Genomic DNA, 230686 nt, shown 5'->3' with positions numbered 1-230686 from the left:
TCACAAATTTGCCTTGCGGATTCGAGCGCACCCGCATCGATATCAACGCCAGTGAAGTGCCAGCCGTATTCGCTTTGGCCCGTCAGGGGATAAACAAGGCTTGCACCTGTGCCGATGTCTAACGCTTTGATATGATGCCCATATGGGATTTTTTGGTTATTACTCTCGGCAAGCAAGTCCGCGAGATAGTGGATGTAATCAACACGACCCGGAATTGGTGGGCATAGATAGCCGCTAGGGATATCCCAAAAATCAATATTGTAATGCGTTTTTAACAACGCCCGATTGAGCATACGGACAGCTCTCACGTCTTGAAAATCAATCGTTGTCTGACCGCGTGGATTATTGATCGTGAAAGCTTCTAGTTCAGGTGTCTGCGCCACTAAACGCACAAAGTCGTAACCTTCTATGTGTTGATTGCGCGGATGCAGCTTATTTTTCGTGGCCATTGGGGACGCTTTCATGAAAGTTGTTGGACGTCACTCGCCAGACGGTGGGTTGGTTTTAGGCATTTATACACAAATAGTAAAATTGGGAGAGGGGCACCTCCGCTGGCGCTACAACAGTTCTTTCCATGTGCAAATATATGTCACTTTGGGATCGAAACCGACTTTCTTTAACGAGCTATAGCGCGATGATCCATTACCCATAGGCAGGGCGTCGCATTCTGGTTTGGCTGCGATGGTAAATACGAACCGCTGTTTCGCGTTTATATCTTTGCCATGTGGGGTCAAAAGTATTCTTCCGCAAAAGAGTGATAGTCGAACCGTGATGCGTCACACTTATGGCTTTTGGACCTGAAAGCAGTTCCTGATTAAGAGGCGTCAGCATCCGAAATGAGCACATCGCGCGCTATATCATCCCGTCACTAAGCCATCGCGCACTTCAATCTGACGGCGGCATAAGTTCGCTATCTTTTCATCATGGGTCGAAATTAGGAACGTGGTGCCTTCTTCTCGATTAATTTGGGCGATTAACTTCATCACCTGTGCTGCAGAAGCACGGTCAAGGTTCCCCGTCGGCTCATCCGCCAAGACTAATTCGGGGCTATTCATTAAGGCACGCGCCACAGCAACACGCTGTTTTTGCCCGCCCGACAGGTTGGTAGAGGGGAAATTAATCCGGTCGCCCAAACCCATGCGCGTCAACAAATTCTGTCCACGGTTTCGGGCGGCAGTCGTTTCGCGACCTTCACGCACTGCAGTGGGGAAAATTACGTTCTCCAAGGCGGTGAAATCTGGCAACAAATTGTGAAACTGAAACACAAACCCGATATGGCGATTGCGAAACGCCGTCAGCGCTTTGTCATCAGCAGTGGTCAAATCATGTCCCAGCATCACGTGGCTGCCTGACGTGGGTTTCATCAAGGTGCCAAGTATCGTCAGAAGCGTGCTTTTGCCCGATCCGGACGCCCCCAGTAAAGCGGCCACTTCACCCTTTTCTAGCGAAAGGGACAGGCCGCGCAAAACACGTGTCGCGGCCTCGCCTTCGCCAAAGGTTTTGAACAGATTGCTCACCTCTAACAACACAGTCATTGGCCGATTGCCGTAACTGGATCAACACGCGCTGCCGATCTTGCAGGTAGAATTGACGCAAGAATTGCACCAATCACGGTCAACGTTATGGCCAAACCGTATGATCCTTGGGTGATATCCATTGGTAATGTGCCCACTTCAAAAGCACCGCGCGATGGAAAAGGCAAGAGTGCGAGGTATCCTAGTGCGGCGCCAGCAAGCCCCCCCATCAGGCCGATTAACGCGCCTTGTGTCACAAAAACAAAGACCACAAATCCGCGCCCCGCACCCATCGCGCGCATAATGCCAATCTCCGGGCGGCGGCGGTAAGTCGATAACAAAAGTGCTGAGGCGACGCCGATCACAATCGTGATCATGGCAAAGGTTTTTAAAAAATATCCTGTTTTTGCCTGCGCGTTCAATGCTTCCATCAATTGCGCGGCACCGTCCGTCCAAGGCACCGCATCCAAACCCGTCAATGCAGTAATTCGCTGTGCCGTGATATCGGCGGTGTCCAGATCAAACAGCTTGATCTCGATCCGCGTTACGCCCTGTGGCATCGCAAATAACGTGCGCGCGGTGGGCAGGCTGACAAACGCACGAGCGCCATCAATCGCGCCATTGCCGGTTTGGAAAATTCCACTCAAAGTCAAAACTGAGGTCACACCGTTTGCACTTTGCAATCGTAATGTCTGTCCCAACGAAAGATCCAGATCATCAACCAGATCATGCCCGAGAATAATCGAACCTGCGCTCACTCGCTCAGATCCTTCGATCAAATATCCAGCGAGTTTCAAAATAGCGGATTCGCGCCCGGCCTCGATACCTGTAACACTGACCTGCTTGACCTGTGCTCCGCGCGTCAAAAAACCTGCACCAGAGATCTGCGGCGAAACCGCTTTGACGCCCGACACGGCCTCTATGAGTGGCACCCATGTCAACGCCTCGGGTAGCGTGGCGGACTTCATGCTGCCTCGTTCGGCGACAAACAACACGTGACCATCCAATGGCATCAGCAACGCAGGGTCATCCACCTCTGCATCAACCGAGATATGCGAGATGTCACCCACGGTGCGAGATACGATAAACTCGGCCAACCCGCCAATCAGGGCGGACATAAAGATGAAAATAAACACACCCACAGCAACACCTGCCACCAAAAGAGCAGTTTGGGCCTTACTTGCGGTTAGGTAACGAATAGCAATTTTAAGGGCGTATCGCATTAAGGCTGATCCACTTTGACCGCTTGGCCTTCTTTAATACCTGTCGCGTCAACTATCACTGTATCACCCGCAACTAATCCGCTCAAAACGATCAACCGCGCTGCGGGCCATTCTACAACCGAAACCGCGCGCGGAACCGCCATGCCATCTTGCACGACAAATACGCTGGGGCCATTTTGCCCCTGCACGATTGCCGCTCTCGGAACGGTTAACGCCGCTTCACGGGCGTCCACAACAATATTTGCAGTCACGGTCATCCCGATAGGAGCGCTCACAGGGGCTCCAAAGGCCAGCTTGATAGCAAGTCCACCCGTGCCCTCATCAACACGTCTGGACACAAAGCTGACATGCCCTGTGCGCGTCATGTCCTCACCGGCCAATTGTAGAACTGCGGCTTGATCCAACTTGATCTGTGTCGCATAGGCCTCGTCGACATCTGCTGCGACAATCACATCACCATCGTCAACCAATGTCAGCAAAGGAGCGGATGCGCCGACAAGTTGACCAACTTCGGCGTCCAGCGATAATACTCGCCCTGTGATCGGGGCGCGAACGGTGTAAGTCTCCAAAAGGATTTGCGCTTGATCCAGAATAGCGGTCTGGCGGGAAACTTCCTGATCTGCTGCTTGTAACGCCATTGACGTGGATGCCAGTGCAGTGCGCGATATGTTTTCGCCAAGTGATACCGCACGATTATAATCTTGAAATGCATCTTGTCGTGCGATAACTGCTGCGTCCAATCCAGCGATGGCTTGGCGTACGACCGCACTCTGGGCTTGCGCGTCTATCTCGACCATAGATTGATCAATCTCGACCGAGACGCCTTCCTCCACAGTGATCGCAGCGATACGGCCCGTGATCTGTGTTCTCACGTCAATCATATGCACCGCATCAATCCGCCCGTTTACCCCCAAGATCCGTGTCGCAGGGGCATAGCTTGCAATCTCGACGGGCACGACGGTCGCTTGATCCAGCCAAAGGTAAGCGTATGAACCATAGCCAATCACCACACCTAAGAGTGCCGCGATTACCCATTTCCAATGTCGCCCCATGCGTGTAGTCTTGGGAACTGGCTGCAAGGCCGGGACGGGTAGTGCAGCTGAAACAATAGCGTTTGAGGGTTTGATCTCATTGGGTATGCGGTGCTGAGAGGTCAAGGGGGCTCTCCAGTTTAAAATAAAACAGTCTAGTCTTAATAATAGCGCCATATACATCGGCTGCCTTGACATGGATCAGAGCGTTATAAACAAAATCGTGGATTTTTGGACGTAAAATAGCGAAGGGCAGGGACCAGTTTTGTCATCATCAGTCCGTATATCCAGCCCTTGTCGCACCAGAAATAGCTCACAGCGAATTGAGGTGTTCCACTCGCTTCACACTCCTTCGCGCGACCTGATTGGCCTAGCGCGTCATGGTAACCGCGCGCCAACTTTTTACCGAAACACCGTTTACGATGCTCGATGTGTGGAAAATACCATAGATGGATGTCGCCCCAAGGACCATCAATCGCAGTGTGAAATCCATTGTGACACCGCCCAGCGTCACCTGAGAATGACCGATCAATCGCGCAAGATCGTCAACTTTGCAGCCCATCAACGTTTCAACATCGGATGACGACAAAAGAGGGGCAGGCGTCCCATCTGCCTTTGCATGGGCTTCAAAGCTCCAAGGCGGTTCATCTGCCCAAACAAACTCAATAGGGGCCTGTGCTTCCGGGTGGGTGCCAATCAGGCCGCCATCTGCGGTCATTTCAATTTGCATCGTTTCGATGTCGCCACTCGCCGGGAATGGCATCGTCATCGGGCCTGCAATAACATAGCCCGCATGGTGCGAAATTTGCCAAGACCCGACAATCGTGCCGTTGACCTGCGCCCAAGCCTTGGGGCTTCCGTAATTGCATGCGACATCAGGCGCGGCATTGGCAAAGGACGAAATAGAAATGAAGGCAAGAAAGAAGGCGATGCTGAATTTAAAAAACATTTGAAACACTTCTTCCATGGTTAATAATGGAATCTATATGATCCAGCCTAGCATGCAGCTCTAAAAATGCGACAATAAATATTATGGTCACAAAAACCATTGCGTCAGGGCGTATATAAATAATTGGCAGGCTAGGATTTGGTCGCTAAACTTTTGCAATACCCGATGTTTACGCACGAACTATACAGCAATTCACCTTTCATAGATTGGAAAACCAATGCCGTTTTCATCATTTCGCTACGTTATCTATGCTGCCGCTCTGTCCCTCGCTCCAACACTGTCTTTTGGACAAGAGGTTTTTGGCAATATCACCGCCACTCTCGATGGTGAAGAACGCACATGGTTTTTGTCCGCGCAAGACAACGAAAGCCAATCCTTTGGCTTGTCGATCGCAGTCGCGAATTTGCAATCTTTTCAGCTTTGGGGTCAACCAGCCGAAGATACCGTGCAAGTTTCTGAAGACAGCCTTTTGTTCAGTTTCGACGTTATGTCTGTTGGTGGCCAATTGATCCCGTTGAACGCCACGGTGATGTATTTGGCAGAAGGCTGGAGGTCTGGCTGGATCGCAAGCGAATCCGAGCCCGAGGCCAGTGACGTCGCTTTTTCCCTGACAAGCATTGAAACCCGTGATGACGGAGTTTTCATTGAAGGCAGTTTTGAGGCGACTGCCCACCATCGCGAGCCGCTCGCAGGTGGGGAATTCGACCCCGCGCGGACAATGCAAATCAACGGCAGTTTGAGTGCATTGTTGCCGCCCTATATTTTGCAGGAAAAATAGCAATCTAACAATCATGCTCTCTTTGCCGTATGTGCGGCGTGCTTGGAGCGGTTTTTAGATCAGCACCCGCTGCCACAATAGGTGTACGCGCATTGTTTTGTGGCAGAATCAGGTCAAAATAATCCGTCTATGTCTCTCATTGAAGGGAGTGGCGGTCACAAAAGGCGCTTTGAGATTCTCGTCGGCGCGCCGAAGAAACGACCACCGACTGTGTCAGATTTTCTAATGCTGTGAAGCGTCCATCCCAACACTGCTATACGCAGCATTGTCCAAACAGTGCTATTTAACTATAAAATCTTTTGCGATCCGCGGAAATGCCGAGTGTAATACCGCTCAGCGACACGCGTAGTTGTTCAGCTGCGGCAACGCAGCTGAAATATCGCTTCAGCCATTTTTTTAACTGTCAATTAACGTTGCTAGACGCAACGACAGCAATATGACAGAGGCCGACCATGCACCAACATTTATAGTTGACCACATGATGCACGTATTACGATTAGGCTTTAGCCTTCACGTTCTGCCTTTTTACGCGCCAATTTGCGCTGACGGCTAATCGCTTCTTTTTTCTCGCGAGCCTTCCGAACGGATGGCTTTTCAAAATGCTCTTTGAGCCTCATTTCGCGGAACACACCTTCACGCTGTAGCTTCTTTTTGAGCGCACGAAGCGCCTGATCAACGTTATTATCACGAACACTTACTTGCATTTGAGTTCCACTAGTTTCCAAAAATATTTCATGCCACTTGCCAGTAATAAACGGTAAAATCAAACAGAATCTTTTTAGTGAGAATTTTCGGCCGCCTCTTTGTAGATCCCTCCGTTACTCGCGAGACATATCCTGTCACTTCTCGTCACGGTGAACAGAGAGATGTTTATGGACAATAACCAACGAGAGATCTAGCGCAAGTTGCGGATACTGCGATACGCTGAAGTGATCGGTTATGCCACCAGCTGCTCAGCGGCAAAAATGGCCCGATCTCTAGACCAAACTGGACAATGGGAGCGCTTTTTTAAACGTCACCATTTTTACTGAACTCCCCCGCCCCGTGCAGTCGAACGTGGAGGGAATGTGGGCCTGATAGCGCGATCTTGTTCCGGATTTGAGCAAACTGTGCTATAAGTAGCGGATCCCGCGTTAAAATCGGGTGGTCGCAATCAATGCGGGTTTTGGGGAGATGACGATGACGACATCGACAAACCGGACAGAGAAACTTCGGCAGCTGAAAGACGAGATGCGCAAGCTGGAAGTGCTTTTTGAGGAAACAGAACTGGCCTTCGGCGACCTGACCGATGCAGAAAAGGCGGCATTAAACGGGTTGGCGAGTGTGATTGAGTATCATGCCAGCAAGTTGAAAAGCTGAACATGTGTCGGCTCGCGACAACCCGGCGCGGAGTGCTCAGCCTGTTGTGGCGCGAGGCAGATGATTGATCGCAAAAAGCGCGAGATAAGTGTTTGAAAATTGATGTTATGGCGTTTGTAGGAGGAGCTAAAATGAGTTTTATAACGATTTCGACGTGGCGCATGACGGGCGACGCCGAGACCTTGGAACATGTGACCGAGCTGATGCAGCGCAAATACTTTCCGGGGCTTTTGGCTTTGGGGGCTGTGCACTCGATGCTTGTTGATGCAGACCTCGACCGGTTTTCGATTGTGACGGTCTATCCAAACCGCAAGGTGCGCGATGATGCCATTGCACATATTTCGGATCTACGCATTGAAGGCGCCGAGGAGTTTGGCGCAGAGCTGATGGACGCCTACGCCGGCGATATGCTGGCGGCATCTGCCGGGTAGCCAAATGTTCTAAGAGCCGCGCTCCCCTGATCGGATACTTTGGTTATAAGGCAAATCTGCGGTAATGTTGATAAATGGGTCGCCGGTAATCACACCCGACGTCAGCGATTGCGATTGTATTGCACCTTTGGGTTTTGGTCACGTCTGAGCGTTGCACTTTTTATAGTCGCTGTTCACAGACAGCGTCTGAAAAAGGTTGTTATTGGATATCACGGGCGATCAGATCTAACCTAACGCTAACATCAAGGCTCGCAAGAATGCGGGTCGAAATCCATTTCAATTGGAGACTTCCATGCGTTTGTTTTGTTTACCGACAGTGTTGTCCTTGATCGCGTTCCCTGTTTTTGCTGAAGATGCAGCCGTGCTAATCGGTGCGGATCGTTATGTGACCCTCGACCGTTTTTCAGGTGGTACAGACGTGACGGACGTAGCCGAAAATTTACGTGGCGCCGGGTATGTGGTTGATGCGCTGATGGAGCCTTCAGTTGATGCCATGCGCGATGTGTTGACCCGTTTGCAATCGCGCGCCGAGGATGCCGAGCGATTGATTGTTGTGTTGGCGGGACAATTTGTCACCGATGGCTCCCGAAGCTGGTTCCTGTCAGTCAATGCGCCAGCGCCAACGCTATTCGCGCTCGAACAAGAAGCTGTATCTATCGAGAGTGTTTTGCAGGTTTTGGCGAACGTGCCAGGTCAGGCAATCCTGATGTTAGCGTCCGACCAGCGAGCAACCGATAGTATCGGACCGACCCTGAGAGAAGGTCTTGGGGTGATGAATATCCCGCAGGGTGTCACAGTTATTCAAGGCGACCCGCGTAGTCTGACCCGCTTGATTACGGGCGCGGTTATCACACCTCAGGCGGATATCCTGTCGGCTGTGGATGATGCGCGCGGCTTGGAGGTTGACGGGTTTCAACCCAAGACTTTGGTGATGCAGGCGACCGCTTCCTTGCCCGCGACCGCTGCACCACGCCCCGTTATCGTAGATCAGCAAGCAGGACGGGCCGCATGGACACAAGCACAGAATGCGGGAACGCTGGAAGCCTATCAAGCCTATTTAAGACAATATCCGCGCGGTGCTTTTGCCAGTGAAGCGTCAAGCGCAATAGAGACGATATTAGCCGAGCCAAACCGCGCCGCACGGCTTGGCGAAGAGGGGCTCGCGTTGACGCGAGATGCGCGCCGGAGCATCCAGCGCGATCTTTCTATCCTGAACTATAACACACGCGGCATTGATGGTATTTACGGTCAGGGGACGCGGACGGCTATTATGAACTGGCAGCAGGAAAACGGCTTTGGGCAGACAACGTATCTGACGTCCGAACAAATCACACGGATTAACGCGCAAGCCGCCAGACGCTCGGCGCAGCTCGAAGAAGAAGCCGCGCGCGCGCGTGCAGAAGAGCTTCAGCTGGACCGCGCTTACTGGGAAGAAACCGGAGCGAAAGGTGAGAGCGCGGGATTGCGCAGCTACCTAGAGCGGTATCCTGATGGTGCTTATGCAGATCAGGCCACCAGCGCATTGAACCTTTTAGAAGAAAACCTGCTGGCGCAGGCGGCACGTGCCGACCGTGATGCATGGACCGAAGCCCGCAGCCTCGATAATGCCGAGGCGTATCAGGCCTATTTGAATGATTTTCGCGATGGCGCATTCCGCGACGAGGCGCAGACCCGCGTGACAGCCTTGCGCGATCAACAGGCGAATGCCGCCTCTAACGAACGCGCGCAGGGCGTCGAGGCGTCACTCAATCTCAATCCGTTGACACGCGGCGTGATCGAGCAACGGCTGTCGCAACTGGGACTGGATCCGGGGGCTCAGGAAGGGAAATTTGATGATCTCACGCGCCGCGCGATCCGGCAGTTCCAAAGAAGTCGAAACCTTGATCCGACGGGTTTTCTAACGCAGGCGGCATTGGTTCAACTACTGCTGCCAAACGGAAACTAAACGTGACAAGACCCCCGCTGGTTCGCTCCGGCGGGGGTATTTGACTTTCACAAAGCCGGGCGACGACAACTTGGTTGTTTACGTCACTTCGTCAGTCTCATGCTTGGTTATGATAGAATCTTATTATTGATAAATATCAGCGGCATACCTATTTATTTTGGATTTTTTTACCTTTGATCAATCGCCATTTTACAAATAAAATCAAATAATTATCCGATGCGGATCTACGAACTGCGGTCAAACGCCTGTTTCGTGAACGGGCTCGGTTCGGTTGCCGCCACATCCCTGTGATGATTGCGCATTCGGGCCACACCTTGGACTTTCGTCTAAGCGATGCGGCAATCATGATATTCGCGATGTTCAAAATATTCCGGATGGCTCGAATCCGATATCGCAAATCAATGGATGTGTCCGCCTGAAGCAGCGGCGCAATACACGGTGTCGCGGGATAACCCGTCGGACCAAACTAAATATTTGTTGCGTGAACCAAAAAGAACCTTAAGCTGAACCAATGGAAAATGATTCACACGATTCACCCAAATCTCCGGATTTCGCTTCGAAGCTTGACCTTAGGGAAGTTAGTGACGAAAACTGTGCAGTGGCAGATACCTCCGCTGTGGCGCTGGAACGTTTGCGCGCGATATTGGTCTCACTCAGTGGGGCACCGGGGCAAAAGCTACCGACCGAACGTGACTTGGCTGCACAATTAGGGGTGGGCAGGCGCGAGATCCGGCGCGCTTTGGAAGTGCTAGAGGCCGAAGGGTCGATCTGGCGACGCCAAGGTTCTGGCACATTCACGGGGCCGCCGCAGGATATGCCTCTGGCGCAGGCAGATACCGTTAGCCCCAGTCCCGCTGGCCTGGTCAACCTGATCGAGGCGCGTTTGGCGCTGGAGCCTTCGCTGGCGCGTCTGGCGGCGCAGCGCGCATCACCTGCCATATTGCGCCGGATTGCGACCTGCATCGACAGAATTGACAGCGCAAAAGACGTCGATAGTGCTGATTTGTGGGACAGCGCTTTGCACCGCGAAATCGCGCAAGCGGCGGCAAATCCGCTGCTGCTGTCGCTATTCGACCGGCTCAATGTCTGGCGGCACGATAAAGGATTATTGCGCTTACGCACCAACATCAACAATCGCCACCGGATCAACGTGGGTTATCCACAAACCGAACATCGCCGTATTCTCGCCGCGATGGAGGAAGGTGACGGCGCTGCCGCAGCGCAAGCCATGCGCGATCATCTGACCGATCTTTACACCGCGCTGATCCACTATAACCAAGAGGAAATGACCGGCCATGACGTGTGAAATCGCCACGCCGACACTGGAACTACGTGATCTGTCGATCCGTTTTAACAGTCAGCCGATTGACCTGATTGATCGGGTCAGCCTGTCAATCAATCCCGGCCGCACGCTTGCACTGGTCGGGGAATCAGGCTGCGGCAAGTCGGTGACATCGCTGGCAACAATGGGCTTACTACCCAAGAAAGCCGCGACAGTGACCAACGGGCAGGTTTTGTTTCACGGTGATAACCTGCTGGACTATAGCGTGACGCGGATGGAATCCTTGCGTGGAAATCGTATTGCGATGATTTTCCAAGAGCCAATGACGGCGTTAAATCCCGCTTTTACGATCGGCAATCAAGTGGCCGAAGCGGTGCGCCGCCACCGCGAATGCTCCGAGCAAGAGGCGCGGGCGCGTGCCTTGGAAATGTTCGATCTGGTGCGAATGCCTGCGGCTGCCAAGCGGCTGGACGAATACCCGCACCAATTGTCGGGCGGCATGCGTCAGCGCGTGATGATCGCGATGGCGCTGGCCAATGATCCCGCCCTTTTGATTGCAGATGAGCCAACCACCGCGTTGGACGTGACCATTCAGGCCCAAATTCTGGATCTGATGCGCGATTTGCTAAAGGAAACGGGTGCAGCGATGTTGATGATTACCCATGATCTGGGTGTTGTCGCGGAAATTGCCGATGATGTGGCGGTCATGTATGCGGGACGTGTGGTGGAATCCGGATCCGTTCAGGATATTTTCACCGATCCGCAACATCCCTATACGTTGGGCCTGATGGGCTCGATGCCGGCGCTTTCAGGGCGAGTGCAGGGGGCGTCGCGGCTGATGACTATCCCGGGGGCGGTGCCAGTGCCGGAAAACATGCCGCCAGGCTGTCGTTTTGCAACGCGGTGTCCGTTTGCCACCCAAGACTGCAACGCGGGCCGCCCGGCAGACATTGCGATCACGCCGGCGCACAAAGTGGCCTGTATCAAAGCACCGCTGGAACTTTATTCTGCCAAAGGTGCCGCATGACCGACCCTATTCTGACGACCAAGAACCTATACAAAAGGTTCACGACCGATGGCGGTTTGTTTGGTGCCGCGACAACGATTCATGCGGTCAATGGCGTGTCATTGTCTGTGAACAAAGGCGAAACCTTTGCGATTGTAGGGGAATCCGGTTGTGGAAAATCGACCCTTGCAAGGCTTTTGTTGCGTCTGCTGGATCCTTCGGAAGGGCAGGTTGTTTATGACGGCCAAGACCTGACCACGCTGCCAGCAAGCGACATGCGTAAACTGCGGTCGCAGATGCAATTCATTTTTCAAGATCCGTTTTCATCACTGAATCCACGGATGACTGTCGAGACGATTGTGGGCGAGCCATTATTGGTTCACACCAGCCTGAACCGCAAACAGCGCCGCGAAAAAGTGGCTGATTTGCTGCGTAAGGTCGGGTTGCGTCCCGATTATGCCGACCGCTATCCGCATGAATTTTCCGGAGGCCAACGCCAACGGATTTGTGTTGCGCGCGCTTTGGCCTCTGGCCCGAAATTGCTGATAGGTGACGAGCCAGTTTCAGCGCTCGATGTGTCCGTGCAAGCGCAAATCGTGAACCTGCTGGAAGATCTCAAAGATGATTTCGGTTTGACGCTGATTATTATCGCACATGATCTGTCGGTGATCCGTCACATGGCTGACCGCATTGCGGTTATGTATTTGGGCGAGGTGGTTGAACTGGCCGCAACAGAAGACCTGTTTAAGTCTCCGCGCCATCCCTACACCCGCGCCCTGCTGGCGGCCATTCCGGTGCCTGTTCCGGGTGGTCGCGGTCCGATGCCGGCCTTGGGCGGGGATATTCCGTCGCCTGCCAGTCCTCCTGCAGGTTGCAAATTCCATACACGGTGTCCGCATGCCACGGAGATCTGCAAAACCACGCATGCCGCACTGGACACAGTCGGGACCCATCAAACCGCCTGCCACCATTGGCAAGATTTGCCAGTCATGGGGTCAGACGCCGTCGTCACTGCACCGCGCAGTGCGGCAACCGAAGCGCGCTTTGCGCTATACCGCGAGGCAGCCAACCAGTCTGCCGGTCAATAAAAACTCGACAACAGGAGATTTCAATGAGAATTACCACACTGATTACCACACTGCTCGGCACAGTCGCCTTGGGCAGTATTGCTGCCGCGGCGGACCTGCGCATCGGTTTGAACGAGGATCCTGATTCACTTGATCCGTCCCAGTCACGGACTTTTGTGTCATCGCTGGTTTATGAATCGCTTTGCGACCGGCTTTTTAACACCAATGCCAATATGGAAATTATTCCCGAGCTGGCGACCGACTGGACGTGGTCGGACGATGGTCTGACGCTGACCATCCAACTACGCGAAGGTGTGACACACCATGATGGCACGCCGTTTAATGCTGCATCTGCTGTGCGCGTTCTAGACCGCAACATGAACTTGCCAACCAGTAACCGCCGTGCAGAACTTTCGTCCATCGCCGGTTCCGAGGCGACAGGCGAGCATGAGTTGACACTGACCCTGAACGGTCCTGACGTTACTTTGGTGGCGCAACTGGCGCACCATGCAGGTCGGATGTATTCGCCTGACGCAGCAGAGGCTGCCGGTGACAGCTTTGGCGCGGCACCTGTTTGCTCAGGCCCTTATGCCTTTGTAGAACGCGTTGAGGGCGACCGGATCGTGTTGGAGAAATTCGCGGACTACTGGGATGCGGACCAATTCCATTATGACCGCGTGATCTATCAGCCGATCCCCGACACCACCGTGCGTCTGGCCAATGTGCGGTCCGGCGATCTGGATATCATCGAGCGCACCGCTCCGTCCGACGTGCCAAGCATCCGCGACGACAGCCGTTTGCAGCTGTTTGAAGTGGCTAATATCGGGTACCAAGGCATTACCATCAACGTTGGTAACGGTACGCGCGCCGAGGGGCCATTAGGGTCCGATGCACGTGTCCGTCAGGCATTGTCGCTGTCAATTGACCGCGAAGCGCTTAATCAGGTTGTCTTTGAGGGCGAATATGTCGCCGGCAATCAATGGGCCGCACCGGGTACAACGTGGTATGACGAAAGCGATCCCGTTCCGGCGCGCGATGTAGAGCGTGCCCGCGAATTGCTGGCCGAAGCCGGCGTAGAGACGCCTGTGCGGATCGAAATGCAAACCGGCAACGCACCGATTGCGATGCAACAAGGTCAGGTCATTCAGGCCATGGCAGCAGACGCCGGTTTCGAAATTACACTGCGCGCCACGGAATTTGCGACATTGCTGTCCGAAAACGTGCAGGGCAATTTTGATATGTCCCAGCAGGGGTGGTCAGGCCGGATTGATCCCGATGCAAATATCAGTGCCTTCGTCGGCAGCACGGGTGCCAATAACGACCAGAAGTACCTGAATGAAGACGTTGACGCACTGCTGGCACAGGCCCGCGCAGAACCCGATATGGAAGCCCGCAAATCGCTATATCAGCAGACCCGCGATATCCTGAAAGAAGACCTGCCGCTGATTTATTTGTATCACATCAAGTACTTCTACACCATGCGTGAAGGTATTGAAGGTTTCGAGCCTTATGCCGATGGTATCATCCGTTTGCGCGGCGTGTCTGGCTAAATCTGCGTCATAACCTCGATGATCCCGCCCGCAGTCACGCGGGCGGGACACTTATAATAAAGGGCCTGTAGACATGCTGCGCTATATTGCCAATCGGGTGCTGGTTGCCATTCCGACGCTGATTTTGGTGTCGATCTTTGTGTTTCTGCTGCAAAAGCTGTTGCCGGGTGATCCTATTCTGGTGCTCGCCGGAGAGAGCCGCGACCCCGAAACGATCGCGTTTCTGCGCGAAAAATACCGGCTGAATGATCCGGTGATTTTTCAGTATTTGTACTGGCTCAGCGATGTGCTGCGCGGTGATCTGGGCATTTCATTGCGCACCGGTCTTCCCGTCACCGAGCTGATTGCCCAAAAACTGCCCGTCACACTGCAGCTTGCGGTGATGTCGATGATATTTGCCACTGTGATCGGGATACCGGCGGGCGTGATGTCTGCGGTGAAAAAAGGCACCTTCTGGGATTATCTAGCGAACTTTCTGGCGCTGTCAGGGTTGTCGATCCCGAATTTCTGGCTTGGCATCATGATGATCATGCTGATTTCGGTCAATTTGGGCTGGTTGCCTGCCTCTGGCTACGAGTCGCCTTGGGTCGATCCCGTGCGTAGTTTCCAGACCATGCTGATGCCATCCATCGTGCTGGGCACAGCACTGGCTGCGACATTGATGCGCCATACGCGGTCGTCCATGCTGGGTGTGTTGCAGGCCGACTATGTGCGCACTGCACGTGCCAAAGGGCTGCGCGAAAAGGTTGTGATCCGGCGTCATGCGTTTCGCAATGCGTTGCTGCCGATCGTCACTGTTGCGGCAATGATGTTTGGTGAACTCTTGGCCGGTGCGGTCCTGACTGAGCAGATCTTTACCATCCCCGGTTTTGGCAAGATGATCGTCGATGCGGTTTTCAATCGAGATTATGCTGTGGTGCAAGGTGTTGTGCTTGTCACGGCGACCGGATTTATTTTGATAAACCTGTTGGCAGATGTGCTTTATGTTCTGCTTAACCCCCGTATGAGGGCGACAATATGACCGCTGCTGTGACCCCGATTATTGACGATGCACCGGCACCCCGCCGCAATCGCACATGGGGCAAGTTGAAAAAGAACCGCAGTGCGATGGTTGGCGGCGTTGCTGTCGTGTTCTTTGTTATTATCGCGCTGTTGGCCCCGATTTTGCCTGTTCCTAATCCGATTGATACTGATTGGGGCAAGATCAGGCTACCATCGTCCGCAGAGCACTGGATGGGGACCGATGAGTTGGGCCGTGATATCCTGTCGCGTATGGTCTGGGGCGCGCGCGCATCGCTGATGGCGGGTGTGATTTCGGTCTTGATCGCCATGGCGGTTGGCGTGCCATTAGGCTTGATCGCTGGCTATTTTGGCGGTTGGACCGACCAGATTATCGCGCGTGCCACGGATGCCTTGCTGGCGATGCCGTTCCTGATCCTTGCGATTGCACTGGCCGCATTTTTGGGGCCAAGCCTAACCAATGCGATGATTGCTATTGGTCTTTCAGCGGTGCCTATTTTCATCCGCCTGACACGTGGTCAGGTTTTGTCGGTCAAAACAGAAGATTACGTTGAAGGGGCGCGGGCGATTGGTTTGGGACATACGCGGATTATGACGCATTACATTCTGCCAAATGTATTCCCGCCAATTCTGGTGCAAGCCACGTTGACGATTGCCACCGCGATTATCGCCGAAGCTGCACTGTCCTTTCTGGGTCTGGGTCAGCAGGCGCCACAGCCCAGCTGGGGCTCGATGCTAGCGACAGCCCGTAATTTTCTAAGTCAGGCCCCATGGATGGCAATGTGGCCGGGTGTTGCGATCTTTATGGTTGTGATGGGTTTTAATTTGATGGGTGACGGCCTGCGCGACGCCCTTGATCCGAAAGAGACATAATGCAGCAAGATGTATCCGAGACTGGCGCTATCGCCTCGACCCATTATTTGGCAACCGAGGCGGGCGCGAAAATTCTACGCGATGGCGGAAATGCATTCGATGCGGCCGTTGTTGCCGGTTTGGTATTGCAGGTTGTCGAGCCGCATTTGAATGGACCGGGTGGTGATCTGCCCGCGATCCTTTGGAAAGACGGACAGGCCGTTGTGCTCTGCGCGCAGGCAGCGGCACCTGCTGGTGCGACGATTGCGCATTACCGCGCCCAAGGGCTGGACTTGATCCCCGGTGACGGCTTGCTAGCGACTGTAATTCCCGGTGCTTTTGATGGCTGGATGCTGATGCTGCGCGATCACGGCACGATGGAGTTGGCCGATATTATGGCCCCTGCGATTGATCTGGCCGCGAACGGCCACCTGATGCTGGACCGTGCAGTCGATACTATTGCGGGGCTTGCGGATTACTTTCGTGAACACTGGCCCAGCTCTGCCGAGGTCTGGTTGCCCGGAGGCGCGCCACCGGTGAAAGGTGCGTTGTTTACCAATCCCGATCTGGCCGCGACTTGGCAGCAGGTTGTGGACCTCGCCAAAGGTGCGACTCGCGAAGCCCGTATTGATGCCGCGCGGGATTGTTTTTACCGTGGCTTTATCGCGGAAAAGATTTCAACATTTTGCGCTGAGACAAAGGCAATGGATGCCAGCGGCAGGCCCCATGCGGGTGTGTTGAATGCGGCTGACATGGCAGGATATGCGGCGCATTACGAAGCCCCGCAGACATTTGACTACCACGGCTGGACCATTGCCAAGACCGGTCCTTGGGGGCAGGGGCCGGTCTTGTTGCAATCGCTTGCGTTGCTCGCGGATGATGATCTGGCCGCGATGGACCCACTTGGATCCGACTTTGTGCATCTGGTAATCGAGGCGCAGAAACTGGCGATGGCAGACCGCGAAATCTACTACACCGATCCCACGCATGATGCAGTGCCAATCGATACGTTGTTATCTGCGGATTATAACGCTGCGCGCCGCGCATTGATCGGTGCGCGTGCTGATTGTGATCTTCGCCCAGGAACCGTTGCAGGCTATGGCCCGCAGGTCGCGCAAATGCAGGCCATGCTCGACAAAATGAGCCTGCCCGAAGGCGCTGTTTACGAGCCAACGATGGCGCATCTGGCGACGACCCCACGCGGTGATACTGTGCATCTGGATGTCATTGATCGCCATGGCAATATGGTCTCGGCAACGCCCTCAGGCGGCTGGCTCCAAAGTTCGCCCATCGTCTCGGGCTTAGGATTTTGTCTGAATTCACGTGCGCAGATGTATTGGCTTGATGATGCTGCCATAGGTTCTCTAAAACCGGGCAAGCGCCCGCGCACGACACTTTCGCCTAGCCTTGCATGGCACCGCGACGGACGGCGGATCAGTTTTGGGACGCCCGGCGGCGATCAGCAGGACCAATGGCAATTGTTATTTTTTCTGCGCCACGTGCATCACGGTATGGACCTACAGCAAGCTGCTGACGCGCCGATGTTCCACACGACCCATATGCCTTCGTCGTTCTACCCTAGATCACGCCAGCCAAGTGGCGTCGTCGCCGAAGATACTCTGTCAGAAGCCACGTTGTCGACGCTAGAGGCGGCTGGCCACTGCGTGACCCGCGTACCGGCTGGCAATGTAGGGCGGATCACCAGCGCCGCGCGCGCGGCCGACGGGCGACTGAGTGCCGCGGCAACCACGCGCACCGCACATGGACGCGCGATTGTGTTGGGGGATATGGACTAAAGCGCGACGCGCGAAACGCGTGTTTTTCTGGAATGGCGATTGGCGGCTTGGGATTTCCTAGCCACCACTACAGTGCTAGCCGCGAGGTTTAAAAACGTCGTTGCGCAGTGTCATTTTGCTGTCGAGAAAGCGCTCGCCGTGCCTCCAACCGCCTGCCGTTTTCACGTGCTCACCAGCGTCGCATTTTCACCACGCAGCGCCTCCAGCATCACGGCAGCAGTAAACTTGTCTGAGAAACCGCGTCTCTTCTTCTTTCCCGTATCGATTCAATCGCATTGGATCATTCCGGCACGCAGTCCAGTTTTTGCCGGATTGATAGCAAATCGGTAATTTAAGCGCGTGCTGCGTATACTCAGGTTTAGACGTAAAAGGCTGCACTTGGGGTTTAAATTTGGAACATGGGAAAAACCCGGCAATAAATGTCACTTTTGCATGGTTTTTTCCGTAAGATTTCAAGCTAATTTACCGTTGCAGCATTTTTACGTGATTGCTGGCTTGACGCCCTGCGATCCCGCACTTAGAAGCACGGCACGTCAGGTCGAAAGACTTGAATTTCTAAGATGCGCGGTTGTAGCTCAGCTGGTTAGAGTACCGGCCTGTCACGCCGGGGGTCGCGGGTTCGAGCCCCGTCAACCGCGCCACTTAGATATTTATGACGTAAGATTGCGCGGTTGTAGCTCAGCTGGTTAGAGTACCGGCCTGTCACGCCGGGGGTCGCGGGTTCGAGCCCCGTCAACCGCGCCATTTCTTTTTTAGAATTGAATCACATTTTAATTGCGAAATGTATTCAGTGCAGCCAATTGCTTTGGTGCAATTTTTTGTAGCTTCCCGTTACAGTTTGTTGTCTTGGCCCGTTTGACCATCGGTTTGACGCCATTTTTTCCCGAACCTGTTGATAGATTTGATATCTTGCTGGCACGGATCGTGTTGCGCGGGTAGGGCCCCCTTGCAGGTGCAAGAGGGCCTGAGAGTTATTTTGTAAGCGCGTGCAAAATGCGCGCCCATGACCGTGTGCCTTTGTGAAAGGATGACAGGTCGTATTTTTCGTTTGGCGAGTGGATCGCATCATCGTCTTTGCCAAATCCGATCAGCATGGCGTCCATGCCGAGGATCGATTTGAAGTGTCCTGCGATGGGAATCGAGCCGCCTGCGCCAACGTAAGCCGCCGCATTTGGCCATTCGTCCGAAAGCGCTGCTTTGGCTTTTGCAAACGCCGGATCTGCGGTCGACATTTGTGACGCCGCAGAGGCCCCGTGGTTTGCCCATGTGACTTTGCAATCGGCGGGAATCATCTCTGCGACCATTTTGCGGAAATCTTCGCGGATTTTCAAAGGGTCTTGGGTGCCGACAAGCCGGAAGCTGATTTTGGCCGAAGCTTTGGAGGGCAGCACGGTTTTAAACCCGTCGCCGGTGTAACCCGAACTCATGCCGTTCACTTCGCAGGTGGGTTGTGACCAGATCATTTCCAGCGGGCGCCGTCCTTTTTCGCCGGCGGGGATCGAAAGGCCGACAGCGTTCAGGAATGCATCGTGGTCGAACTTCAGATCGTCCCATGATGCGGCAAGCTCGTTGGAAAGTTCGGGCACGCCGTCGTAGAAGTTTGGCACGGTGATGCGCCCGTTTTCGTCGTGCAAGCTGGAGATTATTTTGGCCATGACCCGTGCGGGGTTAATCGCGATGCCGCCATACATGCCTGAATGCAGATCAAGATCCGGGCCGGTGATGGTTAGCTCTTCGCCCAAAAGCCCGCGCAGTTGCGTGATAATGGCTGGAGTTGCATCGCCGTAAAGCCCTGTATCGCAAATCAGCGCAATATCGCAGGTCAGCTCGTCTGCGTTTTCTTTCATAAAGGGGGTAAGCGACGGGGAACCTGATTCTTCTTCGCCTTCAAAAAAGATCGTGATGTTGCCGGGCAGGGTGCCGTGCACCTTTTTCCACGCGCGACAAGCCTCGACAAATGTCATCAACTGGCCTTTGTCGTCCGAAGATCCGCGCCCGCGGATAACGCGGCCCTTGGCGGTGTCTTGAATTTGCGGATCAAACGGGTCGTTGTGCCAAAGGTTCAGCGGGTCCACAGGTTGCACATCATAATGGCCGTAGAACAAAATATGTGGCCCTGTGCCACCAGAGTGGGCGACGACCATCGGATGCCCTGTGGTGGGCCGTTTGGAGGCGTCAAACCCCATGGATTGCAGGTCTTTGACCAACCAGTCGGCGGCTGCGTCGCAGTCTTTGGCATAGGCGGGGTCGGTCGAAATTGAGGGAATTCGCAGTAGGTCGAGCAGGCGCTCTGTTGCGGCTTCTAGGGTGTCATCTATGCGGGCGAGGACGGGGTTGAGTGTCATTATTATTGGCCTTTGTTACACAAGTTTGATGTGGATCAACTTTAACCTAACGTGGCACGTGCATAAGGCCAAGTATGGGAGCGACAGTTTGTAGCGTATTGCCCCCTAGCTTTTGGCTCTATATGAGGGCTAGAATAATTCTAAACCGCGTAAATATCTGCGTGGTAGAGAGACGAAAGGAAGTCTTTTGAATTACGATCAGATGCTGAACACTGCGATTGAGAACCTCCATACTGAGGGCCGTTATCGCACATTTATTGATATTGAGCGCACGCGCGGTCAATATCCGCATGCGGTTTGGAACAAACCCGACGGGTCCAAGACCCCGGTGACGGTATGGTGCGGCAACGATTATCTCGGCATGGGACAGCATCCGGTTGTACTGGCGGCTATGCATGAGGCACTGGATGCAACAGGTGCGGGCTCTGGTGGGACGCGCAATATTTCTGGTACGACCGTGTATCACAAGCGCCTTGAGGCAGAGTTGGCTGATCTGCACGGCAAAGAGGCGGCATTGCTGTTTACCTCTGCCTATATCGCCAATGATGCGACGCTAAGCACCTTGCCCAAGCTGTTTCCGGGCCTGATTATTTACTCCGACGAGCGCAACCATGCGTCAATGATTGAAGGTGTGCGCCGTAACGGTGGTGCCAAGCGGATTTTCCGTCATAACGACGTTGCCCATTTGCGCACGTTGATTGCGGCCGATGATCCTGCCGCGCCAAAGCTGATTGCCTTCGAGAGCATCTATTCGATGGACGGTGATTTTGGCCCTATTGAAGCACTATGCGATGTGGCGGACGAATTTGGCGCGCTTACTTATCTGGACGAAGTGCATGCCGTGGGCATGTATGGTCCGCGTGGGGGGGGCGTTGCCGAACGTGATGGTTTGATGGACCGTATTGATATTATCAACGGCACTTTGGCTAAAGCTTATGGCGTGATGGGCGGCTATATTGCGGCAAGCCCCAAGATGTGTGATGCAATCCGGTCCTATGCGCCGGGGTTTATTTTCACAACATCGCTAGCACCAGCGCTGGCTGCGGGGGCTGCGGCATCGGTGGCGTTTTTGAAGCAGGATCAGGCGTTGCGTGCAGCGCATCAGACCCAAGCGGCAATTTTGAAATTGCGCCTCAAAGGGCTGGGCTTGCCGATTATTGATCACGGGTCACATATTGTGCCGCTGATTGTGGGCGATCCCAAGCACACCCAAAAACTGTCGGATATGTTGTTGTCAGAGTTTGGCATGTACGTGCAGCCGATCAATTTTCCGACCGTGCCGCGCGGTACCGAACGGTTGCGATTTACCCCGTCGCCGGTTCACGGACCGCGCGAAATGGATGCGCTTGTGGGCGCGTTGGACGGGCTTTGGTCGCACTGTGCGCTGAATCGTGCCGAGTTAGCCGGATAAGCTTTCTGCGTGTGCAATGAATGTTTTGCTGTGATAATAACTTGGTAAGATAAATGGGCGCGGCGATTCGCCCAATAAATTGAGCACCTTGCAGGAAATGATATGATCGGAAGAAGCTTCAGACGCACAAAAGCTGCTGAGGACGTCAAATCCAAGGGGTTTGACGGCTTTGATCTGCGCTTGGGCGACCTGATGCGCGGCGAGCGGGCAACAATGGGCAAAAGCCTGTTGGATGTGCAGCGCGAGTTGAAGATTAAAGCTTCCTATATTGCTGCGATTGAAAACGCCGACCCTGCGGCCTTTGATACGCCCGGATTTATTGCAGGTTATGTGCGTTCTTATGCCCGTTACCTAAGCATGGACCCCGATTGGGCGTTTGATACTTTCTGTCTAGAGAGCGGATTTGCAACGGCGCATGGCATGTCTAAAGCTGCCTCTGCCGCAAAACCTGCGCGCCATGATTTTGCAGCTAATGCAGGCAAAGATATATTTGCATCGTCTGCTACCCCGTTTATTCCCGCCGGCGAGGCGATGTTTTCGCGTATTGAGCCGGGTGCGGTTGGATCGGTGGCTGTGTTGATCGCGTTGATCGGTAGCTTGGGCTATGGCGGCTGGACTGTCTTGCAGGAAGTGCAAAAAGTGAAGTTCGCGCCTGTCGAGCAGACACCGACCATTGTGTCCGATCTGGACCCGCTGGCCAGCGCCGTGAATGCGATGGGTCAAAGCGATACGCTCGCGGCATTTGATGCGCCGTCGACCGAGGCATTAGACCGCCTGTACCGTCCCCAGGCCTTGGACGTGCCGGTTTTGATTGCCCGTGATGGTCCGATTTCGACTTTAAGCCCGAACCTTGGCACGACGACAACAGATAATTCTGTTGTGATGGCGGCGGTTGAGGCTGCGGTTACCCCCGCTGCAATTCAAGTGAACACAGGCCCCGTGCCTGAGGTGCAACTGGTTGCGGCGCGTCCTGCTTGGGTGCGGGTGCGTGCGGCTGACGGGTCGGTGATCTTTGAAGGTATTCTGGATGCAGGCGACACCTTTGCCCTACCTGCGACCGAGGAACCTGCGACATTGCGTGTGGGCGAGAGCGGCGCGGTCTACTTTGCAATGAACGGCGCACACTATGGCCCCGCGGGGCGTAATGGTACCGTCACGTCAAATTTGAACCTGTCTTCAGAGCATCTTTTGCAGACCTATGCACAGGCCGATTTGACTGCCGATCAGGGGCTTGCTGATGCGGTCAGGCTGGTGGCCGAAGTTGCGGTGACTGTCGAATAAGTGACGTCTTTGAGGTTGCTGATGCTCTAATGTCTGCATAGGTATTGGTGATCCCGTTCTTAGCCCGAGGCCAGACCTATGTCCCATAATCCTATCCGTCCGTGGCGCGATATCGCGCGTCGCAAGTCCCGCCAGATTATGGTGGGGAATGTACCTGTTGGGGGTGATGCGCCGATTACAGTGCAGACCATGACCAATACGTTAACGACGGATGTAAAGGGCACGATTGCGCAGATCCAAGCGGCTGTCGATGCGGGTGTGGATATTGTACGGGTCTCGGTGCCTGATGAGGCGTCAAGCCGCGCACTGAAACTGATCGTGCCAGAGGTATCGGTCCCGATCGTTGCGGACATTCATTTCCACTATAAGCGCGGCATCGAAGCGGCAGAGGCGGGGGCTGCGTGTTTGCGCATTAACCCTGGTAATATCGGCGACGAAAAGCGTGTGAAAGAAGTGATAAAGGCCGCGAAGGACAATAATTGCTCGATCCGTATCGGGGTGAATGCGGGGTCGCTGGAAAAGCATTTGTTGGATAAATACGGCGAGCCTTGCCCGGATGCGATGGTGGAAAGTGGTCTCGATCACATCAAGATTTTGCAAGATAATGATTTTCACGAATTCAAGATCAGCTGCAAGGCGTCTGACGTGTTTATGGCCGCTGCCGCTTATCAGCAGTTGGCCGATGCGACCGATGCGCCAATCCACCTTGGGATCACCGAAGCTGGTGGTTTGATATCAGGCACCGTTAAGTCCGCAATTGGTATGGGAAACCTGCTATGGGCGGGGATTGGCGATACAATCCGTGTGTCGCTGTCTGCGGACCCCGTCGAAGAGGTGAAGATGGGTTTCGAGATCTTGAAATCTCTGGGTCTGCGCCATCGTGGTGTGAATATCATTTCCTGCCCGTCATGTGCCCGTCAGGGGTTTGACGTGATTAAAACCGTTGAGGCGCTTGAAAAGCGCTTGGAGCATATCAAAACGCCGATGAGCCTGTCGATTATCGGCTGTGTGGTGAATGGTCCGGGCGAAGCGTTGATGACGGACGTAGGCTTCACCGGCGGCGGCGCTGGGTCGGGTATGGTTTATTTGGCCGGCAAGCAAAGCCATAAGCTGGGTAACGAAGGCATGATCGAGCATATTGTAGAGCAAGTCGAGACCCGTGCCGCTGCAATTGAGGCAGCACGCGAAGTGTGATGGCCTAAGAACCTCCCGTAATCCCTTCAATGGGCGCGGGAGGTGAGGATTGCGTCACAAGGTTGCTTTTGCGCTTTTCATAAAATGCGTTTCCGCCAGCGGTTAGGACATAGTGCATATTGTCATAGGGAAAGCTGTGACCCGCTTGGTGGAAAAACATGGCGCGGGTGACAAAAGGGTGACGCTCGCCGCGCAACAGCGCGGTGGCGGCTTCGGTTGCAAGCGGGCGGCCGCTGTGTTCCATCGATTTCGACATCACGCCAGGCGCGAATTGATTGTTTTGCCCGACGACGCCGCAGATCGAGTTGGGGAATTGCACCGAGTGAACGCGGTTCATCACAACGCTGCCGACTGCGATCATACCGTCACGGCTAGATCGGTTCGATTCAAAATAGACGACACGTTCCATGCAAGCGAGTTCGCTGCCTGATACCCGCTGTGTGGCGCTGTCCTGCCGCTTGAGCATCGCGCACCCGGAAAGAGAGAAAAGTGCAGCGCATAGGATGACTGTTATTTGCGGGCGGAATTTCAGCTGTGTCATTGGTGTCCTGCATGTAGGTATCAAGGATATGCAGAACATAACGCATTTTGTCCGGAGGGCATCGCACAAAATTGCGCGATGCCGATGTTTTTGGCGGTTAAGCGCCGTACCAATCGCCGAACTTTACCTCTGTGGCACCTTCAAGCAGGTCCGCGAATTCTGCGGGGTCTTGGGTACCATCATCGCGCCCTTGGTAGTGGTAAGGGTAGACGTAGGTAGGGGCAAATGCCGTGACTGCTTCTGCCGCGGCCTGTGCGTTCATGGTGAAGGGCAGGTTCATGCAGACAAAGGCCACGTCGATATCGGTTAGCGCGCGCATTTCTGGGGTCCCTTTGGTATCGCCCGAGATGTAGATGCGTAGCCCGTCGATCGACAAAACATAGCCATTATCACGACCTTGCGGGTGGAAGTTCATCCGGTCTTCGGTCGTGTTATAAGCAGGGATCGCGTCGATGTTGATCGCTTCCCACTCTGAGCTCTCGCCATTTGCGATGGCGCTTGCTTTTGCCTTAAGTGGCTCTGGCAACATCGCGAGAACCGCAGGGTTAGCGATAATTGTCGCGGTGTCCGACATCAGCGCATCAAGTGTGTCGGCATCGTAGTGGTCGCCATGTTCATGGGTGATCAGAAACAGATCGGCATTAGGAAAATCGGCATAAAGCGCGGGGCCGCCGACCGGATCGACGTAGATCACGCCTGCGGGGGTTTCCAGAATGAAAGTCGCATGGGCAACCGGATGCACGGTGACAGTACCATTCGCAGTGGGATAGCTGTCAGCGGCATGGCCCTCAGCGGTCGCGGTAAACGGGATGAGCGTGATAGTCCCGAGCGCGGCGGTGGTGGACAGGAATTGGCGGCGTGATTGCATTGTCGATCTCCTTTAAATTATCTTTATGAACGAACTAATACGAATGCTGTGCAAGTCACGTGATTATCGATTTTTCGTCCGTATGCTGTTTGTTTTAGTGTTTTTCTGTCGAAAGCATCTTGAGGTTATGTTGCCGCTTGTGGCTTTAAGAGAAATCACAGCAGTTGCACCGTAGGCGGTGCGGTCTTGCAAAGCGAACCTCTATCAAACCGCTTGTCCCCAATCGACAGATGGCCTGATGCTGCGCCCCCGTTAACGCTGGTCGCCATCCAACGAACCTACATAATTCCGCTATCAATAAGAGCATATTGCAGGTCGGGGTCGCTTCCTTAGCCTTGAAAAGACGTTCGTATATGCCGGACCTTTTCCTACCGAATATCTACCGCTCTTCACGTAATCCCCGATAAGAGGTTACACCCACGAATAATAATGAACACTAAGATAGGCGAATAAATTCCAGACGGTCGCCCGGCGCACGCGCGCCATCATGCGGCGGCTGAACAGCAAGGCAGTTGGCCTGCGCCAGATCCGTCAGCAACGCGCTGTCCTGCCGCTCGAAAACATGTAGCCCGTCTGCGTCGATTCTTGCACGCATATAGTGTTCGCGCGGCCCGTTTTTGCCAAGGGAACTGCGCAGGATGGCAGTCTCGCGCAGAGCGGGCATTGCTGCGTGCCCCAACATTTTACGTAGCATTGGTAACATAAAGATATGCCCGCAAACCATTGCAGACACAGGGTTTCCAGGTAATCCTATCATTGGCGTACCATCTAGTGTTCCTGCCATCAGCGGCTTGCCTGGCCGCATCGCGACCTTGTAAAACGCGCGGTTCATGCCGCGTGAAAGGGCCGCTTGACCGACCAGATCATGATCGCCCTCAGACGCACCACCAATGGTCACAATCAGGTCGGCGCTTGCTGCCAGATCAAACACAAGCTCAAGCGCGCTGAGGTTATCGCGCGCAATGGGCAACATGCGCGCATGACCGCCATGAGCCTCGACAAGCGCGGCTAAACCATAGCTGTTGGAGGCGATAATCTGGTCTGCGTTTGGCACCTCGCCAGGCTGCACCAACTCGTCGCCCGTTGCGATGATTGCGACCACAGGTTTGCGCGCCACTGGAACGTGAGCGATGTTCATAGCGGCCAACAGCGCCACGTCAGAGGGGGTCAGTAATCGCGGAGCGGTGATGGTGTCGCCCTCTTTGAAATCGGCACCAGCAGGGCGCACGTAACCGGCGGTGTCAAAAATGGCATTAAGAGTGATTGTGTTGCCGTTGCGGGTCACATCCTCTTGGATAATCACGCGGTTTGCCCCGCTTGGCAGGGGTGCGCCCGTGAAAATACGCGCGGCTTGGCCAGAAGTGACCCTGCCATCAAAGGCGTGGCCAGCGGCGGCTTCACCGATGACCGTAAACCGCGCGTTCGGGGCCACGTCAGCATTTTGCACAGCATATCCGTCCATCGCCGACGCCGCAAAGGGCGGCTGATCGCGTGTAGCTGCGACATCACGAGCGAGGGTGCGGTTTGCCGCAAGGCGCAGCGGAACGGTTCCGACGTCTAGCGAGGAGACGAGGTTGAAAAGATGAGCGAGGGCGTCAGCACTGGTGATCATGGCGTTTTGCCTGATGTAGTGAGTTTTCGAGCGATCCACGTCTCATATGTTTCTTGCGTATCGTGTCGTACCCAATCTTTCTTACCGTTTGCAGTGCGGCCTCTTATGATTGCCGCAGCCGCTGATGGGCTATTGAAAGCATAGTCGGTCGAGAAAGTTGCGTGTTCGCCCTTCACTGTCAAAACTTCACTGTCTAGCAAGGACAGAAACAGGTTTGCGTAACTGTGAGTGGGGTCTGCACGCCAGTGAGTATGTGCTTTTGATCCAGCCTGCACGATGGTTTTCCCATCTAGCATTAGCGCCGTTGCTTTGACTCCAAGCTTAGGAATGGACATTTCAAAAAGCGTTCCGATACGATCGTTCGGTGCTATTTGGCGGGGTAAGGTTACAGCAGGTGGTACTTGTCGCGACTTGAGTGGTTTGTCCATAAATATGTCAATACGGATCGCAGGCAGAGCCATGAACAATGTGTCAATAAAGCCCTCCATATTCATGCGGTCGGCTTCGGAAAGTCGGCTGCGCGGCGGGGTGTTGTTATTATTAAGCGTCACTGATGATACCTGACGCGCAATTTCGACGAGGCGGGCTTCAAGGTACTTTATGTGCGCTTTGTGCAAGTTGTTGTTGATAGATGTAATCAAGACAGCCGTATCCCACCATGGTTTGGTCTCGGAGTCATGCTGTCCTAGTCGTTTGCCTAACTCTTCTGACTCGCCAATATACGCCGTTTGTTGGCCGTCTAGCTCCCCCATGAGAATATAAACGCCAGTGTGCGATGCTTCGGTGCGTGCTAAAGCTTGTTTGATTTGGCCGCGAGGCGTGCGCAAGATATGGCCGGACCAATTTGGCATCAATGCGGTTAACATGCCGTCGGGGCGGCCGTCGATGAAGAATAGCTCCAGTGACCGGCCCGTGTTGCTCATGTCGTCTCGAACCGTCCAGATTTGCCGCCGTCCTTTAATGTGACCCGTATGCCGCTGATTTCCATGTCTTTTTGCACGGCTTTCACCATGTCATGCACGGTCAGGGCGGCGATGGAGACGGCGGTAAGAGCTTCCATCTCGACGCCGGTTTGGCCAGTGGTTTTTACGGTCGCAGTGATCCGCACGCCAGGCAAGTCGGGGTCGGGGGTCAGGTCCACGGTCACTTTGGTAATCGGCAGCGGATGGCAGAGCGGAATGAGATCGGCGGTTTTCTTGGCGCCCATGATACCTGCAAGCCGTGCGATCCCTAGCACGTCGCCCTTGGATGCGCGCCCTTCGGTCACCAGCGCCAAGGTGGCGGATGTCATGGTGATATGCCCTTGTGCCACAGCGATGCGCGACGTCACGGGTTTGTCCGAGACATCGACCATATGCGCCTGACCAGCGGCATCAAAATGCGAGAGTTTATCCGTCATTACAACCCGCCCGAGGTCAGCGGATTGGCAAGCAGGCTGCGTGTGGCCGTGGTCAGATCCGCCTCGCGCATCAGGCTTTCGCCGATCAGAAATGTGCGCGCGCCGTAGCGGGCCATATCGGCTAGGTCGGCGGGGGTGGACAGCCCGCTTTCGCACACGATCAAACGATCTGCGGGCACGAGACGCGATAAGGTGCGGGTCGTATCCAGCGTTGTCTCGAAAGTTTTGAGGTTACGGTTGTTGATGCCCATCAGCGGCGATTTGAGCAGACAGGCGCGTTCCAATTCGGGTGCATCGTGCACTTCAAGCAACACGTCCATGCCCCATGCGAATGCGCAGGCTTCTAGCTCTTGGGCTTGCGTGTCACTGACCGAGGCAAGGATGATCAGGATGCAGTCTGCGCCTAACGCGCGGGCCTCGGCGACTTGGTAGGTGTCATACATGAAATCCTTGCGCAGGGCGGGCAGGGATGTGGCCGCGCGGGCGGCGACCAGATAGCTGTCGTCGCCCTGGAAAGATGGACCATCGGTCAGCACGGACAGGCAAGTGGCCCCGCCGTCTTCGTAAGCTTTGGCAAGGACGGGCGGATCAAAGTCAGCGCGGATAAGGCCTTTGGAAGGGCTGGCTTTTTTCACTTCGGCGATCAAACCGTAGCCTGTGCGCGATGCCTTTTGCAAGCTGTCGGCAAAGCCACGCGTAGGGGATGCTTCGCGCGCACGCGCCTCGATTTGTGCCAACGGTGCAGCCAATTTGCTAGCGGCGATGTCTTCAAGCTTATAGGCTTTGATTTTGTCGAGTACGTTCATGAACTGCCCTGTGTGATTTTTGCGAGTGTGGCCAGTGCTTTAGACGCTGCTCCACTATCTATGCTTTGTTTTGCGATTTCAACGCCATGCGGCAGATTTTCGGCCCGACCAGCGATCAACAACGCGGCGGCGGCATTCAGCAGAACTGCGTCGCGATACGCGCCCTGAACGCCGTTCAATACGCCTTTCAAGGCTTCTGCGTTCTGTTCCGGCGTTCCACCAACGATCGCGCTGAAAGGATGGGTTGGCAGCCCCGCGTCCTCGGGCGTGATCTCGAATTCAGTCACTGCGCCATCTTTGATTTGTGCGACCCATGACACGCCAGTGATCGTTAATTCATCCGTGCCGTCAGAGCCATGCACCAGCCACGCAGAGGTGGTGCCAAGCTGCAATAACGTGTCGGCCATAGGCCGGATCAAATCGCGGCTGAACGCCCCTGTCAGTTGCATTTTTACGCCTGCAGGATTGGTCAGTGGCCCCAATATATTAAATATCGTGCGGGTGCCAAGCTCTGTGCGCGCGGGCATTACATGTTTGATCGCGGGATGGTGCATGGGCGCCATCATAAAGCCGATACCAGCCTCGTGAATTGCCCGTTCCACGACCTCGGGGCCGACCATCACGTTGATGCCCATCTGCCCCTGCACGTCAGCAGTGCCGGATTTAGACGACAGGTTGCGGTTGCCGTGTTTAGCCACGGTTACACCCGCGCCAGCAACGACAAATGCAGTCGCGGTTGAAATGTTCAGCGTGTGCTTGCCATCGCCGCCTGTGCCCACGATATCCATCGCATCGGCGGGCGCTTTGACGGGCAGGCACTTTGCGCGCATGACTTTTGCCGCCGCTGTGTATTCATCCACGGTTTCGCCGCGTGTGCGCAGCGCCATGAGAAAACCGCCGATCTGGGCAGGCGTGGCGTCACCGTTGAATAAAATCTCAAACGCGGTTTCGGCCTGCGTTGGTGTCAAAGGGCCGTTTGCGGCGGCGTCAATCAAGGGCTTTATTGCGTCACTCATGCGGCTACCTTCAGCAAATCAGTGAAGTTTTGCAAAAGCTTATGGCCGTGTTCCGACGCGATGCTTTCGGGGTGAAATTGCACACCGTGGATCGGCAGGGTTTTATGTTGCAACCCCATGATGATCCCGTTGTCCAACTCTGCTGTGATCTCAAGACAGTCGGGCAGGGTGTCACGGTCAACGATCAGCGAGTGGTAGCGGGTGGCCTGAAACGGGTTGGGAAGGTCGCGGAATAACCCTTTACCGGTATGGTGCATCGTACCCATTTTGCCGTGCACAATCTCATCTGCGCGGACTACTTTACCACCAAAGGCCTCGCCGATGGTTTGATGCCCCAAGCAAACGCCGATCAATGGTGTTTTGGTCTCGGCGGCAGCGGCCGTCAGTGCCAGACAAATCCCCGCCTGCGCCGGATCACAAGGGCCAGGCGAAAGCATTATGCCCGCAGGGTTCATCGCCATTGCTTCTTGCACGTCAATGGCGTCGTTACGCCGCACGATCACCTCGGTCCCAAGTTCGCCAAGGTAATGCACCAGATTATATGTGAAACTGTCATAGTTATCGATGAGTAGCAGCATGTTGTCGCCTAGCAGGATCAATTAGGGGCTACCGATCCCTTGCGCGGTCACGGTATAGTGGAACCTACATGGGCCTCAGAATGGGGGGGCGTCAAGGTCGCTTGGCGCAAAGACAGGAAAATCAGCGCAAAGATAGCGTAAAGATAAAGGGGCGTTTTGTGTTAAAAGGGGTATTTTCGGGCGTAATCTGGGGTTTGGCGGTGGGCGGCGCTGTTTTGACCACTGCGTCATTGGTCACCGAGCTGCCAGCGGGGAATAAACCACCGGTGCCTCCGCAGGTAACAGCACCGCAAGAGACGCAAGCCCCGCAAGAAACCCGCGATGATGCGTCGCGCACAACCGCCGATGCCGCTGTGGTTGCCGAGCAGGCGCCGCGCGCTTTGGCACCGCAGTTGGAAATAACCCAACCTGTGGCTGATGTGGAACCGGCGGCGGTGCCCGAGGCAATAGACGTCTCTGATGACATGATCGCACCAGAGCTCGTTGAAACTACACCAGAAGTTTCGTCTGCGGATGAGGCTCCGGTCTTGCCGAACCCCCAATCCATCGCCCCTCAGATCCCGAGGGTCGAACAAGATTTGACCATCTCGACCCAACCTGCACCTGTGCCGGCACCGGTAATTGTTGAAGACGACGCAGCGGCATCAACCGTTGATATTGCAGTGCCGCAGCCAACTGTGACTGAAGAAATTGCAGTGGCTGTGCCAGAGATGATTGTGGGCGATCCGGTATCGAATATGCCTGGGGGTGATTCCTCGGTGAAGGTCAATCGTAGTGTGACAGATCCTGTGGCTGACGCGCCCCAAGAGGCGGTTGAAGCGGATGAAAATGATGCGCCAGCCTTGGTGAAATTCGGCTCGCCGTTTGAAAATACAGAAGCCAAGCCGTTGTTATCGGTAGTTTTAATTGACGATGGGTCGATGGGAGGGGCGGTGCCTGCGCTGACGGCTTTGCCTTTTCCTGTGACTGTTATTTTGGATCCTTCGGGTGTCGATGCGCCAGCTAAGATGGCGGAATATCGCGCTGCGGGGATTGAGGTCGGTGTTCTGGCGGCCTTGCCGAGTGGTGCGACCGCGGCCAATGTCGAGGTTGCGTTCGAGGCCACATTCAATGCGTTTTCCGAAACGGTTTTGATGCTGGATGCAGGCACGGGCGGTTTGCCAAATGACCGCGCAGTGACAGATCAGGCGATGGCGTTTCTGTCTGATGCAGGTCGGGGGTTTATCAGCGTTTCCAAAGGGTTGAATAACTCTTTGCGGGCGGCAGAGAGTGCGGAAGTGCCTGCAACCGTGATCTACCGAGACCTCGATTCCGAAGGTCAGGACGCACGCGTGATCCGCCGTTTTCTGGATCAAGCGGCGTTTAAAGCGCGGCAGGAAAGTGGTGTGGTTTTGCTGGCCCGTGTGCGTCCGGATACGATTTCGGCGCTGATCCTGTGGGGGACGGCAAACCGTGCGGGGCAAGTGGTTTTGGCACCGGCCTCTGCGGTGTTATTGGCCCAATAACACCGTCTTTTTCACGTCTTCTTTGCGTCTTGCCTAAGTCTTCCATTTTGGAAGGCTTAGGACCTAGCTGTTACCCGACCTGAACATCGCTGCGTCTGCGGCGGCTTTGCGGATCGCATTGGATTTATGCACGGTCTCTTGGTATTCGGCTTCGGGGTCGCTGTCGTAGACCACGCCGCCGCCTGCCTGAATATATAATTTTTCGTCCTTCAGGACCGCGGTGCGCAGGGCGATGCACATGTCCATGTCGCCGTTGGCCGAGAAATAACCGCAGCCGCCGCCGTAGACGCCGCGTTTTTCAGGTTCTAATTCGTCAATGATTTCCATCGCGCGCACTTTAGGCGCACCCGACACGGTGCCAGCTGGCATGCCCGCAAAAAATGCCGAAAGCGCGTCTTGGTCGTCGGCGAGTTCACCAACCACGTTGGACACGATATGCATGACGTGTGAATAGCGCTCGACGATGAATTGCTCGGTCGGTTTCACGGTGCCGACTTTGCAGACTTTGCCGGTATCATTGCGGCCCAGATCCAGCAGCATCAGGTGTTCGGCCAGTTCTTTTTTATCGGCCATCAGGTCCAGCTCGAACGCCTTGTCTTGCGCTGGTGTTGCACCACGTGGGCGGGTGCCTGCGATGGGGCGTATCGTCACTTCTTTGCCAAAAACCCGCACAAGGATTTCGGGACTCGCGCCGATGACTTGGAAGCCACCAAAGTTAAAGAAGAACATGAAAGGTGACGGGTTGGTGCGCCGTAAGCTTCGGTAAAGCGAGAAGGGCGGATCGACAAAGTCTTGGGTCCAGCGTTGCGACGGCACGACTTGAAAGATGTCGCCTGCGCGAATGTAGTCTTTGGCGGTCTCTACAGCGGCAAGGTAGGCTGCGTGGCTGAAGTTCGAGACCGGCGCTGCGACGTCTGCTGCGTCTGCAAGGGTGCGATTGGCGGGCAGGTCGCGGTCCAAAGCGTGCGTGGCATTCATGACCCGTTCACCGGCCTGAGCATAAGCGGCTTTGGCGGACAGGCCCGCGTTGACCCAAGCGGGGGCCACAAGGATAACGTCGCCTTTGACCCCGTCCAAAACCGCCACCACGGAGGGGCGCAGCATCATCGCATCGGGCAGGCCCAACGGATCGGGGTTCACATTTGGAAGGTGTTCCACCAGCCGGATCATGTCGTAGCCCAAGTAGCCGAACAGGCCCGCAGCCGCAGCAGGCAGATCGGCGGGTAGGTTGATTTTGCTCTCGGCGATCAACGCGCGCAGGGCTGTCAGCGGATCATCATCGCAGGGTGTGAAGCTGCCTTCGTCAAACCGCGCGTTGCGGTTGACGCGGCTGGTCGTGCCGCGACACTCCCAGATCAGATCGGGGTTCATCCCCACAATGGAATAGCGTCCGCGCACGTCGCCGCCCGTCACTGATTCCAGCATAAAGGCGTTTTTACCTGCGCCGGAAAGTTTCAGCATCAACGATACCGGCGTGTCCATATCGGCAGCAAGGCGGGCATAGACGATCTGGTTTTCGCCCGCGTCATAGCCGCGTGCGAAAGTTTCGAAGTCGGGAAGCAAAGCCATGTGAAACGCCTATTGGAGTTGGGCGTTCACGGCATTCACCGCAGCCTGATTGAGTGTCACATCAGTTCTGTTTTGCACAGCGTTTGCAAAGGCTTCAAAGATGTCTTGACTAATTCCTGCCGCAGCTTGGTCGGCGGCCGCCTGTTTTTGTGCGGCGGTTTGCGGGTCACTTTCATCAGGGGCTGCAATGTCGTTCAGCCGCACGATAATCGCCGTTGTGCCGTTATCGATGACCGCCACGTCGCCGATTTCCATCTCGAATACATCGGTGATGAAAGTGGGTGGAGTGTCGTTGATAAAGCTACGCCGCGTCGCCGCAGGATCGGTTGTGCTGGTTAATCCGAGCGTTTCAAATCCTGTAAGCGGCTGGATGGTTTCGGCAATCTCGCTTGCCTGTGCCAGCAGTGCGGCTTGGTAGGCTTGTGCCACCCACGCGCTGTCCACGGCGTCGCGCACTGTTTCCAGCGGTTTCACCGCAGGGGGCGCGATAGCGTCGATCCGCAGGGCGAAAATCCCGCCGTCGTTCATGTCTAGCAAGGTCGGATAGGCGTCCTGCGTAGCGCTGGCGGCGGCGGTGCGGAATTCCTCGTAGGCGGCGATGCCGTCTTGGGTTTCGGTATCCCACGTGATTGTGCCCAGTTCCATGTCCGACTGTTCTGCGAGGTCTTCGAGTTTCGCACCACCCGCCAACAGGTCGTTGATACGGTCGCGACCGTCGTCAATGATCCGGCGCGCACGTGCGGCGCTGAGTTCGGCGCCGAGATCTTCTTGTGCATCTTCAAAGCTCACGGTTTGCGCGTTCAGAACGGCGTTCACGCGGAACAGAGCCGGTCCAAGCGGTGTGTTGAACGGGCCAACCACCTCGCCAGTGGTCGCATTAAACACTGCTTCGCCAGCGGCCCCTAGGTCTTCGATAGCGACGTCGCCCATATCCACGTCAGTAAGTTCCAGCCCGCGTTCTGTGACCAATGCCTCGAAGTCGAGGGTTTCGCCAAGCGACGCTTTGGCAGTGGTGGCGGCGGCCTCGTCGACATAAACCAGCCGTTCGACCAAGCGCCGTTCTGGTTGCACAAACTCTGTGATCCGCTCGTTATAAAGATCACGCAGGGCGTTTTCGTCGATCTCGATTTGGTCGACGATCATGTCGGGCGCAAGCCATGCGTAGGTGATTTCAAAAGCTTCAAGCGAGGTGAAGGCGTCAGGGTTGGCGTCGTAATAGGCTTGCAAATCGTCCTCGGTGGCCCCTGCGACGGGTGTGGTCAGGTCGTCGGCGGTCAGCGTGGCGAAGGTGATGCTGCGGGCTTCACCGATGAATTGCGACAGCGCGGCCGCGTAAGGCGTGGGTGACGGCACGCCGCTGACGACAGCGCCTTGCAGCATTGTGCGTGCGATTTCTTCGCGGATTGAGGTTTCAAATTGAGCCTCAGAGAGGCCGGATTGTTGTAGTGTAAAGCGGTAGGCTTCGCGGTCGAAATCGCCGCTGATACCGGCAAAGGCAGGAACGCGCAGGACTTCTTCGCGCACGCGTTCGTCGCCAACAGAAATACCCAATTCTGCGGCCTCGTTGTCGAGCGTGCGCTCGGTGATGATTTGTGCAAGCACCGCCTGATCAATGCCTATGGCTTGGGCTTCTTGAAAGCCGATGGGCGAGCCTGTTTGTGCCGAGAACGCCTGAATTTGTTCGCGAATGCCGCTTTGGTATTGTGCGACGGATATGTCTTTCGAGCCGACTGAGCCGATGTTGCGGATATTGCCGCCAAGTCCGCCGGTCCCGAAGCCCAAGAGGCCCACGGTCAGCAGACCCATGATGATCCAGAGGAAATAACGGTTTTTACTTTTGGTCGCCATGTTTTGGTGCCTTCTTCGCGTAAATCTGTGCCACGTGGGTGCTCGCAAATGGATAGGGCGCAATGCGGTGGGGTGCAAGGGCGCAGACATGTGCATTTTCATGCGATTGGCCGTGTTTTGGCGCGGCGAAACTCTGCTTGTGGTGATTTACGGGATTTTGTTCGGGAAGGTGACGGCTTAGACTGCGGGAAAAATAGGAATTTGGCATGATATCCCGAAGTGCGCTGAGACAAACCTTGATTGCTGCTTTCATTTTGACAGGGGCGGTGGCGCGCGCGGATAGCTTTTCGGTGAACCTTGGCGGGCGGGTGCTTGGCGTATTGGCCTATGACGTGCAAGGCGCTGTGGCGGCGATGAGCTCGACATTGGATAACACACCGCTGGGCGTCTTTAACGGCACGTTTCAAGGGCAATCAACGGCGGGACAATTTCGCAGTCTTAGCCAGTCGTCGCGCAAAACCCGCGAGATATCTTTCCGGTCCGACGACGGCCGTGTGGTGGAGGTGAGTGTGGCCCCGCAAGACGAGCGCACCGAGCTGTCGGACCCTGCGAGTGTTCCAGCAGGTGTGATTGATCCTGTTGCAACATTGGGGCTTTTTATCGGTGCAAGCGGTTGTTCCGATGCGTTCCGGACTTACGATGGGCGGCGCGCGATATTGGTGCAACCGGTCAGCGGAACGCAAACCGATAGCGAATTAGTGTGCGAGATGAGTTACCGTGTGACCCACGGACCTGGTCATTTGTCGCCACTTTATATCAAGTCGATTTCCGTCACGCTGACCTATGATATGGCGGCAGGGCAAAGCTTGCGAGAAATGGAATTCGCTGCCGCAGGCTTTGTTCTGACGCTTGCGCGGGTGAATTAAAGGGCCGCCAGGCGATTTATCAATGTGGTGATGCCGCTGCGGTCGATATTGGCGAAGGCGATACGAAGGTGTTGAGCGCCGTCATTGATGTCTGATTGTGTGTGATCTGTGACCAATGTTTTTGATGGCATGAACATTGTTCCGGGCAGGGTCAGGATGCTGGACGTTGCGACAAGGTTTTGCGCCAGTTGTGCCGCATTTACAGCGAACGGGTGTTGCAGATAGGCGAAGTAGGCGCCGCAGCCTTTCAGTGTCCAGCCTTTGTCCGCAAGGGCGGGAAAAGCGTTTATGATCGCGCTGCGGCGATCAAGGATTTCCAAGCGTTCGCCTGCCAGCCATTCTGTCAGGTTTTGCATGCCCCAAAGGGCCGCGCGTTGGCCTATTTGGTTGGGGCAGATGGCAACAGTATCGAGAAACTTTTCGACTTCGGCGAGGCGAGAGACCGAGGCCACAATTGCGCCGACGCGGTGGCCTGTAAGCCGGTAAGCTTTTGAGAAGGAATAGAGTTGTATGAGTGTATCAGCCCAGTCGGGGTTCTGGAAAAGGGCGTGCGGGGCGCCGCTGCGGCTGTCGAAGTCACGGTAGGTTTCGTCGACGATCAGGGCGATACCGCGCTTTTGGCACAGATCGAAAAAGGCTTGCAGGGTCTCGGCGGGGTATTCGACGCCTGTCGGGTTATTGGGGCTGACGAGGCAGATTGCGCGCGTGCGTGACGTAATCAGTTTTTCCGCAGCCTGTGCATCGGGGATCATCGCTGGTCCCACATCGAGCGCCACAGTATTCACGCCGGACATATCCAGCCACATCCGGTGGTTAAAGTAGTAGGGGACGGGCAAGATAACCTCGTCACCTTCAGTGCACAGTGTGGCGATGGCGGCTGCAAAGGCCTGATTGCAGCCTGATGTAATCGCAACTTCTGATTCGGTGATGTTGCCCAAGTAGGCCGCGTTCCATTGCTGCGCTATCTCGCACCTCAGCGCAGGCAGGCCAAGCACGGCACCGTAAAGATGTGCTTCTGGATCGTTCAGCACGATGTCTGCGATCGCTTGCCGCATGACCAGCGGCGGCGGATCAACGGGGGCCGCTTGGCTGACGTTCAGCAGCGGGCGGTCGATCGGATGGGTGACCCCCTCAAGCCAACGCCGTGCTTCCATGACTGGGGGTGCAAAGGTTGCGAGGGTGCGTGTGAGGGTCATGATGGCTCCTGTGTGCGGTTTTACGAGTTATTAATCCTTGCCGCGATAAGGTTCGACGTATTGCAGCGCCATATCCCAAGGAAAGAAAATCCATGTGTCCTGAGAAACCCCCGTGATGAAGGTATGCACCATCGGTTCGCCTTGTGGTTTGGCATAGACGGTGGCGCAGTGAGCGTTGGGGTAAAGCCTGCGCACAACTTCGAGCGTTTTGCCGCTGTCGACCAGATCGTCGATCACCAGAATGCCGGTGCCATCACCCATCATTTCCGCGTCAGGGTATTTAAGGACTTCGGCTTCGCGCCGCTCGTCTGCTTTGCCGCCGCCAGAGTGGTAGGATTTGACCGATATGGTATCCACAGTGCGCACATCGAGTTCGCGTGCCACGATCATAGCTGGCGCCATGCCGCCGCGGGTGATTGCAACGATGGCCTTCCACGCGCCGTTGTCCGGCCCTTTGCCATCTAACCGCCACGCGAGCGCACGGCTGTCACGGTGGATTTGATCCCAAGAGATGTGAAAGCCTTTTTCGTGGGGCAGGCGGTCGGTCATGGCAGTGGTCCTTAGATAATGGCGATTTTGGCCCCCAGCAGGGCAAGCAGCCCGCCAAAGGTTTTGTCGATGATGGATTTCAGGGAAATATAAACGGTGCGGGAGCGCGTTAACGAGAAAATGCGCGCGATAAAGGTGTTCCACAGAAGTTCGTTAATGAATACGACAAGCAAAAGTGCGCCGTAAACCCAAACTGGCGTGGTTTGCGGGATGGTCCCTATGAAGATCGCAGAGAACATGATGGCGGGTTTCGGGTTGGTAAGCTGGGTGAACAGCCCGCGCCGGAATGCGCTAAATGCGGTGCGGGGTGGTTTGTCGGTATCGGCAAAATCGAGCGGTTTATCGGCGTCGCGCCAAAAACCGTAGGCGAGCCAGAGCAGATAGCAGCCGCCGCCCAGTTTAAGGGCCCAAAGCAGGCGAGGCGCCGCCGCAAATATAATGCCAAGACCAAATAGTGCGGCCGCAGCCCAGATCACCGCACCCAAGCCGAGACCCATTGCCAGATACGCGCCCGTTCTTAACCCCTCGGTCACGCCGGTCCGCGCGGCCATAATAACCGCCGGACCGGGGCTGATAACTGCAAGAAGGTGCAGCAGACCAATGGCAATGAAGCCTGTCAGGGTCATAAGTCGTCCTTTAGACGGTAGAAATATCAGGTGCGTCGACTGCTTTCATGCCGACAACGTGGTAGCCGCTATCAACGTGGTGGACTTCGCCGGTGACGCCGCTGCTGAGGTTGGACAAGAGGTAGAGGGCGGATTTCCCAACGTCATCGGTGGTCACGGTGCGGCGCAGGGGTGAGTTCAGCTCGTTCCATTTCAGGATGTAGCGGAAATCGCCGATGCCGGAGGCTGCCAGTGTTTTAATCGGGCCGGCCGAGATGGCGTTAACGCGAATCCCGTCTTTGCCGAGGTCCTCGGCCATGTAGCGCACCGAGGCTTCAAGGGCTGCTTTGCATACGCCCATGACGTTATAATGTGGCATGACCCGTTCGGCGCCGTAGTAGGTGAGGGTCAGGCATGCGCCGCCTTTGTTCATCATTTTTGTCGCACGGGCGACAACAGCGGTGAACGAGTAGACCGAAATATCCATAGATGTCAGGAAGTTCTGGCGCGATGTGTCGACGTAGCGGCCGCGTAATTCGTTTTTGTCCGAGAAGCCGATTGCGTGCACGATGAAATCAAGCTTGCCCCATTTCGCCTCTAAGTCGACGAAGAGCTGGTCGACGCTATCCATATCAGCCACGTCGCAAGGCAGCACAATGTCAGAGCCAAGCGAGGCGGCGAGGGGTTCTACGCGTTTCTTCAGCGCGTCGCCTTGATACGAGAAGGCAAGCTCGGCACCGGCGTCTGCACATGCTTTTGCAATGCCCCAAGCGATTGACTTGTCGTTTGCGAGACCCATTATTAGTCCGCGTTTCCCTTGCATCAAGTTTGACGTCATTTGCTAGCTGCTCCTGCAATTGGTCGTTGGTTAGAAATTGTTTAGGCGATTGACACGGGCACAGCAAGGCATGAGCGTATGAGTGAGTGAAGCATTAAGGAGAATGCGATGAGTGATCGTGGTGGGATTTTTGCAGGTGACGATCCGTTTGTGATCGCGCAGCGTTGGTTGGATGAGGCGGTGGACGCTGAACCCAATGACCCCAATGCCATTGCGTTGTCGACGGTGGACGCGCAAGGGATGCCAAACGCGCGTATGGTGCTTCTTAAAGAAATCGAAGCGAATGCCTTTGTTTTCTACACCAATTACGAAAGCCAAAAGGGTCAAGAAATTCTGGGTGCCGGGAAAGTTGCCTTTGTGATGCATTGGAAATCGTTGCGCCGTCAGCTTCGCGTGCGCGGCACGGTGGTAAAAGAGGACGGGCCGCAGGCGGATGCGTATTATGCGTCGCGGTCTTTGAAAAGCCGCTTGGGCGCATGGGCCTCGGCGCAATCGCGTCCGCTTGACAGCCGTGCTACACTATTAGTGGCGGCGGCTTCGCAGGGGTTAAAGCATGGAACGAATCCTGCGCGTCCGCCACAATGGGGAGGGTTCCGGATTGATCCCGTCGAGATCGAGTTTTGGGCTGATGGCGCCTTCCGTTTACACGACCGGTTCCGCTGGACACGTTTGAATGCGGATGACGTTTGGGAAATTGATCGACTTTACCCCTGAATTTCACGCTTCGTGAAATCTAGGGGCTTGAAAAACTGACTATAACGTGGTCGTCATCGCGCAAAATAATGTAGAGATATTTCTGCCCCTGACCGATCGAAGCGAGAAAGCACTATGACTGAAAGCGAAGATATCGCTCCGGAGATGATAATAAGCGGCGTTGTGAAATGGTTCGATCCCACCAAAGGGTTCGGATTTGTTGTCAGCGACGCAGGCGGGGCTGATATATTACTGCATGCAAACGTGCTGCGTAATTTCGGGCAGGGGTCTGTCGTCGACGGATCGGTGATTACCATGCAGGTGCAGCGCTCTGAGCGGGGAATGCAGGCTGTATCGATTGTGACGCTCGCGCCGCCGGTCGATTGTAGCGCAAACCCGCCACTTCGCGACATGGAAGAATTTACCGTCGAGCAAATCGCTGCGCAACCTGTGTTGCCCGCGCGGGTTAAATGGTTCGATAAAAGCAAAGGATTCGGATTCGCGAATATTTTTGCCGACCCATCTGACGTATTTGTGCATATAGAGGTCTTGCGTCGCTGTGGATTGTCGGATTTGCAAGCGGGTGAAGCTATTGGCCTGCGCCTGATTGAGGGCAAACGTGGCCAGATGGCCGTGGATGTTGTCAGTTGGGAAAGCGTTTCAAAATGAAATTACTATTGTTGGGTGCTGCGCTGTCGTTTTTTGCGACGAGCGCGGTTGCATCCTGTGCCGAGGACCGTGTGACGGTCTCGGGTGAATTCGGCCATGCCGGGTTCAAGGTCGAAGTGGCCGATGATAATGAAGAGCGCGGCAAGGGGCTGATGAATGTAGCGACCATGCCGTTGATGACAGGCATGTTGTTTGTCTACGACGCACCGCAACGGGCGACGTTCTGGATGCGCAACACCTTGATCCCGCTTGATATGATTTTCGCCGGACCTGACGGTGCGATTCTTGCGATTCACGAAAATGCGGTGCCGATGGATGAAACTGTCATTGATGGCGGGCAGGGCGTGAAGTTTGTTTTAGAAGTTAACGGCGGAATGAGCGCACGTTTGGGCATTAAAACAGGTGATATCTTGCAACATCCGAGCATTGGGGCCGATGCAATTTCACCTTGTGAATAAAAACGCGATTTAGGGGTTTTCAATTCGATTCACTGACAGTAGATAGGCGCCAGTCGGGGCGTAGCGCAGCCTGGTAGCGCATCTGTTTTGGGAACAGAGGGTCGTAGGTTCGAATCCTATCGCCCCGACCATATACCTCTCCTGGTAACAAGAGACGGAAAAAGGCCAGCCTTCGGGCTGGCCTTTTGTTTTTGCCGATAGGGTTTTCACAGTCGTAAATTTGTAACGCAGGGTTCAGGGGGACATGAGCCGATTCTTTAGGCGTTTTCGGGCTGCATGTTTTGCGATTGGATGAGGCTGTCCGGCTAAAGGTGCTGAATAATTGGGTTTCATGGTTGACTAAAAATTAACCTTCTGTGGACAAGTCGGGGGATGAATCGGGTATAGAAGTTGCGCCCGAATTGTGGTGCGTCAGTCAACACCTTTAATCCACAATTTGTATTAAAAATCCGTTGACCCACTAGGGGCAGATGCGTCAGTTAGTGGAAGCCAGATAGATACCCACTACATGTAGTGGCAGCGCAGCGAGCATCACCTAATGCCCTAGTGTGCGGGTGAGAGAGGAGCAGGTGGACCTTCGGTCCCGCTCCAGCCTCACGCGAAAGATGTCTGGCGCTGAGACGCCCCTGATTTGGGCGGGACTTTTCGCATGAGGCCGCACAGACGGCTGCTGACCAAAGGGCACACGAGTATGAAGATAGAACGCAATTTCACTGATGCAGGCAACGATGCCTATGCTTCGATTGCATTTAAAACCACGACATCAGAAATCCGGAACCCTGATGGCACGATTGTTTTCAAGCTTGATGGCTGTGAGATTCCCGAGAGTTGGTCGCAGGTTGCGTCGGATGTGATTGCCCAGAAATATTTTCGCAAGGCTGGTGTGCCATCGGCGACCAAGCGCGTGAAAGAAAAAGGTGTTCCTGAGTTCTTGTGGCGTTCCGAGCCTGCGAAAGGCGCAACCTTTGATGGCGAGACGTCTTCCAAGCAGGTGTTCGACCGTTTGGCAGGCGCATGGACATACTGGGGCTGGAAGGGCGGCTATTTCTCGACCGAGGAAGATGCGCGCTGCTATTTCGACGAGATGCGTTATATGCTGGCGACACAGCGCGCGGCGCCCAACTCGCCGCAGTGGTTCAACACTGGTTTGCACTGGGCCTATGGCATCGATGGTCCGGCGCAGGGGCATTTCTATGTGGACTACCAGACGGGTGAGTTGACCGCGTCCAAGTCCAGCTACGAGCATCCGCAGCCACACGCCTGTTTCATTCAGTCGGTCAGTGATGATCTGGTCAACGAGGGCGGTATTATGGATCTTTGGGTCCGTGAGGCGCGTTTGTTCAAATACGGGTCTGGCACTGGGACCAACTTTTCCAGCCTGCGTGCGGCGGGCGAAAGCCTGTCGGGTGGCGGCAAATCGTCGGGCCTGATGGGGTTCTTGAAAATCGGTGACCGCGCTGCTGGTGCGATCAAGTCGGGCGGCACCACGCGCCGTGCGGCCAAGATGGTAATCATCGACGCCGACCACCCCGACATTGAAGAGTTTATCAACTGGAAGGTCATTGAAGAGCAGAAAGTGGCGTCGATTGTCGCGGGCTCTAAAATGCATGAACGTCACTTGAACGCTATCTTTGCGGCGATCAAGGCCTGGGACGGTGCGGTGAGTGATGCCTATGACACGTCGGTGAACGAAGGCTTGAAAGCCGCTGTTCGCGCTGCGAAAAAGTCCTGCATCCCCGAGACATACGTCAAGCGGGTTCTGGATTATGCCAAGCAGGGCCATACCGCGATTGAATTTCCGACCTATGATACCGATTGGGATTCGGAAGCCTATTCATCAGTGTCCGGTCAGAACTCGAACAACTCTATTCGCGTGACCGATGCCTTTCTCAAGGCTGTTGAAAACGACGAAGACTGGAAGCTGATCAACCGCAAAAACGGCGAGGTCGCCAAGATCATTCGTGCCCGTGACCTATGGGAAACTGTTGGCCATGCGGCGTGGGCCTGCGCCGATCCGGGCATCCAGTATCATGACACGGTCAACGCATGGCACACTTGCCCCGAAGACGGTGCGATCCGTGGCTCGAACCCTTGTTCGGAGTATATGTTTCTTGATGATACCGCCTGTAATCTCGCGTCGATGAACCTGCTGACCTTTTATAAGGACGGCGAGTTTCAGATCGAAGACTACATGCACGCGACACGTTTGTGGACTATCACCTTGGAAGTGTCTGTTATGATGGCGCAATTCCCGTCCAAGGAAATCGCGCAGCGTTCGTTTGATTTCCGCACACTTGGTTTGGGCTATGCCAACATCGGCGGGTTGTTGATGAATATGGGCTTTGGCTATGACAGCGACGAGGGCCGTGCGATGGGCGCGGCATTGACCGCAATCATGACCGGCGTGTCTTATGCGACATCTGCCGAAATGGCGGGCGAGTTGGGGGCCTTTGCGGGCTATAAAAAGAACGAGGCGCATATGCTGCGCGTCATTCGTAACCACCGCAATGCGGCACTTGGCATGACAACTGGCTATGAAGGTCTGGACATTAATCCTGTGCCGCTGGATCACGCAAACTGCCCTGATGTGCGTTTGGCAGAGATTGCCGTGACTGCATGGGATGAGGCGCTAGAGTTGGGAGAAAAGCACGGGTTCCGCAACGCCCAAGTCTCGGTGATCGCGCCAACCGGCACGATTGGTCTGGTTATGGACTGCGACACCACAGGGATTGAGCCTGACTTTGCGCTGGTGAAATTCAAAAAGCTGGCGGGTGGCGGTTACTTCAAAATCATCAACCAGTCGGTGCCCGCAGCTTTGGATAAGCTTGGTTACGGGTCGGCGCAGATCGAAGAGATTATCGCCTATGCGGTGGGTCATGGATCAATCGGGCAGGCGCCTGCGATTAACCACACGTCGTTGATCGGCCATGGATTTGGTCAGGAAGAAATCGACAAAATTGAAGGCTCGCTGAAAGCGGCATTCGACATTCGGTTTGTGTTTAACCAGTGGACGCTAGGCGAGGAATTCTGCACCAAAACGCTGGGTATCCCGAACCTGAAATTAAACGATCCGACCTTTGACTTGCTACGTCACCTCGGGTTTTCCAAGCAAGCTATCGACGCGGCCAACAGCCATGTCTGTGGCACAATGACACTCGAAGGTGCGCCGCATTTGCGTGAGGAGCACTATTCGGTATTTGATTGCGCCAATGCTTGCGGTAAAATTGGTAAGCGTTATCTGAGTGTTGATAGCCATATCCACATGATGGCGGCTGCGCAGTCGTTTATTTCGGGTGCTATTTCCAAGACGATCAACATGCCAAATGACGCAACGATCGTGGACTGCCAGAAGGCCTATGAATTGTCCTGGTCGCTGGGTGTGAAGGCCAACGCGCTATACCGCGACGGATCAAAACTGTCGCAGCCTTTGGCGGCTTCGCTGGTTGAGGATGATGACGAGGCGGCCGATATTCTAGAGAGCGGCAGCAACCACGAGAAGGCCCGCGTTTTGGCCGAAAAGATTGTGGAAAAGATCATCATTAAGGAAGTTCGCAACCGCGAGCGTGAAAAGATGCCTGCGCGGCGCAAGGGGTATACGCAAAAGGCAATCATCGGCGGTCACAAGGTTTACTTGCGCACGGGCGAATATGAGGGCGGCCAGCTTGGCGAGATCTTTATCGACATGCACAAAGAGGGTGCAGGCTTTCGCGCGATGATGAATAACTTTGCAATTGCTGTGTCCGTGGGCCTGCAATACGGCGTGCCGCTGGAGGAATTTGTTGATGCATTTACCTTTACCAAATTCGAGCCGTCCGGCGTGGTACAGGGCAACGATAGCATCAAGAATGCGACCTCGATCATTGACTATATTTTCCGCGAATTGGCAGTGTCATATCTGGATCGCACCGATTTGGCCCATGTGAAGCCGGAAGGTGCCGCGTTTGACGACATTGGCCGTGGCGATCAGGAAGGTGTGAGCAATGTTGTGACCCCGTCCGAGGCGGCGTCGAACCGGTCGCTGGAAGTGCTACGTCAGATCAGCTCGACAGGGTATTTGCGCAAGCGGATGCCGCAGGAATTGATTGTGTTGCAAGGCGGGCAAGCCGCGGTGAAGGATGCGGTGACGCAGGCGGCCAGTGCGATGGGCACGATATCGGTCGCCGAAGTGAAGCTGACAACCGCGACCACAACCGCGACTGGTTTTACCGCGCGCGACAAGGCGAAGATGCAGGGCTATGAGGGTGATCCTTGTGGCGAATGCGGCAACTATACGCTGGTGCGCAACGGGACCTGCATGAAGTGCAACACTTGTGGCGGCACGTCAGGATGTAGTTAACGGATCGGGTGCTGGTGTAGGTCGGACCATCGGTCCTCCCAAATCGGGGGTTACTTGTCCCAAGTCGGGGTAAAGCCGCTCCCAAGCGCTAAAAAGCGAATAAAAAGGATCCGGGGCGGGTGCGCTCGCCCTCGGTGCGGATCGGGCCACAGGCAAAAAAACTTCGAGCGGTATAATCACGAGCCCGATCAGCAAGACTAACGGGGTCCCTTCAGGGGCCCTTTTTTTTCAGCTTACCGTGCATCATCGAGTGCTCTTAGACCACTTAATCACAGCAATCGAACCTGTGTAATTTTGCGAACGATCACAGATGCGTAATCTTGCAGTAGGTTACTATCCAGCCATTTTTTTGCGATAGGAAAACGAAATGAATGACAACTCACACCTTAGTCCTCAGCTCGACGCATATGCGTTACTTATGAGACCAGGGTTTGCCCTACTTATAGACGCGCCCTGGGGTGCAGGTAAAACCCATGCGTTGAAAGGTTGGATGGCAGGCAGAAACGACACACTTTATGTCAGCCTTTATGGAGCCATTAATTCAAAGGCGATTGAAGAGGCTCTATTTTTATCGGTCCTCGAACGCAGGGCTGTAAAACCTCCGCAAGGGTTCACTAAGTTGGCCGAAGGTGTGACCGAAAAGTTTACTGGAGCTAAAGTGGATCTAACCGGAGCATTTCGTCGAGCAGTTATGAAAGACCTGCCGCAGGTTCTCGTTTTCGACGATCTCGAGCGAACAGAAATGCCCCTCACAGAGTTGTTCAGTGCGATCAACCGGTTCGTGGAGCACGAAGGGCGAAATGTGGTTCTTCTCGCGAACCAAAATGAACTTCGAGACAAGGACGTTAAGATTTACGAAAGGACAAAAGAGAAAGTCATTGGGCGAGTTGTTGCCATTGCTCCTGATGTGGCCGGCGCTTTTGCAGGGTTTCTGGAAACCATGACAAAGGTCAAAGATCAGGTTGAAGTGTGTAAATTTCTGAACGCTGAGAAAGATCTCATTTCTGGTATCTTTGAAACATCTCAGGCCCTGAACTTGCGATTGCTCCGATATTCTATGCTGGAATTTGCACGGGTTTTCCATCAAATTCCTGCGGACCTGCGGGAAAACACCGAAGCGATGCGATACTTGCTCGCAACTTTTGTTGCGCTTTCGATTTCATTTCATAGTGGTGGTGGTCTTGGAGTGGAGGGCTTGACGCAAGAAAACGGATGGGAAAGAGCTCTTTGGGAGGTTAACGGTCAAAAGGGTGACGCTCCTCCCAAGACTGCGCTAGAGCTGATCCAAGAGCAGTTCGGAGGACATCCCTACGTTAGGCTATATAACCAAGTAATCTCGGCGGAACTTGCACTGGCATGGATATCGAGGGGACATGTCACCGAGGACCTCCTATCAAGGGAACTTCGGAAAACGAGCGTATTTATGTCAAAAGACCCCGAAACTTGGCAAACTCTATGGTGGTGGGAAATGCGCACAGACATCGAGGTCGAGGCGGCGCTGGAGGTCGTGAAAAAACAGATTGTTAAAATGGAATTCCACGCGCCTGAAGTGATCATGCATTTGACAGGGATTATGTTGAATTTAGCCGATAGCAAGATCGGATGGGAGGCTCGCGACTGTCCGTCGTCAGGGTTTTTGGCACCAAAGGCGGCCTAGACTAAGAGAGAGTTCGGCTCATCTGGTTGGTTGCATTATGCGGCGTGTTGTCTGTGATGCAAGCGTCGCGTTTCGAGCGTCTTACGTTTGATCCTTTCCCGTTGCTGTAGAATGGCTTTGTCGCGTCCGAAGTATACGTCGGCGGGTGTAACGTTGTTCAGGCTCTCGTGGTAACGCTGGTGATTGTAGTGGTCTACGAAGGCTTCGATCTGAGCCTCAAGATCGCCGGGTAGGAAGTAGTTTTCCAGCAGGATGCGGTTCTTCAAGGTCTGATGCCACCGCTCGATCTTGCCCTGCGTTTGAGGATGATAGGGCGCGCCACGGCTGTGCTTCATATCCTTGTCTTTCAACCATTCCGCCAGCTCCCCCGAGACGTAGCTGGAGCCGTTATCACTCAGCAGGCGAGGTTTGTGGACGACATGAACTTGGTCACATCCCGACGCTGCCAAAGCCAAGTCCAATGTGTCCGTCACGTCTTGGGTTCTCATGTTGGTGCAAAGTTTCCACGAGATTATATATCGGCTGTAGTCATCGAGGATCGTGCTGAGATAAAACCAGCCCCATCCGATGATCTTCAGATATGTGAAGTCCGTCTGCCACAACTGATTGATGCCCGTGGTTTTGTCTTTGAACTCGCTCGCCGCCTTTATAACGATAAACGCTGGGCTGGTGATCAGATCGTGCGCCTTCAAAATCCGATACGTCGAAGCCTCTGATACGAAATAGCTTTCTCGATCCGTGAACGTCACGGCCAGTTCACGTGGCGACAACTCGGTTTCTTTCAGCGCCAACTTCACGACCTTGCGCCGCACCTCGTCAGGAATGCGGTTCCAGACGTGTTTGGGCTTCGGCGATTGATCCTGCAGTCCAACTTCGCCACGCCGCAAATATCGATCATACCAACGGTAGAATGTGGTGCGGGGAATGCCCAGCTTTGCCAACGTGAGCCGTGCTGACAGGTGGCTTTCCTCGACCAGCCGGATGATCTCCAGTTTCTCAGATGCAGGATATCTCATTCGTGGTTGCCCCCATCGCCCAGCATGCTTTTTTTAAGCAAACGGAGTTCCAGTGTTTGTTCCGCCACAACTTCCTTGAGATCACGGGCCTCACGGCGCAGATCCTTCACCTCGTCAGTGTTCGCCGCACGTGCCGTATCGCCCGCAAGGCGCCGCTTTCCGGCTTCCATGAAGTCCTTGGACCATTTGTAGTAAATGCCCTGAGAGATACCCTCACGGCGGCACAGCTCTGCAATGCTGTCTTCACCACGCAGACCATCCAGAACGATCCTGATCTTCTCTTCGGATGAGTAATGCTTGCGCGTGGCGCGTTTGATGTCTTTGACGATCTTCTCGCCAGGGCTCGTCGTTGTTTGTCTCATCTTCCACTCCTCAGTGGTGACGATGAGCCAGAAACACTCTCTTATCAAATAACGCTATTTGGTCCCATAGGCGCTGACGTCAGACACCATCAGACGTTTTTAGAAACTCCTTACGAAACTCTGGGTCACGTATATGCCCGGGTTTCAACACCAGACCAATATCTGTCAGGACAACGACACCGCCTCACCCAAAAAGGCGCTGTGCGCGTGTTTGAAGACGTCATCTCTGGAAAGACCTTCGATCGGCCTGGCCTTACGGCGTTGCTGGACTTTGCGCGTCCGGGGGATACGCTCGCCGTCATCAGGCTGGATCGCTTGGGACGATCGCTCACAGAACTCTTGAAAACTGTAGACGATCTGAAAGCACGAGAGATCAACCTGATCAGCTTGGAGGAGCAGATCTACACAACATCAGCCGCAGGCGAGCTTGTGTTTCACGTCTTTGGGGCCATCGCTCACTTCGAGCGTCGGCTGATCTCTGAGCGCTCAAAAGACGGTTTGGCAGCGGCAAGAAAACATGGGCGAAACCCTGGACGGCCACCTTTGCAGCCCGAAACAATCTCAGCACTCCAAAAACTTGTGAAGGCCGGAACATCAGTTTCTCAAGCCGCAAAACATCTCGGCATAGGAAGATCAACGGCTTATAAGGCGATGGGAAAAGCGCCTTTGTAACTGGCGTTCCTCATTTGCCCCCCTTTAGCGTGGTTCTACGAAGAAACCTTCCGATGGGGCCAAACCCCTGCCATGCCTTCAATCGCCTGCCGTTTCCACGTGCTCACCTGCGTTGGGTGAAGTTGGCTGCTTGGCAGCGATCTCTTGCACCGTCTTGTCACCACGCAGCGCCTCAAGCGCCACAGTAGCTTTAAACTTGTCTGAAAAGCTCCGTCGCTTCGTCATTCTCGTATCCATTCATTCGTGTTGGATACACCTTAGCACGCTGTCCAATTTTGCCGGACCACTTCACAACGTCGCAACGATGTTCCCCATCGGCTTTGCTGGCTTGGGCGGCATTTTGGCCATCGCCGCTGGCAAACCCGATGAAGACAAAGCGCATTTTTACCGTTTGGTGATCAGGCGATCCACGGACAGCGGCCCCGCACCTTTCAGGACCAGCGTGACCAGAACGACCATCCAGAACGCGCGTTGATCAAGGATCGTACCGTTGGGCAGGCCGTCAAACCACTTGCCCAGTGTTTCGGTGTGCGCAATGCCGCCGTGGCCGTACAGATCCGTCAGCGATTGCACGATCACAAAGCCGATCATCCCAAGGGCGGCAAATCGCGTGAACAACCCGATCACGATCAGCAGTGGCAGGATAAATTCCGCAAACGTGCCTGCAACGACGACGGCCCAGTGAAAGATCGACATTTGTGAAATGTCATAGCCCACGGACTCCATCGTTTTGGGGAAGATTTGCGCGTAACCGCCCACACCGGGGGTGAAGGGTGTTCCGTCAAATTTGGTCAGGCCCGCGTTCCAGAAATAGACCAGCAGCGTGGCGGCGAACACGAACCGCGCAAGCGTTGGCAGGATCGTATCGGCGGATGCGTTCAAGGCGCTGGTGGTGCGATCGTATAAGGCAATCATCGGGTATTCTTTCACAGATTTATTGAAATTAACGCATGCCGCGCAAGCAAAAGACCAAGAAGTGGGCCAATATCGAAACCCGCATCCCCGTGGCGCACGGCCGCGCCAAGGGTGGCACCCGCCATCAAAGTGGTCGCAACGGCGGCTTGTTGCGGGGTGATGGCATCAACGATCGGGTCAAATTCCGGCCGCGTGATCAAAGTTGGCTGCGCAGTTTTGACGATATCACCGCCCGCTGTATTCGCCGTCCAGATCGAGTGGAGCGGGTATATGGACGCAATTAGAAACACCGACGGCGCAAATGTGAACGTCACATCGGGCAATGCGTCCGGTGCGATCTGGGCAAGTGCATCGGGCGCAATCGGGGCGCTGTCAGCGGCGTGGTAGCTGTGACGCAACGCCAATTCCAAGCGGGCGACGTCCGATAAATAGGGCACCGATTGCGCGGGGCCAAATCCCGCAAGAAAGTCGGGCATAGCGTCGCCGTAAAACATCATGACGGGGGATGTCGGCGGATGCGTGCGCAGGTAAACGCCTGCCATGGCGCGGAAAAAATCACTACCAACCAGTTTATTCACCACCGGAAATGCGGTTTCCAGCGCCTGTGTAAGGGACACAGCGACGTTGTTGCGGTACACATCAAACCGTTTTGCCGCCTGCGTGCCGTCCGGATTTTGCACGCCGTTGGGGGGCGGTTTGGCAGGGTCCAGCAGGGCCGCGCGGAAATCTGATTGTGTGGTGATCATGACAGAACCGACAGCGCCGTGTCCGCGCGCTGCGTTTCTTCGACCAAGACCGACCAATCGGGAACATCGGTGTCCCATTCGATCAACACCGGCTTGGGACCTGATTTTGCCAGCGTGTAATCCAGCAATGCCCAGACAGGGTCGACAACCTGCGCGCCGTGGCTGTCGATCAACAAAGGTGCGCCAGTTTCATCCCTGTCTTCATCATGGCCGCCAAGGTGTATTTCGCCAACGTGATCAAGGGGATAGGCATCAATGTAGCCGTGTGGCGAATAGCCAAGATTGGTGGCAGACACGAAAACGTTGTTCACATCCAGCAATAAACCACATCCGGTGCGCGCTGTGACTTCAGCCAGAAAGTCGGTTTCTGACATGTCGGATTCGGCGAAGGCCAAATAGCTGGATGGGTTTTCCAACAGCATTTGTCGGCCCAAAACGCTTTGGACTTCATCGATGTGATCGCTGACACAGGCCAGCGTCGCGGCGGTGTAGGGCAGGGGCAAAAGATCGTTCAGAAACGCGCTGTCGTGTGTAGACCATGCAAGGTGTTCGCTGAAACTGGCGGGTTGCAGCCAATCGCACAAGGTTTTCAATCGCGCCAGGTGGTCAGCATCAAGGCGACCGACCCCACCAATGCTAAGGCCGACACCATGAACGGAAAACGGAAATTTTTCACAAAGCGCGCGCAGTTGCGCAAGGGGGCGGCCCCCCATACCCATATAATTTTCGGCGTGGATTTCCAGCCAGCCAACCGGCCCCGCATCCGTCATGATGTCGTTAAAATGTTGCGCCTTGTAACCAACGCCGGGGCGGTTGGGCAGGGATTTGCGAACAGCATCGAACATCTTAACGGCTCCTTACATGGTGACGCCCACCGCGGTGCGGATGGGCGTCGCTGTCTTGAAACGTGTTTTGCAGCTTACGCTGGCAGGTTTACATCGGTTGCTTCAAGGGTGCCCATGGCGTCTGTGTCGCCGATCATCGTTGTTTCACAAGTGCCGGCTGGAACGAATGTCCATGCGTTGCCTTGGTAATCCACCGTGGATGTGCCGGCGCATGTTGTGCCGGGGCCAGCTGCGCAGTCGTTTTCACCTGCCAAGGAAATACCGTAGCATTTTTCGTTGGACTGCGCGTGTGCGGCTGTGGACAGACCCGCAATTGCGGTTGCGACGGATGCTGCGAGGGCGAGCGTGGTTGTTGTCTTGGACATGGGATGACTTCCTGTTGGTTGGTTGCATTTCATGCGCCGTGATTAGCGACATCCCTACATTAGGCTGCGACAGACTGTCCGCGCCATTCACAGGGTCGTGCATCGCGTGGGCGTTATCGCATGTCAGAACGCAGGGAGCGTTAAGGTGTTGAAAACAAAGGACCGACCCATTTTCGGGGCCGGGTCTGTAATACGTTACAGCGCTGGAATGTTACAAAAGATCGGGTGGAGTCGCTGATTTTTGCAATTCTTCGAGGATCGCATCAAGGGATGTTACAGATGTTTGCTTTTCACCAAGGCGGCGCGCAGACACGGTACGTTCTTCGACTTCGCGCGCGCCGCATGCCAGAATAATCGGCACCTTGCCCAGTGAATGTTCGCGGACCTCATTTGCCCCCCTTTAGCGTGGTTCTACGAAGAAACCTTCCGATGGGGCCAACCATTCATTGACCACCACAGGATAAGTCACCTTCAACACACTCTAACTGGCGCTTCAGCCTCTGGCTTTGCATCTGGGTTAGGTCAGCGAGACAAGTCAAGAGGACATATGGATGAATACTTCCCCCCTGCGTCCCAGCGCTATCAAAGTCGCACTGAGCATCGCGATAAGCAATCCACTTGCGCTGTGCCGTACGAAGCGTTTCGTGGCCAGGTGCAGATATACTTTCTATCAACTCTCCATAAACGACGTTCAGCTCACCATCCGCGGTTCGATAGTCCTGCTCAGCGCACAGAGTAATGGACCTCTGATTGCCATCGCTTCCGCAACTCACGTCATCGGCCAGAGCAGCAGATACAAAACATGTTAGTCCTACCGCGCCTAAAATTATTTTCATTACTTATCCTGCCGTTCCCAACCACATCTCATTACGTATTGTAATAGGATAAACGGGTTCGTTCTAAAACCATCGTTTTGCACGGGCGCAGACCAGCCTGATTGATGGTTCCAAAAAACCCATTCAAAACTGAAGCCGTTGTTGAAGCGCTCTCATAACAACGGACATTCATACAACACGCAGTATTGGTCGAAATGGGCTCTTTGCCGACCTTCGCTGCCGGCAAAAGTGCCTCAAGCTGCCAAACGTCTGCATTCTCAAACGGTGAGCCTATACTTCGCAACTGCGGCGAAAGTCCGGAATCCGCCCCTTGCGTCGATCAACGCTCACGGCCCATTGCGGACTTTGGCCATACTGTCCCAACGCTGCGGTAGCAGCCCGCATTGCCGACTTTCGCTGCAACAGCGAAATCGAGTGACCCGCGAACTCAAAGTATCGGGGCAATGCACCATTTCTCTGTGATGTGACTCATGAAGGGGTGGTTCTCTCACAAAGTACGATGCGAACTCCCACATCTCAAGAACCGTACAGGGGCAGACATTTGGGGAGGGGGACAGCAGTTATTATTCTAAACACCAGCGGTGCTAACACCGCGATGGCATCGTACTTCAGTGCTTGGAACCGTATATTATTAGCCCTACCGTCGCTTGTCGGTAGTCGTTTAGTAGGCGCACTAACTTAAGTTAGTAATGGCGTTCAAGAATGTGTTACGCGTCAGGGAGTTAAGGTGAAGTTTGGTATCGATATTTCTGTCATTCTATTCTTAACACATCGTCTCAGGGTATATGAGCCCAATCGCAGGCCGACCCTGTATGTTTATTTTTGATTTTAAAAATCGATACAAAACAGAGGTGGTCCTAGATTTTAGACCAGTTTACATCCTTGTTAAGGTGGATCTGGGTTTTATTTAGGCTGCTAATCTCATTGGTTCTGTTTTGCTGACATAGGCCTCATCTGGGGTCAATATGCCGTGAGTTGAATGCGGGCGCTCAGAGTTGTAATACGTCAGCCATTTGCCGATCCCAGCCCGCATTTCCGAGCCTGTCTCAAAGGCATTCAAATAGACGCATTCATACTTCAACGATCGCCAGAGCCTTTCGATCATGCGATTGTCGCGCCATGCGCCTTTTCCGTCCATGCTGATCTTGATGTCTGCGTCGACCAGCACGTCGATCCAAGCGCCGCTGGTAAATTGGCTGCCCTGATCGGTGTTGAAGATTTCCGGCGTGCCGTGCTTGGCGAGCGCCTCTTTCAAAGCCTCGACGCAAAAGTCTGCATCCATACTGTTGGACAGCCGCCACGAAAGCACTTTGCGGCTGTGCCAATCCATGATCGCCACGAGATACAGGAAGCCGCGTCGCATCGGTATGTAGGTAATATCTGCGCACCAAACCTGATTTGGGCGGTCAATTGCCGCATTCCTCAGCAAGTAAGGCCAGATCTTGTGATGCGGATGCTTTTTACTTGTGTTGGGCTCCTGATAGATCGGAACCAGACGCATAAGCCGCATCAAGCGCCGGATCCGGTGGCGGCCACATTGGTGATTGTTGCGCTTCATGTACCGGGCCATCTGACGCGATCCATACCAAGGCGTTTCCAGGAACTGTTTGTCGATGATTTCCATGAACCGCAGGTTCTCAGCGCTCTCGCCGACGGGCTGGTAGTAAAGCCGCGAACGCGACAACTGCAATAGTTCGCACTGTTTACGCATGCTTAACTTATGATCTCGGCTCACCATTTTTTGCCTCGCATCCCGAGGCCGTTAGGCGCTGCGAGGCATCCGCCAAAAAATCTCGCTCCACAACAAGCTGACCTATCTTGGAATGCAGCTTGTCGACGTCAACGGCACTTACCCCATCGGGCGCTGAACCTTTGCGCGTAAATGCCGTCGCCATATTCTCTATCGCCGCCCGTTTCCAAGTCCCTATCTGGGTCGGATGAACGCCATATTTTTTGGACAGTTCCGCCATCGACATCTCCTCGCGGATTGCTTCAAGCGCAACCTTGGCTTTGAAATCGGGCGAATGGTTCTTTCGTTTTGTCATTTGGGATCACTTCTTTCGTCATGCGATCCACCTTAACAACTGGTCCGAAAATCCGCGACCACCTCTAAACATAGCCTCAAAAAGGCATTACAGATGAATTTTTAACAGCAAGCAGAAGTTAGACAATTCTGTCTAATCTTCTGGACCAAATCTCATTTAAAATATTTTTATGCTTACGTACGCATGACAATTCGCATGTCAAGAGGTGAACCTATCCTCTTGAAGTCTGCGTGAAAGGAACTGCTTTGGCAACTCTAACCGTAGGATCAGGTTTTTCCTATCCGACGATTTCGGCCGCAATGATGGATGCTTCGCCTGGCGACACCATCCTCTTGGGCGCAGGTTACAGTGACGAGACGGCGACGGTCTTAAAAAATGATATATCCATTGAGGGCGACGTCAGTTCCTCCGATATTGTTTTGCAACTGGCGCCCGATGTTACCGGAGTGACTCTTGGCGGGTCTGCGTCAATAGATGTGGTGGATAGTGGCTCGAGTGATCTAATTACGGGTAACATCGGGGACAACGTGATTACCGTCTCTGGTGGAGTTGATATTGTAGATGGCGGGCTTGGCGTAGACAGGCTCATCGTCGATTATAGTGCGTCAGCGGGTGTGGTTACAGCCACCACTGCCATCATTGGAGGTGACCTGGGCACGGTTAGCATCACTAATGTTGAAAACTTGACCGTACTTACCGGCGCGGGTGCTGACACCCTTACGTTTACCGCGGCCAACGGTGATAACTATATTGATGCTGGTGATGGTGCTAATACGATCGTGGTCGGCGAAGGCACAAATACAGTCATTGGCGGTAGTGGTATTGATACGATCGCCGTTGGTAACGGCAATAACTATATCAATGCTGGTTTAGACACTGCAGCTGCCAATACGCTTTTAGTCGGTTCTGGCGATAACGTTATTATTGGCAGTGACGGCATCGATACGATCACCACCGGTGGTGGTAATAATTATATTTATGCTGGAGAGGGCGCAAACACGATCACCGTCGGCCCCACGTTCTCTGGTAATAACATTATTATTGGCGGCAGTGGCATTGATACGATGACCATTGGTGGCGGCAACAACTGCATCGATGCTGGCTTTGGCACTGCAGGTGCCAACACAATTACGGTCGGGCCCACCTTCTTCGGTAACAATATCATTCTAGGTAGTGAAGGCATTGATACAATCACAGTTGGTCACGGTGATAACTATATTTCGGCAGGTGGCGGAGCTAACGTAATAGTAGCCGGTTCTGGCAACAATTTCATCACGGCCTCCGACGCCATCGACACTATTACCGCTATGGGTGGCAATAATGTTATCGAGGCGGGGGGCGGAGCCAATACGATCACCACTGGCCACAGTAATGACGTCGTTGAAACGGGTAACGCTGCAGACACCGTCGCCACAGGCGCAGGCAATGATATAATAAAGGACGCGGGTGGTGCAGGCACCTTAACTGCGGGGCCTGGGCATGACAGGCTTGTCATGGATCTATCTGTATCTACGGCGCCAATCACCAACACGGCTGTGAACGTTGCTGGCACCTATTCTGGCATAATAGACGCAACGATCTATGCTGGGGTTGAAGAGTTCCACATCACTACCGGAAGTGGCAATGACACTATCGTAACTGGTAACGGTGCTGACGTTCTAGACGGGGGAGACGGTGCAGATAATCTGTCTGCAGGCGGTGGGTCTGATGTTATTTATGGCGGCGTTGGCGATGTTATCGATGGCGGTGAGAACGCTGACGGTCGCGACTTTGACCTCCTTGTTCTGAAAGACTTCGGCCCTTATGAGATTGTGCTCACTGATCCAAACAACACGGAAAACGGTACGGTTTTCCAATTAAATGAACCCAACGGCATTCGAACTGGCGGTGAGGTAAAGTTCACCAATATCGAGAGCATTGAATTTGTCGATAATACCGTAACGACGCCTGAGGATGCGGTGTTGAGCAGCGATCTTGGCCTCAGCGAGACGACTACCGTGAGCACGTTTTTGGTTGGCTCTACCATTTATAACGCTGGTGATATAGCGAGCCGAACTGAAGGCGATCTCCAGATCAACGCAGATGGTACATACCTATTTACTCCTACTGCCAACTATAACGGCCCAGGTCCAGTGACGACCTACACAACGGTTGATGCTACGGATCCAGATAACGCAGAGACCGCGTCCTTGGTTATTGAGGTGACTCCCGTTGCCGAAGTGATCCCAGCCTGCTTAACTGGTCCTATCCCTCCTGTTCCGTGCTTTGTAGAGGGAGCCCTGATCGAAACTGCATATGGTGAAGTTGCAGTAGAAGATCTAAAGGTTGGTGACCTCGTCCAAACCCTTGATCATGGATTGCAACCGCTTCGCTGGGTCGGCCGCCGTCAACTTGATGCTCGCGAACTTGAGGAAAATGAGAACCTGCGGCCGATCCGCATTTGTAAAACTGTTGTCGGTGCTGAAAATGGTGTTCGCGACTTAGTTGTATCGCCCCAACACCGTATCTTAATTGCCTCCAAAGTGGCTGAGAGGATGTTCGATAGCACAGAAGTATTGGTCGCGGCAAAACATCTTCTGGCGATAGAAGGCGTCAAAATTGCCTATGATTTGGAAGAGGTGACTTACCTTCACATCCTCTTCGATAACCATGAAATAGTCTATTCTGGTGGAATTCTTTCCGAGAGTCTCTATCTCGGGCATCAGGTGCAACTAAGCCTAACCGCCGATGGCTGGCAGGAAATTATGATCTTGTTCCCGGAAGTGGCATCAACGAACTTCACACCTACATCTTGCCGTCAAATCATTGGCGGTAAACAAGCAAAAAAACTCGGTCTGCGTCATGCTAAAAATAGTATGCCTCTCTTGAATGCACATATCACACCTTATCAACCAACAATTAAGAGTGGATGGTTTGACCTCATCCTCATGGATATCAGCATGCCAATCATGGATGGACGTGCTGCGACACGTGCTATCAGAGGGCAAAGTGGCGCATCGCAAGATACCATGATTGTTGCGCTGACAGCCAATGCGATGATCGAAGAGCAAAGTGAATTTCTCAAAGATGGTATGAACGGCGTTTTGACAAAACCACTGTCTCGCGATGCCCTTCGTGATCTATTGCATGGGGTAGCGAGCGCCGCGACTTAGGCGTCGACGCGACGATCTCATTGACGAGTTTTAAGACCCGGTTGGAGCATCGAGAGGCTGAGCCCACTTCGTCGGGGTCTGCTGTGCCTGTATCGTAGCCGTAAAAGACGCCGTCCACGGCGGTGCCGTTATGTGTTATGGCACGGTGCCGCCGCCAAATTCCGATCCGGTGACGGTCATGCCTGTGAGGGAAATATCTTCGGTGATCCCGCCTGCGGTGTAGGAGGTGTTCACGTCAACCTGTTGTTCAGGCAAGTCTGTTGGGCAGTAGTGAGGTGGGGGAGGTGCTTTGGCTTTCTGGCCGATGCGTCGGTATAACGATTGGTTTTTGTCGCCCGTTTCGTGCAGCAGCGCAGGGGTGGCAAAGCGGTTGATGCTGGCTCACTGCTTGGAAAGCGGCGTTGATGGGGGCCACCATTACGATCAATTTGGATACCGGATTCTGCGGCACGGCTATTGCAGCCATTGATGTTTGGGACGAGTCGAGGGACTTTCTTGCGTCTCTCTTGAGCGAGTGCCGCCGATGGATGGTACGCTGCTATTTTGATCGACATAGGTACGACAGCTGGTTCGCGGTGTTGTTTGTTAGTTAGGTGGTTTTGCTTTCTGCACGATGCATATTCCTAAACAGTTCTATCGCTAACCAAACCTGTCAGACAGTTTAGGAAGATCACACGCCGTCCCAACGCCTTAACATCCAGTACCACTGTTCTGGATTTGCCATGATCCGCGCAGATAAACTGTCGTTAAAGGCACGGGTCATAGTGAGACTGTCGGTGTGGGGGATAGGAGCCTCGAAATCCACCCGAAATGCGTTCCCGTCATCACTACGAAGACCATATGCAGGTATCATGGGCAGATCATATTTAAGTGCAAGTTGGGCCGCAGAGAGCGATGTGAGGGCTTCATGGCCAAGAAATGGTATCCGCACGCCTTCTGAATACTTTTCATCTAACAAGATGGAAATAATGCCGCCATCCCGAAGGTGTTTCACAAGGGCTCTCGTCCCGACGCGGCCTGTTGCCAAAATTGGTTTACCGCCTGCTTCAATCCCAGCAAGAATACGGCGTTCGTAATGATGGTTCTTGTTTGGTCTATAGACAGCTCCACTTTCAAGACCATGCATTTTGATTGAGGCGCGAATTGCTTCCCACTGGCCGAAATGGCCAGAAACAATAATCGCTCCCTTACCAGCCGCGTGGGCCTCTTTCAGGGCAGTAAGACCAGGGCCTGATGCATTGAATTTGTGGTGTTGGGTTTGAAACTCAGCGTCGTGATAAATCTCAAAGAGTGTCCGCCCCATTTGCAGGCCCATATTTTGACCAAGCTTAGTGCGCGCACTGCGCTTCATTTCGGGGAATACCCGTTTGGCTTCACGGTCAAACCGGCGTTTTGCTGGCGGAAACCAACCCATGATCACGCTAAATGTCGTTCCCAACCCACGCGATCGTAAATCAAAGGCGCGCCAACGAATAACAGTCAGCGCCGACCATAAAGGGAAGTATCTGACGTGATGTAGAACTGATTTTAGAGATATGGAAAGCATGGCGCTATATGACTGGCTTAAACGCTAATACCAATCGAAAAGACTAAAGCGGTTTGCTCTGCATCATATCCATCACGGATTGTGTCATTGTGGTTCGCTCTGAGAGTGAAAGCGCCGCATCTATATGCCCGCTGCGCCGTTGGCATCAATCGCTACAAAGGGTTGTTAGCGGGACAAGGTGTGAGGTCTAGGCAAGCGATTAAATGTCCGTTCATTCAGTTTCGCAATTGGTATTCTAACTACGAATGCGAGTTATTTGGCGCGCAACATCATCCACGAGACAACCGTATCCACCGCAGGATTTGGCGTCGATCTGCGCAATGTCAGGAGATAAAAATCCCGCGTCTCGGCGGTTTTGAAAGCGCCAATTTCTAAAAGTGTTCCTGCTGCGATGTCGCCGGAAACAAGAAAACGACTGACCAATGTAGCGCCCTGTCCTGAGATAGCAGCGTCAACAGCTAGTGCTGTTTGGCTGAGGCGCAGTCTACGCTTGCTTTGGTCAACCAACCCCATTTCCGCCAGGAATTTTGGCCAAAGGTCATATGCGTCGTGGATCTTTGGCAACAGCGACCAGGCCGTCGCGCTTAAGGGAAATTGCTCTGCATGCAATAGTTTAGGCGCGGCGACCGCGATTACATCTTGTCCGAACAAGAGCGTTGCATTCAGCGCAGCCCCGAACGGTGGCGCGCCTTGGCGTATGGCAAGGTCGATGCCGTCGCTGTGAAAGCTGGACACTTTTTCTGTCGCCAGTATGCGCAGATCTATGTCAGGGTGCCTCACTGAAAAGTCAGGCAGGTTCGGGATGAGCCACTTTGACGCAAAGCTCGGTGTGACGCTGATTGTGACTTTTCCCAGCTCTGGCTTGAGCAGTGCTGTCGCCACCCGCAGCTCAGAAAACGCACTCACGATCCTTTCGTGATACCCACGGCCGACAGACGTCAGGGCCAATCCCTTGGGCAATCTGTCGAAAAGGACGACGCCAAGATCAGCCTCAAGTTGACGCACCTGCTGTGCGACAGCCCCTTGTGTGACACCCATCTCGTCGGCCGCGGCGCGAAAGCTGAGGCACCGTCCGGCGGCGTCAAAGGCGCTCAGCGCATTGAGAGAGGGGAGATCGATCATTTGACGATACTATTTCTACAGGCAGGAAACATCAATTCTCAATCGAATGGCGCACAGGTTGTAGGTATACTTAAACCAATCAATAATTGGAGACAGACATGCCAGTAGAAAAAGTAGCACTGATCACGGCAGGCGGCAGCGGCATCGGGGCAGAGGCTGCGCGTCGGCTTGCCGCAGATGGTTTCAGGATCGGCATCTTGTCATCGTCAGGAAAAGGGGAGGCTCTTGGAAACGAACTTGGCGGCTTTGGTGTCACCGGATCGAACCTGAATAGCGATGACCTTTTAGCGCTCGTTGAGGGTGCACAGGACCGCTGGGGCCGTGTCGATGTGCTGGTGAACTCAGCGGGTCACGGCCCAAAAGGCCCGATCTTGGACATCAGCGATGATGATTGGCACCAAGGCATGGAATTTTACCTGATGAACGTAATCCGACCCACCCGACTGGTAACCCCCTTAATGCAAGCACAGGGCAGCGGCGCAATCATCAACATCTCGACCTTTGCCGCTTTTGAACCTGACCCGCTTTTTCCGACCTCTGGCGTGTTCCGCGCGGGCCTTGCGGCGTTCACAAAGCTCTATGCTGACAAATACGCGGCAGACAATATCCGAATGAATAACGTCTTACCCGGTTTTATCGACAGCCTACCAGAAACCGACGACCGCAAGGCACGCATCCCCATGGGCCGGTACGGGCGCGCCGATGAGGTGTCCTCGCTGATATCCCTATTGGCGTCAGACGGCGGCGGCTACATGACAGGGCAAAACCTGCGTGTTGATGGCGGGCTCACCCGTGCCGTCTGAGGCCACCTTGTAACCTGCTGCGCAGGATCGGCGGGTTTTCGCAGTCAAATGGGGAGCGGCTAAGGACAGGAAATGCAGACCCTTGAATGTTCCCAGCGTCAGTCACTGTGAACTCGAAGCCGACTTTCGCTGCGAAGGCCATATGGATCTGTAATGCGCCGTGAGTGACGTCTGTCACTAAGGGGGTTAGCAGTCATTCGCAGTGGTATGCGCCCAGGTCCGATTTTTATATTACCCGTTTCACGACCGGCTCAACTTCGCTTCAATCAAGCAGTGGAAATACGCCTGTTTTTTTGACCACTCCGTAGACAAAACTGCTGTCGATAGACCCGATTCCGCCGATGGGGTGCAGGCGTTTGCGCACAAAATTCTCGTAATCTCCGAGGTCCGCGACAACCACGCGCAAAAGGTAGTCAGACGTGCCAGTCATCACGAAACATTCAAGAACTTGATCCACGCAGCTGATCTGTTTTTCAAACTGCTGGACGACTTTCTCGTTATGGCCGGTCAGACTGACCCGCACAAAGACTGTCACAGGTAGACCGTAAGCCTCGGCATCGATGTCAGCTGTGTAGCATTTAAGAGCGCCGCTTTCCTCCAGCAGCTTCACGCGACGCAGGCAGGGTGATGGTGACAGGTTCACCTCAGCTGCGAGATCCTGATTCGTCATTCGGCTATTGCGCTGCAATGCGCGGATGATTTGGCGGTCTTTATCGTCCATTTCGGCCCTCATTGGCATAATATGCTAATTTGGTATCGAGATGAAGTATCATTAGCAATCCGTTTGACGTGAGTCTGTTCTAATTTACTCAGGAAACATTCACGGAGCCACAACATGCGCAATCACCCCAACAGCTTTTCAACGATGGCAATTCACCACGGTTACGACCCGATGGAGAACGAAGGGGCTTTGACGCCGCCTTTACACCTGACATCGACCTTTGTGTTTGAAACGGCAGAAGCTGGAGGGAATATGTTTGCCGGTGAACAGGCAGGGCATGTCTATTCTCGCATCTCGAACCCCACGAATGATCTTTTGGAGCGGCGCATCGCAGTGCTGGAAGGTGCCGAGGCCGGGCTTGCCTTGGCATCAGGCATGGGTGCGATTACCTCAGCCCTGTGGACGCTCCTTGCGCCGGGTGACGAGATCATCTTGGACAAAACGCTGTACGGGTGCACGTTCTCGTTCATGCATCACGGGTTGGCCAAGTTTGGGATCAAAGTTACCCACGTTGATCTGACGCAGGCTGAAAACCTGACCGCTGCAATTTCCGAAAAGACAAAAGTCGTTTATTTTGAAACCCCTGCAAACCCGAACATGCGCTTGGTTGATATCGCGACTGTGTCCGACATCGCGCACGCTAATGGTGCCAAGGTCGTGGTCGATAATACATATGCCACGCCATATCTGACCCAACCAATCAAGCACGGTGCTGACATTGTTGTCCATTCAGCTACCAAATACCTCGGCGGGCACGGTGATGTGGTGGCTGGTTTATTGGTCGGTTCCGCAGAGCTGGTCGCTGACATTCGCCTTCAGGGGATGAAGGATATGACCGGCGCTGTGATGGCACCATTCAACGCGATGCTGATCTTGCGCGGGATAAAAACGCTCGAGTTGCGCATGGATCGTCATTGCAGCAGTGCCGCCACGATCGCCGCGATGCTAGAGGCGTCACCTGCCGTGCAAAAGGTCTGGTATCCGGGCTTGGAAAGTTTCGAGCAACATGATCTTGCCAAACAACAGATGTCCCAGTTTGGTGGCATGATTGCCTTTGAGCTGATTGGCGGAAAACAGGCCGGTATCGCGATGATGAACAAGCTCGAACTGGTGTCACGCGCAGTATCGTTGGGCGACGCCGAGACATTGGTGCAGCATCCCGCCAGCATGACCCACTCGACCTATTCCACCCAAGAACTGGCCGAACACGGCATCAGCGAAGGTCTTGTGCGCCTGTCAATTGGCCTTGAAGGCGTGGACGACCTGATTGCCGATCTTGCGCAAGCTTTGCCCAAGTCTACTGTTCAAAACGCTGCCTAAAGGAATTCCATTATGTCCACGCACCTTAAATCCATCGAGCAGCGTCTTTTGTGGCTGTCTCATTGGATGATCCACAATGCCAACCATATCCGTCCCAAAATGGATGGCATTAAGGTGGGTGGGCATCAGGCGTCATCAGCGTCGATGGTTTCGATCATGACGGCACTATATTTCCAGACTTTGCGGCCTGAAGATCGGGTTGCAGTCAAACCGCATGCTTCGCCGATTTTCCATGCGATCCAGTATCTGATGGGCAACCAGACGCGTGAAAGAATGGAGAACTTCCGCGGTTATGGCGGCGTGCAAAGTTATCCATCGCGCACCAAGGACATTGACGATGTCGATTTTTCGACTGGCTCGGTGGGACTTGGCGTTGCAGTGACGTCGTTTGCATCAATTGTGCAAGATTACATCAAAGCCAAGTCATGGGGCAGTGACCAGAAAATGGGCCGTATGATTGCGCTTGTCGGTGATGCGGAGCTGGACGAAGGTAATATCTACGAAGCACTACAAGAGGGCTGGAAGAACGATCTGCGCAACTGTTGGTGGATCATCGATTATAACCGTCAATCGCTTGATGGCGTTGTGCGCGAAGGATTATTCAAACGCGTCGAGCAAATTTTTGACGCCTTTGGTTGGGATGTTGTCCGCGTTAAATACGGCCACCTACAACGCGCGGCGTTCGAGGAATCTGGAGGTGAAAAACTACGCCAGTGGATCGATGATTGTCCGAACCAGTTGTACTCTGCGCTGACCTTCATGGGTGGTGCGGTTTGGCGCGAACGCCTGATGGATGCGCTTGGGGATCAGGGCGATGTCACGGCATTGATTGAACGGCGCAGTGATGCGGAACTTGCCGAGTTGATGGAAAACCTAGGTGGCAACTGCGTGCAGACGATGGCCGATACTTTCGCTTCTGTCGATCACGACCGTCCTGTTTGCTTTCTAGCCTATACCATCAAAGGTTGGGGCACACCGATCGCGGGTCACAAAGACAACCATGGCGGCCTGATGAACAAAACCCAGATGGGTGAATGGCAAAAACACATGGGTGTGCCAAAGGGTCAGGAGTGGGACAAATTCGCGACCATTACCGATCCCACCGTATTTGAGACCGAGCTAGCAAAGACGCCGTTCTTTGCTAAAGGCTCGCGTCGCTACAGTGATGACGTCATTGACGTACCGATCATTGATATCACCTCAGATCGGGAAATATCGACCCAAATGGCGTTTGGCAAAATTCTTGATACCCTTTCCAAAGGTGACAGCGATTTGGCCGAACGGATCGTGACCACCTCGCCTGACGTAACCGGTACAACCAACCTTGGTCCTTGGGTGAACCGACGCAAGCTGTTCGCGCGCGATCACCAAGAAGACACATTCAAAACTGAAAACATCCCATCGACCGCGAAATGGGAATTTACCCCAGAAGGCCAGCACATCGAGTTGGGCATAGCAGAGATGAACTTATTCCTGCTTTTGGCCGCCGCTGGCCTGTCGCATTCGCTCTTTGGAAAACGCCTGATCCCCATTGGTACAGTTTACGATCCTTTCGTATCCCGTGGCTTGGATGCACTGAACTACGCTTGCTACCAAGACGCACGATTTATGATCGTCGGCACGCCGTCGGGCGTGACGCTGTCATATGAGGGTGGCGCACACCAATCCATAGCGTCTCCGTTAATTGGAATGTCCCAAGACGGCCTTGCCGCGTTCGAACCTGCCTTTGCCGACGAGTTGGCCGTGATCATGGAATGGTCGTTCAACCACTTGCAAAAAGATGGCGATGGCGATCCGGACGAACGCACATGGCTGCGGGACGAAACCGGAGGATCGGTTTATTTGCGTCTGACCACCAATCCGATTGAACAGCCCGGCAAGCGCGTCAATGATGCTTATAAACAGGGTGCAATTGATGGGGCTTACTGGCTACGCGAACCTGGCCCAAACTGCGAAGTGGTCATCGCCTACCAAGGCGCAGTTGCCCCAGAAGCAATAAAAGCAGCGGGCAAGATAGGCGAAGGCCGCCGCGACGTCGGCGTCCTTGCCGTGACATCCGCTGACCGCTTGAACGCAGGCTGGACGGCCGCACAACGGGCGCGGGCAAATGGCAATAAAGCTGCCGCCTCGCATATCGAAACCTTACTGCAAGGCCTGCCACGAAACTGCGTGATGATCACCGTCATCGACGGCCATCCCGCCACACTGTCATGGCTCGGTGGTGTTTGGGGGCATCAAACGATCTCGCACGGGGTAGAGCACTTCGGGCAAACGGGCTCTATTGCTGACCTATACAGGCACTTTCGGATCGACGCCGACGCGTTGGTCAGGTCCGCAAGTGAGCTGTCCCTTGGCGCGAAGATTCCACACTTCAACAGCGTTGGGTAGACGCAGCCAAGGAGATTGCTGCAGCATTTGGTTGATTGGGCTCTTTGCTAACTTTAGCTGCGGTTGAAAACGTCGCGTGCTGCCGAACTGAGCAGCGGCGGCGCGGGTTATAGAAGCCGTTGATGTATTCGAGATCGCCATCTCAGCATGTCTGCGTGTGTTCCATGTGTCCCGCCAGATCAGTTCTGCCTTGATGGTTTTGAAGAACGTTTCAACGGCAGCATTGAAGCTCCTATATTCGTCAAGTTGCGATTTGATCTGTTTTCGATACACAGAGCTGGCTGTAGATTTCGCGGACGATGTAGCGTTTCAGGCATCGAATTATCTCGCTTTTGCTCTTCCCGTCTTTCGTGCGTTTCTTGACATATGCAAGTTTCGGTTGGTGGCTTCGCATTCTAACGATAGCAACACGATAGAGTGCTGCGTTGGCCTGTCGATTGCCGCCTCTGTTTAACCGGAAGCGGTGTGTTTTGCCGCTGGAAGCTGGGATTGGGCAAACACCGCAGAGCTTTGCCAATGCTGCTTCCGAACGGATGCGCGTTGGGTCGTCGCCAACGAGGATTAGCATCTCTGCGATTGTCAGTGTTGCTATCCCATGAGATACCATCAGGTCTGGTGCGCGTTCGGTGACAAGGCGTTCCAGTTCCTTGTCGTGGGCAATAATTTCTTCATGCAGCCACAGCCACCGGCGCGCCAATGCCCGCATGGCGGCTTTTGCTGAGGCCAATGGCGTGTCGATATCGCCAGGCCGAAAGGCCGCAATATGCCGGATCAACGCGACTTTCCCTCGAATTGGATCCAGTGCCTCCCGAAGATCAGCAGGTGCATTAATGATCAACGTCTTCAGCGTTACCATCGCCTGTGAGCGTGATTTAACGCCAGTATCGCGTGCAATCTTCAAATGTCTGATCATTTCGGATGACCCTGTTTGTGTCTTGGGTCGCGCTGTTGCCTGCCCAGAAAGAACGGATCGTGCAGCGCCCTCTGCGTCCAAACTGTCTGTTTTACCTTGCGTGTATCGCAGCTGTCGGTTTGGTCGTGTGACCTCAATGACATTGTGGCCTTGAGCCAACAAAGACCGGGATAGGCCCGCACCATACGAACCAGTCCCTTCGATTCCGAATACTAGAACGTCCCCAAAAGACTGTGACCAGCGTTCCAGCTCCAAATACCCTTTGGGATTGGTGGGTATAGATAATGCGGCCAAACGGGTGCCTTGCGTATCGATTGCGACGGCAACATGTGTTGCTTTGTGTGTGTCGATGCCAATAATGATTGGATGTGTAGTCTTCATGATGCCCTCATTGCTAAGAATGCCCAGGCACCGATCCGAGGGGACAGGACTGTGATGGTACGCTGACCGTCAGGCTCCTATAAAGTCACATCTCGCCCGTTGCCGGGGCGACTTGACGGTCGACACGTCAACGCAATGACACGCAGTCAATCGTAGCATGGGTCAGGCCATCAAGCCGCAATACCATACTCACAGTCATAGCAATTTCCCTTTCCACTCATCCGCTGCCTGGCAGTGGATGGCCCAAACCAACGCTGGAGCTTGGATTTTGTTTCCGATGCGCTGAGAGACGGTCGCAGGTTTCGCATCTTGGCAATCGTTGATGACTTCAGTCGTGAGCATTTGGTTCTGGTGGCTGACACATCCCTGTCTGGTCTCTGCGTTGCAGGTGAACTGGGCAAGGTGATCGCAGAACGAAGACAATAGTTTCAGACAACGGCACGGAGTTCACCAGCATGGCGATCCTCAAATGGGTTCAGGAGAGCGATGTTGATTGGCACTGTATCGCGAGGGAAAACCGCAGCAGAACGGCTTCATGATGCGCTTCAACGGCAAGCTTCGAGACGAATATTTGAATAAAACGTTATTTGGCACATTGCGCGGTGCCCGCAAAACGCTTGAAGGGTGGCAGGAGGATTACAACTGGCGCAGGCCGCATTCAGCGTTGGGCAACCTGATACCGATGGAGTTTTTGCAGAGACAGACGATGGACAAGATGGCGGCCTAAGGCCAAAGAATTAACTGCAAGGACTCCCGTAGCGCTGGATTGGGGGGGTAGGTCAATCAAAATCGCGGTGCGAGACAAAATCACATTTTGCCTCTACGCTAATATACGGGTGCGGACAGTAAGTCGAATACCGCGTCGCGGTTTGACAGTACCAATAAAAGGGCCAAGTCGTTTGGTTGGATTTGTTGGAGGATCAATTTTGCGCCAGCGGAGGGGGAGATTGCCGGCGTTATATGATCGCCACTAAACCCCGCAGCGATGGCAGATGCTTTGATAAGATCAGGCGTTTCGCCCAGCGCACGGCCGCGTAAATAGTCTGCGATTTCTGCTATTACGATAAGGTCGGGTCGAAACTTGAGCGCTGTTGTCGTGACCTCATCTATAACCTGATCCGAGTGGTCACCAGGTTGGCTTAACATCAGGAAACGTCTGTTTGCGGGCATTAACGCAGTTGCTTCACACACGGCTGCGATTGCGTGCGCATTATGGGCGAAATCAACGATGACCTTTGCGCCGTTGTAGGTAAATTCGTTGAAGCGGCCGGGGTTGCTTTTTGGATCGGACACAAAGGTGGATAATCCCTTTTGGATTATATCTGATTGAATGCCCAAGGCAGTGCTGGCGGAGATCGCCGCGAGAGTATTTTGGACGTTATGTTTTGCGGCCCCCGACAGGGTAACGGGGACATCGTTTAATGCGATTGCCCAAGTCTCGGCGGAGCCTTTCGAGAAGACCAGCGTGTCGTCTTGAAGGTACGCGCAAGGCTGGCCCAGCGCGCGTGCTTGGGTGATCAGGGGGGATGTGGCATCGCTCGAAAACCACCAAATTTCTGTCGTGAGGTTTCTGGCCGCTTCGACGATATTGGGATCATCAGCATTGAGGACAAGAATGCCATCCGCCGACAATGCGCGGGCAACGGCAAATTTCACCTGCGTCATGTCTGCCAGCGATGAGATGCCATAATCCCCCAAATGATCCTTGGCGATATTTGTAACTACGGCCACGCGGGCGCGACGCGTGGCCAAGCCACGGCGCAAAATACCGCCGCGGGCGACTTCCAGACAGGCGATCCCGACGTGAGGGTCGCGCAAAACCATCCGTGCCCCAGCTGGACCCGAATAATCACCACGATCAAGAATTTCATCGCCGACCTGCACCATATCAGTTGAGCTCTGACCGACAGTGTAGCCTGCCATACGGGCAATCGCAGAACAAAGCCGGGTTGTCGTCGTTTTCCCATTGGTGCCTGTGATAAATGCGACCGGCACGTCATGAAGCTCAGACCATGCGACATCTTCGGGCGAGGGGAGGTCGGTTATGCACCACGTGCGCGAGCCAATCCCTTGACCAATCGAGACGCTTTCATCATCGCATAAAATATCGACGTCACGTTGGGCCGCGACTGAGACCAACGCCATGAGCGCAGGATTGGCCTCTTGCGCCATTACCGCCCTCAACTCTTTGATCATGAGATCAAACGACCGAGGTTCGCTGTTTAACAGCGCGGCGGCGCAGAAATGCCATGCGGTTTGGACAGCAAAGACGGAGGAATACAACTGGTCTTGCGGGGCAGAGACCGCAAGGGTGGCGCCGCCCTGAAACGGTCGGGAGGTGATAGGTTCATCGTGCCAACCAAGCGCATCCATTACGCGCCGCGCGTGAAATTGCCAAAGCGCCAACAGCGCTGTGGTCTCGATGTCTTCAAAGTAAACATCGACGATCGCGCCAGTCCGGTCCCATATCATACTTGGCCCCGTCAGCCGCCTGACGGGGTCAATGCGCAGGTGGGGCGCTTGTGCCCATCGGATATCAAGGGCCGTCTCAAGGTCGTCAGGATTAATCATATGGCGGGCCTTTGTTCAGTCACCGTCTTCTACGTCGTCACGCGCAAGCCTGACACCACGCCCGTCGCGCACCATACTGAGATCGCTGTCGCTCATATCCTCAAACGGCGCAGGCACTTGGAAATTCACCATATTTGATGCGGCCTGCGGTGCCTGATCGGGCGCGTTGAAATAGATCACCTGTTTCCAGCAACGCGCACTGTTATCGCCAAAGATGATGACAAGATCACCAGGCTGCGCCATATCCAAGCTTGCGGCAACCGCATCTTCTTCATCCGGAATCACAGATATCTGAGCTTCGGGCACGCCATGCGCGATCAACGCAGCTTTGAACAGGCGCGGGATTTCATCATGGCCGCGCTTGCGCCTGTTGTCATCAGCTTTACAGATGAAATGGTCAAAATGCCCTGCGATTGTGCCCGCTGCATCAACGATATCAACATCGCGGCGGTCGCCTGGAATTGAAACCACGACAATACGTTTGCCCTTCACGTCCAGACGGTCGGCGAGGCCCGCCATCGCAGACATCGCAGCGGGGTTGTGACCATAGTCGAGGATCACTTTGAAAGGATGTTCGTCAAAGACGTTCATCCGTCCCGGCGCTTGGAAATAGCTGGTGTCAAACGTGCGCAGACCGTGGCGGATGTTGTCCAGATCGACCTCGAAACTATAAGCCATAGCCGCCGCAAACATGGCGTTTTGCACGTTGTGAATCGCCTTACCCTCAAGCGTCGCGGGGATCAGATGTGACCACAGAACAGGCATATGCAGCCCATTGTCGTAGATCGTCAACATATCGCCACTCATGCCGGGTTCTAATACGATCGCTTTACCGCCCGCCTTGATATGTTCTTTCACAAGCGTATGACCGGGGTTTACCGTGACATAAAAAATTGAATCAACATCGGCGTAATCCGCCATTTTCAGACAATTGATGTCGTCGGCATTAAGCACGACCGCTTTTGTGGCGCTCTCGATGACCACACGCTTGACGACGGCCAATTGCGCGACGCTCTCGATACCGCCAAGCCCGATATGATCGGCAGATACGTTCAGGCAGGCGGCAACGTCGGAATGCTGATAGCCAAGACCGCTGCGCACAAGACCACCTCGCGCGGTTTCCATGACGGCAAAATCAACCGTGGGGTCACGCAAAACGATCTGGGCTGATTTCGGCCCTGTCATATCGCCTTTCACGCTTAATTTGCCATCAACATAGACCCCATCAGTGGAGGTCATACCGACAACTTTACCGCTGGTTTTCATAATATGCGCCAACATGCGCGAGGTCGTCGTCTTGCCATTTGTACCGGTGATCGCCGCAATCGGAATCCGGCATTCCTGTCCTTGGGGGAACAGCATATCGATGACTTTGCCCGCGACATCGCGCGGTTTACCCTCTGACGGGGCCACATGCATCCGGAACCCCGGCGCTGCGTTCACTTCAACGATAGCACCGCCGATGTCCTTGTAGGACTGCGTGATATTATCAATCAGGAAATCGACGCCACCGACATCCAGACCCACCGCCATAATTGCACGTTCCGCCATATCGCGGTTATCGGGATGCACCACATCTGTCAGATCAATCGCCGTGCCGCCCGTGGATAGATTGGCGGTAGAGCGCAGATAAAATACCTCGCCTTGGGGCAGGACGGTATCAACAGTATAACCCGCGTCCGCAATCAGCCGATTGGCCTGATTGTCGATCTCTAGCAAGGTCAGTACTTTTTGGTGACCAATGCCGCGCCGCGGATCGAGGTTAACGATATCCACCAATTCAGCAATATTATGCTTGCCGTCACCAATGACGTGGCCCGGCACGCGCTTTGCCACTGCGACCAGCTTGTTATTCACAACGAGCATCCGGTGATCAAAACCGGTCACGAAACTTTCAACAAGAATAGCGGCACTTTTCGAATGCAGCTCTGCTTCGGCAAAACCCGCCTCAACTTCGGCATCTTTGGTCAGGTTTATTGAAACGCCGCGTCCGTGATTGGCATCCAATGGTTTTACCACCACTGGATAACCGATTTTATGCGCCGCCTGAACGGCTTCTTGTGGGCTATAAACAATGCGCTGCTGCGGGACAGGCAAGCCAAGATCGTTTAGCAGATTATGGGTGTCTTCTTTGTCGCACGATATCTCGACTGCGATATGTTTGGTTTCGGACGTAATCGTGGCCTGAATGCGCCGTTGATATTTTCCGTGACCAAACTGGACAAGGGAACTTTCATTGAGCCTGATCCACGGAATATCCCGATCTTGTGCCGCCTTTACCAACGACTCTGTTGAGGGACCGAATTCTTTGCGCTGCGCGTGCAACACGAAACGACGCAATTCTGCGGGCCAATCGAATGTGGCATCGTAATCATAGTCGGTTTTTTCTTGCAGCGACTTTGGCAAAAGATGCATGAGCAACCGCAATGCAAGCTCGCCCGCGGCCAGTCCCACGTCCTGCTGCCGGTAAGAGTAGACCATGTTGTAATGCCCGGGCTTGCCCGTGCCACGTGTCCGCCCGAATGTGACATCGGTGCCCGCGACATTCTGCACCTCAATGGCACAATGCTCGAGAATATGACCCATCCACGTGCCTTCATCCTCGCGCAATCGCCGCAAGAAACCACCCGCTTCGCCATAAGAACAGCCGTGGTCCGAAAGATTTGGCAGGGCTGCGACCAGATTGTCGATGAACCCGGATCCAATTTTCGCCGAGGGCCAATCTTCCAATACTCCTAGATCAACAACGTGACGAATGACCGGAAAACTTGCCCATGTATTCGGGCCGACAAAGACATTCGTTGAGACTATTTTCAAATTGTGACCTCATGGGATTGATGATGTTGGGCGCAAGCAAGTTTTTCAGTCGTCTTCGTTCGTGACGTCGAAATGCGCCAATCGTTCCGGTGGTGGATACCCGATGTGCGCCTTAAGATCATAACGGCACCCTTCGCCCAAGACGTCAAGGCGCAAGCCGATCAAGCTAAGTGCTTCGCCCGGTCGTGCATCCCACATTGACGAATGCGTCAGCTGGCTTGCGTCAACGACCGTAACGGTGCCGCTGCCTACCACTTCCAACACGTTATCAGGGCCGATGAACGCCGCAGTGTCTTCGTCGATGCCCAAACCGATAAGAAACGGATTGAACGATGTTGCCGTAAGCAGACGCCCCATCCGGTTTCGCTGGGTGAAATGCTGGTCGATAATGACCGCATTGGTCAAACCCATGCCAGGGGCAAGTGTGACAGTCCCTTCGGCAGGCGCGCCATTGGCTTGACCACCCGCAACCATATGCTCGGACATAATCGACGCGCCAGCAGACGTCCCTGCGACAGGTACGCCACCCGCGTTTTGCCGCCTGATCTTGGTCACCAAAAGCGTTCCACCCAAAATGGCGGATAAACGTAACTGGTTGCCGCCGGTGATGAATATACCCGTGGCACTATCCAACATCTTTAAAAAGTCGGGATTGTCACAGTCCGAACGCTGCGTGATCGGGAGAAAGTCGACTTTACCTGCACCCAGATTAGAAAAGATGCGGTTGTAGTCATTGCCTGTCTCATCAAGCATCGAGGCCGTTGGTATCACCACGATATAGGCATCTGCACCGCCAGAAAGCTCTACGAACTTGCGATGAATCTGCATTTCCTTAACGCGATCCTCACCGCCTCCGATCGGGATAATAAATCCACGATCACTTTCCTCCACCAATGATGCTGGGCACATATGAACTCATTTCCTTTGAATAACTTGGTCTAAAGCAGGTGTTGCAATGGCACATCGCAAACATATGGCATCGGGCGGACAATAGTAACACGCCAAAACCGCTTTATGTCGTTGTCATGCGGCCCAATCTCTTTGGGGCCGTCTTGCTCGCTGCGCAACTGCAAAGCGCGTCAGGCGGATGTTCTTTAACTGCATAAAGTGAGTTTAACGGATGATGCCAGCGGCCTGTCGAGGAGCTGCGGGTTTTGCTGTGTCGATTTACAGGTATCAGGCGCATTTTTGTATGAGGTTTAAGTTACAGCTAAATTCGCTTGCGAATGGGTTTAATTGTTCTTATTTTGTTCTCGATCTCAATCAAAGGAAAGATCATGAAGGATAATCAGGACACGACGGAAAAGCTGCATTTTATTTGCCAGACTTACTTGGCCAAAAAAGGCGGCGGTTTGCAGGTAGATAAGGTGCTAGAATATAGCACAGCCGCGCAGGCGGAAGAGCGGGCAGAGCGCGAAAGCCGTAGTTCGGGTTGCGTCGGCGCAGACGCCTATATGTTACGCGAAGATCTAGGTAGCGGTGAGGTCAGTGACCCGACGTTTCTCGCACGATTTGGCACCGTGCCTGAAGAGGAATAGGGACTAGCCGCGCGGGATGTCAAAGCCCGGGGCTGCCAGAGTGAACCCCGAAAAGTCAAAACCGGGCGAGACTGTGCAGCCAACAAGGGTCCAGTCACCTGTGGTCCGTGCTGCCTGCCAGTGGCCTGTCGGCACAATTAGTTGTGGCTTTTGGTCTGTGGTTAGATCGGGGCCAAGTATATGGTCAGTGGCGGGGCCTTCGTCACTGGCGGACATCGACAGGATCAGTGGTGCACCGGCGTAATAATGCCAGATTTCAACCGCATCGACATGGTGCCAATGGCTTGGTTTGCCACCTTTCAACAAGAAATAGATGCAGGTTCCAGTAGGGCGGCCATCGTTGTCACCGACCCAGGTCTGGCGGAAATAGCCCCCCTCCGGATGGGGGGCTAGTTTTAGCTGTGCGATGATCTGGTCGGCGGTCATTACGACTTGAGGATCGAGCGACCAGCATAAATCGCTGTTTCGCCCAACATTTCTTCAATGCGGATCAGCTGGTTATATTTCGCCAGACGGTCAGAGCGCGACAGTGAACCGGTTTTGATCTGACCGCAGTTTGTCGCCACGGCAAGGTCGGCAATGGTCGCATCTTCGGTTTCGCCAGAGCGGTGTGACATCACGTTAGTGAACCTTGCGCGGTGCGCCATATCCACGGCCTGCAAGGTCTCGGTCAGGGTGCCGATCTGATTCACTTTTACCAACATGGAGTTTGCCGACCCTTTGGCAATTCCATCCGCAAGACGGGCAGGGTTGGTCACAAAAAGGTCGTCGCCAACCAGTTGGATTTTGTCGCCGATTTTGTCGGTCAACATCTTCCAACCGTCCCAATCGTCCTCGTCCATACCATCTTCGATGCTGATGATCGGGTAATCGGCGCAAAGCTGCGCAAGGTAGTCGGCATTCTCGGCAGAGGTCAGGGATTTTCCTTCGCCCTTCATCTCGTACTTGCCGTCTTTGTAGTATTCCGAGGCAGCACAATCGAGGGCCAGATAAATATCCTTGCCGGGTTTGTAACCTGCTTTTTCGATAGATTTCATAATGAAATCAAGCGCGTCACGGGTGGAGCTCAAGTTAGGTGCAAAGCCGCCTTCATCGCCGATACCCGTGTTGTGACCCGCCGCAGATAGCTCTTTTTTCAAGGTGTGGAACACTTCCGCGCCCATACGAATAGCCTCGCGGATGTTTTCGGCAGCCACCGGCATAATCATGAATTCTTGAATATCTATAGGGTTATCAGCATGTTCGCCGCCGTTGATGATGTTCATCATGGGCACTGGAAGCACGCGCGCAGAGGTGCCGCCGATGTAGCGGAACAGCGGCTGGCCCGAAAATTCTGCGGCGGCTTTTGCGACAGCCAAAGATACGCCCAAGATCGCGTTTGCGCCAAGGCGGGATTTGTTCGCTGTGCCGTCCAGTTCGATCATCGCCATGTCAATTGCGACTTGTTCCAGCGCATCAAAGCCAACAATTGCCTCGGCGATTTCACCATTCACCGCTTCGACCGCGAGCAAAACGCCCTTGCCCATATAGCGGTCTTTGTCGCCGTCACGCATTTCCACGGCCTCATGTGCGCCAGTAGATGCCCCCGATGGCACCGCTGCGCGACCCATGGTGCCATCTTCCAGAATAACGTCAACTTCAACTGTGGGGTTGCCACGGCTATCAAGAATTTCGCGGGCGTGGATATCGATGATCGTGCTCATTGGGCAGGCTCCTATGGGGTGTTAGCGGTAATAGTGGGATCTATAGCGAGAGTTTGTCGGGTTTTGGAAGCGCGCCGCAAACGGGCCTCGCGTAACAGGGTATATGTGCCGGATGCTATGATAATTGCGGCCCCAAGCAAAGTGTACCCGTCGATGGTTTCGCCAAAAACCAGCAAGCCAGCAAGCAGGCCAAATACGATCCGCGAATAGCGAAACGGGCTGACAAATGAGATATCGCCAATCCGCATGGCGGCGATGATGCAATAAAGTGAAGGAACCCCGATCGTAACAGCACCAAGTGTTAGCAGATTGACATGGGCTGATGGCAATTGCAAATTGTCGCCCGACAGGATCAGGCTCAAAATACCCGCTGGAACACTTGCCAAAAATCCGATAACAGAGATCTGTAAGGTGCTGATTTCTTTCTTTATATTCCGCGTTACCAAATCCCGTCCGGACATGGCAAATACGCCAAGCACAGCAAAAAGTGCCGCCACTTCAAAGCTATCTCCAAAAGGGCGCAGCACGATTAACACGCCGATCAACCCGATCAGGATCGCGATCCAACGCCGTGGTCCAACCGGCGCTTTGAAAAAAACCGCGGCTCCAAGTGTCACCAATAACGGACTTGCTTGAATAATGGTTGTCACCAGCGAAATCGGCACCACCGTGAGTGCTGTTACGAATCCAAGCACTGCGATTCCCTCAAACAGCGCGCGCAGTCCCGAATTGCCCGTCAGCATCCAGAACCCGAAGGGTTGTTCGCCTTTCAGCATGGCGAGCCCCGCAAATACCGCAGCACCACAGGCGCCGATGCTGATCAGAATTTGCCCCGTGGCAATCTCGTCGGACATCAGTTTGATAAAACTGTCTTCAATGGCAAAGCCGAACATGGCCACGACCATCAGGATAGCGCCGCGAATATTATCCATTTTTTCCCGATTTCAACGGCACGGCGTATAGCTCTAGCCGGTGCCCCATAAGTTTATAGCCCAGTTTTGTTGCAATTTTTTCTTGTAACGCCTCGATGTCGGGGTCCATGAATTCAATGACTTCGCCCGAGTTCATATCGATCAGGTGGTCATGGTGGTCGCGGTCGGACGTTTCGTATCGCGCGCGACCGTCGCCGAATTCGTGTTTCTCCAGAATACCGGTTTCTTCAAAGAGTTTCACCGTGCGGTAGACCGTGGCAAGCGAGATATTCGGGTCCGTGTTTGAGGCCCTGTTATACAATTCTTCCACGTCGGGATGATCGGACGCCGCCTCCAGCACAGCAACGATAACTCGCCGCTGATCGGTCATGCGCAACCCGTGGGCCTCACAGCGCGAAAGGATCGTAGATGTGGTCACGCCAACCTCTTTTCAGATGTGCTGCCTCCCGTTTAAGGCGGGGTACACCCGTTGACCAGAGCAAGTGGCGCAATTTTATAAGAGAATGAGCGCAGTTGCGCCGTATTAGCGCCGCCATGGGTGCAGGGCGAGCCATGTGCCGCCAAGCTGACGCAGCTGCGCGCCCGACCGCAGTTTGAAACGCGCAAGATCCGGGGCATTCACCGTATCAACCGTTCCGAGATCAAGACGAAGGTGCCCCGTTTTGGCAAGGTAATCAACCGCTTGCGAGAGGATCATGTTGTGCGCGTTGTGCTGGCGGCCAAGCGCATTTGCCCATCCGACTTGATACGTCGCACCCGCGCCATGCCGCAAGAATAGCATCGCAGCTACGGGTGTGCCGTGCAATGAGGCTGTCGAGAGCAATGTGTCGCGCGCGGGCCACATTTGCGCGATAGCGTGGGGCATGGCACGAAACCTTTTGGCTTTCTGCTGCGCTTTGTCTGCCGCGAAAACCCACGTATCACGGCCTGCATCAAAAGGGCGGTGCATGGTTTTGAGCGGGCTGTTGAACGCTTTTTGCAATGCATTTCGCCATTTTCCATGCGGATTAAGCGGCTGCGTCAGATCAATTTCAGCGACACTCGCAGGGGTCATAATCTGCCTGAAACCTGCGGGTTTAACATCGGCGCTATCGGTATTGAGAACGCAAAATGCGCAGCGGCCCATGCTGTTGCGCGCATGATGTGCTGCCTCTGCGGGGATGCCGGTTCCAAACAGCAGCGGCCCTTTGCGCATAAGTTGCACATCATTTTCACCAGAAAATGATTTTACTCCAATGGCTTGCAGTGCGTATGTAAAGTGAATGTGCTGTTGGATCGGTGCAATTTTCATGGTCCCGTTAAACAATCATAAACCTAATGGGTGGTTAATGAAGGGATGAAAAAGAATCGCATCATATCGCGCAGTATAGCAGCACCCGCGCGGCCGACGCTTTTGGGTGCTGCTATTTTTGCGTCAATCGTTACCTTGCCGATTGGCGTGCTCGTTATGCTGGTTGATGCGCTGTGGCTTTAGCCCAACTGCACCAGCGCATGCCGCTTTTTACCAGCACTTAGCTTTATCGGGGTTTGTAGCATTGCAGCCGTCACCATCAGTCCTGCGTCGGTCAATGCATTATCATTCAGCTTTGCGCCACCATCAGCAATCAGGCGCTTGACCTCTTTACCGCTGGCCGCCAAGCCCGCTTTTACAATGACCTGCACAATCGACATGCCGTCGCCTAACTCATCGGCTGTCAGTGTCAGGGTGGGTAGGTCGTCGCCAACGCCGCCTTTTTCAAATACTTCGCGCGCCGTTGTTTCCGCCGCAATCGCGGCCTCAACCCCGTGCAGCATAGATGTGACTTCGTTCGCTAGGATGATTTTTGCAGCGTTGATCTCTGACCCTTCCAGCGCGCCCAAACGGTCGCATTCATCCACAGGCAATTCGGTGTAGAGCTTTAAAAATTTGCCCGTATCCGCGTCCGTCGTGTTGCGCCAGAACTGCCAGAATTCATAAGGCGACAAAAGGTCCGCGTTCAACCAGACAGCGCCGCCAGCAGATTTACCCATTTTCTTACCATCAGATGTGGACAGCAAGGGCGAGGTCAGCCCGTAAATCTCGTTTTCAAGCACACGGCGCGTCAGATCGATACCATTGACGATATTGCCCCATTGATCCGATCCACCCATCTGCAACAGACACCCGTAGCGACGATTTAATTCAAGAAAATCATAGGCTTGAAGTATCATGTAGTTGAATTCAAGAAATGACAACGACTGCTCGCGGTCCAGACGCGACTTCACGCTTTCAAACGACAACATCCGGTTGATCGAGAAATGCCGCCCGATATCGCGCAAAAACGACAGGTAATTCAGGTTGTCCAGCCACTCTGCGTTATTGAGCATCAACGCATCAGTGGCGGTATCGCCGTAATCCAGGTAACGCGCAAAAACCTGCTGCATCCCAGCAATGTTTTCTGCAATTTTCGCGTCATCCAGCAACGGACGCTCATCGGCACGAAACGACGGATCACCGACCTTCGTTGTGCCGCCACCCATCAGTGTAATCGGCTTATGCCCGCTTTTTTGTAGCCAACGCAGCATCATGATATTTAGCAAATGGCCGACATGTAGCGATGATGCTGTCGCATCATAACCGATATACGCAGGCACCACACCCTGAGACAACGCCTCATCCAAGCCCTGATAGTCAGTGCAATCGGCCAGAAAGCCGCGCGCCATCATAACAGACATAAATTCGGATTTTGGGTGGTAGGTCATTGCATTTTTCCCTGCACAAAGTGTCCGACACCCTATAAACGTGCAATTGATAAAGGGAAAGTGCCAAGGAATGCGCATGAAAAAAACCGGACCAGTGACCGCTCTCGGGGCGATGTCGGGCACCTCGCTGGATGGTGTTGATGCAGCTGTGATCATCACGGATGGCATCGAAATCCTTGAATTTGGCGATACGGCTTACCGCGCCTACGCGCCTGACGAAGCGGCGGTTCTCAAGGCTGCGTTGGGCAAATGGCACGGCGATGATCTGGCTCAGGTCTCTGAATTGATCGAGACCCTGCACGCACAAATCCTCGCCGGATTCGCGGACGTCGATCTGGTCGGGTTCCACGGTCAGACCCTTGCGCATGATCCTGCAAACAGGCGCACCCACCAATGCGGCGATGGGCAGGTTTTGGCCGATGTGCTGGGCGTGCCTGTGATCTGGGATTTCCGTTCTGCAGACGTGGAGATGGGCGGGCAGGGTGCGCCCCTGGCCCCGTTCTATCACTTCGCCTTGGCCCGTTGGATGAAGGCCTGCGCGTCTGTTGCGTTCTTAAACTTGGGCGGCGTGGGCAACCTCACATGGGTCGATCCGCGCGTGGCGAAACCTGAAAGTGACGGCGCACTGCTCGCCTTTGATACAGGCCCCGCAAATGCGCCTGTGAACGATCTGATGATGGCGCGGCGCGGGCTGCCGTATGACGCGGATGGCGCGTTGGCGGCCAGTGGCGAAGTGCATAATGGCATTATCGAGACGTTCCTAGACCATGCGTTTTTCTACAAAATGCCACCCAAGTCATTGGATCGGGACGATTTTCGTGAATTGAAAGCCGCTGTCGCAGATCTATCCGACGCGGACGCCGCAGCGACACTTACAGCCGCCGCCGCGATGAGCGTGGTCAAAGCGATGGAACATTGCCCCAGCCGGCCGGCGCAGTTGTTGGTCACTGGCGGGGGGCGCAACAACCCCACCTTGATGGCAATGCTGCGTGCGGGATTGGACATGCCTGTGGTGCCGGTCGAGGACGCAGGGCTGGACGGTGATATGCTGGAAGCACAGGCCTTTGCCTATCTGGCTGTGCGGGTCGCACGCGGCCTGCCGACCTCTTGCCGTGGCACAACCGGGGTGCGGGCTGCTGTCTCTGGTGGCACGATCAGTCGGCCAAATGGTGGATGAAATGCAACATAAGTAACTCGTTCACGAAAAGGTTAATCGCCAATGAAACCAAATAGGAGGACAGAGCGTAATTACCATGAACAGACAAAAAAGGAACCAAGTCATGATTCATAAAATTGCACTCTCCTCCGTACTTATCGCTGGCACAGCGTCCACAGCATTCGCTGGCGGCCTTGCCGAAGCAGTCGTTGTTGCGGCACCTGTTGTTGTAACGGCAGCACCTGTCGTGATGTCCAATGACTGGACCGGCTTCTACGTCGGTGGCAGCTTCGGCAAAGGCGAAGTCGATGATGGCGTCTCTGACGAACTGGATGCGGACAACTACGGTGTTCACGCTGGTTACCTGCGCGATTACGGCTCGATCGTTGTCGGTGGCGAACTTGAATATTCCCGCCTTGATGTCGACACGATCAATGACGCGGATGTTCTGCGCTTGAAAGGCCGTGTTGGCTACGATGCTGGCGCGTTCTTGCCATACCTCACAGCGGGTGCTGCGCAGTTGTCCCTCAAGGACGCAGACTTAGATGATACCGGCTACTTCTACGGTATCGGTGCAGATTACGCGTTCAACGACAACTTCCGCGTTGGCGCAGAAGTCTTGCAGCACGAGTTTGAAGACTTCAACGATTCAGGCTTTGATGTTTCTGCACAAACATTGGCTTTGCGCGTTTCTTACAGCTTCTAAGCTATCGTAAATCTACGGAAAGGCGCGCCATCATGGCGCGCCTTTTTGGTTTAATTGAGATGAATTTTGAACCGCGACCGAATAGCTGCATCGGTTACCGGATCAAGGGCCGCGTCCGAGGGTTTCGCCAAAATAGCCTCTTTGCGCGCCGTAGCGTTGACCAGCAAATCAGGCTTGCCCTTTTCCAGCCATTCCTTGGGCGAAGTGCGATCAGCCGTTTTCGGATACACATATTCGGTTTGCATCATCGCCAGTGTCTGGTCAGAGCCCAAATAATGTCCCGGACCTTTCAAACACACATCGCGCATTGTCTCTAGGCCCAAGGTGTCATCATTAACCTCGATTCCGCGCACGCAGCGCAGCGCTTGACCGATCAGGTCGTCGCCTAACACAAGGGATTCGTGACAGAACCCCAATAGTGAGGCATGCATGCCAGCGGCCTCATAGACCATGTTCAGCCCCGATAACCCCGCCAATACATTCGACGCCATCTGTTCCCAACCGGCCTGCATATCGGGCAGTTTCGCGTCCGCGATTCCCGCAGCAGCACCGCCCGGCAATCCGTAATAATGATGCATCTGCGCACAGCCCGCCGTTAACAACGCCTGCTCGCCAGACCCGCCCGACATCGCGCCCGTGCGTAAATCCGATACAAACGGCCATGTGCCAAAAATCGCAGGATAGCCCGGTGCAATGCTGTTCACATAAACCACACCCGCCAGACATTCCGCCACCGCCTGCACAATCGCACCCGCTATCGGGGCAGGTGCCGTCGCTCCCGCTTGCCCTGCGGATAGCAGCAACACAGGCATGCCGCCCGCGATACATTTTTCCATCACCAAACACGATTCGGTGGCAAATTTCATCGGCGGCACCACAAAACAATTCGAATTCGACACAAAGGGACGCGCGCGCCACCTGTCCTCGCCCCCCGCGATCATATGCAGCATCTCCAGCGCATCATCGACGAAATCAGGCTCGGTAAACGAGACGCCGACGTGTTTCGTCGTGCCGGTGCAACAAGCATAAATCGTGTTCAGATCCATCTCGCGATTATCGACGATTTCGCGTGCCACCATCGGGCGCTGTAAAAAGTGAATGTTATCCATCTGCTGCACGATTCTTGCAGCGTCATGCAAGTCTTGCACCGTAGACTCGCGGTAATTGCGGCCATGCACATCCACCATATGCACCGCTGCACCCGCCGTTCCGTAATGCACGCGAGTACCTGACAGATCGAGGGTATGTTTTGGGTCGCGGCCATGTAGCACAAGTGCTTTATTCGCAAGGCCCAGCATCTTTTGCACAAGCGCGCGGGGAAACCGCAGCCGCTTGTCCGCGCCGTAAATCGCGCCGGCCTGCACCATCACATCAACGCCCGATGGCGGTGCATCACATAGCCCGATCTCTTCCAGCGCCCGCAAGGCCGCCTCGTTTATCCGCGCCATATCCGCATCCGTCAGCGGCTTGAAACGCCCGCCTGACATACCTGCTTTGATCGGGCGCATATCATCGGGCAGTGGGGCTGCGCGCGCAGCCGTGCGCGCAGCGCGTCCACCAGACCGGCGCGGTGCGCCTAGCGTTTTGGACATCGGTGCATTGGTCGGGACGTCGGACATATCGGTCATTTCAGCAACTTTCATGAAAGGGTTTGCGAGGGCTCAAACGATCACATGATCGCAGGACGTCCTCGCGCTGCCCGCCCACGGCGCGCGCCGATGGTGCGTGTGATGAGTGTATGTTTCGCAGCCTCTGCGCGCATATGCCCCTCCCGTTAGGGATGATGATGCGTGTGAAAACAGGGGAAACTTGTCCAATTGCGACTTTAGGTCGGTTTTGAACTCTCTTTAACGTTTAATTTGACGATTCCAGCAAAGGCGCGTCATTTACCCCGCCCGCCATCGCAGTTTCCTGCCATGCGCGGAACGGGGTCACCAGCTTTACTTAGGGCTTTGCATGATGTTTGGCAAAAGCAACAAGCCGTTGTAATGCATCAACATAAGCGTCATCGTTGATCGTCATCGCCACGCGGATATGTCCCGCCGCAGACGCGCCAAAGCTTTCGCCAGGCATCGTCGCAATCAACTCTGCACTCAACAAAGCATTGGCAAATTCCTCGCCAGTCATCCCCGTCGCGCGCACATCCAGCATCGCATACATCGCGCCTTGCACAGGCACCAAACGCACTACATTTTGCCCCTCAAGGGCCTTTAGCGTCAACGCACGGCGGCGTTTGAATGGCGCCGAGACCTCGTCTTCAAGCGGAGTGCCCTGAGAAAGTGCAAAATCCGCAGCATCCTGAATATACCCCGGCACGCCATACGTCGTATGTGTCGCAAGGTTAATAAGATGTGAAATCACTTCGGCAGGTCCGCAAACCCAGCCAATCCGACTGCCGGTCATTGCGTGGCTTTTCGACATCGATCCAACCACTAACGTACGCTCGGCCATATCTGGCAAGGCGCGTGGGCTCAGGTGTTTGCCCTCCCAGATCTGTGTGTCATAGACCTCGTCAGAGATCAGCCAGAGATCATTCTCAATGCAGGTTTTAGCAATTTCTGCCATGGTTTCAGCACTATAGATTACGCCGGTCGGATTATTCGGGCTATTGATCAGCAGTGATTTTGCGCCCTTTGCTGCAGCCGCAATATCACTGGCTTGTGGCTGGAAATCATTTTCCGCAAAGGCAGGAATGGATTTTGGTATCGCCCCGATCGCGCGGATCGTGCCGGGGTAGGTGGCGTAATAAGGATCAATAAACAGCGCCGTATCACCCTGATCGCAAACCGCATTATGGCTCGAAAACAGCGCTGATTGCCCGCCCGGTGTGATCAGGATATTTTCACGCGTAGTGGGAACTCCGGTGCGCGACTGTATCCGTGCAGCCACCGCATCGCGCAACGCAAAAGAGCCGGGCACTTCTGCATAGCCGGTGCGGCCCGATTTCGCAGACCTGTCCATGGCATCAAGAATACTGGCATGGGTTCGAATATCGTGCTCACCAATGGTAAGTTCAACGACTTTTTGACCTGCGTCTATCATGCGGCGGGCGCGGTAAAACACGTCCCATCCGTCAGAGCCGCCGTCCGTGATATGTGTGACGCGATTTGATAATTTCATGTGCGCGAAGGGATAGGAACCGAACTGGCAAGTCAACCCGCCAGCGACGCGAAATAGCGACCGCCAAAATCGTTACACTTCATTAACACCCTTATCCGCGGATAAGGTTTTGAACAGCGCTCACGCCATCGCGTCGCGGGTTTTCTTCGGCAAGGCGTTATAGATAATGTCGTAAGACACCTTGATCCAGTGCGCCATTTCCGCAGGCTCTGCATCAAATCCGACCGACACCCACGATTTATGAAAATATGGCGCTTTTATCGCGGCACCGGCATCAATCCAAGATGGCAGCGTCATTTGGCTATACACGCCTCAAGGCATCAGTCATTCCAAACTCGCCGCAAATCTGGGGCAGGTGATTGGCCATGTGCCAACCACGGCGCGCAATTTGAATACCTTACACAAAATCGTGGAAATGCTGGACGCATGACGCGGTTGCTGCTAGTGATTGCGTTATGAAAAGCATCGCACTCATTATTTGCTGCATTATTACCTGCTGACATCCGTCGCGGGCTGCTCTTTCACGTTTCATCTGATCCCTGAACTTGTTAAGCCCGCTGGCATTATACCTAGCCGAGGCACCATGACCCAAATCAAGCTGTACAACACGAAATCCCGCCGCAAAGAAGACTTTGAACCGATTGATCCGCGCAATGTGCGCATGTATCTTTGCGGCCCCACGGTTTATGACCGCGCGCATCTGGGCAATGCCCGAAATGTGCTGATGTTTGACGTTTTGTTCCGCCTGATGCGGTTTGAATTTGGCAAAAAATCAGTGACCTACGTGCGGAACTTCACTGACGTTGATGATAAAATCAACGCCAAAGCCGCTGCCACAGGACGCGATATCGGCGATATCACCGCCGAAACTATCGGCTGGTATCACGACGATATGGACGCGCTAGGGGCTTTGCGCCCCAGCTTTGAGCCGCGCGCGACACAATATATCAAACAGATGATCGCCATGTCACAAGATCTGATCGAAAAAGGTCACGCCTACGAAGCCGATGGTCACGTTCTCTTCGCTGTCGAAAGCTACGCCGAATATGGCGCGCTCTCCGGTCGCTCGATCGACGACATGATCGCAGGCGCTCGCGTTGAAGTGGCGCCCTACAAACGCAATCCGATGGATTTTGTGCTGTGGAAACCCTCGGGCGATGGTCAACCTGGATGGGATAGTCCGTGGGGTTACGGGCGTCCGGGCTGGCATATCGAATGCTCCGCAATGGCGCTGGAATTGCTTGGCCCTGCGTTCGATATTCACGGCGGCGGCAACGATTTGCAGTTTCCGCACCATGAAAATGAAATAGCGCAGTCCACCTGCGCCGGCCACGATTTCGCGAATGTCTGGCTGCACAATGAAATGTTGCAGGTCGAGGGCAAGAAGATGTCCAAATCGCTTGGCAACTTCTTCACCGTGCGCGACCTGCTCGATCAAGGCGTGCATGGCATGGTCATTCGCTTGGTTATGCTTGGCACGCACTACGGCAAGCCGATGGACTGGACGACCAAGAAAAAAGGCGAGGCCGAAGCCGCGCTGCGCAAATGGTACGGCATTTTGCAAGGCCACGGCTTTAGCCCTGCCTTAGTCAAGGCGCTGACCGCAGAGGGCCATTGGAAAGCCGATCCCGAATTTATGGGCGTTCTGGCCAATGATTTGAACACCTCTGGCGCGATTGCGCGCCTGCATGTGATGGCCAAGGGCAAGACACCTGCGGGCCTAGCGGGCTTTGCCCATGCGATGCAGATGCTTGGTTTTATCAGCAATTGGGCCGATATTCCGATGTTTGACGGTGGTGAAGCAGGGGCCAATGTGGTGCCTGCCGTTGCCGCGCGTGTTGACGCGCTCTTGGAGCAACGCGCCGCAGCGCGGGCCGCAAAAGACTGGGGTCTGGCCGACGAAGTTCGCGACATTCTGAACGCCGCAGGTGTGCTTGTCACCGATGTGGGCGGGCAGGCAACGTGGTCTGCTGGCCCTGAATTTGACGCCGCGAAACTGGGGGATCTGTGATGCAGGTTTTTCTAGAAAATTTTAGGAGCGCCTGACATGAGCAAAGAGCGTCTATATCTCTACGACACAACCCTGCGTGACGGCCAACAAACCCAAGGCGTGCAGTTTTCGACTGCAGAAAAACAAAACATTGCCACCATGTTAGACGTGTTGGGCGTGGATTACATCGAAGGCGGTTGGCCGGGCGCAAACCCGACAGATTCTGACTTCTTCGAGGCCGCGCCCAAAACCCGCGCCACAATGACCGCTTTTGGTATGACCAAACGCACGGGGCGCTCTGCCGAAAACGATGACGTTCTGGCCGCGGTGATGAACGCCAAAACGTCCGCTGTTTGTTTGGTCGGCAAAAGCCACGAGTTTCATGTGACCACGGCACTTGGGATCACCTTGCCAGAGAACACCGAAAACATCGCCGCAAGCTTTGCGCATTTGGTCAAAGAGGGCCATGAAGCGCTATTCGACGCCGAGCATTTTTTTGACGGCTACAAGGCCAATCCCGCCTACGCATTAGAGGCGATCCATGCAGCTTACAGCGCTGGGGCGCGCTGGATTGTGCTTTGCGACACCAACGGCGGCACCTTGCCCGAAGAGGTGTTTGAAATCACAAAAGCCGTGATAGCAAGCGGCATTCCGGGCGACCATCTGGGCATCCACACTCATAACGATACCGAAAACGCCGTGTCCAATTCACTCGCTGCGGTGCGTGCTGGCGCGCGCCAAATCCAAGGCACGTTGAACGGTTTGGGCGAGCGGTGCGGCAATGCCAACCTGACGACACTGATCCCGACGCTGCTGTTAAAAGAGCCGTTTGCCAGTCAGTTTCAGACCGGTGTGAGCATGGATGCGCTGAAAGGCCTGCGGAAAATCTCGCGTATGCTGGACGATATTCTCAACCGCATGCCAGCCAAACAAGCGGCCTATGTCGGCGCGTCCGCGTTTGCCCATAAGGCAGGTTTGCATGCCTCCGCCATCGCCAAAGACCCCAGCACCTACGAGCATATCGACCCCGCATTGGTGGGCAATACCCGCATTGTGCCGATGTCCAACCAAGCAGGCCAATCGAACCTGCGCGAGCGGTTGATACAGGCTGGTCTTGAGGTCGAAAAGGGTGATCCCGCGCTGACCCGCATTCTGGACCGCATTAAAGAAATGGAAGCGCACGGCTATTCTTACGACACAGCGCAGGCCAGTTTCGAGCTGCTGGCGCGCGAAGAATTGGGCCTGTTGCCCAAGTTTTTCGAGGTCAAACGCTACCGCGTCACAGTTGAGCGGCGTCGCAACAAACGCAACAAAATGGTGTCGCTGTCAGAGGCGGTTGTGGTGGTCAAAGTCAACGGCGAGAAGGTGTTGAATGTCTCGGAAAGCCAAGGCCCTGATGGCAAGGATCGGGGGCCTGTAAACGCGCTATGGCGTGCTTTGGCGAAAGATCTGGGGCCGTATCAAGAGTTGGTCGAAGACATGCATCTTGTTGATTTTAAAGTGCGTATCACCGATGGCGGCACCGACGCCGTGACCCGCGTAATCATTGATAGCGAAGACGGGCAGGGCAAGCGCTGGTCAACGGTTGGGGTCTCGGCCAACATCGTGGATGCTTCGTTTGATGCGCTGGTCGAAGCGATCAATTGGAAGCTGATCCGTGACGGGGCGCAAGCGGTTTGAGTATCAATGCCTGCGCCGAAATTGTGCAAAAAGGCGATCCAGAGCGGTTTCGCGCAGTCATGGCCGCAAGCGTGCCTGCGCGCCGCATTTTGTTCCCGCTCTACGCCTTTAATGTTGAAGTAACCCGCGCCCCTTGGGTGACAAAAGAGCCGATGATCGCCGAAATGCGTCTGCAATGGTGGGCCGATGTTCTGGAGGAAATCGCGGGCGGTGGCTCTGTGCGCAAGCATGAGGTGACCGACGCTTTGACAGAGGTTTTGGACGCTGAAGGGGCAACCTGTTTGATGGGCTTGGTCGCGGCGCGGCGTTGGGATGTCTACTCGGATGCCTTTGAAGATGCCGCGCATTTGGAAGAATATATTGATGCGACAACGGGTCATTTATTGTGGACCGCGGCACGGATTTTAGGCGCTGAAAACGAGGCGTCAGTGCGTGATTTTGCTTATGGTGTTGGTGTTGCGAATTTCTTGCGCGCTATTCCTGCGTTAGAGGATCGCGGCCGCAAGCCGCTGATTGACGGGACCTCGGACGGAGTGCGTGACTTGGCGAAAGGTGCGCTGGCACGGCATGTGAAGGGCCGCGCGGCAAAGGATGTCGCACTCGCCGGATTTCTGACCAAGCCGACATTAAAACGCGCAATAGCCGACCCGCAAAGGGTGGTGCAGGCCGCGTTAGAGCTTGGCCCGATGGCCCAAGGATTTCGCTTGATGAAGGTCGGTTTGCTAGGTTGATTTCTTGAGGGTAGCGAGAAAGATCAGTGCGCCGCCTGCCAGTATAAGGAACGGCACCATGGCGAGGTTCACCGCCGTCCAGCCTTCGATCGCTGTGCCGCCAGAACAGTTCATTAAGCCGCCAGAGGCCAGTGATGCCACAGTCACCATGCCGAAAACGATCATGTCGTTCATGCCTTGCACCACGCCGCGTTCATGCGGGAGGTGCGATGCTGCCAGCATTGATGTGGCGCCGATGAAGCCGAAGTTCCAGCCGATCCCAAGTAGGATCAATGCCACAAAGAAATTGAGCAGGTCGACACCCATCAAGGCGACACTGCCTGCACCAAGTAGGATCACAAGTCCTGCGCCGATAATTTTTTCAGCGCCGAACCTTGCGATCAGGTGACCTGTAAAGAAGGATGGCACAAACATCGCCAGTACATGGGCCGAGACAATATCGTTGGCGTTATTGGTGGTAAACCCGCAGCCGACAACGGCCAGCGGTGTTGATGTCATCACAAGGTTCATCAGTGAATAGGCCACCATCGCGCAGATGATTGCCACAACAATACGCGGATCCGAGAGCAGTTCGCGCCTTGTACGCGCCTTGGGGGCATTCACGTCGAGAGGTTGTCCCTTGTTGCCTTTGGGCAGGTCGAGCGCAAAAAACAGGAACATACCGATCAGGTTGATGGCTGCGACCGCCATATAGGTGCCAAGGAATGGCACAACAAAGGCGTCTTGCACCAGTTTGTTCAGTTGTGGCCCGATGATGGCCGAGAATAGCCCGCCGGCCATGACGTAGGAAATCGCCTTGGGACGGAAGGCCTCTGAGGCGGTATCGGCGGCGGCAAAACGGTAAAAACCCTGCGCTGACATATAGACACCAGTCAAAAGTGATCCGGCCAGAAACACATAGAACGAGCTAATATAAAGCCCGTAGGCCGATATCGTCGCACCAACGGCGCCAGCGCCAGCACCCACAAAGAAGCCCGCGCGACGCCCGTGTTTTTGCATCCACGGGCTAAGCCACGGTGCTGTAATCATTGAGCCGAACACGATGAAAGAAATCGGCAACGTCGCAAGGCAGGCGATGGGAGACAGCATACCGCCAGCCAGTCCACCGATCACAAAGATCATAGGCATTTGTGCGCCAAGGATTGCTTGGGCCGCGACCAGCACGGCTACGTTGCGCTTGGCGCGGCTGTCGTTTGTAATGTCTGTCATGGTGCTATCGGTAAGCGCGGATTTGCGGCTGTGCAATCCCATAAAACGTAAGGACAGGTGGTTATAGGGTCGCACTGTGCCTGACTGAGGGGATTCGAGTATTGCGGCGCGGTGTTTGGGACTTATAGTCGGGGCAAGACCTGCTGGTTTCACCGTGGGGTGTTATATTTACGAGGTGCGGGTTGTGACGATTTTATTGCTGGCTGGCACACGTGAGGCTGTGGCTATTGCATCCGGGTTGGTGTCTGCGGGGCTGGCCTGCGTGGCATCAGTGGCGGGTGACAACCGCGCGCCACATCCGGTTGACGTGTCGTTGCGCATTGGCGGCTTTGGTGGGGTGCAAGGGTTTGAACGTTATCTGAACGAAGTTCAAATTTCGGCGGTGGTAGACGCAACCCATCCTTATGCAACAAAGATCACCAACCGGACAGCAGCGGTTTGTACCGCATCGGGCCTGCCGTATTTACAGGTATTACGTCCCCAATGGGAGCCGCAAAAGGGCGATAACTGGACCGAGATTGCCTGTGAAGAGGATGCCGCGCGTTTTATCCCTGAGGGGGCTGTTGTGTTTTTGGGCACGGGAAGCGCCGATTTGCATCGGTACGCAGCCCTTGAGGGGCGACGTGTGATTTGTCGCCAGATTGGTCCACCAACCGCGTCGTTTCCTTTCGAGGGCGGTGAGTTTTTGATCGGGCGTCCGCCGTTTCCTGTAGAACGTGAGATGTCAGTTTTTGAAGCACTTGGGGTGGAGTGGATTGTGGTCAAAAATGCGGGTGGTGAGGCCAGTGCAACCAAACTTGTGGCGGCGCGGCGTTTGGGCATTCCTGTGTTGATGATTGCCCGCCCCAAAATGCCAGATGCGCCTCGTGTCGACACGGCTGAGGCGGCGGTGTCTTGGGCTATGGCGCTATGATCGGGCGGATCATTTTGAATGATGCGGATGTGGCTGAAGGGGCGGCATGGCTGGCGGGGATCGAGCCGCGCTTTGGCGCGCTTTTGCCGGCGCTTGAGCCATTACCTTTGCGTTTGAAGGCTGACGGATTTGGCCCGTTGATGCATGCGATTTTGGGGCAGCAAGTGAGTGTCGCTTCGGCCAATGCGATTTGGGACCGGATGGTCGGCGCGGGGCTAGTCACGGCAGGGGCCGTCGTTGCGGTCAGTCAGGATGAATTGCGCGGGTTGGGGTTGAGCCGTCAGAAGGCCAAATATGTGCATTCGTTAGCAAGTAAGGGTCTTGATTTCAAAGGCTTGCGGGACTTACCTGATGTAGAAGTGATGGCCGAGCTGACGTCTGTTTCAGGTATCGGCGCGTGGACGGCAGAGGTTTATGCGATGTTCTCGCTGGGCCGCGCGGATGTGTTCGCTGGCGGGGATTTGGCCTTGCAAGAAGGCGCGCGGATGATCTTTGATTTGCCCGCGCGGCCCTCGGCAAAAGAGTTAACACAAATGGCGCTGGCGTGGTCGCCGTGGCGGTCAGTTGCGGCCCGCATCATCTGGGCGTATTACGGGGCAACAAAGAAAAGGGATGGCATACTATGACACGTGCTTTGATGAGTGGTCGCAAAGAGCCGCTTTCGGGTGAACTTCGTTCAGCGGTGGTTTTTTTGCATGGGTACGGCGCAAATGGGGCCGACCTATTGGGGCTGGCGGATCCGCTGGCAGAGCATTTGCCCGATACGTTATTTTTGTCGCCGGATGCGCCAGAGGATTGTGCCGGATCGCCGATGGGCAAGCAGTGGTTTCCAATTCCGTGGATTGACGGGTCGAGCGAGGAAGAAAGCCGCAATGGATTGGTGCGGGCGGCCGATGATTTGAATGCGTTTCTCGACGGGGTGATGGTTGATGAGGACCTGTTGCCAGAGCAGGTGATTGTGCTGGGGTTCAGCCAGGGCACGATGATGGCGTTGCATGTTTTGCCGCGCCGCGAGGATGCGGTTGCGGGGGTTGTTGCGATTTCGGGACGGTTGCTGGAGCCTGAAGCGTTGGTGGATGAGGCGATATGTCGTCCGCCGGTTTTGTTGATACATGGCGATCAGGATGATGTTGTACCGCCGCAATCATTGCCGCAAGCCGCCGAGGCCTTACAGGTTGCGGGTTGGAAAGAGGTCTATGCGCACATCATGAAGGGCACGGGCCACGGGATTGCGCCGGACGGCTTGCAGGTAGCACTTGCATTCATGAGGGATCGCTTTGGCATGGATTGAGCCCTCGTTGACTTTATCTTAATTACTTTAGGGCACTTGGGACTTGTCGATTGTCATAGGGCCCTTCAATTTGGATAGACTTGTCAAACTGCTCGCGCCGACGGGACCTGTCGATTTCAGTTCGAAATTCATAGTGATTTCGTGTTTGATGGGGCTTGTGAATTACTTTCGAGATCGCATTTTGACGGCGCATGACGGTTATCACAGTTTTCTGAATAATTATTTTGAAGTTCTGATAGTTGCGGCGCCGTTTTTGTATCTGGCACTGGCTTTGCTGGCACATCTGAATGATTTGCAGAAACGGCTGGCACATTTGGCGGGGACGGACGTTTTGACGGGGCTCGCCAACAGGCGCACGTTTATGGCGAAAATGGGTGATGTGGCCAGTCGGAGTGGCGTATTGATGATGGTTGACGTTGATCATTTCAAGCTGTTGAATGACAGATACGGTCATGATGTGGGGGATTTATGCCTGCGTACGATTGCGGAAAATATTCAGCAGCGTATGGGGGCCAGCGATTTTTGTGCACGGCTAGGCGGGGAAGAGTTCGCGATATTTATGCCTGATGCGACGCTGTTGCAGGCGCACGCGGTGGGGCAGAGAATCGTTGCAGGTGTGAAGTTTGTTCCTAAGCCCGAAGCACCCGAAGTGACCGTGACCAGTTCGGTGGGCGCTGTGAAGGTTAAGGCAAATAACAATCTTGACGCATTGCTGGTTGCGGCTGACAAGGCGTTGTATCGTGCAAAAGCCGAAGGGCGTGCCCGAATGTTGATTTGGGAAGACTTGCATGAGGCAGTTCTGGCCGGTTAGCGAGATTTTTAATCATTTGAGTCGTCTGATAATCGATGTTTTGCCCTATCGGCAAAGCGATTTATAAGTTTGGCTGACTAAAGGGTCATGATATGCTGCCGCACTAGACTTTGATTCCGATGGGCTGTAAGCAATCATCGTTAGCGCTAACAAGGACGGAGCATGTCATGGCCTCTCGCGTAATTCCGGTTGATCCGTTCGATCTTGTGATTTTTGGTGGCACAGGTGATCTTGCGCGGCGCAAGATTTTACCTGGGTTGTTTCGTAGGTATTTGTCGGGACAGATGCCCGATGGTGCGCGTATTATTGGTGCGGCACGTTCGGATTTAGACACGGATGGCTACCGCGACATGATCCGGGGCGCGATTGTCGAGTTCGGTGGCGACGAGAAAAATGATGCCGCCGGTTTAGTCAAGTTTTTGGAAAAGTTGGAGTATACGCCGATTGATGCCAAAGGCACCGATGGATGGGATACGCTGGCGGACATGGTCCGTGCGGATGTTGTTCAGGCGTTTTATTTCTCGGTCGGGCCCAGCTTATTTGGTGATTTGGCCGCGCGTTTACACACCCATAAGATTGCCAATGCGAAAAGCCGTATTGTGGTTGAAAAGCCGTTTGGACGGGATTTGGCGAGTGCAAGGGCGCTGAACCAGTCGCTGGCAGATCATTTTGACGAGAAACAGATTTACCGGATTGACCATTATCTGGGGAAGGAGACTGTACAGAACCTGATGGCTGTGCGGTTTGGCAATGTGTTGTTCGAGCCGCTTTGGAACAATCATTACGTCGATCATATCCAGATTACCGTGGCGGAGACCGTAGGTGTGGGCGGGCGTGGTGCCTATTATGATAATGCGGGTGCGATGCGGGATATGGTGCAGAACCATTTGATGCAGCTGCTTTGTCTGATCGCGATGGAGCCGCCGGGTCAATATGGTCCTGACGAGGTGCGCGATGAAAAGCTGAAGGTTATCCGTGCGCTGCAAACTGTTGATCCGCACCATATTGTGCGCGGTCAGTATGATGCTGGGCCAGATGGCGGTAGTTACCGTGATGATGCCGAGAATCCGCGCAGTTTCACCGAGAGTTTCATCGCTATGAAGTGTCATATTGATAACTGGCGTTGGGCGGGCGTGCCGTTTTATCTGCGTACGGGGAAGCGGATGAAAGGGCGTGCCTCTGAGATTGCTGTTGTGTTCAAGGACTTAGGGCATTCTATTTTTGAGGGTGATGAAAAGCGCCATCGCAATATCCTGTCGATCCGGTTGCAACCCAATGAGGGGATGGATTTGCAGGTCACGATCAAGGAGCCGGGTCCCGGGGGGATGCGTTTGGTGGATGTACCGCTGGACATGACCTTTGCCGAAGCGTTGAGTGCGGAGTTGCAGGATGCTTCGGATGCCTATGAGCGTTTGATTATGGATGTGATTCGAGGCAACCAGACTTTGTTTATGCGTGGCGATGAGGTTGAGGCCGCTTGGGCATGGACCGATCCGTTGATCGAAGGATGGGAGCGTCGCAATGATGTGCCAAAGATTTATGATGCTGGGTCGTCGGGGCCGGAGGATGCGTTGATGCTATTGCACCGTGACGGGCGAAAGTGGCGTGAAATCAAGGCTTAGGCTGTTTTGAGGGAGAGTTGAGTGATGGAATTCAAAGAGTATCCTGATTCAGAAATGATGATGATCGACCTTGCTGATGTTTTGGCGAGTGAGTTGAAGAATGTATTACTGACCCAAGAGACTGCGTCATTGGCGGTGCCGGGAGGCACGACGCCGGGGCCGGTTTTTGACAGTCTGTGCGGTGTTGATCTGGGCTGGGACCGTGTGAATGTGATGTTGACGGACGAGCGTTGGGTGCCTGAAACCTCTAATCGGTCGAACACGCGGCTCTTGCGGGAGCGGTTGTTGGTTGGGCACGCGGCGGCGGCGAATTATGTGCCACTTTACGCTGATGCGCCGACGCCAGAGGAAAAACTGCCGGAACTCGCGGAGAGGATTGCCCAGATGTTACCGATCTCGGTGATGTTGCTGGGTATGGGGGCGGATATGCATACGGCGAGTATTTTTCCGGGTGCGGACCAGTTGGATCTGGCGTTGAACGGGAGTGATGTTTTGGTTGCGATGCGCGCGCCGGGTGCGGACGAGCCGCGCATTACCCTGTCGGCGTCTGTGTTGAAGGGTGCTATTACATGTCATGTTTTGATTATTGGCGATGAAAAGCGTGAATCCTTGGAGAAGGCGCGCCATTTGCCCCCCGAAGAGGCGCCGATTGCGGCTGTGCTGAATGGCGCGGTTGTGCATTGGGCAAGGAGCTAGACCATGTGGGGTGCGTTGAAGTTGAAGGCAGCGGAAGTCGCGGACCGGCGTTTTGAACATATGATGAACGCTGTTCGCGCGAAGGATTTCACGGTGCAGGCGGGGGATATGCGTCTGGATTACGCCAAGACAAATATTGATGACGAGACTCGTGATTTGTTGGTAGCGATGCTGGATCAGACCGGTGTTGCGGCCAAGCGTGATGCAATGTTTGCGGGGGAGCCGATTAACGAGACCGAAGGCCGTGCGGTTTTGCATACGGCGCTGCGCAATCTGGATGGTAAGCCGGTGGTTGTGGACGGCGTTGATGTGATGCCGGAGGTTCTGGCGACGCTGGGCCGCATGGGCGATTTTGCTGAAGCGGTGCGCAGCGGAGCATTTCAGGGGCAGGGTGGCAAGATCACGGATGTGGTGAATATTGGTATTGGTGGGTCGGATTTGGGGCCTGCGATGGGGGCACTGGCGCTGGCACCTTATCAAGATGGTCCGCGTTTGCATTTTGTCAGCAACGTTGATCCTGCGGATATTACTCAGGTTTTGCACGGCTGCGATCCGGCGACAACGCTGGTGATTGTGGCCTCCAAGACGTTTACCACGATTGAGACCATGACCAATGCCCGCACCGCGCGGGCTTGGATGGGGGAAAAGGTGACGGACGTGGGTGCGCAGTTTGCAGCACTGTCGACAGCGGCGGATAAGACCGCTGATTTTGGGATTGCGCCGGACCGCGTGTTTGGTTTTGAGGACTGGGTTGGTGGGCGCTACTCGATGTGGGGTCCGATCGGTTTGTCGTTGATGATTGGCATTGGACGGGATGCTTTTAATGCGGTTTTGCGTGGTGCGCAGGCGATGGATGTGCATTTTAGAGCAGCGGACTGGCGTGAGAATATGCCTGCGATGCTGGCGCTGGTCGGGATCTGGCATAATCAAGGCTGTGGCTATGCGACCCGTGCGGTTTTACCTTATGATAATAATCTCAGTAGGTTACCAGCCTATCTTCAACAACTTGAGATGGAGAGCAATGGCAAGGGGGTAGCGATGGACGGGGCAGATTTGCCGGTTCATTCCGGCCCTGTTGTTTGGGGTGAACCCGGCACGAATGGGCAGCACGCGTTTTATCAACTGATCCATCAGGGGACGCGGGTTGTGCCTTGCGAGTTTTTGGTGGCGGCGCGTGGGCATGACGATGCCTTGCATCATCAGCATCAGTTGTTAGTGGCAAATTGTCTTGCGCAGTCCGAGGCCTTAATGAGAGGCCGTGATTTGGATGCTGCGCGCGCCTCTGTCGCGGATAAGTTCGCGGGTGCGGAGTTGGAGCGGCAGGCCAAGCACCGTGTGTTCAAAGGCAACCGTCCGTCTGTGACCCTAGCCTATCCGCAGTTGACGCCGTTTGTGCTGGGCCAGATTGTTGCACTGTATGAGCATCGTGTGTTTGTCGAAGGTGTGGTTTTGGGGCTGAATTCATACGACCAGTGGGGGGTGGAATTGGGCAAGGAGTTGGCGACTGCGTTGCAGCCTGTGGTTGAGGGAAGCAAATCGGTGAGTGATTATGACGGCTCTACTGCCGCTTTGATCACGTTTTTGCAGATGCACGGGGTTTAAGCGTTTTGGTCGCGTGAACTGCGTTCAGGCATTGTTTACGCGTCATTTTGCCCTTGGGCCATATATATAGCGTCTTAAAACAGGCAACTTCCGGTGTAGGTCGTGGCTATACACGTGGCCGCAAGAAGGCCGGTGCAACTAAAACTGCGTTCGCAAACCGCTTAATCGGCTAGGTTTGCACGGCGTTATCAAGGTCACTAAACACGGATTTCACCGCGTCGGGCAGGGTGCATTTCTGGCCGTTTTTATCGACGGTGACAAGCACGGCGTCGCCTGTTGTCGTCAGTTGGCCATTGACCCAGACTCCGTATTCCATTGTGAAACTAGTGTTTCCCATGCTGGTTGTACGTGCCGTCAGGATATAGTCCTGGCCCAGTTTTACCTCTGAGCGGTAGTGTAGGCTTGAATTGCGGATCACCACTTTTGGTTGGTTGTCGCCGGTTTTCCAGATGCCCCGGTCCACAAAGTAGCGCACCCGCAGGTTTTCAAACCATTTGAGGTAGACGCTATTGTTGACGTGATGAAGCATGTCGATTTCACCGTAGCGCACTTTGTCGGCGTAACCGAAGCTCCAGGGGGCGGGGATGCCTTGTCCCTGGAGCTCGGCGGCGGTGAGTGCGGTCAGGAAAGGGACGGTCATATAGCGGCGGTCACAATGATTTCTACGAGGTAGCCTGGCGTTGCGAGTTTGGCTTCGCCAGTCCAGCGTGCGGGGGCGTTGCCTGCGGGCACCCATGCATCCCATGCCGCGTTCATTTCGGCAAAATCGGCTATGTCCGCGACCCAGATTTGTGCGGTCAGCAGGTTGGTTTTATTGGTGCCTGCCTCAGCCAGCAGCGCGTCGATTTTGCCCAAAATGGATTCGGTTTGCTCGGTCACGGATTTGCCTTCGGCGCCGACTTGCCCTGCAATATAGGCGATGCCGCCGTGGATCACAGCTTGGGACATGCGGTTGGTTGTGTGTAGGCGGGTGATTTTCGGCATTTGTTTTCTCCTGTTGATTGCCATAGAAGTACGCCGCAATTTTGTGGGGCGCTAGTGCAATCATGGAAAGATTCTGGAGCCGGTAACGAGAGCCGAGCCCTTAACTGAAATTTAGGGCGCTTGTAGTATACGTCACGACTATCATTGATATTGGTAACCATTGTTTTTTGATCTGGGGGGGGTAATCTGGTGCACTGTTGATTTTGGGCCTGTTGAATGAAGCTAAAACCCATCCATTGGCTCCCGCGTATCGTCGATCAACATTTTCATTATGGACCTATCACGGTTGCGTGGCGCCTCTGGCGATCGTCTAAGCTACCTTCTGTTTGAAAACGATCGGGCTTTAATCGCCCCGCGAACTGCCTTGTATTGAATGTTCAGAATTAATATTATTGAGACCAATACGACGACCAAACAAAATATTCGAATAAGATCATGCTTATCATGTTTGGGTCACACATCGACAAGGCCTTCAAACGCGCGCAGGATAACGGTGACTCTTGACGAGTTGCCGGGTGCTGGAAAAGGCCCTCAAACAACGCAATTTGACCGCCGATCCTTTCGCCCACGCGTTTGCAGAGAGTGGGGCTATGACACCTTTTGGCGTTTTGATCGTCCGTGTCGAAAACGCCTGTGCACGGCTTGTCGAGGCGAAAGACTCTGCGCGGCGGCGGGGCATCCAGACAGAGATCTCAGAGGTCGAGACCCGCTAGGCGCTCGAGATGGAAACTTGGAAACGATATAGCTGAATAACCGCACTTTAGTGCGGGCATTCTATGCATCGCCGCCGACCCGAAATGACCAATTATTGAGTGGTTTCTTTAAAGCCAGCAATAAAGCATGTTGAGCGACCTATGCTGGCGTACCAAACGGCAGCTTCGAGCTCACTTTTGCCGATGCTGCGCTGACGTCGAACGTTAGCTGTGCGCGGGTCTCGCCGTTTGCAAAGTACGGCTAAGCATCCATCTGGGCCAACGACAAACGGCAAATGATAGGATTCTGCCGCCGTTTGCCGTTCCGGCTTGATGAGGGTGCCGTCTAATACGAGCACCCCATTTTCGCGATCAGAGAACGCATTGTAGGCCCAGATTTTGGCGCTATCGCGGCGATAACCGAGCACGTTGCTAGAGCAATGGGTTATACTGGAATGACGATTTTCTGGTCGTGTTCAGGTGCCTCAAGTTGCAGGTGCTTTTCCTCAAGCACGAGTATGTTTTCGGCGCCAATGATGTCGCTTTTCGTCTTATAGCCGATGACGTCTTCGACGGGCATATCCAGATGGCGTGCAAGTAACATTGTTTCTTCAGATGAAAAATTTGTCAGCCCACGGGCAATTTCTTCACCGGTTTCATTATAAACGTGCAGCACGTCGCCCTTCATAAAATCGCCTTGAAGCGAGATAATGTCCATTCTGCTGATCCCACGCTTCTTTTTTGCGACGCCTTCAGCCACTTCGCTGGAGACTATGAGCGTGCCGGAGACTTGCAGCCGGTTGCTGAGCCATACTTTCAACGGTGAGGCTGTTTCTCCACGCACGAGGCAGCGCGTGAAGCGTCGCTCGTTGTTGAGAACGGACGAAACAGGGCGTTCAATGATGCCCTCAGCGATAATCGTCTCTACGCCGGCATTCTGCGCCATATTTGCCGCGTGCATTTTTGTGAGCATGCCGCCACTGCCTAATGCGCTGATACCGGTCGTTGATTCCAGGTGTTCGCTGACATCTTCTATTTCGTGAATGAACTTTGCGTCCGGATCAGACGGGTCGCGATCATAAAGACCCTCGACGCTAGTCAGGATAATCAGTTCATCCGCCTCTACCATTTGGGCCACTTTGGCCGACAACCGATCATTGTCCCCGACACGAAGGTCACGTGTCGCAATAGAATCGTTCTCGTTGATGATCGGCATAATGTCGTTTTCGAACAATCTCAGCATGGTGTTTTTGATGTTCAGAAAACGGCGGCGTTCTTCCATATCTTCGACCGTCACCAGCATCTGCGCCACTTCCAAATCGTACTCTGATGCGACTTGACGGTAGGCGTTCATCAACAAAGGCTGACCGCAGGCGGCTGCGGCCTGCTTGTCCAAAACGCCCGCGTCCTCGGGCCGTTTTCCGATCATATTCAGTCCCAGAGCAACAGAGCCGGACGACGTCAAAATAATATTATGTCCCTCTCGTTGAAGCTGCGCGAGGTCGCTTAACAGACCGTTCATGAAAGCATAACGCAGGGTTAGGTTGTCGCTATTGGCGAGCAAGCTTGATCCGATCTTGATAACGATCTTTTTCTTCTTTGACATGTAATATCTCCGTTATCTCTTTGTTTTTAGTGAGAAAATACTAACCGTTTGCGTCCTTGGACGCAGCCGTATAGCAAGACCTCATTCAGGTGTTCGGGTGTCGTATAACACGCACCCCGTATGCGAATGCAAACAGGTTGCTGCGTTGCAGCGCAATTTCTTGCGCATTTGCTCCAACTGGCGCCGATAAAAATTCACCGGTTGATCCAACGCCCCGTCGAAACGGTGCGGCACACGATGTGTGCGGGTTTGCCGAAGTTAAGGAGGCTGAAAATGAAGATACTTTTGATAGGATGCGGCAAGATGGGCGGCGCGATGTTGCGCCAGTGGGTCAATCACGATGGTAACCAGTTTACGGTCGCCGATCCCGCAGTCACAGACCTGCCAGATGCCGTAACGCATGTCACAAAAGCGACATCTCTGCCGTCCGCGGAATTTGACGTCATTGTCATCGCCATCAAACCGCAGATGATCGCAGACTTGCTACCTGACTATATCCCGGCGTTGAAACCGGGCGGCTGTTTCGTCTCGATCGCGGCAGGATGTAGTATCGCGACATTGGCCGGTATCGTGGGCGAGGCTGCAATTATTCGCGTCATGCCCAATTTGGCTGCCATGGTGGGAATGGGGGTTTCGGGGCTTTATGCGAATTCCGTCTGCACCGAACAGCAGATCACGGAAGTCACAGATTTCATTGCCCAGACAGGTCGCTGCGTTCCGCTTGCGAGCGAGGATGAAATTGATCGCCTCACCGCTGTGAGCGGAAGCGGGCCGGGATATGTGTTCGAGATTATGCGCAGCTATGTCGAAGCGGCCAAGCGTTTGGGGTTTGACGAGGAAACATCCCGCGCGCTGGTGTTTGATACCATCACCGGCACGGTTGAAACGGCACGACAGTCGGATGCCTCACTGGAGGAATTGCGAAATTCGGTGACCAGTAAGAACGGCACGACACAGGCTGGACTGGACGCGCTGCGACGCGATGGACACCTTGATACGCTTTTGAATGATACCGTGCAGGCCGCTTATCGACGCGCCGCCGAATTGAAATAAGTGCCGCGCGACAGCGCAGCAGATAGGAGACATAATATGAACGATCTAAGTACGGGCACAAAGCCGATGGACGTCACAGCAGTTGTTGCAGGCCTTGGCCAACGTGCAAAAGCTGCGGCGCAAGAGCTTGCTTTGGCGACGGCTGAACAGCGCAATCAGGCGCTGAACGAAGCGGCAAAGGAATTGCGCGCGCGTATGAGCGAGATTTTGGCTGCGAACGCAACTGATTTGGACAGCATCAGCGGTAAGGATGCCGCGTTTATTGATCGCCTCACCATGACTGAGGACCGCGTGAGTGCGATGGCGGACGCCGTCGATGCCATCGCAAAACAATCCGACCCGTTAGGCCGCACCCTCGCAAGTTTTGACCGGCCCAACGGGTTGAAAATCGACCGCGTAAGTGTGCCAATAGGTGTCATCGCGATGATATATGAATCGCGTCCCAACGTCGGCTCGGATGCGGGTGCGCTTTGCGTGAAATCAGGCAATGCTGTTATCTTGCGCGGCGGCTCTGAAAGCCTGCATTCCTCGCGCGTTATCGTTGCATGTCTGGCAGCGGGCCTTAAGGCAGCCGGTCTGCCCGAAGATGCCGTTCAGCTCGTCGACACCCGCGACCGTGAGGCGGTCAAGCTGCTTTTGCATAGTACCGAGACTGTCGATCTGGTCATTCCACGTGGTGGACGCGGATTGGTCTCACTGGTCCAAAAAGAGGCCCGCGTGCCGACATTGCTGCATTTGGACGGCAACAATCATAGTTATATCCATGAAAGTGCAGATGTCGAAAAAGCAGTAGGCATCGTCCAGAACGCAAAAATGCGCCGGACCGGAATCTGTGGCGCGACTGAATGTGTTGTAATCGATCGCAAGATTTCGGCTACGGTGTTGCCTCTTTTAGCTACCGCGCTCGGAGATTGCGAACTACGTGGCGACGCTGAAGCACAAGGCATACTTCCGAGTATCGTTGCCGCGACTGATGAAGATTGGGACACAGAGTATCTTAGCAATATCATCTCAGTGAAGATTGTCGGTGATTTAAGCGAGGCTATCGCATTTGTGCAGGATCATTCGTCTGGCCACACAGATGCGATTATCTCTGAGGATATGGGGGCTGCCAAACGCTTTATGTCTGCCATCGATTCAGCCGTCGTGATGCACAACGCTTCAACTCAGTTCGCGGACGGGGGCGAGTTTGGCATGGGTGCTGAAATTGGTATTGCGACAGGCAAGATGCACGCGCGCGGTCCAGTTGGGGCAGAGCAATTGACAAGTTTTAAGTATCTCGTCTTTGGAAGCGGTCAGCAACGTCCGTAGGGGGTGAATTGTCGCAATGGACAGCTTAGGGCGAGCGGCCTAACACCAAGAAGTTGGAAAATCTGGCGAATAACATGATGCAGGATTCGTGCGGGTGTGCAAGAAAATCTAAACTTAAAAGTCTATTGTAGACTTCTAGCGGTAATCCCCCCGAAAATTAGTGGTGTTCAAAAGTAGAGTTTTCTCGGCAATATATCTGAGGAGATTTACGATGAAGAAGGGACGATACAGCGACGCGCAGATCATGGCGATCCTGAAGCAAGCAGAGGGCGGTGTGCCGGTTTCTGAATTATGCCGCGAACATGGCATGAGCAGCGCCAGTTTTTACAAGTGGCGCGCGAAGTTTGGCGGTATGGACGCGTCGATGATTTCTGAGATGAAGGATGTGGCCGAGGAGAACCGCCGTCTGAAGCGTATGTACGCGGAGATGAGCATGCAGAACGATTTACTGAAGGAGGCGCTTGGAAAAAGCGCTGAGGCCTTCTCAAAGGCGAGAGATGGCCATGAAGGCAGTCGCGCGGGGTGGTGTCAGTATCGCGTTGGCGTGCCGTGCGTTCGAGATTAGCGAGACTTGCTATCGTTACAGCCCTGCATTGAGTGACGAGAACAAAGAGATCGCGGATTGGCTTGAACGCTTGACGGCCAACAAGCGGAACTGGGGCTTCGGCCGATGCTTTTTGTACCTGCGCAACGTCCAGGGCTATGGGTGGAACCGCAAGCGCGTCTATCGGATCTACTGCGAGCTGGAGCTGAACCTGCGGATTAAACGTAACCGCGCGATTGAGACCGCGGCTTATGCAGCTTGACTGTTTTGCGTGGCCATTGGCGCCCAATTCCAAGGTAGCAATTCGTCCAACCTATTGATCTTGTGATCATGGATACGGTCGAGAATGTCGGCCAGATATGCTTGCGGATTTAGGCCATTCAGCTTGGCGGTTTCAATGACGGTCATGGCACGCGCAAGTGTTTCCGCACCGGTGTCCGCCCCGGCAAACAGCCAGTTTTTTCTTCCGATGCCGATCGGGCGCAAGGCACGCTCGGCTGGATTGTTGTCGATGGCGACACGACCGTCAGCCAGGAACAGGCTGCAAGCCTCCTGCCGACTGAGGCCATAGCGGAACGCCTTTGCCAGTTCGCTCTTGCCAGGAATGCGCAGGAGCTGTTGTTCGGACCAGACAAAGAAGGCCTCGATCTTTGACCAGCTCAGCTTTTGACGCGCGGCATGGCGGACATCAGCGGGTTGACCATTGATGTCGCGCTCAATGTCGTAAAGCTTGCCGATCCGGTCGAGCGCCTCGCGGGCGATCTCGGACTTGGTTGATGACCAGAAGTCGTGGAAGTCGCGCCGCAGATGCGCCCAACAGGCGGCTTCGCGCAAACGCGGCACACCACCCGGTTCAGGCTCATAGAGTTTGGCGTAGCCTTTGTAACCATCCGCCTGAAGGATGCCACGAGCATTGGCCAGATGGCTCAGGACATGCTCCTCCTTCCAGTTTGGTGCAAACCGATAGACAGCACCGGGTGGAGATGATCCCGCCCAAGGACGCTGATCGCGCACATAGGCCCAGATCCGACCTTGCTTCACCCCCTTGCCAAGTCCCTTGTCGCGCCTTGAGCGATCCAGCACCCGGATCGGCGTGTCATCTGCATGGAGTAGATCACTTGCCATGACGTCCATCTCGATCCGCTCGATAAGTGGCAACAGCGTCTTCATGGCGCGGCCACACCAACCGACAAGCGTGCTTTCAGGGATGTCCGCGCCCATGCGCTCAAATATCTCATGTTGACGATAAAGGGGAAGGTGATCGTCGAACTTCGAGACCAGTATGTGCGCCAGCAGGTTCGGACCCGCCATGCTACCCGGGATCGGGCGGCTGGGTGCGGGCTCCTGCACCATATTCTCACAGCGGCGACAGGACTTTTTGATCCGGGCGATCTGGATCACCTTCATCTGAGCGGCGATCATGTCGATCAGTTCGCTGACATCCTCGCCCACCACGCGCAGATCGCCACCACAATCCGGGCAGCATGTGCCGGGATCAAGTTCCCGCCGTTCACGCAGGGTCGCATCAGAGACCCGCGGTCGGCGGCGGAGTGTGGGGGCAGACACCTCATTGGATGCAGGTTTGTCATGACCTTCGTCAATTGGCGTCTCATCCTCCTCGGCAACAGCAATGAGCAGGCCTTCGAGTGCCAGCTCCAACTGTTCAATCTCGCGCTCGATCTTTTCCGAAGATTTACCAAAAGCCAATTTCTGCAACTTGGCGATCCGCAAACGTAGCGCCTGAACAAGCTGGTCATGCACACGCAAGGTGGCCGATATTTTGGCATTCTCCACCTGCAAAGCAGCGATCATTGCCTTCAAAACGGCAGGGTCATCAGGGAGGTTTTGCACATCAATGGACATGCGCAAAACTACCATAGCAAGGGTATAGACGCCATAAAGACAACGCTAATCAGGCGAATAATTCACCCGACGCGAGCCGGTGGTGCGCCCCAGTCTGGCCTGCGCCAATCCATACCCTCCCACAGCATCGCAAGTTGCGCAGAGGTCAGCCGCGCCGCACCTTCTGTAGCCGTCGGCCAAGGAAAGCGACCGCGTTCAAGCACTTTGTAATAGAGGCAAAAGCCTGGGCCATCCCAGAACAGGAGCTTGATCCGGTCGCCACGCCGCCCACGGAATGCAAACACTGCACCCCCAGTGGGCTTCTGACGTAAAACTTCCTGCGTAAGTGCTGCCAAACCAGCAATGCCCTTCCTCATGTCCGTGACACCACACGCAAGATACACCCGAACGCCAGTCCCTGGGCCGATCATGCCGCTTCTACCGCTCGGACCAGCTGCGTCAGCGCCGCCGCATCCATGCTGCTATCAAAGCGTAGGCTGCGCCCGCCACGTAAACGCACTTCGACAGGCGTGGACTCCGATGGGCTGGACACCAGATCAGAGAGGGTGGGAACGCTGGGTTCAGACAAAACATTCAAAGGCATAAAAAGCGCCCCATTATCCGGGGACCACAGCCCCTTCTTCTTTAGGTCATGGCGCCAAGCATAGACCTGCTGCCGCGTCACATCGTGACGCTGTGCAACCTGTGTAACTGACGCGCCATCAACCCCAACTGACATGACAATCTCGAGCTTGTCGTCATCATGCCAGAAGCGCCGCCGCTCCATCCCAAGAATTTCACCACGCATACCAAATCCCACCTAAGACACGTCGTTAACGACGCCGTTAAACACGTATCTTAGATCAACAAGTTGAAATTCGGCAGGCGGTGGCAATGGAGCGGTTACGTTGGATTGTCCGTTTCTCGATCCTTTCCCTTTCTCTGATAATAGCTTTGTCGCGTCCGAAGTAGACGTCTGCGGGTGTCACATTATTCAGGCTCTCGTGGTAACGCTGGTTGTTGTAGTAATCGACGAAGGCCCCGATTTGGTGTTCGAGATCACCGGGTAGGTAGTAGTTCTCCAACAGAACCCTGTTCTTCATGGTCTGGTGCCAGCGTTCGATCTTGCCTTGGCTCTGCGGGTGGAATGGCGCGCCGCGGACATGTGTCATTTTTTGATCCTTTAACCACGTGGCCTGATCGCCAGAGATGTAGCATGAGCCGTTGTCACTGAGCAGGCGTGGCTTGTGGCGGACGACCGCCTTGTCGCAACCGGACGCCGTCAACGCCAATTCGACCGTGTCCATTACGTCCTCGGCTCGCATGTTGGTGCAAAGCTTCCAAGCGATGATGTAGCGGCTGTAATCATCCAAAATTGTGCTGAGATAATACCAGCCCCACCCGATGATCTTGAAGTAAGTGAAGTCAGTCTGCCACATCTCGTTGATGGCGGTGGTCTTATCCGTGAACTCGTCGGCCGCTTTGATCACAACATAATCAGGCGCAGTGATCAGGTCAGCTGCTTTGAGAATACGATAAGATGATGATTCAGATATAAAGTTGGAGGGATCAGGAAAGGCCCCAGTGGGGCGCTTCCCCCGAACAACGCTTCTCATCAGTGTATTTGATGGCCAGTTCACGTGTGGACAACGCCTCGTGCTCCAGCGCGAACTCGATCAGGTCATCGCGTCTGGCGTTTGGGATGCGGTTCCAGACTGACCTCGGGCGCGGCGAGATGTCAGCCAGCGCATCAAACCCACCGTCGACATAGAGGTCATACCATCGATAAAAAGTGCTGCGTGGAATGCTCAACATGTCGAGAGTCTGTTTGACTGGCAAATGCGATCCCTCAACGGTGCGGATGATCTCAAGCTTCTCAGATGCAGGATATCTCACTCCTCGTATACCCCAGTCCCTGTCATGCTTTTTTGAGCAGACGGTTCTCAAGCGTCAGGTCAGCCACGCATTCTTTCAGGGCCAATGACTCAGAACGCAAATCTTTCACCTCAGGCGACGTCGCTTGACGCGCGGTGTCCCCAGACAGGCGCCGCTTGCCTGCCTCCAGAAACTCTTTCGACCAGCTATAATACAAACTTTCAGCGATCTCTTCACGGCGGCACGGCACTGAGATGCTTTCCTCACCACGGAGGCCCGCCAAAACAATGCGGATCTTTTCCTCAGCTGAATAGGTTTGCCGCGTCCTACGGCGGATGTTCTTGACCACCTTCTCGGCGGCCTCTTTCGATGTTTGTGGCTTCTTCGTCATCTCGATCTCCTAATCGATAAGATGAACCAGAAATCCTCCGCTATTCAAATCCTCAAATCTGTCCCACGGGTGCTGACGTCAAACACGCAAGCAATTCATACTTCCAGACGCCTTGCGCGACATCATTCGCCGCGAAAAAGAGGCCGTCGCAAACGGGCATCTGGCCGACGCTATCAAATTGTCCGGACTGTTTCATCTCACGCTTGCAGAATTGACCGAGTCGAGTGTGTTGCAAAGTCTATTGCGCGATCTAATTTCACGCAGTTTATTAATCACCGCAATCTACCGCGACAGCGGCTACTTCAATTGCGGGCCAGACGAACACGCCAACATTGTAGACGCTTTGGTGCAAGGTGATGCAGACGGAACATTGCGTTTGGTAGGCGCGCACATAGAGCACCTTCGGTCCGATCTGAAGCTAAGTACGGGACAGCAGCCTTCCAAAAGCCTGCGCGATATTTTTGAGCTTTGAACAACGTATCAGTGTCGGATGCGCTGACGCTGACGAATAGACAATTAAAATAACACATTTCAGGTGCGGTTAGTTTGCCAAATCCACTAGTCGATTGGTCGCGTTGTCCAGTTAAAGTGCCATTGTGTACGTTCCAAAAAACCTTGTTTAGCAAGTGTTCAATCTACCATATTTTACGCTGCCACAAACCCCGTTTAAAGTCCGAGCAGTTGTGATAGTTTTTTGCGCCTTCGCCATAGGGGACATCCGTGCATTACGCAGTATTGGTCACTGTGGGCTCAGGCCGCTGTAGGAAGTATTAAATAATCAAGACCGCTTCGAAATGACGAACGGCTCCAACCGTTCGGCAGAATTCTCAGATATCAATCCGCTCGGAAATGCTCAGCGCGTCTTCGAGCTTGACCCCCAGATATCTGACGGTGCTATCAATTTTTGTGTGGCCAAGCAGAAGCTGAACAGCACGCAGGTTGCCTGTCTTGCGATAAATTTCCGCCACCTTCGTTCGGCGCGTAGAATGGGTGCCGTAGCCACTTGGTTCCAAACCAATCGAGACAACCGAGGTCCCGAACCAAGCGCCCATACTGGCGTGTTGATATGTGCGGCCGATCATGAAATCGGCTCGGAAGCAAGAGCTGACATACGATCATTTCCGGAGACTTAATCCAGTTGGTCACAGTTTCTCGCGTGTTTTCAGCCAGTTCAAACTGCACAGGCTTGTTCGTTTTACTTTGAACGACGGATACTCTTTCATGCATTCTGTCGTCCCTGAGTAGGTCAATGACCTGTCGTGACACCAAATCGCAACCGCGTAACTTGCTATCAATTGCGACGTTGAACGATGCGAGATCGCGGAGATTACCCGCGAGTTCGAGGCGAGCGCGGATGGCCCAGACCTGTTTTGGCAGAAGCGGGCGCTTTTGCCCGCCGAGGCGACCCTTATTCGAGGCTCTTCGTTTTGGGGTGACAGCGGGAAGTTGAACTCTTGGCATGATTTGGCCCTCCATCCACCCCTCCTGCCAAACATCAACACAGCGCTGACGACTGGTTATAGCCTAAAAAACAATGACGGCTTCGCCGCTGGCGCGTCATCAAGTGTTTCTGCGAAAGCAAAAGGCGGTTTCGAGCCCCCCTTTAACAAATGCTGCACCTTCCACGAACGGCAGGTTTCGGCGAACGATCAACTCGACCGAGCTACACGCGAACGCATTCGCATCCTGAATTTTGAAGGTGGCAACGAGACGTTCTTCGCAAACTCGCGGCTAAAATGATGCGGGTCAGGGTAGCCGCATTTTTCTCCGACTACTGCAACATCGAGGTCAGTTTCAGTCAAAAACCTTTTAGCGGCGGTCAGACGTTGCTCTCGAATCCATGTTGCGGGCGGCATCCCAAATTCATCTCTAAAAACTGTATGGAAACGAGAAACACTTAGTCCTGCAAGATCAGCCATTGATTTTGTGTTCCAATCGGCTGCGATGTCCTCCCTCATTCGCCTTGCAAGGTTTTGAAGGCTGTCGTGAAACTCAAGCTGGCGTGGGCTGTTTTCGAACAATGACAGGCATTGAGAGATCAAGCTGCTGATTTGAGCGTGTCGCCCTGGATGGTTTGAAGCTGTATTTGTCACAATAAGATTAAAAACGGCGAGCGCGTCCGTCCCGGCGAGAACGTGCAACTGTCCTCGCCGTTCCAATAACGTGTAGAGAGCATCGACCATATGACCCTCAAACGAAAACCAGATGTAGTCCCAATTTGCTTCACCGTCAGCGCATCCGTGGCTGTATGCGGTTGATGTATCCACCCATGAGAGCATTCGTGGAGCGGTCAAAGTGGCGTAACTTTCTGTATCAATTTCACCCGCCCCCTCAATCGTCAAAATGAGGGTGTGTTCATTGAATTGATCGCTGATCTTGGGGTCGCCATGTCGGAACCGGCTGCGTCCTGCAGCTAGGACGCCATACGGGTACGGCGAGCCATGTTTTTTGGGAGAGTTATATACAATCGAGTTCATGTTAACTGGCTTTTTGGCAGAAAAATTGATGAATGTATAATAGGAATATACAAAATAGGTGTTCTGTCCATTCCTATTTAAAGCCGGACGAAGCAATGATTGGCAAGCACATGTCAGAAACGGACCCCACTTATGACAGCCAATAATGAATTCAACCCTCTATCAGTCAGCTTTGCGCGTGACCCTCATGTCGCTTACGCGCGCCTGCGTGCGTTGCCAGAGCCGTATCACTACGCCGATGTAAACTCGTGGATGCTGACGAAGGCGACTGACGTAGAAGCTGTCGCACTCAATAAAACTATGTTGCGCAGCCGCGATCATTTACTGTCGGACGCGGAGCGGAAAGACGAACAGCGCAAGATGAACTGGCATGACATGCCGCATCACGAGCGGTTTGTGCAGACGAACCTTTTGGAGAGCGAAGGCGATACACATTCTCGACTAAGAAAATTGGTCTTCCGAGAATTTACTGCCGCGATGATTGCGAGACAAAGGGATACGATCCAAGCGTTTGTAGATCATCTCTTGGACAATCTGGCTGACCGTACTGAGTTTGACTTTGTTGAAGACTTTGCCGCGCATGTACCTGGCCATATCATTGGTCGTGTGATCGGCGTACCAGATGAAGATTGCCCCCAGTTGCGGGTGTGGTCTGAGCTGGTAGTTCGGTTTTTCAATGTTGGCTGCGACGATGACGACAAACGCGTTGCCGAACAAGCAACCAAGGAGTTCTACGAATATCTCCTGACGCTCGTTGATGCACGTCGCAAAGCCCCAGAGGATGACTTGATGTCCCGCATGGTCGAACATCAAGACGCAGGCCGCATGTCAGAGGATGAGCTGGTTGCGACAACAATGCTGATCCTGATGGCCGGACATGGTTCGACGATTGACGTTCTTGGCTCCGGTATGCACGCGCTGCTGCGCTTTCCCGACCAGCACCAGAAGCTGCGCGATGATCCCAAAATAATCAATCTGGCTGTGCAAGAAATGTTCCGGTTTGAATCGCCGCTGCCCTATTTCCATCGCTTTGCAACAGAAGATACCGTTGTGGGCGGCCGCAAGTTCGAAGCAGGTACGCGGTTTGGTTTGCTCTATGGTGCTGCCAACCGAGACCCTGACCGTTTTGAGCACGCAGATCAATTTGACGCAAATCGCAGCCCAAACCGGCACATCGCCTTTGGCGGCGGGACGCATTTCTGTCTCGGCAACCACCTAGCTCGCTTAGACATGGACGTGATTTTCACGACGTTGAATCAGCGTTTCGCGTCAATCGAATTGACACAGGAACCTATTTATAAGCCAGGATTATCCGTGCGTGGACCAGTTGCACTCGATATAGCCGTTCGGAGAAAATAGACACATGACCAAGATTACCTTTATCGAAGCGGATGGAAAATCGATTGAAGCAACTGCTGAACCTGGCATGACAGTGATGCAAGTTGCAGTGAATGCGGGCATCGCGGCCATTGCTGCAGAGTGTGGCGGCGCATGCGCCTGCGGCACATGCCATTGCTACATCAACAAAGAATGGTTCGACAAAATCATGCCAGCAAAAGAAGATGAAACCGACATGCTTGATTTTGTGATTGACCCAACAGAGACCAGCCGGTTGAGTTGTCAAATTGAGGTCACGCCAGACATGGACGGCATTATAATCAATATCCCTGCGTCCCAAACCTAAGTTGAAATCATGAAAAACATTTATACCTACGGCCATTCGTTTGAGCAAAGAAACGTAACTATAGCCGACATGCACGCCAACAAAGCGGCAAATTACAAGATGACCCAAGTGACGGCTCAGAATGCTGATGAAGCTGCAATTATTGCAGATCAAGGCATCGACATGATCATCACGGGCAGTGATTGGTATCCACAGGTCCGAACTGGTGCGCCAAATACCTTCATTACGGCGGCGTTGTTTGCAGGGCGATACATTACCAATGACGATATACTTGCTGGGGCCATTGAGGCGGCGACAAAGGGAGCCGATAGCGTCCTGACACCTCGCAGTCTCGATGTTGTTGAAATGCTCGCAAATCAAGGTTTGGCAGTGCAAGGTCACGTTGGAATGGTGCCGTCCAAATCTATTCAACTCGGTGGAATGAGAACCCTAGGTAAGACCGCTGATGAAGCGATTGCGATCTTGGATGATATGCGCCGCCTTGAAGATGCCGGGGCCTTCGGATGCGAAGTTGAATGTGTCGCTGAGGATGCCCTTGAAGCGATTAGCAAGCATACGTCCCTCATCACGAGTTCTATCGGGGCAGGGCGGTCGGGCGACGTAATTTTTCTCTTTTTCGAGGACATTTGCGGCGAAACCGAAAACCCGCCCCGTCATGCTCAGTCTTGGGGCGATGGGGCCGCAATTCGCAAGAGACTGACACAAGAACGCCAAAACGCCGTCAAAGGCTTCAAGGAAGCCGTGGAGGATGGTTCATACCCCGCCAACATGCACACCGTGTCCATGAAGCCAGATGAGAAAGATAAACTGCTTGAGGCTTTAGACAAGCGATCCTAGTTAGCAAAAGCAGACTTTGCTCGACGTCGCATGGACGGTCACTTAGTCCGCGTTTAACTAACTCGTGCGCGTTGCAGCGAACGACACTCTTTCCCAGAACCGCCGTTCGTAGATCATGCGGCGAAATGGGTCGGAGAGCCCATTGTGTGAATTTGGTTTTCTCGCTGCATGCGCTCGCAGCGTGGGAAATGCTGCGTCAGCGTAAAATTCGCTGGGGCCACACCAACGCCGCTTTTAAATTTACCTTTGCCGGTGGCCAGTCGCTATTCGGTGCCGTGTTGTAATCTCATGCGTATTCAGAACCGTTCGAATAAACGCAGCTTGGCGTCAGTTAACGTCTCAGTTTACCCAGAATGCTGTGACAAAGCTGTAAACCTCACAATTGCCCAGGCCCGCCACCATGAAGTTCAACTGTTGGCGGTGATTGATTACCGTCGGGGATTCGACCTGCACGGCCCATTGCATATAGACGCCCGCGCGCTCGCCGGTTTGATCCAGGATTCCATGCCACGAATTTCCGCCGGTTTGCGTCCAGTCGAGTTGAGGTGCCATGTTTTGTGGCGTGAAATCAGGGCCAAAGATGCCGGTGTTGCTTGATGTTTGTAGTGCGGCGACTTGCGCGCGTGCAGCATCCTCTATGCCTGCGGGGCAGCCGGTAAATATCTGTTCTCGGATCTCGATCGCCCACCTTCCGTCTTGGGGTTGAATGCGTGCGGCGTTCATTGCGTCAGGGGCTGGAAACTTGTCCTCATCAAGCTCGAACTCAATGTCGGACTCTTCGTCCTCCTCCGGATTGCGGCGCAGTTCTTCCTCGTCTGCATCAGCCCCCGTTTTAGGGTCGTTGTCCTCACCGTCGCGGTGTTCAATGTAGGGTTCGCCCTGACCACCGAAACGCGCGTTTACCTCTTGGGGGAGCAGGTCTGTCCATGCAGCCGGCTCGCCGCGTTGCAGCACAACACCTGTCGTCCCAGCCGGAGGTTTCCCGCCGATCAGGATTTCGGCTTCTTCCATTGTGACCTTGCTTTCACGCTGAACAACGCCTTGTCCGCTTTCGTCTACGACGAAAACCTGGGTGTTGTCGGCGATTGCCGGGCTTGCGCAAATCGCTGCGATCAGGGCGAGGCGTTTCATTCGGTTTCTCCGGTCAATTGGTTCAATAGGGTGTCAAAGCGGTCATCGTCGAGCCACATACCGACGGGCTTGAACGACAGGCTGCGCTGGATCACGGCAATGTCGGCCAGCAACGCGGGGTTATCTATTGCGTCGTGGCAAAACGTTCCGGTCATCAGTTCGGTGCATGGGCCGAGCGACGCCATGCGCTGTGGCTGATTCAGGGTGGCGTAGAACGGACCGTCTGGCGTCAATGTGGCCATGTTGAATGTAGTTTCCCCTGCCGGCATCCGCAGCGGTCTTTCGGCACCCCATCCCTCTGGGAGATCAAATGATATCGGGATATCGGCCATCTTCATGGTGCAGTTTTCATCAGGTGAGCAGTAAAACGCGGTTTCAATGGGTAGGTCTGCGCCCTCATCTTGTGGGCGGACCACCACCACATGGCCCGTCCGCCAGCCGGTCGCGTGAACGAGATTTGCAGTCCCACTCATGCCGTCACTTGTTGCTGTGACGAAATAGGCGCCTGGCGTTATTGCCTCTTGGTAGTGCTGGCCCGAGTCGGACCGGACATGTGCGCCATCCTGCGCATCGCCCTGAATGATCGACCATTGGGTTGGCGTTTCGATTACTTCGCCGCGTTCATCGTAGGCGATAATACTGATCGCCACGGGGGCAGGGTTGGCGGCCACGTAAAGCAGGGGGATTTCGTCGGGGCGCACAAGGATGACGTTCAAACTATCCACGGTATTGCCGTCATATTCCATCTTGCCGCGCCAGAATGTACCCTCGCGCGTCAGTGTTCCGGCGTAGATTTGATCCGACAGGTTTGCGACAAAGGTTATGTTGTCCCCCTCGCGGGTCATAACAAAACTCTCGGCGCCCGTCGTCTCGCCAAAATTCCAGTCATGCGCCCACACGTCGATATCGCCGTTTACATCCACCGCATCGATTTCATGGACAACCTGCGTCGCCAGCATCGGGTGGAAACGGTAGTCTGCCGCGACAAGAAACCAGTCGCCGTGTAGGTCACCAACCGCAATAGTCGGGAATTCTTCTGCACCCATCGCGGCGGTTTCTTGGGCCAGCCCGTCGGTATCAGAATCACCGTTGGAGAGATCGCCACTGCTGGTCTCTTCAAGAGTAGCCTCCTTATTGGGGGCCTCGTCTCGGGCAGCCTCGGGCGTGACGTCCTGAACGGGTTGCACCATGCCGACAGCAATTTGGCCCATGTCAGAATCGATCCTGTTCCGGTCTGCGTCATACCAACGCAAGACAAGGTCGTAGACGCCCTCGGTGTCTGGCACCGTCAGCTTGAACCCTTCCTCTGTCGCCACGTTCGACATTACGGTTGGTGGCGCAAAGGCGCGCCCATCTTGAAAAAAGCGGAAACTGGATTGTCAGCTTGCATCCCCCGCCCAACGCGCGTCCACTGTGGCACCGATTTCCGCGTCACCCACGCCCAGCCATTCAGGCACAACCGCATCTGCAAACTGGACAGGAAACCGTGCGTATTCCTCTATCTGTCGCGCATCCATGACGACAATATCATAAGTGCCAGCGCGGGCAGGTGATGGAATGCGGGACTCGTTATAGATGCCCGCGATGGGCGACAGAAGGTCTCCGCCCAAGTATTCGGCCTGGTCCGAACTGCCCGCCGGTGCAAGGTACACGCGGCTATGGATGTCACGGTCGAGGCCGGTTGTGTTTTCAATCAGAACGATATGTTCACCGGTAAGTGGCAAAAGCGGGCCGACCTGAATGATGTAGTCGTCCTGCGCCGGTGTCAGTTCAAGCTCAAGAATTTCGGTTTGTGCCGTGATGTCGAAAGAGAACGTGCCTGATGCCTTTTCGGCCTCGGCGCGCAGTTCCAGCTGTCCGATGGGCAGGTCAACGGAAAGGCCCGGCACGACAGCCTGCGCATCGCTTACCCGGCCAATTTCGTCGCCATTCAGGAAGATCGTGGTTTCTAAGGGTAAATCTACGCCGTAAGGCATGGAAAGGCGGATGATGACCGGATGAATTTCCTTGGTTTGTGGCGTTTGCTCAATCAAGGCCGGTTCGACTGTCGCTTGCGCAACGCCGCGCATGGCGTTTGCCAGTTCCCCCGCATCAGCGGCGTCGAAATACTGCCCGCCCGTCGCATTAGCGAGGCACTGAAGCTGCGCTTTATCGCCCTCTGCAATGTCGAACCCGATGACATGGGCGGTAAAATTAAGGCCAAGCGCCTTAAGCTCTGCGCCGACTGCGCAAGGGTCTGCATTGCATGTTTCGACACCGTCCGACAGCAGAACAACCGTCGCAGGCTCCTCGGTAAATCGCAAATGCTCTGCCGCTTGACGCACGGCATCCGACAGGGGCGTTTTGCCGATCGGCGACAGGCCCGCGACAACCCCAGCAATGTCTGTCCCGTCTCCCGGAAGGGCAAGGGTTTCGATGTCCGCGCAATTGCCCCGTTCGCGGTGGCCGTAGGCGATCAGGCCAGTGCGTGTGCCATTCGCCTGCCAGTCGTTCAACAATCCACCAAATGCATCACGTGCGATTTCGACTTTAGCGATCCCGTCAACTTGCCCCCACATAGATCCCGACATATCGAACACCACCATCACATCACGGGTGTTGGTCTGCGCTGCGCTGGCGTTTGCTGTGCACATGAGCAAGATAAAAGATAAGAGGAACCGCATACAACATCCAGACATGAAATGGGCACAGTCAGTGTACCGACTATGTTTGGTGAAAATGAACCAATCGGGGCGGGTTTACACAAGGTATGGATTTCCTTAGGTTTTCGACAAGAGGTACCAATGTCCGTTACCAGATCACTTGCAGACCAAATGAATATCGCCGGACCGCCTGCGCAAATATGGAGCGCGGCAATCGGGTGCCTGCCGGCGATGGGGCTGTCGAAGGTCATTTTCATGGATCTGTCGCAGCATAGGGCACCTTTAATCCTGACAAACGCAGACGACACGTGGACCGAACGCTATAAGAATACGGTTGAAAACGGGTTGGATCCGTTTGCGCGAAATTGTCTGAGGGGGTTTGCAACTCAGCTCACGGGAGTCGGACACACTGATGATCACGACCACCTGACGCAGATCGAGTTGGACCAGATCGCGCAAGGCAGCGCCGCACTGGACATCTGCACCGGCATGTCGGTGACGATGCGGCCCCTTACACATGGTTCAGGTGTCGGACTGAACTTGATGTCCACACTCGACGCGCGCGAATTCGCCAACTTGCGACAAGAGCACGAAGATACATGGCACGCGTGGTGTCAGTTGGTCTATGCAGGCCTTAATGCGTCCCCCGCAACACAGTCTTCGCTGTCGCTGACCGAAAAACAACGCGACTGCCTTGCATATGTCGCCGATGGGTTTCGGACTGCTGAAGTAGCCCATAAACTGAGTATTTCCGAAGCCACAGTCGAACTGCACATGCGCAACGCCCGAATGCGCTTGCACGCCAAAACACGCGACCAGGCGGTTGCAATTGCCGTGCGGACAGGATTGATCTGACTGTCGTTTCAATCACGTTGGGCCCATTTGGACATTAATTGCAGTAACGGTCATATGCGAGCGCGACGGCATCGGATACTGTGGGCTCAGCGCTGCCGTAGGAAGTATCAAACGATCAAGATCGCTTCGAAATGACGAACGGCTCCAACCGTTCGGCAGAATTCTCAGATATCAATCCGCTCGGAAATGCTCAGCGCGTCTTCGAGCTTGACCCCCAGATATCTGACGGTGCTATCAATTTTTGTGTGGCCAAGCAGAAGCTGAACAGCACGCAGGTTGCCTGTCTTGCGATAAATTTCCGCCACCTTCGTTCGGCGCGTAGAATGGGTGCCGTAGCCACTTGGTTCCAAACCAATCGAGACAACCGAGGTCCCGAACCAAGCGCCCATACTGGCGTGTTGATATGTGCGGCCGATCATGAAACCGGCTCGGAAGCAAGAGCTGACATACGATCATTTCCGGAGACTTAATCCAGTTGGTCACAGTTTCTCGCGTGTTTTCAGCCAGTTCAAACTGCACAGGCTTGTTCGTTTTACTTTGAACGACGGATACTCTTTCATGCATTCTGTCGTCCCTGAGTAGGTCAATGACCTGTCGTGACACCAAATCGCAACCGCGTAACTTGCTATCAATTGCGACGTTGAACGATGCGAGATCGCGGAGATTACCCGCGAGTTCGAGGCGAGCGCGGATGGCCCAGACCTGTTTTGGCAGAAGCGGGCGCTTTTGCCCGCCGAGGCGACACTTATTCGAGGCTCTTCGTTTTGGGGTGACAGCGGGAAGTTGAACTCTTGGCATGATTTGGCCCTCCATCCACCCCTCCTGCCAAACATCAACACAGCGCTGACGACTTATTATAGCCTAAAAAACAATGACGGCTTCGCCGCTGGCGCGTCATCAAGTGTTTCCGCGAAAGCAAAAGGCGGCTTCGAGCCCATAGCAGATGTGTCAAATCTGAAAATGGCTGCAACGGGGCAGTCTTTCAAGGCCGTATTTCTTGACGCATTTGCGGCGGTTGTGGACGGCGTAGGGTGGGCCGTGAATAAGAGAGGTGGTCGCGGATTTTCGGACCAGTTGTTACGGTGGATCGCATGACGAAAGAAGTGATCCCAAATGACAAAACGAAAGAACCATTCGCCCGATTTCAAAGCCAAGGTTGCGCTTGAAGCAATCCGCGAGGAGATGTCGATGGCGGAACTGTCCAAAAAATATGGCGTTCATCCGACCCAGATAGGGACTTGGAAACGGGCGGCGATAGAGAATATGGCGACGGCATTTACGCGCAAAGGTTCAGCGCCCGATGGGGTAAGTGCCGTTGACGTCGACAAGCTGCATTCCAAGATAGGTCAGCTTGTTGTGGAGCGAGATTTTTTGGCGGATGCCTCGCAGCAGTTGCTCGGGATGCGAGGCAAAAAATGGTGAGCCGAGATCATAAGTTAAGCATGCGTAAACAGTGCGAACTATTGCAGTTGTCGCGTTCGCGGCTTTACTACCAGCCCGTCGGCGAGAGCGCTGAGAACCTGCGGTTCATGGAAATCATCGACAAACAGTTCCTGGAAACGCCTTGGTATGGATCGCGTCAGATGGCCCGGTACATGAAGCGCAACAATCACCAATGTGGCCGCCACCGGATCCGGCGCTTGATGCGGCTTATGCGTCTGGTTCCGATCTATCAGGAGCCCAACACAAGTAAAAAGCATCCGCATCACAAGATCTGGCCTTACTTGCTGAGGAATGCGGCAATTGACCGCCCAAATCAGGTTTGGTGCGCAGATATTACCTACATACCGATGCGACGCGGCTTCCTGTATCTCGTGGCGATCATGGATTGGCACAGCCGCAAAGTGCTTTCGTGGCGGCTGTCCAACAGTATGGATGCAGACTTTTGCGTCGAGGCTTTGAAAGAGGCGCTCGCCAAGCACGGCACGCCGGAAATCTTCAACACCGATCAGGGCAGCCAATTTACCAGCGGCGCTTGGATCGACGTGCTGGTCGACGCAGACATCAAGATCAGCATGGACGGAAAAGGCGCATGGCGCGACAATCGCATGATCGAAAGGCTCTGGCGATCGTTGAAGTATGAATGCGTCTATTTGAATGCCTTTGAGACAGGCTCGGAAATGCGGGCTGGGATCGGCAAATGGCTGACGTATTACAACTCTGAGCGCCCGCATTCAACTCACGGCATATTGACCCCAGATGAGGCCTATGTCAGCAAAACAGAACCAATGAGATTAGCAGCCTAAATAAAACCCAGATCCACCTTAACAAGGATGTAAACTGGTCTAAAATCTAGGACCACCTCTTCACGAACTGAATTGTTAACCTTTCCAATGTGTAGTGAAGCAGCATACCTTTTAGTTTAGTATTAGTGATTATGCGAAAAACTTGGAGATTTAATTTTCTTCATATTAGAGGGTTGGGTTAATGACGATAATTATTAAACTCTTTCGAGTTATCTTTTTCTATGCATTATTTTTTGTGCTGTGCATGTTCGCCGTTGTCGTTGCCTTGCAGAATTGGTCGATTGGCTATCAGATGATTTTCGCCTTCGGTTTGCCTGTCCTGCTTGTATGGTGGCAAGAACGTAGAAGAGTGTCCGTCGTCAGGGTTTTTGGCACCAAAGGCGGCCTAGACTAAGAGAGAGTTCGGCTCATCTGGTTGGTTGCATTATGCGGCGTGTTGTCTGTGATGCAAGCGTCGCGTTTCGAGCGTCTTACGTTTGATCCTTTCCCGTTGCTGTAGAATGGCTTTGTCGCGTCCGAAGTATACGTCGGCGGGTGTAACGTTGTTCAGGCTCTCGTGGTAACGCTGGTGATTGTAGTGGTCTACGAAGGCTTCGATCTGAGCCTCAAGATCGCCGGGTAGGAAGTAGTTTTCCAGCAGGATGCGGTTCTTCAAGGTCTGATGCCACCGCTCGATCTTGCCCTGCGTTTGAGGATGATAGGGCGCGCCACGGCTGTGCTTCATATCCTTGTCTTGCAACCATTCCGCCAGCTCCCCCGAGACGTAGCTGGAGCCGTTATCACTCAGCAGGCGAGGTTTGTGGACGACATGAACTTGGTCACATCCCGACGCTGCCAAAGCCAAGTCCAATGTGTCCGTCACGTCTTGGGTTCTCATGTTGGTGCAAAGTTTCCACGAGATTATATATCGGCTGTAGTCATCGAGGATCGTGCTGAGATAAAACCAGCCCCATCCGATGATCTTCAGATATGTGAAGTCCGTCTGCCACAACTGATTGATGCCCGTGGTTTTGTCTTTGAACTCGCTCGCCGCCTTTATAACGATAAACGCTGGGCTGGTGATCAGATCGTGCGCCTTCAAAATCCGATACGTCGAAGCCTCTGATACGAAATAGCTTTCTCGATCCGTGAACGTCACGGCCAGTTCACGTGGCGACAACTCGGTTTCTTTCAGCGCCAACTTCACGACCTTGCGCCGCACCTCGTCAGGAATGCGGTTCCAGACGTGTTTGGGCTTCGGCGATTGATCCTGCAGTCCAACTTCGCCACGCCGCAAATATCGATCATACCAACGGTAGAATGTGGTGCGGGGAATGCCCAGCTTTGCCAACGTGAGCCGTGCTGACAGGTGGCTTTCCTCGACCAGCCGGATGATCTCCAGTTTCTCAGATGCAGGATATCTCATTCGTGGTTGCCCCCATCGCCCAGCATGCTTTTTTTAAGCAAACGGAGTTCGAGCGTTTGTTCCGCCACAACTTCCTTGAGATCATGGGCCTCACGGCGCAGATCCTTCACCTCGTCAGTGTTCGCCGCACGTGCCGTATCGCCCGCAAGGCGCCGCTTTCCGGCTTCCATGAAGTCCTTGGACCATTTGTAGTAAATGCCCTGAGAGATACCCTCACGGCGGCACAGCTCTGCAATGCTGTCTTCACCACGCAGACCATCCAGAACGATCCTGATCTTCTCTTCGGATGAGTAATGCTTGCGCGTGGCGCGTTTGATGTCTTTGACGATCTTCTCGCCAGGGCTCGTCGTTGTTTGTCTCATCTTCCACTCCTCAGTGGTGACGATGAGCCAGAAACACTCTCTTATCAAATAACGCTATTTGGTCCCATAGGCGCTGACGTCAGACAGTAGAAGAGCCAAGAAAGGGTTGGTCATTGAATTAAGCGATTCAGAAGAACGGCTCAAGTCGCCCAATCCAGTTCATCCAACTGTTATTGCGGCTCCCTACAATCGACAAGAAACTACGGTAAACATAGCACCAAGTAAGAATCAGGTGGTCGCAAGCGGGCAATCCGATCGACACGAATTCTTGATGCGAACATACCGATTTGTGGCCGTTGATGTGGAAACTGCTAATCGACAACACAGCAGCATATGTCAAGTTGGTCTGGCAATGGTGTCTGCCAGTGGCGATATCGAAACATTCAGCATATTGGTCGACCCAGAACAACACTTTGAGAGTTTTAACGTCGATCTACACGGCATTGACGAAGCAGTAATAAACGACGCTCCCAACTTTCAAGATGTTCTCCAAATGTTGCGCCCGTTGCTTGAGCGCCATATCCTCGTGCAACACAGTAATTTTGACAAGCAGGCGTTCAACGCAGCCAGCAAATACTATGGCATTCCAGAATTGAGGGCCAATTGGGTCGATAGCGTTCAAATCGCGCGAAATGCTTGGCCGGAATTGAAAGGCAATGGTGGTCATGGCTTGGCTAACCTAAAAACCCATTTGGACTTAAATTTTGAGCACCACGACGCAGAAGAAGATGCCCGTGCAGCTGCAGAAGTTGTGCTTATGGCGGAAGCTATTACCGGTGAAAATTTCTCAGATTTGGCGAGGTCCAAAACGCAGAGCCACAAGACATCGGTTGCAATTACAGGAAATCAGAATGGCCCACTTTTTGGGCATGTTGCCTGCTTTACAGGGCAGTTGGCCATGTCTCGCATGGAGGCGGCAACGTTTGCAGCAGGAGCGGGAATCACCGTAAAAGTAAGTGTTTCAAAAAAGGTAACGCTTTTGGTTGTCGGTGACCAGGACATGTCTACGTTGGCTGGTCACGACAAAAGCAGCAAACACCGGCGTGCGGAAGCATTGCAGCAGGAGGGCCATAAAATCAAAATCTTGGGAGAAACTGAGTTTCTCAATCTCATCGCAGATGACTAAGGGCCGTTTCGGGGGGGCAGCAACGCAGCATTCTGTATCTCACCCAATGTTCGGAAACCGCCGTTCGTGTCGATCAACAAAAGGGCGGATTGCGGACCTTCGCTGCAGGTGCGAAGCTCACGGTCTCTGTGATCTGAAGCAGACATTCAGTTTTAAAATAGAGAGATCTGCTGATTGGAGATTTGGGGGCTAAACTGCATAATCTAGGTTAAGCGGCTATGTGTTAAGCGAATTTGGCTTGCTTAACATGTCGACACGCATATGTTAAAAAAATCATAAAAACATAACGTATCGGTCATGACATGTTAAAGCCTACCTATAATATCGCACCGCTTCCACCAGCTATCGATTTCGACACTGTCGCGGTCCTCAAAGCGCTTGCACGCGCCAATAGAGCTTTGGCGGAACTAAAAGGTCGTGCGGCTTCAATTCCAAACCAAACAATCTTGATCGACACGCTGGCGCTTCAGGAAGCAAAAGCTAGCTCAGAGATTGAAAATATCGTCACAACTCAAGATGATCTTTTTCAGGCCGAACTCTTCCCCGGTGGTCCAGGAAGTGCTGCAGCGAAGGAAGTAGCGCTCTACAGAGACGCATTGAAACTAGGGTACGATCGTTTGCGCGAGTCAGATGGGTTGATCACAAACGCGACCATAATTGCGATGTTCCAATTGCTTAAACAGCGCGAAGGTGGATTTCGGGAAACGCCGGGAACCGCACTGCGAAACGAGGCGAGCGGGGAAGTGGTTTTTGTCCCGCCGCAGGATCGGAACGAAATCATCGACCTCATGGGGGACCTTGAAGATTATGTGAATGGCGAAGGCCGTGACACGCTCGATCCGCTGATCCGTATGGCTTTGATCCACCATCAGTTTGAGAGCATCCATCCCTTTCCGGATGGCAATGGTCGGATCGGACGTATCCTGAACGTGCTCTATCTTGCAAAAACGGGTCTCTTAGAGATTCCGGTTCTCTATTTAAGCCGGCACATAACTCAGAACAAAAGCAGCTATTATCGCCTGCTTCAAGAAGTTCGCACAGACGGCGCTTGGGAAAACTGGGTGCTTTTCATGCTTGAGGCGATTGCTGAAACGTCCGAAGCGACCTTGCTGCTGGTTGATGGAATTCGCACACAGATGCGCGATATGAAAACGCGGATGCGTAGCGAGGTCCCAAAGCTTTATTCGCAAGACCTACTCAACAATCTTTTCCGCCATCCTTACACTCGCATCGATTTTTTGGTGCAGGACCTAGGCGTTTCACGGCAAACAGCGGCAAAATATCTGGACGACTTGGCATACCATGGTCTGGTTGAGAAAGTTCAGGTTGGGCGGAACAACTACTTTATCAACACCGCATTGGTGAATTTATTCCTCGATGTAGCTGGTGGTGGCGATTGATAAAACGCGGACCAACGCGAGGTTGATATTTTCGTTGATGGGGGGCCGCCATTGCGGGCGGCCCATTTGATCAAATCTCGATAGCCTCGGAAATGACCAATGCATCCTCTAATTCGACACCAAGATAGCGTACCGTGCTGTCCATTTTAGTGTGACCAAGCAGCAGTTGGACTGCACGCAGATTGCCAGTCTTTTTATAAATCTGCGTAACCTTCGTGCGCCGCATCGAATGCGTGCCATAAGCCGTCGCCTCTAGCCCAATCGACGTGATCCATTCACGTAGAATGCGTGCATATTGGCGGGTCGAGATGTGCAACCGCTCATGGAACCGACCCGGCCAGAGATATTCGGAGCCAACCATTATCGGATCTTCCATCCATTTATCCAGCGATGCGCGCGTGCCTTCTGAAATCTCGAACCGCACAGGTTTTTGCGTTTTGCTCTGCATAACCGATGCGCGCTCTTTGATCTGACCCGATGCCATGACATCAACAACCTTCATGCGCACGAGGTCGCAGCCACGCAACTTGCTATCAATGGCCATATTGAATAACGCCAAGTCTCGGCGCGCTTCAGCGAGTTCTAGCCGTACCCGGATCGCCCAGACGTGCTTTGGCATCAGTGGTCGTTTCTGACCAACGATGCGTCCCTTATTCCAAGCGGGCCTAAGCGCACGGATCGCCGGTAAGTTATGAGAGTTTTCCATAAGTATTCCTCCGATCCACCGAGCCCACCCACAACGACAACACAACGTTGACGGGACGAGGCTACCATGGTGTAAAGATTCGCGGAGTGAGGCCTATGCAACGGGCGGAAACGGGCCGTTCGCTGCAGGTGCGAACTTTCGAAGCCATTTCTGTGAGATCGGACCTTCGAGGGCCGTCTGGTAGCATCGTGCATGCCGCGTATGGCAATGGATAACTATATCGGTCATATTCCTTGGTGAGACGGATTGCATCGGACCTCAATCTGGGGCCCATCAGCAAGTGGGAGATTTGAGCATGGCCAAAGCCTTTGTGAGCTATCATCACAACAACGATCAATCCTACCGGGAACACCTGACGTATTTGGCGAATAATTATCATGCATTCGAGGACCGGTCCGTCGAGGTTGGTGACATCGACGACAACCTTTCAAGCCAGGTTATCCGCCGGATCATACGCGACGATTATCTTCGCGACACACAGGTTACGATTCTGCTTTGCGGCGCAGAAACGCGCTTTCGAAAGCACATCGATTGGGAAATTAAGTCTTCGATGATCGACGGCGCGATCAATACGAGGTCCGGCATATTGGTGATCGAACTACCGTCAATCTCCAGCGGCCACTGGTACGCAGGATTGCCCGGCGAGAAGGAAGCGATCTACCCTGACTACGAAAGCGGCTGGACGACAATTGAAACTAAAGCAGTACTAGAAGATCGCCATCCGGATCTCCCGGAACGGATTATCGACAACTTGATGAAACCGGGCGTGGCCATGTCTGTCGTGCCATGGTCCCGGATCGAGAATCAGCCGGAAAATCTCAAGTTTCTGGTAGATGCCACGGCCAAAGTGGGGCACACCAACGATTATGATTTGTCGCTGCCAATGCGTCGAAAGAACTACAATCCGAATCTTGCGCAAAGTTTCATAAATCGTTTCCAGTAAGGTATCTCTGTTTTGGCCAATTTCTTCACGCGTTCCCAAGTTCGTGGCTTCACGCAGAATTTGTCCCTGCAGGAGCAGACCAATATCAGAAAGCGGGCTGAAGAACGGTCCTCGAGTGGTACAACCTTTCTATCTCATTCCAGCAAAGATCAGGATATCTTGCCCAGCGTCATTCGAATTATTGAGAACCATGGCGCAACGGTTTACATCGATAAAAAAGACCCAAGCCTGCCACCATACACGAGTAAAGATACGGCAACTACGCTAAAAAATCGAATTGGACAGTCAAAAAAATTTGTGCTGCTAGCCACAGAAAACAGCAAGGATAGCCGGTGGGTGCCTTGGGAGTTGGGGGTCGCAGATGGGTACAAATCCTTTGACAACATTGCCATTTTCCCTGTGTTGGAAGATACCATGAGCGACAGCTGGACCAACTGGGAGTATCTAGGGCTCTATGACCGTGTGGTATGGCGAAAATTCAAAGGGAACGAAAAGGACGAATGGATGGTGTGGGATCGACGCGAAAACACAGCACTCGCCCTTGCCAAATGGCTTGCACGGTAAAGCTGCCGAAAAACTTCTTGACGCCAGTGTGGTAGTGATTTCCACGACGTGAAGGCTCTTGGTGCCCAAACTTCGAAAATAGAATTCAATCCTTCTAATAAAATTTCTGAAATGATTTGAACACATGGAAGACAATGAAGACATAGAACCAAAGCCGGACGCCAAAGCGGCTCACGAATTTCTCGCTGAATTACGTACGCGAATCTCTATCCAACCTCTACATTATCAGGACGGGGACGAAACGCGTGCGCTCGAGAGTCTCGTGCAAGTCTTCGGATTTGCTCGCGCGGCCATCAAATTAAACCCCGGATGCGAAAATTTCGCTCGCCAGACTTCAGACATGCTCAATACAGTTTTGAGGCCGGTGACGGCCAAGTGGCATCCTCGATCTATCGCCGGAGAGCTCAAAACCCGCGACGGAGCCTCTGAATTCCGCAGCGATCTTGCAGCATTGCGACTTGGGCTGCGTGAATTTGCCGACACGCTCCACAGGATGGCTTATGGTAGTGACTTCACCGATCTGGAAATGCCACCCGTCATTTCCTCGGAAATGCTCGACGATCTCTTCGCCGATCTTGCTTACGGCATTCCGGCGGCGCACCTCTTTGACGATCCCGTTCATCATGAGATCAACAAAAGTGAAGCCTCGGAAATCGCGGCGCGCAGGGGAACGGGCGAAGAGAAAATCTCCAATGCCGTCGGGCTTTCGCTATCCGGCGGCGGGATCCGGTCGGCAAGTTTCTGTCTCGGCGTATGCCAATCGCTCGCCGATCATGGTATGATGGATGATGTGGACGTTATGTCCACGGTTTCGGGCGGCGGCTACACTGGGGCATTCATCTCGCGCCAGATGGCCGCGAACACTGCAAACCCGGCTGCTCCACTTAAGCAGCGCAATGGCCCTGATACAGATGCAATCCGCAAATTGCGTACCAAGGTCAAGTATCTATCTCCGTCGGGCTTTGCCGAAAAATGGTCGATGGTTTGCAGTCTAGCTGCTGGGATGGTGGTTAACTGGGTCGGACTTGCAGCGATCCTGAGCTTCGTCGTCCTGATAGTAATGTTGGCAAGGTCGATCTGGGGCGATGCGCAGCAGATTCTGCGGACGCTTGCATTAATTGCTTTCTTTGTAGGCTTGCTGGTTTTTGCCCTTGGTCACGGCCTGAATCGAAGCAGGGCGATCCGTCGGTTTTCCGTCTTGGCGGGTGTCGCGACGGCCCTGTTCTCGGTCAGCCTGATCCCACCTCTCTATGGGCTATACAAAGGTCTAATTAACACAGAGCCTGCGGTCGGTGCGGTCGCATTGGCGGTGTCCGTCAGCCTGCCGACCGTTGCGCGGATCGCGAGACCGACCATCCGCAGAGCCGCCGAACTGATGCTGATGCGTGCCGCGCTTGTCGTGGCCAGTATCGCTGTCCCGATCATCTGTCTGGTTTTTTCCTTTGCGCTCTGGGATCTCGCGACGCACCTGCCGTACTGGGGCGGTATTCTTTGCCTTGTCGCCGCGACTGTGTGCCTCGGTTTGATCGCCGCGTTCGCCCTCGATGTGAACCAGACTGGCCCAGGGCGTCTCTACCGCAACCGCCTGGCGCGCAGTTTCGTTGCCACCACGTTAGACGGCGATACTTTCCTTCCCTTAAAAGAGCTGAACACCGCCAAGACCAACGCGGAAGATTGCTCGTCGGGGATGGCCCCTTATCACCTCATAAACGCAACGGTGAACTTGCCAACGAGCAAGTCCCCAGTATTGCGCGAACGCAAGGGTGATTTCTTCGTCATGTCGAAGTTCTGGACTGGATCGCCGTCAACTAAATATTACCAAACCATGGAATGGAAAACCAGCGACGGAGATCTCGACCTGGCCACCGCCATCGCGACGTCAGGCGCCGCCGTTTCGCCGCACATGTCTCTGATGTCGTTTCCATCGTTTGCCGGTCTGATGGCGTTTCTCAACTTGCGCCTCGGTTTGTGGGTTCGAAAGCCGGGCGGTGGAGATGCAAGCCTGCGGGCCGGCTTTCCAAAACTCTTTCGGGAAATGTTTTCGGTTGATATGGATGAAACAGCTGATTGGTTATTGCTGTCGGACGGCGCGCATGTGGATAATTCAGGCATTTACGAGCTTCTGCGAAGGCGCTGCAAATTCATTATTGCCTGCGATGCGAGTGCCGATAATGACGATAGTTTCGCCACACTGATGACTGTTGTGCGCCACGCCCAGATCGACTTTGGCATCCAGATGATGCCTGGGCTTGAGGAATTGCGGGCCGATTTTGAAACTGGGCACACAGCGGCACACGCCCTGATGTGCCGGATCAAATATCCAGGCGAGTCAGACGGCCTACTCTTGGTCCTTAAATCTTCGGTGACAGGCAACGAGTCTGAATTTATCCGGACATACCGCGCTGCGAACCCCGACTTTCCTAACCAGTCGACATTGGATCAGAATTTCAACGAGGCTCAGTTCGAGGCCTATCGTCAGCTTGGCTCCCACGCAGTGGACGGGCTTTTCGAACCCTCGATAATTGGCTCGGAAAGTAAACCGGCTACAGTCTCGGCCTGGTTCAGAACATTGGCGATGAACTTGCTACCGCGTTAGGCTCAAGGCAAGAAATTGCACGTAAAGGCGAAACACCCAAATTGTTATAGACGGTGCCCAACCATCACCTTCATATGCCGGCACAAATAGATCAACCAAAAAAGGCAGCAGTTACACATGAGAACCATGATCATTGGAGGGCTACCGGCTCAAACTAACCCACAAAGTTTAGCGGATAATTCAAAATTTTTGGATGGCATGTCTCAGCTTGCACAGTGCCTTACGGAAAATGGAAATGAACTTATAGTTTGTAGCCCATTCGAAGGCTCCGCCGACTATGCTGCACTTCAAGGAATTGCCGAATCCCAGCACGCTGCAAAAGTAGAATTCCACTTCCCCGATATTGAACATATACGGCAAAAGGTCGACGATTGGGTTGAACGTCTACCAAACTCTTCCGTAGATAAATTTCCACATCACCCCCCAGAAACCGATGAACCAGAGGCGCTTCAGCACGCTTGGTTATTGTCACAACTTAGCGCTCTTGACCGCTGCTCTGCGCTTATAGCTATAGGTGGAAGAATTGGAGGCTCTGCCGAGCTTCTATTGAAGCTGGCGCATAGTCGGGGACGGCTCATTATTCCATTGACCGCATTGAAGGGAGCCTCTGCTCGGTTTTTGGATTCTCACAGGTACGAGTACGACGATATCTTGAGAAATGATGCCCAAATACTTCATCAGGCTGGAAAATATCAGGAAATTCCATCACTCCTTTCGAAAGCGGCATCAGAGAAAATCCTTCGGCCAGAGGGAAATGCGAGGGTCTTCGTAAGCTATGCGCGAGAACAGTCTGAAGAAGCCGACTTTGTTGAAATGACATTCAGGCGACGTGGCTATGACGTTTTGCGTGATGAAGCATCTTTCGTAACAGGCCACGCCATACCTGACGAAATCCGTGAAAACATATTCAGCTCAGAGATATTTGTGGCTCTTTGGAGCGCCAACTACGCATGCAGCCCATGGTGCTTTGATGAGATCGAGATTGCCTTAGATAGATTGGAAAAAAAGCAGATTTCGCTCTGGATTCTTCAGTTGGATGACACTCGCATCGTTCCGCCTCGTGCGCGGGATAAGCTATCCCATCCCGCGTTCAACCGAGAACAGCTTAAAAGTATTCTAACGTCACTTTTAAGCAAAAGCACTGAAAGCAACGTATGAAAAATACGGCATGCCAAGGCGCACGCTGCGAAGGCGGCGAACGGCCGCTCTGGTGAAGCTGCACTGCAGCGCCCAACTACAAGGCAGAAGTCAGCTTCTCTAATTGGGCGTTTGGGTCAAGCTCATTTTCCTTCTTTCTTTCTTCCGGGTCTTTGTCACTCATCCGGGTCACGCTTCTCTTCGCAGTCTGGTTGATGCCGTGATGGCACCGCTGCACGCATATGTCGGATCGGACGTGGAGAGCCTTGCTTTGGGACGCGCTTCACGTTGCGCAGCAGACATTTTCGGCTTCTTCCACGAACCTCGTCCGGTGAGGGACGACCCCGTTAGGATTGGTGTTTGGGCTTTAGGTCATGCCTTGCCCCCCACTTGGTCCTGACGGAATTCTGTGCCATCTATCCACATCCGGTGGAGCAAGACGGCGAGTTTACGTGCGACAGCTACAACGGCGCGACGACGACCCTTGGTGCGCATTAGCCGCATACCCCAAGATTTGATCTGCGATCCGGCCATCGTCCGCATCAGCAAAGCGTTTGCAGCTGCATACAAAGTTGCGCGAACGTCTCTGTCCCCCGCTTTCGATATACGACCAGGATTGTCGTGCTCACCTGACTGATATCGTCGCGGTGTTAGCCCAAAATGCGCGCCTACAGTTCGTGACCGTTTGAAGCGCGTAGGATCGTCCACAGCGGCTTTGAAGGTCAATGATGCAATCGGTCCAACACCCGGAACGGTCATCATTCGCATACAAACCTCATCCTGGCTGGCGGCGCGTTTGACACGCCGATCCAGTTCCAGAAAGTGCTGATACAACACAACACGTGCATCTAATAGTGGCACCAAGGCATGGGCCAGAACGTCATCCATCTCGATCATCGGTCGGACAACACCATCGAAACTGCCGTGCTGCACAGTCTTGGGCAGACGAATGCCAAATATCTTTAATAAACCGCGCACTTCATTGGCTAGATCCATTGTCTTCTTTAGCAATGCCTTGCGCGTGCTAAGCAAGGCACGGACGCCATGGGCCTCTCGGCTCTTCATATGTACCGGGCTGAACCAGCCCGTGCGTAGCACTTGAGCTATCCCGCGAGCATCATTCTTGTCAGTTTTATTCCGCATTGCTGATAGCGCCGCATTGACCTGTCGCGCCTCCATGCAAACCACATCGAAGCCTTCTGCTGTCAAACCGAAGTACAGGTGCTGGCTCATCGTGCCCGCTTCAAAGCCCACCCGTTCAATCGGATGTGCGAACTCAGCAAGGTACTTAGTGATATCGCTGATCTCGCAGGGCAGCTCTCGTTCAAGAAGCACTTTTCCTCTGCCATCAACAATGCAAAGCGCACAGGATCGAAGCGATACGTCTATTCCGGCAAAATATTCCATCTTCTTTCTCCCTTGTTCACAGTCATCCTGTGATCTTATCGGGAGCTCGACCTCAGAACAGAGGGTAGCCCAATTACGCATGCTTTGGGCCGTGAGCGTCGATCGACATGGGCGGAGAGCTACCATTCGCTGCAGGTGCGAATTTTGATCGATTGAGTGTAAATGCGGACCTACTACACACAGCAAGCCGACTTTCGTTGCGGGTATCAACTTAAATAGTTGCATGATCGAAAACGGACCTTAAGGCGGTTTTTCGGCTATGTCTTCTACACATTGAGAAGACGATCAAAGTCGGTCCGGGGTGGGGTCGTCATGATTTTGCCTTGAGTATCGCAGAAATCAGCAGCCCATAAGTCGCAGCGATAAGGGCGGGGGCGCGATCATCCGCGCCCCCGCCCTAACGTCCTATTAGTTTTCTGCCAATTAACTAGAAGCGGTATTCAAGGCCAAACTCCCCACCCACTGTGCGGCGTGCGCTGTTTGAATCGATTCCGGCTAGATAGATGCCTGACGACAAGATAATACCAGATTCATCCGTATAGCGCGCGCCAAGATCAACGCGTGCGCCCCAGTTTTCGCCTGCTTCAATATAGGTGCCTGCCAATCCAGTCGCCTTTTTGCTTGTCCAACTGCCAGACAGGCCGCCAGTAACAACCAGATCACCGGTTTCAATCGCAATTGGCGTCTCAAAGTCAATGCCAAAGGCAATCTCGGTTAAGGCAATTGATTGCGTTGCAACAGTATCACCCAGCCCGTCAACATAGGCTTCAAGGGCATCTTTCACGTGGCTGATGCTAAGGTTCGGGAATATCGTGAAGTTATCAAGCGCATAGGCCCCCTCGACGCCGACACGCGCCAACCAACGTTCGGTTGTAAAGCTGTCAGTATAGGTACCAAGCGGCGTAATTTCGTTTTCACTCACACCGTACAAAAGCCGTGCCTCAAGAAAGAGCGGCTGATCGCCGATTTGGCTAACCATATAAGGACCGACCATGCCGCCAACACCCGAGGTTTCGACGCCGCTTGTTGATGTTTGCTCGGCTTTGTCGATTTGTACCATGCCGCCGATAATCAAGTGATCCGTCTGGTAAGCATGGGCCCCCATCGTCAGCAGCGCATAGCCTAATTCATGGGTTGCTGTTTCGGTCTGTGAAGCTTGCACATTGCCCCACACCAACCCTTCGGTGCCGCTTGCAAACGTCAGATTTTGCGTCACTCCGTTTATTGCAACATCAAGGGTGCCCGCAGATGCGCGCCCGCTCAGGAATCGCGTCAACCCTGGTTGCGCCTGGACAAGCGCATGTGCACGGTTTTCCATGAAATAGGTGATCTCTTCACCAGCACTTGTCGCGGATTCGATCGTAGACGTTGCATTGGCACCAACCGATGGGTTGCCTGAGCTGTCCTGCCCCGCACCAGCAACAATTGTAACAGTCACCGCGCCGACATTGCTGGGCGTCAATGTGGCCGTATAAACGCTGGACGAGCTGGTTTGGAAAATCGACAGCGCGCCGCCGACGACAGCCACATCAGAAGCGTCAAAGCCTGTCGTGGCTTCGCTAAATGTAAAGGTGACGCTAAAGATATCGCCTAGCAAATAGCTGGACGGTACACCGCTGATCGTCAAGCTAGGGACGGCGCGGTCAACGGTCACGGCGCTGGCGTCTGTTGTTGCAGACACTGTTGAACCGACGTTTCCGGCTGCGTCTTGATAATTCGAAATCGCAAACACGACATTGCCCTCGGTCGATGTTGGGCCAACAACAGTGCTGGCCGACCAGTTGGTCCCGCTTCCGGTCGCCGTCACAGATTGACCCAAAAGCGATACAGTTGGTGCCGCAGCAAGCGCTTCGTCAAAAACCATTGTAAGGGTGACTGTGTCGCCTGCCGTTGCAAAGCTTGCGTTCGCATTGTTCGAGGCAAGGGAAACAGTTGTCGCCACTGGCGGTGTGGAATCTAGCACAGCCGCCTGAACGTCGCTAAATACAATACTAGTGCCACCAGAGGTACAGCATGAATCCGTGATAAAAACCAAAATTGAGTTGCTCGCATTTGGGATGCTGACGTTGTCGAAACTCGCTGAGTAATACGCGGTCGCACCTGGCCCCCGCGTTTCCGGCCCGCCGTTTTCTGTGGTTGGCGTTAAGCGGACGCCATTGACTTCAATTGCGAACGCATCACCTGGCGCGCCTTGATCAACAAGCGAGATATCGAATGTTTTTCCCGTATTCCCCTCAATTTGATATGATGTTGCTGCTTGTACGTTCAGTCCGGTGCCAGGTGGCGCATTCCAGTTAAGATCGTATGTCCCGCCGCTGACTGGGTCGATGGTTGTTTGCGCAAAGCCCGCTTGAGCTGTTGCGAATAGCGCCATAAATGACAGCACCATCACCGCCATGATCGCATTGAGTTTTTGGATTATCATATTGCTCATGACCCTCTAGAAAATTGTTAAACGCGCAAATCAGAAAACACAGAGACAATAGCTTTTCGCGACTTACCCAAGTGGATAATTCGGCGCTAAATAAGGCTTTTTTTTGTCAAACTGCGGGCTTTTTTATGCTATCTCATCAGATTTATCGGCTGCAGTTCTCGATAAAGCAACAACTGCATAAGGCTCTAGAATCATTGAGTTAAAACCAAATCAAGATGGTTACTGTAAAAGCGATTGCAGACAGGAACACCTTGAGGCACCGGTCGTATCGGGTGTTGATCTGTCGTCAGTCTTTTAGGCGGCCAAACATGACCTCAATCCAGTTCCGTCGTTTATAGCATCGCTTGTCATATTCGATGGGCTTATCGCGCGACCTTCGTCCATGTAAAGCAGGGCGCTAAGGTCCGCTTCGGGGATGCTGCATCGCAGAACCTAGGCCATTTGCGATCGGCTGCTTTGGGCCGGAAGCAGTAACGTCCGCGAGGGCGAACATCGCCGGTGCGCAAAGTTTGAGCCTGTCGGCGTTGATACGATTGTGCACAATACGTTAGTGAAACGGTAATTGTGTATTACGCGAGCAGGACGCCAATCCATCTGATCAAGTCCAAAGGATTTGGTTCTGGGGATTGTCTGGGGGTCACATTCAAAAACCGCCCCAGGCGTTCCCGATTCTTCCCAGATTGGGGTACAAATCAATCCCGGAAAATCCACACTAATGCGTCTTTTTTAGGCTTATTTATATGGGATTTAAGGTGGTGATGAACTGGAGCGGGTAACGAGAATCGAACTCGTAACTGAAGCTTGGGAAGCTTTCGTGATACCTTTTCACCATACCCGCGTTACGTGGCTGGAATAGCCAAGCCGCAAGGGGGCGTCAATGCCCTCTTGCGGGTTTTGGGTTACTTGCGCCGCCTGCGACCGCCGCCAGTGTTGTGGTTGACGTCGGGCAGGGTGACGATGGAATTGAGGATCGGGAAGGGTTCGACGGCGTTGGGGATGTTGGAGGCGTTGACAAAGTGTTCCTGAAAGCGCGGCTCGATTGCGGTTTCGATTTTGTGGATGTTGTGGACGGTGGCCTCAATATCTTTGCGCGCTTGGCGGTTGAGGAGCGCGATACGCGCGCCTGTGCCAGCGGCGTTGCCTGCGGAGGTCACCTTGTCGAGAGGTGCGTCGGGGATCATGCCGAGGATCATTGCGTGTTTTGGGCTGATATGCGCCCCGAATGCGCCTGCGAGGACAATACGGTCGACTTTATCCACGCCGAATTTGTCCATCAGCAGCCGTGCGCCAGAGTAGAGTGCCGCCTTAGCCATTTGGATCTCGCGGATGTCGCGGTTGGTGACTGTGATGATCGGCCCGCCTGTGGCTGACCCGTCGTGGACCATGTAGGAGTTTGTGCGGCCGTCTAGGAAGCAGGCGCTGGAGCCTGTTTGTTCCGCAGATCCGATCAGGCCGGGGCCGTCGACGATACCCGCGAGGCGCATTTCCGCGACCATTTCGATGATGCCAGAGCCACAGATGCCGGTGATGCCGGTTTGCGCGGTGACTTCGGCGAAACCTTCGTCAGTTGACCACAGATCGGAGCCGATCACTTTGAAGCGGGGGAGTTTGGTGATGGGATCAATCTCGACGCGTTCAATTGCACCGGGGGCTGCGCGTTGGCCAGACGAGATTTGTGCGCCCTCAAATGCGGGGCCTGTTGGCGACGAGCATGCCAGAACTTTGTCTTTGTTGCCTAGCAGGATTTCCGCGTTGGTGCCGACGTCGACGAGCAGCACAAGGTCTTCGGATTTATCGGGGGCCTCGGACAAGGCCACGGCAGCGGCGTCTGCGCCAACGTGGCCCGCGATGCACGGCAAGATGTAGACCCGTGCGGAGGGGTGCAGGTTGAGGTCAAGCTCGATGGCTCGAAGCGAGAGGGATTCCGAGGTGGCGAGCGCAAAGGGGGCTTGGCCGAGTTCAAACGGGTCGATGCCGAGGAACAGGTGGTGCATGACCGGATTGCATACAAAGACGACGTCGACGATCAGGTTACGGTCGATTTCGGCCTCTGCGGCGATTTGCGTGAATAGGGCATTCATGCCTTCGCGTACGGCCTTTGTCATTTCGTCTGCGCCGCCCGCGTTCATCATGCCGTAGGAGACTCGGCTCATCAGGTCTTCGCCAAAGCGGATTTGCGGGTTCATAATACCCGATGAGGCGACAACTTCGCCGGTGTGCAGATCGCAGAGGTGCCCTGCGATAGTGGTGGAGCCAAGGTCCACGGCGAGGCCGTAAATTGCGCCCTCGTAGTAGCCCGGCCAGACTTGCATGATACGCGGGGAAAACGTGTCATCGCCGAGGTGGACGGCGCAGGTGACTTTCCATTCGCCTTTACGAAGGGCGGGTTGCAGGGTTTTGAGGACACCGAGATCGGCCTCTAGCGCGGGCAGGTCCCAGTCGGTGCGCAGGGCTTTCACGAGGCGTTCAAGGTCGCCGGAAGGGGTGTGCATATCGGGTTCTTCGACTTCGACGTAATAGAGCCTTGTGGAGGGGTCCATGACGATATCGCGGGCTTCGGCGCGCTTGCGCACGACTTGACGGTGGACCTGGCTGGTTTCTGGCACGTCGACGACCACATCTTTTTGAACTGTGGCCTGGCAGCCTAAACGCCGCCCTTTGGGCAGGCCGCGGATGGTATCGTAGCGTTCCTCAACGGAGTTCCATTCGGAAAGAGCGTCGGGCTGGACTGTGACCTTGTGCTTGGAGAATTCGCCGTAAGAGGGGGTGACTTGGCATTTTGAGCAGATGCCGCGCCCGCCGCAGACGCTATCAAGGTCCACACCAAGTTGACGTGCCGCCGTGAGGATCGGCGTGCCAACGGGAAAGTTTCCGCGTTTTCCTGATGGTGTGAAAATCACGAGTGGATCGTTGCTCATGTCGCGGCCCTTTGCTTGTTTGGGGGGACACTATCGTATTGCTGCGCGGGGGAAAGGTCGAACCCGCCTTGTCGTCGTCAATCTGCGGCATTTGGTGTTTTAGGGTTTAAGTTTCGGGAGAACCGTGGCAAAGGGCATATGCAACGCTAATAACATCCCAGGAGACAGGTTGATGGAGATTCGTGAGGCATTTACCTTTGATGACGTATTGTTGGTTCCGGCTGCATCCAGTGTGATGCCGTCTGCCGCTGATACGCGCACATACGTGACGCAAAAGATTGCAATGAACATTCCGCTGTTATCAAGTGCAATGGATACGGTGACTGAGGGCAAGATGGCGATTGCCATGGCCCAAGCAGGCGGTATCGGTGTGGTGCATAAGAACCTTGATATTGAGGCGCAAGCGCTTGAAATCAGACAAGTAAAGCGGTTTGTATCCGGCACGGTTTATAACCCGATTACACTGACGCCTGACCAAACCTTGGCAGATGCCAAGACGTTGATGGAACGGTATCGGGTTACGGGTTTTCCGGTTGTGGGTGCCGACGGGCGTATCGTTGGGATTGTGACCAATCGTGATATGCGGTTTGCCACGGATGATAAAACCCCCGTGCGATTGATGATGTCGTCCGAAAATCTAGCGATGTTGCGTGAGCCTGCGGATCTGGATGAGGCGCGGTCTTTGATGCAGGCCCGACGGATCGAAAAGCTGTTGATTACCGATAAGGCGGGCAAGTTGACCGGACTTTTGACGTTGAAAGACAGCGAGCAGGCGGTGTTGAACCCGATGGCTTGCAAGGATGATTTAGGTCGTTTGCGGGTCGCTGCGGCGTCGGGCGTCGGCGATGCTGGATTTGAGCGCTCGGTGGCGTTGATTGAAGCGGGTGTTGATTTGATAGTGATCGATACTGCGCATGGTCATTCTGAAGGGGTGTCGGTGGCTGTCGAGCGGGTTAAAGCGGCGTATGATGTGCAGGTTGTTGCAGGTAATATCGCAACGTCGGAGGCTGCCCGTGCATTGATTGGTGCAGGTGCGGACGCGGTCAAGGTGGGTATTGGACCCGGCTCGATTTGCACGACGCGTATGGTGGCTGGCGTGGGTGTGCCGCAATTGACTGCGATTATTGATTGCGCTGAAGGGGCAGGTGATGTTCCGGTGATTGCTGACGGTGGTATCAAGTTTTCCGGTGATTTTGCCAAGGCAATTGCGGCCGGTGCATCTTGCGCGATGGTTGGCTCGATGATTGCGGGCACGGATGAAAGCCCGGGTGAAATGATTTTGTATCAGGGCCGTTCGTTCAAATCCTATCGCGGAATGGGGAGTTTGGGCGCAATGGCGCGGGGCTCTGCAGACCGGTATTTCCAGAAGGATGCGGCGAGTGACAAGTTGGTGCCTGAGGGTATTGAGGGTCAAGTGGCCTATAAAGGGTCCGTGGGTGCTGTTGTGCATCAGATGGTGGGCGGATTGCGCGCGGCAATGGGCTATACTGGTAACGCGACAGTGGCCGAGATGCGCAAAAATTGTAAGTTTGTGCGGATCACCGGTGCAGGTCTGAAAGAGAGCCATGTGCATGATGTGCAGATTACGCGTGAAAGCCCAAATTACCGTGTTGGGTAGTGTTTCTAGTGGCTTGTGAGGTGACGTTATGACGCCTTCTGCGCGTGCGGCGGCTGCTATTGATGTATTGGACGCGATACTGGCCGGTGAACCAGCCGAGAAATGTTTGAGCCGTTGGGGACGTGGTAATCGTTATGCGGGGGCCAAGGATCGGGCGGCTGTGCGTGATCATGTTTTTGATGTACTCCGCCAGAAACGATCGCTTGCTGCGGTTGGCGGGGGTATGACAGGGCGGGCGTTGGTTCTCGGACTGTTTCGAAATCAGGACATTGATATCAGTTCTATTTTTGGCTGTGGGCTGTATGCTCCAAATGCACTGACAGACGCCGAGATCGCGGGTGGTAATCCGCCTGAAACTGAAGCTGAACGCTATGATTTTCCCGATTGGTTGTGGGCTATCTGGCAGCAAAATTTGGGAGTGCAAGCGGTTGCAGCGGCACAGGTCTTGCAAAAACGCGGTCCGGTGACTTTGAGAGTCAATTTGCGGCGTGGCACTTTGGTTCAAGCGCAAGCTTTGTTATCAGAGGACGGTATCACAACGATGCCAGTTGGTAATGTAAACTGCGCCTTGCAAGTCATTGAAAATGAAAGACGTGTTCATATTTCAAAGGCGTATACGAAGGGTTTTGTAGAGCTGCAAGATCTGGCATCACAAGAGGCAATGGCAGCGATCAATCTACACAAGGGAGCGCGTGTTCTGGATTATTGCGCAGGTGGTGGGGGTAAGTCGCTTGCGATTGCCGATATGTATGATTGCAAGGTGTTTGCGCATGATATTTCAGCTGCACGGACCGCAGATATTGGTCCACGAGCGGCGCGTGCAGGGGTGGATATTACGTTACTTCAGACTGCTGACCTTCCGAAGGAAATGCCATTTAATGTGTTGATTGTTGACGCACCTTGTAGCGGCAGTGGTACGTGGCGGCGCGCACCGGAAGCTAAATGGGCTTTGAGTGAAAGTAAGCTGAATTATTACAGTATGTTACAAGGCGATATTATTGCAGATGCTTCGCGTTATGTCGATCATCGTGGCTGCTTGGTATACGCGACATGTTCCGTGTTTGAGGCTGAAAACGGCGATGTGATTAAAAACTTTTTGCGGAACAATCAGGGCTGGTCAGAAGTGGCCGCGCGGCAACGGATTCCTGACGATAGCGGTGATGGTTTCTATTATGCGATTTTAAAACGAGATTAACACAGCCTGTGATTGAAATGCCGCGTGTTTAATTTCGCTTTTTTGACAGTATTAAGTCTAAATTAATTTCCTTACAGTTTAGTGGGAGCTAAGTGACTGGGGGGATTATTTTGACGGCGATTGATCAAGCTATCGCGGGAACGCTTGCGAAGCCTAGGGAGTACCGGAGTGCTATATGGTTAGCGTTCGCAGTTTTGGTGTGCATTGGTGGCGCAGTTGTGATGCCTCAGCCTGTTGTACAGGTAAGCCTTTTTGCTGCTGCGCTTGTTTTTTCGGTCGGTAGCATATTTCTCGTGGCGCAGCAGTTTCGCGGTGCCCCGCCCATTGAGACCGTAAATTCTATTGTAGCAAATGTCGTTGCCCACGATCCTGATATTGCATTCCTCACGAATAGTGAGGGCGAGGTTATTTTATGCAATGAAGCTGCAAAAATTAGGTTTGAGCCGACTGCCCAACAGTCACTTGGTGTGATTTTGACGGCAATTGTCGCTAACCCGGACGTCGTTCTTTACCGGCTCTTGACCCGCGCTGATGCAATGGGATGTGGTAAAGAAGAGATTGTGACGCGGTCAGGGCAGTATGGTTTGTCGGTCGCAAAGCTTGACCAGGACGCATATTTATGGCGTCTTGAAAACGGGCTACAAAATGATCAACCTAAAGGGCGCGCGAGTGATGCCCTTAGTATTCCGATGCTAACGCTAGGGAAGCGCGGCACGGTCCTATTCGTCAATGACGCATGCCGAAAATTCCTAGGGTATCGCCCAAAGTCGATGGATGAGGTGTTGGGTGATCTTGTTCCGCGAACCGGTTTGAATTGCCAACTCGATAGCGTAAATGGCTCTGTTGCTGTCACATTGGCAATGGTTGAAAGTAAAGCTGGTCGGAATGAAATCTACATCATTCCAAGCGATGCAAAAGAAGATGTGCAAAAGGGGGTGCGTGAGCTAACGACTGAATGGGACGCCATTGAGGATTTGCCTGTTCCTCTTTTGAAAATTTCTGCCGATGGTGAGCTTGTAGCATCAAACCGTGAGGCGCGGGGGCTTTTAGGCGTTCCATCGACGCACGGAAAGCGTGTTGCGGATGTTCTTGACGGGCTAGGGCGACCGTTTGGGGATTGGTTGCGCGAAGCGATCGAAGGACGCGGCGGCGATGTCTCACAGTTTTTAAGGGGGCGAGGTGAAAACCGAGATGTGTTCATGCAAGTTACCTTAAATACGGCAGGGGGAGCGATAGATCCGCATCTTATTGCAGTGTTGAATGACGTGACTGAATTGAAAACGCTGGAAGCGCAGTTTGTCCAAAGCCAGAAAATGCAAGCAATTGGACAACTTGCGGGGGGGGGGTGCGCATGATTTTAACAATCTTTTAACTGCTACTTCAGGTCATTGTGACTTATTGCTTTTACGCCACGATCAAGGCGATCAGAATTATGGCGATTTGATCCAAATTCATCAGAATGCAAATCGCGCGGCCAGTCTCGTCGGGCAACTATTGGCGTTTTCACGTAAGCAAAATTTGCAGCCCGAAGTCATCGATATTCGGGATACGTTGTCGGATTTGACCCATCTATTGAACAGATTGGTTGGAGAAAAAGTGATTCTGTCGCTGTCGCACGATCAGGAACTGGCTGCGATCAGGGCTGACAAGCGCCAACTCGAACAGGTCCTCATGAACCTGGTTGTGAATGCGCGCGATGCGATGCCGCAGGGCGGTGAGATCCGTGTTGAGACGCAAAATTTGACATTGAATGAACCTGTGCTGCGTGATCAGGCGTTGGTGCCGCCAGGTAACTATGTAGTTGTTAAGGTGATTGATGAAGGCCACGGAATTCCTGCGGACAAACTTCCCAAAATCTTTGAACCGTTTTTTACGACAAAGCGCTTAGGTGAAGGGACGGGGTTGGGGTTGTCTACTGCTTACGGTATCGTAAAACAGACGGGCGGGTTTATATTTGTAGACACCGAAGTTGATCGAGGCATAGAGTTTTCACTTTTGTTCCCTGTTTATGAAATGTCGGTCGCCGATTTGACGCCAGAACTTGCATCGGTCGTGAAGCCACTCTCTGTATCGGATGAAGGGGTCGTCTTATTAGTTGAAGACGAAGCACCCGTTCGCGCATTTGCTTCCCGGGCATTACGTTTGCGCGGTTATACTGTTTTGGAAGCGGATTCCGCCGAAGCCGCTCTGACGATGTTGGCTGATCTTGACCTAAGCGTTGATGTATTTGTAACCGACGTAATTATGCCCGGAATGAATGGGCCGACGTGGGTGCGTGAAGCACTTGAGCGTCGCCCCGACACACGCGTTGTTTTTGTATCCGGTTATGCAGAAGACGCTTTTGGTGATGACGGTCCACGGATTCAGAATTCGGTATTCTTGCCAAAACCGTTTTCACTAAACGAACTGACGACAACCGTGCAATCACAACTCGTCGCGATGCGGGCGCAATCCTAGGAGGAGCATATTGGCGAACAGGCGCTTCGTACGGGTTTTTTCGTGAGTACGGCGTGGCTATATTCTTAATCTGATTGTTTTGTCGTGGTTTCCAACTAACTTTAATTGCCACGAATTTACGGACCTAGATAGAGCACCTGTCAATGCTATTTTTAGGTGGGATTTATTATGGTCAAAACTTGTCAAAATTTCAGAGAAATTAATTGTTGATAAGTATTTCTACCACCACCAGTGCTTCAAGGATTGCATAGGCAGACATATTGCGGGGTTGTGGTTTAAATCGGATGTTTTGAACTAGTGAACCGCCACTTGTTTGCCGAGGTCCTACAGATTCATTTTATGCGACCCTATTAAGTACATCGCGCTTTGCGTAGTATTTCTCTTGAACCTCAGCTGGCGGGATGTTTCCTATGTGTCCGAGCAACCGTTGTTTGTAGAGCTAATCGAGAAAACCAAGGGATAGTCATCTCTAGATCCTGCAGTTCCGCCATTGGCCTTTGCTATAGTTTAGCGCTGTTTCTTAGAAGGCCATAGTTCGTCTCGGCGAGGATGAGTTTCCGACGGCGAAAGGGACTGAGGTGCCACTTGAGGCAGGGTAAGCGCTGTAGGATCGATATTTTTGTGCCAGATTCGTCCAATTTCAATGTAACGAATGGATATTTATTGCCTGCCCATTACCCGACAGGGCTCATGCCAACGCATGATCCCGATAGCGGGATGCCATGCCTTACGGAGGTCGTAGACTTGATAGTTTTAATTCCTGACCCCTGGATTTTGGGGCGCGGAACGCAAGTTGGTGGTAAAAGGTTGACGGCGCAATCGTCAGTGACCTGCAGATCGTCTCTACATCCAATACAACGCGATGATCTTCCCATCTTGCGACATTACGATTCAATGCCATGCCTTTGCGATGAATTATGGCGATGATCGCCTCAGTGGGGGGGGCGGGGGCGTTCCGCCTGAGCAAAATACGCCGACGCTTGGCGCAATATTTCATTGGCTTTACCTAGTACCCAGTTTTTCCGTTAGGGAACTCTCATGCGGTACCTTTCCTCCCGTCATCACGCCGGCCAATGCTCAGGGGCACATGCCACGTCATTCTCGGTCTGCTTAATCCATCCACCTAAGGTTTTGGCGGTGCTGGTCTTCTGGCGTTTATATTCCGGTCTTTCAGTTGTTTTAAATAATGGGTCGTCTGGCAATCTTTTGTCGAGGGTCGTGAGGGACTGGTTAACGATGTAGACGCTGTTTCAATCTTTGTTCATGGGTTTGGCTGGGAGGCCGTCTTGCAGCTCGTGCAGATAGGCAACCTCTTGTTTAAGTGCCCGCCACAGCTGTTTTATCGAAATATTGTCGAGGTAGCGAACACGCTAATTGATTGATATATATGACACCCGTATAGATTGTGGTGGTGACGCAAGAAGCAACTATAAGCTGCGACCCTGGGAGGGCTGTGCAGCAGGGTATTCGCAGCGATTCGAGAGAGGAGGAATTACGATCTGGGGTTGATTGCCTCGTTTCGGGACTCGCTACAAGAACTAACGGCCACGAGTTTGCAAGGCGTCAGGCCAGCACATTGCGCGTTGCCCTATCTACATCTATCGGTGAAGGGGGCCGATGGGCAATGGCTCGCGATCAGATAAAGAAAGCCGCGGCGCACTGGAATGTAAGCGATATCGCTGCACAATATACTGTTCACAGTTGATCGTGGATAGAACGATCTGCCTCATTGGTCACGCCTCCGACTTATGATGTAACTGGCCTCACCTTACTTTGGAGTGACGCTCGCATTTGAAACACTCAGCCATTTCACCACAAACTTTGCTGGGAGTTTTGTTGCTGTGCAGATGTGGATTTTGGATCACTAACTCTTGGTATGAGGCTGCGGTTTTTTGGGCCGAACCTAAAGTTAGCGGAAAAGTGTCGATCTCCAAAAGGCGTTGACGTCAGATAATTCCACATAATTGATGTGACTGTATCCGAGCAGCGTTTTGAGATGATTGTTGAGTGTTACAAAGGCGTTTTGGGTGGTGGGGTGTTTTTGAGCCAGTCGAGATGTGCAGCGGAGCCTGTCAGGGCGGCGTAGTCGTCTTCGATCACGCTGACTTTAAAATTGGACATGAAGCCTGCAAAGCGACCTTTGTCGCGGAACGCGTCGCCGAAGCCGAATTGAATAAGGTAGGGCGCGAAGGCGCGTGCGACGCCGCCAACGAGGTAGAGGCCGCCAAAGGGCAGCTGGATGAGTGAGAGGTTGCCGCAGACGGTGCCGAGGATGCGGGTGAAGAGTTCGGCGGCCTCTAATGCGCGCGGGTCGGAATGATCGGCGCAGGCGGCCATGATGTCTTGCGCAGCGGCCTCGCGTGGGTCGTTCGCTTCGTTGCCCAAAAAAGCATAGACGCGTTCAAGCCCGCGCCCTGAGAGCACATCTTCGACAGCGGGGAAACCGTGGGCGTTGGAGACGTATTCGCACAGGCGCAATTCGCGTGCGTTGCGGATCGGCAGGTTTGCGTGCCCGCTTTCGGAAGGGGTTACAAGTCGTCCGTTTTCGGTGTCAAACACGGGGGCCGCGTTGAATCCTGTCCCGACGCCGACGACCAGTTTGGCGGCATTGACGTGCCCGTCGGGGCCGTCGATGATAGGGCGGATTTTACTTGGGTCGAGGTGGCCGAGCGCGTGGCCTTGGGCTTGCAGGTCGTTCAATATGGCAACGGTTTGGGCGCCTGTGGCGCGTACAAGCGTGTCTTTGTCTATGGCCCAGTCAAGGTTGGTCATGGAGGCTTGTCCGTCGCGAACGGGTCCTGCGACGGCGACGCAGGCGGCGAGGGGTTTCACGTTGGCTTCATCTGCGATGTAGCGTTTCAGTACGGTTTCGAGGCCAGGGTAGTCAGCGTTGGAGTAGCGCCGGATCGTGCGTTCGATCAGGGTGCGCCCATTGGCCAGACCCACGCGTGTATTTGTGCCGCCGATATCGGCGACAAGGGAGTACGTGTTTTGCGGATGGGACATGATCTGGGCCTTATGCGCGCGTGATGGCGGATTTGAGGGCGTGATAGGATGCTTTAGGTGTGCGCTGCAAGGTTTCAAAGTCGACGTGAATCATCCCGAACCGTTTCTCGTAGCCGAAGGCCCATTCATAATTGTCGAGCAGGGACCAGTAGAAGAAACCTTGCACGTTGGCGCCGTCGGTGATGGCGCGTTTGGTGGCAAGGATATGGTCGGAGGCGAATTTTGTACGTCGCGGGTCAAAGACGGCGCTGTCTTTAACGTGGTCGTCTGATGCCATGCCGTTTTCGGTGACAAAGAGTGGCAGGTCGCCGACGTAGTCGCGCGCCATGCGGGTCAGGACGTGGTGCAGCCCTTCGGGGTAGATTTCCCAGCCCATTTGCGTTTTGACGAGGGGGCCTGCGACGGATTTAATGTGCGGCCAGGGGGCCGATGCGTCATGGGCGATATTGTTGCGGGTGTAGTAGTTGACGCCGAGGTAATCGATCGGTTGGCTGATTTGGGCCATGTCGTCCTGCCAATTTTCGGGCATGTGCTGGCCGAACCCGTCAAGGACGTTCTGGGGGTAGGTGCCTTTGGTAATGGCTTGGATGAACCAGCGGTTGTAGATCGCGTCTTGCAGGTCGGTGGCGGTGGCAGTCTCTAGCGTGTCGTCGGCGGGGTTTGCGTATTCAAAGTTGAGCACGATGCCGCAGGTGTTCATCCCCTTAGACCGCAGCCGCGTCATAGCCTCGCCGTGGGCTAGATTGATGTGGTGCATAGCGCGGGCGGTGGCGCGGATGTCGCGCAGGCCCGGCGCGTGATGGCCGAGGAAGTGCGAGAGGTATGAGACGCACCACGGTTCGTTGATAGTGGCGATGGAGGCCATGCGGGAACCGATTTTGTCGGTAATGACATCGGTGTAATCGCCAAAGCGCAGCACGGTTTCGCGGTTCGCCCAGCCGCCGATATCGGCGAGAGCAGAAGGTAGGTCCCAGTGGTAGAGGGTTTGGAAGGGCTTTAGACCGCGTTCCAGGATGGCGTCGGTGAGGCGGTCGTAGAAGTCGAGGCCTTCGGGGTTCACGGTTTTGCCGTCGGGCATGACCCGCGCCCAGCTGGTGGAGAAGCGGTAGGCGTCTAGGCCTGCATCTTTAAGTAAATCGAGGTCGGACTGGTAGCGGTGATAGTGGTCGCAGGCCAATGCGCCGTCTTCGGCGCGGATCACGTTGCCAGGGGTGGCGGCGAATGTGTCCCAGTGGGTCGAGCCTGCGCCGCCGAATTTATGTCCTTCGATTTGGTAGGCTGCGGTGGCGGCCCCAAAGAGGAAACCGTCGGGGAAATCAGAGCGTTTGAACTGCATGGGATATCCTTAGGAGTGGGGGCGGTTTTTGGGGGCTGGACCTGTGGATTGGCCGACCATCAGTTCGGCTTCGAGCAGGTGGTTTTGCTGCCCGCGCAGTGGGGTTGTGATTTCGGCAATCAGCATTTCGGCGAGTTTGCGCCCTGCGTCGCGCACCGAGGAGCGGGTGGAGGTGAAGACCGGTACGTCGTCGCCATTGCCAAGGTAGGACAGCACATCGTCGTGGGTGATGACCGAGACGTCTCGGCCCATGACGAGCCCTTTTTCCTCGATTGCGCGGCGTGCACCCATGGCGGAGATCAGCGAAGAGGTAATAATGGCGGTGGGCGGATTTTCTTGCGCCAGCAGTTCGCGTGTAAAGCGGTGGCCAAAAGGTTCGGTCATTTCGCCGGTGCGCATGATGCTTGGGTCAATGGCTATGGTGTTGGCGAGCAGGGCTTGTTCGTAGCCTGAGCGGCGCCTGTAGGCGAAGTCCATATGTTCCAAACCGTTGATCAGGCCGATACGTTTGTGTCCAAGGTCGCGCAGGAATTGCGTGGCGCGGTGAAACGCGCGCCGGTTGTTTACGTCGAGCCACGAGTAGGGGGCGGTGACGCCAGAAGCGCGGCCATGCACGACAAATGGCATGCCGATTTGGGTCAACAGGGCGATGCGCTTGTCGTTCATGCAAGGCGAATGCACAACCACGCCGTCGACCGAGCCGCGCGTGCGCATGCCGCGATAGATTGATTCTTCTTTGGTGTCGTCGATCATCGACAGGATCATGTCGTAGCCGTAGCGCTGGTAGGTTTCGCCCGCACCTGCGATGAAATCTGCAAAGACCGGATTGACGATTTCGTGCTGTGACGAGACGCTGATGACGTGGCCGATTGCCAGTGCTTTGCCCGTGGCGAGCCCTTTTGCGCGAGTGCTGGGCGAATAGCCAAATTGATCAGCGGCAAGGCGCACGCGGTTGCGCGTGGCCTCGGATACCTCAGGGTAGCCGTTCAGCGCGCGGCTGACGGTTGTCTGGCTGAGACCCAAGTTGGTGGAGAGTTGTTTTAGGTTCATCGTATCTTCAAAGCGCTTTCAATTTTGTGATATGTTAACGAGGTCGTACAGGGAGGTCAAAGCATTGCGCTAATAGATTTTGAATTTATCAAGGCGTGTAATTTTAAGGTTTATGGAATGTTTTGTTGACACGTTAGGTCGGATCGCAGAGATTTCTGTAAACCAAAGCGCTTTGATTTTGATTCTGGGTATTGCAGTTGGTTGTATGAATGCGCAGCATATGCGTAGATTAAAAAATGCGCGGGACGGCGCATCAGGGAGGACGACTTTATGAAAAAATCACTCTATATCAGTGTGGCAGCCATGGCCTTGGGCACAGTGGCACAGGCCGAGCAGTTGACGGTATTTGGTCCATGGCTTGGCCCCGATCAGGAGAATGTTGAGGTGGTGCTGGCTGATTTTGCGGCAAAATCCGGTCATGACGTGCGTTACACGGGGTCGGACAGTTTCGAGCAGCAGATCATGATTGATTCAGAAGCGGGCTCCGCGCCGAATGTTGCGGTGTTTCCGCAGCCTGGCTTGGCGGCCGATATGGCGTCGCGCGGGTTTTTGACGCCGTTGAAGGATGGCACAGGGGATTGGGTCGTTGAGAACTATGCGGCGGGTCAGTCTTGGGTTGATCTTGGCACATACGCGGACGGCGATGGTGCCGATAATCTGTATGGGTTCTTTTTCAAGGCCGATGTGAAGTCGCTGGTTTGGTATAGTCCCGAAAATTTTGAAGATGCGGGCTATGAAATTCCAACCTCGATGGAAGACTTGAAGACCTTGTCTGAACAGATCGTGGCGGATGGTGGCACACCGTGGTGTATTGGTTTGGGGTCGGGGGCTGCGACGGGCTGGCCTGCGACGGACTGGGTTGAGGACATGATGTTGCGCACGCAAGCGCCTGATGTTTATGACCGCTGGGTCAGCAACGAGATGCCATTTGATGATCCTGCGGTCGTCGCGGCGATCGAAGAGTTTGGTGCATTTGCGCGTAACGAGGCTTACGTTGCTGGTGGTGCGGGTGCTGTGGCAACAACCGATTTCCGCGATAGCCCCAAAGGTTTGTTCGCATCGCCGCCGCAGTGTTACATGCACAAGCAGGCGTCGTTTATTCCTGCATTTTTCCCCGAGGGGACAGTTGTAGGTGAAGATGCCGATTTCTTCTACTTCCCTGCTTATGCAAGCAAAGAGCTTGGCTCGCCTGTTTTGGGGGCTGGCACGGTTTGGACCATCACAAGCGAAAACCAAGCGGCGCATGATCTTGTCGCTTACTTGCAGACCACTGACGCCAACGAAATCTGGATGGCGCGCAGCGGATTTTTGACGCCACATAAGGGTGTTGATACATCCAAGTTCGTGGATGACGCGACGAAGAAGATGAATGACGTTTTGCTGGCGGCGACCGCGTTCCGGTTTGATGCGTCTGACTTGATGCCGGGTGGTGTTGGTGCGGGCTCGTTCTGGACTGGTATGGTTGACTATGTCGGCGGCAAAGATGCGACCGACGTCGCGGCCGGTATTCAAGCGTCTTGGGATGCGTTGAAGTAAGAGTGCTCAATGGGCTGTCCGGCGATGTGTCGGGCGGCCCTATTCGTTTGATTTTCTTTGGAGAGGGGAAATGATGCATCCTGCGTTACTCGGTCTGTTTACGATTGTTGTGGGTGTGGGTGGCTGTATCGGTTACTTTTACTTCTCGAATGTATTTCTTGATCATGTGTTATTCCCCGCCAAGGGTAAGGACGCCGGCCGCAATATTAACCGAGCCAATATGATCCGTCCGTGGCTGTTTTTGGCCCCTGCATTGATCGCGTTGAGTTTGTATCTGGCCTATCCTGTGTTTGCGACATTGTGGTATTCTCTGACGGATCGTGATCAGGGCAATGCCTTTGTGGGCTTGGCTAATTACCGTCAGATGTTGGATGATCCCAAGTTTTGGGAAGCGTTAAAAAACAATATATTATGGCTGATTATCGTGCCCGCGGCCTCGACGGCGTTTGGGCTGCTGGCCGCGCAATTGACCGACCGTATTAGGTGGGGTAGCATTGCTAAGTCGTTGATTTTTATGCCGATGGCGATTTCGTTTGTTGGTGCTGCAGTCATTTTCAAGCTGATTTACGATACGCGCCCTGTGGATAGTAACCAGATTGGTGTGCTGAACGCAGTTTGGTTGCAGTTTAATGGCGGGTTTGGGTCGGCGTTGATGCTGCGGGTGTTGCCTGCAGCGTTATTGGTGGCGTTTGGGACGCTCGTTGGCTTTGCAGGCGTGACGATGACGCGCAATATGATGTGGCCGGGGCATCATCGTCCGACCATGCCGATGGCGATCTTGAATGCTGTTGGGGTAGCGATTGCGATTGTGTTGGTTTTTCTGGCGCTACGCGGGGTGTTCGGGGTGGCGACGGCTGACTTTCCGTATGGTGTGCCGCAGAATTGGTTGACTATTCCGTTGTGGAATTCGATTTTCTTGATGGTGGTGTTGATCTGGATTCAGACCGGCTTTGCCATGGTGATCTTGTCGGCTGCATTGCGTGGGATTCCGGAAGAGACGGTTGAGGCTGCGATTGTGGATGGGGCAGGTCCTTTTCAGGTATTTTTCAAGATCAAGGTGCCGCAGATTGCCGGCACGATTGTAGTGGTTTGGACTACGATCACGATTGTTGTGCTGAAAGTTTTTGACATCGTGTTTGCGATGACAAACGGTCAGTGGAAGACGCAGGTTTTGGCGAATTACATGTATGACAAGCTATTTCGCGCCAATGATTGGGGTGTGGGATCGGCGGGCGCGATGGTGATCATGTTGTTGGTCACGCCGATCTTGGTTTGGAACGTGTATAACGCCCGCAAGGAGATGCGTTGATGGACAATATTGCGGGCAGCAAGTCGAGCCTGACCTGGGCGGTGCATATTTCGGTCGCGGCCTTGGTGATGTTGTGGTTGTTTCCCACGTTGGGGTTGTTTGTGTCATCCTTTCGCACGGCGGACCAGATTTCAACGTCGGGCTGGTGGAAATCGATGTTCCCCCAAGAGCAGAACCTGACGTTGCGCAGCGCCGATCCTGATGATGATGGCGCGCAGAGCTTAGTTGATGGGGTGTACCGTGTTGCCGGCAATCTGTTTGTCGAGGCCGGTGCGGTTGCAGGGGAGAGTGGGGCCGAGATTAGTGTTTGGGGTGTGAGTAGCCGCGAGATTGACATTTATGTGCCGGGGCAGATTGCCGATTTGGGCGATGGTCAAAGTATGACTGTGCAGGCCAATGGCGATTATCTTTGGACGGGTGAGGCCGAGATGTCGGGAAGGGGCCAGAGGGCGTTTGTGACGGCTGTGACACCGCCTGAATTTACGTTGGATAACTATCAAAACGTACTGTTTGACGAGAGCAACCGCGAGGGTTTGGCCAAGGCGTTTTTCAATACGATGACGGTGACCATCCCTGCGACGGTCATCCCGATTTTGATTGCGGCTTTTGCCGCTTATGCCCTGGCATGGATGGATTTTCCGGGGCGCGCGTTGTTGGTGGCGTTTGTGGTTGGGTTATTGGTGGTGCCGTTGCAATTGGCGCTGATCCCTCTTTTGAAATTCCACAATGATATTGGCATCGGTAAAGGATATTTGGGGGTTTGGTTGGCGCACACTGGCTTTGGGCTGCCGCTCGCAATTTACCTGTTGCGCAATTATATGGTCGGGTTGCCGCGTGATATTATTGAAAATGCGCGTATTGATGGCGCGACGGATTTTCAGATTTTCACCAAAATTATCTTGCCACTATCATTTCCTGCGCTGGCATCATTTGCGATTTTTCAATTCTTGTGGACATGGAATGATCTGCTGGTGAGTCTTGTGTTTTTGATTGATAGCACGGGTGAAACCACGGTGATGACCAAGCAGATTGTTGAGTTGTTGGGGACCCGTGGCGGCAATTGGGAGATTTTGGCGACTTCGGCCTTTGTGTCGATATCGGTGCCTTTGATCGTGTTTTTCGTGATGCAAAAATATCTGGTGCGTGGTCTGTTGGCTGGCTCTGTTAAGTAAGGAAATATGATGGATACGGTTGCGAAGGCCCCATTGGTCGCGGGTGAAATTGACAAGGATTGGTGGCGCGGGGCGGTGATCTATCAGATCTATCCGCGCAGTTATCAGGACAGCAATGGCGACGGGATTGGCGATCTGGCAGGGATCGTACAACGACTGCCATATATTGCCAGTTTGGGAGTGGATGCGATTTGGATCTCGCCGTTTTTCACCTCGCCGATGAAAGATTTTGGCTATGATGTGAGTGATTATTGCGACGTCGATCCGATGTTTGGCACGCTGGTAGATTTTGATGCGGTGATGGAGACGGCGCATAAACTAGGCATTCGTGTGATGATTGATTTGGTGTTGTCGCATACCGCCGAAGTACATCCGTGGTTTACGGAAAGTCGTGCGAGTAACACCAACGCGAAATCGGACTGGTATGTCTGGTCTGATCCAAAACCTGATGGCACGCCTCCCAACAATTGGTTGTCGATTTTTGGTGGCTCTGCGTGGCAGTGGGATACCCGTCGCGAGCAGTATTATTTGCATAATTTTTTGGTGGCCCAGCCTGATTTGAATTTCCATTGTCCTGCTGTGCATGATGCCTTGTTAGATGTCGCGCGGTTTTGGTTGGAGCGTGGGGTGGACGGATTCCGTTTGGATACCATCAACTTTTACACCCATGATAAAGAGTTGCGAGACAACCCTGCGTTGCCGCCAGAGCGCCGCAATGCCGATACGGCGCCTGCGGTGAACCCGTATAATCATCAGGAGCATATTTATTCCAAAAACCGTCCTGAGAATTTGGATTTTTTGCGCAAGTTGCGCGGCGTGATGGAGCCGTTCGGCGCGGCTGCTGTGGGTGAAGTGGGCGATGCCCAGCGCGGTTTGGAGATTTTGGGCGAGTATACCAAAGGCGATGATTTGATGCAGATGTGTTATGCGTTCGAGTTTCTGTCGCCGGAGCAGCCGACCGCTACCCGTATTGTCGAGGTCATGAATCATGTGGACCGTGTGGCGGCGGACGGATGGGCGTGCTGGGCATTTTCGAACCATGATGTTGTGCGCCATGCAACGCGGTGGGGTCTGTCAGACGCGGCAAAACGTATGTTTGTGAGCCTTATCATGTGCTTGCGCGGCTCGGTGTGTATTTATCAGGGCGAAGAATTGGGTTTACCTGAGGCAGATGTTGCCTTTGAAGACTTGAAAGACCCTTATGGGATTCAGTTTTGGCCCGAGTTTAAGGGGCGTGATGGCTGTCGCACACCGATGGTTTGGGAGGCGAGCAATACTCGTGGTGGGTTCACGATCGGGACGCCTTGGTTGCCGGTGTCGCCAGCGCAATTGGGGCTTTCGGTGGCCACGCAAGAGGCGGATGCGAGCGCGTTGTTGCATCATTACCGTCGCGCGATTACGTTTCGTCAGGCCCATGCTGCGTTAGCGATTGGCGGCCATACGGCGGTGACGGCGTTGGGCAATGTTATTCGTTTTACCCGCACCGATGCGGATACCGAGATTTTTTGTGCTTTTAATGTGAGTGATGCGCCCGCTGAGGTCGAGTTGCCGAGCGGTGACTGGGAGCAGATCGGAGCGGATTTGGGGGCGGTCGCCTTGGCTGCAGGTCCGTTAGCGCTCGGTCCTTGGCAGACCTGTCTGGCTGCACGGCGTAGCGTCTAAGAAAGTATAGGGAGACGGCAATGGCTGATCTGAAATTGACGGACGTCGCAAAGACGTATGGCGGCACTGTTAATGTGCTTAATAACATTAACCTTGATATCAAAACGGGCGAGTTGATCGTTTTTGTCGGGCCGTCGGGCTGTGGTAAGTCGACATTGTTGCGCATGATTGCCGGGCTGGAGAAGATTACCAGTGGCGAGTTGCAGATCGACGGACAGGTCGTGAATGACGTACCGCCCGCACAGCGCGGCATTGCGATGGTATTTCAGTCTTACGCGCTTTATCCACATATGACGGTGCGCGATAATATGTCGTTTGCGTTGAAACTGGCGAAGAAAACACCTGCGGAAATTAATGCTGCGGTGGGTCGTGCGGCGAAAATTTTGCAACTTGATGAGTATTTGGATCGGTTGCCAAAGGCCTTGTCTGGTGGGCAGCGTCAAAGGGTGGCGATTGGTCGTTCGATTGTGCGTGATCCCAAAGTGTATTTGTTTGACGAGCCGTTGTCGAATTTGGATGCCGCATTACGGGTGGCAACAAGGATCGAGATTGCGCAACTCAAGGAGTCGATGCCCAATAGCACGATGATTTATGTGACCCATGATCAGGTTGAGGCGATGACGCTGGCTACGCGGATTGTGGTTTTGGCAAATAAAGGCATTGCGCAGGTTGGCACGCCGCTGGAGCTATATGAGCGGCCCGAGAACGAGTTTGTGGCGCAGTTTATCGGCTCGCCTGCGATGAACCTGCTGTCCGGTGAGATTGTAGAGACCGGCGTGCAGGCCAGAGTGAAGCTCGATGGGGGTGGTGTTGCGACCTCAGCGGTGCCGACGCAGGTGGCGGATAAGGGGCTAAGGGTCAATGTCGGGGTCCGCCCTGAGGATATGGTGAGAACGGATGGTGACGACTATATCTTTGAGGGGAAGGTAAGGTTTTCCGAGGCCTTGGGCGAAGTGACTTTGTTGTATTTTGACAAGGTTGGCGACAATGATGCAGTGATTGGCAAGCTGCCGGGGATTCATACCGAGATGCGCGACAAGGCTGTGCGGATGAATGCGGATCCTGCGAAGGTGCAGATTTTCAATAATGGACGATCATTGTATTATCGCTAGGAAGTTTTCACCTTAGAAACAAAACACCACCTGAGTTTGCGTTCAGGTGGTGTTTTGTTGTTTGCCGACTTAACCGCGGCTGCGACGCCCTGTGCGCGCGCGGCCTTCGCCTGCTTTGACGGTTGGGCGGTTGAATTTGATCCAATCGCTGCCTGACGGGTCGTTGTTGGTCAGGAAATTGGCGGCGCGGATGGCTTCCATTTCTTTGCCTGCGCGGGCCTGCATTGAACCAAGGCCCATGAGCTGGCAGAAGGTTTCCATGTCGATGTCTTCTGGCAGGATCACGCCAGCTTCGGCTAGAGCGATTTTCTTGGCCTCGATGTCGGCCAGTTTTACGGGCAGGGTGATGGGGTTCATGATTGCCGATGTCATGCCAGCGGTCATGGCCATAGGCAAGAAGGCATTGTTGATGCCGTGGCGGTTGGGCAAGCCAAAGGAGATGTTAGACGCGCCGCAGGTAGTGTTGACGCCGAGTTCTTCACGTAGGCGGCGCACAAGTGCGAAAACCTGCAGGCCAGCAGTGCCCATTGCGCCGATCGGCATGACCAGCGGGTCGACCACGATGTCATGCGCGGGGATGCCGAAATCAGCGGCGCGCTGCACGATTTTCTTGGCGACTTCAAAGCGCACGTCGGGATCTTCGGAAATGCCTGTGTCGTCGTTGGAGATTGCTACGACGGGCACGTTGTATTTTTTAACCAGTGGCAGGACCAGCTCCATGCGCTCTTCTTCGCCTGTGACAGAGTTTAGCAGCGGGCGGCCTTCGCAGGCGGCGAGGCCTGCTTCTAACGCGCCAGGTACCGAGCTGTCGATGCACAGGGGCGTGTCGGTGATTGCTTGAATGCGCGTGATGAGTTCATGCATCAACGGAGGCTCGACAAAGTTGTTGTCAGCGTAGCGCGGGTCTTCGGCCATTTTGTTCGAGAACACCGCGCCAGAGTTGATGTCAAGGATTGTGGCCCCTGCGAGGGTTTGCGAGATTGCGTCTGCTTCGACCGTCGAGAAATTGCCTGCTTCGAGTTCCATTGCCAGTTTCTTGCGGCCTGTCGGGTTGATCCGTTCGCCAATCACGCAGAACGGTTGGTCGAAGCCGATGATGGCGGTTTTCGTTTTGGATTCGACAATTGTGCGGGTCATAGTCAGCGGTCCTTAAAGATCTGTGGCTGGAATGGCGGAGCTGCCGCCATGGGTGATGGCCCAATTTGCATTGGCCGTAATTCCGCCAAGCGGGAAGAAGTGAACGTTGGTGATGTTAAAGTCAGGGTTGGCGGCTTTGTGGGCTGCGAGTGTGGTGATGATCTCGTTTGGCTCGTAGGGCAAGAGCAGTTTGGTCACATCCATCGCGCGTTTTTGCAGCACGCGCAGGGAGGGGCCGACGCCGCAAGCGATGGCGAATTTGATCAGAGTTTGCAGTTTGGCGGGGCCAGCGATGCCGATGTGGATCGGGATGTCGATGCCTGCGTTCTTAAGGCTGTCGGCCCACGCGATGATCGGATCGGCTTCAAAGGCGAATTGTGTGGCGAGGGCCATTTTTGCGTCTGAAGTATCGGCAAATTTGGCTTTCCAGCGCAAGGCGTCCATCACGTTTTTGTCCGAGCCGTCGGGATCGATGTCTTTGTTGCCTTCGGGGTGGCCTGCGACATGCAGGTGTTTGAAGCCTGCTTTGCCGAATGCACCGGATTCGAGAAGTTGCATGGAGCTGTGAAACTCGCCGTGCGGTGTGGCGACGCCTCCTGCGAGCAGGAGTGCTTGGGTCACGCCAGCTTCGCCTTGGTAGCGCGCGATCCAGTCGGTGAGGGTGGCTGTATCTTTGATGATACGCGCGGGAAAGTGCGGCATGACGTTGTAGCCGTCGGTAGCCAGCCGTTTGGCGGTGGCGAGCATGTCTTCGATCGGCGTGCCGTCGATGTGGGCGATGTAGACGCGGGTGTTCGCGGGGAGCAGGGCCTTGAAATCTTCGACCTTGTCAGCGGTGCGCGGCATTACCTCTATGGAATAATCCTCGAGTAGGGCTTCTACGTGTGCGTCGACGCCAACGGGCGCGGCATCTTTTTTCTTGAAGAAAGGCAACAAAGACATGCAGGAACTCCGAGGGTTTAGTATTTAATCAGGCCCAGCCGTCGTTGGCGATAAGGGCTTTGATTTTTGTGAGGTCGTATTCAGCATCGATGCGCGCCACTTGAGCAGCGGCGACATCGGCGTCGGTCCCGTCAACGGGGTAGGGCGCCGCTTTGCGGAAGCCCTCAAGATATGCGTCGCTTTCGGCGGCGCCTGATTTCATGGCTGCGCGATCGATGGCTTGTTCAAACCGTTCGGGTAACGGCCGTTTTGTACCCCGCCGTCCTTTGCCTACGATGACTTGGGCGGGCATATCGCGCCAGTATACGATTATGACATCTGCCATGTGATTCTCCTGTAGCGCTTCCGCCCTGTGTTGGTACTTTTTACGCAATTGACGCGGCGCACCGACGTCGGTTTTCGACATGGTGGACGCATCTAGCGACGGGCAAGATATGACGGCCTTGAGCATGCGAGGCCAGTGGGCGGTGCAACCGTTCTTTTCATGACAATGTTGAGAGGCATTCATTTTGCCTGATGTGAGCGCTTGCACGTAAGGGGGTTGCGACCTACGTTAGGGATAACTCTAAATGGAAGGCGTGATTATGACGCCGAAGCGTCCCAATGGTGCGGGCGCGTTCCCCAAAGCGGTGGTGACCCCCGCGCCAAAACCGTCCGATCCAACCGCGCTCTATGCGGCGTTGGATTTGGGCACGAATAGCTGCCGGATGCTGATTGCCCAACCCAAGGGTAGTCAGTTCCATGTGGTGGATAGTTTTTCTAAAACGGTGCAATTGGGCCATGGGCTTGAGGGCTCCGGTAAATTGTCGCGCGCATCGATGAGCCGCACGATCAATGCAATCCGTATTTGTCGTCAGAAACTGGATCGACACGGTGTGAAAAATATGCGGCTGGTGGCGACAGAGGCCTGCCGGCGTGCCCGTAATGGTGAGAATTTTGTAGCTCAGGTGCGCCGCGAGACCGGGCTTTCTCTCGAGATTATCCAGCCAGAAGAAGAAGCGCGTTTGGCAGTGATTTCTTGTGCGCCGTTAGTCAGCACTAAAACAGACCAGTTGTTGGTTGTTGATATTGGCGGAGGATCAACGGAACTGGTGTGGATTGACCTGACGAATGTACCCGCAAGAGAACGCCCTCGCGCGATCATGCGTCTGCACGCGGGGTTTAAGTCCGATCCGGGTCCGTTTGCTGCTGCCAAGGTCGTGGACTGGATTTCGGTGCCTTTAGGTGTTGCCACGTTGCGCGACCAATTTATTGATGTGGACGATGATGCTGCACGATTTGCGTTGATGTCGTGGTTTTTCGAGGAAAGTCTGGAAGGGTTTGCTCCGAGTGCAGCGGCCCAGATCCGCGAGGGTTTTCAGATTGTCGGTACCAGCGGAACGGTGACTACGGTCGCGGCCAGTCACTTGGGGTTAAGGCGTTATGATCGCACCAAAGTGGATGGCTTACGTATGTCAACCGACCAGATTGACGCTGTGATCCAGAATTATCTGGCGTTGGGTCCAACGGGGCGGCGCAGCGATCCGCGCATTGGCAAGGATCGGCAGGCGTTAATTATGTCTGGCGCTGCAATCTTGCAGGCGCTGATGCGTTTATGGCCGACAGACCGGTTGTCGGTGGCGGACCGCGGACTGCGCGAAGGATTGCTTTATGCGCAAATGTCCGCGGATGGGGTTCTAGAAGACACACCTTACTGATAAAGGTGTTTTTCTGAAAAGAAAGCAAACAAGATGGCACAAAAACCAACCAAGAATACTTCGGGCCGCGGCCAGCGTGATTTGCACGTTAAGGTGAAATCTGCGCGTGGCCGTTCAATGTCGTCGACCATGTGGTTGCAGCGGCAGTTGAATGACCCATATGTCGTGCGCGCCAAGGCGGATGGTTTTCGCGGAAGAGCGGCCTATAAGATCATGGAATTGGACGATAAATTCCATTTTCTGACGAACGGGGCGCGTGTCGTCGATCTAGGGGCTGCGCCGGGTGGCTGGTGTCAGGTCGCAGTGCCACGGATCAATGCCTTGGGCGAGAAAAAAGGCAAGGAGATCGGCACGATTTTGGGCGTCGATTTACAGGAAATGGAGCCGATTGCGGGTGCGACGTTGCATCAGCTAGATTTTTTGGCGGACGATGCCGACAAACAGGTTATTGAATGGCTTGGCGGTCAAGCGGATGTCGTGCTGTCGGATATGGCGGCGTCAAGTTGTGGCCACAAGCAGACAGATCACTTGCGTATTATGGCCTTATGTGAAGCCGCGGCGTATTTTGCGTTTGATGTTCTGACCGAGGGTGGCACGTTTGTGGCCAAGGTGCTGGCGGGTGGTGCAGAAGCCGAACTGAATTTAATGTTGAAGATGAAATTCAAAAAAGTCGCTTATGTAAAGCCACCGTCATCGCGGGCGGACAGTTCAGAGAAATTTGTTGTAGCAACAGGGTTTAAGGGGCAAAGCTCAGACGAATAGCAGTTTTATTTTGTCATTTTGGCGATGTTGTTTTGAAAACCATCACTTGAATGGATTGCTGCAACTCTGACTTGCGCTACCATATAAATTGCGGATTTTTGGGAAACGTTTATGTCTGTGAAATTCGATATTTTCATTATCGGCGGAGGTATCAACGGCACTGGCATTTCCGTGACGTGCAAGGGCGCGGGTTGCGCACCGGATTAGCCGAGATGAAGGATCTGGACTTTGCGACGTACTCTGCTTCGACAAAGCATGTTTCATGGCGGCTGCGATATCTTTAGTTTCCGAATTCAGTATGGTCCGCAACTCTTTGACTAAAAAGATTTTTTGCTCAAATCTATGCCGCATATCTCTTGTTCGATGCGTTTTGTGTTGCCTTACCACAAAGATATGCGGTTTGAATGTGATACGCCTACCTCAAAGCTGTTGGGGTTGTTCATGCCTTGGATGCGTGGCCGTAGGCTTGTATGGTTGATCCATTTTGGGCTGTTCATGTATGACCATTTGGGTGGTCGCAAAATCTTAACGGTGACAATAAACCTAGACTTAACTTCTGATAAGATCGGTAAGTGTCTGAAAGATAAGTTTAACCGTGCCTACGAGTATTCTGATTACTGGGTCCATGACGCGCGTCTGGTGATATTGAGTGCGCGTCATCCGTTTGTGCGCGAGGGGTATGTTCGCCGCATTGCGCGCGCTTACGTACGGGGCGCTGGCGGATGATTTGATGGGAGATGCCGAGGTCGAGGCTGATTTTGGTACGTATTTTAACGATTTGTTATCTGCGCGCGAGGTGGATTGGTTGATGGCCCACGAGTTTGCACTGACAGCAGAGGATGCTGTTTGGCGCCGTACCAAGTTAGGGTTCCGCATGACGTCAGCGGAAAATGCGGCGGTTGATGCCTTTATGAAAGCGGCCTGAGGGGAATATGGCGGGTATTTTGGCGATAGATCAAGGCAAGACGTCGAGTCGAGCGATGGTCTTTGATAAAAGAATTGCAGTGAAGGCCATTTCGCAAGAGGAGTTCGCTTAGTATTTCCGCAGTCTGGCTGGGTTGAGCATGATGTGTCGGATATTTCGGCCTCTACTGCGGCGACCTGTGGTGCGGTGATTGTAAAGACTGGGATTGCGGCTGTCGGCATCAGAAACCAGCGCGAGACGACGTTGGTGCGGGACCGTGAGAGAGGTGCGCCAATTCATAATGCAATTTTCTGGCAGGATCGGCGGACGTCGGCGATGTGTCAGGCTTTGAAGTAAGATAACTTCGAGGTGGAAGTGCCGGTAAAGACTTGTCTATTGTTGGATCCCTACTTTTCCGGGACTAAGTTAAAATTGCTTTGGACAATGTTGAGGGCGCGCGTGAGAAGGCAAATGCGGGCAAGTTGATGTTTGGGACGGTTGATTGTTTTCTGATTTGGAAGCTGACGGGGGGCGCGTCACATGTGACTGATGCCACAAATGCCGCGCGCACGATGTTATATAGTATTCGAGATGGGAAGTGGGACGCAAATACTTGCGAACGCTTGGGAATTCCGATGGACATGTTACCAGAGGTGCGTGACTTTGGTATGACGCGCGCGGATTTGTTCGGTGTGCCGCTGCCGATTATGGGCGTTGCGGGTGATCAGCAGGCAGCGACGATAGGTCAGGCGTGTTTTGCGCCGGGGAAGTTGAAGTCGACCAGTGGGTCTGGGTGTTTTGCGCTTTTGAATACGGGTGATACGCTGGTACGGTCGCAATCATTGTTGTTGGGTGCGATTGCTTATCAGTTGGATGGCGAGCTGACTTACGCGCTGGAAGGCTCTATTTTCATTGCGTGTGCTGTGGTGCAGTGGCTGCGCGACGGTTTGAAGCAAGAGTTTTATATAGTGTCTGCGTTTACAGGGCTTGGTGCACCGCATTGGGACGCTGAAGCGCGGGGCGCAATTTATGGGCTGACGCGCAATTCCGGTCCTGAGGAGTTTGCACGGGCGGCACTCGATAGTTTCGGATTTCAGACGCGCGACTTGTTGGAGGAGATAAAGAGTGACTGGCAAAGCTCTGAAGATAAATGTTTTTTTCGAGTTTGTGGTGGTATGTCAGCGTCGGATTGGTCGATGCATTTTTTGTCGACATTATTGGCGCGGCTGTGGATCGCCCTAAGGTTTTGGCAACTACGGCCGTGGGGGTTGCGTGGCTTGCAGGGATGCGTGCGGGGATTTATCCTGATTAGGCGGGGTTTGCGGCGCAGTGGGCGCTTGAGCGTCGCCTTGAGCCACAAATGGATGATGAGGCGCGCGCGCCGCTTTGCCGGTCGGCAGGACGCGGTGCGGGCACGTTAATCTAAGATCATTCTTGCCCCATGGCCCAGACGTCGAATTCTGCGGCGCATTTTTTGCGTAGTTTGTCTTCGACGCTATCGGATAAAACGAGGGCAACTGCGGGAGAAACGTTGAGCCGTTTCAACTCGATAGTGGTCTCCAATCGGGATTCGAGAAAGGCAATAAGCTTGTGTTGCGCCTCGTAGCGGAACAGGTGGTTGACGCCCAGGGTGCCGTCACCGTTAAGCAAAAATTTGGCTTGAGAGCCGACGGCAGCAAAGGGCGCGGGTTTGCCTTTGCAGTATTCCAGCACAAAATCGTCGAATGTGATGTTGCGGGTGCTGTTTTCATGACCGACCAGATCGTCGCGGTGCCGGTAACGATACCAGCTTGAAAGCCAGTCGATGGGATGGCGCACAACGGCAAATGTTTCGGGCATTTGACCGCCGGCTTGCACAAAAAACGGCTTAAGGAATCGGTTATATCGGTAAACCGCCGAGTGTTTCAGGATCGGTGGGTCGCGTAAAACCATTGAGGCGCGCGGTGCCAAAGCACCCTCGATGGCCGTTGTTCCTGTTTTTGGAACAGCGAGAAAAACAAGATTTTCTTTCCAGAAAACAAGCATTTGACAGGCACCTTTCGCAATGTATCGAAGCCAAGTTAAAACATAAATCAATAATTAACCACTCATGATACATGGTGATCAGAGCAGAATTTTGTTGCAATGTTCTTTCTTTGGCCTCATTGGCTAACGGGAACATAAGTGGAACAAACCTCCAATTGTCGCCCGTCGTCGGGTGTGGGATAAGGGCAAGAACAATGGCAACGGCAGAGCTTTTCAAAATGGCAGATAATAAAATGACAGATAAAAAGACAGCGGAGAAAGAAAAGGCGCTAGAAAGTGCGCTGGCGCAGATCGAGCGGCAGTTTGGCAAAGGCTCGATTATGAAATTGGGCGGCCAGAACCAGATGCCCGCGATTGAGGCAACGAGCACGGGTTCTCTCGGGCTTGATATTGCGCTAGGGATTGGCGGTTTGCCAAAAGGCCGCGTGATCGAAATTTTTGGGCCTGAATCGTCGGGCAAGACGACATTGACGCTGCATGCAATTGCAGAAGAACAGAAAAAAGGCGGTGTTTGCGCCTTTGTGGATGCAGAGCATGCGCTTGATCCGACCTACGCCAAAAAGCTGGGTGTAAACCTTGATGAGTTGTTGATTTCGCAGCCCGATACTGGCGAGCAGGCGTTGGAGATCGTCGACACATTGGTGCGCTCTGGTGCGGTGAGTATGGTCGTAGTCGATTCCGTGGCTGCGTTGACGCCGAAGTCCGAGCTTGAGGGGGATATGGGCGATTATTCGGTTGGCGTGCATGCGCGTTTAATGAGCCAGGCGATGCGCAAACTGACAGGATCGATAAGTAAATCGGGCTGTATGGTGATTTTTATCAACCAGATCCGGATGAAGATTGGCGTTATGTTTGGCTCGCCAGAGACCACCACCGGCGGTAATGCTTTGAAGTTTTATGCCTCTGTGCGTTTGGATATTCGCCGTATTGGGTCGATTAAGGATCGTGATGAGGTCGTTGGTAATTCGACACGCGTGAAGGTTGTAAAGAACAAGGTGGCGCCGCCGTTCAAACAGGTTGAATTTGACATCATGTATGGTGAAGGCATTTCCAAAACGGGCGAACTGCTTGATCTGGGTGTAAAAGCGGGCGTCGTTGAGAAATCTGGCGCGTGGTATAGCTATGGTGACGAGCGTATGGGGCAGGGTCGTGAGAACTCCAAAATATTTTTGAAGGAAAACCCAAAAACTGCGCTTGAAATTGAAGATAAAATCCGTGCGGCGCATGGGTTAGACTTTGATCTTGCGGCGAAAAGCGATGATGCGGATATGTTGGAAGACTAAAGTCTGTTTCATTTGATTGTTAATGAGGGCGTACGCAGTCATGCGGCGCCCTTTTTGCATGGCTGGTGGACACTGCGCAGTCGCAGGGGTATTTCTAATTCAAACCAAATTTATAGCTGAAAGCCGCACATGACCAGCCTTGCTGATATCCGCTCTACATTCCTTGATTATTTCCAAAAACAAGGCCACCAGATCGTGCCGTCGAGCCCGTTGGTGCCGCGCAACGATCCCACGTTGATGTTTACTAACTCTGGCATGGTGCAGTTTAAGAATCTGTTTACCGGTGTGGAGACGCGCGATTATCAGCGCGCGACCTCGGCGCAGAAATGTGTGCGGGCAGGTGGCAAGCACAATGATCTTGATAACGTTGGCTATACCGCCCGTCACCATACGTTTTTCGAGATGATGGGGAACTTTAGTTTTGGCGATTATTTCAAGGACGAGGCAATTCCGTTTGCATGGGATATGGTGACCAAAGAATTTGGTATCAACAAGGATCGTTTGATTACAACGGTTTATCATACCGATGATGAAGCGTTCGCGATGTGGAAGAAGTTGGGGGTGTCTGAGGATCGGATCATTCGCATTGCGACTAACGACAACTTTTGGCAGATGGGGCCGACGGGGCCTTGTGGTCCTTGCACCGAGATTTTCTATGATCATGGTGATGATATCTGGGGTGGTCCTCCAGGCTCTGCCGAGGAAGATGGCGATCGTTTCATCGAGATTTGGAACGTTGTTTTCATGCAGAACGAGCAGTTTGCCGATGGCTCGATGACGCCGCTGGCGATGCAGTCAATTGATACGGGCATGGGGCTGGAGCGGGTGGCAGCACTTTTGCAAGGTAGCCATGATAACTATCAGACGGACCTGTTTCGCGCGCTGATCGAGGCCTCGGCCCACGTCACGTCGACCGATCCGTTCGGGGACCAAAATGTGCATCACCGCGTAATTGCCGACCATTTGCGTTCTACGTCGTTTTTGATTGCCGAGGGTGTGTTGCCCTCTAATGAAGGCCGTGGCTATGTGTTACGCCGTATTATGCGCCGTGCGATGCGTCATGCGCATTTGTTGGGTGCCAAAGATCCGGTGATGCACCGCATGGTGCCTGAGTTGATCAAGCAAATGGGCGGCGCTTATCCTGAATTGGGGCAAGGGCAACGGTTAATTGAAGAGACACTGTTGAACGAGGAAGTGAAGTTCAAGCAGACCTTGGATCGTGGTTTGAAGTTGTTGGATGACGAGTTGGCGGGGCTGCCTGAAGGTGCGGCTTTGTCAGGGGCATCGGCGTTTAAACTCTATGATACTTTTGGTTTCCCGCTTGATTTGACCCAAGATGCGTTGCGCGAAAAGGGTCGTGCGGTGGATACTGACGGATTTGATGAGGCGATGGCCGAGCAAAAGGCCAAGGCGCGTGCTGCTTGGGCCGGCACGGGTGCTACTGCGGATGCCTCTGTTTGGTTTGATATGGCGGATGCTCATGGCATCACGGATTTCTTGGGTTATGATACGATGTCTGCAGAGGGGCAGATTTTGGCACTTGTAATGACGGATGGCACGACGCCTGCTATGGCGACGGGCAAGGTAGAGATCGTTTTGAACCAGACGCCGTTTTACGCTGAATCTGGCGGTCAGGTTGGGGATGCGGGTGTCCTGAAGACATCAACGGGCCTGGCCAAAATCACCGACACCAAGAAAGTGGCGGGTGTGTTTATTCATGTGGCTGAGGTCACTGAGGGCGAAATTAAGACTGGGCAGGGTGCCGAGTTGTTGGTTGATGTGGCGCGCCGGATGGATATTCAGTCAAACCATTCTGCAACGCATTTGTTGAATGAGGCGTTGCGTAACACTTTGGGGAATCATATTTCGCAAAAGGGATCTTTGAATGCACCTGATCGTTTGCGTTTTGACTTTAGCCATAATGCGGCGGTGTCTTTGGCTGATCTTGGCGCTATTGAGCGTGAGGTCAATGTGATGATCCGGCAGAATAGCCGAGTTGAAACCCGTAGCATGACGCCTGATGATGCGCGTGCCTTGGGGGCGCAGGCCTTATTTGGCGAGAAATACGGCGATGAGGTGCGCGTTGTGTCGATGGGTCAATTGGCACGATCAGGCAAGGGCGCGAAGGGTGATACCTATAGCTTGGAGTTGTGCGGCGGGACCCATGTGCGAAGGTTGGGCGAGATTGGTGCCTTTGTGATGCTGGGCGATAGTGCGTCGAGTGCAGGGGTGCGCCGGATTGAGGCGCTGACCGGACAGGCGGCGCTGGATTATCTGCGCGCGCAGGATCACCGTTTGGCGCAGGTTGCGGGTGCAATGAAAGCCCCTATGGCTGAAGTGCCTGAGCGCGTGAAGGCCTTGATGGACGAACGTAAGGCATTGGCGAATGAAGTGGCGCAGTTGCGCCGTGATTTGGCGATGTCGGGTGGTACGAAATCAGATGCGGCAGTGAAGACCATCGCGGGTGTGCCTTTCCAAGCGCAGGTTTTGAAAGGTGTGACGGGTAAGGATTTGCCAGCGTTGATCGACGAGATGAAGGCCGCGATGGGCAGCGGTGCTGTCTTATTGATCGCGGATACAGGCGACCGTGCTGCGGTCGCTGTGGGTGTCACGGCTGATCTGACCGATAAGGTATCGGCGGTTGATATTTTGCGCGCGGCCGTGCCTGCGCTTGGTGGTAAAGGCGGCGGCGGTCGTGCGGACATGGCCCAAGGTGGCGGTTCGTCAGCGCAGAATGCTATGCAAGCAATTGAAAATGCAGAAAAATTCTTGGAGAGTAAAGTATGAGCGCACTTTGGATAGCCCACGTAACTGTCACGGATGAGGCCGCTTATGGCGAGTATGCCAAGCGGGCCACTGTGGCGATTGCCGATCATGGCGGCGTGTTTTTGGCGCGTGGCGGCAACTATGAGCAGTTGGAAGGACCTGAGCGGCAGCGCAATGTGGTGGCTCGTTTCGAGAGTTTGCAGGCGGCGCATGATTGCTATTATTCGAAGGCCTATCAAGAAGCGCTGGGGTTTGCTAAGGGGGCAAGTCAGCGCGAGTTGAGTATCGTCGAAGAAATCTAGCACGATTTTATAAGCACAAACAAAAAGGCTGGCTCCCTCAGGTGACGCATTCCGGCTTTTGGGACACAAAAATAGCGCTTGTTGAGATTTTCCTCGGCAGGCGCTTGTTTTTTATGAGTTATTCATTTTTACACTGGACTGAGTGGTGAGGGACTTTTGTCCCGCAGCAACACTTTTCAAATAAATGCGATCAGCATTTCTTGTTTAGAGAAAATGGCCAACATTTTTGTTGGCTTATGGAGGCCATCTTGACACAACGCCGGAAGGGCAAACTGATGGTCAAGAGCATTCCCCAGCTTTCACTGAAAGCAATATACCCACATCCAACACCAGAAATCAATATGAACACCTGCGGTGATATTGATTGCGGGAACTACGGTGTTGCACCAAACTTTTCTCTGCCGGTCTTCAAAGGAAATGGGGCCGCTCAAAGGAAGCTGCTTGCTTCAGTAAAGATGCCTGCACTCGCGACGGGATTGGGCGGATACTCACTTACCAGCAATAGCAAAAAGAGCACGGTATCCCAAACATTCGAGTATCAAAACGACCCAAGGGCCTGGGACGATGGAAGAGGGATCGCTTGCCATCACCAGAAAGGGAATAGTGAATGCGGCATAGAGTTCAATATTATGTCGAACGAACTTTTGCTCGAAGAAATCGACCGACTGCGGACGCATAGCGGACTCCTGGAAGGGCCTAAGTGCGGTCATTGCGGCGCGCGTTACCTCGACAGGTCAAATGAGTTCGTCTTCAACGGCGCACACGGCAAACTGGCTCCTGACGGGAACAGGCGCAAAGAGAAAGCAGCCGGATTTCGGATGATCCACAAGCCCTGCAAGGGGAAGCCGGGCGCGCGGACTTCGACAACACTCGATCACCAAGGCCAAAAGAAGCAGCATGACAATGTGCGACTACTGCGAGCTTTGGTCAATGGCGCGAGCATCAACGATCTTGCGCGGCTGCTGTCCGATCCAGACACCGGAAAGAAATGCGGTGTCAGTCGGATATACAGCCGTATTTTCTGGCTTGAGAAGACAATGCTTGCGTTTGAACAGGCCAAGTTGCGTGAATGGAAAAAGCAACAAGAGGACTCAGGTCGCTTCATTCACACGCGTATTGCCCACGACGATGTCAACATTTCAATCAACTGGGAAAGTCGCCAGGATCGCCGTCTGACGACCTTGATCTGCTCCGTAAGTGCCGATATCCGCAGTGGTTATGTTTTCAGGATTGATGCCAACTTTGATACCAGAGTCGATCCCGCAGCGTTCTTCGAGAAGCATTACATTGATGGAAATGAGCAGCCCAAGAATATCCGGCAGCATTATACCAGAAAGTCTTCTGGCAAGGTGGTGAGCGCCCTGAAACTGCATTTCCAGCGCCCCAGCGGTCGGTTCGATGAGGCGGCATTCTTTGCAAGTGCGGAGGGCAACTGGCGTGTTTTCTCTGACCGCATTGAGCACGCCTACGAAGACGATATAGCCGCGGGAGTCGCATTACCGCCAGAGATTCAGGGAAAGCTCAACGATGCGCGAGATCGACGCACGCTTCTTGATGAAATCCGCAATGGGTATTTCGGCTTTGGCGATGTCGATCGCGACTTTCGGAGAAGTTTTAAGGGCATTCTCGTCAAGCCGAGCTACACGAAAGCCGCCCATCTCGCGTGTTTATAGGAAATGTTGCCTGTTGGTAAAATCACCCTTGTGGGTGATCGCGAAGCGGCGATGGGCCGCGTTGTGCCACACATCTTTCGCGATATGATTCAGGCCGACTTGTTCGAATGGTTGGTTATTGCGTTCGACAAGGAAGCATCCACGCCGAAGAGCCAAAGTCGCATAAAGAAGTTTGAGGACGCCTTCGAAGCTTTCGCAAATCAGGAGACGATTGCGGCGGGTAAGGAAATCCCCAGATACGAGCTTCTACGCAGCTACTGCTCCCATCACCTGGAGCCTGCCGTCAATCGAGATAGACAAGGAAATGCTCTTTCCTTTGCCACTGCCAACTTCCAGTCAGCACAGTTCCCGCAGTTTTGGGCAGCATCGCCGGTTCAGCATTTTGGGGAAACCGAAAAGGCGGTTGGATTCCCGGTCATCAGAAAAAAGTATCGCAAGGCACTGCGGTCGGCTGGGTTCGACCAAGACATCACGGATACCGATCTACGAGATGCGCTCGCACGGCGCGTGCTTCATACAACGATCCAGCCGGTTTCCTCATTTATGAACTCGCTGCGGACACGCATTAGCCCCACCAAGCGAGCCGGCGGCAAATCCGCAAGAAATGGCCCAAGCTATATAAACGGCGCTGTATTCAATCCGGCGGTTCTGGTCGCAATGCTCAACATCTATCGGGTGTATTATAACTGGTTCGAGGCACGGCAATATGTCGGTCCCGGATCTGCGGGCAAAGCAACCTCAGATGTTGAGATGGGACCCTCCTCGGTGCGTGTTCCAGGCTCGGTCGAGGTCGTTCAGGTCCCAAAGCGTCGATCAACGGCACCGGTAATGCGAACGCCTGCGATGCGCCTTGGTGCCGCTGACGAAAAGGACAAGGCACCCGATCCTCGCCGAGTGCTCTATCGCCCGTGGTTGTTCCACGGCACTCCCCTGTGGCGAAAGTTCGAAACGCGATGAGATCCACTATTCGTTAAGAGGCCCCTGCGAAAAAACTTCGCAGGGGCCTCTCTATGTCCCGGATCTCGGAATGCGTCATCCCTCAGGGAACCGGCCTTTTTTCATATCTGATGCTGCTGCTTAGCTTGCAGAGCGGGAGTGGCGTTTGCGCTCGTGTGGGTCGAGGTAACGCTTGCGCAGACGGATCGAGTTTGGTGTGACTTCAACCAGTTCGTCGTCGTCGATATAGGCGATCGCCTGCTCAAGCGACATGGTAACAGGGGTTGTCAAACGCACCGCTTCGTCTGTGCCAGAGGCCCGCACGTTGGTCAGCTGCTTGCCTTTCAAAGGGTTCACATCAAGGTCGTTTTCACGGCTATGCTCGCCGATGATCATGCCTTCGTAAACCGGAGCCTGCGCGCCGATGAACATTTTGCCACGATCTTCGAGTTTCCAAAGTGCGAAAGCTACGGAAACACCGCTGCCCATTGCGACCAGGACGCCCTGACGACGACCCTGAATTGGGCCTTTGTAAGGGGCTGTGCCGTGGAACAGGCGGTTCAAAACGCCAGAGCCGCGTGTGTCTGTCAGGAATTCGCCGTGGTAGCCGATGAGGCCGCGGGACGGCACCAGAGCGATGATGCGCGTTTTGCCCGCACCCGCTGGTTTCATTTCCATCAACTCGCCTTTACGCGGGCCAGTCAATTTTTCGACAACGGAGCCTGTGTATTCGTCATCCACGTCGATTGTGACTTCTTCGATTGGCTCGTGGCGCACGCCGTCAACTTCAGTAAAGATAACCTGCGGGCGGGAAATCGAGAGCTCGAATCCTTCACGTCGCATGTTTTCGATCAAAACGCCCATTTGCAATTCGCCGCGGCCGGAAACCTCAAAAGCGTCGCCGCCTGGAGTGTCTTGGATCTTAATCGCGACGTTGACTTCACATTCTTTAGCAAGACGATCACGGATGACGCGCGATTGCACTTTCTTGCCTTCTTTACCTGCCAGCGGGCTGTCGTTGATCCCGAAGGTCACGGTGATCGTTGGCGGATCGATTGGCTGTGCGGGTAGAGGCACGTCGATGGATGGATCGCAAAGGGTGTCGGCAACAGTTGCTTTGGTCATGCCTGCGATGGTGACAATGTCGCCAGCTTCGGCAACATCAATCGCTTGCTGGCCAAGGCCACGAAACGCAAGGATTTTGGAAACGCGGAACTGCTCGATTTTTTCGCCGTGGCGCGTCATCGATTTGATGGTCTCGCCTGCACGCAAGGTGCCTGCTTCAACGCGGCCTGTCAGGATGCGACCGATGAACGGGTCGGCGGACAGTGTGGTTGCAAGCATCTGAAATTTCTCGTCGCGACGCGACAGCTGCGCAGGGGCAGGGACATGGCTGATGATCATGTCGAACAGGGCGCTAAGGTCTTTGCGAGGGCCGTCGAGTTCATTGTCACACCAGCCAGAACGGCCAGAGGCGAACATTGTCGGGAAGTCGAGTTGTTCGTCATTCGCTTCAAGGGCGGCAAAGAGGTCAAACACTTCATCTACGGCATTGTCGGGGTCACCGTCGGCTTTGTCGACTTTGTTCACAACAACGATTGGGCGCAGGCCAAGAGCCAAGGCTTTTGACGTTACGAATTTAGTCTGTGGCATCGCGCCTTCTGCAGCGTCAACCAGTAGCACAACACCGTCGACCATCGAAAGGATGCGCTCGACTTCGCCACCAAAGTCGGCGTGGCCGGGCGTGTCGATGATGTTGATCCGCATACCCTTCCACTCGACAGAGGTATTTTTCGCAAGAATTGTGATACCGCGCTCGCGCTCGATGTCGTTGCTGTCCATCGCCCGCTCTTGGGTGGCCTCGTTTTCACGATAGACCCCCGATTGCTTAAGAAGTTCGTCGACCAAGGTCGTTTTGCCGTGGTCAACGTGGGCGATAATAGCGACGTTACGGATTTCCATATGCTCTTTGCTTTCTGCGGGTATGAACGGGCGACAACGCGCCAACTTTGCGCGCGGATAACGCGCCAAGCTATAAAAGGAAAGGGGTAATGCGCGCGGAGGCTCTGATCCGTTGAGTCTTAATGCGTGGATGTGGCCGAAAAGAGATGGATTACGAGGATGCCTGCCAAGATCATGCACATGCCTAAAATTGCCGGCAGATCTAGTTTTTGCCCAAAGACGCCGTAGCCGATGATGGCGATCATCACGATCCCGAGGCCTGACCAGATGGCGTAGGCGATGCCGACGGGGATGACTTTCAGGGCCAGTGCCATGAGGTAGAAAGAGGCGGCGTAGGCGATGACGCAGATGATCGCGGGCACAAGTTTGCTGAACTGTGCGCTGGCTTGCAGCGCAGTGGTGCCGATGGTTTCGGTTATGATTGCAAAGATAAGGAGGATATAGTGTGTCGGCATGGCTGCGTGTCCTTAGGTAGCGATATAGCGGTCGCGGCGGTGGTTTACGGCGATGACCATATTGGTGACAATTGCCCCCATGAGGGACCATGCAACAATATTGAGCGGAAAGATAAAGAGCGCGACGCTAAATATGATGACGTCAGCACCCAGTTGCACATAGCCTGCTTTAAGCCCTGTTTTGTCTTGGATGAACAGCGCTAGAATTCCAAAGCCGCCCATTGAGCCGTTGTGACGAAACAGGATCAGGAGTCCTGTGCCGACCAAGCTACCACAGATTACCGCGCCTAGGCCGAGGTGGATGGTACCAGGGGCCCAGCCGTAGGGCAGCAGTGTTGTGGTAAGCGAGAGCAGGCTGACCGAGAGTAATGAGCGCAGGGTGAAGGTGCGCCCCATGCGCAGCCATGCCAGAACATAGAAGGGGATATTGATCACAAAGAAGACCGCGCCGAATGACCAACCTGTCAGATAAGAGATAATGACCGCCATGCCCGCGGTTTGACCTGTGAGTAGGCCGAGGTGGGTGAGGAGGTGAACGCTAATTGCGCAAAAGAAAACGCCCATCGACAGCCCTTGCAGGTCTTCGGTGAGGGTATGTTTCGAGAGATCAGGTGCTTGGCGCATGTGTCGTCCGGTCGTATTAAGGTGCAAATCAAAAAGGGGCTGCCGTGAGGCCGCCCCTTACATGTTGACCATGTCGTAGATTTTACATCGCGGCGTCAAGGTTGTTGGCGATTTTTTCGAGGAAGCCAGTTGTGGTCAGCCATTTTTGATCGGGGCCGACAAGAAGTGCAAGATCCTTGGTCATGAAGCCTGCTTCCACCGTGTCGACGACGGTTTTTTCGAGTGTGTCGACAAATGCCGTCAGCTGCGCGTTGTCGTCGAGTTTTGCACGGTGCCTCAGGCCGCCTGTCCATGCAAAGATTGATGCGATGGAGTTCGTAGAGGTGGCTTGCCCAGCTTGGTGCTGGCGGTAGTGGCGCGTGACGGTGCCGTGCGCGGCTTCTGCCTCGACGATTTTGCCGTCGGGAGTCAGCAGTTTTGAGGTCATCAGACCGAGAGAGCCAAAGCCCTGCGCAACCGTGTCAGATTGCACGTCGCCGTCGTAATTTTTGCAGGCCCAGACGAATTTGCCTGACCATTTCATTGCAGAGGCGACCATATCGTCGATCAAGCGGTGCTCGTAGTAGATGTCGGCGGCTTTGAATTTCTCGGCAAACTCTGCGTCAAAAATCTCTTGGAATAGGTCTTTGAACCGTCCGTCATAAGCTTTCAAGATTGTGTTTTTGGTTGAGAGGTAGACGGGCCAGCCGACATCCAAACCGTAGTTGAAAGAGGCGCGCGCAAAGTCCCGGATCGAATCGTCGAGGTTATACATAGCCATGGCCACGCCAGCTGATGGGGCGTCAAACACAGTTTTCTCGATCACGGTGCCATCGTCGCCGACGAATTTCATCGTTAGTTTGCCGGGGCCGGGCATTAGGAAGTCGGTGGCTTTATATTGATCACCAAAGGCGTGCCGCCCGATCACGATGGGATGGGTCCAGCCCGGCACAAGGCGCGGCACATTTTTGCAGATGATGGGCGCGCGAAACACAACGCCGCCAAGAATGTTGCGGATGGTGCCGTTCGGGCTGCGCCACATTTGCTTGAGGCCGAATTCTTCAACACGCTGCTCGTCAGGGGTGATGGTCGCGCATTTGATGCCAACGCCGTATTTTTTGATCGCTTCAGCCGCGTCAGTGGTGATTTGGTCGTTGGTTTCGTCGCGGACCTCCATGGCGAGGTCGTAGTATTTCAGATCAATGTCCAGATACGGCAGGATCAGTTTTTGCTTGATAAAGTCCCAGATAATCCGCGTCATTTCATCGCCGTCGAGTTCAACGACGGGTTTGGCTACCTTAATCTTGGACATAAATCTCTCCGGATATGTATGAAGTCACGTTATGATATAGCGCAGTTTGATAATTGGTGAAAGGGCTAGTGTATACCTTTGTATACTATAGCGGCGTTCGGTGAGCTGTTGTAGGCTGGCTTTTACTCTGATCAATGAGGAAACAGTATGAGATTTTTAACAGACACCTGCCGCGTCACGCCTTGGCGCTGTGAAAAGTAAGGCAGATTGCGACAGTGCTTGTTATACTCTTGATATGCCAAAGAACCTATCCCAGCTGGCAGACCAAGCGTTTCCGACACTCGTGTACGAAGTCTACGACAGCAGAGCGCTCTTCTGTGTGGCAGACCCTTATAGCCAATTGCACGCGCTGCACTTATCTACCGGCACCAACATGAGAATTAAAACTGCGCAGACGCGTTTTCGAAAAGAGAAAGGCGTTTCGCGTCATAATGTCGGAGAGTGCCGGGCGGTTAGAGTGGGCGAGTGTCCAGTTGATTGAATTTGACTAGCTGAAAAATGTTTTTGTAAAATAATTATAATAATTTTCTTGCATCAATCTAAATTTTTTAGATACTCACGATTATCGCATTTGGAGATCAATTACTTGTCTACAGTCAGTGATCAAAATAAAACAAAAACGGATTTTGCAGTTGGTGCATTGTTGCGCACGGCGCGGCGCAATCAGAACTGTACTTTGCAGGAATTGAGTGAACGTGCCGATTTGTCTGTCGGATATCTAAGTCAGATCGAGCGCGACTTGGCGACTCCTTCGCTTGGATCACTTAACAGATTGGCATCGGCTCTTTCTCTCGACTTGGGGCATTTTATTCAAATGTCCAATACGCGCGGACTTGTCACGCGTGCGCAGGGACGTGAAACGACTTGGGTGCGTGAAGGTGGTATGACCTATCAACGGTTGCACGGCGAATTTGTTGGCGCATCTTTTTCTGCTTTCCTGATTTCTCTTCCTGTAGCTTTCACAACCGAGACTGATCAACATTTTGGCGAGGAGTTCGTCGAGGTCAGATCGGGCCGGGTAGCCTTCATTATCGGGGGGCAGAAGTACGATTTGGGCGTTGGCGATACGCTGCATTTTAGGTCAGATCAGCAACACCAAGCTTATACCTCAGAAACAGAAGAGGCCGTTATTTTCTGGCTGGGAAATGGTCCGACATTTCGTCAACGGCCAGATGTTGATAAGGTAGCCTCCAGTGAATAGCGCGAACCGCCTTCCAGTTGTTTGGCTGATGAAACGTATCGCGATGATGGTGTTAACGCTATTTGCCATCATTACACTTACGTTTGCTTTGATGCACGCGGTGCCCGGTGGTCCGTTCGTCTCGGAAAAGATGCTCGCTCCTGAAATCGAGGCCGCGTTGAACGCTAAGTTTGGTTTGGACCAACCCGTTTGGCGCCAGTATTTGAATTATCTTGGTGGCGTACTTTCATTCGATTTGGGCCCTTCGTTCAAATACCCCGGCGTCAGTGTCAACAGCATGATTATGGAAGGTTTAGCAGTGACGGCACAGACGGGGCTGCTTGCAATTATCTGCGTGGTAGCGATTGGCGTTCCTGCTGGTATTGTCGCAGCGCTGAACCGCGGTCGTTGGCCGGATACGCTCGCGATGTTTTTGGCGAGTCTTGGGATAGCGGTTCCGTCCTATGTCATCGCGACTGTTATGCTCTATATCTTCGCGCTGCGGCTTGGCTGGACTCCCGCATTTGGCCTTGATGACTGGCGTGGATATATCTTACCTGTGGTGGCGTTGTCTGGGTTCTGGGTATCATTTGTGGCTCGATTGACTCGTTCCAGTCTGCTGGAAACGATGGAACACGATTACATCATGACGGCGCGCGCCAAAGGCTTGCCTGCGCACACAGTCATGCTGCGTCACGGGTTGCGCAATTCTCTTATCCCCGTTGTGACGGTTCTCGGGCCGGTGGTAGCCAATCTTCTGACGGGTAGTTTTGTGATTGAGCAGATTTTTGCATTACCCGGGATTGGGCGGCATTTTGTGCTTTCGATCACTAACCGAGACTACACCGCGATCATGGGGATCACGATCTTTTACGCGGCCTTCCTGATGCTGATGATTCTCATTGTCGACTTGCTGTACCTCTGGTTGGATCCGCGGATTTCATACGGGGATAATAAATGAAAAAGCCTGCAATAGACGCTGAAATGTGGCTTCCTATGACCGCAGGTGGCGCGCAAATGGTGGCGCCGGTTGTGCCAGCAGCAAGCCAGGGTTTCTGGTCAGGTGTGCGTACGCGATTGTTTCACCATAAACCTGCGATGATGGGACTTGTTTTCATTGTCTTTCTTGTGATGTCTGCGATTTTTGGCCCGTTAATGTCGCCTTATAGTTACTTTGAGCAAAACCTGGAGTTATCGAATCTACCGCCAACTTACCGTCCTTATGAGGTCGGGCAGGGACGGTTAGTCCACGTCAATACCAGCAATTTGAGCTTGTACGAAATTGGCCCATCGCATGGCATCGAAGCACTTTTGCGCCCTGATGATCGTGACATGATGAACCGTAAAAGTACTTGGGATATTGATGGACAAGAGGTCGTGCTAGACTACAGCCAACGCCCGTCAGTCCTGTTGATCGATGGTGTGCCTGCGCAAGCTGGTGGTCGAAAGTTGAACAGGCGCAACCCCTTTGGGACAGATCAACTTGGCCGAGACGTGCTTGTGCGACAACTTTATGGCGCGCGCATCTCGTTGATGGTGGCTGCAGCGGCCGTATTGACCAACTTTGTGATTGGCGTGATCTACGGGGGCATCTCTGGCTTGTTAGGCGGGCGGGTCGATGCTGTCATGATGCGATTTGTCGAGATTGTTGCGACCATACCGTTGACCCTTTATGTGATCTTGATGATGGTCGTTTTGCAGTCGGGACTGCTATCAGTCGTGCTTGCAATCGGGACAGTCTATTGGGTCGACATGGCGCGTGTCGTGCGCGGGCAAATCCTGACGTTGAAAAATCAAGATTACGTGGCTGCGGCCCGGACAATGGGGGCATCAACCTCGCGTATCTTATTCAAGCACCTTCTCCCAAACGCTTTTGGCCCAATTCTTGTCACGCTGACGATGCTGATCCCGTCTGCGATATTCATTGAAAGTTTCATGAGTTTTATCGGCCTTGGCGTGACACCGCCGCAAGCCAGCTGGGGAACATTGACGTCCGAAGCTGTGGAAACACTGCGGGCTTATCCGCATCAATTGTTTTTCCCGGCAGTTGCGATCAGCTTAACGATGCTGGCATTCAACTTTTTGGGTGACGGATTGCGCGATGCGCTGGATCCGAGGTTGGAATCATGACCTCAACGCTTTTATCCTTACGTGATTTACGAACGGAATATCGTGGCGAGCGGGGGACCGTGCACGCGGTGCGCGGTATCGACATGACGATCAAGCGCGGCGAGATACTGGGGCTTGTAGGTGAAAGTGGATCGGGAAAATCCGTGACCTGCATGAGTATTCTGAAATTGCTTAAGCGCGGCGGGCACGTCGTGCTCTGGCGTTGCGGAACTTAACGGCACAGACCTACTGCAACTGTCTGAAAAGCAACTAACGCGTATTCGTGGCGATAAAGTCGGGGTAGTCTTTCAAGATCCGATGTCCGCGTTAAATCCGACCATGACCGTCGGACGCCAGATCGCTGAAACCCTGATTCAGCACCGCAAAATCAGCAAAGCCCAAGCGCGGGCTCGCGCCATTGAACTTTTTAATCTTGTCCGCATTCCGTCAGCAACTACGCGCATTGACTGCTATCCGCACGAATTCTCAGGCGGTATGCGTCAGCGTGTGATGATTGCCATTGCACTGGCTTGCGAACCAGATCTTTTGATTGCAGACGAGCCGACGACTGCGCTTGATGTGACAATCCAACGCCAAATTCTCACGCTCTTAAAAGAGCTGCGTGACAGGCTTGGCATGGCAATCATTCTTGTAACGCATGATCTTGGCGTTATCGCGGAAACGGTGGATCGCGTCATGGTTCTGTATGGCGGTCAGGTCATGGAAGAAGCCAACGTTGCAGATCTTTTCACGAACCCGCAGCATCCCTACACGCGCGGACTGCTCGCTGCGATCCCGGATCCGCGCTTGGCAGGGCAGCCACTGTCGCCAGTGTTAGGCAATCCGCCCGACATGCGCAGCCCGCCATCCGGCTGTCCGTTCGCTCCACGTTGCCCGCAAGCAATGCGAATTTGTGCAACCCCTCCGGCGCTCTACGATGCGTCCGACAACCCCGTCTTACAACCCAACCAACGCACACGATGTTGGCGGGCTGATCCTATGGCACCAGAGATGGAATCTGCACAATGAGCGCTCCAATTCTTGAACTTGTAGATCTCAAAATGCATTTTCCGACACGGCACGGTTCGCTACGGGCCGTTGATGGTGTGAGCCTTACGATCCGGCAAGGTGAAACACTTGGCCTTGTCGGAGAAAGCGGGTGCGGAAAATCCACCCTCGCGCGCGCGTTGATGCGGCTTTATCGGCCCACTGCCGGGCAGATCAAACTTGATGGTACTTACATTACCACGCTCGGTGAAAAAGCGCTCAAGCCGCATCGCCGCAAAATGCAGATGATATTTCAAGACCCTGTTGCGGCGTTAAACGGTCGCATGACAGTCGGTGAATTAGTCACTGAGCCTTTAGATATAATGAACATTGGCACACCCGAAACACGCCGCGCAACGGTCGCCGAACTGCTCGATCAGGTCGGGCTTGGTGCAGATGCGGCAGACCGCTATCCACATTCGTTTTCGGGTGGTCAACGACAGCGGATCGGCATTGCCCGCGCCATTGCTTTGCAGCCCGATCTGGTGGTTTGCGATGAACCCATTAGCGCGCTGGATGTATCAATTCAGGCTCAAATCGTAAATATGCTTGCCGAACTCAAGCGGAGTACAGGTTTGGCTTATCTGTTCATCACGCATGACCTTTCCATGCTGCGGCATATCGCTGATCGTATTGGCGTTATGTATTTAGGTAAACTCGTGGAAATTGCACCGTCGGAGATGCTGCATACCGGACCACGCCATCCCTATACGGCGTTACTCTGGTCCGCGATTCCTGTGCCTGATCCTGCTGCACGGCGCGACAATAAAATCGAGGCCGGTGAAGTGCCTAGTCCGCTCGACTTACCGTCGGGATGTCGGTTTCGGACACGTTGCCCCTATGCGACAGCACTCTGCGCGGAAACTGAACCTGAATTGATTACCCATGCAGACGGTCACGCCGTTGCTTGCCACCACCCGCTGTCACACAGCGGTTCATCTACCCAACAGGAGACTTAATATGCGTAACCTAGTAATTTCTGCAGCTCTTGCGGCCCTCGTTTCAGGACCTGCTTTTGCGGCAGGTGATCTGACCTATGTTGTGAACAACGAATCCGCGACTTACGACCCTGGTTTGACGTCTGAAACCTTTGCTGCGCCGATCATCGGAAACACTTTTGAAGGCTTGGTCCGTTTTAGCAAAGAAGGCGAAATAGAAGGGGCTATGGCCGAAAGCTGGGAGGTCTCTGAAGACGGCCTGACGTATACGTTCCACTTGCGTGACGCGAACTGGTCTGATGGACAGCCAGTCACGGCACAGGATTTTGTCTATTCATGGATGCGCGTTTTGGATCCTGCAGCAGGTGCTAAGAACCCTGCGATGTTTTATCTGATCTCTGGTGCAGAAGCGCATTATGCGGATGGTGGGACCGGAGATGTCGCAATATCGGCAGCCGACGACAAAACACTGACCTTCACACTTACCAACCGCATTCCATACATGTTGCAGCTGCTGACCTACACCAACTGGTTCCCAGTACGTCAGGACATGGTCGAAGCCGACCCAGAAGGATGGACACGAAATCCAGAGACATTCATTGGTAACGGCCCATTCAAAGTGAGTGAATTTAACTTTGGCGAGTCCGTGGTTTTTGCCAAAAACGACGCTTACTATAATGCGGACGCCGTGTCGCTGGATACGCTTACCTTCCGCTTGATTCCTGATCAAGCGACCGCCCTCACGGCAATGGAGTCCGGCCAGGTTGACGGGATCGAGGCCGTGCCAGCCCCGGAAATTCCACGCCTTATGGCCGAAAGCGATGCTTTTATGGTCGTGCCTGCGCTTGGAACCACCTACGCGTTCTTCAATCCTGCGCAATCTCCGCTTGATGATGTGCGCGTGCGTCAAGCGCTATCCATGGCGATCGACCGTCAAGATATCGTCGATTTTGTTCTGCAATCCGCGGACAAACCTGCCATTGGCCTTGTGCCATACGGGCTGACATTGGCGGGTGAAGATTTCCGAGATGGGATCGACACCTATGGTCTGGACGCGGACGCGCAGCCCGAGGCAGCCGCCGCGCTGCTCGCCGAAGCTGGCTATCCAAATGGCGAAGGCTTCCCCGAAACGGTGTTCGTTACATATACCTCTCCACCGATTGAGAAATTGCTCGAAGCAATTCAACAGATGTGGAAGAAAAACTTGAATATCGACGTGCAAATCCGCGCGACTGAATGGCAAGTTTACTATCCGGAAGTGCAGCAAGTTGAATTCCAAATTGCGCAGATGGGTTGGGGGGCTGACTACCCGCACCCGATGACCTTCCTCGACGTTTTCCTGCCTGACAGCCCGAACAACCTTGCCGCGTGGAAAAACGACGACTTTGAAACCGCAGTAAACGCCGCGAAGGAATCAAGCGACGAGGCAAAAGGCCTGGAACTTATGCGCGATGCAGAAGGGGTTTTGATGAATGAACACATCATCCTGCCGATGTATCACCGATATAACTACATGATGATGTCATCAGATGTAGCTGGTTTCTGGCGCTCGAACCTGAACGTGCCTTATTTCCGTGATGTCGAAATTCTGGAATAAAATAAGTGTCGGTGGGACATATAGGACCACCGACTCTACGACGATAATGTTTCTGACATTTTTGAAGTTAGATCGCCAAAGGGCCTGTTGACGGGGACATCGTCCAATGTGTCGAACTGCTCGTCAGTCCAGGGCAAACGCATGAAGGTCAAAACCCTATAATTTTCTGCATGTAATTATTGTCCCAACCTGCTGCTTTGCGCCTACCTTTGATAGAACCCTTTTGGGATTTATCGGCTTTTACAAGATTGATGGCGATCTTGCGGATGACAGCGAGATTTGCTGCAGCATTGCGGTCGCGTAGGCGGCTTTCATCCTCTCTAAAACCGACATCCAGCACCCAGTGCAGGCTGTTTTCAATTGCCCAGTGATTTCGTACGGCAGCCGCAAGGGTCAAGCCATCAGCGGAACTGGACGTCAGGAAGTATCTGATATCGCTTTTGGTTTCTCCGCGACCACCACCATGAGCGTTCGTGTTGCTGGTGATGTTTTCCACTGCGATGACCTGACGCACATTGCGCCATTCCTGTAGCGCTGCAATCAACTCAGGATCACTGCTGACAAAGGCGCGACGACGGGTCAGTCGGCCATGCGTTTTCTCAAAGGCATCGAAGACTGCGGGGCTGTCTGGGGTCTTTCCAAAGGTTGTGTCCGCAAAATGTTCAACAACGCGGGCATGGTCCTTTTTGTTGTTTTTCTTCAGTGCGATGAGATAATCTGCGCCTTGTTCACGTATCTTGGTCATAAGCGTTTTCTGAGCGTAAAGCGCATCCAGCGAGATCAAGGCACCTGTTAAATCCAGCCCCTCCAGCAGCGGCAAGAGCGCCTCGACCTCCCCACTTTTCTCAGCAACGACGCGCTGCGCAAGCGTCAATCCCGACTGCGTCGCAAATGCGCTGACCACATGCAGGGGCGAGTTGCCCTTGCGCCGATCGAAAGAGCGTCGCATGACCTTGCCATCCACCGCAATCTGGCGCGGCGAACCATTCTCAGGCGGCTTAAAAACCGCCCGTGTCCAAGCCAAAAAACTAGCCTCAAACCGTTCAGCCTCTACCAACATAAACACCCGTCGAAAGGTGTCATGGGAGGGAATGCCGTTCGGCAGCTCTAGAAATCGCCGCAACCATTTTTCTTTATGCTTGCCATAAAGCGCAATATCTTCAAACGTTTCTGCATGCGCCAACACCGCACACACCGTGATCGCCAAGACATCAATCAGCAGGTGATCAACCTTACCGACCTGCCGTGGCTCTCCTATCCCATCAAAGCTCGTTAACAATTCCTGAAACATCTGCACACCTCATTTGCCGAGGTGAAAATACGTCAAGTCAATATAACATCAGACAGGGCATAGTGACTCACAAGCTTCATGCGTTTGCCCTGCTCGTCAGTCAGCGGTAGCGAAAGCTTTCCCTGTTCGCGATCGAAACGTTGGAACGTAATGCCCGCCCTGACACATCTACGTGCCAGAGCGGGCATTGGCTTTTCATATAGCTAACGCGTTATAGCGGTAGTTGCGGATTGATGAGTAACTTAGCACCCGTCTTTTTGGCATTGTAGCGTGCCACGACGTCGGCCTGTAGCGCATCGGCAAGCGAAATCTCGTCAGAATACTCATTTGCAAAGGTTGTCGTTAATTCCTGAACAACACGCGCACGCATTCGCCCGGCAACCTCTTGACCAACGCGCGCGAGGAAGTTTGGCAATAACCATCCTGCGACGCCCCACGCCATACCATATCCACGGGTAAGTATTGTCTCGGATGTGTCTAAAGCACCATAAAGATAGACCTGCTTATGCTTTACGGATCCATAGATACTGTAGGCTCCGGGGGTGCGTGCAGCGGCGGCTTCCATTGCGCTTAGGATATCTGACGCCAACCGTCCGCCACCGGTTGCATCAAACGCCAAGGTAGCGCCGGTTTTGTGTACGGCATCTGTGAGGTCCGCCATAAAGCTGTCTTTTGAGCTATCAACGACATATTCGGCACCCATATCACGCAACAGTTTTTCCTGCGCTGCAGAGCGCACGATATTGACCAGTTGCACGCCGTCAGCTTGACAGATGCGGTTCAACATTTGGCCCAAATTTGAAGCGGCGGCTGTGTGGACAAGCGCGGTGTGCCCCTCTAGCCGTATGGCTTCAACCATGGACGACGCCGTAAGTGGATTGACAAAGCAGGCGGCACCATCTTTTGCAGTGTGGTCTGGACCAAGGGGCAGACACATCGCCGCTTTGACCAAACGGTATTGCGCATACATTTCGCCGCCCATCAGGCCAACCACTTTGCCCATAAGCTCTTGCGCGTCCGCACCGGCAGCAACAACGGTGCCACTGCCTTCGTTGCCAATTGGCAGGTCTTGACCAACACGGGCGTTCATCGCTTGCATGCCCTGCTTTGACACCGGTGCCGTTAGGATCGTTTCAGCTCCGGTGCCAGTCGATGTTGCCTTGTCCATCGACGACGCTCCAAACATCACGCCTTGATCTGACGGGTTTATAGGGGTCGCCTCAATGCGGACCAGAACTTCGTCAGCACCCGGTGTTGGCATCTGCTTTTCAGCAAGGCGCATCTTTAATTCACCATCTGTAGTGACAGTAGAAATCAGCTGGAGATATGTTTTAGGTAGGGACATTTTTGTTCACTTTCTTGAATAAAAGTCGGGCAAAGCTAAGCACGAAATCATCGATATCTGCTAGGATCTGAGGTGAAGTTTTGAGGTGTTATCTCATGGGTTATTTGACGTAGCTGACCATCGTTTCAGCCGACTTGCGCACTTTTTCCATTGGCAACAGCCAATCCCCAGTTGGATCACGGTAGCCTAAAGGTAGCAGAATAACAGAGCGCAATCCGCGTTCCGACAATCCCAAAATCTCATCGACCTTGATTGGGTCAAAACCTTCCATCGGGGTGCTATCGACCTGTTGTTCGGCGGCTGCGACCAGCGCAATTCCCAACGCGATATAGGCCTGACGGGCGGCGTGCGCGTAATTGACCTCCGCGTCGCGCGGCAGATAGTTGTTTTTCAGATTTTCGTAATATGCATTCAGCATTGGCAAATCGCCGCGTGCTGCGACATTGAGATCAGTGACCTCATCAATGCGGTCGGTCGTGTAGTTATCCCACGCGGCAAAGACGAGTAAGTGAGAGCCATCTGTGATTTGGGCCTGATCGCCCGCAGCTTTTCGAATTTCCGCCAGTTTTTCGGGGTTTGTAACGACAATCAACTCAAACGGCTGAGTGCCACTTGAAGTTGGCGCCATGCGGATCGCTTCGATGATTACATCGAGCTTGTCCTGTGGGACTGTCTTGGTCGCGTCCATTTTCTTGGTCGCATAGCGCCAGTTCAGCTGGTCGAGGAGGGTGTCGTTGGTCATGAAATCGATCCTATTGTGGGCACTCACTTAGTGCGGTATACTTTTGTTACTGACTACTTATTAAGAACCTACTTGAGTCGCAAGAAGGCACAAAAAAGAACCTCAGTCACAAAAAGGGAACCTACATGTTAGACTCACAGCAATGTCCAGATTGCAAACGCATTAACGAAGTATTGTCGCGCGTTGGTGATCGTTGGAGCGTCCTTGTTATCATTTCACTGGCCCAATATGGGACGCTTCGCTTCAATGAGCTGAAACGGAATTTAAGTATCTCGCAACGCATGCTCAGTCTAACTTTGAAATCGCTGGAACGAGACGGTTTGGTCAACCGTACTTACCATCCGACAATCCCGCCAAAGGTGGAATACAATCTGACGCCCATGGGTCAATCATTCCGTGAACCCGTCCGCGCATTAGGGCATTGGGCCTTGGATAACCTTACAAAAATCGACGCTGCACGCGAGATTTACGATGCTGCGACCAAAGAGTAGTGATCAATCAATTCTGTGGCTTTTCTATTGGAAATCCAACTTTCTGCGTCCAAAAACCAAGTACTTGTGAACGTCTTTGTTCAACTTTGTCGGCTGTCCTCACGTAAGGAGATAGCGGGGCCGAGGTCTGGTTACTAAGGACCGGTCTTAGCAACACGTCGTAAGAAGGCTTGCGTGCGCGGATCATCGGGGGCCTCAAGTAGCTTTTCTGGCGTCCCTTGCTCTACGATCCGCCCGTCCGACATGAAAATAATCCTGTCCGCTATTTCTCGTGCGAATTGCATCTCGTGGGTAACGATCAACATTGTCTGGCGTTTTTCTGCGACACGGCGCATGAGATCCAAAACCTCGCCAACCCATTCAGGATCAAGAGCCGAAGTTGGCTCATCAAACAACATCAAATCAGCATCTAGCGCCATTGCACGACCGATCCCCACACGCTGCTGCTGCCCTCCTGAAAGAGCAGCGGGGTAGGATTCCGCCTTGTCGGACAGGCCAGTCTCGCGCAGTATCTCATCGGCGCGCGCTAATGCGTCTGCTTTGGAATGTCTTCTGACGGTGATAAGCGCCTGCGTGATGTTCTCGCGTGCCGTTTTGTTGGCAAAGAGGGCATAGTTCTGAAATACGAACGACGTTCTACGCCGGAGTGCCAAGATGTCAGACCGTGACGCAGTCGCTGGATCAATGGTTAGATCACCAACCCGAATGGTCCCACTGTCCGGACGGTCGAGATAATTCAGGCACCTCAACAAAGTCGACTTTCCGGTCCCTGAAGGACCGATGACGACGACGCGTTCACCCGGCGCGATGTCCAGCGAAATATCTTTCAGTACAGATGTGTTCCCAAAGGACTTATTCAGCCCAGATATGGAAATGCCAGCATTTGAGGTCATCGTGCGTACGCCTTGTTCAGGTAGGTCTCTAAGTGCCGTTGCGCGAAGGACAATGCTTCGACCATGATCCAATAGATCGCTGCGACAACCAAAAACGCCTCAAAGTAGAGAAAACTGCCAGCAGCTTCTTTCTGTGTCGCACCCATGAGTTCTGTAACACCTAATGTAAACGCGAGTGAGGTGCCTTTGATCATGTCGATAAAGTAATTGACCAGCGTTGGCGCTGCCACGCGTGCGGCCTGAGGCAGGATGATTTGCACCATCATCTGGGTTTGGGTCATACCCACAGCTTGGGCTGCTTCCCACTGACTGCGATCCACACCCAGTATCGCAGCACGGATGCTCTCGGCCATATAGGCAGAGAAGTGGAGCGTTAGCCCCATGATGGTCGCTGTGACGCCATCGATAGTTGTCAAAAACGCCAGAACCTGCGGCAGGCCGTAGTAGAACAGGAACAGTTGCACCAGCAGCGGGGTGCCGCGAAAGAAGCTGATGAAAAGGCGCACAAAAACGTCGAGCACTGGCACGCGGAACACCCGTTCAACGGCTATAACTGAAGCCAGTATAAGGGCAAAAAACATACCCACTAACGCCATGAAAAGCGTCAGAGGCACATAACCCAAAAGTACGGGAACCAAATCCCACATGTATTCATAATCCAGTGCCCGCATGAACGTTACTCCGCGGTCGTGATGTCGGAGCCAAACCACTTTTCGGAAATTTCGGCCAAGGTGCCGTTTTCCTTCAGCGTAGTGATGGCTGCATCGATCCGGTCCCGTTGCGCGACGCCGTCTTCGTCATTGCTAAATGGTAGCGCATTACGTATTTCGCTGAATGGTTTGCCTGCAAGCGCCAGCGGTAACGGGCTTTCTGCAATCAACTGGGCAGAAGACACGCGATCCATAACAAAGGCATCGACGCGGCCAAGGGCCGTATCCTGCGCAATGTTACTCTCATAAGTGCGGATGTCGATGTCTTCGGCGTTTGGAAGCTCATTCAACAACTGCTCAAAGTTTGATCCCAGATTGACTGCGATAGTCTTGCCGCTGAGATCCTCAACGCGAGTGATTGTCTCTTCATTGCCCGCTTTGACCACGACCTGCGCGCCATCAAAAACATATGGCTGGGAGAAAGCAAACGTTGCCTCGCGCTCAGGCGTGATCGTAATCTGATTGGCAATGGTATCGATCCGACCTGTTTCCAACGCACCTATCAGGCCGGAGAACGACATTGTGACAAAGTTCACTTCGTCCCCGGTCTGCTCCGCGATGGCATTGATGAAATCGACCTCGAACCCTTGCAAAACGTCGAGCTTGACGAAAGTGAAAGGAAAGTAACCGCCCGACATACCTACATTCAGTGTCTCAGACTGCGCGGCACTAAAGGAAACCGACAAGGCGAGTGCTGTAATTGCTAATGATTTATTCATTTTATTTCTCCGTTCGTTCGAGTGAGAAGTAACATGTCCACGGCTCGCTTCAATGGCCGCAATGAAGACAGGACCAGCGTCACGTATAAGCTGATTAGGTTGGAAAAACGTTCTTCGTGGAAGGTTATTTGAGAAATAATCCAACCTAGCAGGTTTCAGGGCGATAAAGTTGGGTGCCTTACAGAAGAAAAAGCGTGAACTTGTCGCGGTTTGGTCCCGCTCCTTAAATAGCATTTAATGCAAAAAAAGGAGGGTGACTAAAGGGCCGAGTGTCCGTCGTCAGGGTTTTTGGCACCAAAGGCGGCCTAAACTAAGATAGAGTTCGGCTCATCTGGTTGGTCCATTATGCGGCGCGTTGTCTGTGATGCAAGCGGCGCGTTTCGAGCGATCGGCCGCGGGCACCACTTTTAACCAAGACATTTCTAAAATTCGTTTTAGATGGATTTACTCGTGGTTTGTACCTTTGCTTGAGATACTTGTTCCATTCTTAGCTTTGAGCGCGATGTTTGAGTTAAGTCAATATCGTTGGCTGTCAGTGACACCAATAGTGGGAAAAATTTCCTAAATGTTAATGTTGTTTGGTGGGGGTAATTTTCACCCACCAAACACATAAGTTATTGAAACTTATGTATAATGGTAGGCCCGGCAGGACTTGAACCCGCAACCAAAGCGTTATGAGCGCTCTGCTCTAACCAGTTGAGCTACAGGCCCCCAGTGAGCGCAGGGATAGCAGGCACGCTGGCGTGGTCAAGGCCAGATTGATGATCTGTGGGTGCTGTACCAAGCATTTGTGTCAGCATTGCAATCATTTCGATCTCGTCGGCAGTAGTAACTAAGGGGTCGCCATCTAGATCGGCCATTGCGCGAATTTCGTCTTGGGGCGACATCATGGCGCGAACCTCAAAGTCGGCGGGGATTGCAATCCATGGACCATCACCGAATGAGGTTGTGTCTGTCATGCCAAGGGTAGGCAGGGCGATAAGGGCGAGAGTCATTAGTTTAAACATGTCCGGTCTCCGTTGTATTAATCAATCAACCCTCAACTATGTTAATTAGTTCCTAACGCTGTGTACGACCTGTGCAGTTCTTGTGCAGTTGCGCCGCCAAGCCTGTTGGGCTAATGCGAAGGGGAATTTTCGCTGCTGGGGATGAATGCGATGACCAAGACAAGCCTGACTTATGCTGATGCGGGCGTCGATATCGACGCGGGGAACACACTGGTGGAGCGCATTAAGCCTGCGGCCAAGCGCACGGCACGCTCTGGTGTGATGTCTGGACTTGGCGGGTTTGGCGCGTTGTTTGACCTGAAAGGCGCAGGTTTTGTAGACCCGATTTTGGTTTCTGCGACAGACGGCGTTGGCACCAAGCTGCGCATTGCTATTGATACCGGAAACGTTGACACGATTGGCATTGATCTGGTGGCCATGTGTGTGAATGATTTGGTCTGCCAAGGTGCCGAGCCGCTGTTTTTCCTTGATTATTTCGCGACTGGTAAGCTGGAGCTGGAAGAGGCGACGCGTATTATCAATGGGATTGCCAAGGGTTGCGAGTTGTCTGGTTGTGCGTTGATTGGCGGCGAAACAGCCGAGATGCCTGGCATGTATTCCGACGGCGACTTTGATCTTGCCGGCTTTGCTGTTGGTGCGATGGAGCGTGGTGCGGACCTGCCTGCGGGTGTTGTTGCAGGGGACGTATTATTGGGGTTGGCATCTGATGGTGTGCATTCCAATGGCTATTCGCTAGTGCGCCGTATTGTTGAGGTGTCTGGGTTGGCTTGGGCTGATGCGGCACCGTTTGCCGATGTGTCGCTGGGCGAGGCGTTACTGATGCCGACACGCTTATACGTGAAATCGGCGCTGGCTGCGGTGAATGCGGGCGGCGTGCACGCGTTAGCGCATATCACGGGTGGTGGTTTGACCGAGAACCTGCCGCGCGTTTTGCCCGAAGGTTTGGGTGCGCAGGTTAATCTCGATAGCTGGGAATTGCCTGCGGTGTTCAAGTGGCTGACGGCGACGGGCGGCATGGCGCAGTCCGAATTGCTTAAGACGTTTAACGCGGGTGTTGGCATGGTTTTGGCGGTGAGTGCGGATGAAGCCGAGGCCTTGAAAGCAGTACTAAGTGAGGCCGGTGAAACGGTTTACACGCTGGGCACAGTCGTTGAAGGCGAGGGCGTCAGCTATACAGGCGCGTTGCTCTAATGAAACGGGTCGCAATCCTGATTTCGGGGGGCGGCTCGAATATGGTGTCGCTGGTTGATGATATGACCGGCGACCATCCCTGCAGACCTGTTTTGGTGGTGTCGAATGTGCCGGATGCAGGTGGATTGGCTAAGGCCAAAGCACGTAGTATCGCCGTGCAAGTGGTTGATCATAAAAAATTTGCAAAAGATCGTGTGGCGTTTGAGACTGCGTTGCATGAGGCCTTGATCGCAAGTGCGCCTGATATCATCTGTCTCGCAGGTTTCATGCGAATTTTGTCGGCGGAGTTTATGGCAAAGTGGGAGGGGAAGATGTTGAACATTCACCCGTCGCTTTTGCCGAAATACCGCGGGCTGCATACTCATCAGCGTGCGATTGACGCGGGTGATAATGTGCATGGCTGCACTGTGCACGAAGTCACAGCCGAATTGGACGGTGGGCCGATTTTGGGCCAAGCGCAGGTTGTGATTGAGGCGGGGGATACGGCGGAAAGTTTGGCGGCAAAGATTTTGCCTTTTGAACATACGCTTTATCCCGCGATTCTGCGTCGATATGCGGCGGGGGAGCGTAGGATTTTACGTCTTGGGACGTAATCCTTTCATTTATGCGGATAATCGCCTATGACGGGCCAACTTTGAGCCCTTGGGGCAAATACGCGGGACATTTATGAAGACCATCACCACGACCGACGCGCTAGCCGCGTTCTGCGAGCAGGCCGCTCAGCGCGCCTATGTGACTGTAGACACAGAGTTTTTACGCGAGCGAACCTATTATTCCAAACTCTGTTTGATCCAGTTGGCCTATCAGGATGATGCGGGCGATGACGCAGTGCTCGTGGACCCCCTGGTGGATGGGTTGTCGCTCGCGCCGCTTTATGAATTGTTCGCCAATCCGGATGTGGTGAAGGTGTTTCACGCTGCGCGTCAGGACCTTGAGATTTTCTTTGTGGATGCCGGTATTATCCCAAGTCCGCTGTTTGACACACAAGTGGCCGCGATGGTCTGCGGGTTTGGCGAGCAGGTGGGCTACGAGACGCTTGTGCGCAAAATCTGCAAGGCTGATCTGGATAAATCTTCGCGGTTTACCGATTGGGCGCGCCGTCCGTTAAGCGATGCGCAGGCCAAATATGCGGTGGGTGATGTGACCTATTTGCGTGATATTTACGAGCATCTGGCTGCGCGCCTGACAAAGTCCGGTCGTCAGAAATGGGTCGCAGAAGAGATGGCCGTTCTGAATGATCCGGCGACCTATCAGGCGGACCCTGAAGAGGCGTGGCGTCGCGTGAAAACACGCACGACCTCAGGTCGATTCCTTGCGATTGTGCGTGAATTGGCTCGGTTCCGCGAGATTTACGCCCAAGAACGCGATATACCGCGCAGCCGTGTGTACAAAGATGACGCGCTGGTCGAGATTGCCTCGACCAAGCCGCAAAGTGAGAAAGATTTGGGCGGATCACGTCTGTTGCTGCGCGAAGCACGGCGTGGTGATATTGCCACAGGCATTCTTGCGGCGATAAAGGCGGGCATCGAAGCCCCCAATGATAGCTTGCCGAAGCCCGATTTGAGCCGTGCCAAGTTGCAGGTGAACCCTGCGCTGGCAGATATGTTGCGTGTGTTGCTGAAATCGATTTCAGAGAACGAATCTGTGGCGGCAAAGCTGATTGCTTCGAGTGCCGATCTGGATGCGATTGCGGCGGGCGAGCGCGATGTGCCTGCTTTGCGCGGCTGGCGCAAAGAGTTCTTTGGTGACGAGGCTTTGCGCCTGTGTGACGGCAAAATTGGCTTGGCTGTGAATGGTCAGAAGGTCGTGACCGTCACGCTTTAACGCGAGACGGAACGGGCGTTTGTGGCCGATTGCACCTGAATGGTGCGAATCTCTTGCAGGTCATTGGATGAGAGCGCGTAAGCTGCGGTAACCTGGCGGGAATATGCACTGCCAATGGCGGCATTGCCTGCGGATTCGATCCGGAAAGTCAGGGTCAGGACACCATTTTGCTGAGCGGTTTCAACCAGTTCCGCATTGAATTGACCAAGAGTACTAGCCAGACCTGAAGCGCGCACGATTGCGCCTTCGGATGTGCGTTCCAGTGTCAGGTCGGTGATCGATTGGATTGCACCACGGCTATCGACGATCCGCGTTTTGCCACCAGCGGGTGTCAGTGGGCGGCGTTCGCCTGAGGACGTCACCATCGAGGGTTGTGAGGGGCTAAACCAGTTCAGCGGATTGACCCGCGAGTCTGAAATAGTCGCGCAGCCTGTCACCGTCAGGGTTGCAGCAAGCAAGAGGGGCAGGGTGATACGCATAGTCTGGCCTTTCCACAAATCATTACCCTGTGGGTAGCGGATCACGGCGGCGTTGAAAAGCACCCTCTGGACCTATGGGCAGATCAGACCTACATCAATGCGGACAGTATGAGGAGAATAGCCATGGCGAGCGCTGCATTTGAAGAGATTGCCGAAGATTTTGCGTTTTTTGATGACTGGGAAGACCGGTATCGTCACGTGATTGATTTGGGCAAAGCGATGGATCCACTTGATCCTGCGTTTCAGGTAGCTGCGACCAAAGTGGACGGCTGTGCCTCGCAGGTCTGGATCCTGCCCAAGGTTGCGGATGGGATTTTTACATTTCAAGGTGATAGCGACGCTATGATTGTGCGCGGGCTGATTGCGGTGCTTCATGCGCTGTATAGCGGGCTGCCTGTGGCTGAGGTGCAGGCTATTGATGCCCATGCGGAATTAGGGCGGCTGGGGTTGAACGATCATTTGTCCGCGCAGCGATCCAACGGTGTGCGTGCGATGATCGCGCGGATTCATGCGACGGCCGTCTAAAGGGTTTTGAGCACTGTTTCCAAGTCGCCGTAGCCTGTGAACCGGTAAACGTAAGCAAGGCCAAGACGATCGGCGCAATCTTTTGCTTTGGCCTCAAGACCTTCGTCTTTTGTCTGCGCTTGGTAGACAAGCGTTTCGTAATTGCCAAAATACATGTCGCGCAGGGCAGGGTGTTTGCCAAGTCCGAGTGGTTCCCAGACAAAGGCATCAAATTGCCGCACGAGAAAGTCCGTCAGATAAAAGGCGGTCATTTCGTCGCGCGCGGCGAAGGCATCGTTGGTTTCAAAGAACGAGTAGCAGTGCGGACCTTCGACCATTTGGATACCAAGTTCGTCGCATTTTGCTTTCAGTTGTCCGCCTGTGCCGCAGTCGGCGTAGACCACAAAGATGCTGTCGTAATCCGCGCGATATTTGGTCACGCTAGCCTCTACTGCGGGGATAATTTTTTCGGGATGGTTGTGATAGATTGCGGGCAGGCACTGCAGGTCGAGGTGGTGCAAACCGCCTGCGTCTTTGACTGCCAGAATTTCCCGCGCCAAAGCGCCACAAGCCAGCAGTAATACGCGACCTCCTTTCACATCGGCAAAACCGTCCTTGGTCAGAGCTTGATCCGAAGGCAGGTTTATCATTTGCGTGGGGCCACGATAAAGCGCACCAAAAGTGCGACGCCAAGGCCCACAGCGATCCAGCGGGGATTGGCGGCCTCTGTGCCCATCAAGGCCCAGACCGTTAACGCGGCGGCGCAAATCACAGCGGCCAGAAGAGTGAGAAGACGAGGTAGCGGCATGAGTGGCTCCTTTGTTCTAAGATAGGAAGGGTCGCCCAAATAAAAAGGCCCCGCAGATGTGCTGCGAGGCCTCGTTTGCAATGGTATCAAATCAGGCGTTTGCAGCTTGGTTATGTTTGCGCGCCATAAAGGATTTCGCTGTTTCCACCGCCACGGCCGCGTCACGGCAATAAGCGTCTGCGCCGATAGCTTTACCAAATTCGTCGTTCAACGGTGCGCCGCCGACCAATACGATGTAGTCTTCGCGCATCCCTTTTTCGATCAAGTTGTCGATCACAACTTTCATGTAGGGCATTGTCGTGGTCAGCAGGGCGGACATGCCGAGGATATCGGCGTCTTCCGCAACAAGCGCGTCCAGATAACCCTCGACCGCGTTGTTGATGCCAAGGTCGACAACTTCAAAACCTGCGCCTTCCATCATCATGCCAACAAGATTTTTACCGATGTCGTGAATGTCGCCTTTGACGGTTCCGATCACCATTTTGCCAACGCGCGGTGCGCCTGTTTCGGCCAAAAGCGGTTTCAGGATGGCCATGCCGCCCTTCATTGCGTTGGCTGCCAGCAATACTTCTGGCACAAACAAGATACCGTCGCGGAAGTCGGCCCCAACGATGGCCATGCCACCCACCAGTGCTTTGGTCAGCACGTCATAGGGCGCCCATTTGCGCGCGATCAGGATGTTGACACCTTCTTCGATTTCTTCGCGCATGCCATCATAAAGGTCGTCAAACATCTGGGCTACAAGATCATCGTCGTTGAGTTCGGAAAGGATGATATCGTCTTCGTCGGACATTGGGGAAAACCTCCATTGGCGTGTTTACACGGGTCTTTTAACTGTTGTGCGCCGGAAAGAAAGAAGCCACGCAACTATTCGCGACATTTGTGCGGGCGTGACCGACCAATGCTTGCCTATGTTCTCCGTATGTTCCATTATGGTGGCATGTCTCGACTGGTTGATCATCATAATCTACGTATCAAGGGGCGCGGGGCGATCTCTAACCCGGCTGTGCGCTTTGACAGGCTTAGTGCAGAGCATGTTGATGACGGCTGGGAGCCCGACGCCGAACTGCCCGTTCTGCGCACGCAGGTCAGTGTCGAAGTGCCTCGCCGTGTGATCAGCAAGAATACCTCGCCTGATCTGTCGTTTGACCGCTCCATCAATCCATATCGTGGCTGCGAGCATGGTTGTATCTATTGTTATGCGCGTCCAAGTCATGCCTATTTAGGGTTATCGCCGGGCTTGGATTTCGAGACCCAGTTGATTGCGCGTCCCGATGCGCCTGCGATCCTGGAAAAAGAGCTGCGCAATCCGCGGTATCGCCCCAAGATGATTGCGATTGGCACCAATACGGACCCTTATCAGCCGATAGAAAAGCAGCATCAGATCATGCGCGGAATTTTGGAGGTTTTAGCGCGGTTTAATCATCCTGTGGGGATTATCACCAAGGGCACGATGATCGCGCGTGACATTGATATTCTGGCGCCGATGGCGGCCAAAGGGTTGGTGCGTGTCGGCATGTCGATCACGACGTTAGATAATAAGACATCTCGTGCGATGGAGCCGCGTGTGCCGCTGCCTGTGACACGGTTGCGCACGATCCGGCAGTTGGCGGAGGCGGGGATTCCTGTGCGCGTCATGGTGGCCCCCGTGGTGCCGGCGCTGACGGATCACGAGTTAGAGGCGATTTTGACGGCGGCGCAGGGGGCGGGCGCAGTTGCGGCCTCGATGATCGTGCTACGATTGCCGCGCGAGGTATCGGGCTTGTTTCAGGATTGGCTGGCAGAGGCGTTTCCTGATCGCGCAGCGCGGATCATGGGGCGGGTGCGCGAATTACATGGCGGGCAAGACTACGACCCTGCGTTTGGCACAAGGATGCGCGGGCAGGGCAAGTGGGCCGATTTGATCCAGCAGCGTTATGTTATTGCGATGCGCCGATTGGGGTTGGACCGCACGTTACCTCTATTGCGAGAGGATTTATTTGCGGTGCCGCCCCAAGCAGGAGATCAATTATCGCTGTTTTAAGTCCCTATTTTAGGTTCTCGGCGCGCGGCGGCCCCGGCGCGGTGAAGCACTTGGGCCTGCGCCATCTGTGCCGTCAGAGGCGGACGAGAAGTCACCCATAGCTGCTGTGATATCGGCCAGCGTTGGGCGCGGACCTTTCTCGCTGTTCTCCAGTGCCGCGCGCATCACTTTCAGATGCTCCGGCATCGTGCCACAGCAGCCGCCGATAATCGTGGCCCCTGCATTGCGCGCAAGAACGGCGTATTGTCCCATCAGTTCAGGGGTACCGTCGTAGTGGATGTGGCCCTCGCGGAATTGCGGGATGCCTGCGTTGCCTTTGGCGATCAGGGTTTGGGTGTCATCAACCGCAGACATCCCTAGTATCGTGCGCAGCAGATCCGATGCACCTCTGCCGCAGTTGGCGCCAAATCCGATTGGCAGGTGTTTTAGCTTGCCGACGGTTTTCACCATATCGGCAGAGGTAAGCCCCATCATGGTGCGCCCTGCGGTATCAAAACTCATTGTGCCGCACCATTCCATATCCGCCAGCGCAAAGGCTTCGGCGGCAGCAGCAAACTCTTCGGGCGCAGAAATCGTCTCGACCCATAGCACATCCGCGCCGCCCGCCTTTAGCCCTTCGGCCTGCTCGTGAAACATTTCCACAGCGCGGCTATGGGTGAGGGTGCCCATCGGTGCCATAATCTCGCCGGTCGGGCCAACGGAGCCTGCAACTACAACGGGCCGGCCTGCGGCGTCAGCGATTTCGCGCGCCAAAGCGGCCCCAGTGCGGTTCAACTCGAACACCTGATCGTCAGCTTTATGAAGTTTCAGGCGCGACGCATTGCCACCAAACGTATTGGTCAGAAAAATGTCGGACCCTGCATCAACCGCACCTTTATAAAGTTTGCGGATGTTGTCGGGCTTGGAAATATTCCAGAACTCGGGCGGCTCGCCAGCCTCTAACCCCATGTTAAACAGGTTGGTACCAGTTGCACCATCCGCCAAAAGCCAGTCGCGTGTTTCCATAAGTTTGCGCAGCGCGTTGGTCATCTGGTGTTTTCCTTCGTTGAATTATCGGCCGCTTTTCGCATGCACAGAACTATGCTGCAATGTAAAAGGCGCGCCAACGCGGGCCCGCCTTTTACGGATCGCTTGTGGATGAGGCTCAGATTTCGCTCAGAAGCTGGCTTTTAGCCTCGATAAGGCACGCTGCCATTTTGGCGCGGATTGTAGCCTCGTCGGCCTTGTCACCCAGATCGCCTGATACCTTGCGGTAAACGTCCTCGTGCCCTGCTTCCTCGAAGTCTGATTTCACGACTTCTGCGGCATAAGCCGACGCGTCATCACCGGATTTGCCCAACAGCTCTGCAGCCCATAGACCTAGCAGCTTGTTGCCACGTGCCTCTGCCTTGAATTGCATCTCAGCGTCATGGGCAAATTTATTTTCAAATGCGTTTTCGCGGTCGTTGAATGTGCTCATCTTGGGGATCCTCGGTGAATTGCGGGTTTATACATCAGATATGGCTGTCCTTTGGCTTGCTCGCAAGGGGTGGTTGTCGTATCAGCCCCCTAAGACGCGCCCCGTGGCGGGGCAAGCGTAACAACGAGGTGATGACATGGCGCGCCGCAAGCTGGTCTATGAAGGTAAAGCGAAGATCCTGTATGAAGGCCCCGAGCCGGGTACTTATGTGCAGTATTTCAAGGATGACGCCACGGCGTTTAATGCTGAGAAAAAGGCTGTTATTGAAGGTAAAGGCGTGTTGAACAACCGTCTGAGCGAATACTTCATGACAGGGTTGTCGGCGATTGGTATCCCGACGCATTTCATCAGACGTCTGAACATGCGCGAACAGTTGATCCGTCAGGTCGAGATTATCCCACTGGAAGTAATTGTGCGCAACTTTGCTGCAGGCTCGATGGCTAAGCGGTTGGGCATGGAAGAAGGCACACCGCTGCCGCGCCCCATTGTCGAATTTTCGTATAAAGACGACAAACTCGGTGATCCACTCGTCCCTGAGGAATATATCATCGCGTTCGGCTGGGCCTCCCAGCAGGACATGGATGATATTGTCAGCCTTGCGCTGCGCGTCAACGACTGGATGTCGGGTGTGATGTATGGTGTCGGCATTAAACTCGTTGATTTCAAAATCGAAGTTGGCCGCGTTTACGACAACGAATTCCCGAGATTGCTTTTGGCGGATGAAATTAGCCCTGATAGCTGTCGTTTGTGGGACATCGAAACCGGACGCAAACTGGACAAAGATGTGTTCCGTCGCGATCTGGGCGATCTTGCCGACGCCTATACCGAAGTGGCGCGGCGTTTGGGGGTTCTACCGTCAAATGTGACCCATACTCCAACCAAACCTACGCTGATTAACTAAAGGATATCAAAACGATGAAAGCTCGTGTTCATGTGATGTTGAAAACTGGTGTTCTGGATCCGCAGGGTGCCGCTGTGCAGCACGCGCTTGGGTCTCTTGGCTTTGAAGGTGTGCACTCTGTGCGTCAGGGTAAGGTGATCGAGCTGGATCTGGCCGATGGCACATCAGAGGCGACTATTGCCGAGATGTGTGAAAAGCTGCTCGCGAATACAGTGATCGAAAGCTACAAGATCGAGGTGCTATAATGCGCGCAGCGGTTATCGTCTTTCCAGGATCAAACTGCGATCGTGACATGGCTGTGGCCTTGAAAGCAGCGGGCGCGGACGTTCAGATGGTCTGGCATAAAGATGCGTCGTTGCCGGACAATCTGGATTTGGTTACGATCCCGGGCGGGTTCTCGTTTGGTGATTATCTGCGCTGTGGTGCCATTGCGGCCCGTTCACCGGTGTCCAAGGCGGTTGTGGCCCACGTGGAACGCGGTGGCTATGCTCTTGGCGTTTGCAACGGCTTTCAGGTGCTGACAGAAACCGGGTTACTACCCGGTGCGCTGATGCGGAATGCAGGACTGAAATTTATTTGCAAAACAGTAGGTCTCAATGTTACGACCGCTGAATGTGCATTTACCCAAGGGTATCGTGCGGATGATACTGTGCAGATGCCCGTGGCCCACCATGACGGAAATTACACCGCTGATCCCGAGACTTTGGCGGCATTGCACGCCGAGGACCGCGTGGCCTTTACCTACGCCGCGGATTTGAACGGCTCTGTTGATGGTATTGCAGGTATATTGTCGGAAAACCGCCGTGTGCTGGGAATGATGCCGCATCCAGAGCGGGTTGTTGATGCGGGGCATGGCGGCACCGACGGGCAGGCGCTTTTTCGCGGATTGATCGGTCAATTGACTGCTGCGTAAGACCAGCTGCTTGCGCATGTTGTGGGGCAGGGCGTAAAGTGCCTGCATGAGAAAACCTGTCACCCGATCCAAACGCCGTGAACAAAGCCGCTGGGTCATGCGGATTGCTGTCTTGGTCGTCTGCGCGATTGCGGTTATCAGCATCTATGTGACCAATCAGCTGTTGACGCAGCGCTTTACGGAAACCACGCGTAATCGTGCAGAGCTCCGCCTAACTTTATATGTCGCGAACTTGATGAGCGAATTGCAGCGCAATTCGATTGTGCCGCAACTTCTGGCGCGTGATCCGCAGTTGATTGCAGCGCTTGACTACAAAGATTATTCGTTGTCGACCGCACGGCTGTTGTCGTTTGTTGATGAAATCGGGGCGGCGTCATTGATGTTGCTGGATTCCGACGGGCGCACGGTGGCGGCAACAGATCGCAATCGCTTGGGCGAAATGCACAAACAGTCGCCTTATTTTATCAATGCTTTACGCAGCAATGCGACGATTTTTACCACATTCGAGCAATCAAACGGGGCCTATGCCTTTGTCTATTCGCGCCGCGTCGAGGTTGCGGGAACAACTGCGGGGGTGCTGGCAGTCGAAGTCGATTTGCAAAAACTCGAGCGGGGCTGGGCAGGCGTGGCGGACGCGGTGTTTGTGGCGGACAGCGAGGGCAAGATCGTCATGTCGACAGAGCCGCGGTGGCGTGGGTTGGACGAAAGCTCTGCTATCCTTGTGCAATCTGCCCCTTCGGCCATTGAGCGTGCTGTGCGTGCCACGCAGGATTGGGCCGCACTGCCGGTTGATGCCTATCTGCGCGGCGAGGCGGTGCTGCGCCGCGAAGCCCGCGTGCCGTTTCAAGGCTGGCGCATGGTCAGCTACACAACCTATTCGTCGGTTCGTGAACAGGTCAACGGGATCCTTGCGCTAGAGGTCATGGGATTCGCAATTATTCTGGCGCTGATTTTCTGGCTCTGGTCGCGCCGCGCTGCCTCACGTGTCATATTGTTTCAGCGAGAGTCCGCCGAATTGCGGGCTCTGAACATTCGTTTGCAGCGGGAAATCGCCGAACGCCAAAAGGTCGAAAAAACCCTGCAAGTGGCCGAATTGACCCTTGCGCAATCCTCGAAACTGGCAGCCTTGGGCGAGATGGCAGCGGCCGTCAGTCACGAGTTGAACCAGCCTTTGGCGGCAATGAAAACCTATCTGGCGGGGGCGCGTCTGTTGTTACAACGCAAGCGGCCAGAAGAGGCCCTGTCGTCATTCCAGCGGATCGATGATCTGATCGAGAGAATGGGCGCGATCACCAAGCAGTTGAAGTCCTATGCCCGCAAAGGGGGCGACGTATTTTCGCCAGTAGATACAAGGGCTGCAGTGTCGTCTGCCTTGTCGATGATGGAACCGCAGCTCAAGTTACGCGACATCATTATCACCCGCACTTTACCCGAAGACGAAGTGATGATTATGGGCGACAGGATGCGTCTGGAGCAGGTCATTATCAACCTGCTGCGCAACGCGCTGGACGCGACAAAAGGCGTCCGTCACCCCGAGATCGAAATCATCCTTGCCACCGGTGAAACCGTCAGCCTGACGGTGCGGGATAACGGGCAGGGCATCGAAGACCTCGACGCGCTCTTCGAGCCGTTTTACACGACCAAGCAACCGGGCGACGGGGTTGGTCTGGGGCTTGCTATCTCGTCAGGGATCGTGAACGACCTAGGTGGACGACTAACCGCACGCAATGCTGCGGGTGGGGGGGCTGTATTTGAGGTGCAGTTGCCTATCTTGAGTGCAGAAGCCGAAGCGGCAGAATAAGGATTTGATCAATGGGCAAAGCCATGAAAATCGCAATTGTAGACGACGAAAAAGACATGCGGCAATCAATCAGCCAATGGCTAGCACTGTCCGGCTTTGACACCGAGACCTTTGCAAGTGCCGAAGATGCGCTGAAAGGGCTCAGCAACAATTATCCCGGCATTGTGGTCTCTGATATCAAGATGCCCGGCATGGATGGCATGCAGTTTTTGCGCAAACTCAAGGGTTTGGACAGCTCCTTGCCTGTGATTATGATTACCGGTCACGGCGATGTGCCAATGGCCGTGGAAGCGATGCGTCTGGGTGCGTTTGATTTTCTAGAAAAACCGTTTAATCCTGATCGCATGACCGAGCTGGCTAAAAAAGCCACGCAGGCCCGCCGCTTGACTTTGGACAACCGTGCCTTGCGCCGTGAATTATCAGATGGCTCTGCCTTGATCAAAAAACTGATCGGCAACTCGCCCGCGATGGAGCGTCTCAAAGAGGACATTCTTGATCTGGGGCAGGCCGATGGCCATGTGCTGATCGAGGGCGAGACAGGCACTGGTAAAACACTGGTGGCTCATGCGCTTCATGCAGTGGGCGCGCGTGCCGCAAAGAAATTTGTACTCATCAGCTGCACGGCATTTGACGAAGACACACTCAGCCGCCGGATTTTCGGCCCAGCCCAAGACGACGAGCCTATTCCCGCGATTGAAGAGGCCCGTGGTGGCACTCTGGTTCTAGAGGATGTCGAGGCCCTCAGTCATGCCTTGCAAGCCCGCCTGCTGACCGCGATCAACGAACAGGGCACACCTGCTGAGACGCGCATTGTGGCGATTTGTAACCTGCAAGAGTTGGATAAAACCTGCGAAAGCGTGCTACGCCCCGACCTGTTTTATCGCCTTGCGGCCCTGCGGATAACTGTCCCGCCGCTGCGTACCCGTGGCGAGGATATCCTGACACTATTTACCCGCCTGTCCGAGCAATATGCGGAAGAATATGGCTGCGACGCGCCTGAGGTGTCGGCCCAGGAAGCCGCGCAATTGCTGCAAGCCCCATGGCCCGGCAACGTGCGTCAGTTGATCAATGTGGCGGAGCGCGCAGTACTGCAAAACCGTCGCGGCACCGGATCAATTGCGTCGCTATTGATGGCCGATAACGACGAGGTCAAGCCGACTATGACCACCGAAGGCAAGCCGCTGAAAGAGTTCGTCGAAGCCTTCGAGCGCATGCTCATCGACAACACAATGCGCCGCCATAAGGGGAGTATCGTCGCTGTAATGGACGAATTGTGCCTGCCGCGCCGGACTTTGAACGAAAAAATGGCAAAATATACGCTGCAACGGTCGGATTATCTGTAAAATCCACGTTGTTTGCACACAGCACCTTGTCTAATGACCATTATCTCCCTTATGTATGGTTTACGGGTGTCCATGCGTTGGTGCGTGGTGTCGCCCGGTAGGATTTTCTACGTCTTTCGGAAACCGGATTTTTTCCCCCGCAAGACGTAGCTGATTTGACCTGAAAATGGTCAGAGGAACGCCCTTGGTCGCGTGAGCATTTCAATGCGCCGGGTCTAGAATGGGTTCTCTTATGGGGGACCGGAGTAGCAACGCGATGCAAAGCGCGCAAAATTCAGGCAATGACGCGGGGGCCCTTAGGGACCTGACGTTTGCCCGTGCTTATATCGCCAATTTAGAAATCGCCAAATGCAGCCTTGCCCCACGGGGGCTGTCTGCGTTTGCGCGAGTGAACGGATACAATGAAGAAAATGTTAATCGATGCCACACACGCGGAAGAAACCCGCGTCGTTGTGGTCGACGGGAACAAAGTCGAAGAGTTTGATTTTGAGAGCCAGTTTAAACGTCAGGTTGCTGGGAACATCTATCTTGCGAAAGTGACACGGGTTGAACCGTCGTTGCAGGCCGCATTTGTTGATTACGGCGGCAATCGCCACGGTTTCCTTGCTTTCTCGGAAATCCACCCTGATTACTACCAGATTCCTGTGGCGGATCGTGAGGCCCTGATAGCCGAAGAGAAAGCCTATGCCGAAAGCCTGAAAGCCGAGGAAGAGGACGACGAAAAGCCTGTGAAGCGTCGTCGCACGCGGACACGTACAAAAGCATCTGACGTATCGGGTGCGGATGCGGTAGCCACCTCTGATGATGTATCCTCTGACGATGTTGCGGGAATGGAAACCATTGATCTTGGTGACGATGACGAGGGATCATCGCCGATGACGCTTGTGGCGGATACGCCAGTCGAGACCCCGTCCCATGACGACGATGATGGCGACACTGATGACGATTCTGATGCCCAGTCCGGTGCTGATCCGTCTGACAAGGATAGCGACATCGAAAGCGTCGCCGAAGAAGATGACAGTGACGATGTGCGTCCCGTGCGCAAGCCGCGCCCAAAACGGTATAAGATTCAGGAAGTGGTCAAGGTTCGCCAGATCCTGCTTATTCAGGTTGTGAAAGAAGAGCGTGGCAACAAAGGTGCGGCATTGACCACATACTTGTCGCTGGCTGGTCGTTACTGCGTGTTAATGCCGAACACTGCCCGTGGTGGCGGAATTTCGCGCAAGATCACCAATGCACCTGACCGCAAAAAGCTAAAAGAAATTGCAAGTGAAATGACCGTGCCAGAAGGCGCAGGTCTGATCATTCGCACCGCTGGATCCCAGCGCACAAAAGCCGAGATCAAGCGTGACTACGAATACCTTCAGCGTATGTGGGAACAGATCCGCGAGCTGACGCTGAAATCGATTGCCCCTGAGAAAATTTATGAAGAAGGCGATCTGATCAAACGCTCGATCCGCGATCTTTATAACAAAGATATCGACGAAGTGATTGTTGCAGGCGAGGCGGGCTACCGTAACGCCAAAGACTTCATGAAGATGATCATGCCGTCACACGCGAAAAACGTGAAGTTTTATTCCGAGCAGCTGCCGCTTTATGCGCGCTATCAGGTTGAGGGCTACCTCGCAGGGATGTTCAACCCGACTGTGCAATTGCCGTCCGGTGGCTATATCGTGATCGGGATCACCGAGGCGCTAGTCGCGATCGATGTGAACTCCGGCCGTGCGACCAAAGAAGGCTCGATCGAGCAGACCGCCACCAAGACCAACCTTGAGGCCGCTGATGAAGTGGCCCGCCAGTTGCGCCTGCGCGATTTGGCTGGCTTGATCGTGATCGACTTTATCGACATGGACGAACGCCGCAATAACATCGCTGTTGAAAAACGCATGAAAGACAAACTCAAGACCGACCGTGCGCGTATTCAGGTGGGGCGCATCTCCGGCTTTGGCTTGATGGAAATGTCGCGCCAGCGTCTGCGTCCGGGTATGCTAGAGGCCACAACGCAAATGTGTAGCCATTGCCACGGCACAGGTCTGTTGCGCTCTGACGATAACGTCGCGCTGTCAATCTTGCGCGCCTTGGAAGAAGAGGGCACGCGCGGCCGCTCGAAAGAGGTTCTGGTTCGTGCGCCGATTGCGATTGCCAACTTCCTGATGAACGGCAAACGCGAGCATATTGGTGATATTGAAGCGCGCCACGGCATGTCCGTGCGTATTGAATGTGATCCAACGCTGGTGTCGCCTGACTTTGCGATCGAAAAGTTCAAGACCGCCACGCGCGTTGTGCCAGAGGCGGCCCCGATTGTCGCCAGTGCCATCATGTTTGAAGATGACGATGATGATATCGTTGAAGAAACGCCAGATGAAGAAGAAATCGTAGAGGCTGTGGCCGAGACAGCAGTTTCCGAGGAAACCGCTGATGGCGAAGAGCGTCCCAAGAAAAAGCGTCGTCGTCGTCGTCGTCGTCGTGGTGGCAATGGTGAAAACGGTGAAGGCGAGAACGCAACTGACGAGAATGGTGAAGCTGATGCGCCAGTTGTGGCTGATGCTGCCGTTGACGGTGAGACAGCAGTAGAGGCTGCCCCAGCCGAGAAGCCAAAGCGTACACGGTCGCGCAGCCGCAAGAAGGTTGAAGAAGCGCCTGTAGTTGCCGAGGCTGACGCAGTTGACGCGGATGCACCTGTCGAGCCGGATGCGCCGGTTGAGCCAGTCGCTGAAACGGTTGAAAAGAAGCCGGCAAAGCGTACGCGCAGCCGTAAAAAGGCCGAGCCAGCGTTAGAGGCCGAAGCGCCAGTAGCAGATGCTATTGAGGGCGATGCGCCTAAAGCTGAGGAAAAGCCCAAGCCGAAGCGTAAGAGCCGTGCAAAGCCGAAGCCTAAAGCAGACGCTGAAGGTGTGGCTGCTGCCGAAGTGGCTGTTGAGGTAGCACCAGAAGTGGTCGCACCATCAGCGCCAGAACCTGCACCAGTTGAGCCCGCACCAGTTGAACCTGAGCCAGTTGTGGAAACACCGGCCCCTGTGAAAGCTGCTGAACCCGTCGAAGTGGCCGCACCGGTTGTGGAAACGCCAGCGGCGCCTGAGCCTGAAAAGAGCGATGCGCCCAAACGTAAGGGCTGGTGGTCTTTAGGACGCTAAAAACAATAACGGCCGTATCTGATGATACGGCCGTTTTGATTTGGTGCGATGCGTTTTCCTCAAATTTTTCGAATTGCGTAGGTTTGGTCGGGTCCATTATCTGTCATATCGACCAGCGTGTGACCCGCCTCGGCGCAAAAATGCGGCATGTCGATCACTGCCGCAGGGTCATCTGCCACCACGCGCAGCACATCACCTGACGCGAGGCTCAAAAGCCGCTTGCGGGCTTTGAGAACGGGAAGCGGGCAAAGCAGCCCGCGTGCATCAAGATCATGTATCATGCCTGAATAATACGGAAGATATTTCACCGCGTAAACACACCTGTGACCTCTCGCCGCGTGACGCCGCGCGATTGCTGACGTATGAGGGGGGCAAAGGAGCCAGTTCATGTTAGAGGCCGCCCAAATTCTTGATGCATCATTACTACCTGCGATGTTTATCGCGCTGGTTGCGGGGTTGCTGTCGTTCTTGTCGCCCTGCGTGCTGCCGATTGTGCCGCCGTATCTGGCCTATATGGGCGGGGTGTCGGTGGACGAGATGGAAGGTGATGCACCTGCACGCCGCCGTGTTTTAGTCGCGGCGATGTTCTTCGTGCTGGGTCTCTCGACCGTATTCTTGCTTCTCGGCTTTGCATTTTCGGCGATGGGGCGCGTGTTTTTGCAGTTCCAAGACTGGTTCACGATCATTGCAGGCATTGTGGTGATGGTTTTCGGTGCGCATTTTATTGGCATTTACCGCATCGGCTTTCTGGACCGCGAAGCGCGGGTCACAACAGGAGACCACGGCGGCTCGGCCTTTGGTGCTTATGTTCTGGGGCTGGCCTTTGCATTTGGCTGGACGCCGTGCTTGGGGCCGATCCTGGGCACCATCCTTGGTCTGGCGGCGTCCGAGGCGTCATTGATGCGCGGCACGGTTTTGCTTGCAACTTATGCCTTTGGTCTCGGAATCCCGTTTTTGCTTGTCGCCGCGTTCTTCCCCCGCCTTAAAGGACCGATGGCATGGATGAAGCGCCATATGGCGCAAATCGAGCGTACCTCTGGCCTGTTGCTTTGGACTGTGGGGCTGATGATGCTGACCGGCCAATTCACCGCGTTTAGCTGGTGGCTGCTAGAGCGATTCCCGGCACTCGCCACATTGGGCTAAAGACTTAATTTAGCCCGAAACTTGGCGTAGAGTGATCCGGCACGAGCGACAGGTGAACGATGGCCCAGACCAAAGACATTCAAACGGTACGGACACGGCGGGTGTTTTATATCCCCGGATATGATCCCATTCATCCGCGCCGCTACCGCGAGCTCTACCGCACCGAAAGCACCTTACAGGCGCAGATCAGCGGCTACCAGATCGCGCAGACACCCAAGCAGAGCAAAGGCCCTTATGGCTGGCAGGTGAATGCCACAATCGATGCGGTGCATGTGACCGCAGATGTCGATGTGCTGCTGTGGTCCGACATTGTGCGCGATAGCATGGCAACCTCGGTGCCTGCGACGTACTGGCAATTGGTGCGCACGGCATGGACTTATATTACCACCGGCGCACTGCGGCGCTTGATGTGGATGCGCAAGGGACCGGTAATTGCCGCCCTTTATCCGGTTGGTATGTTACTGCTGCAACTCATGATCGCATTTACCGCGGCGGCAACGCTGGCTTGGGCTGGACGCAGTCTTATGGGTGGCATCGGGGCGCTGATCGGCTGGGTGCTTGGACTGGCTGTTATGTGGCTGATCCTGAATTGGTTCCAACGCAAAGACGGCAAATTCTTTGCCTATTATTTGATGCATGACTATGCGTTTTCGGCGCGCTGGCGGGGCGCTAATCCGCCGCAGCTAGAGGCGCGCATGGCAGAGTTTGGTGATTTAATCGCGCAGGCCCTGACCGATGAGGTCGACGAAGTCTTGGTCGTTGGGCATTCGTCAGGCGCACATCTGGCGGTGTCTGTTTTGGCTGATTTGTTCCGTGCGGGCAGGGTGCCTGCAAATGGACCCGCTTTGGGGTTTTTATCATTGGGCCAAGTGGTGCCGATGATGTCATTCCTGCCTGACGCTTACCGCTTGCGCGCCGACTTGGGGTATCTGAGCGTGCAGAACGGACTGGCTTGGGTCGATGTTACAGCCCCGGGCGACGGCTGCGCCTTTGCGCTCTGTGATCCCGTGTCGGTGTCAGGCGTGCAGACGGACGACAGCAAATGGCCGCTGGTCATCTCGGCTGCGTTCACACAATCCTTGTCACCAGAAACATGGAAGGCGCTGCGCTGGCGGTTTTTCCGACTGCATTTTCAGTATCTTTGCGCCTTTGACCGCCCCAAGGATTATGACTATTTCCAAATCACAGCGGGACCAATGACATTGGCCGATCGGTATCATGACCGCCCGCCGTCCAAATCGCGCATTGATGTAGTTGCGTCCAAATACACAAGCACAAGCCCATGATGCCGCCCAAACCCGTGCCGCGCCCTGAAAAGGTATCGTTGCTGCGCTACCTTAAATTGTTCCGCACCGATATCCTGTCGGCACAACCCGCGAAATTATACCGCGCATGGATGGCAGAGTTTCGCACCCCGTTTTTCCGCAGCTACATGATTAATGATCCCGCACTGATCAAGCGGGTTCTAAAAGAGCGCCCGGGTGACTTTCCAAAATCAGACCGCATCGGTGCAGGCTTGCGTCCCTTGTTGGGCAATAGCGTATTTTTGACCAACGGCGAGACTTGGAAACGCCAACGCAGGATCATCGACCCATCGTTTGAGGGCGGCCGCCTGCGCGATACATTCCCGGCGATGTGGGCGGCGGGCGAGGCTTCGGTTCTCCGCATGACAGCACTTGCAGACGGCACACCGCAAGAGGTGGAGGCCGAAACGAGCCACGCAGCCGCCGATGTGATCTTTCGCACCTTATTTTCGCTTCCGATTGAAGACGAGGTCGCAGGCCGCGTTTTCGACGAGTTCCGCAGTTATCAACGCACCCAGCCGATTTTGAACCTTGCGGCCTTTATTCGCGGACCGAAATGGATGCCAAGGTTTTTCAAATCCGAGACCAAGCAGACGGCCAAAGCCATTCGCGGCCTAATCACGAATTTGACCCAAGCACGTTTGGACGCGATCAAGGCGGGAACTGCACCAGATGATCTGGCAACCAAGATCATGACCACGGTGGACACTGAAACCGGCGCGACATTCAGCGTCGATGAAATGGTAGATCAGGTTGCGATTTTCTTTCTGGCAGGCCACGAGACAAGCGCCTCGGCTTTGGCATGGACCCTATACTTACTGGCGCTCTACCCCGACTGGCAGGATAAGGTCGCGTCGGAGGCTGCGAACCTGACAGAAGATTTTAGTGCCGTGCCCAAGCTGCGCACAACACGTGATGTGTTCCGCGAGGCGCTGCGACTTTATCCGCCTGTGCCGATGATGGTGCGCGAAACAACCTGCCCCGAAAGTTTCCGCAACCGTGATGTCGCGGTGGGCGGGCAGGTGGTCTTGTCGCCATGGCATTTGCATCGCCACGCGCGCATGTGGGACAATCCCGATGGATTTGACCCCGACCGTTGGGCGACCGAAAATGGTAAAACCTGCGGACGCGATGCCTATATGCCGTTTTCGGCAGGGCCACGCGTTTGCCCTGGCGCAGGTTTTGCAATGATTGAAGGGGTCTTGTTGCTGGCCATGCTGACCCGCGCGTTCCGTTTCGAAGTTGTGGTAGATCAAGTGCCAGAGCCGGTTGCGCATCTGACGGTGCGCTCCAAGGACGGCATTTGGTTAAGGTTTGTCCCGCGCACCAACTAATTGTTTAGGTTGCTCACGCAAAGCCTGCGATTTGTGTCTGATTGCAAAACGGTAAACCAGTCATGAAATCGCAATCTTAGATCCTGCCTGTTAAGCTCTTCTTTACAGCTACCCATATATGTAGTGTCGATTACTCGCCGCTCGGCTTTCACTTTTCCACACTTTTGCGGTGAATTTGTGTGAACCAAAACATCGGTGGGGACTGATTCAGTGGGGTACGGCCATGCGTTTCATGACCTTGAACAAGACGCGTAAATGCGCGTTCGTGATCTGGAAATCTCTCGTTGAGGGATCTGATCTCGATCGCGGCTATGATCCATACGAGCGCGAACCGGTGACGCGCGACGAACGCAAGCCGCGTAATTTTGCGACATCAGGCTTCGGTAAGCACCATAAACTGGCGAAATTGCGCGATATTATTAATCCGCCAAATCACGTCTGACCTTGAACCGATTTTAACACATATAGTCGGATAGCAGAGGCTAGTCCGACATCGCCGCGCGCTTCGTCTATTTGCGCGGCTAGGCCGTTGACGGTTTGATTATTTGCCACCGCTATTTGGCGAAATGCCTGCCAAAACGGGTCTTCCAAGGATACGCTTGTGCGGTGGCCGCGCAAGGTGAGGGACCGTTTGACCGGACGCTCAGTCATTCATCTTCAAATTTGTGCTGCGACAACCGCGCATGGGTTTTGGCGGCGGTTGTCACTTCCAAAATACGTTCGGCTTTGGTGCGTCCAAAGCGCACGGCATTTTCGTCGGCTTTCGCTTTATCTTCGGCGCGCAATTTGGTTTTGCGCGCCTGATTTAAGTTTACGACGCTCATTTAGGCCCGATCATGTCTTCGGGGCGCACAACTTTGTCAAATGTCGCTTCGTCAACAAAGCCTAGCGCAATCGCCTCTTCCTTGAGTGTCGTGCCGTTTTTATGCGCGGTCTTGGCCACTTTCGTGGCGTTGTCGTAGCCGATTGTGGGCGCAAGAGCCGTCACAAGCATCAAACTTTCGCGCATCAGTTTTTCGATGCGTGTGCGGTCCGCTTGGATGCCAACGACGCAATTGTCGGTAAACGCCACGGCGCTATCACCCAAAAGCTGCATAGATTGCAATACGTTATAGGCCATCATTGGCTTCATCACGTTCAACTCGAAATGCCCTTGCGAGCCTGCAAATCCAACAGCTGCGTCATTGCCCATCACATGGGCGCAGACCTGCGTGATCGCTTCGACTTGGGTTGGGTTCACTTTGCCTGGCATGATCGAGGACCCGGGTTCGTTTTCTGGCAACATCAGTTCGCCAAGGCCGCAGCGCGGGCCAGAGCCCAAGAACCGAATGTCGCAAGCGATTTTGTAGATACTGACAGCCACGGTTTTCAACGCGCCTGACATTTCTACCAATGCGTCATGGGCTGCCAACGCTTCGAATTTGTTGGGTGCCGTCACGAAAGGCAGACCCGTGATTTCTGCCATATGCGCGGCGACGGTTTCGCCCCAACCTTTGGGCGTATTCAAGCCAGTGCCGACAGCCGTGCCACCTTGCGCAAGTTCATAAATCGCGGGCAGGGCGGATTTCACGCGGCGGATACCCATCGCGACTTGGTGAACGTAGCCCGAGAATTCCTGACCCAAAGTCAGCGGCGTTGCATCCATTGTGTGGGTGCGGCCAATTTTGATGATGTCTTTGAATTCTTCTTGTTTTGCTTCCAGCGCGGCATGCAGCTTTTCCAAGCCCGGGATCAAAACATCACGCGCGGTCATTGCGACAGCGATATGCATCGCCGTTGGAAATGTGTCGTTGGATGACTGGCCCATGTTGCAGTGATCGTTTGGGTGAACAGGCGTTTTGGAACCAATCACGCCGCCCATCATTTCAATCGCGCGGTTCGAGATGACTTCGTTGGCATTCATGTTGGACTGCGTGCCAGAGCCCGTTTGCCAAACCACCAGCGGAAAGTGATCGTCGAGTTTGCCAGCAACCACTTCGGAGGCGGCGGCGATAATCGCGTCGGCAACATCGGCCTCCAGTTTGCCGCGATCTTTGTTGGCAATAGCACAGGCTTGTTTGATCACACCCAAGCCGCGCACAATGGCGACGGGCTGTTTTTCCCAACCGATGGGAAAGTTCATCAAACTGCGCTGCGTTTGCGCGCCCCAGTAGCGGTCGGATTGCACCTCAAGGGGGCCAAAGCTGTCGGATTCTGTGCGTGTAGTGGTCATATCATCACCTATTGTATGCGGTTGTATGCCGTTTACAGCGTCAAGGCTGTGCAAGCAACAAAAAGACGGATTACTTGCGGAATTGATCCAGGCTGACGACCTCTGCATCCTTACGCACGGCGGGTTCGGCATCAGTTTCGACCATTTCGTCCATCGGCGCTTCTGGGGCGTCGTCGGTGTCATGGGGTGGTTGTGTTTCAAACCGCAGCCCGAATTCAACAGATGGATCCACAAAAGTCTGGATCGAATCGTACGGCACATAAAGCGTTTCAGGGTTGTCGCCAAAGTTCAGCGTGATTGTGAACCCTTCATCGGTGACCAGCAGATTGTCGAACCAATGTTGTATCACCACGGTCATTTCGCCCGGATACCGGTCAGAAAGCCAATCTGCGATTTCAACGTCGGGGTGCATTGTATCAAAGGTGATAAAGAAATGGTGTTCGCCGGGCAGGCCATTGCTGGCGATCCCTGTTAACACTTCCTGAATCAGCCCACGCATCGCGCGGTGCATCAAATTGCCGTAGTCAATAGTTCCGGTCACAGTTCAGCACCCCATGAGAATAATACCGGTAGCATATAAGATTCGAAGCGGGATTAAAGGGGCAGTCCGACTGTTAGCGCCAACAGGCCGAGGCAACCCGATAAAAATAGCACCGCAACCATATTCCACTGGCGTTTGAGCAGCAGGTAACCTGCAAGTGCGGCCAGTATCATGGGGAGGGGTTGAAAACTATGTAGATCAGGGACGATGGTGTTGAGTGGACCTAAGGTGACACTGCTGATGTTTGCAAAAAAGACGTGCAGCGCAAACCAAAGTGTCAGATTGCCGATGACCCCAACCACCGCAGCGGTGATACCCGCCAGTGCGCCCGAGATTTTAGGGCGGCCTTCCAGCCAGTCAATTAACGGCGCGCCAGCGAATATCCAGATAAAGCAGGGCACAAACGTCACCCAGAGCGTCAATGCCCCTGCGGCCAGTGCTATGCCGATGCCGCCCTGTGTAAAACCTGCGATCATCGCGATGAACTGTGTGGCAAGGATCAGCGGCCCTGGGGTGGTTTCAGCGAGGCCTAAGCCGTCCATCATTTGATCCGTGCTGACCCAGCCGAAATTTACCACGACCTCTTGCGTCATATAGGCCAGCACCGCGTAGGCCCCGCCGAAAGTGACGACAGCGAGCTTCGAAAAGAACAGGCTGATTTGTAACAAAAAATCTTGGGAGGTAACGAAGAGCAAGATGATGGGCGCTGCCCAAAGCAACGCGCCGGTGAGGACGATCCGCAGGCTGTTTGCCCACGGCAGTTTGGCTGTTGGCGTTTGTGCCGCTGCCTGTGTGCCAAAGGCGCTGATCAGCCCTGCGATGATGATGACGATCGGAAACGGTACATTGAAAAAGAACAGGGCGACAAAGGCGAGTGCTGCGATGATGGCGTGTCGCGTGGATGTGAGCGCGCGTTTGGAGACTTTTAACAGCGCCTCGATCACGATGACGACGACCGTGGCTTTAACGCCAAGAAACACCGCCTGCATCCAGTCGAGTGATCCATAAACGCCGTAGCCGAGTGCGAGTATCATCATGACGATAGCACCCGGCAAGACGAACAAACCACCGCTGATCAACCCGCCAAGGATGCCGCGTTGTTTCCAACCTGCGTAGGTGGCGAGTTGCATGGCTTCGGGGCCGGGCAGCAGCATACAAAATGACAAGGCGCGTAAGAATTGCGCTTCGGTCAGCCACGCGCGGGTCTCGACCAGCTCGCGGTGCATAAGTGCGATTTGTGCCGCAGGGCCGCCAAAGGACAACAATCCGATGCGTCCGAATACACGGATGAGGGTGTAGTAGGCCGACATTATTAACCCAAAGCCTGACTAAGTTCGCGCAAAATTTTGTGACGGATAGCGTCGGGGTATTCGCGGTGGGTGCGGGCGGTGATGACAAATCCGTTACGGGTAATCACGGCGCGCTTGAAGAACCCGGTGATTGCAAGGCCCATGCTTTCGATGGCGATGGCATTGATAGTGACGCCGGCTGTCTCAGCAATGTTGCGGGCGCTTCGGGTCTCAGAGCCTGCGTTGGCGGTGCCGTCGCCCGAGATGTCGATGACACGGTGTTTGCAGACGGGCGCAGAGGCAAATTGCGCCAGCGAGAATAAAATCGCCTCGGCGGGGGCGGTGTCCGACAGCACAAATGTGCGTGGCATCCGCTCGGCGGTATCAGCGATCCGTGCAGCGTCAAGGCTGCTGCGGATTTGGGTCCATGGGATCGAAAGGTCTTGGCTGGTTTCGCCAGACCATTGCACCACGGCGATGGCGGTCTCTTGGCGCAGCATAGCCGCGACAATTTCGGGATTGCGCAGCGCATTTGCCAGCCCGTCGGTTTGCAGGCGGTATTCAGCGGTATCAATCGAGTTCGACACATCGATGGCCAAAAGAAGTGCTGTATCGCAGGCGACAGCGGGCGGCGCGAGCAAACACAGGATCAAAGGAACGAGGGTGCGCATGTGAAACAGTGCCTCGCTCCTGAGAGGTGAATGACGATTTAATTAGCCGCTGCGATCATGACCAAGCCGCCGGTTTCGCCCTCAAGTGGGCCGTGTTCGGCTGAGGTTGGCTTGACCATGGCTTCTAACAGAACATCGATTGGGGTCCAATACGGGATGTACCATTCTTGGTCGACTTCCAAGATCAGCGCGCGCTGTTGGTCAGCGTCATATGCCCCGATGAGCGAGATATGCGGGCCGTCCCAATCACCTGTCACAACGCCTTGGTTAAAGTAGATCATCAGCGCGTTGTCGGCGGTAATTTCGTTCAGGGCCAGCATGTTAACCATCTCGGTGCGGGTCGCGTCATTGGCTTGTGTCGGGTGGAACGATACCACGTTGCGCTCTAGATCGGTGGCGGCAAGAGCGAGGGTGGCGAAATCCACCAGCTGCTGGAAAGTCACGCCGTCGCCGCCCTCTGCCGACAGTGCGGACCATTCGGGATTGGCGGTGACCTCTAGCAGTTCAGTTTGCGACATGATGGCTTGTGACGCCCACGCAGGCTGGCCTTTAATACCATTGATCGCGGCGGTGACTGTCGCAATCGAGCAGGCCGAGGTGCTGAACTGTGGCTTGGTAAACGGCGAAAACGCCCAGTAATCGGGGGCAGCGGCGCTGCGCAAATAGGCGCTATCTGTGGTAAGGGTAACGGCGTTCGGGCCCAGCTTTGCGTAGTCGTCAGCGTCTTGCGCAAGGGCAGGAACGCTGCCCGCGATAAGGGCAGTCAAGGCGAAGGGGAATAGACGCATGATGCGCTCCAATCAAAGGGATGATCGGAAGTGTAGCGCCAGAAATATCACCTTGGGAAGAGGGTAAGTGCAGGTTTCTGTTGCCAGGTACCTGCGAACCCCGCCTTACGTCGCTAAACGCAAGGACTTAAGTTTCGGCAACGAGGACTGCTTAAGCAGCCATCGCCATAGCCGGAGCACGGTTGTCATTTGCAACTATACAATTTTGTACCGATAACGGTGGTAACTCACCGAAACAAAGCTAACCTCTTTAGACGTTCGTCGATCCTATTTCGACCCCACAGATGCCAAATGAGCAGGGTGCTGGTGAAGTCGCCGGGTACCGCCCCCGGGTCCGATCCGCTTATTACAAGCGCGTTTATGTTCATAGTCCCGAAGGACAAGAGTAAGATAGGACGTCTTTGGTCGTTGTGCAAGAGGTGTCTTTTTTGCGTCTTGCACACGTCTTGTGCGCGTCTTGCAAAAAGGGCGGCGCAGATGCGCCGCCCTTTGCATGAATTATCAAAGCGGGGGCTTAAAAGCCTGCTTTAATCATTTCGAAAGTCTCGACCTGACGCTCGCGTTTTTCATTGCTCATCGGCAGTTGTGCAAGCACTGGCACGTCGATTGGCTCCAGACCGCTGAGTTCCAGATCTTCGAGGCTGACCTGATCGTTCAGGGCCACTTTGTTCGACGAGCCGTAGCCGTTTTCAAGGAGCGGCATCACGCTGTCGGGGGCCAGAAACGAGTTCAGATAGTCGTAGGCTTTGTCGTCCGAACCGGGGCCGTCTTTCAGTTTCACATAACCGCAGAGCCAAAGCGAAGAGCCTTCTGTGGCTTCGCGCTGGAACGCGATAGAACGACCTTCGGCGACCATGGCCGGATAGGTTTCATTCCACGCCCAAGCGATCAGGATTTCGCCCGACGACATGATCTGCGCCAATTCTGCTGGATCAGTCCAGTAGGTGCGCAGATTTGGATGCACATCGCGCAACCACTGCGAGGCCGCCTCGAACTGTTCGTCGGTGGCGTTCTGCCAGTTGGCCACACCCGTTGCGAGATAGGCAAGTGCGTAGGCGTCGTCGACGTTATCGGGCAATGTCATGCGGCCTGCATATTGCGGGTCTTTGAACACGTTCAGCGATGCGACCTCTTCGATGGTCACTTCGTCAGGGTTGTAGGCAATGGCCGTGGAGCCAAAGTCGGTTGGCACAAAGAATGTCTCGCCGCCCGCGCCGATATCGGTGCCGGTAAGGTTTGCATCAAGGTCAGCATAATGGGTCAGCTTGGATGTGTCCCAAGCCTCTATGATACCCGACTCTTCCCATTTGGTCACAGAGCCTGCGCAGATATGCGAGACGTCCGCTTGGAAACCTGCACGGATTTTCTGAAACGCTTCGTCTTCGTCGCCAAAGAACGCAAATGTCGGGCTTTGACCGTGTGCGGCGGTATAGCCGGTGTGATACTCTGGCAGCTCGAAGCCCGCGTAATCAAAGACCAACAGTTCGGCGTCTTGGGCTGCTAGCCCTGTGCCCAGCGCAATAATGGACGCAGCGCCCAGAAGGGTGGTGAATTTCATGCTAAGTTCTCCCTGTGAGTTATTTGAATGCAGGTTAGGGCGCGATCGGGACGCTCGCAAGTGTCAATTGGTGGCAGGGATTTTGTGCTTAAAGCTTTTGTTTGTAACACTATTCATCCTCTGTCATAAATTTCCCAAAGTTTGCCCATGCGGGCAGGTCTTATGCAAACGGGAGATAAATATGTTTAAAGCTTTAGTGGTTGAAAAAGATGATGCGGGTGACACCCGCGCCGCTGTGCAAGAGCTGTCGTTGGATGATCTGCCGGCGGGTGATGTGACGGTGGCGGTCGCCTATTCAACGGTGAATTACAAAGACGGGTTATGTGTTGGGCCAGGTGGCGGTCTGGTGCGCAATTATCCGCATGTGCCGGGCATTGATTTTGCAGGCACCGTCGAGGCGTCGGATGATCCGCGCTATAAGGCAGGCGACAAGGTTTTGTTGACGGGCTGGCGTGTGGGCGAGGTTCACTGGGGCGGATTTTCGCAGAAGGCGCGGGTGAATGCCGACTGGTTGGTGCCGCTGCCTGCGGGTCTGGATACGCGGCAAGCGATGGCGGTTGGCACGGCAGGGCTAACGGCGATGTTGGCGGTCATGGCGCTAGAGGATCAGGGGATCAAGGATGGTCCGGTTTTGGTGACGGGGGCGTCAGGCGGTGTCGGGTCGGTGGCCACAGCGATTTTGGCGCAGTTGGGTCATGAGGTTGCTGCGGTCACGGGGCGTCCCGAGACCGAAAGCTATCTGCGGTCTTTGGGGGCGACCCAGATTGTGCCGCGTGAGATGTTGAACGAGACCATAAAGAGGCCATTGGAGGCAGAGCTGTGGGGCGGTTGCATTGATGCGGTGGGTGGCGAGATGCTGGCGCGTGTGCTGGGCCAGTTGAAGTCCGGGGCGAGTGTGGCGGCGGTCGGTCTGGCGGGTGGTGCAAACCTGCCTGCAACGGTCATTCCGTTTTTGTTGCGTGGTGTGAACCTGTTGGGCATTGATAGTGTCATGCAGCCTTATGATAACCGTGTGCGTGCATGGGACCGGATTGCCGGCGACCTGCCGATGGACAAGCTTGAAGCGATGATTGTGCCTGCGACGCTAGCGGATTTGCCGGCCTTGGGGGCTGGTATTTTGAAAGGGCAGGTCAAGGGCCGTATCGTAGTTGATGTGAACGCATGAGCGCACCGGACCGTGTCAAAAATAAAAGCGCCGCAGGATGACTGCGGCGCTTTTTGAGTTTCAAAGTGGTGTTGGTTTATTCGCCGATGGTGCCGTGTTTGTCACGCAGCCCATCGCGGTAGAACGCCTTGATCAGGGCCATGCACATCAAGCCCATCACGATCGTGAACGGCAGCGCGCCGATGATCATCGCACTTTTCAGCGCTTCCATCGGGTTGTTTTCGCCTGCCGCAATGATCAGCGCGCCAATTACAATGGTCAGGATTAAGCCCCAGACGATCCGGTGTTTGATGCTGGTTTCTTCTTCGCCACCCGACATGATTGTATTCAGCACCAAGATGCCCGAGTCAGCAGATGTGACAAGGAATGTCATGACCAGAACAACGCACATGACCGTGATGCCTGTCAGGAACCCGCCAGAGATCATCTGACCCAAGGTCACAAACAACATCGAGGTTTGTGACGCGCCTGCGATGATGCCGTTGGCGTCGCCGGTCAGTTCCAGATCAACTGCCGTGCCGCCGAGGATCGCCATCCATGCAAAACACACTAGTGACGGTGCAAGCACACAGCCGACGATGAATTCACGCACCGTGCGTCCGCGCGAAATGCGTGCAAGGAACAAGCCGACGAAGGGGGAAAACGCGATCCACCAAGCCCAGTAGAACGTAGTCCAGCTTGCCTGCCAGCCGAATTGACGCCCTTGCTCGCCTGCGGCGTAAACCGCTTGCAAGGTTGTCTCGTCGAGCTCGGCCGCTGCACCGGTTAGTCCTGCGACAAAGCTGTCGTAGCTGCCGTATGCGCCTTGTGCGCCGGTCAGATCCGCCATCAAAGGCTTGGCGATTTCTGGCAAAGCGGCGCTGAAGTCGGCGCCGGATTGTGGCAACCACGTTCCAAAGCTGAGTTGTGCGAAGTGCACGATGTAGTCGACAAATGCCGCGCCGTAGGTCGAAAGAGCGAAGGAGAATGAGCCGAAGACCACGAAGGTCAAAAGCAGGATGAGCGACAACACGAGGTTCAGGTTCGAGAGGTATTTCACTCCGCGCCCGACGCCCGACACCGCCGAGATGATCGACAATGCCATGATCATGACCAAGCCTGCGATCAGTCCGACTTTGCCCGGTTCGGGTACGTCGCCAGACATGTCCATCATCCACTGCATGCCGGTGATGGCGTAGACACCATCGATGAATTGCGAGACGCCAAAGCCGATTGTGACGGACACACCGAGGATGGTTGCCACAACGCCAAGGACGTCGACCACGTGACCAAGCACACCGTTGATGTGCCGTCCGAAAAGCGGGGTCAGTGCAGAGCGGATCGTCAGAGGTATGTCGCGGGTATAGGCGTAGTAGGCGAGGCTAAGTCCTGTGATGACGTAGATTGACCATGCATGAAAACCGTAGTGCAGGAAGGTGTAGCGGAAGCCCGATTGCAGCGCCTCTTGGGTGCGACCTTCGACAGCGCCGGACAGAATTTCAGGGTTCGAGCCCCAAAGCCCGATTGGTTCTGCGGTCGCAAAGACCATCAGACCCACGCCTAGCCCTGCGCCAAACATCATCGAGAACCAGGAGAAATTGGAGAATTCCGGCTTTTCGCCTTCTTTTCCCATCACACGTTTGCCTGTTTGTGGCAGAAGAGCGATGACCAGCAGGAAGAATGCAAAGAAGCCTGCAATGATTATGTAGAAGCTGTTAAAAATTTCGAGCAGTTTCCAGTTCCAGCTGCCAAGTGTCGCGTTGGCATTGGCCGGAAACAACAGCGCCCACAGAACCAGTGCGACGATTATTGACTTTGAGAGCAGGGCGATCGGCAAGCTATTGTCTTTGTAAAAGCCGGTGTCCTGCGTGTTGATATCGATCTCCGTAAATGGAGCCTCTATTTTCATTGATACGCTTTCCTTTTATATTTTGTGGCGCAGCGCGAGGCTGGCCGGGGGGGACACATAACATCCCAAGGTCGCTAAGTTCAAGTTTTCACCGGAAAAGGCCAGTTTTGTGGCAGTCCAGCCTGACAAATTGCGGTTTTGGGGCGGTATTCGCGGGGCGCTATGCATCCGTTGCGCTGGCTTATGTGCGGTTGGATGAAAATTAACCCTGCGTGCCTGTCCGGACTTGCGCCGCTTTGTGTTTTGGCCTTTGGTGGGCAGATGGATATGGATATTGCATGGGTTCGGGCCCAATTTCCCGCTTTTTCGCAGCCGTCACTGAACGGTCAGGCATTTTTTGAAAACGCGGGCGGATCGTATACCTGCGCACAGGTCATCGACCGGTTGCACCGCTATTATACGCAGCGCAAGGTCCAGCCCTATGCGCCCTACGAGGCGTCGCAACTGGCGGGCGCAGAGATGGATGAGGCGCGCAGGCGTCTGGCGGTGATGCTGGGGGTCGCGACAAACGAGCTGTCGTTTGGCCCAAGCACCTCGCAGAATACCTATGTGCTGGCCAATGCCGTGCGTCGATGGTTGAAACCGGGTGACGCCATTGTCGTGACCAATCAGGATCATGAGGCCAATAGTGGTCCCTGGCGCCGTTTGGCCGAGGAAGGGTTTGAAGTCCGCGAATGGCAGATTGATCCGCAAACCGGCTTGCTGGACCCTGATGATCTGGATGATCTGCTGGATGAAAATGTGCGTTTGGTCTGTTTTCCGCATTGCTCTAATGTGGTGGGGGCGATCAATGATGTGGTGGATATTACCGCGCGTGCCCATGCGGCGGGCGCGCGGGTCTGCGTCGACGGCGTCAGCTACGCGCCGCACGGATTTCCCGATGTGGGTGCGATTGGCTGTGATGTCTATCTATTCAGCGCTTACAAGACCTTTGGACCGCATCAGGGCATCATGGTGATCCGCGAGGATTTCGGTTTTGATCTGCCTAATCAGGGCCACCATTTTAACGGTGATACTCTGTATAAGCGGTTCACCCCTGCGGGGCCGGACCATGCGCAGGTGGCGGCCTCGGCCGGTATGGCAGATTATTTCGAGGCGTTCTCGGCGCATCATGGCGGCGGAAAGGGTGCCGGCGCGGCCCGTTTTTCGCATGATGTGATGCGGGAGCATGAGATTGCCTTGGCACAGCCGATATTGGATTATGTGACGTCAAAGAATTCGGTGCGGTTGATTGGACCGCGTGAAGCGGCAAAACGTGCGCCAACGGTGGCAATGGCGTTGCAGGGGAACGCGCATGACGTGGCTGCAAAGCTGGCGCCATTGGGGATTATGGCGGGAGGCGGCGATTTTTACGCGGGCCGCGCGTTGGGTGCGCTGGGTGTCGATGCAAACTTGGGTGTGTTGCGCGTCAGTTTTGTGCATTACACGCAACAATCCGAGGTTGATAAGTTGATCTCCGCGCTAGATCAGGTCCTGTAGGGGAGCGCTATGCTGGTTCCTGCAATGTGTATGCGGGATTTAAGCGAGGGTAGAGCGTGGCGGAATTGACACCGGTTATACTGTGGTTCAGGCGGGATTTGCGGTTGGCGGATCACGCGGCTTTGACGGCTGCTGTGGCAAGCGGGCGGCCCGTGCTGCCGCTGTTCATCTATGATCCCTTGACCGAAGGTCTGGGGGCGGCTGCGAAATTCCGGCTGTCATTGTCGATACAACGTCTTGGCGATGATTTGGAGGCTATGGGCAGTCGTTTGATCTTGCGTCGTGGTCCGGCGTTGGAGGTTTTGCGCGATGTGATGCGCGAGACGGGTGCAGCACAGGTTTTCTGGTCGCGGCTTTACGATCCTGACAGCAAGGCGCGTGATGTTGAGGTCAAGGCCGCGCTAAAGGCGGACGGCGTTGATGTGCAGTCATTCAAGGGACATGTTTTGTTTGAGCCTTGGACCGTCGAGACAAAAACCGGCGGTTATTACCGCGTATTTACACCGATGTGGAAAAACGTGCGGAGCCTGTCATTGGCCGCGTGCTTGCCTGCGCCTGAAACGATTGCCGCGGTGAGTAACTGGCCTGCATCCGATGATCTGGAGGCATGGCAGATGGACGCGGCGATGGATCGGGGGGCTAAAGTTTTGCGTCCGTATTGCTGTGTGGGCGAGGCTGCCGCCGCTGATCGTTTGCATCAGTTTATTGACGAGCGGGTCGCGGATTATAAGGCGAGCCGTGATTTGCCCGCTGTTGACGGCACGTCGCGCCTGTCCGAGAACCTGACCTACGGCGAGATTTCACCGCTGACCTGTTGGCACGCTGGTTGGCGCGCCTTGCATGACGGCAAGGCGGACGCCGAGGTGTTTTTGAAGGAATTGGTTTGGCGCGAGTTTGCATATCATCTGGCGCATCACACTCCGCATATTGTGTCGGATAACTGGAAGCCTGACTGGGACGGGTTTGCGTGGAACGAGGCCGATACGCCCGAGGTGATCGCGTGGAAACAGGGCCGCACAGGTATTCCGTTTGTCGATGCTGCGATGCGCGAGATGTATGTGACTGGCACGATGCATAACCGAGGCCGGATGATTGTGGCCTCATATCTGACCAAGCATTTGCTGACGCATTGGCGGGTCGGGCAGGCGTGGTTTGCCGATTGTCTGATTGACTGGGATCCTGCGAGCAATGCGATGGGCTGGCAGTGGACGGCGGGCTCTGGTCCCGATGCAAGCCCGTTTTTTCGGGTGTTTAATGCGGTCACCCAGTTGGAAAAGTTCGACAAGGGCCATGTCTATGTGGATCGTTGGATTTGCGAAGGGCAGGTGGATCCTCCGGCCAGTGCCTTATCGTATTTTGATGCGGTGCCGCGTGGGTGGGAGGTGTCGCCGCGACAGGCTTATCCTGCGCCTGTTGTTGATATGGCGGAGGGGCGCGCGCGGGCGTTGCGCGCTTATGAGGCGCGTGATTTTTGAGCAGTTTGGCAGCAAAATCTCACAGATCGACCTGCGCTCTTGTGCTGGTCCACGTCATAGCGGAAACTGCGGGGTGACACGGACCACGATGCAACGCCTTGGTGAAGGGGCGGGCGTGGTTTGTAAATGTTAACAGGAGCAGGCCATGCCAACCGCTGCAAAACTCACGGCTTTGATTGTATTTGCAATTTTGGGCTATTTTATATTCGCGGTTATGGTGCCGTTATTTGACGAGGCGGTTGTGCCGCGGTTTCTATTGCCGGTTTGTGTGGGTGTCGGTGCGTGGTCGGGCTGGGTGTTTTGCGGTGCAAAGACCATGGACATCCGTTCGGGGGTTGGCACGGGGATGACAGCGATGGCTGCCATGGTATTCGGGATTTTGTTTATCATGTCGTTTGTGCAGATGATCCACCTTTCGTTGCGTCGTCGGTATGATGGCCCGATGGAGGCGATCGTGGATGTTTTCAATTTGATGTATGATAATTTACTGATTTTTGGAACACAGACCATGGGTTTAACGCTGCTGGTTGGTGGCCTTATTGCTGGTTTGGTGACAGGCATCATTGGTAAGAAATATCCGCGATAATGGATATTTTTGTATATGGAACATTGATGTCGGAAGCCTTGCGACGGGCAGTAGCGGGCCACGGCGAGGTTGGCGTAATCGAAGCGCATCTGAGTGGCTACCAAGTCTGTGCGGTGGTGGGGGATGTGGTGCCGTTGATACGGGCGGCGGCGGGTGCGGTGACGCATGGTATTGTGATGACCGATATCGAGACTGCGCAACTGGCGCGGCTGGATGCCTATGAGGGCGCGTTTGGCTATACGTTGAGTGACGTCACGGTGCAGACGGCGCAGGGTGCGCGTGAGGTATTGATGTATTTCCCCCCTGAGGGGAGTGCTGTGGCGCAGGGTGACTGGTCGCTGGCGGCTTGGGCGGTGCGCAACGAGGCGCCTGCCGTGCTTGCTGCGACTGAATTGTTTGCCCACGAGCCGCCGCTGTCGCAGGCGCAAATCCGTCAAAAGTGGCATATGTTTGAAAAACGGGCCTGGGCCAAGACCCGCGCGGCGGCAAACACAAAACCTACAACGCGCCGCCATCACGCGGGTCTGTCGGATGTTGCGGTGCTATCGCAGGCGGCTCCGACGGGGGAATTCTTTAGTCTTCAAGCGCTTGAGTTAACGCATCAGCAGTTTGACGGCGCGCGCAGTGCGGTGTTGCCCCGCGAGGTATTTGTTGGCATCGATGCCGCATTGGTGCTGCCCTACGACGCAAAGCGTGACCGCGTGTTGCTGGTTGAGCAAATGCGTGTCGCCCCTGTCGTGCGCCATGATCCGCAGCCGTGGGTATTAGAGCCGATTGCTGGCATGGTTGATGCGCGTGAAACCCCGATAGAGGCGGCACTGCGCGAAAGTGTGGAAGAAGCCGGTTTGCACGCGCTGGAGCTGATCGAGATTGCATCATTCTATCCGTCACCCGGATCGTCGACCGATTATTTTCATGCCTATTTGGGGCTATGTGATTTGCCCGATGATCATGCGTCGTTTGGTGGGCTAGAGAGTGAGGCCGAAGACTTGCGGTTGCATTTGCTAGGATTTGACGACGCAATGGCTTTGGTGCGCAGTGGAGAAATTAACGCAGGACCGCTGATCATGATGCTGTATTACCTTGCGACAGAGCGAGGTGCATTGCGCGCCAAGGGTTGACCGCTTAGGTATGGGTAAGACTGAAAAAGGACATCCCATGCATATCAAATCTGACTTGGCCGCAAGTGTTGGCAACACCCCATTGATCAAACTGCGTGCTGCATCCGAGGCGACGGGGTGCACGATTTTGGGCAAGGCTGAATTCATGAACCCCGGCCAGTCGGTCAAGGACCGTGCGGCGCTATTCATGATCAATGATGCGGTTGCGAAAGGCGAATTAAGGCCTGGTGGCACGATTGTTGAGGGCACGGCAGGCAATACCGGCATCGGGCTTGCGTTGGTCGGAGCGTCGATGGGGTTCAAAACTGTGATTGTGATCCCTGAGACCCAATCGCAAGAAAAGAAAGATATGCTCCGGCTTGCGGGGGCCGAGTTGATCGAAGTGCCAGCGGCGCCGTATCGCAACCCGAACAATTTCATCCACTACTCGCAGCGTTTGGCCGAGGCATTGGCGCGCGACAGCAATGAGGGTGTTTTGTGGGGCAACCAGTTTGATAATATCGCGAACCGTCAGGCGCATGTCGAGGGCACAGGTCCCGAGATCTGGGCGCAAACCGACGGCCATGTTGACGGCTTTATTTGTGCTGTTGGGTCTGGCGGCACGTTGGCTGGCGTTGGCATGGCGTTGCAGCCAAAGGGCGTGAAAATTGGTCTGGCTGATCCCGACGGTGCGGGGCTACATAGTTTTTATACCACGGGCGAGATCGCGACGTCGGGTGAATCGATTGCCGAAGGCATCGGACAGGTGCGGATCACCAAGAACCTTGAAGGGTTCACGCCTGATTTCAGCTATAACATTCCGGACGCCGAGGCACTGCCGGTTGTTTTTGATCTGCTGGCGAATGAGGGGCTGTGTCTGGGTGGGTCAAGCGGCGTGAATATTGCGGGTGCTATCCGCATGGCGCGTGAAATGGGGCCGGGGCATACGATTGTGACCATTCTTTGCGACTATGGCACGCGCTATCAATCCAAGCTGTTTAACCCTAAGTTTTTGCGTGAAAAGGGTCTGCCTGTGCCTGCATGGCTGGAGGCAACCCCGTCTGATATGCCTGTGATGTTTGTAAACCAATGATCCTGCGTTTTCTGTGCCTTATCAGCGCGTTGATGCTGATGTCGGGGTCGCTAGTGGCGCAGACGCCCGAGATTGACGATGCTAACAGTGCAAAAGATGCATATGTGCTGCCGACGATTAGCGATCCGGTTCTGCTTGAGGGGATCGATTATGACGCTTGGCCCGGGTTTGCCAATAATGCGTCCGCAATCCTTGAGAAAGGTACTGCGTCGCTGTTTGCGTTGACCCGTGTGCGCGCAGAAATTGTGATCTGGCGCGACCGGTTTTTTGCAGCTCTTGATACCAATGCGCTGCGCCTGTCGACGGTGAACAATCAGATTGCAGCGATTGCGCCGCCCGAGGGCAGCGAGCTGACCGATCCGGTTCTGATTGCGCGCATGGAGGCCTTGGACGCCGAACTGGCGCGGTTAAGCCTGCCGAAAATTCTGGCCAATGAGGCCTATGTGCAGGCGGCAGGGTTGGTGTCGGAGGCAGATATCCAGATCCGTCAGCGCGAAGCGGCGCGGCTTGCGACCCGCAGCCAGTCGCCGGTGAATTTTTCGTTATGGCCTGATGTGATTGTTGCGGTGGCGGGGTCGTTGACGTTGACGACCAGTGAAATCGGGTCTTTGTCAAAATCGCTGGCTGCGAACGGGCGTTATTGGTCGCGCTTGGCGGTTGTGCTGGTCAGTATCGTCGTCGTGTTGTTCTTTCTGATCCGTATTCGCGTTTGGATTGCGTCGCTTAAGTCTCGATATTTTTGCACCACCGAGCGGACTGCTTTTGTAATCCGGTTTGTGCTGTCTTTGGCGACGGTTGTTCTGCCTGTGCTTGGGGTCGCGGTCTTATCTGCTATTTTGTCGGTCTCGGGGTTTACCGGCGTGGCTGCAGGGCAGTTTCTAGAGGCACTGCCTGCTGCAACCGGATTGGTTTTCTTTGCCAAATGGCTATCGGATTGGTATTTTCCGACAAAAGAGCATGATGACGGGATTTTAGGCTATGATCCTGACACCCGTGCGCGCGGGCGTTATTTGGTGATCTGGTTAAGCGGCGTGCTGGCGTTTCAGCTGTTGTTTTTGGTTTTGTTCGAGGTCAAATCGACCTCTGATCTGGTCACGCAGGTTGCAGGTTTTCCGTTCCAGATCGTCTCTGGCGTATTGTTATGGGGGTTGGGGGCGATGATTTCGCATCCGCCACGTCCCGACACGGTGGCAATTTTCAAAAAGGGGCATCTTCGTGTGTTGCTGGGGCGTTTGGCGCAGATCATTGCGGTGCTTGGTCCTTTGGCTTCTGCGTTTGGCTATGCGGCCGCGGCGCAATCAATTACTAACCCTGCGATTTTGTCGCTTGCGTTGTTTGCTTTTGTCGTTGTTTTGCAGCAGTTGAGCTATGCGCTGACCACTAACAGTCCAGCGCCCGCGCAGAAAATGGAGGGCGAGATCGTCTCGGTGGACGTCGTTGAGGATGTATCCCCGTATGGCCTTTTGCCGATTGCGATCAACACGGGGTTGTTTTTATTAAGTCTGCCGTTGCTGGCGCTTTTGTGGGGGGCCTCGACGGAAAATCTGGTCGATAACTGGACGCGGTTCCGTGTCGGGTTTAGCGTCGGGGGGATTACGATTTCACCGTCGACCTTCTTTACGTTTGGCGTGGTCCTTGTGCTTGGGATTGTGCTGACAGGGGTGATCAAGAGCAGTTTGAAGACCTCGGTTTTGCCGCGCACGGGTCTTGATCTGGGCGGACGGAATGCGATTGTTGCGGGGGTTGGGTATCTGGGGCTGACGCTGTCGGCGCTGGCGGCATTTACCTTTGCGGGTATTGATTTGTCGTCGCTGGCAATTGTGGCGGGTGCGCTGTCGCTGGGTATTGGTTTTGGTTTGCAGAATATCGTGCAGAACTTTGTCGCGGGGATTATTTTGCTGATCGAGCGCCCGGTGAGTGAAGGCGATATGATCGAGGTGGGTGGCCAGATGGGCTATGTGCGCGATATTTCGGTGCGCTCTACGCGGATCGAAACCTTTGACCGTACCGATGTGATTGTGCCCAATGCCGATCTGATCAGCAATCAGGTGATTAACTGGACGCGCGGCAATTCGGTGGGACGGTCGATTATTCCGGTTGGCGTGGCTTACGGGTCTGATGTTGATCGTGTGGTCGAAATCTTGCAAGAGGCCGCAGAGGCAAATCCGATGGTCCTACTAGATCCGCCGCCGACAGTTTTGTTGGTTGCCTTTGGCGCAAGTAGTCTCGACTTTGAAATCCGTGCCATTTTGCGCGATGTTAACTTTTTGATGGTTGTGAAATCCGAAGTTTTGAAAGAAATCGCCGCGCGCTTTAAGCTTGAAGGTATTGAAATCCCTTTCCCGCAAAGCGATGTCTGGCTGCGCAACGCACAGCCTTTGACCGCGCCAAAGGAGGAAGAATGACCCGTCTCTTATTCCGCGAAGATGCGTATTTGCGCGAGGCAACGGGGGTCGTCACCGCGCTGACCGACGAAGGTGGGATCGTGCTGGATCAGACGATATTTTACCCGACCTCGGGTGGTCAGCCTGGCGATAGTGGTGCGATTAAGTGGAGCGGTGGGGCGATGGAGATTGCCACGGCAGTGAAGGGTAACGGGGATGATGTGATCCTTGTGCCTGCCGAACCTGCGCCACTGCCTTACGTCGGCCAGCGGGTGACACAAAAGATTGTGTGGGACCGTAGGCACCGCCATATGCGGGTCCACACGGCGTTGCATTTGCTGTCGGTTGTGATCCCGCTGCCGGTGTCGGGCGGATCTATTGCGATGGACAAGGGGCGTCTTGATTTTGATATGCCTGACGCCCCCGACGACAAAGAGGCGTTAGAGCAGATGATTAACAAGATGATCGACTGCCAGTTTGCTGTGAGTGAAGAGTGGATAACGCAAGAGGCGTTGGATGCACATCCAGAGCTGGTGAAAACGATGTCGGTGCAGCCACCACGTGGGCAGGGCATGATCCGGTTGGTACGCATCGGGGCGGGCGATAATACTGCCGATTTGCAGCCCTGTGGTAGTACTCATGTCCGGAATACCAATGAGATCGGACGTGTGCGGATTGGTAAGATTGAGAAAAAGGGTAAGCAGAACCGCCGTGTTTATTTGCATTTGGCAGGCAGCTGATGTTTCGCGTTACCGCGATTGCGGCGTCACTGGTCTGTGCGCTGTTGTTTTTGCTGTTGCTGTTTTTGCCCGCCACATATGTACAGAATTACGGTGTGCACGCTGACGCCGGTGCGCTTTATGGTCCGCCGTGCTGCGCCGATGTTTGCAGGGCTCGCCGTTCTTTTATGGCTGGTGCGGGGGGCAAAACGCACGCCCGAGCGCAGTGCTATCAGCTGGGCGATGGTCGTGATTTTTGCGGGGATCGGCGTGATGGGCATATTTGAATTTTGGCAAGGCACTGCGGATGCTCGTATTTTGGCTGCGGCGGCTGCTGAGTTCGGCATTGCGCTGCTGTTTGGCCGCACGTTAAAACCTGCGAGTTAGGGTTGGCGGGGCTGGCGTTGCTGGTCGAGCATTTGTTCGCTTTCGGCCAAGCCCTCGCGCGATAACAAGATTGCAAAGGGGCGCAATGCAGGGACGTGGCTGCACACGACCATCAGCATCACCATGATCGGCACTGACAGGAACATGCCCGGAATACCCCAGACAGCCCCCCAGAAGGCGAGTGACAGGATGATCCCAAAGGCCGACAAGCGCAGTGCGCGGCCCATCATCAGCGGGTCGATGATGTTGCCGTTCAGAAATTGGATTGTACCGGCGCAAAGGAAAATAATCCCTGTTGTTGATGCGTCGCCCAATTGGACATGTGCGACCAGCGCAATCAGCGCTGTGGCCACAATAGAGCCGACGTTGGGGATGAAGTTCAGCACAAATGTAATCACGCCGAGCGCCGTCGCCAGATCTAGTCCGAACAGCTTGGCCAGCACAAAAACCATGGCCCCTGTGATTGCGGAAATTAGAGTTTTCACCAGCAGGTAATAGTTTACCCGGTGGATAATCGACGAGATGATACGGCCAACGCGCTCGGCCTGCACTGGATCTCCGATGAAGTTATTCAGTTTTGTGCCAAACCAGATCCGTTCTCCGAAGAGAAACCCGACAAAGAGGATCACCAGCACGGTGCCTTGGGTCAGGTTGCCTGCCTGACCCGCCATAGTGCGAAGCGAGCTGGAAAAATTGATCGATTGCACAGAATTCAGGATCGCGAGTTCGGTTTTTGGTCCCATAAAGCCGAAGAGTGACGCGATAGCGGAGGGTGCGCGTTCTGCGTAGGACAGCGTTGTCACCAGCACCGTATTCACCTGTGCCAGCAAAATTGAAGTTAGCGCCAGAAGTGTAGTGGCGATCAGAACCATCGCAGCAAGGCTGGCTACAACATTCGGGATACGAAACGGCCCGATCCGTAAACGTGCGATGAAATTGATCACATCAGAGGTCAGCGAAAACAGGATGATCGCACTGGCTAATGAAATCAGCATGAACCGTGCTTGCACGAGCAAGAAGAGCACTACGGCAAAGGCAATGATGATCAATGCGCCGGTTTGCACGCGTTGCAGGTCAGAGGCGGAAGCCGTCTTGAGGGCAGGGTGGTCGCGTTTGTTCATGCAGCGGCTCTTTGGGTTGGGTCTGCGCAACTATGGGCCGAACGCACACAAGTGACAACGGGATGCGAAAACATAAATTCAGGTATTGCCATTCCCATGTCACCCGCCTAAACCCCGCTCAACGGATAGGTGGCCGAGTGGTCGAAGGCGCACGCCTGGAAAGTGTGTAGGCGGGAGACCGTCTCCAGGGTTCGAATCCCTGTCTGTCCGCCATAAGACCTGATTAAATTTCAGGATTTTCTTTTATAAAGCATATAGTTAGCAGGGATGAGCAAACTTGATTGCGTCAAATTGCTACACAATTTGCTACACATCCCCACTCTTACTAATGCGGCGCGCTGACATCTGTAGCAGCAGGAGGTTCGCCAGCGCGCCTGACGCGGGGTGTCTATGTCCCGCGTGTCTCTGGGATCAGAGCGATTGGCGCAACTCTGATAGAGCCGTCTCGGCTTGCATAAGGTCGTGCACAGCCATCAGTGTCTCGTGTAAATCCAGCAGGATAAAAAACGCCCGCGCGCAGTCCCGCGCTTGTTGCGTTTGGCGTGCTTCGTTCCAGCAGGCGGGGGCAGACACATTACATTCGTCATAATCGACGTGTGAGAGCACTGTCGTGCCGCCTTCGATATGGCGCGATAGAACGTCGATCTGCACATCGAGTTCGTCCACCATCTCTTGGGTAAAGATTTTACGGGTCTCAATCGCATCGACAAGCCGCTGAAACCCGACGCGTTCCATTGGCTTGATGTTGTGCAAGATATCCCGCTGGATTGCGGTAAGGCAGTCGCGCGATCTGGCAAAGGCTGATGCTGCGAGGGCGTCGATGTTGTCGTAGGTGATCGGAAGAAGTTGGGTCATGAGAGACCTTGGTCTTGTCCCGGTTTAGTTCCGGTCTCTTTCGAGCAATGTTTGCTATGAAGGAGACAAGAAATGGCAACGAGATACACAGACGAGTTTCGACGTGATGCGGTACGCATCGCCACGACCAGCGGCTTAACACGCCCTCAGGTTTCATCTGATTTGGGTGTTGGGCTTTCGACCCTGAACAAATGGGTTCAGAAACACCAGCATGATGATTTGATGTCGGGTCCTCATGAAGATGTGGAGCGGGAGAACGAACGCCTTCGCAAGGAAGTCCGCGTGCTGCGAGAGGAGAGGGAAGTGTTAAAAAAAGCGGCGATCTTCTTTGCAGGCCAAAGTCGGTGAGGTTTGCCTTCATTGACGCCTGGAGAGAAGAATGGCCGGTTGAGTTTCTGTGCTGGGTTATGCAGGTCACATCACGTGGGTATCGTGCGTGGCGGGTCCGCCCAATGTGTCAGCGACAGCGTGATGATATGGTGATCTTAGCTCATATTCGTGCCCAACACCGTCTCAGCCTGCAAAGCTACGGCCGCCCCCGGATGACTGAAGAGTTACAGGAACTGGGGCTGGCGGTAGGCCACCGGCGTGTGGGGCGCTTGATGCGAGACAACAGCATAAAGATTGTCAAAACTCGTAAATTCAAGGCTACAACCGACAGCAATCACACCTTTAACATCGCCCCCAATCTGTTGGATCAGGATTTTTCTGCTGATGCTCCAAACCAGAAATGGGCAGGCGACATTTCATATATCTGGACCAGTGAAGGCTGGCTGTATCTGGCGGTCATTCTCGACCTATACTCCCGACGCGTCATCGGTTGGGCGGTCAGCAATCGTATGAAGAGGGACCTGGCAATCCGGGCATTGGATATGGCTGTCGCGCTGCGACAGCCGCCTAAGGGCTGCATTCATCATACGGATCGCGGGTCGCAATATTGTTCAGGCGACTATCAGAAGCGCCTGAACAAACGTGGCTTCGAAGTATCGATGAGCGGAAAAGGCAATTGTTACGACAATTCCATGGTTGAAACGTTCTTCAAATCCCTCAAGGCTGAGCTGATCTGGCGCAACCGTTGGGAAACCAGACGTCAAGCCGAAGGGGCGATATTTCAGTATATCAATGGGTTCTACAATCCACGACGCCGGCACTCGTCGTTAGGAGGTAAAAGCCCCTTGGCCTTCGAACGAAAGGCTGCCTAAATGAACTGAGAGACCGGAACGTAAACGCGACAAGACCAAAATGTTCTGGCACCTTCAGCATGACGCTCTGAGCAAGTTCTTGCTTTCGCGCTAAATCCATTGCGTCGCCATATACGGGGCGACCGCGGATGACCTTTACGCTGTGACCCATCATTTCACCGCTGACGTCCATGCGCTTTGTCGCGTTCAATATTCGGCTTTCCCACGTGTGGCGCACACCTCTAATTGTATGCTGAGGGGACGGCAGCAGGCCATTGCTGCGAAGGTATTTGTTCATCTTTCCTGAGTAGTTGCTCTTGCGCTCTGTAGCGCGGAAACCCTTCCGGATGGCGTTTGGCTGCCGCGAGGGCGACGCCGACAAGAGGCACCAACCGTGCGGATGAACTGTTCTTGATCTCTCTGCGGTCCTCGCCCTCTTCAAATGCGAGCCGCAGGTGGGGGGGGGTGATCCAGCACAATAGCGTTTGCTGGAAGGTCGTGGATCTCAGACTGCCTGCACCCCGTTTCGATTGAGATTAGCAGGATGTTCCGCGCTTCCGCATTTGTGGCGTCGAATGCGCCTGGTGCAAACCATTTATCGGCAATCCAATCTACCGGGATTTCCAATTTTCGGGTTTCAACCTTGTGCCGATCCTTGAGGTTCACACGACGGTATGGCTCTGGCGGATTGGGTTGCGCTATGCCCTCGTAATAGCGACGAAGCATTCCGGCCATGTTTGCGAAGTCCTTGTTGCCGCGTTCCATCGACAGGCCTTCGGCGGTGATCTTCCTTTGCCACCAAGCCTTGTGCTTCAGCGCCGCAGCGTGGTCGATCTCTGACACGAACACATCCATGCCGCCCAGAGCCGTCATCAGGTTGGCAACGGCACGTTTGCGCGGGTTGCGCCACAGGCGCAGCTGGTTTTCGCTTTTGTATCGATTGTCGTGCGCCGCAAGGCTTTCAACTTCATCGACAAGCCCTGA

203 protein-coding genes, 6 tRNA genes, 1 other RNA gene and 12 pseudogenes (2 of these 222 running past the window's edge) are annotated in these 230686 nt (G+C 54.2%); 114 read left to right on the top strand and 108 right to left on the bottom strand.

Going from position 1 to position 230686, the window contains the following annotated elements:
* The 5 genes from rlmF to ACXLHR_RS07000 all read right to left on the bottom strand — a co-directional run.
* On the bottom strand, positions 1-449 hold the beginning of the coding sequence (gene rlmF / locus ACXLHR_RS07020) for a 23S rRNA (adenine(1618)-N(6))-methyltransferase RlmF (protein WP_458790780.1). 478 nt of this gene lie to the left of the window's left edge; the window shows 449 of its 927 coding nt (coding positions 1-449); the start codon lies at positions 447-449; its stop codon lies beyond the left edge, outside the window.
* Between the two features lie 408 nt (positions 450-857).
* On the bottom strand, positions 858-1535 hold the full coding sequence (locus ACXLHR_RS07015; protein WP_458790779.1) for an ABC transporter ATP-binding protein: 678 nt from the start codon (positions 1533-1535) through the stop codon (positions 858-860).
* Positions 1532-2737 carry an ABC transporter permease gene (locus tag ACXLHR_RS07010; protein ID WP_458790778.1) on the bottom strand — a complete coding sequence of 402 codons (1206 nt, stop codon included), beginning with the start codon at positions 2735-2737 and terminating at the stop codon, positions 1532-1534. Before ACXLHR_RS07010 ends, ACXLHR_RS07015 begins: the two co-directional genes overlap by 4 nt.
* A complete protein-coding gene (locus ACXLHR_RS07005; protein ID WP_458790777.1) occupies positions 2737-3789 on the bottom strand; it encodes an efflux RND transporter periplasmic adaptor subunit in 1053 nt (350 codons plus the stop codon). Before ACXLHR_RS07005 ends, ACXLHR_RS07010 begins: the two co-directional genes overlap by 1 nt.
* 349 nt (positions 3790-4138) lie before the next feature.
* Positions 4139-4717, bottom strand: a complete 579-nt coding sequence (locus tag ACXLHR_RS07000; RefSeq protein ID WP_458790776.1) for a hypothetical protein — start codon at positions 4715-4717, stop codon at positions 4139-4141.
* 217 nt (positions 4718-4934) lie between these two features.
* Between ACXLHR_RS07000 and ACXLHR_RS06995 the strand changes: the two genes are divergently transcribed.
* A complete protein-coding gene (locus ACXLHR_RS06995; protein WP_458790775.1) occupies positions 4935-5495 on the top strand; it encodes a hypothetical protein in 561 nt (186 codons plus the stop codon).
* A 503-nt stretch (positions 5496-5998) separates the two neighbouring features.
* Here the strand turns inward: ACXLHR_RS06995 and rpsU are convergent.
* Positions 5999-6199, bottom strand: a complete 201-nt coding sequence (rpsU, locus tag ACXLHR_RS06990) for a 30S ribosomal protein S21 (RefSeq protein WP_458792494.1) — start codon at positions 6197-6199, stop codon at positions 5999-6001.
* Positions 6200-6674: 475 nt separating this feature from the next.
* Between rpsU and ACXLHR_RS06985 the strand changes: the two genes are divergently transcribed.
* From ACXLHR_RS06985 to ACXLHR_RS06930, 12 genes are all read left to right on the top strand, one after another.
* Positions 6675-6854, top strand: coding sequence for a hypothetical protein (locus ACXLHR_RS06985; RefSeq protein ID WP_458790774.1), 180 nt, complete (start codon positions 6675-6677; stop codon positions 6852-6854).
* Positions 6855-6985: 131 nt separating this feature from the next.
* Complete coding sequence (locus ACXLHR_RS06980; RefSeq protein ID WP_458790773.1) at positions 6986-7285, top strand: hypothetical protein; 300 nt, start codon at positions 6986-6988, stop codon at positions 7283-7285.
* Positions 7286-7577: 292 nt separating this feature from the next.
* Positions 7578-9230: a peptidoglycan-binding domain-containing protein gene (locus ACXLHR_RS06975; protein WP_458790772.1), complete on the top strand. Its 1653-nt coding sequence runs from the start codon at positions 7578-7580 to the stop codon at positions 9228-9230.
* A gap of 598 nt (positions 9231-9828) precedes the next feature.
* Entirely contained in the window at positions 9829-10536 is a 708-nt protein-coding gene (locus tag ACXLHR_RS06970; protein ID WP_458790771.1) for a FadR/GntR family transcriptional regulator, read from the top strand.
* Positions 10526-11539 carry an ABC transporter ATP-binding protein gene (locus ACXLHR_RS06965; protein ID WP_458790770.1) on the top strand — a complete coding sequence of 338 codons (1014 nt, stop codon included), beginning with the start codon at positions 10526-10528 and terminating at the stop codon, positions 11537-11539. Before ACXLHR_RS06970 ends, ACXLHR_RS06965 begins: the two co-directional genes overlap by 11 nt.
* Entirely contained in the window at positions 11536-12606 is a 1071-nt protein-coding gene (locus tag ACXLHR_RS06960; protein WP_458790769.1) for an ABC transporter ATP-binding protein, read from the top strand. Before ACXLHR_RS06965 ends, ACXLHR_RS06960 begins: the two co-directional genes overlap by 4 nt.
* Before the next feature lie 23 nt (positions 12607-12629).
* The gene (locus ACXLHR_RS06955; protein WP_458790768.1) at positions 12630-14135 is read left to right on the top strand and encodes an ABC transporter substrate-binding protein; all 1506 of its coding nucleotides are present in this window, start codon (positions 12630-12632) and stop codon (positions 14133-14135) included.
* 73 nt (positions 14136-14208) lie between these two features.
* The gene (locus tag ACXLHR_RS06950; protein WP_458790767.1) at positions 14209-15156 is read left to right on the top strand and encodes an ABC transporter permease; all 948 of its coding nucleotides are present in this window, start codon (positions 14209-14211) and stop codon (positions 15154-15156) included.
* On the top strand, positions 15153-16028 hold the full coding sequence (locus tag ACXLHR_RS06945; protein ID WP_458790766.1) for an ABC transporter permease: 876 nt from the start codon (positions 15153-15155) through the stop codon (positions 16026-16028). Before ACXLHR_RS06950 ends, ACXLHR_RS06945 begins: the two co-directional genes overlap by 4 nt.
* Positions 16028-17803, top strand: a complete 1776-nt coding sequence (locus ACXLHR_RS06940; protein WP_458790765.1) for a gamma-glutamyltransferase family protein — start codon at positions 16028-16030, stop codon at positions 17801-17803. The genes ACXLHR_RS06945 and ACXLHR_RS06940 overlap by 1 nt, the downstream gene beginning before the upstream one ends.
* A gap of 564 nt (positions 17804-18367) precedes the next feature.
* Positions 18368-18444: transfer RNA gene (locus ACXLHR_RS06935), tRNA-Asp, on the top strand.
* Between the two features lie 26 nt (positions 18445-18470).
* A tRNA-Asp gene (locus tag ACXLHR_RS06930) sits at positions 18471-18547 on the top strand.
* A 227-nt stretch (positions 18548-18774) separates the two neighbouring features.
* Here the strand turns inward: ACXLHR_RS06930 and ACXLHR_RS06925 are convergent.
* Positions 18775-20148 carry a M20/M25/M40 family metallo-hydrolase gene (locus ACXLHR_RS06925; RefSeq protein WP_458790764.1) on the bottom strand — a complete coding sequence of 458 codons (1374 nt, stop codon included), beginning with the start codon at positions 20146-20148 and terminating at the stop codon, positions 18775-18777.
* A 202-nt stretch (positions 20149-20350) separates the two neighbouring features.
* Between ACXLHR_RS06925 and hemA the strand changes: the two genes are divergently transcribed.
* The 3 genes from hemA to ispG all read left to right on the top strand — a co-directional run bounded on the left by hemA (position 20351) and on the right by ispG (position 24034).
* Entirely contained in the window at positions 20351-21559 is a 1209-nt protein-coding gene (hemA, locus tag ACXLHR_RS06920) for a 5-aminolevulinate synthase (RefSeq protein WP_458792493.1), read from the top strand.
* Between the two features lie 102 nt (positions 21560-21661).
* Positions 21662-22840, top strand: a complete 1179-nt coding sequence (locus ACXLHR_RS06915; RefSeq protein ID WP_458790763.1) for a helix-turn-helix domain-containing protein — start codon at positions 21662-21664, stop codon at positions 22838-22840.
* 78 nt (positions 22841-22918) lie between these two features.
* A complete protein-coding gene (gene ispG / locus ACXLHR_RS06910) occupies positions 22919-24034 on the top strand; it encodes a flavodoxin-dependent (E)-4-hydroxy-3-methylbut-2-enyl-diphosphate synthase (RefSeq protein WP_458790762.1) in 1116 nt (371 codons plus the stop codon).
* Positions 24035-24038: 4 nt separating this feature from the next.
* Here the strand turns inward: ispG and ACXLHR_RS06905 are convergent, their stop codons facing one another.
* The 8 genes from ACXLHR_RS06905 to ACXLHR_RS06870 form a co-directional block, all read right to left on the bottom strand.
* Positions 24039-24575, bottom strand: coding sequence for a cell wall hydrolase (locus tag ACXLHR_RS06905; protein WP_458790761.1), 537 nt, complete (start codon positions 24573-24575; stop codon positions 24039-24041).
* 97 nt (positions 24576-24672) lie between these two features.
* Positions 24673-25443, bottom strand: coding sequence for an MBL fold metallo-hydrolase (locus tag ACXLHR_RS06900; RefSeq protein WP_458790760.1), 771 nt, complete (start codon positions 25441-25443; stop codon positions 24673-24675).
* A gap of 436 nt (positions 25444-25879) precedes the next feature.
* Positions 25880-27055, bottom strand: coding sequence for a molybdopterin molybdotransferase MoeA (locus ACXLHR_RS06895; RefSeq protein ID WP_458790759.1), 1176 nt, complete (start codon positions 27053-27055; stop codon positions 25880-25882).
* Complete coding sequence (locus tag ACXLHR_RS06890) at positions 27052-27921, bottom strand: GIY-YIG nuclease family protein (protein ID WP_458790758.1); 870 nt, start codon at positions 27919-27921, stop codon at positions 27052-27054. The genes ACXLHR_RS06895 and ACXLHR_RS06890 overlap by 4 nt, the downstream gene beginning before the upstream one ends.
* Before the next feature lie 53 nt (positions 27922-27974).
* Complete coding sequence (gene moaC, locus ACXLHR_RS06885) at positions 27975-28454, bottom strand: cyclic pyranopterin monophosphate synthase MoaC (RefSeq protein ID WP_458790757.1); 480 nt, start codon at positions 28452-28454, stop codon at positions 27975-27977.
* The gene (gene trpC, locus ACXLHR_RS06880; protein ID WP_458790756.1) at positions 28454-29260 is read right to left on the bottom strand and encodes an indole-3-glycerol phosphate synthase TrpC; all 807 of its coding nucleotides are present in this window, start codon (positions 29258-29260) and stop codon (positions 28454-28456) included. Before trpC ends, moaC begins: the two co-directional genes overlap by 1 nt.
* Positions 29257-30276 carry an anthranilate phosphoribosyltransferase gene (trpD, locus tag ACXLHR_RS06875; protein ID WP_458790755.1) on the bottom strand — a complete coding sequence of 340 codons (1020 nt, stop codon included), beginning with the start codon at positions 30274-30276 and terminating at the stop codon, positions 29257-29259. The genes trpC and trpD overlap by 4 nt, the downstream gene beginning before the upstream one ends.
* Entirely contained in the window at positions 30273-30854 is a 582-nt protein-coding gene (locus ACXLHR_RS06870; protein ID WP_458790754.1) for an anthranilate synthase component II, read from the bottom strand. Before ACXLHR_RS06870 ends, trpD begins: the two co-directional genes overlap by 4 nt.
* 158 nt (positions 30855-31012) lie before the next feature.
* Here ACXLHR_RS06870 and ACXLHR_RS06865 point away from each other — a divergent pair, with 158 nt between their 5' ends.
* The gene (locus tag ACXLHR_RS06865; protein ID WP_458790753.1) at positions 31013-32359 is read left to right on the top strand and encodes a divergent polysaccharide deacetylase family protein; all 1347 of its coding nucleotides are present in this window, start codon (positions 31013-31015) and stop codon (positions 32357-32359) included.
* A gap of 63 nt (positions 32360-32422) precedes the next feature.
* Here the strand turns inward: ACXLHR_RS06865 and trpE are convergent, their stop codons facing one another.
* Both trpE and ACXLHR_RS06855 read right to left on the bottom strand, forming a co-directional pair.
* Positions 32423-33928 (bottom strand): anthranilate synthase component I, encoded by a 1506-nt coding sequence (gene trpE, locus ACXLHR_RS06860; protein WP_458790752.1) that lies wholly within the window; start codon positions 33926-33928, stop codon positions 32423-32425.
* Between the two features lie 9 nt (positions 33929-33937).
* Positions 33938-35776 (bottom strand): SurA N-terminal domain-containing protein, encoded by a 1839-nt coding sequence (locus ACXLHR_RS06855; RefSeq protein ID WP_458790751.1) that lies wholly within the window; start codon positions 35774-35776, stop codon positions 33938-33940.
* A gap of 206 nt (positions 35777-35982) precedes the next feature.
* Here ACXLHR_RS06855 and ACXLHR_RS06850 point away from each other — a divergent pair, with 206 nt between their 5' ends.
* Positions 35983-36642 (top strand): hypothetical protein, encoded by a 660-nt coding sequence (locus ACXLHR_RS06850; protein ID WP_458790750.1) that lies wholly within the window; start codon positions 35983-35985, stop codon positions 36640-36642.
* Here the strand turns inward: ACXLHR_RS06850 and ACXLHR_RS06845 are convergent.
* The 4 genes from ACXLHR_RS06845 to fabI are packed head-to-tail and all read right to left on the bottom strand — an operon-like array spanning position 36639 to position 39830.
* A complete protein-coding gene (locus tag ACXLHR_RS06845) occupies positions 36639-37838 on the bottom strand; it encodes an aminotransferase (RefSeq protein ID WP_458790749.1) in 1200 nt (399 codons plus the stop codon). The two genes, ACXLHR_RS06850 and ACXLHR_RS06845, sit on opposite strands and share 4 nt — an antisense overlap.
* 30 nt (positions 37839-37868) lie before the next feature.
* A complete protein-coding gene (gpt, locus tag ACXLHR_RS06840) occupies positions 37869-38387 on the bottom strand; it encodes a xanthine phosphoribosyltransferase (RefSeq protein ID WP_458790748.1) in 519 nt (172 codons plus the stop codon).
* 11 nt (positions 38388-38398) lie between these two features.
* Positions 38399-39013 carry a LysE family translocator gene (locus ACXLHR_RS06835; RefSeq protein WP_458790747.1) on the bottom strand — a complete coding sequence of 205 codons (615 nt, stop codon included), beginning with the start codon at positions 39011-39013 and terminating at the stop codon, positions 38399-38401.
* A gap of 10 nt (positions 39014-39023) precedes the next feature.
* Positions 39024-39830, bottom strand: coding sequence for an enoyl-ACP reductase FabI (gene fabI, locus ACXLHR_RS06830; RefSeq protein ID WP_458790746.1), 807 nt, complete (start codon positions 39828-39830; stop codon positions 39024-39026).
* A gap of 108 nt (positions 39831-39938) precedes the next feature.
* Between fabI and pdxH the strand changes: the two genes are divergently transcribed.
* The 6 genes from pdxH (at position 39939) to ACXLHR_RS06800 (ending at position 47643) form a co-directional block, all read left to right on the top strand.
* The gene (gene pdxH / locus ACXLHR_RS06825) at positions 39939-40544 is read left to right on the top strand and encodes a pyridoxamine 5'-phosphate oxidase (RefSeq protein ID WP_458790745.1); all 606 of its coding nucleotides are present in this window, start codon (positions 39939-39941) and stop codon (positions 40542-40544) included.
* A gap of 114 nt (positions 40545-40658) precedes the next feature.
* On the top strand, positions 40659-41192 hold the full coding sequence (locus ACXLHR_RS06820; protein WP_458790744.1) for a cold-shock protein: 534 nt from the start codon (positions 40659-40661) through the stop codon (positions 41190-41192).
* A complete protein-coding gene (locus tag ACXLHR_RS06815; protein WP_458790743.1) occupies positions 41189-41650 on the top strand; it encodes a DUF192 domain-containing protein in 462 nt (153 codons plus the stop codon). The genes ACXLHR_RS06820 and ACXLHR_RS06815 overlap by 4 nt, the downstream gene beginning before the upstream one ends.
* A 54-nt stretch (positions 41651-41704) precedes the next feature.
* A tRNA-Pro gene (locus ACXLHR_RS06810) sits at positions 41705-41781 on the top strand.
* A gap of 560 nt (positions 41782-42341) precedes the next feature.
* Positions 42342-45986: a vitamin B12-dependent ribonucleotide reductase gene (locus tag ACXLHR_RS06805; protein ID WP_458790742.1), complete on the top strand. Its 3645-nt coding sequence runs from the start codon at positions 42342-42344 to the stop codon at positions 45984-45986.
* A 367-nt stretch (positions 45987-46353) separates the two neighbouring features.
* On the top strand, positions 46354-47643 hold the full coding sequence (locus ACXLHR_RS06800; RefSeq protein ID WP_458790741.1) for a P-loop NTPase fold protein: 1290 nt from the start codon (positions 46354-46356) through the stop codon (positions 47641-47643).
* Between the two features lie 35 nt (positions 47644-47678).
* On the opposite strand, the gene ACXLHR_RS06795 is transcribed toward ACXLHR_RS06800, so the two are convergent.
* Positions 47679-49021, bottom strand: a protein-coding gene (locus tag ACXLHR_RS06795) for an IS3 family transposase (RefSeq protein WP_458790740.1) whose coding sequence is annotated in 2 segments (ribosomal slippage) — positions 47679-48694 and positions 48694-49021 — 1344 coding nt in all. Because the reading frame shifts where the segments join, the coding sequence is not laid out codon by codon here.
* Between ACXLHR_RS06795 and ACXLHR_RS06790 the strand changes: the two genes are divergently transcribed.
* Positions 49013-49693 carry a recombinase family protein gene (locus tag ACXLHR_RS06790; RefSeq protein WP_458790739.1) on the top strand — a complete coding sequence of 227 codons (681 nt, stop codon included), beginning with the start codon at positions 49013-49015 and terminating at the stop codon, positions 49691-49693. The genes ACXLHR_RS06795 and ACXLHR_RS06790 overlap by 9 nt on opposite strands.
* 78 nt (positions 49694-49771) lie before the next feature.
* Here ACXLHR_RS06790 and ACXLHR_RS06785 read toward each other — a convergent pair whose 3' ends face one another.
* The 8 genes and pseudogenes from ACXLHR_RS06785 to ACXLHR_RS06750 form a co-directional block, all read right to left on the bottom strand.
* Positions 49772-49918, bottom strand: a complete 147-nt coding sequence (locus tag ACXLHR_RS06785) for a hypothetical protein (protein ID WP_458792571.1) — start codon at positions 49916-49918, stop codon at positions 49772-49774.
* A gap of 159 nt (positions 49919-50077) precedes the next feature.
* Positions 50078-50608, bottom strand: a complete 531-nt coding sequence (locus ACXLHR_RS06780) for a DoxX family protein (RefSeq protein WP_458790738.1) — start codon at positions 50606-50608, stop codon at positions 50078-50080.
* 11 nt (positions 50609-50619) lie between these two features.
* Positions 50620-51354 carry an HvfC/BufC N-terminal domain-containing protein gene (locus ACXLHR_RS06775; protein ID WP_458790737.1) on the bottom strand — a complete coding sequence of 245 codons (735 nt, stop codon included), beginning with the start codon at positions 51352-51354 and terminating at the stop codon, positions 50620-50622.
* Positions 51351-52199: an MNIO family bufferin maturase gene (gene bufB, locus ACXLHR_RS06770; protein WP_458790736.1), complete on the bottom strand. Its 849-nt coding sequence runs from the start codon at positions 52197-52199 to the stop codon at positions 51351-51353. Before bufB ends, ACXLHR_RS06775 begins: the two co-directional genes overlap by 4 nt.
* 74 nt (positions 52200-52273) lie before the next feature.
* The gene (locus ACXLHR_RS06765; protein WP_458790735.1) at positions 52274-52564 is read right to left on the bottom strand and encodes a BufA1 family periplasmic bufferin-type metallophore; all 291 of its coding nucleotides are present in this window, start codon (positions 52562-52564) and stop codon (positions 52274-52276) included.
* Positions 52565-52775: 211 nt separating this feature from the next.
* Positions 52776-52952: pseudogene (locus ACXLHR_RS06760) on the bottom strand (His/Gly/Thr/Pro-type tRNA ligase C-terminal domain-containing protein); the annotation flags it as partial.
* A gap of 55 nt (positions 52953-53007) precedes the next feature.
* Complete coding sequence (locus tag ACXLHR_RS06755; RefSeq protein ID WP_458790734.1) at positions 53008-53400, bottom strand: lysozyme inhibitor LprI family protein; 393 nt, start codon at positions 53398-53400, stop codon at positions 53008-53010.
* A 907-nt stretch (positions 53401-54307) separates the two neighbouring features.
* Positions 54308-55445, bottom strand: a protein-coding gene (locus tag ACXLHR_RS06750; RefSeq protein WP_458790733.1) for an IS3 family transposase whose coding sequence is annotated in 2 segments (ribosomal slippage) — positions 54308-55150 and positions 55152-55445 — 1137 coding nt in all. Because the reading frame shifts where the segments join, the coding sequence is not laid out codon by codon here.
* Between the two features lie 245 nt (positions 55446-55690).
* Between ACXLHR_RS06750 and ACXLHR_RS06745 the strand changes: the two genes are divergently transcribed.
* The gene (locus tag ACXLHR_RS06745) at positions 55691-58597 is read left to right on the top strand and encodes a Hint domain-containing protein (RefSeq protein ID WP_458790732.1); all 2907 of its coding nucleotides are present in this window, start codon (positions 55691-55693) and stop codon (positions 58595-58597) included.
* A gap of 670 nt (positions 58598-59267) precedes the next feature.
* Here ACXLHR_RS06745 and ACXLHR_RS06740 read toward each other — a convergent pair.
* Both ACXLHR_RS06740 and ACXLHR_RS06735 read right to left on the bottom strand, forming a co-directional pair.
* The gene (locus ACXLHR_RS06740; RefSeq protein WP_458790731.1) at positions 59268-60143 is read right to left on the bottom strand and encodes a lysophospholipid acyltransferase family protein; all 876 of its coding nucleotides are present in this window, start codon (positions 60141-60143) and stop codon (positions 59268-59270) included.
* A 252-nt stretch (positions 60144-60395) separates the two neighbouring features.
* Complete coding sequence (locus ACXLHR_RS06735) at positions 60396-61265, bottom strand: LysR substrate-binding domain-containing protein (protein WP_458790730.1); 870 nt, start codon at positions 61263-61265, stop codon at positions 60396-60398.
* A gap of 98 nt (positions 61266-61363) precedes the next feature.
* On the opposite strand from ACXLHR_RS06735, the gene ACXLHR_RS06730 reads away from it, so the two are divergent.
* Complete coding sequence (locus ACXLHR_RS06730; protein ID WP_458790729.1) at positions 61364-62068, top strand: SDR family oxidoreductase; 705 nt, start codon at positions 61364-61366, stop codon at positions 62066-62068.
* A 262-nt stretch (positions 62069-62330) separates the two neighbouring features.
* Here the strand turns inward: ACXLHR_RS06730 and ACXLHR_RS06725 are convergent, their stop codons facing one another.
* The gene (locus ACXLHR_RS06725) at positions 62331-62789 is read right to left on the bottom strand and encodes an Lrp/AsnC family transcriptional regulator (protein WP_458790728.1); all 459 of its coding nucleotides are present in this window, start codon (positions 62787-62789) and stop codon (positions 62331-62333) included.
* 114 nt (positions 62790-62903) lie between these two features.
* On the opposite strand from ACXLHR_RS06725, the gene ACXLHR_RS06720 reads away from it, so the two are divergent.
* On the top strand, positions 62904-64109 hold the full coding sequence (locus tag ACXLHR_RS06720) for a methionine gamma-lyase (protein ID WP_458790727.1): 1206 nt from the start codon (positions 62904-62906) through the stop codon (positions 64107-64109).
* A 12-nt stretch (positions 64110-64121) separates the two neighbouring features.
* The gene (locus ACXLHR_RS06715; protein ID WP_458790726.1) at positions 64122-66497 is read left to right on the top strand and encodes a 1-deoxy-D-xylulose-5-phosphate synthase N-terminal domain-containing protein; all 2376 of its coding nucleotides are present in this window, start codon (positions 64122-64124) and stop codon (positions 66495-66497) included.
* A gap of 88 nt (positions 66498-66585) precedes the next feature.
* Here ACXLHR_RS06715 and ACXLHR_RS06710 read toward each other — a convergent pair.
* Together ACXLHR_RS06710 and ACXLHR_RS06705 are read right to left on the bottom strand one after the other, a co-directional pair.
* Positions 66586-66722 (bottom strand): annotated as a pseudogene (locus tag ACXLHR_RS06710) (IS3 family transposase); the annotation flags it as partial.
* A 16-nt stretch (positions 66723-66738) separates the two neighbouring features.
* Positions 66739-67791: an IS110 family RNA-guided transposase gene (locus ACXLHR_RS06705; protein WP_458790725.1), complete on the bottom strand. Its 1053-nt coding sequence runs from the start codon at positions 67789-67791 to the stop codon at positions 66739-66741.
* Positions 67792-68031: 240 nt separating this feature from the next.
* Here ACXLHR_RS06705 and ACXLHR_RS06700 point away from each other — a divergent pair.
* Positions 68032-68518, top strand: a pseudogene (locus tag ACXLHR_RS06700) (integrase core domain-containing protein); the annotation flags it as partial.
* 98 nt (positions 68519-68616) lie between these two features.
* On the opposite strand, the gene ACXLHR_RS06695 reads toward ACXLHR_RS06700, so the two are convergent.
* From ACXLHR_RS06695 to ACXLHR_RS06685, 3 genes are read right to left on the bottom strand one after another with little or no spacing between them, the layout of a single operon-like run.
* Positions 68617-70362: a Mur ligase family protein gene (locus tag ACXLHR_RS06695; RefSeq protein WP_458790724.1), complete on the bottom strand. Its 1746-nt coding sequence runs from the start codon at positions 70360-70362 to the stop codon at positions 68617-68619.
* A 15-nt stretch (positions 70363-70377) separates the two neighbouring features.
* Positions 70378-73179, bottom strand: coding sequence for a cyanophycin synthetase (gene cphA / locus ACXLHR_RS06690; protein WP_458790723.1), 2802 nt, complete (start codon positions 73177-73179; stop codon positions 70378-70380).
* Between the two features lie 45 nt (positions 73180-73224).
* On the bottom strand, positions 73225-74088 hold the full coding sequence (locus ACXLHR_RS06685) for a cyanophycinase (RefSeq protein WP_458790722.1): 864 nt from the start codon (positions 74086-74088) through the stop codon (positions 73225-73227).
* Positions 74089-74456: 368 nt separating this feature from the next.
* On the opposite strand from ACXLHR_RS06685, the gene ACXLHR_RS06680 reads away from it, so the two are divergent.
* The gene (locus ACXLHR_RS06680) at positions 74457-74717 is read left to right on the top strand and encodes a hypothetical protein (RefSeq protein WP_458790721.1); all 261 of its coding nucleotides are present in this window, start codon (positions 74457-74459) and stop codon (positions 74715-74717) included.
* Between the two features lie 3 nt (positions 74718-74720).
* Here ACXLHR_RS06680 and ACXLHR_RS06675 read toward each other — a convergent pair whose 3' ends face one another.
* From ACXLHR_RS06675 to ACXLHR_RS06655, 5 genes are all read right to left on the bottom strand, one after another.
* The gene (locus ACXLHR_RS06675) at positions 74721-75143 is read right to left on the bottom strand and encodes a cupin domain-containing protein (protein ID WP_458790720.1); all 423 of its coding nucleotides are present in this window, start codon (positions 75141-75143) and stop codon (positions 74721-74723) included.
* Positions 75143-76420 (bottom strand): phosphopyruvate hydratase, encoded by a 1278-nt coding sequence (eno, locus tag ACXLHR_RS06670; protein WP_458790719.1) that lies wholly within the window; start codon positions 76418-76420, stop codon positions 75143-75145. The genes ACXLHR_RS06675 and eno overlap by 1 nt, the downstream gene beginning before the upstream one ends.
* 11 nt (positions 76421-76431) lie before the next feature.
* Positions 76432-77352 carry a DMT family transporter gene (locus ACXLHR_RS06665; RefSeq protein ID WP_458790718.1) on the bottom strand — a complete coding sequence of 307 codons (921 nt, stop codon included), beginning with the start codon at positions 77350-77352 and terminating at the stop codon, positions 76432-76434.
* Entirely contained in the window at positions 77345-77722 is a 378-nt protein-coding gene (locus ACXLHR_RS06660) for a Fur family transcriptional regulator (RefSeq protein ID WP_458792492.1), read from the bottom strand. The genes ACXLHR_RS06665 and ACXLHR_RS06660 overlap by 8 nt, the downstream gene beginning before the upstream one ends.
* Before the next feature lie 153 nt (positions 77723-77875).
* Positions 77876-78643, bottom strand: coding sequence for a GNAT family N-acetyltransferase (locus tag ACXLHR_RS06655; RefSeq protein ID WP_458790717.1), 768 nt, complete (start codon positions 78641-78643; stop codon positions 77876-77878).
* A 45-nt stretch (positions 78644-78688) separates the two neighbouring features.
* Here ACXLHR_RS06655 and ACXLHR_RS06650 point away from each other — a divergent pair, with 45 nt between their 5' ends.
* Positions 78689-78826, top strand: a complete 138-nt coding sequence (locus ACXLHR_RS06650; protein WP_458790716.1) for a hypothetical protein — start codon at positions 78689-78691, stop codon at positions 78824-78826.
* Here ACXLHR_RS06650 and tyrS read toward each other — a convergent pair.
* Positions 78823-80073 carry a tyrosine--tRNA ligase gene (gene tyrS, locus ACXLHR_RS06645; RefSeq protein WP_458790715.1) on the bottom strand — a complete coding sequence of 417 codons (1251 nt, stop codon included), beginning with the start codon at positions 80071-80073 and terminating at the stop codon, positions 78823-78825. The genes ACXLHR_RS06650 and tyrS overlap by 4 nt on opposite strands.
* 76 nt (positions 80074-80149) lie before the next feature.
* Between tyrS and ACXLHR_RS06640 the strand changes: the two genes are divergently transcribed.
* Together ACXLHR_RS06640 and ACXLHR_RS06635 are read left to right on the top strand one after the other, a co-directional pair.
* A complete protein-coding gene (locus ACXLHR_RS06640) occupies positions 80150-81250 on the top strand; it encodes an anhydro-N-acetylmuramic acid kinase (RefSeq protein ID WP_458790714.1) in 1101 nt (366 codons plus the stop codon).
* Between the two features lie 103 nt (positions 81251-81353).
* Positions 81354-81935 carry an outer membrane protein gene (locus tag ACXLHR_RS06635; RefSeq protein WP_458790713.1) on the top strand — a complete coding sequence of 194 codons (582 nt, stop codon included), beginning with the start codon at positions 81354-81356 and terminating at the stop codon, positions 81933-81935.
* A 50-nt stretch (positions 81936-81985) separates the two neighbouring features.
* Here the strand turns inward: ACXLHR_RS06635 and ACXLHR_RS06630 are convergent, their stop codons facing one another.
* The 3 genes from ACXLHR_RS06630 to ACXLHR_RS06620 all read right to left on the bottom strand — a co-directional run bounded on the left by ACXLHR_RS06630 (position 81986) and on the right by ACXLHR_RS06620 (position 85352).
* The gene (locus ACXLHR_RS06630) at positions 81986-83527 is read right to left on the bottom strand and encodes a trimethylamine methyltransferase family protein (protein ID WP_458792491.1); all 1542 of its coding nucleotides are present in this window, start codon (positions 83525-83527) and stop codon (positions 81986-81988) included.
* A gap of 352 nt (positions 83528-83879) precedes the next feature.
* Entirely contained in the window at positions 83880-85055 is a 1176-nt protein-coding gene (locus ACXLHR_RS06625) for a pyridoxal phosphate-dependent aminotransferase (protein WP_458790712.1), read from the bottom strand.
* Positions 85056-85175: 120 nt separating this feature from the next.
* Positions 85176-85352 carry an MmcQ/YjbR family DNA-binding protein gene (locus tag ACXLHR_RS06620; RefSeq protein WP_458790711.1) on the bottom strand — a complete coding sequence of 59 codons (177 nt, stop codon included), beginning with the start codon at positions 85350-85352 and terminating at the stop codon, positions 85176-85178.
* A 286-nt stretch (positions 85353-85638) separates the two neighbouring features.
* On the opposite strand from ACXLHR_RS06620, the gene cysS reads away from it, so the two are divergent.
* Genes cysS through ACXLHR_RS06605 form a run of 3 tightly spaced genes read left to right on the top strand, consistent with a single transcriptional unit; the run spans position 85639 to position 89456 of the window.
* A complete protein-coding gene (cysS, locus tag ACXLHR_RS06615) occupies positions 85639-87066 on the top strand; it encodes a cysteine--tRNA ligase (RefSeq protein ID WP_458792490.1) in 1428 nt (475 codons plus the stop codon).
* Positions 87067-87102: 36 nt separating this feature from the next.
* A complete protein-coding gene (gene cimA / locus ACXLHR_RS06610; RefSeq protein WP_458790710.1) occupies positions 87103-88725 on the top strand; it encodes a citramalate synthase in 1623 nt (540 codons plus the stop codon).
* Positions 88722-89456 carry a squalene/phytoene synthase family protein gene (locus ACXLHR_RS06605; protein WP_458790709.1) on the top strand — a complete coding sequence of 245 codons (735 nt, stop codon included), beginning with the start codon at positions 88722-88724 and terminating at the stop codon, positions 89454-89456. The genes cimA and ACXLHR_RS06605 overlap by 4 nt, the downstream gene beginning before the upstream one ends.
* Here ACXLHR_RS06605 and ACXLHR_RS06600 read toward each other — a convergent pair.
* Positions 89448-90665 (bottom strand): MFS transporter, encoded by a 1218-nt coding sequence (locus ACXLHR_RS06600; protein WP_458790708.1) that lies wholly within the window; start codon positions 90663-90665, stop codon positions 89448-89450. The two genes, ACXLHR_RS06605 and ACXLHR_RS06600, sit on opposite strands and share 9 nt — an antisense overlap.
* 184 nt (positions 90666-90849) lie before the next feature.
* Between ACXLHR_RS06600 and ACXLHR_RS06595 the strand changes: the two genes are divergently transcribed.
* The 7 genes from ACXLHR_RS06595 (at position 90850) to pgi (ending at position 97600) form a co-directional block, all read left to right on the top strand.
* A complete protein-coding gene (locus ACXLHR_RS06595; RefSeq protein WP_458790707.1) occupies positions 90850-91578 on the top strand; it encodes a cobalt-precorrin-6A reductase in 729 nt (242 codons plus the stop codon).
* Positions 91575-92204 carry a DNA-3-methyladenine glycosylase family protein gene (locus ACXLHR_RS06590; RefSeq protein ID WP_458792489.1) on the top strand — a complete coding sequence of 210 codons (630 nt, stop codon included), beginning with the start codon at positions 91575-91577 and terminating at the stop codon, positions 92202-92204. The genes ACXLHR_RS06595 and ACXLHR_RS06590 overlap by 4 nt, the downstream gene beginning before the upstream one ends.
* Positions 92201-92869 carry an alpha/beta hydrolase gene (locus tag ACXLHR_RS06585; RefSeq protein ID WP_458790706.1) on the top strand — a complete coding sequence of 223 codons (669 nt, stop codon included), beginning with the start codon at positions 92201-92203 and terminating at the stop codon, positions 92867-92869. Before ACXLHR_RS06590 ends, ACXLHR_RS06585 begins: the two co-directional genes overlap by 4 nt.
* Before the next feature lie 70 nt (positions 92870-92939).
* The gene (locus tag ACXLHR_RS06580; RefSeq protein ID WP_458790705.1) at positions 92940-93680 is read left to right on the top strand and encodes a GGDEF domain-containing protein; all 741 of its coding nucleotides are present in this window, start codon (positions 92940-92942) and stop codon (positions 93678-93680) included.
* Between the two features lie 167 nt (positions 93681-93847).
* Positions 93848-95302 (top strand): glucose-6-phosphate dehydrogenase, encoded by a 1455-nt coding sequence (gene zwf, locus ACXLHR_RS06575; RefSeq protein WP_458790704.1) that lies wholly within the window; start codon positions 93848-93850, stop codon positions 95300-95302.
* A 24-nt stretch (positions 95303-95326) separates the two neighbouring features.
* Positions 95327-95998 carry a 6-phosphogluconolactonase gene (gene pgl, locus ACXLHR_RS06570; RefSeq protein WP_458790703.1) on the top strand — a complete coding sequence of 224 codons (672 nt, stop codon included), beginning with the start codon at positions 95327-95329 and terminating at the stop codon, positions 95996-95998.
* A gap of 3 nt (positions 95999-96001) precedes the next feature.
* Positions 96002-97600: a glucose-6-phosphate isomerase gene (gene pgi, locus ACXLHR_RS06565; RefSeq protein ID WP_458790702.1), complete on the top strand. Its 1599-nt coding sequence runs from the start codon at positions 96002-96004 to the stop codon at positions 97598-97600.
* A 169-nt stretch (positions 97601-97769) separates the two neighbouring features.
* On the opposite strand, the gene ACXLHR_RS06560 is transcribed toward pgi, so the two are convergent.
* Positions 97770-98240, bottom strand: coding sequence for an acyl-CoA thioesterase (locus tag ACXLHR_RS06560; protein WP_458790701.1), 471 nt, complete (start codon positions 98238-98240; stop codon positions 97770-97772).
* Complete coding sequence (locus ACXLHR_RS06555) at positions 98237-98584, bottom strand: RidA family protein (protein WP_458790700.1); 348 nt, start codon at positions 98582-98584, stop codon at positions 98237-98239. The genes ACXLHR_RS06560 and ACXLHR_RS06555 overlap by 4 nt, the downstream gene beginning before the upstream one ends.
* Positions 98585-99174: 590 nt before the next feature.
* Between ACXLHR_RS06555 and ACXLHR_RS06550 the strand changes: the two genes are divergently transcribed.
* Positions 99175-99297, top strand: a complete 123-nt coding sequence (locus ACXLHR_RS06550) for a hypothetical protein (RefSeq protein WP_458790699.1) — start codon at positions 99175-99177, stop codon at positions 99295-99297.
* 424 nt (positions 99298-99721) lie between these two features.
* Here the strand turns inward: ACXLHR_RS06550 and proB are convergent, their stop codons facing one another.
* A complete protein-coding gene (gene proB / locus ACXLHR_RS06545) occupies positions 99722-100882 on the bottom strand; it encodes a glutamate 5-kinase (RefSeq protein ID WP_458790698.1) in 1161 nt (386 codons plus the stop codon).
* Positions 100883-101155: 273 nt separating this feature from the next.
* On the opposite strand from proB, the gene proC reads away from it, so the two are divergent.
* The 3 genes and pseudogenes from proC to ACXLHR_RS06530 all read left to right on the top strand — a co-directional run.
* On the top strand, positions 101156-101935 hold the full coding sequence (gene proC / locus ACXLHR_RS06540; protein ID WP_458790697.1) for a pyrroline-5-carboxylate reductase: 780 nt from the start codon (positions 101156-101158) through the stop codon (positions 101933-101935).
* A gap of 36 nt (positions 101936-101971) precedes the next feature.
* On the top strand, positions 101972-103246 hold the full coding sequence (locus tag ACXLHR_RS06535; protein WP_458790696.1) for a glutamate-5-semialdehyde dehydrogenase: 1275 nt from the start codon (positions 101972-101974) through the stop codon (positions 103244-103246).
* A 211-nt stretch (positions 103247-103457) separates the two neighbouring features.
* Positions 103458-104031 (top strand): annotated as a pseudogene (locus ACXLHR_RS06530) (transposase); the annotation flags it as partial.
* Between the two features lie 8 nt (positions 104032-104039).
* Here ACXLHR_RS06530 and tnpC read toward each other — a convergent pair.
* The 4 genes and pseudogenes from tnpC to ACXLHR_RS06510 all read right to left on the bottom strand — a co-directional run bounded on the left by tnpC (position 104040) and on the right by ACXLHR_RS06510 (position 107898).
* Positions 104040-105653 carry an IS66 family transposase gene (gene tnpC, locus ACXLHR_RS06525; protein ID WP_458792488.1) on the bottom strand — a complete coding sequence of 538 codons (1614 nt, stop codon included), beginning with the start codon at positions 105651-105653 and terminating at the stop codon, positions 104040-104042.
* A 62-nt stretch (positions 105654-105715) separates the two neighbouring features.
* A complete protein-coding gene (gene tnpB / locus ACXLHR_RS06520) occupies positions 105716-106063 on the bottom strand; it encodes an IS66 family insertion sequence element accessory protein TnpB (protein ID WP_458790695.1) in 348 nt (115 codons plus the stop codon).
* Positions 106060-106440 (bottom strand): IS66-like element accessory protein TnpA, encoded by a 381-nt coding sequence (gene tnpA, locus ACXLHR_RS06515; protein ID WP_458790694.1) that lies wholly within the window; start codon positions 106438-106440, stop codon positions 106060-106062. Before tnpA ends, tnpB begins: the two co-directional genes overlap by 4 nt.
* A 55-nt stretch (positions 106441-106495) precedes the next feature.
* Positions 106496-107898: pseudogene (locus ACXLHR_RS06510) on the bottom strand (IS3 family transposase).
* Between the two features lie 112 nt (positions 107899-108010).
* Between ACXLHR_RS06510 and ACXLHR_RS06505 the strand changes: the two are divergent.
* Positions 108011-108370 (top strand): FCD domain-containing protein, encoded by a 360-nt coding sequence (locus tag ACXLHR_RS06505; RefSeq protein WP_458790693.1) that lies wholly within the window; start codon positions 108011-108013, stop codon positions 108368-108370.
* A gap of 355 nt (positions 108371-108725) precedes the next feature.
* Here the strand turns inward: ACXLHR_RS06505 and ACXLHR_RS06500 are convergent.
* Positions 108726-109359, bottom strand: a pseudogene (locus ACXLHR_RS06500) (tyrosine-type recombinase/integrase).
* A 188-nt stretch (positions 109360-109547) separates the two neighbouring features.
* Complete coding sequence (locus ACXLHR_RS06495) at positions 109548-110375, bottom strand: helix-turn-helix domain-containing protein (protein ID WP_458790692.1); 828 nt, start codon at positions 110373-110375, stop codon at positions 109548-109550.
* 303 nt (positions 110376-110678) lie between these two features.
* On the opposite strand from ACXLHR_RS06495, the gene ACXLHR_RS06490 reads away from it, so the two are divergent.
* The 3 genes from ACXLHR_RS06490 to ACXLHR_RS06480 are packed head-to-tail and all read left to right on the top strand — an operon-like array spanning position 110679 to position 112896.
* Positions 110679-111734, top strand: coding sequence for a cytochrome P450 (locus ACXLHR_RS06490; RefSeq protein WP_458790691.1), 1056 nt, complete (start codon positions 110679-110681; stop codon positions 111732-111734).
* A gap of 4 nt (positions 111735-111738) precedes the next feature.
* Positions 111739-112059: a 2Fe-2S iron-sulfur cluster-binding protein gene (locus tag ACXLHR_RS06485; RefSeq protein ID WP_458790690.1), complete on the top strand. Its 321-nt coding sequence runs from the start codon at positions 111739-111741 to the stop codon at positions 112057-112059.
* A gap of 9 nt (positions 112060-112068) precedes the next feature.
* The gene (locus tag ACXLHR_RS06480; RefSeq protein ID WP_458790689.1) at positions 112069-112896 is read left to right on the top strand and encodes a 3-methyl-2-oxobutanoate hydroxymethyltransferase; all 828 of its coding nucleotides are present in this window, start codon (positions 112069-112071) and stop codon (positions 112894-112896) included.
* Positions 112897-113235: 339 nt separating this feature from the next.
* Here ACXLHR_RS06480 and ACXLHR_RS06475 read toward each other — a convergent pair whose 3' ends face one another.
* The 3 genes from ACXLHR_RS06475 to ACXLHR_RS06465 are packed head-to-tail and all read right to left on the bottom strand — an operon-like array spanning position 113236 to position 116690.
* Positions 113236-114027 (bottom strand): hypothetical protein, encoded by a 792-nt coding sequence (locus ACXLHR_RS06475; protein WP_458790688.1) that lies wholly within the window; start codon positions 114025-114027, stop codon positions 113236-113238.
* The gene (locus ACXLHR_RS06470) at positions 114024-115352 is read right to left on the bottom strand and encodes a hypothetical protein (RefSeq protein ID WP_458790687.1); all 1329 of its coding nucleotides are present in this window, start codon (positions 115350-115352) and stop codon (positions 114024-114026) included. The genes ACXLHR_RS06475 and ACXLHR_RS06470 overlap by 4 nt, the downstream gene beginning before the upstream one ends.
* Positions 115353-115406: 54 nt before the next feature.
* Positions 115407-116690 carry a vWA domain-containing protein gene (locus ACXLHR_RS06465; protein ID WP_458790686.1) on the bottom strand — a complete coding sequence of 428 codons (1284 nt, stop codon included), beginning with the start codon at positions 116688-116690 and terminating at the stop codon, positions 115407-115409.
* Positions 116691-116810: 120 nt separating this feature from the next.
* Here ACXLHR_RS06465 and ACXLHR_RS06460 point away from each other — a divergent pair, with 120 nt between their 5' ends.
* Positions 116811-117524, top strand: coding sequence for a helix-turn-helix transcriptional regulator (locus tag ACXLHR_RS06460; protein ID WP_458790685.1), 714 nt, complete (start codon positions 116811-116813; stop codon positions 117522-117524).
* A 164-nt stretch (positions 117525-117688) separates the two neighbouring features.
* Here ACXLHR_RS06460 and ACXLHR_RS06455 read toward each other — a convergent pair.
* Positions 117689-118322, bottom strand: a pseudogene (locus ACXLHR_RS06455) (tyrosine-type recombinase/integrase).
* 147 nt (positions 118323-118469) lie between these two features.
* Between ACXLHR_RS06455 and ACXLHR_RS06450 the strand changes: the two are divergent.
* From ACXLHR_RS06450 to ACXLHR_RS06440, 3 genes are all read left to right on the top strand, one after another.
* Positions 118470-118619 (top strand): hypothetical protein, encoded by a 150-nt coding sequence (locus ACXLHR_RS06450; RefSeq protein WP_458790684.1) that lies wholly within the window; start codon positions 118470-118472, stop codon positions 118617-118619.
* Positions 118620-118637: 18 nt separating this feature from the next.
* Positions 118638-119770, top strand: a protein-coding gene (locus tag ACXLHR_RS06445) for an IS3 family transposase (RefSeq protein WP_458789667.1) whose coding sequence is annotated in 2 segments (ribosomal slippage) — positions 118638-118917 and positions 118917-119770 — 1134 coding nt in all. Because the reading frame shifts where the segments join, the coding sequence is not laid out codon by codon here.
* Positions 119771-119951: 181 nt separating this feature from the next.
* The gene (locus ACXLHR_RS06440) at positions 119952-120164 is read left to right on the top strand and encodes a hypothetical protein (RefSeq protein WP_458790683.1); all 213 of its coding nucleotides are present in this window, start codon (positions 119952-119954) and stop codon (positions 120162-120164) included.
* Between the two features lie 30 nt (positions 120165-120194).
* Here ACXLHR_RS06440 and ACXLHR_RS06435 read toward each other — a convergent pair.
* A protein-coding gene (locus tag ACXLHR_RS06435; protein ID WP_458790682.1) for an IS3 family transposase occupies positions 120195-121537 on the bottom strand; the annotation gives its coding sequence in 2 pieces (ribosomal slippage) (positions 120195-121210 and positions 121210-121537; 1344 coding nt in all).
* Positions 121538-121643: 106 nt separating this feature from the next.
* Between ACXLHR_RS06435 and ACXLHR_RS06430 the strand changes: the two genes are divergently transcribed.
* Positions 121644-122663 carry an exonuclease domain-containing protein gene (locus tag ACXLHR_RS06430; RefSeq protein ID WP_458790681.1) on the top strand — a complete coding sequence of 340 codons (1020 nt, stop codon included), beginning with the start codon at positions 121644-121646 and terminating at the stop codon, positions 122661-122663.
* 302 nt (positions 122664-122965) lie between these two features.
* A complete protein-coding gene (locus ACXLHR_RS06425) occupies positions 122966-124063 on the top strand; it encodes a Fic family protein (RefSeq protein ID WP_458790680.1) in 1098 nt (365 codons plus the stop codon).
* Positions 124064-124133: 70 nt separating this feature from the next.
* On the opposite strand, the gene ACXLHR_RS06420 is transcribed toward ACXLHR_RS06425, so the two are convergent.
* Positions 124134-124769: a tyrosine-type recombinase/integrase gene (locus tag ACXLHR_RS06420; protein ID WP_458790679.1), complete on the bottom strand. Its 636-nt coding sequence runs from the start codon at positions 124767-124769 to the stop codon at positions 124134-124136.
* Positions 124770-125064: 295 nt separating this feature from the next.
* Between ACXLHR_RS06420 and ACXLHR_RS06415 the strand changes: the two genes are divergently transcribed.
* From ACXLHR_RS06415 to ACXLHR_RS06400, 4 genes are all read left to right on the top strand, one after another.
* Positions 125065-125712, top strand: a complete 648-nt coding sequence (locus tag ACXLHR_RS06415; RefSeq protein ID WP_458790678.1) for a TIR domain-containing protein — start codon at positions 125065-125067, stop codon at positions 125710-125712.
* 12 nt (positions 125713-125724) lie between these two features.
* The gene (locus tag ACXLHR_RS06410; RefSeq protein ID WP_458790677.1) at positions 125725-126276 is read left to right on the top strand and encodes a toll/interleukin-1 receptor domain-containing protein; all 552 of its coding nucleotides are present in this window, start codon (positions 125725-125727) and stop codon (positions 126274-126276) included.
* Positions 126277-126400: 124 nt separating this feature from the next.
* Entirely contained in the window at positions 126401-128872 is a 2472-nt protein-coding gene (locus ACXLHR_RS06405; RefSeq protein WP_458790676.1) for a patatin-like phospholipase family protein, read from the top strand.
* A 117-nt stretch (positions 128873-128989) separates the two neighbouring features.
* Entirely contained in the window at positions 128990-130030 is a 1041-nt protein-coding gene (locus tag ACXLHR_RS06400) for a toll/interleukin-1 receptor domain-containing protein (protein WP_458790675.1), read from the top strand.
* A gap of 351 nt (positions 130031-130381) precedes the next feature.
* Here ACXLHR_RS06400 and ACXLHR_RS06395 read toward each other — a convergent pair whose 3' ends face one another.
* The 5 genes and pseudogenes from ACXLHR_RS06395 to ACXLHR_RS06375 all read right to left on the bottom strand — a co-directional run bounded on the left by ACXLHR_RS06395 (position 130382) and on the right by ACXLHR_RS06375 (position 136768).
* Positions 130382-131416 carry an IS110 family RNA-guided transposase gene (locus ACXLHR_RS06395; protein WP_458790674.1) on the bottom strand — a complete coding sequence of 345 codons (1035 nt, stop codon included), beginning with the start codon at positions 131414-131416 and terminating at the stop codon, positions 130382-130384.
* A gap of 427 nt (positions 131417-131843) precedes the next feature.
* Positions 131844-133850, bottom strand: coding sequence for an Ig-like domain-containing protein (locus tag ACXLHR_RS06390; RefSeq protein WP_458790673.1), 2007 nt, complete (start codon positions 133848-133850; stop codon positions 131844-131846).
* A gap of 199 nt (positions 133851-134049) precedes the next feature.
* Positions 134050-134247: pseudogene (locus ACXLHR_RS06385) on the bottom strand (transposase); the annotation flags it as partial.
* 367 nt (positions 134248-134614) lie between these two features.
* A tRNA-Gly gene (locus tag ACXLHR_RS06380) sits at positions 134615-134688 on the bottom strand.
* A 61-nt stretch (positions 134689-134749) separates the two neighbouring features.
* Positions 134750-136768: an ASKHA domain-containing protein gene (locus ACXLHR_RS06375; protein WP_458790672.1), complete on the bottom strand. Its 2019-nt coding sequence runs from the start codon at positions 136766-136768 to the stop codon at positions 134750-134752.
* A 172-nt stretch (positions 136769-136940) separates the two neighbouring features.
* Here ACXLHR_RS06375 and guaB point away from each other — a divergent pair, with 172 nt between their 5' ends.
* The 3 genes and pseudogenes from guaB (at position 136941) to ACXLHR_RS06360 (ending at position 142038) form a co-directional block, all read left to right on the top strand.
* Positions 136941-138386, top strand: coding sequence for an IMP dehydrogenase (guaB, locus tag ACXLHR_RS06370; protein ID WP_458790671.1), 1446 nt, complete (start codon positions 136941-136943; stop codon positions 138384-138386).
* 160 nt (positions 138387-138546) lie between these two features.
* On the top strand, positions 138547-139581 hold the full coding sequence (locus ACXLHR_RS06365; RefSeq protein ID WP_458790670.1) for an RsmB/NOP family class I SAM-dependent RNA methyltransferase: 1035 nt from the start codon (positions 138547-138549) through the stop codon (positions 139579-139581).
* A gap of 221 nt (positions 139582-139802) precedes the next feature.
* A pseudogene (locus tag ACXLHR_RS06360) lies at positions 139803-142038 on the top strand (ATP-binding protein).
* A gap of 717 nt (positions 142039-142755) precedes the next feature.
* On the opposite strand, the pseudogene ACXLHR_RS06355 reads toward ACXLHR_RS06360, so the two are convergent.
* The 4 genes and pseudogenes from ACXLHR_RS06355 to ACXLHR_RS06340 form a co-directional block, all read right to left on the bottom strand.
* Positions 142756-143063: pseudogene (locus ACXLHR_RS06355) on the bottom strand (hypothetical protein); the annotation flags it as partial.
* 985 nt (positions 143064-144048) lie between these two features.
* On the bottom strand, positions 144049-145044 hold the full coding sequence (locus tag ACXLHR_RS06350) for a glucokinase (RefSeq protein ID WP_458790669.1): 996 nt from the start codon (positions 145042-145044) through the stop codon (positions 144049-144051).
* 10 nt (positions 145045-145054) lie between these two features.
* Positions 145055-146380: a GH1 family beta-glucosidase gene (locus ACXLHR_RS06345; RefSeq protein WP_458790668.1), complete on the bottom strand. Its 1326-nt coding sequence runs from the start codon at positions 146378-146380 to the stop codon at positions 145055-145057.
* A gap of 9 nt (positions 146381-146389) precedes the next feature.
* Positions 146390-147430: a LacI family DNA-binding transcriptional regulator gene (locus ACXLHR_RS06340; RefSeq protein ID WP_458790667.1), complete on the bottom strand. Its 1041-nt coding sequence runs from the start codon at positions 147428-147430 to the stop codon at positions 146390-146392.
* Between the two features lie 270 nt (positions 147431-147700).
* On the opposite strand from ACXLHR_RS06340, the gene ACXLHR_RS06335 reads away from it, so the two are divergent.
* From ACXLHR_RS06335 to ACXLHR_RS06315, 5 genes are all read left to right on the top strand, one after another.
* Positions 147701-148966, top strand: coding sequence for an ABC transporter substrate-binding protein (locus ACXLHR_RS06335; protein ID WP_458790666.1), 1266 nt, complete (start codon positions 147701-147703; stop codon positions 148964-148966).
* Between the two features lie 73 nt (positions 148967-149039).
* Positions 149040-150275, top strand: a complete 1236-nt coding sequence (locus ACXLHR_RS06330; RefSeq protein WP_458792487.1) for a carbohydrate ABC transporter permease — start codon at positions 149040-149042, stop codon at positions 150273-150275.
* Positions 150275-151447 (top strand): carbohydrate ABC transporter permease, encoded by a 1173-nt coding sequence (locus ACXLHR_RS06325; RefSeq protein WP_458790665.1) that lies wholly within the window; start codon positions 150275-150277, stop codon positions 151445-151447. Before ACXLHR_RS06330 ends, ACXLHR_RS06325 begins: the two co-directional genes overlap by 1 nt.
* A gap of 9 nt (positions 151448-151456) precedes the next feature.
* A complete protein-coding gene (locus ACXLHR_RS06320) occupies positions 151457-153109 on the top strand; it encodes an alpha-amylase family glycosyl hydrolase (RefSeq protein ID WP_458790664.1) in 1653 nt (550 codons plus the stop codon).
* Positions 153110-153129: 20 nt separating this feature from the next.
* Positions 153130-154221 carry an ABC transporter ATP-binding protein gene (locus ACXLHR_RS06315; protein WP_458790663.1) on the top strand — a complete coding sequence of 364 codons (1092 nt, stop codon included), beginning with the start codon at positions 153130-153132 and terminating at the stop codon, positions 154219-154221.
* A gap of 69 nt (positions 154222-154290) precedes the next feature.
* On the opposite strand, the gene ACXLHR_RS06310 is transcribed toward ACXLHR_RS06315, so the two are convergent.
* Genes ACXLHR_RS06310 through ACXLHR_RS06300 form a run of 3 tightly spaced genes read right to left on the bottom strand, consistent with a single transcriptional unit; the run spans position 154291 to position 156625 of the window.
* Positions 154291-155358: a methyltetrahydrofolate cobalamin methyltransferase gene (locus ACXLHR_RS06310; RefSeq protein WP_458790662.1), complete on the bottom strand. Its 1068-nt coding sequence runs from the start codon at positions 155356-155358 to the stop codon at positions 154291-154293.
* A 12-nt stretch (positions 155359-155370) separates the two neighbouring features.
* Positions 155371-156300 carry a methylenetetrahydrofolate reductase gene (locus ACXLHR_RS06305; protein ID WP_458790661.1) on the bottom strand — a complete coding sequence of 310 codons (930 nt, stop codon included), beginning with the start codon at positions 156298-156300 and terminating at the stop codon, positions 155371-155373.
* Positions 156301-156328: 28 nt separating this feature from the next.
* Entirely contained in the window at positions 156329-156625 is a 297-nt protein-coding gene (locus ACXLHR_RS06300) for a virulence factor (protein WP_458790660.1), read from the bottom strand.
* 259 nt (positions 156626-156884) lie between these two features.
* On the opposite strand from ACXLHR_RS06300, the gene ACXLHR_RS06295 reads away from it, so the two are divergent.
* The 5 genes and pseudogenes from ACXLHR_RS06295 to ACXLHR_RS06275 all read left to right on the top strand — a co-directional run bounded on the left by ACXLHR_RS06295 (position 156885) and on the right by ACXLHR_RS06275 (position 161089).
* A complete protein-coding gene (locus ACXLHR_RS06295; protein WP_458790659.1) occupies positions 156885-157997 on the top strand; it encodes a Ppx/GppA phosphatase family protein in 1113 nt (370 codons plus the stop codon).
* A 33-nt stretch (positions 157998-158030) separates the two neighbouring features.
* Complete coding sequence (locus ACXLHR_RS06290) at positions 158031-158759, top strand: RlmE family RNA methyltransferase (RefSeq protein WP_458790658.1); 729 nt, start codon at positions 158031-158033, stop codon at positions 158757-158759.
* Between the two features lie 111 nt (positions 158760-158870).
* Positions 158871-159416: pseudogene (locus tag ACXLHR_RS06285) on the top strand (FAD-dependent oxidoreductase); the annotation flags it as partial.
* Positions 159417-159450: 34 nt separating this feature from the next.
* On the top strand, positions 159451-159684 hold the full coding sequence (locus ACXLHR_RS06280; protein ID WP_458790657.1) for a glycerol-3-phosphate dehydrogenase C-terminal domain-containing protein: 234 nt from the start codon (positions 159451-159453) through the stop codon (positions 159682-159684).
* A 7-nt stretch (positions 159685-159691) separates the two neighbouring features.
* A pseudogene (locus ACXLHR_RS06275) lies at positions 159692-161089 on the top strand (FGGY family carbohydrate kinase).
* A gap of 2 nt (positions 161090-161091) precedes the next feature.
* Here ACXLHR_RS06275 and ACXLHR_RS06270 read toward each other — a convergent pair.
* Positions 161092-161688: a sulfotransferase family protein gene (locus ACXLHR_RS06270; protein ID WP_458790656.1), complete on the bottom strand. Its 597-nt coding sequence runs from the start codon at positions 161686-161688 to the stop codon at positions 161092-161094.
* Between the two features lie 194 nt (positions 161689-161882).
* Between ACXLHR_RS06270 and recA the strand changes: the two genes are divergently transcribed.
* The 5 genes from recA to ACXLHR_RS06245 all read left to right on the top strand — a co-directional run bounded on the left by recA (position 161883) and on the right by ACXLHR_RS06245 (position 168669).
* Positions 161883-162971: a recombinase RecA gene (gene recA, locus ACXLHR_RS06265; RefSeq protein WP_458790655.1), complete on the top strand. Its 1089-nt coding sequence runs from the start codon at positions 161883-161885 to the stop codon at positions 162969-162971.
* A 129-nt stretch (positions 162972-163100) separates the two neighbouring features.
* Positions 163101-165758, top strand: coding sequence for an alanine--tRNA ligase (gene alaS, locus ACXLHR_RS06260; protein ID WP_458790654.1), 2658 nt, complete (start codon positions 163101-163103; stop codon positions 165756-165758).
* Positions 165755-166039, top strand: a complete 285-nt coding sequence (locus ACXLHR_RS06255; RefSeq protein WP_458790653.1) for a DUF1330 domain-containing protein — start codon at positions 165755-165757, stop codon at positions 166037-166039. Before alaS ends, ACXLHR_RS06255 begins: the two co-directional genes overlap by 4 nt.
* Before the next feature lie 248 nt (positions 166040-166287).
* On the top strand, positions 166288-167712 hold the full coding sequence (locus ACXLHR_RS06250; protein WP_458790652.1) for a hypothetical protein: 1425 nt from the start codon (positions 166288-166290) through the stop codon (positions 167710-167712).
* Positions 167713-167715: 3 nt separating this feature from the next.
* Positions 167716-168669, top strand: coding sequence for a basic helix-loop-helix domain-containing protein (locus ACXLHR_RS06245; RefSeq protein ID WP_458790651.1), 954 nt, complete (start codon positions 167716-167718; stop codon positions 168667-168669).
* Positions 168670-168789: 120 nt separating this feature from the next.
* Here the strand turns inward: ACXLHR_RS06245 and typA are convergent, their stop codons facing one another.
* The 4 genes from typA to ACXLHR_RS06225 form a co-directional block, all read right to left on the bottom strand.
* Positions 168790-170610, bottom strand: coding sequence for a translational GTPase TypA (gene typA, locus ACXLHR_RS06240; protein ID WP_458790650.1), 1821 nt, complete (start codon positions 170608-170610; stop codon positions 168790-168792).
* A 119-nt stretch (positions 170611-170729) separates the two neighbouring features.
* The gene (locus ACXLHR_RS06235; protein ID WP_458790649.1) at positions 170730-171065 is read right to left on the bottom strand and encodes an SMR family transporter; all 336 of its coding nucleotides are present in this window, start codon (positions 171063-171065) and stop codon (positions 170730-170732) included.
* Positions 171066-171077: 12 nt separating this feature from the next.
* Complete coding sequence (locus ACXLHR_RS06230) at positions 171078-171689, bottom strand: YitT family protein (RefSeq protein ID WP_458790648.1); 612 nt, start codon at positions 171687-171689, stop codon at positions 171078-171080.
* A gap of 82 nt (positions 171690-171771) precedes the next feature.
* Positions 171772-172980: an NADP-dependent isocitrate dehydrogenase gene (locus tag ACXLHR_RS06225; protein ID WP_458790647.1), complete on the bottom strand. Its 1209-nt coding sequence runs from the start codon at positions 172978-172980 to the stop codon at positions 171772-171774.
* Positions 172981-173551: 571 nt separating this feature from the next.
* On the opposite strand from ACXLHR_RS06225, the gene ACXLHR_RS06220 reads away from it, so the two are divergent.
* From ACXLHR_RS06220 to ACXLHR_RS06190, 7 genes are read left to right on the top strand one after another with little or no spacing between them, the layout of a single operon-like run.
* Positions 173552-174181, top strand: coding sequence for a helix-turn-helix domain-containing protein (locus ACXLHR_RS06220; protein ID WP_458790646.1), 630 nt, complete (start codon positions 173552-173554; stop codon positions 174179-174181).
* Positions 174174-175121, top strand: coding sequence for an ABC transporter permease (locus ACXLHR_RS06215; protein WP_458790645.1), 948 nt, complete (start codon positions 174174-174176; stop codon positions 175119-175121). Before ACXLHR_RS06220 ends, ACXLHR_RS06215 begins: the two co-directional genes overlap by 8 nt.
* Positions 175118-176290: an ABC transporter permease gene (locus ACXLHR_RS06210; RefSeq protein ID WP_458790644.1), complete on the top strand. Its 1173-nt coding sequence runs from the start codon at positions 175118-175120 to the stop codon at positions 176288-176290. Before ACXLHR_RS06215 ends, ACXLHR_RS06210 begins: the two co-directional genes overlap by 4 nt.
* Positions 176287-176505 carry an ATP-binding cassette domain-containing protein gene (locus tag ACXLHR_RS06205; RefSeq protein WP_458790643.1) on the top strand — a complete coding sequence of 73 codons (219 nt, stop codon included), beginning with the start codon at positions 176287-176289 and terminating at the stop codon, positions 176503-176505. The genes ACXLHR_RS06210 and ACXLHR_RS06205 overlap by 4 nt, the downstream gene beginning before the upstream one ends.
* A 13-nt stretch (positions 176506-176518) precedes the next feature.
* Positions 176519-177298, top strand: coding sequence for an ABC transporter ATP-binding protein (locus ACXLHR_RS06200; protein ID WP_458792486.1), 780 nt, complete (start codon positions 176519-176521; stop codon positions 177296-177298).
* On the top strand, positions 177295-178275 hold the full coding sequence (locus tag ACXLHR_RS06195; protein WP_458790642.1) for an ABC transporter ATP-binding protein: 981 nt from the start codon (positions 177295-177297) through the stop codon (positions 178273-178275). The genes ACXLHR_RS06200 and ACXLHR_RS06195 overlap by 4 nt, the downstream gene beginning before the upstream one ends.
* Before the next feature lies 1 nt (position 178276).
* On the top strand, positions 178277-179851 hold the full coding sequence (locus tag ACXLHR_RS06190) for a peptide ABC transporter substrate-binding protein (RefSeq protein WP_458790641.1): 1575 nt from the start codon (positions 178277-178279) through the stop codon (positions 179849-179851).
* 148 nt (positions 179852-179999) lie between these two features.
* Here ACXLHR_RS06190 and ACXLHR_RS06185 read toward each other — a convergent pair whose 3' ends face one another.
* From ACXLHR_RS06185 to ACXLHR_RS06175, 3 genes are all read right to left on the bottom strand, one after another.
* Complete coding sequence (locus ACXLHR_RS06185) at positions 180000-181142, bottom strand: ISAs1 family transposase (protein WP_458790640.1); 1143 nt, start codon at positions 181140-181142, stop codon at positions 180000-180002.
* Between the two features lie 211 nt (positions 181143-181353).
* The gene (locus tag ACXLHR_RS06180; RefSeq protein WP_458790639.1) at positions 181354-182487 is read right to left on the bottom strand and encodes a zinc-binding dehydrogenase; all 1134 of its coding nucleotides are present in this window, start codon (positions 182485-182487) and stop codon (positions 181354-181356) included.
* A 100-nt stretch (positions 182488-182587) separates the two neighbouring features.
* Complete coding sequence (locus tag ACXLHR_RS06175) at positions 182588-183229, bottom strand: NAD(P)H-dependent oxidoreductase (RefSeq protein WP_458790638.1); 642 nt, start codon at positions 183227-183229, stop codon at positions 182588-182590.
* 125 nt (positions 183230-183354) lie between these two features.
* On the opposite strand from ACXLHR_RS06175, the gene ACXLHR_RS06170 reads away from it, so the two are divergent.
* Complete coding sequence (locus ACXLHR_RS06170; protein WP_458790637.1) at positions 183355-183720, top strand: winged helix-turn-helix transcriptional regulator; 366 nt, start codon at positions 183355-183357, stop codon at positions 183718-183720.
* Between the two features lie 134 nt (positions 183721-183854).
* Here the strand turns inward: ACXLHR_RS06170 and ACXLHR_RS06165 are convergent, their stop codons facing one another.
* The 5 genes from ACXLHR_RS06165 to ACXLHR_RS06145 form a co-directional block, all read right to left on the bottom strand.
* The gene (locus tag ACXLHR_RS06165; protein ID WP_458790636.1) at positions 183855-184613 is read right to left on the bottom strand and encodes an amino acid ABC transporter ATP-binding protein; all 759 of its coding nucleotides are present in this window, start codon (positions 184611-184613) and stop codon (positions 183855-183857) included.
* Positions 184610-185284, bottom strand: a complete 675-nt coding sequence (locus tag ACXLHR_RS06160) for an amino acid ABC transporter permease (RefSeq protein ID WP_458790635.1) — start codon at positions 185282-185284, stop codon at positions 184610-184612. Before ACXLHR_RS06160 ends, ACXLHR_RS06165 begins: the two co-directional genes overlap by 4 nt.
* Positions 185285-185289: 5 nt before the next feature.
* The gene (locus ACXLHR_RS06155; RefSeq protein ID WP_458792485.1) at positions 185290-186042 is read right to left on the bottom strand and encodes an amino acid ABC transporter substrate-binding protein; all 753 of its coding nucleotides are present in this window, start codon (positions 186040-186042) and stop codon (positions 185290-185292) included.
* 634 nt (positions 186043-186676) lie between these two features.
* Positions 186677-186753 (bottom strand) — tRNA-Ile (locus tag ACXLHR_RS06150).
* On the bottom strand, positions 186744-187049 hold the full coding sequence (locus ACXLHR_RS06145) for a hypothetical protein (RefSeq protein ID WP_458790634.1): 306 nt from the start codon (positions 187047-187049) through the stop codon (positions 186744-186746). Before ACXLHR_RS06145 ends, ACXLHR_RS06150 begins: the two co-directional genes overlap by 10 nt.
* A gap of 150 nt (positions 187050-187199) precedes the next feature.
* On the opposite strand from ACXLHR_RS06145, the gene purM reads away from it, so the two are divergent.
* From purM to rnd, 3 genes are all read left to right on the top strand, one after another.
* On the top strand, positions 187200-188240 hold the full coding sequence (gene purM / locus ACXLHR_RS06140) for a phosphoribosylformylglycinamidine cyclo-ligase (RefSeq protein ID WP_458790633.1): 1041 nt from the start codon (positions 187200-187202) through the stop codon (positions 188238-188240).
* Positions 188240-188833 (top strand): phosphoribosylglycinamide formyltransferase, encoded by a 594-nt coding sequence (gene purN, locus ACXLHR_RS06135; RefSeq protein ID WP_458790632.1) that lies wholly within the window; start codon positions 188240-188242, stop codon positions 188831-188833. The genes purM and purN overlap by 1 nt, the downstream gene beginning before the upstream one ends.
* Positions 188834-188906: 73 nt before the next feature.
* On the top strand, positions 188907-190064 hold the full coding sequence (gene rnd / locus ACXLHR_RS06130) for a ribonuclease D (RefSeq protein ID WP_458790631.1): 1158 nt from the start codon (positions 188907-188909) through the stop codon (positions 190062-190064).
* On the opposite strand, the gene ACXLHR_RS06125 is transcribed toward rnd, so the two are convergent.
* On the bottom strand, positions 190061-190543 hold the full coding sequence (locus ACXLHR_RS06125; protein ID WP_458790630.1) for a hypothetical protein: 483 nt from the start codon (positions 190541-190543) through the stop codon (positions 190061-190063). The two genes, rnd and ACXLHR_RS06125, sit on opposite strands and share 4 nt — an antisense overlap.
* 123 nt (positions 190544-190666) lie before the next feature.
* Between ACXLHR_RS06125 and ACXLHR_RS06120 the strand changes: the two genes are divergently transcribed.
* On the top strand, positions 190667-191068 hold the full coding sequence (locus ACXLHR_RS06120; RefSeq protein ID WP_458790629.1) for a SufE family protein: 402 nt from the start codon (positions 190667-190669) through the stop codon (positions 191066-191068).
* Here the strand turns inward: ACXLHR_RS06120 and ACXLHR_RS06115 are convergent.
* The 3 genes from ACXLHR_RS06115 to ACXLHR_RS06105 form a co-directional block, all read right to left on the bottom strand.
* Positions 191065-191697, bottom strand: coding sequence for a DUF1638 domain-containing protein (locus ACXLHR_RS06115; protein WP_458790628.1), 633 nt, complete (start codon positions 191695-191697; stop codon positions 191065-191067). The genes ACXLHR_RS06120 and ACXLHR_RS06115 overlap by 4 nt on opposite strands.
* Entirely contained in the window at positions 191694-191855 is a 162-nt protein-coding gene (locus ACXLHR_RS06110) for a hypothetical protein (RefSeq protein ID WP_458790627.1), read from the bottom strand. Before ACXLHR_RS06110 ends, ACXLHR_RS06115 begins: the two co-directional genes overlap by 4 nt.
* A 91-nt stretch (positions 191856-191946) precedes the next feature.
* The gene (locus ACXLHR_RS06105) at positions 191947-192648 is read right to left on the bottom strand and encodes a corrinoid protein (protein ID WP_458790626.1); all 702 of its coding nucleotides are present in this window, start codon (positions 192646-192648) and stop codon (positions 191947-191949) included.
* 147 nt (positions 192649-192795) lie between these two features.
* Here ACXLHR_RS06105 and ACXLHR_RS06100 point away from each other — a divergent pair, with 147 nt between their 5' ends.
* A complete protein-coding gene (locus ACXLHR_RS06100) occupies positions 192796-193878 on the top strand; it encodes a PA0069 family radical SAM protein (RefSeq protein WP_458790625.1) in 1083 nt (360 codons plus the stop codon).
* Between the two features lie 9 nt (positions 193879-193887).
* Here the strand turns inward: ACXLHR_RS06100 and bmt are convergent, their stop codons facing one another.
* Positions 193888-194907, bottom strand: coding sequence for a betaine--homocysteine S-methyltransferase (bmt, locus tag ACXLHR_RS06095; protein ID WP_458790624.1), 1020 nt, complete (start codon positions 194905-194907; stop codon positions 193888-193890).
* A 115-nt stretch (positions 194908-195022) separates the two neighbouring features.
* On the bottom strand, positions 195023-195337 hold the full coding sequence (locus ACXLHR_RS06090) for a DUF1476 domain-containing protein (RefSeq protein WP_458790623.1): 315 nt from the start codon (positions 195335-195337) through the stop codon (positions 195023-195025).
* A gap of 136 nt (positions 195338-195473) precedes the next feature.
* Between ACXLHR_RS06090 and purC the strand changes: the two genes are divergently transcribed.
* The 6 genes from purC to ACXLHR_RS06060 all read left to right on the top strand — a co-directional run bounded on the left by purC (position 195474) and on the right by ACXLHR_RS06060 (position 203429).
* Entirely contained in the window at positions 195474-196238 is a 765-nt protein-coding gene (gene purC, locus ACXLHR_RS06085; RefSeq protein WP_458790622.1) for a phosphoribosylaminoimidazolesuccinocarboxamide synthase, read from the top strand.
* 14 nt (positions 196239-196252) lie between these two features.
* The gene (gene purS / locus ACXLHR_RS06080; RefSeq protein ID WP_458790621.1) at positions 196253-196483 is read left to right on the top strand and encodes a phosphoribosylformylglycinamidine synthase subunit PurS; all 231 of its coding nucleotides are present in this window, start codon (positions 196253-196255) and stop codon (positions 196481-196483) included.
* Entirely contained in the window at positions 196483-197151 is a 669-nt protein-coding gene (gene purQ, locus ACXLHR_RS06075; protein ID WP_458790620.1) for a phosphoribosylformylglycinamidine synthase subunit PurQ, read from the top strand. Before purS ends, purQ begins: the two co-directional genes overlap by 1 nt.
* Positions 197152-197197: 46 nt before the next feature.
* The gene (locus ACXLHR_RS06070) at positions 197198-198952 is read left to right on the top strand and encodes a sensor histidine kinase (RefSeq protein ID WP_458790619.1); all 1755 of its coding nucleotides are present in this window, start codon (positions 197198-197200) and stop codon (positions 198950-198952) included.
* Between the two features lie 11 nt (positions 198953-198963).
* Complete coding sequence (locus ACXLHR_RS06065; protein WP_458790618.1) at positions 198964-200295, top strand: sigma-54-dependent transcriptional regulator; 1332 nt, start codon at positions 198964-198966, stop codon at positions 200293-200295.
* A 401-nt stretch (positions 200296-200696) separates the two neighbouring features.
* Positions 200697-203429, top strand: a complete 2733-nt coding sequence (locus tag ACXLHR_RS06060; RefSeq protein WP_458790617.1) for an Rne/Rng family ribonuclease — start codon at positions 200697-200699, stop codon at positions 203427-203429.
* 59 nt (positions 203430-203488) lie between these two features.
* On the opposite strand, the gene ACXLHR_RS06055 is transcribed toward ACXLHR_RS06060, so the two are convergent.
* The gene (locus ACXLHR_RS06055) at positions 203489-203710 is read right to left on the bottom strand and encodes a sulfurtransferase TusA family protein (RefSeq protein ID WP_458792484.1); all 222 of its coding nucleotides are present in this window, start codon (positions 203708-203710) and stop codon (positions 203489-203491) included.
* Between the two features lie 106 nt (positions 203711-203816).
* Between ACXLHR_RS06055 and ACXLHR_RS06050 the strand changes: the two genes are divergently transcribed.
* From ACXLHR_RS06050 to ACXLHR_RS06035, 4 genes are all read left to right on the top strand, one after another.
* The gene (locus ACXLHR_RS06050; RefSeq protein WP_458790616.1) at positions 203817-204572 is read left to right on the top strand and encodes a cytochrome c biogenesis CcdA family protein; all 756 of its coding nucleotides are present in this window, start codon (positions 203817-203819) and stop codon (positions 204570-204572) included.
* A gap of 59 nt (positions 204573-204631) precedes the next feature.
* Positions 204632-205858 carry a hypothetical protein gene (locus ACXLHR_RS06045; RefSeq protein WP_458790615.1) on the top strand — a complete coding sequence of 409 codons (1227 nt, stop codon included), beginning with the start codon at positions 204632-204634 and terminating at the stop codon, positions 205856-205858.
* The gene (locus tag ACXLHR_RS06040) at positions 205855-207210 is read left to right on the top strand and encodes a cytochrome P450 (RefSeq protein WP_458790614.1); all 1356 of its coding nucleotides are present in this window, start codon (positions 205855-205857) and stop codon (positions 207208-207210) included. Before ACXLHR_RS06045 ends, ACXLHR_RS06040 begins: the two co-directional genes overlap by 4 nt.
* A 223-nt stretch (positions 207211-207433) precedes the next feature.
* Complete coding sequence (locus ACXLHR_RS06035; protein ID WP_458790613.1) at positions 207434-207652, top strand: hypothetical protein; 219 nt, start codon at positions 207434-207436, stop codon at positions 207650-207652.
* On the opposite strand, the gene ACXLHR_RS06030 is transcribed toward ACXLHR_RS06035, so the two are convergent.
* The 9 genes from ACXLHR_RS06030 to ACXLHR_RS05990 form a co-directional block, all read right to left on the bottom strand.
* Positions 207643-207861 (bottom strand): ribbon-helix-helix domain-containing protein, encoded by a 219-nt coding sequence (locus tag ACXLHR_RS06030; RefSeq protein ID WP_458790612.1) that lies wholly within the window; start codon positions 207859-207861, stop codon positions 207643-207645. The genes ACXLHR_RS06035 and ACXLHR_RS06030 overlap by 10 nt on opposite strands.
* Positions 207858-208034 (bottom strand): DUF4169 family protein, encoded by a 177-nt coding sequence (locus ACXLHR_RS06025; RefSeq protein ID WP_458790611.1) that lies wholly within the window; start codon positions 208032-208034, stop codon positions 207858-207860. The genes ACXLHR_RS06030 and ACXLHR_RS06025 overlap by 4 nt, the downstream gene beginning before the upstream one ends.
* The gene (gene fumC / locus ACXLHR_RS06020; protein WP_458790610.1) at positions 208031-209422 is read right to left on the bottom strand and encodes a class II fumarate hydratase; all 1392 of its coding nucleotides are present in this window, start codon (positions 209420-209422) and stop codon (positions 208031-208033) included. The genes ACXLHR_RS06025 and fumC overlap by 4 nt, the downstream gene beginning before the upstream one ends.
* Before the next feature lie 70 nt (positions 209423-209492).
* A complete protein-coding gene (locus ACXLHR_RS06015) occupies positions 209493-209963 on the bottom strand; it encodes an SspB family protein (protein WP_458790609.1) in 471 nt (156 codons plus the stop codon).
* Between the two features lie 53 nt (positions 209964-210016).
* The gene (gene chrA / locus ACXLHR_RS06010) at positions 210017-211273 is read right to left on the bottom strand and encodes a chromate efflux transporter (protein WP_458790608.1); all 1257 of its coding nucleotides are present in this window, start codon (positions 211271-211273) and stop codon (positions 210017-210019) included.
* 2 nt (positions 211274-211275) lie between these two features.
* Complete coding sequence (locus ACXLHR_RS06005; RefSeq protein WP_458790607.1) at positions 211276-211923, bottom strand: DUF1194 domain-containing protein; 648 nt, start codon at positions 211921-211923, stop codon at positions 211276-211278.
* 38 nt (positions 211924-211961) lie between these two features.
* Positions 211962-212711 (bottom strand): phytochelatin synthase family protein, encoded by a 750-nt coding sequence (locus ACXLHR_RS06000; protein WP_458790606.1) that lies wholly within the window; start codon positions 212709-212711, stop codon positions 211962-211964.
* A gap of 66 nt (positions 212712-212777) precedes the next feature.
* Positions 212778-213131: a transfer-messenger RNA gene (gene ssrA, locus ACXLHR_RS05995) on the bottom strand.
* Between the two features lie 94 nt (positions 213132-213225).
* Positions 213226-214269 carry an ABC transporter substrate-binding protein gene (locus ACXLHR_RS05990; protein ID WP_458790605.1) on the bottom strand — a complete coding sequence of 348 codons (1044 nt, stop codon included), beginning with the start codon at positions 214267-214269 and terminating at the stop codon, positions 213226-213228.
* A gap of 181 nt (positions 214270-214450) precedes the next feature.
* Between ACXLHR_RS05990 and acuI the strand changes: the two genes are divergently transcribed.
* Complete coding sequence (gene acuI / locus ACXLHR_RS05985) at positions 214451-215434, top strand: acryloyl-CoA reductase (protein ID WP_458790604.1); 984 nt, start codon at positions 214451-214453, stop codon at positions 215432-215434.
* Positions 215435-215510: 76 nt separating this feature from the next.
* Here the strand turns inward: acuI and ACXLHR_RS05980 are convergent, their stop codons facing one another.
* The gene (locus tag ACXLHR_RS05980) at positions 215511-217322 is read right to left on the bottom strand and encodes a BCCT family transporter (RefSeq protein ID WP_458790603.1); all 1812 of its coding nucleotides are present in this window, start codon (positions 217320-217322) and stop codon (positions 215511-215513) included.
* Between the two features lie 261 nt (positions 217323-217583).
* Here ACXLHR_RS05980 and ACXLHR_RS05975 point away from each other — a divergent pair, with 261 nt between their 5' ends.
* From ACXLHR_RS05975 to ACXLHR_RS05940, 8 genes are all read left to right on the top strand, one after another.
* Positions 217584-218801, top strand: a complete 1218-nt coding sequence (locus ACXLHR_RS05975) for an aminotransferase class V-fold PLP-dependent enzyme (RefSeq protein WP_458792483.1) — start codon at positions 217584-217586, stop codon at positions 218799-218801.
* Positions 218802-218857: 56 nt separating this feature from the next.
* Positions 218858-220276 (top strand): cryptochrome/photolyase family protein, encoded by a 1419-nt coding sequence (locus tag ACXLHR_RS05970; protein ID WP_458790602.1) that lies wholly within the window; start codon positions 218858-218860, stop codon positions 220274-220276.
* A gap of 145 nt (positions 220277-220421) precedes the next feature.
* Positions 220422-220862 (top strand): TrgA family protein, encoded by a 441-nt coding sequence (locus tag ACXLHR_RS05965; RefSeq protein ID WP_458790601.1) that lies wholly within the window; start codon positions 220422-220424, stop codon positions 220860-220862.
* Positions 220862-221983 (top strand): gamma-glutamylcyclotransferase, encoded by a 1122-nt coding sequence (locus ACXLHR_RS05960; protein ID WP_458790600.1) that lies wholly within the window; start codon positions 220862-220864, stop codon positions 221981-221983. Before ACXLHR_RS05965 ends, ACXLHR_RS05960 begins: the two co-directional genes overlap by 1 nt.
* A gap of 37 nt (positions 221984-222020) precedes the next feature.
* Positions 222021-223055 (top strand): cysteine synthase A, encoded by a 1035-nt coding sequence (locus ACXLHR_RS05955; RefSeq protein ID WP_458790599.1) that lies wholly within the window; start codon positions 222021-222023, stop codon positions 223053-223055.
* Entirely contained in the window at positions 223052-225460 is a 2409-nt protein-coding gene (locus ACXLHR_RS05950) for a DUF3772 domain-containing protein (RefSeq protein WP_458790598.1), read from the top strand. Before ACXLHR_RS05955 ends, ACXLHR_RS05950 begins: the two co-directional genes overlap by 4 nt.
* Complete coding sequence (locus ACXLHR_RS05945) at positions 225457-226179, top strand: alanyl-tRNA editing protein (protein ID WP_458790597.1); 723 nt, start codon at positions 225457-225459, stop codon at positions 226177-226179. Before ACXLHR_RS05950 ends, ACXLHR_RS05945 begins: the two co-directional genes overlap by 4 nt.
* A gap of 78 nt (positions 226180-226257) precedes the next feature.
* A complete protein-coding gene (locus ACXLHR_RS05940) occupies positions 226258-226545 on the top strand; it encodes a hypothetical protein (RefSeq protein ID WP_458790596.1) in 288 nt (95 codons plus the stop codon).
* Here ACXLHR_RS05940 and ACXLHR_RS05935 read toward each other — a convergent pair.
* On the bottom strand, positions 226542-227666 hold the full coding sequence (locus ACXLHR_RS05935) for an AI-2E family transporter (protein ID WP_458790595.1): 1125 nt from the start codon (positions 227664-227666) through the stop codon (positions 226542-226544). The genes ACXLHR_RS05940 and ACXLHR_RS05935 overlap by 4 nt on opposite strands.
* Positions 227667-227789: 123 nt before the next feature.
* Here ACXLHR_RS05935 and ACXLHR_RS05930 point away from each other — a divergent pair.
* Positions 227790-227879: transfer RNA gene (locus tag ACXLHR_RS05930), tRNA-Ser, on the top strand.
* Between the two features lie 198 nt (positions 227880-228077).
* Here ACXLHR_RS05930 and ACXLHR_RS05925 read toward each other — a convergent pair.
* On the bottom strand, positions 228078-228521 hold the full coding sequence (locus tag ACXLHR_RS05925) for a hypothetical protein (RefSeq protein ID WP_458790594.1): 444 nt from the start codon (positions 228519-228521) through the stop codon (positions 228078-228080).
* Positions 228522-228593: 72 nt separating this feature from the next.
* Here ACXLHR_RS05925 and ACXLHR_RS05920 point away from each other — a divergent pair.
* Positions 228594-229723, top strand: a protein-coding gene (locus ACXLHR_RS05920; RefSeq protein ID WP_458789670.1) for an IS3 family transposase whose coding sequence is annotated in 2 segments (ribosomal slippage) — positions 228594-228840 and positions 228840-229723 — 1131 coding nt in all. Because the reading frame shifts where the segments join, the coding sequence is not laid out codon by codon here.
* Between the two features lie 417 nt (positions 229724-230140).
* Here ACXLHR_RS05920 and ACXLHR_RS05915 read toward each other — a convergent pair.
* Positions 230141-230686 carry the 3' portion of a hypothetical protein gene (locus ACXLHR_RS05915; protein ID WP_458790593.1) on the bottom strand. 351 nt of this gene lie beyond the right edge of the window, so 546 of the gene's 897 nt are visible here — the last part of the coding sequence; its start codon lies beyond the right edge, outside the window; its stop codon occupies positions 230141-230143.

It is taken from the genome of Yoonia sp. MH D7 (assembly GCF_054439475.1).
The sequence above is the reverse complement of the archived record's forward strand: the minus strand, read 5'-3'. Positions and strand labels throughout refer to the sequence as shown.

Coding starts and splice junctions, on each gene's coding strand:
- ACXLHR_RS07015 (WP_458790779.1), bottom strand. CDS start 1,535: ATGACTGTGTTGTTAGAGGTGAGCAATCTGTTCAAAACCTTTGGCGAA.
- ACXLHR_RS07010 (WP_458790778.1), bottom strand. CDS start 2,737: ATGCGATACGCCCTTAAAATTGCTATTCGTTACCTAACCGCAAGTAAG.
- ACXLHR_RS07005 (WP_458790777.1), bottom strand. CDS start 3,789: ATGGGGCGACATTGGAAATGGGTAATCGCGGCACTCTTAGGTGTGGTG.
- ACXLHR_RS07000 (WP_458790776.1), bottom strand. CDS start 4,717: ATGTTTTTTAAATTCAGCATCGCCTTCTTTCTTGCCTTCATTTCTATT.
- ACXLHR_RS06995 (WP_458790775.1), top strand. CDS start 4,935: ATGCCGTTTTCATCATTTCGCTACGTTATCTATGCTGCCGCTCTGTCC.
- rpsU (WP_458792494.1), bottom strand. CDS start 6,199: ATGCAAGTAAGTGTTCGTGATAATAACGTTGATCAGGCGCTTCGTGCG.
- ACXLHR_RS06985 (WP_458790774.1), top strand. CDS start 6,675: ATGACGACATCGACAAACCGGACAGAGAAACTTCGGCAGCTGAAAGAC.
- ACXLHR_RS06980 (WP_458790773.1), top strand. CDS start 6,986: ATGAGTTTTATAACGATTTCGACGTGGCGCATGACGGGCGACGCCGAG.
- ACXLHR_RS06975 (WP_458790772.1), top strand. CDS start 7,578: ATGCGTTTGTTTTGTTTACCGACAGTGTTGTCCTTGATCGCGTTCCCT.
- ACXLHR_RS06965 (WP_458790770.1), top strand. CDS start 10,526: ATGACGTGTGAAATCGCCACGCCGACACTGGAACTACGTGATCTGTCG.
- ACXLHR_RS06960 (WP_458790769.1), top strand. CDS start 11,536: ATGACCGACCCTATTCTGACGACCAAGAACCTATACAAAAGGTTCACG.
- ACXLHR_RS06955 (WP_458790768.1), top strand. CDS start 12,630: ATGAGAATTACCACACTGATTACCACACTGCTCGGCACAGTCGCCTTG.
- ACXLHR_RS06950 (WP_458790767.1), top strand. CDS start 14,209: ATGCTGCGCTATATTGCCAATCGGGTGCTGGTTGCCATTCCGACGCTG.
- ACXLHR_RS06945 (WP_458790766.1), top strand. CDS start 15,153: ATGACCGCTGCTGTGACCCCGATTATTGACGATGCACCGGCACCCCGC.
- ACXLHR_RS06940 (WP_458790765.1), top strand. CDS start 16,028: ATGCAGCAAGATGTATCCGAGACTGGCGCTATCGCCTCGACCCATTAT.
- ACXLHR_RS06925 (WP_458790764.1), bottom strand. CDS start 20,148: ATGACACTCAACCCCGTCCTCGCCCGCATAGATGACACCCTAGAAGCC.
- hemA (WP_458792493.1), top strand. CDS start 20,351: ATGCTGAACACTGCGATTGAGAACCTCCATACTGAGGGCCGTTATCGC.
- ACXLHR_RS06915 (WP_458790763.1), top strand. CDS start 21,662: ATGATCGGAAGAAGCTTCAGACGCACAAAAGCTGCTGAGGACGTCAAA.
- ispG (WP_458790762.1), top strand. CDS start 22,919: ATGTCCCATAATCCTATCCGTCCGTGGCGCGATATCGCGCGTCGCAAG.
- ACXLHR_RS06905 (WP_458790761.1), bottom strand. CDS start 24,575: ATGACACAGCTGAAATTCCGCCCGCAAATAACAGTCATCCTATGCGCT.
- ACXLHR_RS06900 (WP_458790760.1), bottom strand. CDS start 25,443: ATGCAATCACGCCGCCAATTCCTGTCCACCACCGCCGCGCTCGGGACT.
- ACXLHR_RS06895 (WP_458790759.1), bottom strand. CDS start 27,055: ATGATCACCAGTGCTGACGCCCTCGCTCATCTTTTCAACCTCGTCTCC.
- ACXLHR_RS06890 (WP_458790758.1), bottom strand. CDS start 27,921: ATGTTAACCGCATTGATGCCAAATTGGTCCGGCCATATCTTGCGCACG.
- moaC (WP_458790757.1), bottom strand. CDS start 28,454: ATGACGGATAAACTCTCGCATTTTGATGCCGCTGGTCAGGCGCATATG.
- trpC (WP_458790756.1), bottom strand. CDS start 29,260: ATGAACGTACTCGACAAAATCAAAGCCTATAAGCTTGAAGACATCGCC.
- trpD (WP_458790755.1), bottom strand. CDS start 30,276: ATGAGTGACGCAATAAAGCCCTTGATTGACGCCGCCGCAAACGGCCCT.
- ACXLHR_RS06870 (WP_458790754.1), bottom strand. CDS start 30,854: ATGCTGCTACTCATCGATAACTATGACAGTTTCACATATAATCTGGTG.
- trpE (WP_458790752.1), bottom strand. CDS start 33,928: ATGGCTTTGCTTCCCGACTTCGAAACTTTCGCACGCGGCTATGACGCG.
- ACXLHR_RS06855 (WP_458790751.1), bottom strand. CDS start 35,776: ATGGCGACCAAAAGTAAAAACCGTTATTTCCTCTGGATCATCATGGGT.
- ACXLHR_RS06850 (WP_458790750.1), top strand. CDS start 35,983: ATGATATCCCGAAGTGCGCTGAGACAAACCTTGATTGCTGCTTTCATT.
- ACXLHR_RS06845 (WP_458790749.1), bottom strand. CDS start 37,838: ATGACCCTCACACGCACCCTCGCAACCTTTGCACCCCCAGTCATGGAA.
- gpt (WP_458790748.1), bottom strand. CDS start 38,387: ATGACCGACCGCCTGCCCCACGAAAAAGGCTTTCACATCTCTTGGGAT.
- ACXLHR_RS06835 (WP_458790747.1), bottom strand. CDS start 39,013: ATGACCCTGACAGGCTTCATTGCCATTGGTCTGCTGCACCTTCTTGCA.
- fabI (WP_458790746.1), bottom strand. CDS start 39,830: ATGACGTCAAACTTGATGCAAGGGAAACGCGGACTAATAATGGGTCTC.
- pdxH (WP_458790745.1), top strand. CDS start 39,939: ATGAGTGATCGTGGTGGGATTTTTGCAGGTGACGATCCGTTTGTGATC.
- ACXLHR_RS06820 (WP_458790744.1), top strand. CDS start 40,659: ATGACTGAAAGCGAAGATATCGCTCCGGAGATGATAATAAGCGGCGTT.
- ACXLHR_RS06815 (WP_458790743.1), top strand. CDS start 41,189: ATGAAATTACTATTGTTGGGTGCTGCGCTGTCGTTTTTTGCGACGAGC.
- ACXLHR_RS06805 (WP_458790742.1), top strand. CDS start 42,342: ATGAAGATAGAACGCAATTTCACTGATGCAGGCAACGATGCCTATGCT.
- ACXLHR_RS06800 (WP_458790741.1), top strand. CDS start 46,354: ATGAATGACAACTCACACCTTAGTCCTCAGCTCGACGCATATGCGTTA.
- ACXLHR_RS06785 (WP_458792571.1), bottom strand. CDS start 49,918: ATGACGAAGCGACGGAGCTTTTCAGACAAGTTTAAAGCTACTGTGGCG.
- ACXLHR_RS06780 (WP_458790738.1), bottom strand. CDS start 50,608: ATGATTGCCTTATACGATCGCACCACCAGCGCCTTGAACGCATCCGCC.
- ACXLHR_RS06775 (WP_458790737.1), bottom strand. CDS start 51,354: ATGATCACCACACAATCAGATTTCCGCGCGGCCCTGCTGGACCCTGCC.
- bufB (WP_458790736.1), bottom strand. CDS start 52,199: ATGTTCGATGCTGTTCGCAAATCCCTGCCCAACCGCCCCGGCGTTGGT.
- ACXLHR_RS06765 (WP_458790735.1), bottom strand. CDS start 52,564: ATGTCCAAGACAACAACCACGCTCGCCCTCGCAGCATCCGTCGCAACC.
- ACXLHR_RS06755 (WP_458790734.1), bottom strand. CDS start 53,400: ATGAAAATAATTTTAGGCGCGGTAGGACTAACATGTTTTGTATCTGCT.
- ACXLHR_RS06740 (WP_458790731.1), bottom strand. CDS start 60,143: ATGCTTTCCATATCTCTAAAATCAGTTCTACATCACGTCAGATACTTC.
- ACXLHR_RS06735 (WP_458790730.1), bottom strand. CDS start 61,265: ATGATCGATCTCCCCTCTCTCAATGCGCTGAGCGCCTTTGACGCCGCC.
- ACXLHR_RS06730 (WP_458790729.1), top strand. CDS start 61,364: ATGCCAGTAGAAAAAGTAGCACTGATCACGGCAGGCGGCAGCGGCATC.
- ACXLHR_RS06725 (WP_458790728.1), bottom strand. CDS start 62,789: ATGGACGATAAAGACCGCCAAATCATCCGCGCATTGCAGCGCAATAGC.
- ACXLHR_RS06720 (WP_458790727.1), top strand. CDS start 62,904: ATGCGCAATCACCCCAACAGCTTTTCAACGATGGCAATTCACCACGGT.
- ACXLHR_RS06715 (WP_458790726.1), top strand. CDS start 64,122: ATGTCCACGCACCTTAAATCCATCGAGCAGCGTCTTTTGTGGCTGTCT.
- ACXLHR_RS06705 (WP_458790725.1), bottom strand. CDS start 67,791: ATGAAGACTACACATCCAATCATTATTGGCATCGACACACACAAAGCA.
- ACXLHR_RS06695 (WP_458790724.1), bottom strand. CDS start 70,362: ATGATTAATCCTGACGACCTTGAGACGGCCCTTGATATCCGATGGGCA.
- ACXLHR_RS06685 (WP_458790722.1), bottom strand. CDS start 74,088: ATGTGCCCAGCATCATTGGTGGAGGAAAGTGATCGTGGATTTATTATC.
- ACXLHR_RS06680 (WP_458790721.1), top strand. CDS start 74,457: ATGAAGGATAATCAGGACACGACGGAAAAGCTGCATTTTATTTGCCAG.
- ACXLHR_RS06675 (WP_458790720.1), bottom strand. CDS start 75,143: ATGACCGCCGACCAGATCATCGCACAGCTAAAACTAGCCCCCCATCCG.
- eno (WP_458790719.1), bottom strand. CDS start 76,420: ATGAGCACGATCATCGATATCCACGCCCGCGAAATTCTTGATAGCCGT.
- ACXLHR_RS06665 (WP_458790718.1), bottom strand. CDS start 77,352: ATGGATAATATTCGCGGCGCTATCCTGATGGTCGTGGCCATGTTCGGC.
- ACXLHR_RS06660 (WP_458792492.1), bottom strand. CDS start 77,722: ATGACCGATCAGCGGCGAGTTATCGTTGCTGTGCTGGAGGCGGCGTCC.
- ACXLHR_RS06655 (WP_458790717.1), bottom strand. CDS start 78,643: ATGAAAATTGCACCGATCCAACAGCACATTCACTTTACATACGCACTG.
- ACXLHR_RS06650 (WP_458790716.1), top strand. CDS start 78,689: ATGAAAAAGAATCGCATCATATCGCGCAGTATAGCAGCACCCGCGCGG.
- tyrS (WP_458790715.1), bottom strand. CDS start 80,073: ATGACCTACCACCCAAAATCCGAATTTATGTCTGTTATGATGGCGCGC.
- ACXLHR_RS06640 (WP_458790714.1), top strand. CDS start 80,150: ATGAAAAAAACCGGACCAGTGACCGCTCTCGGGGCGATGTCGGGCACC.
- ACXLHR_RS06635 (WP_458790713.1), top strand. CDS start 81,354: ATGATTCATAAAATTGCACTCTCCTCCGTACTTATCGCTGGCACAGCG.
- ACXLHR_RS06630 (WP_458792491.1), bottom strand. CDS start 83,527: ATGTCCAAAACGCTAGGCGCACCGCGCCGGTCTGGTGGACGCGCTGCG.
- ACXLHR_RS06625 (WP_458790712.1), bottom strand. CDS start 85,055: ATGAAATTATCAAATCGCGTCACACATATCACGGACGGCGGCTCTGAC.
- ACXLHR_RS06620 (WP_458790711.1), bottom strand. CDS start 85,352: ATGACGCTGCCATCTTGGATTGATGCCGGTGCCGCGATAAAAGCGCCA.
- cysS (WP_458792490.1), top strand. CDS start 85,639: ATGACCCAAATCAAGCTGTACAACACGAAATCCCGCCGCAAAGAAGAC.
- cimA (WP_458790710.1), top strand. CDS start 87,103: ATGAGCAAAGAGCGTCTATATCTCTACGACACAACCCTGCGTGACGGC.
- ACXLHR_RS06600 (WP_458790708.1), bottom strand. CDS start 90,665: ATGACAGACATTACAAACGACAGCCGCGCCAAGCGCAACGTAGCCGTG.
- ACXLHR_RS06590 (WP_458792489.1), top strand. CDS start 91,575: ATGATCGGGCGGATCATTTTGAATGATGCGGATGTGGCTGAAGGGGCG.
- ACXLHR_RS06585 (WP_458790706.1), top strand. CDS start 92,201: ATGACACGTGCTTTGATGAGTGGTCGCAAAGAGCCGCTTTCGGGTGAA.
- zwf (WP_458790704.1), top strand. CDS start 93,848: ATGGCCTCTCGCGTAATTCCGGTTGATCCGTTCGATCTTGTGATTTTT.
- pgl (WP_458790703.1), top strand. CDS start 95,327: ATGGAATTCAAAGAGTATCCTGATTCAGAAATGATGATGATCGACCTT.
- pgi (WP_458790702.1), top strand. CDS start 96,002: ATGTGGGGTGCGTTGAAGTTGAAGGCAGCGGAAGTCGCGGACCGGCGT.
- ACXLHR_RS06560 (WP_458790701.1), bottom strand. CDS start 98,240: ATGACCGTCCCTTTCCTGACCGCACTCACCGCCGCCGAGCTCCAGGGA.
- ACXLHR_RS06555 (WP_458790700.1), bottom strand. CDS start 98,584: ATGCCGAAAATCACCCGCCTACACACAACCAACCGCATGTCCCAAGCT.
- ACXLHR_RS06550 (WP_458790699.1), top strand. CDS start 99,175: ATGACACCTTTTGGCGTTTTGATCGTCCGTGTCGAAAACGCCTGTGCA.
- proB (WP_458790698.1), bottom strand. CDS start 100,882: ATGTCAAAGAAGAAAAAGATCGTTATCAAGATCGGATCAAGCTTGCTC.
- proC (WP_458790697.1), top strand. CDS start 101,156: ATGAAGATACTTTTGATAGGATGCGGCAAGATGGGCGGCGCGATGTTG.
- ACXLHR_RS06535 (WP_458790696.1), top strand. CDS start 101,972: ATGAACGATCTAAGTACGGGCACAAAGCCGATGGACGTCACAGCAGTT.
- tnpC (WP_458792488.1), bottom strand. CDS start 105,653: ATGTCCATTGATGTGCAAAACCTCCCTGATGACCCTGCCGTTTTGAAG.
- tnpB (WP_458790695.1), bottom strand. CDS start 106,063: ATGATCGGCCCAGGGACTGGCGTTCGGGTGTATCTTGCGTGTGGTGTC.
- tnpA (WP_458790694.1), bottom strand. CDS start 106,440: ATGCGTGGTGAAATTCTTGGGATGGAGCGGCGGCGCTTCTGGCATGAT.
- ACXLHR_RS06495 (WP_458790692.1), bottom strand. CDS start 110,375: ATGAACTCGATTGTATATAACTCTCCCAAAAAACATGGCTCGCCGTAC.
- ACXLHR_RS06485 (WP_458790690.1), top strand. CDS start 111,739: ATGACCAAGATTACCTTTATCGAAGCGGATGGAAAATCGATTGAAGCA.
- ACXLHR_RS06480 (WP_458790689.1), top strand. CDS start 112,069: ATGAAAAACATTTATACCTACGGCCATTCGTTTGAGCAAAGAAACGTA.
- ACXLHR_RS06475 (WP_458790688.1), bottom strand. CDS start 114,027: ATGAAACGCCTCGCCCTGATCGCAGCGATTTGCGCAAGCCCGGCAATC.
- ACXLHR_RS06470 (WP_458790687.1), bottom strand. CDS start 115,352: ATGTCGAACGTGGCGACAGAGGAAGGGTTCAAGCTGACGGTGCCAGAC.
- ACXLHR_RS06465 (WP_458790686.1), bottom strand. CDS start 116,690: ATGCGGTTCCTCTTATCTTTTATCTTGCTCATGTGCACAGCAAACGCC.
- ACXLHR_RS06460 (WP_458790685.1), top strand. CDS start 116,811: ATGTCCGTTACCAGATCACTTGCAGACCAAATGAATATCGCCGGACCG.
- ACXLHR_RS06440 (WP_458790683.1), top strand. CDS start 119,952: ATGACGATAATTATTAAACTCTTTCGAGTTATCTTTTTCTATGCATTA.
- ACXLHR_RS06425 (WP_458790680.1), top strand. CDS start 122,966: ATGTTAAAGCCTACCTATAATATCGCACCGCTTCCACCAGCTATCGAT.
- ACXLHR_RS06420 (WP_458790679.1), bottom strand. CDS start 124,769: ATGGAAAACTCTCATAACTTACCGGCGATCCGTGCGCTTAGGCCCGCT.
- ACXLHR_RS06415 (WP_458790678.1), top strand. CDS start 125,065: ATGGCCAAAGCCTTTGTGAGCTATCATCACAACAACGATCAATCCTAC.
- ACXLHR_RS06405 (WP_458790676.1), top strand. CDS start 126,401: ATGGAAGACAATGAAGACATAGAACCAAAGCCGGACGCCAAAGCGGCT.
- ACXLHR_RS06400 (WP_458790675.1), top strand. CDS start 128,990: ATGAGAACCATGATCATTGGAGGGCTACCGGCTCAAACTAACCCACAA.
- ACXLHR_RS06395 (WP_458790674.1), bottom strand. CDS start 131,416: ATGGAATATTTTGCCGGAATAGACGTATCGCTTCGATCCTGTGCGCTT.
- ACXLHR_RS06390 (WP_458790673.1), bottom strand. CDS start 133,850: ATGAGCAATATGATAATCCAAAAACTCAATGCGATCATGGCGGTGATG.
- ACXLHR_RS06375 (WP_458790672.1), bottom strand. CDS start 136,768: ATGAGCAACGATCCACTCGTGATTTTCACACCATCAGGAAAACGCGGA.
- guaB (WP_458790671.1), top strand. CDS start 136,941: ATGGAGATTCGTGAGGCATTTACCTTTGATGACGTATTGTTGGTTCCG.
- ACXLHR_RS06350 (WP_458790669.1), bottom strand. CDS start 145,044: ATGTCCCATCCGCAAAACACGTACTCCCTTGTCGCCGATATCGGCGGC.
- ACXLHR_RS06345 (WP_458790668.1), bottom strand. CDS start 146,380: ATGCAGTTCAAACGCTCTGATTTCCCCGACGGTTTCCTCTTTGGGGCC.
- ACXLHR_RS06340 (WP_458790667.1), bottom strand. CDS start 147,430: ATGAACCTAAAACAACTCTCCACCAACTTGGGTCTCAGCCAGACAACC.
- ACXLHR_RS06335 (WP_458790666.1), top strand. CDS start 147,701: ATGAAAAAATCACTCTATATCAGTGTGGCAGCCATGGCCTTGGGCACA.
- ACXLHR_RS06330 (WP_458792487.1), top strand. CDS start 149,040: ATGCATCCTGCGTTACTCGGTCTGTTTACGATTGTTGTGGGTGTGGGT.
- ACXLHR_RS06325 (WP_458790665.1), top strand. CDS start 150,275: ATGGACAATATTGCGGGCAGCAAGTCGAGCCTGACCTGGGCGGTGCAT.
- ACXLHR_RS06320 (WP_458790664.1), top strand. CDS start 151,457: ATGGATACGGTTGCGAAGGCCCCATTGGTCGCGGGTGAAATTGACAAG.
- ACXLHR_RS06315 (WP_458790663.1), top strand. CDS start 153,130: ATGGCTGATCTGAAATTGACGGACGTCGCAAAGACGTATGGCGGCACT.
- ACXLHR_RS06310 (WP_458790662.1), bottom strand. CDS start 155,358: ATGACCCGCACAATTGTCGAATCCAAAACGAAAACCGCCATCATCGGC.
- ACXLHR_RS06305 (WP_458790661.1), bottom strand. CDS start 156,300: ATGTCTTTGTTGCCTTTCTTCAAGAAAAAAGATGCCGCGCCCGTTGGC.
- ACXLHR_RS06300 (WP_458790660.1), bottom strand. CDS start 156,625: ATGGCAGATGTCATAATCGTATACTGGCGCGATATGCCCGCCCAAGTC.
- ACXLHR_RS06295 (WP_458790659.1), top strand. CDS start 156,885: ATGACGCCGAAGCGTCCCAATGGTGCGGGCGCGTTCCCCAAAGCGGTG.
- ACXLHR_RS06290 (WP_458790658.1), top strand. CDS start 158,031: ATGGCACAAAAACCAACCAAGAATACTTCGGGCCGCGGCCAGCGTGAT.
- ACXLHR_RS06270 (WP_458790656.1), bottom strand. CDS start 161,688: ATGCTTGTTTTCTGGAAAGAAAATCTTGTTTTTCTCGCTGTTCCAAAA.
- recA (WP_458790655.1), top strand. CDS start 161,883: ATGGCAACGGCAGAGCTTTTCAAAATGGCAGATAATAAAATGACAGAT.
- alaS (WP_458790654.1), top strand. CDS start 163,101: ATGACCAGCCTTGCTGATATCCGCTCTACATTCCTTGATTATTTCCAA.
- ACXLHR_RS06255 (WP_458790653.1), top strand. CDS start 165,755: ATGAGCGCACTTTGGATAGCCCACGTAACTGTCACGGATGAGGCCGCT.
- ACXLHR_RS06245 (WP_458790651.1), top strand. CDS start 167,716: ATGTTGCCTGTTGGTAAAATCACCCTTGTGGGTGATCGCGAAGCGGCG.
- typA (WP_458790650.1), bottom strand. CDS start 170,610: ATGGAAATCCGTAACGTCGCTATTATCGCCCACGTTGACCACGGCAAA.
- ACXLHR_RS06235 (WP_458790649.1), bottom strand. CDS start 171,065: ATGCCGACACACTATATCCTCCTTATCTTTGCAATCATAACCGAAACC.
- ACXLHR_RS06230 (WP_458790648.1), bottom strand. CDS start 171,689: ATGCGCCAAGCACCTGATCTCTCGAAACATACCCTCACCGAAGACCTG.
- ACXLHR_RS06225 (WP_458790647.1), bottom strand. CDS start 172,980: ATGTCCAAGATTAAGGTAGCCAAACCCGTCGTTGAACTCGACGGCGAT.
- ACXLHR_RS06210 (WP_458790644.1), top strand. CDS start 175,118: ATGAAAAAGCCTGCAATAGACGCTGAAATGTGGCTTCCTATGACCGCA.
- ACXLHR_RS06205 (WP_458790643.1), top strand. CDS start 176,287: ATGACCTCAACGCTTTTATCCTTACGTGATTTACGAACGGAATATCGT.
- ACXLHR_RS06195 (WP_458790642.1), top strand. CDS start 177,295: ATGAGCGCTCCAATTCTTGAACTTGTAGATCTCAAAATGCATTTTCCG.
- ACXLHR_RS06190 (WP_458790641.1), top strand. CDS start 178,277: ATGCGTAACCTAGTAATTTCTGCAGCTCTTGCGGCCCTCGTTTCAGGA.
- ACXLHR_RS06185 (WP_458790640.1), bottom strand. CDS start 181,142: ATGTTTCAGGAATTGTTAACGAGCTTTGATGGGATAGGAGAGCCACGG.
- ACXLHR_RS06180 (WP_458790639.1), bottom strand. CDS start 182,487: ATGTCCCTACCTAAAACATATCTCCAGCTGATTTCTACTGTCACTACA.
- ACXLHR_RS06175 (WP_458790638.1), bottom strand. CDS start 183,229: ATGACCAACGACACCCTCCTCGACCAGCTGAACTGGCGCTATGCGACC.
- ACXLHR_RS06170 (WP_458790637.1), top strand. CDS start 183,355: ATGTTAGACTCACAGCAATGTCCAGATTGCAAACGCATTAACGAAGTA.
- ACXLHR_RS06165 (WP_458790636.1), bottom strand. CDS start 184,613: ATGACCTCAAATGCTGGCATTTCCATATCTGGGCTGAATAAGTCCTTT.
- ACXLHR_RS06160 (WP_458790635.1), bottom strand. CDS start 185,284: ATGCGGGCACTGGATTATGAATACATGTGGGATTTGGTTCCCGTACTT.
- ACXLHR_RS06155 (WP_458792485.1), bottom strand. CDS start 186,042: ATGAATAAATCATTAGCAATTACAGCACTCGCCTTGTCGGTTTCCTTT.
- ACXLHR_RS06145 (WP_458790634.1), bottom strand. CDS start 187,049: ATGTTTAAACTAATGACTCTCGCCCTTATCGCCCTGCCTACCCTTGGC.
- purM (WP_458790633.1), top strand. CDS start 187,200: ATGACCAAGACAAGCCTGACTTATGCTGATGCGGGCGTCGATATCGAC.
- purN (WP_458790632.1), top strand. CDS start 188,240: ATGAAACGGGTCGCAATCCTGATTTCGGGGGGCGGCTCGAATATGGTG.
- rnd (WP_458790631.1), top strand. CDS start 188,907: ATGAAGACCATCACCACGACCGACGCGCTAGCCGCGTTCTGCGAGCAG.
- ACXLHR_RS06125 (WP_458790630.1), bottom strand. CDS start 190,543: ATGCGTATCACCCTGCCCCTCTTGCTTGCTGCAACCCTGACGGTGACA.
- ACXLHR_RS06120 (WP_458790629.1), top strand. CDS start 190,667: ATGGCGAGCGCTGCATTTGAAGAGATTGCCGAAGATTTTGCGTTTTTT.
- ACXLHR_RS06115 (WP_458790628.1), bottom strand. CDS start 191,697: ATGATAAACCTGCCTTCGGATCAAGCTCTGACCAAGGACGGTTTTGCC.
- ACXLHR_RS06110 (WP_458790627.1), bottom strand. CDS start 191,855: ATGCCGCTACCTCGTCTTCTCACTCTTCTGGCCGCTGTGATTTGCGCC.
- ACXLHR_RS06105 (WP_458790626.1), bottom strand. CDS start 192,648: ATGTCCGACGAAGACGATATCATCCTTTCCGAACTCAACGACGATGAT.
- ACXLHR_RS06100 (WP_458790625.1), top strand. CDS start 192,796: ATGTCTCGACTGGTTGATCATCATAATCTACGTATCAAGGGGCGCGGG.
- bmt (WP_458790624.1), bottom strand. CDS start 194,907: ATGACCAACGCGCTGCGCAAACTTATGGAAACACGCGACTGGCTTTTG.
- ACXLHR_RS06090 (WP_458790623.1), bottom strand. CDS start 195,337: ATGAGCACATTCAACGACCGCGAAAACGCATTTGAAAATAAATTTGCC.
- purC (WP_458790622.1), top strand. CDS start 195,474: ATGGCGCGCCGCAAGCTGGTCTATGAAGGTAAAGCGAAGATCCTGTAT.
- purS (WP_458790621.1), top strand. CDS start 196,253: ATGAAAGCTCGTGTTCATGTGATGTTGAAAACTGGTGTTCTGGATCCG.
- purQ (WP_458790620.1), top strand. CDS start 196,483: ATGCGCGCAGCGGTTATCGTCTTTCCAGGATCAAACTGCGATCGTGAC.
- ACXLHR_RS06070 (WP_458790619.1), top strand. CDS start 197,198: ATGAGAAAACCTGTCACCCGATCCAAACGCCGTGAACAAAGCCGCTGG.
- ACXLHR_RS06065 (WP_458790618.1), top strand. CDS start 198,964: ATGGGCAAAGCCATGAAAATCGCAATTGTAGACGACGAAAAAGACATG.
- ACXLHR_RS06060 (WP_458790617.1), top strand. CDS start 200,697: ATGAAGAAAATGTTAATCGATGCCACACACGCGGAAGAAACCCGCGTC.
- ACXLHR_RS06055 (WP_458792484.1), bottom strand. CDS start 203,710: ATGATACATGATCTTGATGCACGCGGGCTGCTTTGCCCGCTTCCCGTT.
- ACXLHR_RS06050 (WP_458790616.1), top strand. CDS start 203,817: ATGTTAGAGGCCGCCCAAATTCTTGATGCATCATTACTACCTGCGATG.
- ACXLHR_RS06045 (WP_458790615.1), top strand. CDS start 204,632: ATGGCCCAGACCAAAGACATTCAAACGGTACGGACACGGCGGGTGTTT.
- ACXLHR_RS06040 (WP_458790614.1), top strand. CDS start 205,855: ATGATGCCGCCCAAACCCGTGCCGCGCCCTGAAAAGGTATCGTTGCTG.
- ACXLHR_RS06035 (WP_458790613.1), top strand. CDS start 207,434: ATGCGTTTCATGACCTTGAACAAGACGCGTAAATGCGCGTTCGTGATC.
- ACXLHR_RS06030 (WP_458790612.1), bottom strand. CDS start 207,861: ATGACTGAGCGTCCGGTCAAACGGTCCCTCACCTTGCGCGGCCACCGC.
- ACXLHR_RS06025 (WP_458790611.1), bottom strand. CDS start 208,034: ATGAGCGTCGTAAACTTAAATCAGGCGCGCAAAACCAAATTGCGCGCC.
- fumC (WP_458790610.1), bottom strand. CDS start 209,422: ATGACCACTACACGCACAGAATCCGACAGCTTTGGCCCCCTTGAGGTG.
- chrA (WP_458790608.1), bottom strand. CDS start 211,273: ATGTCGGCCTACTACACCCTCATCCGTGTATTCGGACGCATCGGATTG.
- ACXLHR_RS06005 (WP_458790607.1), bottom strand. CDS start 211,923: ATGCGCACCCTCGTTCCTTTGATCCTGTGTTTGCTCGCGCCGCCCGCT.
- ACXLHR_RS06000 (WP_458790606.1), bottom strand. CDS start 212,711: ATGCGTCTATTCCCCTTCGCCTTGACTGCCCTTATCGCGGGCAGCGTT.
- ACXLHR_RS05990 (WP_458790605.1), bottom strand. CDS start 214,269: ATGAAATTCACCACCCTTCTGGGCGCTGCGTCCATTATTGCGCTGGGC.
- acuI (WP_458790604.1), top strand. CDS start 214,451: ATGTTTAAAGCTTTAGTGGTTGAAAAAGATGATGCGGGTGACACCCGC.
- ACXLHR_RS05980 (WP_458790603.1), bottom strand. CDS start 217,322: ATGAAAATAGAGGCTCCATTTACGGAGATCGATATCAACACGCAGGAC.
- ACXLHR_RS05975 (WP_458792483.1), top strand. CDS start 217,584: ATGGATATGGATATTGCATGGGTTCGGGCCCAATTTCCCGCTTTTTCG.
- ACXLHR_RS05965 (WP_458790601.1), top strand. CDS start 220,422: ATGCCAACCGCTGCAAAACTCACGGCTTTGATTGTATTTGCAATTTTG.
- ACXLHR_RS05960 (WP_458790600.1), top strand. CDS start 220,862: ATGGATATTTTTGTATATGGAACATTGATGTCGGAAGCCTTGCGACGG.
- ACXLHR_RS05955 (WP_458790599.1), top strand. CDS start 222,021: ATGCATATCAAATCTGACTTGGCCGCAAGTGTTGGCAACACCCCATTG.
- ACXLHR_RS05950 (WP_458790598.1), top strand. CDS start 223,052: ATGATCCTGCGTTTTCTGTGCCTTATCAGCGCGTTGATGCTGATGTCG.
- ACXLHR_RS05945 (WP_458790597.1), top strand. CDS start 225,457: ATGACCCGTCTCTTATTCCGCGAAGATGCGTATTTGCGCGAGGCAACG.
- ACXLHR_RS05940 (WP_458790596.1), top strand. CDS start 226,258: ATGTACAGAATTACGGTGTGCACGCTGACGCCGGTGCGCTTTATGGTC.
- ACXLHR_RS05935 (WP_458790595.1), bottom strand. CDS start 227,666: ATGAACAAACGCGACCACCCTGCCCTCAAGACGGCTTCCGCCTCTGAC.
- ACXLHR_RS05925 (WP_458790594.1), bottom strand. CDS start 228,521: ATGACCCAACTTCTTCCGATCACCTACGACAACATCGACGCCCTCGCA.